The following is a 191,039-nucleotide window of genomic DNA, read 5'->3' as shown; positions in this document are numbered from 1 at the left end:
CGGATGAGCACAATAATAAGACTGTTAAGACACAGAAGGTAACGGTAGAGGATACAACGCCGCCAGAGCTGAAAGCGCCGGTAGACAAGGTGGTTGAAGCTACTGCAGCCGGAGGTACGCCTGTAGAGTTAGGTACACCAATATACAGCGACATATTTAAGGTAACTGTAAAGAATAATGCTCCAAAGGTATTCCAGATAGGGACAATCGAAGTAATCTGGACAGCAACGGATGAGCACAATAACCAGACAATCAGCAAACAGAAGGTTACAGTACAGGATACCACAAAGCCAAAGTTGACCGTGCCTGCTGACATTACTGTTCCAGCAACAGGAACGAGGACAAAGGTTTCAATTGGTATGGCAACCGCCACGGACATATTCAATGTAGCAATAACCAACGATGCTCCGGCAGATTTCCCACTGGGAACTACAATAGTAACCTGGAAAGTAACTGACGAAAATGGAAACTTTACAACAGGTACTCAAAAAATTACTGTTGTTCAGAAGCTCAAGGTTAAAGCATTCAATGCAACCAGAAATAATACAACAAATACAATTGATCCGAGGATCATGCTGGAGAATATCAGCAGTACGGATGTCAATCTGTCTGATATAAAGGTAAGATACTACTTTACTTCAGAAGGCGACTACACACAGATCTTTGCGTGTGATTACTCGCAGGTATCGGGTTCAAGCGGCCAACGGAACATTACATCTTATGTATCGGGCAAATTCAGTAAAGTCACTGGCAAAACCAATTGTGACTGTTATCTTGAAATAAGCTTTTCCAGCAATGCCGGCCGCCTCAAACCGGGGGAAAATGTCATAATTCAAAGCCGATTTGCAAAAATAAACTGGTCCAGCTATACGCAGAGCAATGATTATTCATTTAACCCAACAGCAGATGACTACACTGATACTTCAAAAATAACTGTATACTTATCCGGAAATCTAATTGGAGGCATTGAGCCTTAAAAGCATCTCACATCACAAGTTACAAGCTGCAATCCGTTTTCTGCGGATTGCAGTTCTTGTAATATGCCTAATTTAATATTCAGGAAAGGAAACCCAGCTCAAGGAACAGGCCAATGTAAAAGCCGGGGTGGAAGGCTATAGAAAACAGTGGAGAACCGAGGTAAACACTGCAACCTCCGAATATGAACAAAGAGGCAAGTGCCGAGTCTGATAAAAAGAAAAAAGAAGTAGGACAGATAAAAGAAGAAAAAGAGTGCGAAGTCAAAAAGTTATCAGGGGCGAAGACCAATGTGCAGAAATTGGAAAATGACTGGTCACATTCTGATTGTCTCATTTATTATTCAAGATAATGGAAATGGGGAAAATCTCTTTATTAAAATCTTTTTAAAAATATTTTCAAAATTAGCTGTTAAACACTTCCTGAGATTTACTTTTTAAGTAGAGTGAATTTATAGGAGTGAAATACAAAATGCAATTTACAAATAAAGTACAGCAGAGCAAAGAGCAGTCTTGGAGCAGTGGAAATAAAGGCTTGCAGAATAGGCCTGGTTCTCAAAAACCAGGCAACCCAAAGGTGTAAGAACAACGGATTTAAGAAGAATGGCGGAAATATTCCTTACTTATCCCGATACCGTAACACGGGAGGAATTCATGCTATTCCAAAAGGCTGTCGGCTACAGACAGGCCGTCAGTCTGCTTGCAGAAGGAAGAAGACGTAAAAATCAGGATAAGACTGAAAAAATAGATAAACAGGATAAAAAGCTATCAATAGAAGAAAAGTATGACAGGCACAATGCAGCAGAAAAACCGGCAAGCGAGGAACAGGGCAGAAAAGCTATCGAGACAATGGGGCAGGAGAGAAAAGCTGAAAAGCCTCAAAAAAAAGAAATAAAAGAAACTGCTAAAAAGTCAGAACAACAAATAACAACAGAGCTAAAGCCAAAGGACTTAAATAAGGCGGAAAATACTAAAGCAGAAAATAAGTCCTCAGCCGATAAGCAAAGCCAGCAGACCAAGGAATCAGTAAATGTTGCAAAAAGCCAAAAATCCAGCTCCATGCAGCATAAAGAAACTTCTGAGTTGGAGAAGGGAAATGAAAAGCAGAAGCAGGCTATAGCACAAAAGCAGGATAAGCCTGCCCAGGCAGCAAGCGGTAAAAAGCAGCAAAATCCTGCTTCTGGTGGAATTTCAAATGCAATCGCAGGATTGGGTGCGGGTAATAAGAATACTAAAAAAGCTCCAACTGTGAATATAGAAATGGGAGAGCCGGAGAACATACTCAAACAAATGGAAAATGTTCCGCCGACTCAGGTTTTACATGCATACTCTCAGGTTACAGATATTTCAAAGGCATCGCTTGAAAAACAAACACAGAAAACACAGGCTGCTTTGCCTAAAGTGCCTGCTCCTACCGGACTTGTACCTGTGAAAAAGGGCAGTATCCCGAAAAAGAAGGCAGCACAGATAAAGCATACAGAGCCGGCTAAATTCAAAGGTGTAAAAACAGGCGGCAAGGAAGAAACAATAGGCAATATAAAACTTGGTTCGGAAAATGAACCTGATCCTGAAGAAATAATGGCAGAGGCTAGAAAATACTCTGCAGATGCACCCGCAGTCAGCTTGGATGGTGAAGCTGATCCTTCCCAGACAGAAGCTTTCAACACAGAAGCCGTACATACCGTAGAAACTGCAAAACAGCAGGAGCTACAGCAATTGAACAATGAGTTTGGTGAGAATAGCATATTCCCTATAGAAGACAATTCTATACTCAAAGCTAAAAAAACCCTAAAAACAAAACAAAGCAAAATAAATAAAGTGAATAAAACTTTTGACATTTCAGCTGATATGGAAGCTCAAATGAATAAATCGCTAACACCTGAATTTAAAGCAAAAGTCGGTGAGCAGCAGAGTAAATACAGCACCGGAAAAGAGAAATTTGACACAGACGTAACTACAGCAAGAGCAGACTCAGACAAACAAATCACACAATTAAAAGAAGACTCAAAGAATAAGCAGTTGGAGCAGCAGGAAGGTGCCAAGTCGGAAGTAGAGCGTCTGAAGGGTCAGTGGAGAGAAGAAGTAGACCAGGCAGTATCCGAATATGACAAGCAGGCTGAATCCGAAACAAAATCAAAAACAAGTGAAATAAGCAAAGTAAAAGAGCAGAAGGACAAGGAAGTAAAGGAAAAGCTAAAACAAGCAGAAAAAGATGCAAATACCGAATACAAAAATGCAAAGAAAGATGCAGATGAAAAGAAAAAGGAAAAAGAAAAAGAGCACGAAAATAAGAAAAAGTCCTGGTGGGAAAAAGCCGCTGATTGGGTTGCAGAAAGAGCTAACCAATTTGTTGAAGGATTAAAAAAGTTAGTAAACTTCATATTCGAAGGACTTCGCAAGGCAGTCAAAGCCATATTTGAAGCTGCCAAAGCAGCAGTTGTCGGATTGATAGAGTTAGGTAGGAAACTGATAGTAAACATAATAAAAGGTCTTGGTGAAATACTAAAAGTTCTTGTAAAAGCAGTGTTTGCGAAATTCCCGGGAATAGCGAACAAAATATGCGGGTTTATAAATAAAGCAGTCAACAGAGCAGTACAGGTAGTAAATACAATAGCAGACGGACTAAAAAAGGGTGTCAGTGCAATAATTGATGCATTAGCCAGCACGGTCGATACACTGCTTGGAGCTATACAGTACCTTTATAATCAGGCCTTAAACGTAATAGGCATGATAGCGGGCAAATTAGCAGAAATAATGGCTGGAATCGCAAGATTAGGTGAAGCTGCCAAAGCATCGTTGCCTCACATAGAAGGAAAGCTATGGGAGCAGCTGATTGGAGTGGACATTACACAGCCAATGGGAAATGAAGTTTCAGAGCAAACACTTGAAGCAGAAACAACTAAAGACTCTGCAGACGAAAAGCTTACAGAAAATGATGTGGAAATTGAAAATGTGGAAACCGGAGAAATTGATTCGGAATTTATACAGGACATGAATCTTAAGGATGGCGAGACAAAGTATGTAGAAGGCAGCAAAAATCCGGAGACAGCTGAGAGTATTATGAATGATTTTGATACCGGTAAAGAGGTCGGCAAATCAGGCGACAGCTTTGCAGATGGTGTAAAAACGCGAGCTGAGAATGCAGCAACGCTACTTGACCAGATAAAAGCATTTGTAATAAAATGGTTAAAAGAGAACTGGTTGAAGCTATTACTTGGTGTAACCGGAGCTCTGGCCGGAGTCATAGTGCTTAACATACTTACAGGAGGTGCGATAACTGCCGCCCTGCCTATAATATTGGAAGTAATAGTCAACGTAATGAATGCGGCATCAATAGTAGAAGCTATAACAGGGGCAGCAAAAAACATAGCAACATATTTGTCACAGGGCTGGGTAGGAAACATCGGAGTTGCGGCTCCGGCACTTGCAACAGCATTGGCAATAGGGTTATTGGCACTTGCAGCAGTTGTAACCTCAAAGTTAAAAAAGCCATCACATCAGGCATAAAAAAGACTGCAAAATCAGCAGTTAAAGGTATAAAAAACCTTTTAAAATCCGGTAAAAAACTAATATCAAAATCCGGTAAATTCCTGATAGAAAAAGGTAAGCTGGTAATAAAGAGACTGGGTAATATATTCCCGAAGGGAATGAAGAAGCTCAATGATTTAACGAGTAAGATACTGTCTAAATTCAAGTTTAAAGGGTTGGAATTTAAACTTGAAGGTAAATACATACTTATTTATGGTATATTTAATCCAAAGAAACTTATTGCTAAGTTAAAGATAAAGGATACGGGAGCGAGAGAGGTCAGGGCTGGCAAAGGTTTAATAGGGAACAATTGGAAGTTTAACCCAAGTAAAGATGTAGACCTGCGCGGGTCTGGGAAAACTTACAGAGATGGACTTGATGAAGCATTCAATCGAACTGGTTTATCTAGAGATCAATTTGAGGTAACAAAATGGGGTAAAGATATAAATGGTAAAAGTGTGCCGGTAGAATGGGAAGGGCCTGGCGGCGCAGGCGTAAATATGGATATACCAGAATGGAATAATGTTAAAACTAATGGAACTTTAGGGGAAGGTCCACATCAACCTCACATTGGTTATCAAACACCTGGAAAAGGTGCTAATAGAATTAGGGGACATATCTTTACAGATGATGTTCCAGCGACAAGGAGATAATTATATGAACATCAAACCAAACACTAATGAATTAACTCAAACTAGTAACAATATAGGTATAGACGTAGTTATATTGGACGAGAATGATTCTAAACAATACATTAAAAAAGTAATTAATATATTTAAACCATTTAAAACTACTGGACACTTATCTATTGGTAATGAAACACTGTCTATTCCTTTGGAGGGAAATGAGTTTTCATACTCAAAACACTTAGAAAGTGAACCTGCTTATATTTTTTTTGATCAAGAAAGCAGAGATAGAAATTCAGTAGTGGTGATAAAGGATGTTAAATTAATTGGAAATTTAATGGAAAACTCATATGGTATGGAGTATTTTGTATCTAATAAAAAAGCGGATTTCTTAATTGCTGTAAATTGGTATGTAATAGAGGTTGCAGGTTCAGCAATCGAATCCCTAACAAAATTAAATAGCTAAAGATATACTAATAAAGGGTAGGTGTAACAGCCTGCCCTTTAATCTGCCTATCAGATAGACATAAAACAATAATAATGAACTTGCACCTTTTCAGAGTAAATCAACAAAAGTTCTGTATTTGAACATTTGATTAAAAACCACAGGTGTCGGTAATGACCACCATGTAACCCCTTGGTAAATGCGGGCATTCTCATAATCCGACCACCTGAAAGGTGATACTGCAAGGTAAGCATTGACGAAAGTGCTAACTGATTTAAAGGACCCATTGATAAAAAATCCTAAAATGCCTTACAAAGGAGGTCTATAGAATGAAATGGTTTCAACCTATAGAGTGTGATAAAACTGTAAAAAAGGCACTTGTTTGCGATGATAGTAATTTTGAAGAGTATGATTTTGAAGAATATGATTTTAAAACTGGCAAAGAAATTTTAAATTGGCCTAATGATGTCTTCTTCAAAGCAAGTCAAAAATATGATGGAATCCCAGACGATGCATTACAGAATGCATACATGATACCAGTGTATTCGAAAAAGCTAATGGATGAGTTAGCTAGTGCTGGAATTGAAGGTATACAATATTTGCCTGTTAAAGTTCTGAATTATAAAGATGAGGTACAAAACATATTTTGTGTTGCAAACCTCCTCAACTATGCAGAAGCATTTGACTTCAACAAATCAATTTATAATAGATTTAGTGAGGATTTTCCAAATCCAAATGTAAAAGGTGCAATTGCAGGAATCATGAAATTTGTGTTAATAAAAGAAAAACTCGAAGGGTTTGATGTAATTAGGTTAAAGGAGTACAACCAGAGATTTTTTGTATCAGAAAAATTTGTAGAAGTGTTTGAAAAGAATCATTTTACTGGATACTCTTTCAAAGAAGTAGAATTAATCTAACTAAAAATGTACTGCAATATTCTGCTTCCGCTGATTGCAAAACTAAAACAGAAACACACATAGAGCAAAACTTTTATTTGCAAAGAGTCTTAGCAGTTATGAATTTTAATTAAAAGCAAAAGGGCTTAAAAGACTTTCTTTTCAGCGTAAGCATGCGAATAAAGGTTGTCGGAAAGCCGTGTGTGGGAAATCCCCACGCCTGGTTCTGTGGGGGTCTGGGCTGCGAATTGCGCAGCCTTTCTACCTGGAGCGGGTGAGAAATATCACCCGTCTACTCTAGCTGCGCCAGAATCAATAGGGGAATTGAGAACAGAGCTGGGGCTAACAGTATACATAACAACCCATAATACTTTGGGCTGAGAAACTGAAAAAGCATGGAATGATCAAGGTTCTAACAGATAAAAAACATTTGTTAAGACCTTTTTTTATTTTCGGTTGTTAAATCCCATTTATAATTTCCATATTATGTGAGGAAGCACAAAAAGCCTCAACAAAATAAAGAGTAAAAAAGGAGAGCCCCGTATGGAACAGCTTAGAAGTGTTATCGAAATGCTGAAAAAAATCAATTCCAAAAACAGTTCAGTCCTGGACTCATGTAAGGAAGAAAAATTGCAGAAGGATATCGAATATGAGAATCTTTTTCAGTCCTACTGGTCGTCCAATCTTAGAGTCAGCAATGTTGTAGTGCTGTTGGAAGCTATTGAAAAAGAACTGTCGGCCATAAAATTATAAAAAAGTTAAAAAATTTTTAAAATCAGTTGTAAAGTGCTTTTTATTTTTACCATATATAGTGTAAGAGAAAAACCACAATATATTGATCAATATTTATATATTAATCAATATGTATTGTATTCCCTGAAAATCACACAGGTATGGCTAAAAAAATTAAAAGGGTAGGATCAAATGAATATTACAGAATACGACTTGAGCAAGACAACCGGGGAAGCTGTCATACCGTTTTATTCAAGCCTGGAGTATATAGAAGAAGAACTGAAGCGGCTGGACCTGAAACTCATATTATATATCCAGAGCTGTCTGGATGCCGGTACTATAAACTCCGATATGCCGGAATTCACATCCGAAGATGAAATATTTACTTTACTGGAGGGCTTCAGCACATTGGGCAGTGACAGGGAACAAATTGAAAACCAAATCAGTCTGCTGGACATACTGATTGCCGAAAGGTTGGAAGCCGGAAGGGAGCAGGGCAGACACATCTCTCTTCAATACCTTTCATGGATATACGGACTTGGAGCATTTGAGCAATTTTGCATAATTGCGTGCCTGGCGCCTGAAGTCGATCAAAAATACCAAAAGGTATACGGATTCCTGCAAAATGATATGACAGAAAAAAAGCCCACCATTGATATGCTGGTCCAAATATTCCAGCTTGAGGAACAGGAAAGAAATCTTATCCGGAGTGTATTTGATATTCAGGCGCCGCTTGCCGGATATCTTATGGAACTTCACAATGAGCTGTCGGACAGCTGGATACCCTTGATCACCAGGCATTTGAAACTGGATGACTGGGTTGTAAACTATCTGCTTGATATTAACATACCGGATGCCCAGCTTGTACAAGTGGCGGAATTTATTATGCCGGCCGGCAATTGGAAGTATGGCGCATCTCCTGCAGTAGAAAACAGTTTTCCGTCAGATCTGGGAAATAAAATAATCAGGTTTGTTGACTATTACCGGGACACAGGCAGAGAAGGACTCAATAAGGTTTTTTATTTCTATGGCCCCCAGGGGGTAGGGAAAACAGAACAGGTTATTGCAATCTGTGACCGACTGGGTCTGCCGCTCATCATGGTGGATGTGGAGAGAATGCTGCTGGCAGATGGCTTTGAGGAATTATTCAGGCGGCTGGAGCGTCAGGCGAGGGTGAGCAATGCAGCCATATGTCTGAAGAATGCCGATCTCCTGCTGAAAGAGGCAAATCATCAGAGCAAACAGAACAGACTCCTTCAAAGACTTCAAAGTCTTATACCTTTGACCTTCATTCTGGGACATGCTCCATGGAATCCGACAGATACAGGCAATACCGCTGCCTTTGTAGGAATCGAGTTTCCGTATCCCAACGGGACAGAAAGAAGGAACTGCTGGGAACAACAGAGCCGGGAATATAATTTGGATGATGATGTCGATCTGGATAAATTTTCGGAAAATTTCAGGTTCACTCAGGGTCAGATCAAAACGGCGCTCAGGCTCGGCGAAAGCAGCTCGGTATGGAACCTGGCCGAAAGTGGAAGGATTGGGAGAGAAGAACTGTACAATTCCTGTTATGCCCAATCCAATAAGAAACTTGGCACCCTGGCCACTAAAATAAAAGTGCTTTACACCATGGAAATGCTGGTACTGCCCGAGGAACAAATGGAACAGATGCAGGAGATATGCAACCAGGTGAAATACCGTTCGCTGGTATATGAAAAATGGGGGTTTGAGAAAAGATTATCTCTTGGAAAAGGTTTGAATATTCTGTTTTCCGGGCCTCCGGGCAGCGGCAAAACAATGGCGGCAGAAGTAATAGCAAATGAAATCGGGCTTGAAATCTACAAAATTGATGTATCACAGGTAGTCAGCAAATACATAGGTGAAACCGAAAAAAATCTGGAAGAGATATTTAAAGAAGCTGAAACTTCAAATGCCATACTGTTTTTTGATGAAGCCGACGCACTTTTTGGAAAACGTTCGGAGGTAAAGGATGCCCATGACAGATATGCAAATGTGGAGATCGGTTACCTGCTGCAGAGGATGGAAGAGTATGACGGAATTGTAATTCTGGCCACAAATTTGAATCAAAATATTGATGAAGCGTTCCTGAGGAGACTGCATTTCAATGTAAATTTTCCCTTCCCTGACAGGGAACAGAGGAAACTTATCTGGCAGGGCATATTTCCTGCAGCGGCTCCGGTAGACAGGGATCTGGACTATGACTTCCTGGCGGAAAAATTTGTACTGGCAGGGGGAAATATAAAAAATATTGCATTGAACGCTGCTTTTTATGCAGCCCATGCATCGGGCAGCATAGGCATAAAGGATATAATGCTGGCTGCCAAACGGGAATACAAAAAGCTGGGCAAGACATTTTTAATGTCGGATTACGCCCCATATTATCAACTGATTGAGGTGAAGAAATAATGCCTGTGGAATCACGCACAGTAATAAGAGATGTCAGTGCAAGCTTAAAAGCTTTGATCAAGGCAAACGTACCCGAACTGAATGATGACAGCTATATCAGCTTTGGCTCGCCAAGTGACATAGATTCATCAAATATCTGCCTCTCGATGTGTTTATATTATCTCACTGAAAGTCCAAGTATGAGAAACAGTGAAAAAGAATCTCTGGCAGACACAATTTTGTTTTATAATCCACCCGCGTATCTGGACCTTTTTTACTTAATGACACCTTATGCAAAAGACAGGGATACCGAACTTCTCATACTTGGAAAACTGTTTCAATTGTTTCACGAACATGCAGTACTAAGCGGAGACGACTTAAAAGGAAATCTGGCGGCTTGCGGAAACGAGAAAATAAGAATTTCCTACAATAATCTGTCATTACAGGATATTAAGCAGCTATGGGAGGTTTTTCCCGGAAAACCTGCAAAGCTCAGTTTGTCCTATTTGATTTCTCCGGTCAAACTGCCGTCCGAAAAGATAATTACAATACCAAGAGTTCTTGAAAAAGATCTCAATGTTCACAAAATTTAAGTTTTATAGGCCTTAATAAAAACGGGCCATAAAAATCAGTTATAACAAGGAGGACTTGAAATGCCAAATTATTTATCACCAGGGGTTTATGTAGAGGAAGTTTCCAGCGGAGTAAAACCGATAGCCGGTGTTGGAACAGCGGTAGGTGCTTTTATTGGACTTGCCGAGAGAGGCGTAATCGGCAAAGCAATACTTGTAACCAACTGGAGCCAGTATGTAAGTGAGTTTGGAGGCTTCATACCAAATGCTTACCTGGCATATGCAGTTTACAATTTCTTTGCTGAGGGAGGCACATCCTGCTACGTTGTAAGAGCAGCTTCATCCGATGTCAAAAATGCGGTTAAAGTAGTAACGGATACCGAAGGTGACAATCTTCTGGAAATCAGTGCACGTTCCGAAGGAGATTGGGGCAACAGACTTTCCTTCACCATCGAAGAACCGTCAAATGGACAGCCGGCAGGTTTCAAACTGACCATCAAGTATACCGAGCTCAGTTCATTTAACGATGAATATGTTGGTGAAGAGGTAGAGGGAGAGATAGTCGAGATCTTTGACAATCTGCTGATATTCAACTGCGAGGATAAGATCAATGATGTTTCGTCTTTTATAAAAATACGCCCGCTGGTTGACCTTACAATTCTGGAAAACCGTGATAAGAAACCGCAACTTACAACTGAGTTCGTGAATCTGGAAGAAGGAAAGAACGGAATATCCTCAGTTGAATACCTTGACCCAATAAATCAAAAAATTGGAATCCATGCTTTTGATATTATTGATGAAATCAATATTTTAGCTGCTCCTGATGTGGCAGACCTGGCCGGCAGCCGCAATATTATTCTGGAGATGCTGAACTATTGCAGATTGAGAAAGGATTGCTTCTTTGTTGCAGATGCTCCTCATGGGCTGACACCGCAAGAAGTCAAGAACTTCAAGGAAGGTGTGTCGGAAAGATTCGCCGGTAATGCTTTTAACAGCTCTTATGGCGCTTTGTATTATCCCTGGGTCTATATCAATGATCCGCTCACAGGGAAGAAAAAGCTTATTCCTCCATCGGGATCAATAGTGGGAACCTATGCATATGTTGACTCTTCAAGAGGTGTTCATAAGGCTCCGGCAGGAACAACCGACGGTTATCTTGACACTGTTGTAGGGGTGGAAAAAATTATAACAAAGGGAGAACAGGAACTTCTGAATCCTATAGGAATAAATGTTATCCGCTCCCTGCCAGAAGGTATCTGCATCTGGGGTGCAAGAACACTTTCTTCCGACTCGGAATGGAGATACATAAATATCAGACGTCTGATGATGTACATTGAGGAATCGGTAGACAAGGGAAGCCAGTGGGTAGTTTTCGAACCAAATGAACCATCTCTGTGGGGAAAAGTAAAGAGAAATCTTTCAGCCTTCCTGACCAGGGTATGGAGGGACGGCGCATTATATGGATCAACACCTGAAGAGGCATTCTTTGTGAAGGTAGACGAGGAAAACAACCCTCCTGCCGTAAGAGATGCAGGCCAGCTGGTAATTGAAGTGGGAGTGGCTCCTGTTAAACCGGCAGAATTCGTAATAATCAAAGTCAGCCAAAAGACGCTGGCCAAATAACAACCAGAGAGGAGATTAAACCATGGCTACAGGCAAGAGAATAGATCCATACAGGAATTTTAGATTCAGAGTCGTTATAGACGGTATTCAGGTAGCTGCATTTTCAGATGCCACAATACCGGACACATCGACAGAAGCTGTTGAATACAGGGAGGGGACAGATGCGCCTCACTCCAGAAAACTGTCCGGTCTCGCCAAATTCGGAAATGTAACTCTTAAAAGAGGACTTACCGATTCAATGGAGTTGTACAACTGGCGTAAAGCGGTTGTTCAAAAAGGTGCTCTCAACAACAGAAAGAGCTTATCTGTCATACTTGTAGATGAAGAAGGCAATGAAAAGGCACAGTGGGATGTCGTGGAGGCATGGCCCATCAAATATGATGTCAGTGCATTCAGTGCAAAGGGCAACGAAGTCAGTGTCGAATCAATTGAATTGGCTCATGAAGGAATTACCAGAGTCAAATAAAAGGAATTATTTCTAAGAAGCTATATGCAGTTTTGTGTTTATTGAAATGATAACATACTCGCAAAAGTTCATACAATGAGGTAGCAGGTCATATTCAATAACTATTTTATCAAGCTTCTTTTGCCCCTAAAATTGAAAGGCTTGGTTCAAATGTTTTGCAAGCCCTCCACATCAACCCTGGAGGGCAGGCAAAATACCTATAATTCTTATTAATAAAGTGAGGTTGCTCAAATGGATTTTTTACAGACCGAATTTAATTTTACCCTGCCCAAAGGATATGTGGATGAGACAGGTACGGTACATAAACAGGGAATTATGAGGCTTGCGACAGCAGCTGATGAGATCATGCCGCTGCGGGATGCCAGAGTGCAGCAAAATCCGGCATACTTGTCCATAATACTGCTCTCCAGAGTTGTGACAAGCCTGGGTTCGCTTAAGATGATAACACCAAGAGTAATTGAGGAATTATATACGTCGGATTTCTCCTATTTACAGGAGCTGTATAACAGAATCAACCAGAACGGTGCAAATGTTATAAAAACCCAATGTCCCAAATGCGATCACAGTTTTGAGATAGAGGCTGAGACGCTGGGGGAATAACCGGCTACCCTCTCGACCGCCTCTACGAGGAGGTAGCCTTTTTGTCCTATTACCTGCACTGGGATTACAAAACGGTAATGGGCCTGGAACACTTTGAGAGAGAACGTTGGTGCAGGGAAGTCAGTCAGATTAACAAGAAACTCAATGGAGATGAAAATGAAAAAGATTTCTTTGGAGTATAGGAATATCGAATTTTCTTGAGGTTTAGGAGGTTACCATGGAATATAAAATGGTTAACGTTGAGCAAAGAAGGAACTGGGTTCCTGGAATCAGGAAGGATCCTTACCTCGCCTTTAACTTTGTAGTTGAAATAGACGGGGTCACCGTCGGAGGTTTCACTGATGTTTCGGGTTTGAGCATCGAGACCCAGGTTGAACGGAAAACCTTCGGAGGCGAAAATCATAAGGAATATGCGTTTCTGACACAGACAAAATACAGTGACATAACTCTGAAGCATGGGGTAACAAGTGATGATTACCTGTGGAACTGGTACCAGCAGGTAATAAACGGTGTAATAACCAGAAGGAACGGTTCCATCTGCCTGCTTGATTATTCGGGCAATCCAAGCATATGGTGGGATTTCCTGGACGCATGCCCGATAAAGTGGGAGGGGCCTGCTTTCAGTGCAGGCAGCAGTACTGTCGCCGCTGAAAGTATTGTATTGACGCATAATGGAATTCAGATGCACAGATAAAAAAACATGTTATACGGCCTCCGTCAGGAAAAGTATGCTTGCATACACGGATTGTAAGGTTGCATACATGGATTGTAAGGGTTGGTAAACATGCTGAAAATAAAGAAATTAAAGCCGGCGGGAAGAATACCTGCATCATTAAACAAGCAAATTGATAAATATTTTGCACATAAAATATTTGAAAAATACGGGATCAACAGGTTCAGGAAGCAATTCGGCAGTTTGGTTTTCAAGATGGGTACAAGGGATTATGAAGAAACCAGTCCAATAAAAATGGAAAGTATATCCGGAGTGGTCAATAATCACAGTTGGTACTTAAATGAATATAAACCCATTATAAATATTCAAGTCGGGAGAGAGCCGGTTTATTTGAAAACAATTAAGGAAAAACCGGTACCCATTTATATATATTCGGAAAAGCTAATGAATAAGCCTGCTTTTCCGGGCGCGCAAACCGGAGGAGAAAGACTTCCGGACAGGAAAGTATATATTAAAAATACCGGTCGGGCTCAAAGTGTTAATACTTCAGAGCATACAAGGGAAGCTTCACATTACCGCACCGTAAATATTTACACTGGCCGGCCGGCAGCCGATGAGAATACCTTGGCGGATTACAAAATATTGCCGGGCAGCAGCATATTGCAATATAATACAACAACTCTGCAGAGAAATTCATACCTGCATACCGGAATAAGGAATTTTAACAGCGGCACAAAGGCATATTACACAAACATAACTGCTCCGCTCAAGCCTCTTCAAAATGAAAAAGCGGTACCATTTACACGTGGAGAACCGCCGGTGCAGAGCTACGGTACGGAAAACATCAAAGGTCCCCCGGATGCATATAAAAACACAGTTGAGCCTTTGCTGTTCAAACAATGGGAAATGCCGCGCAAAAATGTTGAACCTTATTATCAAAACCATCAAAATCAGCAAAACCATCAAATATTTAACTATACGAAGTTCAATAATATAACAGAGTTTTCAAACCATTACAGGATCAATAAAAACACACTGCTGCAAACTGAAGAGACGTACAGTAGAGTGATCCGGACCGGGTATGAGCGTCTGAGCCATACTGATATCCGGAAGGACACGGTTTTGAAAGAGTTATATTATAGCGCGGTGCCATTAACAAGGGTCTGGGGAAAGCAGGACCCGGAAGCGGCCCACAGGCAGGCTCATATGCCGACACAAAAAAATACGCCCGGGTTTTTACCCGAAAGTAAAAATTCCGGTTTGATACTATATAAACCCAAAATGGAAAAACCTGCTGCGGCAGAAAATCAGTTTGCCGGGGATATACTGCCGGGAAGGAATGAAGTATATACAAAGGCCCTGACCGCCTCTGCATACGGCAAAAGGACCAATATTGACAGTCCTGAGGAAATAAATCAGCTTGCCGAGAAAGTATACGGACTGATAGAGAAGAGGCTGGGAATTCAAAAAGATCGGAGGGGTATTAGATAATGGCACAAAAGGCACAAATAATTCCATTGGACTTGGCCGGTGCAGGTCCAATTACGGTAATGTTCAATCCAAATGAATACACTGTTTCCTTTGAAGGAAAGTATACCGGAGAGAATGACAAAAAGCAGTTCATACGTACAGAAACTCCGGAGTTTAAGGTCTCACTGTTTTACGATACCTATGAAAGGCGGAGGGATGTAAAGCTTGAGACCGCAAAGATCACCTCGCTGCTGGACCCCAAAGTACCCGGCAAAAGCACAAAAAAGCCGCCCGTATGCCTGTTTATATGGGGAAAGTTCACATACCGGGGTGTTCTCAGCAAAATTGATCAGAAGTTTACAATGTTTTTAGAAGACGGAACTCCTGTAAGATCACTGCTGGATGTCACATTCATATCGGATGAACCCGAAAAGAAGGTGGAGATAGCAGAAGGCCGGGAGGCCTGCAGAAAGCTGTGGATAGTCAAGAGTGGTGACAGGCTGGACCTGATTGCCAATGAAGCACTGAAAGATCCCATGAAATGGCGTATAATCGCCGAGGTCAACAAAATAATCAATCCGCTTGGTTTCCCAGATAAGAACGATTTCGGAAGGACTCTGGTTATACCGGATTAAGGTGATGGATTATGGGCAGTGTTGCAAATTATAAAATAAAGTTAAACGGTACTGATTTTCCAGGGGACCTGATGAATGCGGTAGAAGCGGTAACTGTAGAGGATGAGATAAACCTGCCTGCAATGTTTTCCATCAAGCTGAACATGGTAGACAGCAATAATGGAAAATGGCGCGGTATAGATCTGAAAACCTTCAAACCCGGAGATAAAATAGTCGTATCAATGGGCCTTGACAGGGTGGAAACCATGGTCAGCGGTGAAATCACATCACTGGAACTAAACCTGTGCAACCACTCGATTTTGGAAATAAGGGGTTATGATATGCTTCACAGGCTTAGAATGGGTACCAGAAACAAGGTTTTCACAAAGAAAAAAGACAGTGATATAGCAGGTGAGATAGCAAAGGAGCACGGATTATCCCCACAGGTGGACGATTCAAAAACTGTTTACCCATATGTTTTTCAAAACAATCTCAGCAATTATGAGTTCTTGTTGAAGAGAGCTGCATATCTGGATTATGAGTTATATGCCGACGATAAGAAAATGTATTTTGTAAAATCACGGGCGGCAAAGGCGCCTGAACTTCCGGACTTTACTTATAGGAAGGATTTTGAGGAATTAACACTGGAGCTGAAGACGTTGACACGCGGAAGCCAGGTGGTGGTCCGGGGCTGGGATATAAAAGAAAAGAAGGAAATGGAAGCAACGGCCAAAAAGGGCGATGAAACCACAAAAATGGACGGAAAGGAATCGGGCTTTGATGTTTCATCAAAAGCCATCGAAGAGTCGCCGGTAGCTGTCTGGGTTGAAAATCTCATTGATCTGAATGAGGCGCAGAGTGCTGCAAAAGCGGCTTATAACAGCCTCCTGAAAGAGTTTATATCGGGACATGGCAAGTGCTATGGCAATCCTCTGGTAAGAGCCGGAAAATCGGTTAAGATTTTGGGAATAGATGAGCGATTCAGCGGAAGCTATTATATCGTTTCAACTATTCATAACATAGATAAAACGGGGTATATGACTACATTCAAAGTAAAGAGGACTGGAATATGAGTGAGGGCATTAGTATTTCAAATTTTACTGATTATATAAAAAGTGAAGAGAAGATTTTTGGCGTGATGATCGGTGTCGTTGTTAAGAATGACTCGGCCAATGATTCCGACAAGCCCGGTCCCGGCCTTGTAAAGGTTAAGATACCTCTATTGGGCATGCAGGAATCAAACTGGGCAAGAATTGTTTCATTCATGGCCGGAAAAGAGAGAGGTGCTTTTTTCCTTCCGGAAGTAGAGGATGAAGTTCTGGTGGCATTCGAAAACGGAGATGTGAACCGGCCCTTCATAATAGGTGCCTTATGGAATGGAAAAGACGCTCCGCCCGATACCAACAGCGACGGAAAAAACAACACCAGAGTGATCAAATCACGGAACGGGCATATTTTGCAGTTTTCAGACAAGCAAAACGAGGAGAAGATAACGCTGAAATCCTGTAAGGGACATATCCTTGAACTGGATGACAAAAATGGTGAAGAGAATATAAAGGTTATTGACAAGTCAGGCAATAACAAAATAGTTATCAGCACAAAGGATAACAAAATAACCGTAAACTCTGACAAGGACATTGAGTTTTCGGCCAAGGGCAAATTCTCTGTAAGCGCAAAGGAAATTGAAATGAAATCTTCGGCTGCAACAAAGTTTGAAGCTTCTTCTTCAATGGACGTAAAAGCATCTGCAAATATGACCATCAAGGGAGCTACGGTAAATATCAATTAGCTCAAAAGGATAAATTTTAGTTACTGACAGACGAAAGGAGAGGTATTTATGGGACAACCGGCGGCAAAGCAGGGAGATCAGGTCACGGCAACAGACATACATATTGTGATGATACCGGTAGGTTCCGGTAAAGTACCGGTCCCTCTGCCACATCCATTTACGGGGATTATAGACGGAGCCCTGAGCAGCAATGTGAACATAATGGGGAAACCGGCTGCTACGGTGGACTCTACGGCAACCAATACACCGTCGCATGTCCCCAATGGCGACAGCTTTCAGAAGTCCCCCAGCAATAAGGGGACCATAAAAATGGGAAGCGCCACTGTAAAAATAAACGGGAAAATGGCGGCCAGAAACGGGGACACCGCCATGACCTGCAATGATCCCTCCGATCTGCCGGTAGGGAAGGTAATTGCGGCAGGAACTGTACTCATAGGAGGTTAACGTATGAAGCTTATTTTTCTTTATATCCTTTTACAGGTTAAGCGATAAATTAATAAATATGGGAGGTTATTATGGAGGTTATAGATTTTTTAGGGAAGGGCCTGAAATATCCCTTTTCCGTAAAGAAAGCCAAAATGCGTACTTCGGAAGGCGAAGAATCAATAAAAGAATCTATTATGCTCATACTGGGTACCGCCAGGGGAGAACGGGTAATGAGGCCGGATTTCGGGTGCAGGCTGAATGAGATGGTGTTTGCCTCCAACGATTTGAATACTGCAACATTGATTCAGACTTACGTGGATGAAGCACTCCTCAACTGGGAGCCCAGAATAGAAGTACAATCTGTAACGGCCACCATGAGCCGCCAGGAGCCGGTAATAGAAATCGATATTGAGTATATTATCAAATCCAGTAATAGCAAGGGAAATCTGGTATATCCATTTTATCTTGAAAGTGTGGGGAAATAATGACTACTATTTTACCGAAAATTGACCAACGCAGCCAGGAGGAACTGGCAAATGAAATAAGACGTCTGCTGCTGTATCATTGTCCGGAATTTGAAGATATAGAAGAAATCAAATCGGACAAGCAGGCAGATGCATTGATCAACATATTTGCAAATATGACGGGACATGTGATTGAAGCATTGAATAAAGCGCCTGAAAAGAATTTTACAGCCTTTCTCAATTTGATAGGAGTCAGCCCCATTTCTCCAAAGGTGGCTAAGGCGGCTCTGGTGTTCAAACTAAAGGAGGATTGGGAAAAAAACGGCTTTATTCCCGCAGGGACAAAGATTTCAGCTCAGCCGGAAAATCAGGAGGAAGTGGTTTTTGAAACTGAAGATGATCTGACAGTGATCCGTCCCGGTCTTGTGAAGGCAGCAGGCATAGATCCTTCAAAGGACAAATGGAGTGATTTGGATTTCCTGCTGTCGGCCGAAAATACCAGCGGTAAGGCAAAACTGTTCAGCGGAGAAACACCTGTCCTGCACCGTGTCTACATAGGACACAATAACCTTTTAAATTTAAAGGATGCGGTAATCAACCTGAAAATGAATATCAAGCAGAACGGAAGTGTAAATACTCCGGCAGATATTGACTGGTTTTATTTTAATGAAAATGGTGAAGCCGTCCCGTTAAAGGTAGAAACAGGCGTTCGGCAGTCGGCTTTTTCTGCCAGCGGGGATATATCTTTTTCAAAAGCCGAAGGAATTTCTCAAAAAACCATTTCAGGTTATGACAAAAGCAATGAAATGAAAGAATGGACATATTATTGGATATTTGCCGAATTGAAATCTCCTCTTCTGAATGCCGATTCCATTCCAGATATAGAGAGCTTCAAAATCAGTGCTGACATTCAGGTGACCGACTTAAGATCAAAGTCAGCTGTATTTAATTATGCTCCCATAGATCTGACCAAGGATTTTTATCCGTTTGGTGAACGGCCGTCATTCAATGATGCCTTTTATATATCCTGTAAAGATGCTTTTTCAAAAGAAAATGCCAGAATAACCGTCAATTTGAAACTGTCGGAAGGGGTGGCCTCTCCGCAGGCCTCGGGCATAATTATTGCATTGGAACACTGGAATGGGATTAAGTGGACCCAATTCGGAAAAATTGGCAATACAGGAGAAATGGGCAATGTTACCAGGGATGAAACCGAGGCATTCACCAAAAGTGGAAAGCTGGAATTCAAGTGCCCCAAGATAGACCTGTACAATTTGAACGGTGAGGAGGACTACTGGATACGCTTCAGAATAATAGCCGGAAATTATGGGACCGACAGCACAATAAATTATGACACCAGGCCGGTTACAATACAAAATGAAGAAGTAAATCTCTCTCAGGTGGTGTATACCCAGGCCAGTTTTCTTCCCCCTTCAATAAAGGAAATATTATTTGACTATATATATACATCCAGGTCAGAATGCCCTCAAGCTGTGATTACTGAAAACAATTTCCTGTTTGTTGACAGAACAAATGAGTGTTCGGCCGAGGGGAAAACCTTTAAACTGTTTTCAACCTGTACTGATACTGATCCGGCTTTATACCTGGGATTTGACAGGGATATAAGCAATTTGCCGCTGTCATTGTTTTTCCCGCTGACCGGTGATCAGGTAGGACATAATCCTGTGGTAGCCTGGGAGTACTGGAACGGCAGGAAATGGCTTACATTGAGTGTAAATGATGCTATCAGGGATTTTACAAGAAGAGAGATACAGCAATTGTTCATACCTGCCGACATAGAGAAGACTCCGCTTTTTGGAGCCCGGCAGTATTGGATACGTGCAAGGCTTGAAGAGGGTTATTTCGAATCATACCCTGAAATCAACACAATATATTCAAACGCCGTATGGGGAGCCAATGCAAGTACCCTTAAGGAACAGATAATCGGTTCAAGCAACGGTGAACCCGATCAGATTTTCCAGTTTGCCCGTATACCCGTTTTACCGGGACAGGTGATAAGAGTGCGTGAAACATTGGGACAAAGTGATCCGGTAATCTGGGAGGAAGTGCAGAGTTTTTCGCTTTCAGGACCGGACAGCAGGCATTATATGCTTGATTCCGGCAGCGGAACTCTTACTTTCGGAGATGGCAAAAGCGGTATGATACCGCCTGCGGGAAAGGAAAATATAATCTCTGACTACAGGTATGGCGGCGGGGCACGTGGAAACGTACAGGCAAATACCATTAAAAAGATGTGGGATAATTTTACAGGAATAGATTCATTAACAAATCCCCTGGCTGCCGACGGAGGCTTTGACCAGGAGGAAACCGGGGAATCAAGAATACGTGGACCCCACACTTTGAAAAGCTGGGACCGCGGGATAACCTGTGAAGATGTGGAATGGCTGGTGCGTGAAGCCGCCCCTCAGATTGCATTGGTCAAATGCTTTCCCACAATGGACCGGGAGCTGGATTTTACACCGGGTAAGGCAACGGTAATCGTGGTTCCGGAATATAACGATCCAAAACCCGTTCCAAGCCAGGAATTGCTTAATGAAATAGACAGATATCTTTCGGAAAGAATTGCAGCTGTTCTGAACACGGCCAATTACCCCCGCCTGGATGTAATAGGCCCGGATTATATACGTATAGGGGTTGAAGCAGCCGTAAAATACTTTAATTCCGAGTCGTCAAAAATGATAGAAGGACAGATTATCGACAATCTCAGAGAATTTTTAAATCCTCTGCGGGGCGGGCAGGAAAAAACAGGCTGGACCCTTGGAAAGAATTTGTACATATCCGAAGTTTGTTCGGTAATCAAGGATACACCCGGTGTTGACTACATTTCGGATATTACCGTCAAAGCCTCGGTCCAATGCTGCACGCTCAATCTGGAACAGCTTAAGGACGGACCGTATAAACCTGATATTCCATACCCCACATACAGCGCTGTTAAAAGTAAGGATAACAGGATAATATTTGCTCTCGCACAGAAGCTGGAACCGGGCAAGCCCGTGAAGACTCTCCTGGTTAAAGGGTTCAGGGAGGGACATAAAATAGAGCTGAAGTGCAGGAACTATCCCACTGAAAAGCTGGTTATAAAATCTGTTGACGGAGATATCCTTGAATGTATCACAGATGAGGGAGGTCCTTTAACATCCGACTACCCTGTAGGCAGTGATATTGAAGTAGCCGTAACACAGGATCTGACTATACGTTCATTTATATTAAACGAAATAAAGGCCGGTCAGGAAACCTTCTTTATCAAAATGGCTGTTCCGGAACCCCGCGATATTGTTTATTTAAGCCGTAATGATGAATATACAAATACAGTGCCTCTGAAGATTACCGAGGTGCTGTCGGGGGATGTTTTCCTGGAAGAGGATGAAATTGTTTTCAGCGGTGTTCATCTTATAAACAAAAAGCCCGACCTTCAGTTTCCCTATCTTTTAAACAGGGATACCGGAATAATTCATGATGTCAGCAATATAACCGACCAGTGCCACATAACGGAAATTCTTAAAGAGGACAGAAGGTACCTTGAAAAGGCAAGTGATGTGACAGGTGCGGAACCCTGCAGCTACTGCATGACTTCCAGGGATTGACAACCGGTAAATACATTTAATTACAATAAAAAATAATGTGAAAGGAGGTAGACAAATGTCGCTGCCATTACAAAACCTGGACGACATCACTTTTGAAGAACTGGTGAAGGAAGCGAAATCCCTGATCCCGGTATATACTTCCGAATGGACAAATCACAACCCCTCTGATCCCGGTATAACACTGGTTGAATTGTTTGCATGGTTATGTGAAATGATTATCTACCGTATCGATCAGATCCCGGAAAAAAACTATCTGCGCTTCCTCAATCTGCTTGGAATACAGCTTGCCGAAGGTGAGGAACTGGCCTCGGGAATCCGGCGCGGTGTACAGCAGCTTTCAGAATGCACCAGAGCGGTTACTGTTGAGGATTATGAAATGCTGGCATACAGGGCATTAATGGAGAAACCGGATATTAAGGAGAATTTTCCCGATATATCCGCAAGGACCATATGTCTTGCCAACAGGGATATGGAAAACAAAAAGTCCGAGGATACCGAACAATTCGGACATGTTTCGGTAATTCTCATCGTGTCTACTCAGAATCAGTCTGATTTGATGAAGGAGACATATAATATCAAGCAGTATGTAAAGCAGTACCTTTCGGAAAGAAAGGTTCTTACAAACCGTGTTCATGTGGTGGATCCCGATTATCAGGACATCAAAATAAACATGCTGGTAGCCGCCAGGGATAAAAAACTGGCCGATACCATCCGAAGTGTCATAGAAGAGCATATAGACCCCATACAGGGCGGTGAAGGAAAGAAAGGCTGGCCTCTTGGACGAAACCTCTATAAATCCGACTTATATTATCTTGTGGAGCGGATTCCGGGGATTGATCATGTGAAGCAGATAGAACTGGAGGCTCCGGCTCTCAAACCTCACCAGCTCATTAAATTAAAAGAATTAAATATCGAGGTGGAAGCATGAGTTATGAGGAGTACAGCAAATATACCCAATACCTTCCCAGAATATTTCAGAAGGGAAATACCCAGACCGATGACACTTATTTTCTTGGCCGGTTTTTAAAAGCTTTTGAACAAATTCTGGCTGGAGGAACAGAAAGACAGGAAACTTTTGGTATAGAGGAATTGGTGGACAGGTTCGACAAATATCTTGATCCGGCCCTGGCTCCTCCGCAGTTCCTGCAATGGCTTGCAGAATGGGTGGCTCTTGAGCTGGAGGATGCGGCGGAATTTTACGGGACAGAGGACAAGGAGCAGAAAGACTCCCTGCCCACCCAGCTTCTTCCTCTGGAACAGACACGTTCAACCATAAACAGGGATATGATAAGTGCCATTGTTCAGCTGTATAAGAAGCGCGGAACCTGCAATGGCCTGCTGGAATACCTCCAGCTATACGCAGGAGATGAAACCACCATATCAATTGATGAATTTCAGGAAACCTCCAGAATAGGGAACTCCAGAGAGATCGGGCGGAATACCATGGTTGGCAGTTCATCACCCTGCTTCTTTTCAGTGAATGCAATAATTCCGGCCCACAGCAGGAGTATGCTGAACAATAAGGTGGCTTTGATGCGCAGGGTCATAGAAAGTGAAAAACCTTTTTATGCAAATTACAAGCTTAATGTGGAAATACCTTCAATGAGAATAGGAATTTACTCAAAAGTCGGAAGAGATACTCTTGTTGGAGGTATGATAGAAGATTAGGCAATCGGTAGGTTAAATAATTATGAATATCCGGAGGAAGTGGCAATGGGTAAAGAATTAAAAAGAATGCGCTATTTTGACGGACTCCTGCTGGAAGCAGAAGACTACAAGCTTGATCAGGAATATCAGATGAGGCTTCAGCAGCTGCATAACCGGTATCTGCATACCTGGGGTATTGTAGCCGGTCTTGAGGTTGAACCGTCGGTGAAGTATTTACAAGTGACCGTCAAGGAAGGAATCGCCATAAATCAGACGGTGACGGCAAATGGTGAAAGTACCAGCCAGTATATTTATATAACGGACAATCACCCCGACAGGGCTATAGACTTATCAGATTATAGCTCGGGAGAAGATTTGTATATTTATGTAAGTTACGAAGAAGAGTATTTGGACAAGGATGATCTGGAAAAAGGCAAGGGTAAGGAAATACACATATCGGAACGGGGACGTATCAAGGTTGGTAAAGCCAAGCCAGATGATCAGATGGCAAATGTGATTCTGGCCAGAGTATGCATGCAATGGATTGACAATAAAAAATACCTGGGCAAGGACTGTATATTTGATTCGGAGTCAGACGGCACTCCGCTGAGAAGATACGCCGGTCCTGCCGGCAGTGTACTGGCTATAGAGAAAATAATATTCAAATTGAGTGAGGATATAGCCGGAATGCCATCTATTAAAGCCCTGGACAGGGGCAGCGCAGGCATAGGGCTTGAGGTTAACGCTCCAAAGGCAAATTTTACCGGTTCGGTCAATGTTATGGGTGATCTCATAGTCAACGGAAAGCTGCAAAATGATGATGCCAAGGAAAATGAACTTCTGGTTTCAAATTGCTTTGTCCAGGTTAACAGCAAACCCTCCGAGGGCGAATGGACAAGACAGGACGGCGGACTGGAGGTCTACAGAGGTGATTCCACCGATTACCCTGATGCAAGGCTGGTGTGGTCGGAATCCGAAAAACACTGGAAGATCGGGTATGGTGACAATATCTGGGATATAGCCTACGGACCCATATGGGAAAGGCTGATAAAAAATGATATGGCAGATGACCTCCACAGGCATTCGGTACTGAGCTATGAGGGAGGAAATGCGCTGGAATCGGACAATTCCGGGAACCTGTCAGTCAAAGGGAATCTCTGCCTTAACGATAAGAACATCTTGCTGAGAGCCTCTGATAACACGGCTCACGGCCTGGGCTGGTTCGGCAGCGACAAACTGTTTGCCGGGATAAATGTGGACGGCCCGGTTCTGTATGGTTTGAAGGGCGGAATACTGGGAACCTCTGATGGCGGGCAAAAGCCCGTAATATCCTGGAACAGTCAGGGAAACGTGGGCATAGACACTCAAAGTCCCACGGATGACAAACTTGAAGTCACCGGAAGTGTGCGGATATTGAGCCAGTCCAACCCTCTGAGGTTCACATCCATGTGGTCGGGGCTGCCTGACAATAATAAAAACTGTGCCGAGATAAGCAATGATACAAATTATCATAAGGCTTTGATAATAGCAGGAAACCAGTCGGCCGGACAGACCAGAAAAGTAGCCATATGGGACAGGCTGGATGTAAACGGCTTTTTATATGTGAACGGGAACATGCAGCTGTCACAGGTGCTGACTCCCAGTGCAGGAAACGGCAAAAACGGTATTATATTCCCAAGTGACCCCGGAGGAGGCTCGGGTGATACCGCATGGTTGAAATATTATGCCAGGAGCGGTGAAGCCTGCACTCTTGAAATAGGTATTTCCAATGATGCAAACGACAATATTGCTCTGATGCCATCGGGAAATGTGGGTATCGGCACCCTGAATCCGGGGGATAAATTGGATGTAAACGGTTGGATGAGGGTCCTGAGCGGGTCCAATCCGCTGCGTTTCACCTCTTCCTGGAGCGGATTTCCGGATCAGGCGGCAAATCAGGCAGAAATAAGCAATGATACCTCAAATTACAAATCTCTGATGATTGTGGGCAACAGATCAAGCGGAACCAGAAAGGTATCAATATGGGACAAATTGGACGTTAACGGCAATCTCCTGGTCAATGGCGATGTCCAGTCCATATGTGCAATCATCCCCAGTGTCGGAAAAGGGGATAATAACGGAATAACCTTCCCCAAGGACTATTACGGAGGCAACGGGGATGCGGCCTGGATCAAATATTATTCGGATACCAGCCGCGGCGGCGGAGAGAACATGACCCTTGAAATAGGAATTTCAAATGATCCCGGGACAGGCGGATACTATGGCGGAGGAGACCGTATAAGGCTCTATGCCAGCGGAGGAGTTTATGTGGATGGTTATTTCTATTACAGTTCCTCCCGCAATCTGAAGGAAAATATTTCAAACCTTCAAACAAAAAAAGCCAAGGAAATTCTTGAGGGAATGAATCCTGTGAGCTTCAATTTCAAGGGGGATCACGAAAAGACAACATTGGGCTTTATTGCTGAGGAAATGCCAAATGCAGTGGCTGCCAAAGATCAGAAGGCCATCAGCCCCATGGAAATCATCGCTGTTCTCACAAGTGTGGTAAAGGATCAAAGGAAGGCTATAACCAAACTGCAGCAGGATCTGGAACAGATAGCTGCCCAGAGAAACTAATAAAAAGGAGGACTTACGGATGAAAGAACAAATCGAGTTGAGAATCAATGAACTGAAAGCTGAGCTGGAGGCTGGACAAAAGGTGATGGAAGAATTGGAAAATCAACGTTCCAATATTACATACACACTGCTTCGTATAAACGGAGCAATACAGGTGCTTGAGGAGATGGTGCACAAAGAAGAGGCCTCTGCTTCCTGATAAATGGCTTTATGCAGAGTATTTTGCAGTATTATGAGTATCCGGAGGAAGAGGCAAATGGGAAAAGAATTAAAAAGAATGAACTACTTTGACGGACTCCTTTTAAAAGCAGAAGACTATGGCCAGGATAAAGATTATATACGAAGGCTTCAGGGATTCCATAACCGCTATCTTCACACCTGGGGAATAATATGCGGTCTTGAAGTCAGGCCGGTAATCGACAGCAGCATGGAGGTACTTGTTACAGAGGGAGCTGCACTGGATTTAGTTGATGAGAAAAGCGGGGCCGACGTCAAAGAGAGTACAAGCAGGCAAATACTGATATATGAGGGGCACCCGGACAATCCCCTTGATCTTTCCGAATATGATGCAGGTGACAATATATATATATCCGTCAGCTACTGCGAAACAGGAGCCGACAGGGATAATGAAAAAGGTCAGGGTGAGGAGATCCATATATGGGAACGGGGGCAGCTCAGTCATAGCAGCACAAAGCCGGCCGACATCAAAAAAAATGTCCTGCTGGCAAGGGTGGTACCCAAAATTGTACGGAAAGAAACTGAAAACAGTGATGGTTCAAGTATCGTATATGATGAAGTGATTATAGACAGTACATGTATTTTTGATACCGATACCGACGGCACGCCCCTGCGGGTGTATGCAGGACCCTATGCACGTGTGCTTGAACTTAAAAAGTTTATATTCAAATTTGGTGACAAGATAGACGGTGTGCCTTTTGTAAATGCAGCGGAACAGGTTACCTCAAGCGAAAAACAGCTGGATATGGTTTCAAAAATGGTAAATTTCAGCGGAGAAGTTGAAATAGACAAGGATTTATGGTTTCAGGGACAGCTGGTTTCCAAAAAGGACGGCAAACCCACACCGGAATTTGAAACAGAGGAAAACATCCTGCAGGTTAACAGTATAAACGTGGATAAACCTGAGTTATGGACTAAGAGAGACGGAGGTCTCGAGGTTTTCCGCGGGGGAAGCGCAGACGAGCCGGATGCCAGGATAGTATGGTCTGACGAGGAAGAGCGGTGGCTGGCCGGAACAGGTCTCGACCTGAGTCCTATAGCCCATGGAGCCGATTGGGATAAAATGATAAATAAATCCTTTGCCGATAAACACGGCCACAGCAGGCTGTTTTCATCAAAGGGAGCGGTTCTGGAGGTGGAAAGTTCGGGAGCCGTATCCAGCAAAGCCGGTTTATCAATTCCGCAAAAAATATTGATTTCTCCCGGTAATTCCATTGAGGCGCTGGCATGGTACGGCAAGGGAAGAACATATTCAGGCATGGAAGTTGAGGGACCTGCATTATCAGGCTTTAAGGGAGGTCTGCTGGGTACGGCGGAAAATGGGCAAAAGGCGGTCCTGTCATGGAATTCAAATAAAAACGTTGGCATAGGCACAGTCAATCCTGGTGCCGATATGCTGGACGTGGCAGGAAGCGTCAGACTGTTGAGTAAGTCAAACCCAGTAAGATTCACTTCAGAATGGACGGCTTTCCCTGATCTTACAACAAATCAGGCCGAAATATGCAACGATACCACATACCATAAGGCGCTGATGATAGTTGGCAATCAATCGGCCGGACAGGGCAGGAAGGTTGCCATATGGGACAGGCTGGATGTGGCAGGACTCCTTTATGTTAACGGAAGCATGCAGCTCTCACAGGCTCTGAATGTAACAGCAGGATCAGGAAGCAACAACGGTATTGTATTTCCGAATGACCCCGGAGGAGGTTCGGGAGATTCGGCCTGGATCAAGTATTATCCCAGATCGGGAGAAGCCTGCACCCTGGAAATCGGTGTTTCCAACGACGCAGATGATAATATTTCCATAATGTCGGCAGGCGGGACCGGAATAGGAACTACGGCGCCTAATGACAGCCTGGACTCATATGGTTATACACGCATAATGAGCAATTCCAATCCTCTGCGATTTACATCGGTCTGGAGCGGTTTCACGGAATTGTCTTCAAAAAATGCTGAAATATCCAATGATACCGGCACCTATAAAACTCTGATGATAGTGGGAAACAGGTCGGCCGGGCAGGAAAGAAAAGTATCGGTTTGGGACCGGCTGGACGTCAACGGCTCTCTTAAAGTTACAGGGAATCTTGTAGCGAAGGGTGCTATCATACCCGGGGTGGGAAACTGTGACGTCAAGGGTTTAATGTGGCCGAGAGACCCATACGGAGGCAGTGGAGATGCTGCCTGGATAAGGTATTATTCGGATGCGCTCCGTGGAGGCGGGCATAATATGACCCTTGAAATAGGCATAGCAAATGATTCCAATCTGCAGTCATATACATCAACTGAATTTGTGAGTACCTGTCCATACAGCTGGGTGAAAAATCCCTGCGGTTACTACAGGACTATCAGCTATACCTATTATGGAACGGGCGGAGACAGACTGCGTCTGTATGCAAGCGGAGGTACATATGTGGACGGCAATCTGTACTATACCTCCACAAAGGAATACAAGGAGAATATTAAGGAATTGTCAAAGAGCTCGGCACAGTCCGCACTTAATAGTCTTGAACCGGTTGAGTTTAACTTCAAGGGTGATTCCAGAAGAACCACCATGGGCTTCATTGCAGAAGAAGTACCTGAGGTGTTTGCGGCCAGTGATAAAAAAGCCGTAAGTCCTGTTGAAATCCTTGCTGTTTTGGTAAGTGAAGTCAAAGAGCAGGAGAAGATTCTGAACAAGTTAAAGAAAAAGGTTGCAGCCCTTAAGGCTCTTAAATGAACCTTGTAATTCCAATAAATTTAAAATCCCAAAGGAAAAATAAATTATTAAATCTATTACGAATTGGAGGAGTTGAAAATGAAAGAACAGCTTGAGGAACGTCTAAAGGAATTGAAAAACGAATTTGAAAACGGAAAAAAGGTTCTGGAGGAACTGGATGTGAAACGCACCAATCTGACACAGACACTTTTGAGAATAAGCGGAGCGATACAGGCTTTGGAGGACCTGATGCCTAAAGAGGAGGTAAGTAATTAGCTGAAACGCAAGGTGCGGGTTTCATAAATTTGAGAATTCGGAGGAACGAAAAATGTCAAACCAAATCAAGCGTATGAAGTATTTTAACGGTTTGTTGCTGAAAGAAGAGGACCTTGCTCTTGAGCAGGAATACCACATGAAACTTCAGCGTCTTCATAACAGATTTTTTCACGACTGGGGAGTTGTAGACGGACTGGCCGTCAACCCGGTGGGCGGCTACCCCAAGGTCACTGTATCACAGGGGCTTGCGCTCAATAGAATAGCAAAGGATGATACAAATGAGAAGTTCAGCCAGGAAATCTGGATTTGTGACGGCCATCCTGACAACCCTGTTGATTTATCGGAGTATGATGTAAATACAGATATATATATTACGGCAGTATATGAAGAGGCTGATGCCGACAAAGACAGTAAAAAGGGCGGAGACAAGGAAATACACATATGGGAGCGCGGCAGGATAAAACACAGCAGCAAGCCGCCTGTAGATCCCAGCAGGGAAATCGTTTTGGCCAGAGTAAGACTGATTCCTTCCAGTTCGGGCGGAAAGGTAATAGGCGAAGTGTCCGAAAAAGAATCCGACGGTATAACCCAGGCCCGTAAATATGCCGTTACTCAGGGTACGGCACAGGAATTTGCCAAAATATACATAGGTGAAAAGGACAAACTGAACCTGCCCAGCATAGGTGGATTAATTGATCGGACACTGGGGCAGAATGACGGCCTTGAAGTACGTTCACCCTATACCAAGTTTTCCGGAAAGGTTATCAGCGGTGAGTTGAAAACAAACGGTAATGCCAGCGTTAACGGCGTTTTGACGGTTAATGCAAACAACAGTGAAGTTTTTAAGGTTGATTCCAGTGGAGCGGTTAAAATTGCAAAAAATGCAGCCGTAACAGGAACCCTCTCAGCTGCCGGGGGTTTGAGTGTGAACGGAGAGAATACAACATTAAATACAACAAATGTTGTTATGACCGGAAATATGCTAACTGTTAACAAGTATACTCCCAACCAGGATGAAACTGAACCCAGGATGCAGAGCAGCGGGGTGGAGGTATTCAGGGGCGGGACCATACCAAATGCAAAGCTTTTGTGGGATGAGAACAAGGGGACCTGGAGAGCGGGGACAGATGCCGGCGGAAATGAAGCGGAAAGCGGAATATATGATCTGGCTTATGGCCCTGATTGGGATAAGATGCATGACGGCTCAAATGCCGACACCCTCCACAAACATGGTACCATCAGCGACCCGGATGATAATCCCGTCCTGACTGCAGACGACAGTGGAAATGTAAATATTAAGAATAAAGTTATAGTCAACGGAAGTGTGGTAGCAAAGAGCGGTATTGAAGTCCCCAGTGAGAAGGACAATGCCAGGCTGGTGTGGAATGAAACTGACAAGCACTGGCAGATAGGACTTGGAGCCGACATGTACAACATTCCCTACGGACAGTCCTGGCAGGACCTGACCACAGGAACAAATGCAGACATGCTTCACAATCACAGTGAATTTTATAACAGTGACAGAACACTGGTAATGGGTGCGACTCCCACAGGGGATGTGAAAGTCTATTCCGATCTCTCAGTGGCAAAGAATCTCATTGTAGAAGGAGACCTGATTGCTTTAAAGGGAAAGCAATACCAGGAGATTGAACAGATTGTAACAAAAAATGTCATACTGGTAAACAAGCCTGACGACAATCAGACACCTTTTTTTGAAGGCGGTTTGGAGGTATACCGCGGAGACGAATTGCCAAATGCAAGACTTATATGGGACGAAGGCAGCGACAGCTGGAAGATTGGTACAGGCAGCAGCATGACGGTCATACCCAGCGGCATTGAACTGGAATATCTGACGCACGGTCAAAATGCCGATCAGCTGCACAGGCACGGGAGCCTTGTAGACGAAGAGGATGCTGCGGTAGTTTACATAGGCAGTGACGGAAACACCAAAATAGGCAGTGATCTGACTGTAACCGGCGATATTTCCGTCGGGAGCAATGCTTCAATAAAGGGTGATGTCTCCCTTGAGGGTTCGATTGTAGTAAAAGGGGATCTTCAGGTTGACGGGACCAAGACCGTTAAGAACGTAAAAACAATTGAAGTTGATGACAATGTAATTGTAGTAAACAAATACACCGGAAGAAGTCAGCCCATAAGTAATGAGGGAGGACTGGAGGTATACCGGGGATCCGACCCCAATGCTAAATTTGTCTGGAATGAGGCAGAGAAAAAGTGGAAGATCGGCACCGGGGACAATATGAAGGATTTGCCATATGGGGATAAATGGGATACACTCACCAAAATGTCTTCAGCCGATACGCTCCATACCCACAGCGTAGTAAGTGACAAAAAAGGTACCCCTGTGATAAATGTAAATTCCAGCGGTGACATCAGTATAAACAAGAATACAAAAGTTACCGGAACACTGGCTGTCAGCGGTCCGATGACCATAGCAGGAGACCTTGAAGTATTGGGAAACCTGAGTTCGGTGGACAATATAATTAGAAAGATAGACAGTGAAGTTGACGGCAATACATTGATTCTGAACAAGTTTACCGGAGAAAATCCTCCGCTGAATGAGAGCGGCATAGAAATATTCCGCGGTGAAGCAAAGCCAAAAGCAAGGATGATCTGGGATGAAGCTGCGGAAATCTGGAAAATGGGCCTGGGAGAAGATTTGAGGGAAGTTCCCTCGGGAAAGGCATGGGAAAAGCTCACAGCAAAGAAGAATGCAGACTCCCTGCACAGCCACGGCCAGATCTATAATGAAAAAGGAGATATACTTGCCTTAAGTACACGGGTTTCCGGAAATATAGATGTTGCCCACGACCTCACAGTAGGTCAGGATCTGGCTGTACTTGGAAATCTGGAGGTTAAAGGCGGCCTGACCCGGATAAGCAGTTCAAACATAGAAATAATCGGCAATTCCCTTATTCTGAACAGGTTTGATACAGGGGAGCTGAAAAAGGTTGACAGTACCATTTCAGTTTACAGGGGGGTTACTGAAAACAGCGCCATACTGGCCTGGGATGAAACCAACGGCAACTGGAAGATCGGTATGGCCAACAGTCCGAAGCTCTTAAGGATAAGCCAGGATGGGAGTATACATTCCGCTTCGGCAATCATTGACGATGAGATAAATGCGGGAAGTGCATATATAAATGGCAGCCTTAGGGTTAAAGACGGTATACAGATCGACAGGGGAGAAGAACCCGACCCCGTTATCAAATGGATCACAGATACAAATCAATGGATTATAGGAGTCGGTCAGGAAGGTTTTATATGCGCCGACAGCACCGGTAAAGTCGGTATTGGAAACCAGGCGCCCAAAGAGAGACTTGATGTTTCAGGGAATGCAATTGTAAACGGTAATATGGAGGTTACAGGTGATTCCAACGTTACCGGGATTTTAACGGCCGGAAGTGCTGAAATTACCGGAAGTCTCCAGGTTATGGGCGATTTTTCCCTTAAAATGGACGATCTTTCCCCTAAAAAGGGGATAGAAGTAGACAGGAATACTGAGGTATTAAAGCGCGATCCGGCCAGAATTGTATGGGATGAGAATACACAGGGCTGGTATTACGGTGTGGGCAATGATCTGAAGGAGATATCATCCGGTGATTCCCGTACACAAAATAATCTTTATGCCAAGGACAATCAAACAGTTTCTGTCAAGTCGGACCAGTATGGGAATGTTTCCATAGGCACTCAGGATCCAAAGGCAAGATTGGATGTATCGGGGGATACAATCATTAATGGTAAAATAACCGTTAAAAATACTGTGGAAACATCCGGCAGCGCTGTATTCGGAGGAAAGGTCACGGCAAAGGAATGCTACGAAGTGTACAGAGCTCCGGGTGAAGAGATCGCAAAATTATACTGGAATGAAGACAGCGATACCTGGCAGGCAGGTTTGGAGAACAGTCTCAAGAACATATCACTGGCAGGACATACTCATAACAGCTTGTATTCGGGAAGTTCGGCTGCAGTGAGTGTTGATGGCAGCGGAAATGTTGCGATAGGAAAATCAGCGGCAGATGCAAAACTTGATGTCAACGGGAACATAAAGGCCGTAGGGATAGCAGCCTCGGGTTCAATAACCGCGGAGGCAACTTTAAAGGGTGCCAATGCCGATATCAGCGGTGTTATGAAGTCCGTTGACGGAATGATAACAAAAAATCTGACAGTCGGCGGAAATCTTACTGTAAACGGTGAGGTCGTTACAGTCAATGCCACCAATCTTGATGTGGAAGACAATATTATAACAATAAACAAATATGCTCCACAGGAAGATCCGGCAGATAAGGATGCCGGAATAGAAGCCTTCAGAGGCGGAACAGCACCCAGCGCACTGCTCATTTGGAATGAGAGGGATGATGTCTGGCAGGCCGGAACTGCAACTGATATGAAGACATTGGGCTTCAAGGACCATCAGCATGACGAGCTCACTGCCATAACGGAAGTTATGACTGTAAAGGACAGCAAGATCGGGATCGGTACGGCTTCTCCCTCTGAAAAGCTGGAGGTGGACGGAAATGCTAAAATCAGTGCGAAGGTAACGGCTGGAGAATTCTATACTACCGGCAAAATAACGTCAGGAGAATTTAATGCTAACGGTAAAACCTCAGCAGCAGAATTCTACACAACCGGTAAAATTTCCGGAGCCGAAGCGGCTATCTCGGGTATTCTCGGGGCAGCTACAGTGAATGCGGGAAATGTCAATGTCAGCGGAGCGCTCAATGTCAACAGCGGTATTGAATTGACCCGTGCAGGCAACGAAAAGAAAGCGCAGATCCTCTGGAGCGAAACAGATAAGAAATGGAGGGCCGGCATAGACGGGGACATGAACAGCATTTCCCTTGAAGGGCATACCCACCCTGAAATTACCAGCATTACCGGTGTTATGACAGTTAAGGGCGGAAATATGGGAATCGGCAACACCAACCCCCTTAAAAAGCTGGATGTGACCGGAGATGCAGGTATAAGCGGAAAAGTGACGGCAGCCAGCGCAGATATAAGCGGAGCTCTCTCGGCAGGAAGTCTTAGTACGGGAACTGCCACAGCAGCAACTATTACAGCGACAAGCCTGACTGCAACCAACCTGACGGTAAACAACGGCAAGCTGAAAGCCGCCGCAGCCGACATAACAGGTATTCTTACACTGAGCAGCGGAATTGAAACTGCTGATACCATAAAAGGTAAAATCAGCTGGGACAGCACCGGTAAGATATGGATGGCAGGGGAAGCCGGCGATATGAGGCCTGTGGAGTTTGTAGGACATAAACACCCGGTTCTCTATTCCGATAACGGGAGTGAAGCCATCAGGATAACTCCGACAGGAGATGTAGGTATCGGCAAGACCCCGGATGATGGAATAAAACTGGATATCGAAGGTGTTATACAGGCAAGTAATATCACAGCAGCAGGTGTTGCCCAGACTTCTTCGGCGGTTTACAAGGAGAATATCGAGGAGCTGCCTGTAAAAACAGCTCTGGAATTGCTGAAAAAGCTGAATCCGGTTACTTTCGACTACAAGAATAACTATCTGAAGAAACATAACATCGGGTTTATTGCCGAAGATGTGCCGGGAATATTTACAACTTCGGACTCCCAGGCTATTTCAATAATGGATATAGTAGCGGTGCTGACCTCGGTAGTTAAAAAACAGCAGACCGAAATGACCGCCGTGAAGAAACAACTGAATACGTTGCAAAAGCAGGTTGCCGAATTAACAGGTGCCTGATATATCACTTCATTGAATGGAAACAAAGAGGCCCGTGATTTTTATCACGGGCCTCCTTGTGAATTTAATAGGGGTAAAACCAACCACGATATGGGGTTTATACGAATTTTGGATAATTTCTTATTTGTCTTCACTGAAGGTTATACTCAAGGTAACTTCCTTACCGTCTCTTGAAACTACGGCACTCACAGTATCACCGGCTTTATGGTTTTTTTTGACGGCATCCAGGTCGGCCATGGATTCTATCTTTGAAACGTCAAGTTTTACAAGGACATCCCCTTTTTGTATACCGGCAGCTTCGGCAGCTCCTCCCTGTGTGACTTCGGAGATATAAACTCCGACGGGAAGATCATACATTCTGGAGATTTCGGCTGTGACCTCCTGGGCGGATATTCCGATCAATGGCTTTCCTTTTACATATCCATAGGTCTTTAACTGATCAACTATGGGTTTCGCAGTGTTCATAGGGATTGCAAAGCCCAGTCCTTCAATGCCTTCAACTGAAATTTTTGCTGAATTTATTCCGATTACCTGTCCTTTTTTATTTACAAGGGCACCACCGCTGTTGCCCGGATTTATAGCTGCATCAGTCTGAATAAGGGTCAAGCTGTTATCTCCTGTTTTCAGCTGCCTGTTCAGGGCACTTATTACTCCATAGGTGACTGAACCGGCAAATTCCATACCCAGCGGATTGCCTATGGCAACTGCCGGATCTCCAACTTCGACCTCTGACGAATCACCCAGCTCTGCGGCAGGAAGATTTGTCAGGTCAATTTTTATAACCGCAAGATCATTTTCACTGTCACCGCCGATAAATTTGGCCTTTGCTTCCCTTTTATCCGGCAGATAAACGGTCAGTGCGGTATTGGCAGCGCCGTTCTTGGGATCGGCGTATTGTACCACATGATAGTTTGTTATTATATAGCCGTCCTCTGTAAAAATAATTCCTGAACCTTCAGAGTCGGAGGTTGAGGACCTGCTGCTGTAGAAAGGTGATTGCCTGGTGTTTGGAACCGACATTTTAATCCCCACTATTGACGGTCCGACTTTTTTTGCTATCTGTGCTACGGTCAGTTCACCTGTGCCTGTGCTGAACAAATTTGTGGCCTTTACATTGTCAGTTGCTGTGGAGAGCTTTGTAGGCGATGAACCTCCATCACTCGAGGTTTGGGTGACAGCAGCCTGTTTTAGAGAGTTTACCTGGCTGTCCAGCTGCCGGGAGAAATTCGAATACATAACACCGCCCACTGCAAAGCTGGTTACCAGTGAGGTTACCAGAACCAGCGAAAGATAAGTAATAAATCTGCCGCCCCGTTTTTTTCTGGGCTGAACCACTATTTCCTTGTAATATCCCTGATTATCATAATTAAAGTTATATTGACTTTGGCTGTTCCAGTCATCATTGTTAAAATTATTATTCATAACCGACTCCCTTCCGCGTCTGTTGGACGCTTATAAGTATTTAATAATAAAGCATATGTTTTTTTGTGAATTACCTTATGCTTATATGATAGCTATTAATTATGTATATTTTACGAAGAATTAATTAATAATTTGTTATAAAATTTAGAACAAATTGTTAACGAATGGCAAAGGAAGCGAGCAATGGTATTTTTCCGGCAAAATAAATAGAGCAGGTAATGTATCACCTGCCCTCTGTATCTTTCTTCAATTCACCGGTTTCAGGACAATATTTCTCATTGACAAAAGTGAAATCACAAGGTATTTCTTCACTGAAAATTTCAAATAATGATTTACTGGCATTTGCATCAACATCAACAAGCACGTGCTCTTCAAGTACTGCGATAACCTTGCCGTAGCCGATAAACTTATCATCGCGGGTTATGGCTATCAGATCGTCCTGCAGAATAAATTCCTTCCTTTCACACTGAATTATCATAAATTCACCTGGCGATTAATATTAAACTCACTTTCTTATGGGAATAAACGTTTCAAATCGTGGAGAGAATTGCTGCGAAGTATGAAAGTGGCATTATTATTTATACCCTCCAAGGGGCATATTTATACCGGTTGAAGAGGTTAAATTCACTATAAAAACCAGTAAAAAAGCATGCAAAATTTCAAAACTACCTATCTAATATTCGTTTTCCAGATATATAATTAAATATTAGAAATGATTTTCATTTGTTCATTTTGCAACAGCAGCTTTTCCGGTTTGTATACACATATAATTGAAGATAACAATGATAAAAAAATAACGGAGGCATATATGGGATTTGTTGAATTTAAAAATGTGTTCAAGCGGTATAAAATGGGGCAGGTTACCATTAACGCCGCAAATGGAATAAACTTTGAGATAAACAGGGGAGAATTTGTAGTTATAGTCGGCCCGAGCGGTGCGGGAAAAACCACCGTACTCAATATTCTCGGAGGGATGGATACCTGTGATGAAGGTGAGATAATTGTTGACGGACAGAGGATAAATGAATATAAGCCCAGACAGCTCATAACCTACAGAAGGTACGAGATAGGTTTCGTATTCCAGTTTTACAACCTTATCCAGAACCTTACTGCAAAAGAAAATGTTGAACTGGCTTCGCAGATCTGCAAGGATCCCATGGATGCCGGGCAGATTCTGGTTGAAGTGGGCCTGAAAGACAGACTGGTCAATTTTCCTGCCCAGCTTTCAGGCGGCGAGCAGCAGCGCGTCGCCATAGCCAGGGCGCTTGCCAAGAAACCCAAGCTGCTCTTGTGCGATGAACCCACGGGAGCACTGGATTATACAACCGGAAAGAGTATTCTCAAGCTGCTGCAGGATACTTGCAGGCAGAATGGAATGACCGTTATAGTAATTACCCACAATCTTGCTATAGCACCTATGGCAGACAGGATAATAAAAATAAAAAACAGCAGGGTGGAGAGTATGGTTTTAAATGACAATCCTGTCAATGTTGAGGATATAGAATGGTAACAAGTATACAAAAGTATTCAGATGGAGTCCGGAGGCTGATGTCCACCTGAAATATGGAGGTTATATGAAAAACGCTCATTTAAAAGATACATTCAGAGAAATGTGGAGGACAAGAAGCAGGTTTATAGCCATATTTGCAATAATCGCACTGGGTACCGGTTTCTTTGCGGGAGTCAAGGTCACATGTCCCGACATGCAGCTGACGGCCGACAAGTATTTTGAAGAATACAAACTGATGGATCTCAGGCTGGTATCTACATATGGATTTAATAAAGAAGATGTTGAGGCGGTGAAAAACAGTCCTGCCGTCAGGGAAATGATGCCTGCTTACAGCATTGATGCAATAATAAAGGCCGGCAATGAGGACAAAGTTGCCAAACTGCATTCCATTCCCCTGGATAAGCTGAAGCAGGAAACCGGGGGATATCTTAACAGGTATAGGGTGATAGAGGGAAGACTGCCCGAAAGGCCGGGGGAATGTGCAGTTGAAAAAGGTAAAATCGGGGGCGTAAATATTGCTGTCGGAGAAGAAATCTCTTTGAATTCCGGCAGGGAGGACAGGGCAATAACGGATTACCTGAAGCAGTCAACTTATAAGGTTGTGGGGCATGTTGAAACGCCTTATTACCTGACTTTCGAAAAGGGGACCTCAAGTCTTGGAAACGGAACGGTGGCACTGTATGCCATCATTCCTGAAGAGGACTTTAATATGGAGGTTCACACAGATTTAAATATTACGCTGCAGAGTACAAAGGGGCTTTCAGCCTTCGGCGATGCATATAGGGAAGCGGTGAAATCAGACAGGGAAAAGTTTGAGGATATTGCCGAAGACCGTGAGGAACAGCGCTACAATGAAGTCTACAGTGAGGCGGTGCAAAAGCTTGAGGCTTCTAAAAAAGAACTGGCTGAAGGTGAAGAGGAACAGCAGGTAAAATTGGCCGGGGCCCTGGATGACCTTAAAAAAGGTGAGGCTGCTATAAAAAGCGGAAAGCTTGAGCTTGAAAGCCAGAGGAAAATATACAATCAGATGGTTACAGCTTCAGAAGCCGGGCTTGAACAGGCTGAAAACAGGCTCCAAAGCGGAGAGACAGGGTATTCTGAAAATTTTAAGCTCTTTGAACAAAACAGGGATGGAATGCCCGCATCTCAAGCAGCTGCAATTGAAGCAGGATTAAAAAATACCAGACTGGAACTCGATGCGGGAGCGAAGGAACTTGTTAAACAAAGAGCACTTTTTGAAAAACAAAAAAGAGAAGGTGGCGAAAAACTAAAAGAGTCGGCGCTGAAGCTGGAACAGTCGGAGAAAAAGCTGGAAGAGGGACGCGCCGAATACGAAAAACAAAAGAATGAATCGGATAAGAAGCTTGAGACTGCAAGAAAAGAAATCGTCCAGGCAGAGCAGAAGGTCAAGGATATAAAGAAACCCCAGTGGTATATAACGGACAGAAATAATAATCCCGGTTACACCTCCTATTCCGAGGATACAAAGAGAATAGATGCCATAGCAAAAATATTTCCTGTTTTCTTCTTTTTCGTTGCGGCCTTTGTATGCCTGACAACGATGACAAGGATGGTTGAAGAGCAGAGAATTCAGATTGGAACTCTTAAAGCCCTGGGCTACAGTAGTTTTGCCATAGCATCCAAGTACCTTGTTTATGCTGCCATTGCAAGCATGGCCGGAAGCATTGCAGGACTATCCATTGGTCTCAAGCTGTTTCCGTTTGTCATAACCAATGCTTACAGCATGCTTTACCGGCTGCCGCCCACCGTCATGCCCTTCAGAATTGATTACGCATTCTGGATAACCCTGGGAGCACTGGCCTGCACTTCACTGGCGGTATATTCGGCCTGTTACAGGGAGCTCACCGAACAGCCCTCCTCTTTAATGAGACCCAAAGCGCCCAAAATGGGAAAAAGAGTACTTCTGGAGAGAGTGCCCTTTATATGGAACAGGCTGAATTTTTTCAGTAAAGTGACCATCAGGAATCTATTCAGGTACAAAAAGAGACTGTTTATGACGCTGCTGGGGGTGGCAGGCTGTACTGCGCTGATGCTGGCAGGTTTCGGATTGAGGGACGCCATTTCCAGCATTGTTCCGAGGCAGTATGGTGAGGTTTTCAAATTCAATGCAATGATTATTATAGATGAAAATAGCAAAAGAACAGGATAAACTGGAGGTGGCCAACACTCTGCGGGCCAACAGCAATGTAGAGAAAATACTGAGTGTCCGCCTTAAAAATTTTGATGCGGGCTATCAGGAGGACTGGCAGAAAATCAATCTCATAATACCCGAGGATAATGAAAAATTGAGCCAGTTCATTTCGGTTCACAGCATGCAGGGGAAAGAACCTCTCAAGCTTACCGACGACGGTGCCGTAATAGGGGAAAAGCTTGCAAAGGTATTGAAGCTTAAGGTTGGAGACAGGATGACAATAAAGGACGGGGACTTTAAGAGTGTAGAGGTGAAGATTGCAGCTATCAATGAGAATTACACATTGCATTATGTATATATGACCAGGACTCTGTACCAAAAGGAATTTGGAGAAAAACCGGTATTTAACAGCATTCTGGTAAAGGAGAAAAACGTATCCCCGGAAGCGGATGATGAGATAAGCTCCCAGCTTGTCAGCAAGGCGACAGTGATTCAAATGAACTTCAACAGGACCAATGAACAGAATTTCAGCGATATGGTGGGGAATTTGAACAGCATAGTGCTTGTAATGATCATTTCTGCCGGAGCCCTTGCTTTTGTGGTGTTATACAATCTGACAAATATAAATATAACTGAAAGGGTCAGAGAAATAGCAAGTATCAAAGTATTGGGATTCTATGACCTGGAGGTGTCGGAATATGTGTTCCGGGAAAATATTATTCTGACACTTGTAAATATCAGCATAGGCCTCCTGGGAGGAATTGTCCTGAACAGATTTGTACTGGAAACCGCTGAAATTGATGTTGTAATGTTTGGACGGGAAATATACTGGTACAGTTACCTTATGGCAGCAGTGCTCACTGTTGTCTTTGCAGTTCTGGTCAATCTTGTAATGCACTATAAGCTGAAGAGGATCAGTATGATAGAATCCTTGAAATCGGTTGAATAAAGCGCCCATATGGACGCTTTATTCACACATTTACACATATATACTACAAGTGATGGCGCACTGTATAGCCCGATCAGGTTTAATCTATCGCAAGTATCTTATAAGTACCCGGGCGCAGGAACACCTTGAAATAGGTTACACCATTACCCGGAATTCTTTCGGCTTTTGCTCCCAGTTTGTGTCTGTTGGTGGAAATCTGGCGGAGCAGTGCATTTTCCCTGTGAACTGCGATAGTAACTTCTGTGTTTGTTTCTCTGAAGGATTCAATTATAAAGGTATTGTTGTCATATAAAAACAAGCCTATTTGAGAAGGTGCTTCAATATGAAGAGGCAGTTCCCTTGATGCCGTCTCCCTTATAACATTAAGTACTCCTGCCGGATAGCTGTAAATATCCCCCGGGTTATCAGGTATTGTCAGAACATGGAGCTTGCCTTTACTGTATTTGTTCTCAAGCAGAACAGGATGGTTATTAAAGTTGTCCACTCCTACTGCTCTTGGCCAGGTGTCATTGGTTTTGAAATCTATATGGGGGATTATAATTTCCCTGTCAGAATGATAATAGTCTTTAAAGGAGCAGGTCTCCGTTGTGGCGGCATAGGCTTTGATCAACGCCTTCCTGTCTGTGAAGTGAATTTCGGCTATGTCGGACAGCTGGCTGTTAAGTGCCCTCAAAAGACCTGACGTAATGATAACCTGTCCCCCGGCTGCCAGGCTGGACTTGATTTTGCCTACAATAGAGGGATCCTTTTTGGCACTTTCGGTGAGCAAAAGGAGTTTGCTGTCCGAGGGATATACGGGAGTGGGTTGTAAAGGCAGCCCCAGCATTCCCAGGTAGCCATGGATGAAATCTTCACCGCCGGATTTAAAAGGCTTGTAGCAGGGAATACCCACAGGTTCTCCCAACTCTCCGACAAACCTGTCCAGCTCACTGAAAACATGTCCCGCAACGGGAACGCATATGCGGTAGTCGGTTGCCAGAAGGCCGGCGCAGAAAAGGGTGATTTCCCTTGCCCTGGCAAAAACGGTCATATTCAGCTGCTCCATATACGCGTTCAGGGAACAGTCGAAGGTATCAAACCAGCCCCCGAGATTTTTTCCCGGATTGATGCTCTCGAAATATCTCATTATAAAATAGCCCAGATATCTTTGAAGGACCTGCTGCGTATACTGTGAATCCCTGGTTTCGGTTCCGGTATAAAAGGAGTCAAAAATATTGACCTGATCCCCGGGGGTATAACCTGTAAACTGGTGGTGATCATACCAGTTGGGATACTTTATGATCATATTTATAGAAGGATTTATTTGTTTTGCCGTACTCATGATTTCTTTGGATACTTCGGCCATCTGTGCCGTTCTGAAATCGGACCAGCTGCTGCTGCCCTTGGTTTCAATGCACAAATCACACTTGCAGTTGGTAAAATAAAAATCATCAAGAATGATCTCATCAAAAATACCTGCAGTGTAGGCCACTATATCGCATAATTGCTTTCTCTGCTGAGGGTCACTGTAGCAGAAGGAGCGGAAATCCCAGATGATATCGCATTTTTGGGTAGTGGTGATGGCGCCTGAAACTTTTACTCCCCTTTTGTTGAAAAAGTTCTTGCAGGCCAACATGTCCTCCTTTGACAGATATGTACTGCCGCGGTAGGTTTCCAGATAAACCTTGTCAACATCAATGTGCTTTGAAAAGAACTCATAGCACTCCTCCAGCAAATTATCCCTGTTGAGTATTTCCAGATCGTGAGCATTAAAGAAAATGGACACCGAAAAATTTTTGTAGGACATAAAACCCTCCTATAGGCCTTATACGGCAAAATATAAAATATTTACAGCTTTTCGAAAAAAGGTATTTTATGAGATTGATTTTAAATAATATTCAGACAAATTTCTCGCCAAAGTTTGCTGGTTACTACTCAATTATTGCTTTTTTGAAGTCGGAGGGTGAACAGCCTCTTACCTGTTTAAAGACACGGTTAAAAGTTTTAATGCTGTTAAAGCCCGAATCGAAGGCTATCTCAAGAATAGAGTCCGATGAATTTATTAACCGGTTGGCGGCTTTCGATACCTTATAATTGTTTAAATATTTCCAAAAGGTCATGCCGGTGGTATCCTTGAAGAATCTGGTGAAATGGTACTTGCTGAAATTAACATATTTCGCAGCCTCCGACAGGCTGATTTCCCTGTGCAGGTTCTTGTCGATATACTTTGTTACCTCTTCCAGCAGCTCCAGCTTTTTTATCTGCTTATTCTTATCGGCAGGACAGAGCTTTTCGTTTGGAATATATCTGATCATTCCCGCAGCCAGTTCACACAGCCTTGCAGCCACAAAAAATTCAAAGCCGGGCTCCTTGTTTTTGATTTCGTTATTAATATCCAAAATATTGCGTTCAAAATATTCATGAACCGGGGAGCCTGTACTTCCTCCGGAGGTATCACAGGTTATTAAGGGCTCTGTCAGCCTCCTGCCCGAGATACTGTGAGCGATTTCTTCAAACAGCGACAAATCAAAATGTATTATTATTCTGTCGCATTTTTGGGGCTGCTTCAGAAAATAGTGTATCTCACCCATGTTAATGATGAGGATATCCCTGTTGTGCAAGGTATAGACAGAATTGTTCAAACCAATATTAAGTTCCTCTCCCAGAACATAAACTATTTCAACTCTTTCATGCCAGTGAGGAGGAAAAACCTGTACGTCGGTATTAAAGACGTTGACAGGCAAGTGTCCGGTATACTTGTTTATGGTTGTTTGATGGCGGGCTTCCATAAAACCTCTCCTCCTAAAAATAACAGTCTATTTAAATATTATAAATGATTATGTATTGTATTTCCATTCACCAATGTAAAGGGTTTCCATATTATATACCAGCACTATTTTTATAACGGATTTTTTCAAATGCCAATATGTTTTGCAGCAAGGCGGAGTTGGTTTGAAAGATTTTGGAGGTCAATATGTATTATACCGAAAGATTTGATCAACTGGGTAATGACACTAATATAATTGCGGAAGTTTACGGGGATGTCAACGGGGATAACATAAGGGACTATGTTTATCTAACCGGTACCAGGACGCCTAACAGCGGCTATATTCAAAACATCACACTTGTAATACGGGACGGCAGAACCGGGATTAAGCAGAGAGCCAGATTGAAATCCGATTCGGGCTATTCTCCTACGGTTACCTTACAGGATTTCACCGGAGATAAAATAAAGGATATCATGATTGGTATAGCTTCCGGAGGAAGCGGAGGCATAATGTTTTACTATGTGTTTTCCGATGTAAACAACCAGCTTACCCAGCTTTTTGACTATGAGGAGTATAACCAGCGCTACAGCTATAAAGTTGAATTTGCAGATTACTATAAGGTAAATGTTACAAACGTGGAGAAGAATGTAGTATTTGTAATAGACATAACCTATAAAGGAAAGGAATATCTCGATGAGATATATACTCCGGAAGGCATTTTGAAACAGCCCATAGAAGGCTGGGTTGATCCGCTGGGCGGTCTGTATCCCATTGACTTTGACGGCAATGGAGTTTATGAATTACTTGGATATCAGAGTATAGCCGGCAGGTATCATGCGGATTCCCTGGGCTATGTGCAAAGTGTGCTGAAATGGAATGGCAGAAAGTTTTATCTAATGGAGCAGTATGTAGGCGTATTCGGGGGAAGCCCGGAATAGAGCGGATTTCATGCAGTTCAGCAGGTTTTGGGGGTGAAAATTATACAATAATATCTTTTTTGCGATATAAAATTTTTTATAATTTTCACATATACATATAAGCTGTATTCATATAAAATTTGTATTGTGAAAACAATCCATTCTAGCTGGTGGATTTAATCCGCCGGCTGGTCTTAAAATATATTCCTCCTGAAAATTGTAGGTCCTTGTGTTGATTATGACACGAGGATTTTTTGTTTTAATTTATTATTTATTTAACATTACCCGCGTTTGGGGTTATAATGGTTATTAAAGCCCGCCATATTTCCATAATTAAGAACATTTATTCGCCTTGTAGAGGATAAGGAGTGGAGAGAATTTCATTACAGTTTTGTGGCCGCTATGACGGCTCAAAGCCATAACATGGCCAATTAACCTCCTTTATTCGCCATATTGCGATAAAGGATAATTACTTGCATAACATTTTGTGGCCACGAATGTGGCTCATGGAGGTTAATATGTTTATTGATAAAAAAAGTCCTGTGCCTGCTTATTTTCAGCTGAAAAATATCATTCTTGATAAAATAAAATCCGGTGAATATCCTGCAGGCAGCCTGATACCTTCCGAGAGAGAACTTTCCGAGAGTCTTGGCATAAGCCGTATGACAGCCAGACAGGCAATAAATCAGCTGGCTGCTGAAAATTATCTCGTCCGTGAAAAGGGCAAGGGAACCTTTGTCAACAAGATCAAGTTTGAGCAGCGAAATATTATGAGTTTTTCGGAAACCGTAAAAAGGCTGGGAATGGTTCCTAAAACCCGTGTATTGGAATTTTCAGAGGAGAAAGAATATTATGATGTGAAACTTGCCCTTGATCTGAAGCCGGAACAAAAGCTATACCGGATCAAAAGATTAAGACTTGCTGATGATACTCCCATTGCAGTCGAAGAAGTGTTTATTCCCGAGGGGCTCTGTCCTGACATAAACAGGCTGGATCTCACCAAGTCACTTTATGACCAGCTTAAAAATATCTATTCTATTGAAATAAGTCATATAGATAATAATATTGAAGCCATAAAGGCAGACAGGGAGAACAGGAAGCTGCTGATGCTGGAGGCGGGTATACCTGTACTTAACATATCGGGAATAAGTTATACCAGAGAGGGCAGAAAGCTCTTCTTCGAAAGAGATGTTTACCGTGCGGACAAATACAAATACAGTGTGCGTATCTATATGAATCATGAATAGACTGAATCGGCAAACCAGTCTTGTTTTACATGCAAACGGAAGCCATAATAACACCGGGAAAAAGTTTTCAGCAAATGGTTATTTAGCATTGCAATTTATAAAAGGCTGATATACAATATAGGTATAGTGGTATATACAACTATACCTATAATAATTAAATGAGGTGTTAACATGACTAAAATGTGGGAAGAAATAATGGAACAGCCCTTGGTTCTGAAAAAAACAATCGAAACTAACAGCCGTGTTATTGATGAGCTGATACAAGAACTTAAAACAAGGGAAATTTCAACTGTAATAATAGCTGCAAGAGGGACCTCGGATCACGCTGCGGTATATGCCAAATACGCAATTGAAACTCTTGTGGGCATTCCGGTTTCATTGGCAGCACCTTCGGTTTTCACAATGTACAATAAACGCATCAATATGAAAAACTGCTTTGTAATAGGAATTTCACAGTCCGGAAAGGCAGCAGACGCAATTGAGGTTGTAAAGTCGGCAGCCGAACAGGGAGCGGTTACCATGAGTGTAACGAATTTCGTTGATTCACCGCTGGCTGAAGCATCAAAGTTTCATTTGTTCTGTGACACAGGGGTCGAGAAAAGCGTAGCGGCCACAAAGACATTTACCTCCACGGTTTACCTTTTAATCAACTTTATAGCAAAATGGGCACAGAATGCCGAACTGCTGGAAGAATTAAAAAGTGTTCCCGACATCATGAACCGGCTATTCCAAAAGACCGACTGTCTGGATGAAGTAGTGACCAGGTACAGATTTATGAAGGAATGTTTTGTGCTGGCAAGAGGGATCAACTATTCCATTGCTTTGGAGGCAGCCCTTAAAATACAGGAAACTACTTATATACGCGCTAAGGCCTTTGCTGTTTCGGACTTTCAACACGGCCCCTTTGCCATGCTGGAGAGGGATATGCCTGTGATAATTTATGCGCCGGAGGGACCTTCATTCAAGGATATTACAGAAATAGTCAAGAAGGTGAAGGACAGCGGAGCTGATATTCTGGTTATTTCAAATAATAGGGAATTAAGGGCTATGGGCGACAGCAGTATTGAAATTCCGGAGAATTTAAGTGATTACGTCTCGCCTCTTATAAATGTGGCAGTGGCGCAAATGTTCGCCGGCAAGCTTTCAGTGCTTAAGGGATTAAATCCTGACAGCCCGAGAGGTTTGAACAAAGTTACAATTACACGATAAATTCTGTTAAGCTTTGTTAGGAGGATGTATATGAAACTAAATAATAAAAATGCCGAATGGTTTATTCCGGACGGGGAAAATATTGAAACTGCACTTGCAAGAACCACTCATCTGGCTATCTCGGCACACCAGGATGACATTGAGATAATGGCCTATGACGGTATAGTCAAGTGCTTTGGAAAAGATAAAAAATGGTTTGGCGCAGTGGTGGTCACCAACGGTGCAGGCAGTGCCCGGAACGGCATTTATTCGGATTACACCGATGAACAGATGCAAAAGATCAGGAAGGTTGAGCAGAAAAAAGCTGCATATGTAGGTGAGTATTCTGCGCTGGCTCTTTTGGATTACACAAGCGCACAGGTGAAGTCGGCCGGTTCCAGAGAAGTCATTGAGGAGTTAAAAGCCATTATAGCACAGGCCGGAGCAGAGGTAATATATACACATAACCTGGCCGACAAACACGATACGCATCTGGGCGTCGTTACAAAAGTAATTCATGCAATCCGTGAATTGCCAAAGGAGCAGAGACCCAAAAAATTGTACGGCTGTGAAGTGTGGAGAAATCTTGACTGGGTATTGGATTCACAGAAGGTGGTATTTGACGTAGCACAGCATCCAAACCTGTCGGCCGCCCTGGTAGGTGTATTCGATTCACAGATTGCAGGGGGGAAACGGTATGATCTCGCCACTTCGGGAAGAAGGCTTGCCAATGCCACTTATGCGGAATCCCACAGTGTGGACCAGTCCGATGCCCTGAGCTATGCCATAGACCTGACTCCTCTCATAGAGGATGACAATATATCAATTGTAGAATTCATAACGAACTATATCAGAGGTTTTGAGGAAGATGTGGCAGCCAAGCTGAGAAAGGTGCTGCAGCCCTAAAAAACCGCTTAAATTAATGCGTTGTGCGAATTGGTTGATCAATTCCGCAAGTAAAATTGTTTCTGATGTACCGATACTTCCATACTAACTTCAAGCAATGATGGCACACAAAGCGCTCTCCATTGCTTGAAGTTGTACTTGTGTACCGGTTGATCCAATTAAATCTATCCTTAAAGCAAAATAGAATTCCAATCAGTACAAGGGCTTTTTATTACTTTGCATGCAACTTGCTGCTATTTGTTATACCCAAGCAATACATGGCACAAACCGGGTAATTACCTCCAATGTTTGCCTTTTGGACAGTCCAAAAAAAATATAAATTCCTATTGACATAAAGGACAGTTGTTATGTATAATGTAAAAGCACGTTAACGAACGGCAGACATAAATGGCGGCGTAGCTCAGTTGGCCAGAGCATCCGGTTCATACCCGGCAGGTCGTAGGTTCAAATCCCACCGCCGCTACCATCTAAAGCGATAGGTACTATCGCTTATTTTATGGCCCATTGGTCAAGTGGTTAAGACACCGCCCTTTCACGGCGATAACAGGGGTTCGAGTCCCCTATGGGTCACCAAACTAAACAGATTCCGTAGAATCATGAAAAGATGATACGGGACTCGAACCCGAGAGGGCGCGAACGCGGCAGAAATGACCTGAACGGTCATTTCGCAGTGAGCGTAGGAGCCCGGCACCGTAAGCACAGCGAACGGTGGGCGACGTCATTAGCATGCGAAGCAGGCGGCGAGTCCCCTATGGGTCACCAAACTGAACAGATTCCGTAGAATCATGAAAAGATGATACGGGGTCACCAAATTGGGAGCTTAGCTCAGCTGGGAGAGCATCTGCCTTACAAGCAGAGGGTCATAGGTTCGAGCCCTATAGTTCCCACCAAAATGAGAAAAACAGGACTTTCCGTCTATACCGGAAAGTCCTGTTTTTGTTTCCAGGTCCATGGAGTCTTTAACCGGGGGAAGCAGAATAATGGTTTCCTGACAGAAAAATGTAACCAACAGGATATCGGCGATAATATTCAGGATACTCAGGCTGGAAACAGACTTAGTACAATTATCATGACTCCCAACGAAGTAACATATGCCAGCAAAGGCTTCTTAAAATGAACGGTCCAGACGATGAACATCATAACGTTCCATATAAAGGAGTATGAAAGATTCCAGCCGTGTCTGTAAATGATCATATTGCTGAAGTAAAAAACAAGTTCAAAAATAAAATATACCAGGATATACTTAAGGATATGAAGGGCTTGTTTCCCCCGGCTGGATGGAAGGTTTGAGAGAAACATAAGGGCTGTTAGGGGAAAGACAATAAAGGAATAAAGCAATTCCGTGAGAATACCGTTCTGTAAAATTCCGGGCTGTATTTCCCATAAAGGTCCTTTACAGTAGATGAAATTGTACAGAAGATTGGCCAGGGCCACAAAAAGCATGGTCGGATGGTATTTCTGCCAATTTTTCCAGTCTCCCCATTTCCAGGTAGAAAAGATAATTATTATAATGACTGCAATATTCAAAACCGGTATTTCCTCCCTTGATGAAATCCCATGATGTCGTAAAATGATATTCGAAATTTATTTTACCCAGTTTCTCTAATATTAGCAGAAATTTAAATCAGCCGTCATGATGCCAGTGATGCCGGTTGATTTAATTGTCGTCGTCGATGCTTCTGAAGCCTTTTCCTATGGTTTCAGAGGTATTGCTGATGGTGATAAAGGCTGAAGAATCTATACTGCGTATGTAGGTACGGAGCTTTATGGCCTGCCTTCTGCTTACTATTGTAGAAATAACATTTTCCTGTTTGTGTGTAAAAGCACCCTCAGCCTTGTAAATGGTAGCTCCGCGGTGGAGCTCCTTTACAATGAATTCACGGATTTCAAGGTCTTTGGAGCTTATTATGACCATTTGCTTGCTGATATTCAGCCCCTCTATGACAAAGTCAATCATAAAAGCCTTCAAAATCAGACCCAAAGCCGAATACAAACCTATTTTTATGCCGAATACCGCCCCGGCTCCAATTGCAATCAGAAAGTCGGTCAGCATAAGTGTTTTTCCTATGTTCAACTTTGTGTATTTACTCAGGATTTTTGCGACGATGTCTGTTCCTCCGGTGGAAGCATTGCAGTTAAAAACTATTGCCGAACCTACAGCGGGGAATAAAATGGAATATATAAGTTCGAGAAGCATATCGTTAGTAAGGGGATGGCTTAAAGGTATTAATTTCTGAATGATCCAGACAAGCCCTGACAGAGCAAAGCTGGAATATACTGTTTTTGAACCAAAGTCGGAGCCAAGAAAAAAGTAACCTATTATAAGGAGGATAATATTAATTATCATCATCATGGGACCTACGTCGATTTTGGGGAAAAGGCTGCTGGCTATGATAGCCAATCCGCTGACACCGCCCGTAGCAAAATGATTGGGGATTTTAAAAAGACAAATACCAATACTTACAAGCAGCAGTCCGAAGTTAATCAGCATAAAGTCGGTAATACGTTTTTTCATGAGGTTGACTCCTTGAGATACATTTTATCTATATCTTATATCTTTCAATATATGATTTCCAGCTTTATAACCAATCGTTAATAAGGGTTCAAGTTTTATTGTTTCTCTGAATCATCCCCAGTATGAAAGCTGTGATAAACGACAGGAAAAACACCACACAGGCCGCTAATGTCAACACAATATAGGCGAGGTCCTCAAACCCGGTTGAAAAATATACTGATTTTATATAAAAACAAATACCTCCCAGGGCTGCAATAATGGACGGAATATATTTTACCAAGGTTTTATTTCTGAAAAACCTGGCCAGCAAAAATGTTATTAAGACAGCTGCAACACCTGCTATTGAAACAAAAGCATAAAATCTGTTCATCGTAATAATATCCTCTCTGTCCATTAAATATAAACATCAGCCAATCATAATAATATAATATCATAAAAGCCTAAAGATATTCAGAGATGGATACTGGTTATACCGGCACTATTTTACACTGGTGCTATTTTACACTGTTTTTGTACTCCATGGGAGTTTGTCCCGTATGTTTTTTAAATAATTTTGTGAAATAGGGCACGTCGGCATAGCCGACTTTTTCAGCGATTTCATATATTTTCAGCTGCGGAGACAACAGCAGCTTCTTGGATTCTTCTATTCTTATTTCATTGAGGATGTCAATGAAATTGCTGCCGGTTTCCTTTTTCAGGAGCTTGCTCAGATGCCAGGTACTGATATAGAGCTTGTCAGAAACAGACTTCAGATCCAGCTCCTTGTTATAATCCTGTTTCAATATCTCAATGGCCTTTGCCACAAGATACTTTGAGTTGGAGGCTGCTTCAGAAGAGTTAACAGGCTGGGAATCCTTTGTGGTCCCGGTTAAACCATACAGTTCCTTGAGCTTTGCCCTTAGATTGATCAGTTCATTCTGGCTGGTTACCTGCTTTTTCAGTTCGGCAACGGCATCATCGATTGCCTGCAGCAGTTCCTCTGTTTTAGTGGGCTTGAGTAAAAGCCTGAAAGCACCAAGACGCACTGCCTGCTGGGCATATTCGAATTCTCTGAAACCGGTCAGGATTATTACTATACATTGATAATTAATTTCTTTGATTTTAGCTACCATTTCAAGGCCATTCAAACCGGGCATCCGTACATCGGTAAAAATGATGTCCGGCTTCAGCTCGGTTATGAGCCCGACACCTTCATCCCCATCCTCGGCTTCACCGATAATGGAGCAATTATGTTCCTCCCAGTTAATAACAGAGCGTAAGCCTTCTCTTATGGTCTCTTCATCGTCGATTATCATTACCTTATACATACTTTCCTCCTTCTGCAAAGCATCACTCTTCAGCAGGGATTTTTATCAATATGGACGTGCCCTGCCTGAGCCGGCTATGGATTACCAGCCCGTACTCATCTCCGTATAACAGCTTTAAACGTCTGTGCACATTTATGACACCGATCTTTGAGCTGTCATATACATTGGCATCAATATTATTAAAAATGTCTTCCTGCATTTTTTCATTTAATGAGGTCAGAGTGCCGGGAGAAATACCCAGACCGTCATCACTGACATTTATATATAAAATGTTTTCAGATTTATATATGTTTAATTCAATAGTTCCGCCGCCTTTTTTCATTTCGAGCCCATGGTAGACGGAATTTTCTATCAAGGGCTGGATAATCAGCTTTGGGATCTTGCATTTAAGCGTATCATCGGCAACGTTGAGGACAAAGGCTATTTTGGTTCCAAACCGCTTGGATATGATCAGATTGTAATTTTTTATGTATTCAATCTCCTTTTTAAGCAAAATAGTATTTTCTCCGCTTCTGTTGAGATTGGCATCTATTATACAGGACAGAGCTCCCACCATTTCACTGATTTCCTCAACTCCGTTGATTTTGGCTTTCCAGTTGATGGTCTCCAGAGTATTGTATAAAAAGTGGGGATTTATCTGAGCCTGCAAAGCTTTTATTTCTGAGTCCTTTACAGCAAGCTGCACCTTCAGTACCTTGTTTATCAGGGTATATATCTGCTGTGACATATTGTTGAAGGACCTGATAACATAGCCTATTTCGTCGGTACGGTTTATATCTATTGTAACACCTATGGTGCCTTTTTCAATCATCAGCATCTTCTTGATAAGAAGATTCAAAGGACGTATCAGATCAATGTACAGGAAATTAATGAGCATCAGTATAATGGGTAAGCCGATAAGGCAAAGAATAATTACAATACTTGCCTCACTTTTGACATCCTTTAAAAGCTCATTTGAAGAAATCTTGATTACCAGCTTCCAGTTGGAGGGTTGCATGGTCTTGCATACATAATATATGGTGTCGTTTCCGATCCGCGTTTCGGAAATTTCCGGAATATCCCCGTCAAGCTGAAGTTTGGACAGTTCGATCCTCTGATTCCCTGTATTGAAGCTGTAGAGTTCAATATTGTTGGAACTGGTAACACTCAGGTCATGTTTGAGGGTGAACTCAAAGTTTTTAAAAGTTTTAAATAACTCGGACTGGTCTATTTTAAATACAATCAGTGCAATTTCACTGCCGCTTCCACTGGGAGACAGGACAAGTTTTGTAAGATATAAATCATTGATCCCATTGTCCTGCTGATCCACAACCCATACGGGAGAACCATTGCCTGCCCTGGCCTGCCGGTATAAATGGGCGCTGATAAAAGAGGCAGGGGTATTGCCCGTATTTGATTTGTTCACCTGATATAATTTTTCGGTGGAGGTAAAAAATACTGATAATTCGGTAAACTCATATTTGGAGTACAGGTTTGCCTTAAGATACTTTGTGAAGTTGACCTCCCAGGAGTAGTCAATTTTGCCTAATTCTATATCGCTGTTGGCTTCGTATATCGTATTGTCATACAGTATCTGGAAAGAGAAAGCCCTCAAGGTTTCCAGGCGTTCTGAAAATATGACCGAAAGCTCGTCTATGGTAGCTTTTGAATAATTAAAGGATTTTTCCTTAAGGGTTTCGGAAACATGCTGATAACCGAAGTAGCCTATTATGACAGTGGGGTAGCATAAAAAGATTATGCAAATGATAATCAGCTTTGCTTTTATAGTTAACCTGGAGGTCAATTTTTTGATCAACGTTTTTATCATGGTTCACCCTGTTTTAATTATTATGGCAATTGACTTTATTATAATATTGTAATTATTATACATATATATGGGAAAATCCTTTTTATAAAAATTACAATGCCAAAATTAAACAATTAATACCAAGATTATCTCATTCAAAAAGTATATGTAAAAAAATATAATACAGGTAAGATATCAGCAAGGCAGAAAATGACCTTGTACAAAGTGAACGATGATATCAACAATTTTAAAGGAGGATTTATTAATGAAGAGAAGTTTTAGAACTGTAGCTGCCATGGTGGCTGCATCAATGACAGTTTCACTGCTTGCCGCTTGCGGTGCTGCCCAGAAACCGGCTGCGACTTCGGAAGTATCGACAGCCCCATCAACAACAGCAGTTGCCAGTGAATCAACAAAACCTGCAGAGAAGGTTAAATTCAGAGCTTCATCATTCTTTACCGGCGGAGATACCTGGACGGCAGCCTGGCAGGAGGCCATAAAGGATTTCGTTGCGGCAAATCCCAATGTTGAAATCGTAGATGACTCTACTCCGGCTGCTTCAGATGCATTCAAAACCAAGATAAACACAGATTTTGCGTCAGGAAACGAACCTGCAGTTGCATATGCATTCACAGGTGAGATCGGAAAGCCTCTGGTAACTTCGGGCAAGCTTATAACCTGGGAGGACGAACTTTCCAAGGATACCGAGTGGAGCAAGAACTTTGGACAGGGTGCTCTCGACTACGTCAAGTTTGACGGCAAACAATACGCGCTTCCGTACATAGGATTCTGGGAAGGCATGTATTACAACAAGGATTTATTTGATGCAAATAACATAAAAGTTCCAACTAACTGGGATGAACTGCTTGCAGCAGTTGATGCGTTCAACAAGCTCAAGATCACACCAATCGCATGCTCCTTTGCAGAAGAACCGCACTATCTGATTGAAACCTTTATTCTCTCCATGGGTGGAAAAGATGGACATGACAAGCCCTTTGACGCTTCCTGGGCACCGGCTCTCGACAAAATCAAGGAATTATATGAAAAGAACGCCTTCTCAAAGGATGCTTTAACAATCAAGCAAACTGCATGCCAGCAGTTAATGAAGGATAAGAAGGCTGCCATGTTCATATCAGGTTCATGGTCGGCAGCAGCTCTCGAAGGAGATAATACCTCTGTTATGCCTGTAAATCTTCTCCCCGGCGGAAAAGCAGAGCCTTCCTCAACTATTTCCGGTTTCAGCACAGGCTGGTATGTTACCGACAAAGGCAATAAGGATTCAAATGGAGAAGCTGTTAAGTTTGTAAAGTGGGTCACTTCACCTGAAAGAGCCGGAAAATTCTTTAAGGTGGGCGGTGTTCCTGCTATCAATTGTCAGGTTGAAGGTGCGACTCCGTTGTTCAACGCAGGCATCCAGATGCTTAACAGTGCCAAAGTGGTTACAGGCCCTGTAGGTGATACCATGAACCAGCAGGCATTTACACACATTTGGAAGAACCTCCCGTATGTCATTACAGGCAAAAAGACTTCCCCGCAATTGCTTGAAGAAGCTCAGAAGCTTGTAAAATAAATAGTTACAACATAATTTATTATACGGAACATGGTGGGAAACCACCATGTTTCCTTATAATGGCCAATTCACATAAATGCACGGCAGAATCCATACAGCCAATTTCCCTACCGGGAAACCGGCAATATAGAATTTTATCGTGCGGGATTACAAGGGGGTAGACCACATGGTGCTAAAAAGTAAAAAATATATATTTATATTCCTTTTTCCGGCGATGCTGCTGATCACAATTTTTCTTTATTATCCGCTGGGTAAAACCGTTCAGTACAGTTTTACCGATTACTCTGAATGGTCGCCCGTATTTAATTATATCGGTTGGGAAAACTTTCACAGGCTCTTTACAGATTCCATAATAGGCAAGTCGCTGATAAACACATTGATCCTCCTTGTGGGCTGTGTTGTTGTGGAGGTAGGTGTTGCTTTAATCCTGGCAGTCCTGGTTGACTCCATCAAAAGGGGCTTCCGATTTTTCAGAATGGTATTTTTCTTTCCGGTTGTCATATCGGGCTCGGCAATAGGTCTTATGTTTTATCTTGCTTTTCAGTATGATTACGGGTTAATGAACAATATAATTGCCGTTTTCGGCATGGAAAAGATAAACTGGATAACTGAAAACAGTGCAATGTATCTGGTTTTGATACCGGTACTCTGGCAATATGTGGGTTTCTATTTCGTTATATTCCTCACAGCAATAGCAAATGTTCCCGCAGATATTTACGAGTCGGCAGAACTAGACGGTATCACAGGCTTTAAAAAGACAATATACATTACAATTCCAATGATCCAGGAAGTAATAGTTACATCTCTAGGACTGGTCATAGCAGGTTCACTGAAAGTATTTGACATAGTATTTGTCATGACCAACGGAGGTCCGCTGGATGCAAGCCAGTTATTAAGCACTTACCAGTATCAGCAGGCCTTTGTATATAATAACCAGGGCTACGGCAGTGCTATTTCGGTATTGATCATAACACTGGGTCTGATTATTTACATAGTTACAAATAAACTGGCACAACAAAAAGAAGGACTTTATTAGAGAGGCGGAGCGATTATGGAGAGTAAAAACAAATTGATACCTGTAAGAGGTATTTATAGAATCAAGGGCTCCAAATTGATTACTTATATAGTTTTATCTTTATGGGCCATAACCACCATAGCACCTCTGGTGTGGATATTTATAAACGCATTTAAAAATAACGATGAAATAATAGGCAGTGCCTTTTCACTGCCCAAAGCTTATTTGGACAGCGGAACCATTTTTCAGAATTTCGAAACCCTGAAAAGATTCTCGGAGAACAATATATTCAGAGGTTTCAAGAACAGCCTGATCATGTCGGGAAGTACCCTGCTTCTGATATTGATACTTGGAAGTATGGCTGCCTTTGTTCTGGCAAGATTCAAATTCCGCTTCACAAAGGCTGTTAAGGCGTATCTTGTGGCAAGTATGCTGATACCACAGTTCGCAGTTATAGTCCCGAACTTTGTTATTATGAAAAACATCGGCGATATATTTGAAGGTTTCCAGGGCTCTTATCTGACTGTTATTATTCCGCAGGTTGCAGGATTAATGAATTTTGCAATACTTATGCTTACCAGCTTTATGTCAGGGCTGCCCAAGGAACTGGAGGAAGCCGCATTAATAGATGGCTGCAGTATACCGGGCATATTCACCCGGATCACCATACCGCTTACAATACCTGCTCTTGTATCTGTTGGAATAATGGAGTTCCTATGGTCCTACAACGATTTGCTGACACCCCTGGTTTACCTCAGCAAGAGAAATATGCCGGTAACGGTTCTCATTTCACAGGTTCAGAGTTTGTACAGCACGGATTACGGAGCAATGATGGCGGCTATTTTCATTACCGTTCTGCCTGTTTTAATCCTTTATTTCATATCACAGGAATATGTAATAAAGGGGATGACAGCCGGAGCAGTCAAAGGATAGACCTGACTTTGGAGAAATGTAACAATATTTATGGGACATGGAGGTTTATAATGAAATACGGATATTTTGACAATGAAAATAGAGAATATGTAATTGAAAGGCCGGATGTTCCTGCGTCATGGACCAATTATCTCGGAGTGAAGGATATGTGTGCGGTTATTTCACATAATGCCGGCGGATATCTTTTTTATAAAAGTGCACAGCATCACAGGATAACGCGTTTCAGGCCAAACGGCGTCCCCCTTGACAGGCCCGGACATTACGTCTATCTGAGGGATGACGAAACCGGCGACTACTGGTCGGTATCCTGGCAGCCTGTTGCCAAAGACCTGAAATATTTTCAGTGCAGGCACGGATTGTCCTATTCAAAATTCAGCAGCACCTACGGCGGTATCGGCGCTGAACAGACCTTGTTCATACCGGTCGAGGACGATGTGGAGCTCTGGGATGTAAAAATAAAAAACAATTCGGACAGGAAAAGGAATTTAAGTATTTTTTCCTACTGCGAGTTTTCCTTCAATGAGATAGAGATTGACAATCAGAACCATCAGATGAGCCTCTATTGTGCCGGTTCCAACTACGGTGACGGAATAATCGAATATGATTTGTTCTACGTTCCGGGGGCCTACCATTATTTTGCTTCAAATTTTGAACCCGACAGTTTTGACTGCTTAAGGGATAAATTCATAGGAAATTACAGGACCGAAACCAACCCTGCGGCGGTTGAACTGGGACAGTGCGGAGGAAGCAGCGAACTGGGGGGGAATCACTGTGGTTCACTGCATAAACGGATTATTCTGGAACCCGGAGAGGAAACAAGAATTGTATATATGCTGGGTGAAGGAAACCGGGACTGCGGAAGGATAATAAAACAAAAATATTCCAATATTGAAAATGTGGATAAAGCCTTCACCGAGCTTAAAAAATATTGGGACAGAAAGCTGAAGATCCTGCAGGTACATACGCCCAATGAAGGCATGGATACAATGCTCAATACATGGAATCTTTATCAGGCCGAGACAAATGTGGTCTGGTCGAGATTCGCCTCCTTTATAGAGGTGGGAGGCAGAACCGGTCTGGGCTACAGGGACACTGCCCAGGATGTCATGTGTATTCCACATTCAAATCCTGCCAAGTGCCGTCAGAGAATCATCGAACTCTTAAGAGGGCAGGTGAATATGGGATATGGCCTGCACCTTTTCGATCCTGACTGGTTTGACCCAGAAAAGAAAAACAAGCCTAAAATCAAATCACCTACAATTGTTCCCGAGCCGGATCTTTCAAATATGATACACGGTCTGAAGGATACCTGCTCGGATGACGCCCTGTGGCTGGTTCCGGCTATATGTGAATATATCAAGGAGACCGGAGAGGCTGTACTTCTGGATGAAAGGGTAACCTTCGCAGACGGCGGAGAGGCCACGGTTTATGAGCATATGAAGCGCATTCTGGATTTCTCGGCCCAACAGGTCGGGGCCACCGGAATATGCAAGGGACTCAGGGCTGACTGGAATGACTGTCTGAACCTGGGCGGAGGTGAGAGCGCAATGGTATCCTTCCTGCACTATTGGGCCCTACAGGCCTTCCTGGAAGCAGCCCGCTTTGCGGGACGGCAGGAGGATGTGCAAAAATACGGCACAATGGCTGACAAGGTGAGGAATTCCTGTGAAAAGGAACTTTGGGACGGACAATGGTATATCCGGGGGATCACTGCCAAGGGTGACAAAATAGGCACTAAAGAGAGCCGGGAGGGCAAGGTGCATCTGGAATCCAACGCATGGGCTGTAGTTTCGGGTGTTGCCGGCAAAGAGCGGGCCCTGTCCTGTATGGATGCCGTTGATGAATATTTGTACTCCGACTTTGGCATTCATTTGAACAGTCCTTCCTTTACACAGCCCGATGACGATATTGGTTTTATAACCAGGGTTTACAGAGGAATAAAGGAAAATGGAGCCATATTCAGCCATCCCAACCCCTGGGCCTGGGTGGCAGAGTGCAAGCTGGGCAGGGGCGACAGGGCAATGAAATTTTATAACGCCCTGCTGCCGTATAATCAGAATGACATGATAGAGATCCGCGAGGCCGAGCCATATTCCTACTGCCAGTTCATAATGGGAAGGGATCACACGGCCCATGGAAGGGCCCGCCACCCGTGGCTGACAGGCAGTGCAGGCTGGGCATACTTTGCTGCTACCAGATACATGCTGGGCATAAGGCTGACTTTTGACGGCATGGTCATAGATCCCTGTATTCCTGAAAGCTGGGAAGGTTTCCAGGCCGACAGGAGCTGGAGAGGTGCCGAATATAGGATCAGTGTCAGAAATCCCGGACGTGTTCAGAAGGGAATCAAATATATCAAGCTGAACGGACGGCTGATAGAGGATGCTATTCCGCCACAGCCCGAAGGAACGGTAAATATGGTTGAGGTTATAATGGGGTAAAGGAGAAAGGTTGGATATATATGATTAAATTTGGTACAGGTGGTTGGAGAGCAATAATCGGGGAGGATTTCACAAAGCAGAATGTCAGGCTGCTGACACAGGCGGTTGCCCAGATGATGGCAGAGCAGCAGTGCACTGAAAACGGATTTGTCATCGGCTATGACAGGAGATTTCTCTCGGACAAGGCGGCGAAGTGGATGTCTGAAGTTCTGGCAGGAAATGGGATACAGGTGTATTTTATAGAAAAGGTGGCGCCCACACCTCTTGTAATGTTTACCGTGAACAGACGTGATACCTGCTATGGGGCCGCGGTAACTGCCAGCCATAATCCTGCCGACTACAACGGAATCAAGGTATTTACAAGGGGCGGGAGAGATGCCTCGCAGGAAGTAACGGCGAATATAGAGCATTATATAGATAAAATTGACGTCAGTACCATAAAGGATATTGATTTTTGTACCGGAATTGAAAATGGGAGCATCAAAGTGATAGACCCCTTTAATGAGTATATCGACACTATTATCAATATGATAGACATGGAGGCCATAAAGGGAAGAAACCTTAAGATACTGCTGGATCCAATGTTCGGAGTATCAAAGACCTCACTTCAGACAATACTGATAACCGCAAGGTGTGAAGTGGATATAATAAATGACAGGCATGATACACTGTTTGGAGGCAGACTGCCGTCTCCCAGCTCCCATACTCTGCAGCGCCTGAGAGAAATGGTGGTGGAAAAGGGCTACGACCTTGGCATAGGCACTGACGGTGACGCCGACAGGCTCGGGATAATTGACGAAAAAGGCAACTTTATCCATCCCAACAGTATTCTGGCGCTGCTGTACTATTACCTGCTTAAATACAAAAAGTGGACCGGTGGAGTTGTACGCAACGTTGCAACCACACACTTGCTGGACAGGATAGCAAAAGGGTTCGGGGAGACCTGTTATGAGGTTCCGGTGGGATTCAAGCATATCAGCTCCAACATGGAAAAGTACGACTGCCTCATAGGTGGAGAAAGCAGCGGGGGCTTGACCATAAGAGGACATATCAGCGGAAAGGATGGAATATTCGCTGCCAGCCTGCTCATTGAATTGCTGAGTGTGACAGGCAAGAGCCTGTCACAGCTGCTTGAGGAGATACATGGCAGCTTCGGCTGCTCCTATATGACCGAGAAGGATTTCAAGTTCAGCTATGCTGAGAAGGACCGTCTGATGAAGCTGCTTTTTGATCAGAAGAAGTTACCTGAGTTCAATTACGAGGTGGAAAGAGTCAGCTATATGGACGGCGTAAAGGTGTATTTTAAAAACGGCGGCTGGATCATAACCCGCTTTTCAGGCACAGAGCCCCTTCTCAGGATTTTCTGTGAAATGGAAAATGAGGAGATGGCTGTTGCAGTAAGCAATATTATGAAGGAGTTTTTGAATATTCTATGATTATTTGATTGGATGGAACGAGATAAACAAAAAATCCCTGGGGGACTATCCCAGGGATTTTTTTAACTGCTTAAACGGTGGTCATATTCAAACGGTAGTTAAGCACTGACGATGAATCAATTCCGTATACTTTGATGTAATATTTACCGGGAGACAGGGTCAGGGTGCATTCATCGGTAACACTGGAAATACTTTTTCCGTCGGCACTGCATATTTGAAACTTGTACGACAAGTCTGAGGATGGACTGTAAAGCTTTATTTTTTGGGTTGATGTCTGAGTAATACTGAATTTATACCAGTCTATATCTCCCAAGGGGCTAATTGTAGCTTCCAGGCTGCCGTAAAAATCAGAGGCAAGCTCAAGAGTATCGTTGTATTCGTATGCATCTCCCCCATGATAAGGAAGAACAGGGGTGGTTACTGAGCCCGTGGCTTTTACCGATAAGGTATAGTCGCTGCTGCTGGAATAGCCTGAGCTGTTTCTAACACATATATAATACTGCTCTTGTACCTCCATGGATTTTGTTATGCTCTCATCTGCATTGCCGGATGCCGTGGAGTAGCTTATCAGATTTCCTTTGGCATCATAAAGATATAAACCATAATCACAGCCGCTTGGAATATCGCTCAGAGTAATGACTCTGGTTCCGCTGTACATAATTGACATCCTGTAGAAGTCCACATCGGAAAAGGTGGAAATTTTGCCTTTAATAATACTGCCGGAAGATATTGTATTGGCATTGGCCATGGTATCATTGGGTTCGGTTTCATTTGATGCAGCAAATACTGTACTTGAGAAAGAGATGGATAACAAAAGCGCAAAACAAATTAATACTGGTATGATTTTTTTCATTAAGTGACCTCCTGAAAATTTTAAGTTTGATTGATGACTGTTGGAGCTGGGCTTTAAGTTGTAATTTGAAATAAGTTTTTCCTCCAATTATTAGTAGATTTTTTGGAAATGCATTCCCTGAATGACTGTTTTCTATTCGAATAGTGTACTTGAGCTCATGTATACATTATAATTCATTTACCCATTTTTTCCAAACCCCGTATAAGAGTGAACCTGTCCCAATAGTTAAATTTTCAAGCATTATGGGACTTTCATAATCGACGATATTTTAAGAAAACCAGAGCTAATTTCCCATAACCGGCTGTGGGAAAAGCCGATAAATGGATACTTTCAGAAACCTTCTCACAAAAACGGACAAAATTTCAGTCCGTTTTTGTGGTTTTTATTTTTTGTTTAGTGTAGTATACAAATAATTTTAGAGTATATATTATTCATCATTCAAAATTCTCATATTACTTCCAGACTCCTTGCGGCATTGATCAGGAAATCCTGAACATTTGTCACTATGCTGTTGACGCTGAGACTGCCTCTGTCATGAAGCTTTCCGACTGCAAACTCCGAAATATCTATAGTATAGAAGTAAACCGGGCGCAGCTTGCCTTCACATATCTGCCATGAGGGGGTCATATTGCCGGTGGCTATGGTGTGAAGCTGTGTAGCGAGTGCTATTACGGTTGTTGCCTTCATGATGTGCCGCCTCATGGCATCCTGGGCTTCGTAAACATTTCCGATCACTCCGGGCAGGGGACCGTCGTCACGGATGGAACCCGCCAGAACCAGCGGAACATTTTTCCTGACACAGGAGGCAACTATGCTGTCACTCAAATTGTTTTGGGTTACAAAAGTCTCTATGGAACCTGCACACCTTACCCTGTTGATTGTCTCAAGATGGTGGTAATGGCCGTTGTAGTACAGTTCCTTTGTGTATATATCCTGCCCGAGACCGGTATGGAACAGGCCGGCTTCAAGATCGTGGGTCGCCAATGCATTTCCTGCAAACAGCGCATCAACGTAACCATGTTCAATGAGACCGGACATGGATCTGCGGGCGTCAAAATCAAAGGCTACAGCCGGCCCAAGCACCCAGACTATGGAACCATGTTCACGGTCGTGCCTGAGAATATCATATAACTGATCATAATCTCTTGAGTAGGAGGATTCCCTCGACTTTCCCGTACGGAAAGCGAAGCTTTGCACTCTTCCGTTATTATTTTCCTTAAAAGCATCATAATGAATGAAGACTCCGTTTGAAAGATCTTCCTCTCTTCCAACTACAACAGCTTCATCCTTCCCAACCCTTCTTGCTTCAACGGCATAAGGCTTCCCATCCCTGACAACAACAGCACAGTCCATTCGGGGAGCATTTATAAGCTCCCAGCTGCTTCCTATTTTAAAGTATTCAGGGTAAATTGTTGTTGCATAGAAATTATCAGGCAAGAGTCCGTCGCCCGGTGCGGGTACCGTATTTACAACCGGGGCTGCTTCGAAGATCGCTTTACTGAAATCAGGTACTGTGTATTCTGGAAGTTTAAACAAATTGGTCATCCTCTCTGAATTTGATTATTTTATGTTAACTTGTTTTATTGATTTACTTTGCTGAATAATATAAACATTGTATCAAGTCAAGTAATGATTTTAAAGACTTTATTATTATTTGCAAAGACTTTAATTAATAAAAAAGTAATTTGACAGCCGGCGGAAAATGAAATGAAAAAATCCCCGGGAAGAGATCCCAGGGATTTTTAACTGCCTTAAACGGTAGTCATTTGCAAACGGTAGTTGAGCACTGACTCGGAGTTATAGCTGAAAACTTTGATATAGTAAGTACCGGGACTTAAAGTTACGGTGTAATCACCGATACCGCCGTCCGAGCAAACATAACCGCCGTTGGCATTGTATATTGCAAAGTGGTATGTCAGATCTGTAGAAGGATTATAAAGCCGAAAATGCTTGGCTGAGGTTTGAGTTACGCTGAATCTGTACCAGTCCACATCTCCCAAAGGATGAATATTGGCTTCCAGGCTGCCGTAAAAATCAGAGGCAAGCTCAAGAGTATCGTTGAATTCATATGCATCTCCGCCATGAACAGGAGGGGTAGTCGGTGGGTTGGTAGAACCTGAACTTTTCACTGACAATGTATAATCACTGCTTGCGGAATAACCGGAATAGCTCTTTACGCAGACATAATAAGTGCCGGCATTCAGGGTATTGGATATGTTTTCATCTGTATTGCTTCCGGCTGTTGATGACCTGATAAGACTTCCTCTATTATCATAAAGGTATAAATCATAATCACAGCCGCTTGGGATGGTGCCGAGCGAAATATTTATGTTTCCGCTTGCTGTTAGCTGCAGCATGTAGTAATCCAGATCGGAAGAGGTTGAAATTTTACCGTTGACAGTATCTCCGGGTCTGAGTGGACTAGCAGTGGTCATGGTATTATTGGGTTCGGTTTCATTGACTGCTGCAAACACGGTACATGAAAAAGAGATGGATAACAAAAGTGCAAAACAAATTATAAAAGGTAAGAATTTTTTCATTAATTGACCTCCGGTTTTTTTTGATTGATGCCTGTTGAGGCAAGGATTTGGATTGTAATTTAAAATAATATTTTTCCTCCATTTGATTGTAAAATTTCCAGAAATGCATTTCCTGATTGAGTTTCTTCAAATTTGAATTGTGAACTTGAGCTCTGTAATTATTATAATTCATTTGCCCCATTTTTCCAAATCCGGTATAGGGGTGAACCTGTCCCAAAACCTGATTTTTTGGGCTTTCAGGGGCCTAGATAATCCGCGATATTTTAAGAGACAGGGAGCTGCCTGGCCGTAAATGGCCCCGGGAAAAGCAATTATACCGGCTGTTTGCAGGTTCTCTAAAATAAAAAACTTTCGACAGCAGACAGCAAAAAACAATTAATCCTACTTTGCCCTTTTTATTAAAGCAAGGTTAAAAAAGTTAAATTGATGTTTAACCCATAAGGTTTTTTGCTGATATGTGTCTAAATTCTTTTGAAATTATCCCCAGAAAGTGACAAATAATTTCTGATTGCTGAATTATAATCATTCTGCATGCTAAACGACACTGCAGTTGTCACTTAAGATAAACACGGGGGGTCACATATGATGAAAACAGAATCGCTTCCATACAAAAATTTTGGAGGTCATGGATCGGCAACACATCAAAAGGGTAAAACCGGTAAGGCAGCAGCTATTCTGGAATATCTGAATAAAACCAATCTTATAATTATACCTGCGGCTTTTCTTCTGGGAAGGATATCACTGCTGGGAGGGTTGATGCCGTTTGGGATCGCTCTTTACGCAGCCACTCTGGGTCTCAATATAAACAGGATAATGATATCAATCGCAATATTTGCAGGAATGCTGACATCGGGGGCTACCGTTCAGCTGTATACCGCAGTTGTAGCCATGCTGCTGTTTAATGCCATTAACATTCCCTTTAAAAAGAGCGCAGGCTCGCATTTAAGGGTTGGAATAATTGCTTTTATCGGAGTTCTGATACCTGAAATGGTATTGACATATCTGCAGGGCTTCTTAATGTATGATGTTTTGAAATCCATCATAAACGGATTTATAATCTTTGCGCTGGTGTTTGTTTTTAAAAATGTATTGGAGGTCCTGGGGAACCCCTCCAGAAGATACTCCCTTACAAACGAGGAAATACTGAGCATTGCCATAGCCTGCGCGCTGGCGGTGGGAGGTCTGGGCGGATGGAATATTTTCGGAGTCAGTCTCAAAAATATTTTGTGTATCATAATAATCCTGGTTTTCAGCTTTAAAACAGGAGCGGGAAACGGAGCGGCCATAGGGGTGATTGTTGGGACCGTCATAAGTATTTCCTCCAATTCATCCCCAATTATCATAGCTTCTTATGCATTTTGTGGATTACTTGCAGGAATTTTAAAAAATATGGGGAAAATCGGCTCCTGTGTGGGGGTTTTAATGGGAAATGCGATCCTTACCTTTTATACCAACGGGTCTACCGAGGTTCTTGTATTTCTGTATGAAATAATTGTCTCAATCGTCATATTTATGCTCATACCTGAAAAAGCCATGGATGCGGTTGTAACAAAATTTGATAAAAGCCTGGTTGCAAGAGGGGACAAAAAAGGCTACAGCGCAAGAATCAAGGAGATAACAGTTGAGAAATTGAACAAGTTCTCCAGGGCATTTTCTGAAATGTCCAGGACCTTTGATGAAATTTCCGAGACAAAGGCAATAACTGAAAAACATGATATCACCGCCATATTCGACAGGGTGGCAGACAGGGTCTGCAAGGATTGCAGCCTGTGTGTCCATTGCTGGGAGCATAACTTCTGCAATACATATCAGGTCATGTTCAAAATAGTTGAAAAATTGGATGGAAAGGGTTGGATAGAGCAAAATGACATTCCTCAATATTTTCTTGAGAGATGTGAGAGGGTGGATGATTTTGTGCTGGCGGTGAATAATGTTTTTGAGCTTTTCAAGGTTGATATGGTATGGCGGAGCAAAATCGGTGAGAGCAGGGGGCTGGTATCCCAGCAGCTCAAAAGTATGTCTACAATAATTTCCAACCTGGCTAACGAATTAAATACCGATATCTGTTTTAAAGAAGATTTGGAAAATCAGATCGTACTGGAATTGACAAAGGCCGGAATAAAACATGCGGATGCCGTGGTATATGAAAACAAATTCGGCAAGTATGAAATGACCCTGACTTACAAAGGCTGCGGGGGAAAGAGAAGCTGCATAGGCTGTGTTGAAAAAACCGTTACAGAGGTTGTAGGGCGAAAAATGATCAAAGAGGGAAGTGATTGTGCTCTTAATCCTAAAACAAATACCTGTACCATTAAACTGGTGGAGGAAGAAACCTATAAAGTTATAACCGGTGTGGCGAGGGTGTCGAAGAATGAAAAATATGTTTCAGGGGATAATTACACTTTTTTAAATACAGGCGACGGCAAATACATAGCGGCGCTGAGTGACGGTATGGGAACAGGGCATAAGGCCTGTATGCAGAGCAAGGCCACTGTAAATCTCATAGAACAGTTTATGGAGTCTGGTTTTGACAAGGATACAACTGTTAAGCTGATTAATTCAATACTTGTTTTAAGAGCCACTGACGATTCCTTTGCAACAATAGATATATCTGTTGTAGACCTGTACGAAGGAGAGGTTGAATTCTGCAAGGTAGGTGCGGCTCCTACTTTCATAAAGAGGGAGGAATATGTTGAAACAGTGCGTGCTGCTTCTCTTCCGGCTGGTATTTTAAGTGAGGTTGAAGTGGAGATGATACATAAGAAAGTTGGCAACGGAGACTTTTTAATAATGTTATCCGACGGGATAATTGATTCCTTCAAAGACTGCCAGGACAGTGTAAAGGAGGTTCAAAATATTTTACAGGGCATGGATACCAGAAATCCGCAGAAAATGGCTGATGACCTGATGGATGAAGCCATAAGCCGCTGTCAGAATAATGAGCCTGCTGACGATATGCTGGTGCTGGTATCAAAAGTGTGGAAGTCCAAATAAATCTGATATTATTTTGCTGTTATATCGATGTCATGCATAAAAATGTTAAAATTCCACAAACTACCCATAATCAGAGTTCTTTGGAGGATGCTATGTTTTATGGAAGATCTAAGAAAGTAATAATTATCAAAGATATTCATTCAAATTTATTTGAGGAGGCTATTCTGGTGTTAAAAGAAGATAAGGAGCTGGAAAAAGCAGCGGGCAGCAAGTTGACCTCCGCCAAAAATCCTGATGTAAAAAACGATTTTATTCTGAAGGAGGCAGAGTTAATTATTAATAACTACATTAAGGATAACAAGGGTAAATTTAGTCCTCCAAAAAGGAAGGATCGGTTAAAATCCAAATCCAGGTTCATGAAAAACCTTTTAATTAATTCCGCTTTGTTCGGGAGTATAGCAGCAGTGATTTTTATTTTAATAAAGTTGTTTTTATAAGGTTTGCTCTATTGATTTTCCTTTACCAAATAAGATATATTATTATAAGTAAACTCATTTTGTGTTAAGGAGCAAATGATGAAATTTAAAACCTCTAAAATAATAGATTTTTTTCTGCTGCAAAAAGATTTTTATTCAAAATTGACTGATAAGAATATGTGGCTATACATAGGCATTGCTCTGGTAGGCATACGTGACGTGGGTCTGGGAGTACTTGGAGTTAACCTTGATACCTCTGATAAAGTCAGCGTTGTTTTCAATATCAGAACAGGTGCGCTTCTTTTTTTAGCCGCTTTGGTAATTGGACTTGTGGATGTAATTTGTTTTTCCTATCCGGTCTTCGATATTATAAAGCATTTCAAAAAGAGAAGCGACAGCAATTCGATGGCTATGGGAGTGTCTTACTCCAGCCTGCTGACAAAGGTTATGAAAGTATACATAGTCGTAAATATCATCGTCACTCCCATAAATCTGCTGGGGTATTACACTTTGCAAATGAGCAGTAGTTATAAGTCTTTGGCGCTGTTATATATCACCGCGGTATTGGATATTTTGGCATACTTCTGGTTTAACGGAGCCATTACGCGCGGTCTATGCGTATTATTCAAACTTCCGACAAGTGTAAGGAGCCTGGTGTTTATGCTGGTATTTCTGTGGAATGCGCTGCTGAGCGAGGCATTGGGGCTTTTATTCACACAGGTCATTACCAGGCTGTAATCAAGTCTGCCGGATACACAGCCCATACATAAGTGCAACCGCAGTTTAATAGTTTAATACCGCAGATATTTAGATACTTTGTGTTGTAATGTGCTTAAGAATAGTCTATAATATATCAGTAAATAAAAATGTCTCGGTAGTCTAATGGATAGGACGGTGGATTCCGGTTCCACTGATACGGGTTCGATTCCTGTCCGGGACGCCAAACGCCAGAATTTAAATAGTTCTGGCGTTTTTATTTAAAAATATTTAAAATGCAGGTTGAAAAATGAAATACAAAATGTTGTTTGTTGAGAGAGATAAATATTACTCCATTGGAATTTTTTGCTGTTTTGAATTAAACAGTGGGAAGGACAGATGACTCTCTATATCATTTATCCTTCCACTGTATCAAATCATCAATAAGTTTTAAAACTACTTTTTGGTCATCAACACTTCGACTGTTCAATTTACTTATAATACTGAAAAGTACCGAAGTATCACGATATTCGGAATCATTGCCAAGAACTCTGAATAGTTCCTCAAGTGTAGTACCTAATGCACTTGTAACCTTTTCCAGACTCTCAAGAGTTACGTTCTCTTCGCCTCTTTCCAGCCGCCCCATATGCGACGGATGTAAATTTGCTCTATGTGCCAATTCTTCCTGGCTCCATCCTTTTGAGGTTCTTAAATTTCTTATTCTGTCTCCAATTATTTTTACTGTATCTTTCATTGTCTCACCTCTAAAGACAAAATAACGGTTATTTTAACAAAACACAACGCCCTATGAAGTACACAAAACTTAAATATATACCGTATAAGTGCTGACGATTATACAATAATTTACTACACTTTAGGATAATGGTTATTAAAAGCTTAGCACAATTAATCAGTGAAAAGGAAAACACTATGCAGCAATGCTGCTATCCAGGATATTACTGCAGCTGCTTTATACCAGGTCTTCGGGCTGTTTGCCCGGCTCTATCAAAACCCTTGATCTGCGGGTTTGCTGCAGGGCACCGGTATGAAAAACAGGAAGTACAACATTGATATTATTAACAGGTATGAATATGGGAGTATTGCCCTCAGCATCTGATAATACGATTAGCCCGTATTCATTTTTATATATGGTTCCCGAAGCGGTGATGTTTGAACCCGCATATATTGTAACGTCGGTATCGGGCGGAAGATATTCGTAATATGAGGTTATCAGGTTTGTATCAAAGCCGGGCGTAAATTCCTCCGGTGGCGGAAGATAAGTTATCGAGGGATTATAAACCGTCCCGTCTCCGGTATAGACGGCAGTTATCGCATTAAGCGGGATTGCCTCCTGCTGTCCGGCATCCGTAAGGATAAATATTGCACCGTAAGTTCCGGCAGATGATTTATAAAGCTGATATGGTGTACCGGTTACCGAAGCTGCTACCAGACCTCTTGTGAAAACAGTCATAGTGTTGGCAGGATAATATATAATAAGCTGTTCAATAATATTGGCCAGCTGTGCATAGCTGAAGTTCAATCCTGTGGCTGTAAAGGGCGATTCTGTGTAGGTGATGGTCAATGTGGGGAAATAGGGCTCATACCCAATGTTGTTTGTGGCAAACTGAACTTCTGTAATGCCATCGGAATTTGCAAGTGCAATGCCAAAGTTCTGGGATCCGCCCAGCCACTCATTTACAATTCCTGTTATGTCAATGTGTATTGTAGTGTATAGATCAGCTGTACCGACATCGTACTGATACTGTGTGGGAGCAAAAGGCGGCTGGGTAGTATAGGTTACAGTATTTGTGTCATAGTCCGAGGTTACTCTGTTTACCACTATAGGGCTGGGGTTTGTGCCGGATTTGGTTATGACCGCCAGGTTGAGCCGGGCACTGTCCACTGTCAGTACCGATAGCTGTGGCAGGGGAATTTTCAGCAGTCCTGTACAGTTTTGAAAATTGGGGTCGGCACCGATATTCAAAAGAGGGTAAAATGAATAATTGGTGTTTGGCTCACCGGAAGCAACAAATGTTGTTTGGGGGATATTAACCGTTATTGTCGGCATATGTTGTACCTTCTTTCATAGTGGATTTATGTACTGTTATAAGGTCATTCTATACTATGACTATATTTACATAATATGTCTAAGATACTCCTATGTTGCAAAAACTAATTTTTGTGTCATTAATACAGGGTTCTACTGCGGAGTTCTTTACTTGTTTCCGAAAATTCTGTTACAATAGGAATGTTGATTTTGAAGGAGGATTTCTTTTGAGGATAGGAAATGTTGAATTGAAAAACAGAGTTTTTCTGGCACCTATGGCAGGGGTCACTGATATGCCCTTTAGAGTGCTCTGCAAGGAACAGGGCTGCGGCTTGGTCTATACCGAGATGGTCAGCGCAAAGGGTATGCATTACCTGGATGAAAAAAGTGCAAGGCTGACGCTGCTTGATGAGAAGGAGAAACCGGGAGCGGTTCAGATATTTGGTTCCGAGCCGGAAATAATGGCAGAAGTTACAGAAAAATTAAATGCTTCGGATGCAAGTATCATTGACATAAATATGGGCTGTCCGGCTCCTAAAATCACTAAAAACGGAGAGGGCAGTGCTTTGATGAAGAGGCCTGAACAGGTTGGGAAAATAGTCAGCGCTGTTGTAGGAGCGGCAAACAAACCAGTCACGGTTAAAATCCGAAAGGGCTGGGATGAATGCAGCGTAAATGCTGTTGAAATAGCAAGGATTGCAGAGGCCTGCGGAGCCAGCGCAGTCACGGTTCATGGCAGGACCCGCGAGCAATATTACAGCGGAAAGGCCGATTGGGATATTATAAGGCAGGTCAAGCGGGCCGTTTCCATACCTGTTATCGGGAATGGGGATGTTACCGGCCCTGCAGAGGCTAAACGGCTGCTGGAAGAAACAGGCTGTGATGCGATAATGGTGGGAAGAGGTGCACAGGGGAACCCGTGGATTTTCAAGCAGATAAACAGGTATCTGGAAGAGGGAGTTTTTACTGCTCAACCAACTGCCGGGGAAAAAATCGATACTATCATAAGGCATATGAATATGCTGATAGAACACAAGGGAGAAAGGACCGGAATTCTTGAAATGAGATCCCACATCGCCTGGTATATAAAAGGTATGAGAGATGCTTCGGTCACAAAACAAAAGATATTTAAGATGAACGACAAGGATGAAATAATCAGTCTGCTGCAGGACTTCCTTCTGCATCAGTAGCCTTTGAATCAAGGATATACTTGTCAAGTATATCTTCAATGCCTGAAACAACCTGCTTCGCGCATTTTTTTTGAAAATCGCCGGCAGTTAAAAGTTTCAGGTCTTTTTTATTTGACATGAAACCTATTTCAAGCAGCAGGGCCGGCATTTCGGTATGCCGTAAAACATACAGGTTGGGACGCGGCATAATGTCTCTGTTTTTCATGCCTAATTCCTTTATTTTAGACTGCATTATTTTGGCCATATCCTTTCCGTTCGGGGAGTAGGGATTGTACGCAGTCAGTATTCCGCTCTGGGCCGAATCGGTAAAAGAGTTGTTATGGATGCTTATAAACAGCCTGCCTTTCTTTTCATTGGCAATTTGGGCCCTGTCTTCAAGACTGACATAGATATCCTCTGTTCTTATCATGTAATAGTCAATGTTTTTTTCTATCAGCAATCTTTCAATTTCAATAGAAATGTCCAGAACTATGTCTTTTTCATTGATATCGCCTGCCATGGCCCCGGGATCCCAACCGCCGTGGCCGGGGTCTATAACTACCAGGGGAGGTTTTTCCTGAACTGTCTCCAGGGATGTTGACAATGAACCCGAGGGGTTCGGATTTTCTTTTTTTGCAAGGTAAGCGCCAATAATACCGATTATGGCCAGGGAAAGAAAAACAATTATAAATATAAGACTTCTTTGACTGAGCTTTCTACTTAATTTATCTATAATTTTGTTAACATCCATAAATTGGTGTTTACCCTCCGGAACAGATTAAGTTTTGAGTTATAAAATATTGGTATTAATGTATAATTATTTTATCACAATAATAATTAAAAAGGTTGCAGAACTGTAAATTCTGCAACCTTTTTATTATTTGCCGTTTTTTATTAAAATACTCTTCTTGCACCCACATATCGGTCTGAATAGTATGAACTGTTCAGACTGGATATGGTCACTCCTTTTGATGAGCTTGCGTGGATAAATTGTCCGCCTCCCATGTAAAAGCCCACATGTGACGGTCCTTGTTTATAAGTTGTAAAAAAGACCAGGTCTCCAACCCTTAAATTGCTCTTTGATACGCTCACACCTGCTCCGAACTGGTCTGCAGTAACCCTGGGTATACTGACACCGTTCTTTTTCAATACATACTGTGTAAAGCCTGAGCAGTCAAAGCCGCTGGGGGATTCGCCGCCCCAGACATAAGGCACGCCCATATAACTTTTCGCTGTGGCTATAACCGCACTTGCCTTTGAACTTGCAGCGGCAGTTCTGGTGGTTGTGCCCCTGGAAACCGTGGTTTTGGGTTTTGCTTTTGTTGTTTTTGCCGCTTTTGTTGTTGATTTCTTTACAGCGGCGCTTTTAACGGCAGTTGATTTTTTAGCAGCAGCAGTAGTTTTTTGTGGTGCTGCCGCAGGGACTGATTTTTTAACTTCAGCAGCTTGTTGGGTACCTGCTGTGGCAGCTGTGGCTTTCATAGCCGAAGCCGGGTTTGCTTCCATTGATTTTATAGCCAAATCTTCAGCTTTCATTGTTTCGGATTCTGATATTGTAAAATCCTGATTAGCCTGTGTTCCGACCTCCTGTATTTTGGCCGGATCGAGAATTTCCCTGTTATAGGTCAAACTCTTATAGACCGGGGCTATTGCCGTCAAGCACAGCACCAGAGCTATACCACTTGCTATTAATTTTTTATTCATATTGACCTCCCTAAAATGAAAGCCCCTGAAATGTACATTCATTTATACATCAAACAAAAATGTTTAGGGGTTATTTTTTTTAGCGCGTATTTTTCCAGCGCTTTTTACTTACCGGATATTTTTTTTGATAAACGGTTTATCGGCCGTCTGATAAGACCTTAATACCAAGGCCTGCTGACCTTGTACTAAATATTCAGTGTTTCAGCTGTAATACAAATGGTTTACATAAAACAGCCGATGGGCTTATTATAAGGGCCAGAATCGGGCCTATCAACCTGTAATTTATGGTAAACTGCTGGGAACCTAGAGTCATAAAAGCTTCACTTGGTCAATAAAATTAATCAAGGTACTATATTTTTGGAGGTGCTTATGACAAAAAAGACATTTATAACGGGTGCAATAATATTAATGGCTGCGGGTTTTGTAACGAGAATAATTGGGTTTATATATAGGATTTACCTGTCAAATTTAATCGGTGCCGAGGGAATAGGATTATATCAACTGATAGTACCTGTCTATTCTTTAATAATTCTTACACTTACATCAGGTGTGTCGATTGCAGTTTCAAAGATGATTGCCGAGCAGGCGGCACAGGGCAATTTCATCAATATAAAACGGATTTCGAAAGTCGGACTTGCGGGAGTGCTGGCCGGCAGCTCAATTTTATCCGTACTGCTCTACTTTAACATTGATTTTATAGTTAACTTTATATTAAAAGATGCCAGAACCTATACTTCTGTTCTTTTGATGATACCCTGCATACCGCTCATTGCGGCTGCGTCTGCATACAAGGGTTATTTCTACGGGATTCAGGAGGTCACACCTACAGCAATATCACAGATAGTTGAACAAGTGGTCAAGATAGCTATAATAATGGCACTTGCCGCCAGATTTCTTGAAGCGGGACTTGAATACGCATGTGCCCTGGCAACCGTGGGTATGGCTGTGGGAGAAATGTCGAATCTCTTTTTACTTGCGGTATATTACAGGTTTAAGAAGTACCCCCATATCACCCCGAAATCCAGACAGGGCATTATCCGGAAGAGGAAGCTGGTAGCTTCAATTTTAGCCTGTGCGGCTCCCATCTCCTTCAACAGGTTTATTATTTCAATGATGGCTGCCGCAGAAGTGATATTAATCCCCCAGAGATTACTGGCAGGTGGACTCAATCAGGTTCAGAGCATGGAGGCATACGGCAAGCTTACAGGCATGGCTTTGCCTCTCATAATGTTTCCCGCACTGGTAACAACTTCCCTTGCAACAACACTGGTACCTGCAATTTCCGAGGCCATATCGTTAAATAACTATGGCAGGGCCAATTACAGGATTTCAAAGTCCATACAGATAACCATGGTATTGGGCTTCGTTTTTATGGCCCTTTTTGCATGTTATCCGGACAAAATAGCCAACATGATCTATCCCGGACAGAATGTGGGATATACCCTATTTATGTTATCGTTTACCTGCATATTTATATACCTTTCACAGATACTTACCGGCATTATGAACGGACTTGGGAAACAGGGCCTTTATCTCATAAATTCAATAGTAGGCTCGGCAATAAGGATACTGTGTGTGTATTTTCTTATTCCGCAGCATGGCATACCGGCATACATACTGGGAGTGATAATCAGCGCCTTGATCGTATGCATACTCAATTTCATTACAATAATGAAGTGTACGGGAATGGCTCTTGATCTGAGGCACTGGGTGGTAAGGCCGGCTCTCGTCACAGTGCTCCTGTTCCTATTGAGCAATTACATATATAGTTTCTTCAACTTTCTTAAACTCCCGGTTATCTGGCAAACCCTTTTTGCAGTTGGCGCATATATTGTAATAGCACTTTTCCTTATGGCACTGGTGGGTGCTATAGATTGGAGAGAGCTGCTTCAACTGCTGGGGATAAGAAATAAAAAAGTAAGGAAATACAAGAAAATTTAAGATATATGAAGATAAAATTAAATAATTAAATAAATACTCAAAACAAAGGTCAAGGAAAGTCAAAATCAGTTTTGAAAAGTCAAAAAGAATGATTTAAAATATAGACACAAGGTCAAAGAAAGTCAAAATCAAAACAAAATTATAAAATATATTTATGGAGGTGTTTATATGTTTGGAATAGTTCCATTCAGAAACAACAAAATTCAGGAAAGGGGAAGTCTGTTCGACATAGACAGCATTTTCAACGACTTCTTCAATGATACTGCATTGGGATTTGCAGGTCATGCAATCAAGGCCGATGTAAAGGAAAATGAAAGGGAATACATTGTTGAGGCCGAAATTCCAGGTGTAAACAAGGAAGATATCAAACTGGATCTGAGGGATGACAGGCTTACAATTTCAGTGGAAAGGTCCGAGGAAAGCAAAGAGGAGAGAAATAATTATATCAGAAGGGAAAGAAGATATGGCTCCAGCAGCAGAAGCTTCTACGTAGAGAACGTAAAGCATGAGGCCGTATCCGCAAAATATGAAAACGGTATCCTCTCAATAGTCCTTCCAAAGGGCGAAGAGAAAAAGAAAAATAACAGAATTGAAATACAATAAAACAATCCCGGAAGAACTGTAACTGAGCTTAGTTGCGGTTCTTCCGGGTTTACATATCTTCAATAACAGAGGGTGCCTTTACCTGTTCTGTTCCATCCACCAATTTATGAGCTTCCTGGCAATGCTGGCATCGGACGGAAGCCCGGGGAGGTCATCCGCACTATACCACCCGGCATCGGTTATCTCAACACCGTCAACCTTTATATCCCCGCTGTCATACTCGGCGGTAAAACCCAGCATCATTGAATTTGGGAAGGGCCATGGCTGACTGCTCCAGTACCGGATATTTTTTACGCTGATACCAACTTCCTCATGGATTTCTCTCCGGACGGCCTCTTCCAGGGTTTCACCGGCTTCTACAAAACCTGCGATCAGGGAATACATGCCTTCCTTAAAGTGTCTGGCATGCGCCAGCAGCAATTGATCTCCCCTCCGAATAGCAGTTATCACAGCAGGACATATTCTGGGGTAGCTGATAAAGCCGCATTTGGGACAGATTTTAGCCCTTTCCCCTGAGAGGTCTTCGGTGGCCGAGCCGCATCTGCCGCAGAATTGATGGGTCTGATCCCAGGATACTATCTGATAGGCTTTACCTGCCAGTAAAAACAAGTCTTCAGTAATAAAATCATAAAGTGCCCGTAACTCCACAAACTCCATTCCCTCAGGGACCGGCTCCTCCGATGCAAGTTCTGCCGAATAACAGGGCTTCCCCTGCAGTAAACCCAGATACTGGGTCCTGACTGTCTGTGTGTTAAGCTGATATAAATCCCTGACATAAGGGATGGTATAACTTCCATCATCCTTTTTAACCAGCAATTTATTTGTGAAAAAAGCAAACCAGTGAGCTTCGGAATGGTTTATATCCGGAGCTGTCACAGCCGGCTCGTAATGTTTGTATATACTTTCTCTTTCCATAAAGTCTCCATTCTGCTGCCATGCAGCATTAAAGCAAGTAATAAAGCCTCTTGAATTCTTTATACATACAACAGCCATGCTGCGGTAAATATGTTTATAAAGCTTTCTTCCTACCCAAGAGACTCTTTTTAGGATAGCACAGATTGATTTCAAAATCAAAACCCTGTTCCGTTTACAGGAACAGGGTTTTGATGGGTAATTGATATTTATTTTTTACTTATTAGATATGTTTGTCAGTACATTGTTGGGACCTTTTTTCACATAGCCCAGGAATACACAAACCGCTACAATGGTCCAGAAATAGGTTGTAACTGACGGGGCATCAAAGTTGTTAAGAACAACATTGGTAACAAGAATTCCGACCATAGCGCCAAAGCCACTTTGTATCAGGCCCCTGGAGACCTTGTCCTCCACTTTGTAGGAGGCTCTTAGGGACCAGACAACTCCGTTGTAAAGGGCGACTAAAAATGTAACAAGTCCGAATATGCCCATTTCCACGGCTGCCTTTATATAATAGTTATCTACATAAAAGGCGCCCTTGACCTTGTTTATAGTGGCAACCGAACCGCCGAACTGGCCAAAGCCCACCCCAAAGAGCAGGTTGCTGTAGAACATTTCAAGTGCTTTGGGCCATCTGGCAAACCTTCCGCCAGTAAAACTGCTGATTATATAAGCCGGATCAAGCATATAATCAATTCTGGACCGTACCGATGATACCATGGTGTACGCAAGTATTGCCACAACAAATAAGCCGATAATGAGATAATATTTTCTGCTCAAAATGGAATAGATTATGAGAGCACAGCCCAGGGCGATCCAGGAGGAGCGGGAGCCTGTGAGCAATATGCATATACCCATTATTCCGCTGGCAGCAGTGTATAAAAACTTCTGTATCAAATCTTTCTCAGAGAATATCAGGGATATTGCAAGGGGTATCACCAGTGCCAACAGGCAGCCCAATACATTGGGGCTTCCTACGAAGGAAAAAACTCTGGGGCCGGAGGATACTTCCACCTTATCGGTCCAATAGGCCGGAGTTTCTACTTTTGCAATGTATTGGTATATACCGTGCAGTGACATAACCACACCTGTCAGAATCATCAGTTTTATAAGATTCTTGGCGCCGTCCTCTGACCTCAGCAGCTTGACTACAATGAAAAAGAAGAACATGTACTCAATAACTGCTCTGAGTCCGTCAAAGCCCAGACTGTCAAAGCCGAGCGTGTTAAGTGAGCCTATAGCAAATAATGCTATGCAGACTACAAAGAATATTATCAGTGAAAAGTCAACAGGCGTCCAGGCAAAATTGAAATCCTTCCGGTCGGCCACCCATCTGTAAAACCAGATGCCGACACAGAAAATAATCAGTAATTCATCCCAGAGTGAAACGAGAAAACTTATATTTGATACACCTGCCACAAAATATAATATGGGATAAATAGCTACAAGATAAGCTGCTCTTTCAAAATTTCTGAGAATGAATACCAGACCCAGGATACCAATAATACCGGCTACAACAAGCTTAGGCAGCACAAAGGCAGCGGCGCACAAAATCACTGCAAGGATAATAAAGCAGGCCAGGCCGCTCCATTTTCCGAAGATTTTTTTCCAGAACTGCAGCAGGCTCCGGCAGGCTTTGGTGAAGAGGCTGTTCTTGAAAGCTTTAGTATAAACATGATTTACATGTCCTGCAAACCTGTCCAGAATTTTTCCGAAAAAGGACAATATCCTGTATGTAACTGAAAAGGAATATTTCGGGGTTGAAGATATATAATTTTGTTTGGTTCTGTACAATAAACCGTGTTGATTCCAGGCTGCCACAGTTTCGACACATCTATTCAGAAAGCTGTTTCTGTAAGCATTGCCTATCACTTCATAAATAAATATGAGGAATCTGTAAATCAGGCTGTTTGAGACATATTTCCACACAATATGACCTCCTTAATTGAACTCAATAGCTTCTACAGTTCCCAGGGATTCAAAGGTACGGGTTTTCAAGGTAAAAGCCTTGCCCACTGAAATTTCCTGTGAATCAAGTCTGATTATTCCGTTGCCTCTGGCGGTTTTCATTGTAAACTTGGCAACCAGCTCTTTTCTTTTGGGATCAATCGAATATACTGCTTTTCCGTCGGCAGTATTTATGGGTACCTCAAGAGGCTTGAATTCTATTGATGTGATGTAGGCGTCCACCGGCTTAAGCAGGGAGATAAGCTGATCCTTTTCCTTTACGGCCTTCAGCTGCTCATCATTGCGGACTGCGGCCCTGAAAGTGACAGTTATGGTCTGCTGGCTTTCTTCACTTGTAATGGGTCCCACATCAGAGCCCATGGTCTTTAAAAGCACTACGGCACCGATCAGAAGAATCAAAACAATAACACTTAAATCAACAATGTTTATCAGTCCGAATAATTTTCCCTTTTCATTAACAATCTTCATTTTTACTACTCTCCTTAGTTTTATATTTTTTAGAATAACTAATATTTCAAAAGTTTAGTCATTCCTATTTAAAATTCTTCCGAATTCCTTCAAAAGAATATTAAACCTTATTTTTATAACGGTATTTATACAATATCAGCAGTTTCTTTACAAACAGCTTGAAGCCCGTGGTCGATAAGCTGGGTCTGTAATCACAGACCAGCCGGGGAGGGACCTTTGACAGAAAATCCTCATCGGGGGCTTCCCCCGAAATCAGCTTCTGATATGTACAGAAAATTGCTATCGAGGGTAATTTATATTTTTCTATAACTTTCAGGATCCTTTGCCTGTCATATTTATTTTGTATGGGCACCGAGCTTATCCAGTTGATAATGTCCTTCCACAGGCCGATTTCAGGTGCCCTGTCGGGTAAATAGGACAGGGAATTGGGTCTCTGCCTGTAGAGGGCAAGAGTTTCCCTGACACAGCAGAAACTGCTCAGGTACATGAGCTTGCAGAAGAACTCCATGTCTTCGCTCCAATTCAATCCGGGCCTGAATTCTATTTTATTATCTGTTACAACAGATTTTTTAATAACAACGGTGCTTGTCCAGACAGATACCTTTTCCTGGATCACCTCAGCCAATATGCTGCCTTCAAAATACCGCTCCGGGAAGGCTTTACCCATTTCATCGCCGCAGAACATCTGATAACCGCAGTAGCAGGCAGCCATACCTGTTGCTTTTATCCTGTTCATCTGCTTTTCCAGCTTGTCGGGCTTCCACAGATCGTCGCTGTCCAGAAAGGCCAGGTACTCACCGGAGGAATTTGCCACCGCATTATTTCTTGCGGCCGATACCCCCTGATTTTCCTGATAAATGTATTTGATCCTGGAGTCGTCACTTTGCAGGGCCTGTACAAGCTTTGCACCGTCATCCCTGCTGCCGTCGTCCACTATAATCACTTCAAGCCGGCTGTAAGTTTGCGTCAATACGCTTTTAACCGTCTGTTCAATAAAGTCCCTGGTATTATACATCGGTATAATAACCGAAATCAATGGTGAACTGTCCATTATACCTACTCCCGTATATTTTTATGGTTAGTTTAGCATCTCAATTTTGAGATGTCAATTTCAGGGCAGGTCTTAACAAAAAAATTAAGCTTTTTTTAAAACAATCCTTACAAGCTTTTTAGGAATGCGCAGACACTTATTCCATAAGAGTTGGGCCTGCGAAGGAGGTTTTAAAAACCTGTCCTGAAGAGCGGCAAAATCCAATGTATCCAATTGGCTGAAAAACTCAGCTCTAAGTTTGTTGGGGCCGGATGGTCCGGTAAGACTGGGGTTCTCCCCTATTGCTGCAGACAGGTCGGCCTCATGGATCATCAGCTCCTCCCGGCATGCTTCAAGCAGTTCGGCACCCCCGGGGGAGTTAGCCAGAACCAGGGAGGTTCCCCTGTCGTCATCCAGTTGGGGCTTGTATTTTTCAACACCCCAGAAGTCGGCCAGGGTAATGTCCGACTGTCTTTGGACCGAAGCATACTTACAGCCGTGGCAGGAAGGCCGAAGGTACATATTTGTTATAAAGCCCCTCATATAGGGGTCTGTTTTGAAATCGGCCAGCATATGCCTTCCGTTTTTAAAGAGAACACTTATATTATAATTCTTCCAGCCTTTGGATTTGTTACGGAAATTAAAATTTTCTATTTCAGCTTCATTAATTTTTTCCAGATGGGCTTTATAGCGCTCAAATACACCGGGAGAAGGGACTCCATGACAAACACAGTCGCAGGTGCAGAGCCCGGTATGGCTTTTGCCCAAAAATGAGTAAAGCCCGCTCACCTGGCAGGGAGTACCTGAAAACAGCACTTTTCTGCCGTCCTTCAATAAAGTCCTGACTTCCCTGTAGCAGTCTCCGATCAGGCTCTGGGTATACTTGGAGCCCTGCAGTTTCCAGATATGCTCCTGTGACTCCACACCGGTGTGAACTGCTTTGATACTTTCATCGAAGGCCGCTCCGAAAACTACTCCGCCCTGATTGAGTATTTGTTTGGACAGTGCAGGGAAAACTCCTCCCGAAGTACTTGAACTTCGGGCTTCCTCGTCTTTGTTCCAAACGGCATATATCTTTGGGTAGGATTGATCAGGCGCTTTAAGGTCCCTGTAAATGGGACAGGCCCTTCTGCACAGGCCGCAGTCGGTACATTTTGCCCCGTCTATCTCAGGGTATGAGAAACCCTCATTATCCTCCCGGAATGAGATGGCACCGGAAGGGCAGATCTGAACACAGGAGGAGCAGCCGTAGCAATTATTTTTATTATCAAATACCGAATCCATTAGAGCCTCCATTCCGGTTTTTAATTTTTTACCTTAACATGTTTAATTATTCCCATAACCGGACCGAGAAATAAACTTTTTTCGTATGGGTTCATACCTATCGTCCACACCGCAGCGCCGTAGACAAGAGTGAAAAGCACACCCTTCACCGCCAACCCCAGCCAGCCGCCAATGGGAATGTGTAAAACAGCAATACCGGCAATAACACTTAAGAGCATGGCAGGCAGAAGCCTGCTGAATACTTCCTTGAAAAATCTGGGTATGTTCAAACCCACTTTTCTTTTATAGTAAATATTAATAATGATTATATTACCTATTATAAGCGATATGGAGGTTCCGACCACAGCACCGATCATACCGATCTCTTTTGTGAGCAGTATGCTTATCCCAAGGTTCACAAGAGAAATTATCAGATACATGATTGATCTGAATGCGTGAAGATTCTTGGCCTGAAGGATAGATATACCCACATTTTGAATAAGCGGTATGGTGAGAGGGACCATGGCAATGAGTGCAATATAGTATACCTGAATGCAGTCTGCACCGGCCCAGAGTATCACAAAGGGCTTGCCCAGCAGTATGAAGCCTGACAGTATGAAGCCCATAACTATAAATTGAATCCGGCCGGTTTTTATGAAAAGGTTGTCCAGTTCCTCAGTGGGTGCATTGTCCACACACATTTGAGTGGCCCTTGGCAGGAATACTCCTGAAATTGCAGTGGAGAAATTCATATAATAGCCGGGGAACTGCATACCCAGGCCGAAAATGGCCACAGGCACCGCTCCGTAGAATATGCCCACCACAAGCTGCCCCAATCTCCAGTAGACCTGATCCACAATCATATTTATAAAGACAAATACCGAAAACATAAGGATTTCCTTGACAAAGGGCCAGTTGTGATGCTGGAAACTGACCTTTATTTTCATTTTGCCAAATACAAACCACATGTTGACCAGCAGCAGCAATACGTTTAATATGGTGTCCACCACAACGATTGCAAAGGCCTTGTAGCCCATGAGCAGCAGGATGATTATGGCAAGCGGCCGGGCGATGACCCTCACTATGGTGACAGTTCTTGGGAATACAAACTTTTCATAGCCTGACATTATGGCGGTAAAGGCGTTCAGAAACAATGTCAGTCCAATGTTGACAATCAGCACCTCAAACATTTTGCTGGCGGTATCCAGCTCGGCCGCGGTAAGTGATCTGCCGAAAACAGAGGGCAGTATGGGCAGCATTCCCAGGCCTATCCCCACTGCAACTACCGTTAAGACTGCGTAGATCAGGAAGGCCAGGGACAGAAAGCCCTGTTCGCCCTGCTTGTCGTTTTGTGCCCTGTACTTTGCAACATACCGGGTAATGGTATTCCCGAGACCGAAATCCAGAACAGCCATATAGCCTACGAAGGCCCCGATCAGGGTGTACAGGCCGTATTCGGATTTGCCCAGCGTAGTGAGCAGGAAGGGGGTGAAAACAAGATTTATTACGTTAGACAGCAGTATATTTGTATAAGACAGGGCGGCGCCCCACTTCAATTCATTTATCTTCATCAGTTTTACCTTTTGTTTTCCTGTTAATGTTTTTACAGATTCAAGAGTTTTCTTACCGGAGTCCCGGCGGAATACGCCCTTTCAATATATCCCGGCATGAATCCGGCCAGATGTTCCCGGATATGACCGGCATCCTCTTTCAGAGCCTCATAGGCCTTTATTAGCTGATCCTCCTGCTGGAGCTTCTGTACGGGAAGAATGTACTTTCCCTCACTTCCGAAAATATCCTTTGCAATTCCTCTGGCTTTGACGGAATACCCTATTACGAGAGTCGGAACACCTGTCGAATAGGCAGCTATGGTGGCGTGCGTACGGGCGCCTATGAACAGTTTGCAGCTGGAAATCAAAAATTTCAGTTCCATACAATTATAAGTGTCACCAACAAGGACTACCCTGCCGGTGTTCCTGAACATTTCATACAGCTTTGACAGGGGGAGCATATCGTTGTCATGCTCCCAGAGAACGTGAGGAATAAGGGCTATATGGCTGTCGGTGGTATCCAGAATGTGCTGTATAAGCTTTGTATAGCTTTTGAAAACAATCCCTCCGCTAGTTTCGCTTTTCATAATAAGGGGACTGACATTTATTCCGATGGTATTCCCCTCTGCAAAGCCTTCAGGCAGCTCCACCGGTTTTACATCCAGCGCAAAGGCGGGATCGGGCAGAAGGATGGTATTGGACAGGCCCTTATCAATAAATGCCTGATGAGTGATACTTTCTCTGGCAATAATAAGGCTGTACTTTTTGAGGTCGTCCAGCATCTCGGCATTGATGGCTTCAGGGTCGACGGAGCAGCCCCAAAAAACTGTCTTGCTGCCCTTCCCGGCAGCCATGGTATTGGTGTAATATATCCATCTTGGTATCCCATAGCAGTAATTGTCTCCTCCGATGGAAAGGCATAGTGTATCCCTGTCCAGATTTTCGGAGATATCCTTTTGGGAATGGGAGAAAAGAAAATCCCCTTTGAGTTTTAATTTTCTTAATCCTGCATCCACAAGCCTTATGGGGTGGATTCCCTCATAACGCTTATAGGTGATGAAATTCAGTTTGAAATCGGGAGAGAGGAAATCAATGTCTTCCTGCACTCTGAAGGTTGCCAGGGATACGTCTATATTATTCAGGTTCAATATTTTCAAAGTAGATCTCACTATGGCTTCACAGCCGTGATTCCTGCTGCCCGCATGGGCATAGAGCAATAATTTTTTCATAAACAACCTTTCTTTTGCAGCCAGCCTGTTCTTTTATACCTTTATACCTTGCCCAGACAGTAAAAGTCTGATAATTAATTATACCCTTGCGTATTCTGCTTTACAAGCCGCAGGCTGAAAAGAAAAATACCCGTTTCCAACATTATGATTATTTTTATTTCAAAAATTACCGATATAGAATTATAAAGACGAATTTTATTGAAGTGTTACGTGTACGAGTGGTCAGTACCGGCGGTCAAATTTCCCCGGATACGTTTTGGATGTTATAATAGGCCACCGGGATGTATTTTTTGCAATACTCGAATTATGGAGGACACATGTGGAAGTTATTTAACAGGAAAAAAAACGAACCCAGGCTGGATATAAAGGTCCTTATTAAAAATGACATATCTCTGCTGACTCTGGATGAGAGATGGAACGGTCTGTTTAAAAATATTGTAAAGACCGAGAAAATAACCGAATGCGAAGATAAGATCAAGGAACTGCTGAAGGAACAGTCAAGAGTCATAACCGAGTCCAAAGAGATAGCTGCTAAAAAGAAAGAGTACATGGACAAAATAATAAAGCTTACCACCGAAGTTTTTGAAAATAATAATCAGGATGCTCAGACTGAAATGCAGGAATCTGAAAAGCAGATCGTAGGCATAAATAACCGGCTGGCAGAGATTGAGGAAAGACTGTCCGGCATTCCCAGGGAACTCAGGCAGGCAAATCTGGAGCTGCTTGAGCAAACCGTCAAAATAGTATATTTTTCTATTAGGGAAAATCAGCAGAGGGTGGCCGAGCTTGACCGGGAAATAGCAGAAACAAAGGAAAAGCTTATTAAGCTGGTGGACGAAAGGGAATTAAGGGCTCAGGATGATACCGACACATATTCATATTTTCACGACCTGCTGGGGGGAGATCAGCTCCAAAAGCTGGACGAAGTATATTTCAGCAGCAAAGAGTAAGACTAAATTTGTCTCCTGACTACAAGACGCTGCTGATTATGAAAGGAGAGTTATTGTGAAAGCTGTTACAGGCGCCCAGATGGGCGAAATCGACAAATATTCCATTGAGAAGCTGGGTATACCCGGGATGGTTCTTATGGAAAATGCCGCATTACAGGTTGTCAAACATATAGAAGCCTATTTCGGGCAAAACTTCAATTTGCCCAAAGATGTCCTTCTGGTGGCAGGAAAGGGCAATAACGCCGGAGATGCGTTCGCGGTTGCCAGGCACCTGCTTGTCAAAGGCTATAATGCCAAAGTATACTGTTTGTTTGATAAAGCCTTTCTTATGGGGGATGCCAGGCTGAATTTTGATATTATTGAAAGGCTTGGTGCCCAAATAAGGCTTTTTGACGGAACCGGGGATATTGCCGGATTTATAGATGAAATACGCAGGTCCCAGGCTGTCATAGACGGAATATTCGGGACAGGGTTCAGAGGATGGGCCAAGGGCTACCTTGCCGACGTAATAAATGCCATTAATGAAAATTCAAAATATACCATTTCCATAGATATTGCTTCGGGCATAGAGTCAGTTGCGGGAAAGGTCTCGGGCAGCTGTATAAAAGCTGATGAAACCGTTACTTTTGAGCTGCCCAAGATTGGACAGCTGGTTTATCCGGGAGCTTCGTACACCGGAAAACTTGCCGTGGAAAGCATCGGCATGCCGGAGGAGGCAATTGCGAATATTGTTGTAAACACCCACCTGACCGACCTTCAAACCGTAAAGGATATAATTCCTGTGAGAAGTGCGGAATTCAACAAGGGAAGCTGCGGTAAGGTTGCAGTTGTCACAGGTTCACACGGCATGGCCGGTTCGGGTTGTCTTGCCTCCAGGGCCAGTCTGAGAACAGGCTCCGGCCTGGTATACATCGGAGCGCCCAAAAGCATGCTGCCTATATACCAGAGCGTTGTGCCCGAAGCGGTAGGAGTGGGTCTGACAGAATATAACGGGATACTAGGCCAGAAAAGTACCGAGGGCATACTGAACCTGATAAAAAAATGTGACGTTGCCGCCATCGGGCCGGGTCTTTCGGCAAATGAGAGCATATACCACATTATAGCAGCTGTGGCCGACAGCCTGGAGGTACCAGTGGTTCTGGATGCCGATGCCTTAAATGCCCTGTCACGGGATACAGGTATTTTGGCAAAGTTTAAAAAAGAGGTGGTCATTACTCCCCATCCTGGAGAGATGGCCAGGATGACAGGGCTTGATACGGACTATATACAGGAGAACAGGCTTGAAGTGGCCCGCAAATATTCCCAATTGTGGGGAATAACTATTGTTCTGAAGGGTGCAAAGACGCTGATAGCCGACAGCAAGGGAACGGTGTACATCAACCCCACAGGCAATGCCGGCATGGCCACGGCAGGCAGCGGAGACTCGCTTACCGGCATTATTGCATCACTGATAGGACAGGGGGCAGGAGCCTTTGAGGCCGCCGTGGCCGGAGTGTTCATCCATGGGCTGGCAGGAGATATAGCGGCCCGGCAAAAGGGACAGCACGGTATGACAGCTATGGACATAGTGGAATGTATCCCGGCAGCCATGAAAAAAATTATTTAAAAGCAAACAGCAAATTTCCGCAGATTATTCCCGTATAGTTGGAGCTAATGAGTGACATTAAATAAAAATGAACATATTATTATAGTATAGATGTTTGAACAGCTATAAATATAGTGATAATATTTTATTGTCATGATATGTTTTCAGTAAACAGAATTTGGTTATACTAGAAAAGGAAGTTATAAACAGAACAGCTTTAACTTTGAGCATACATAGAAAGCGATGGATATTACATTGATAAATTCCGTATCCGACTTTGATCCGGAAAGCTAATGTACACGGAGGATGAAAATGGAATATAAACTGAACAGGGCATGGGCCGAGATAAATCTTGACAACATTGCTCATAATATTCGTGAGATCAGAAAAATTACAAACAAAAATGCCGAGATCATGGGGGTGGTCAAGGCTGACGGATACGGACACGGAGTAATGGAGGTGGCAAGGACCCTCCTGGAGAACGGAGTGACAAGACTTGCGGTATCAATGCTGGATGAGGCCATCCAGCTGCGGAAGCAGGGAATAAACGTGCCCATACTTGTTCTGGGCTATACCGATCCCATCAGGGTAAATGAGATCATTGAAAATGATGTTACTCAATCGGTTTTCAGCCATGAATTGGCACAGGCACTTTCTGAAGAAGCGGTTAAGCAGGGACGCAAGGTGAAGATCCATATAAAAATTGATACGGGGATGACGAGGATCGGGTTTTTACCCGGATACAGTGCGGTCAAAAATGTTGTAGAGATCAGCCGTCTGCCAAACATAATAATTGAGGGATTATTTACTCACTTTGCAACAGCCGACGAAAAAAACAGAGAATTTACTTTAACACAGTTTGAACGTTTTATGAGTATATGCTATGAGCTTCAGAGAATCGGAATACATATCCCAGTCAAGCATTGCGCTAACAGCGCAGGAATTATTGAATATCCTGAAATGCATCTAGATATGGTTCGCCCGGGTATCATACAATATGGATTGTACCCGTCTGAAGAGGTAGACAGGGAAAAAATTCTCCTAAAGCCTGCAATGACTTTAAAAGCTAATGTAATTCTTGAGAAAGAGGTCGAAAAGGATACGTCCATAAGTTATGGAAGAATATTCACAACCGGCAGGACATCTCGTATTGCCACCATTCCCATTGGTTACGCCGACGGCTATATACGGTTGCTGAGCAACAAGGGCAAGGTGCTCATACACGGTCAATATGCCCCGGTTGTGGGCAGGATCTGCATGGACCAGTGCATGGTGGATGTGACGGATTTGACCCGAAAGGTCGAGGTGGGAGATGAGGTTGTACTTATCGGTGCCCAGGGAGACAATGTAATTACCGCAGAGGATGTGGCCAGCTCAATAGGTCTGATAAATTATGAACTTGTTTGTATTATCGGAAAGAGAATACCGAGGGCCTTCATCAAAGATGGAAAGATTTCGAAAATTCTGAATTACTTGATATGAGCGGGTTTTAAGAACATAGTAACATAAACTTAATTTGACCCGGTATTTGGTGGAGGGTTATAATATTCCTATACGTGTTCATGGTATTATTATATGGCTATGCTGATTTATTTGAATATTTGGAATATTATAAGATATAGAGAAAAGCTTATTAAGAAACGATGGATTTGTAAAAAGAAATTTCTGCCATTGTTTCTAAGGAGTGGGGGTAAATAAGTTGGCTCAATATAAAAAGATATTGATTAGCGTTCCGGACAACTTACTGGAAGAACTGGATATCATGGTTTCAAATGAGAAAACAAACAGAAGTATGATTGTCAGGGAAGCAATGAGTCTTTATATAAGAGAAAAACATAAGGTTGAATTGAGGGATAAAATGAAAAGGGGTTACGAAGAGATGGCAGAAATAAATCTGAGGCTTGCTGAGGGTTGCCTCGGAGCTGATAATGATCAGCAGAGCATATATGAGGAGAAGCTTGGGGAGATGGAGGAAACGTGGTAATAAAAAGAGGAGACATATATTATGCAGATCTGAGCCCGGTTATCGGCTCGGAACAGGGCGGTGTCAGACCTGTACTGATTGTTCAGAATGATATCGGTAATAAATATAGTCCAACTGTAATTGCAGCTGCAATTACTTCTCAGATAAATAAAGCAAAGCTGCCTACTCATATAGAAATAGGAGCTTTGGAATATGGTCTTGCAAAAGATTCTGTTATATTGCTTGAACAGATCAGAACCATTGATAAGAAACGCTTGAGAGAAAAGATCGGTCACCTTGACGAAGAACTTATGGATAAAGTAAACAATGCTCTGGAAGTCAGTTTCGGACTGTCGGAGCTATAATATAGATTACGGCAGTAAATACGAAAAACAGTATACGTTGTATTCAGGGTTTACTCCTCGGATATGAAAATACGTGCTTTGCACTCTGACGGAGGTTGGAATGAAAGAACTGAAGAGTTTGATAAAAAAGAGACACATTTTTATATTGGTTGCTTTTATATGCTGCTTTGCCCTGCTTCAGCTGGCACCGGCTGCCAGAGCCGAATCGGGAAGCGGACGGGTGATATACGACTCTACTTACATAGACAAATTGGAAGCCACCTTGAGGAGTTTGATTCAAAGTACCGGTGACGATTTGAAGAAGCAAATGTCGGCATCGGCTTCCAATACAAATCTGGAAAAGAAGCTCAGCGATACCGAAAAAGAACTAGCCGCACTGAAGGAGAGTATGGTATTCAAGATTGTAAAGCTTCCGGCAGGAAAAATAATGCTGGGAGACAGCAGCGCTGAAATTATTGTCAGAACTAAAGGCGGTGCTACCGCGTACATAGAAAAGACAGCATCCGGAGGGTTATCAAACCTTATTTCAGGCAAGGACCTGAAAAACGGGGAGGTTATTCCCGACAACCAGCTGTTGCTTGTTCCCAATGGTGACGGGAGAGGTATAAAAGCCTCAAAGGATTCATATGTTATGGTAAAGGGCATTTACACAATAAAATAAAATATTTCCATGCTTATGCAATTATTAATAAAAAGGAGCTTAATGTCGATACATTATTGAGCTCCTTTTTTAATGTTAAGAAAATTATAGTGTTAATAACCGTATTGATAAATGAATGGTAACAGGTGAAATAAAGTGAATAAAATTGCATTATTGAAATTACAAATAAATTTAAAAGGAAAATGTTCCTATGAATAAGCCGAATCAAGAGAAAACTGTACAACAAAAAAGAATAGATATTCTGATAAGGTTGAGTTTGATTTTAGTTATAGTGACCATCCTGTTCTTTTTCGTGGTTAAACCAATGCTGAAAAGGGACTATTATTTTGAGGTGGGTGAAAACTATACATTTGAAAATCTGGGCTCCCAAACCGGCAGGGACAGCTTTGATGTGGCCGTTGAAGGGGAAGGGATTGATGCGGTGGCAAGCGCTTTGGGATCGGCCGGAGTCGGTGCCAAGACTCTTCTGATCTATCCCTTGTCAGATCTGGGCCAGAGCATTAAGAACACACTTAATACAGACTGGTCCGAGGACTTTACACCCACGGGGAACAGCGTAAGTTCCGATTTCTTCAAGGGTCTGCGGTACAAGGCCGGAGAGGGCTCAAACCTGGACAATTACATAAGTGAAATAATCAAAATGACTTCCGAGCAAAAAAATCTTACCATATTATTTGATTCCAAAGTTGCCGGAGTTATGAAGCAAAATGGTAAGATTAGCGGGCTTACAGTAAAAACGCCTGGAGAGACCAGAAATATACAGGCTGAGAGATACATTGATGCAAGCGGATCGGGGGAGGTTCTGAAAGGGGCCAGCGTTGCTTTTACCAAGGGATACGGGGATATAGGAATTGAAGATTTATACCCACCTGTCAAACTTAATTTTACGGTTTCAGGTGTTGACAATACCCAAATACAAAAGCTGCTTAAAGAACAGGGCACCATGATCAATCTTCTCCTGAAGAGCTACAAAACAGGGGACAGGGATATTGGTATTTCAGGCCTGAGTGTTTCGGATCAGGGGAATGGCAGCGTAATAATCGAAGCAGTAACTGTCACCAATGTTGATCTGAACGACGAACAGGCAGTAAAGACCACATATGACAGGGCTAAAAAGGAATGTGAAAATTTTTACAGCTTTTTAAAGGTAAATCTTAAAGAGTTCAGCGAAGGAAATATTTCAGTGGCACCAGAATTTGTCATGTCAGCTCCGAATCATTTCAAGGGGCGGTATCATATGACCTTGAGTGATGTGCTCACTGGAAAAAGGTATACAGACAGGATCAGTACGGCTTCCAGGCCCGTAACCCTTGTAATGAAAGACGGAAACAGATATCTTCTATGCAATCCGAAGACATTCTATATTCCACTGGGTTCTCTCATACCCGAGGGCGTGGATAATGTATTGATGACAGGAGACAAGATTTCTGCTTCCCCGCTGGTACAGACGGCTATCAACTCAAATGCAAGCAAGGCGGGAACTGGTTATGCAGCCGGAATAATCGCCGCTTACAGTATTTCAAAGGACATGGATATACCAATGCTTATAGAGGACAGAAATCTCGACACACAGCAGGAGATTGAGAAGATACTGAGAAAATCCGGCATTTACATGTCCGATATAAAAGAAGATATAACCAGTATCACCGGAGACTGGAGCTATCCGTATGCCGAAAAGCTCATCAACCTTGGACTGTTAAGCGGAGGAGTCACCAATGACTTTAAATATGACAGGGAAGCCAAAAATAAGGATATGGCCTTTATATTGCTCAATGGTGTTCCAAGAGTCTCTGAGGAAGCATATAACTACAAATTTGATATCTCCGTCAGAAAGTACCTAAACGAGGAGCAGCTGACAAAGGACAGCTTTGGGGAAATAGTGCTGAGCATTTTTCATAAGGACGGAGTTAAAGGAAACTATTACACAGAAGCCTGCAAACTTGGGCTGATAGATGAAAATCTGCAAGGCAGGCTTAAAAATAAAAGTGTACTTAAACTTTCAGAGGTTTATTATGCTTCTGTAAAGCTTATGGAAAAACTCACCGGCCAGGCATTAAAATAATATTATTTAACATTTATCACTTAGATAATGTGAAATTAACATAATCTGTGTTGTACTATACCGTGAATAAAGATAGCATTTAATTAATGTCATAAGTAATTTCTCTTATAATTTTAATAATATGGGCTATTCACGGGAGGTATACATATGTTGAAGAATATGGGAATAGGCACCAGGCTGAGTCTGTATACGGCTGGTGTGTTTATTTTAGGTGTTGCAGCATTGATATCAATTGTTTTAAGTCAGGTATTGGTAAAAAGCAAGGGACAGGCAGAGGAAATTGCCGCATTGAATGCCGGCTTCTATGGTCAGCAGGTAGAAGCAAACTTCAACAGTATTGAGGTCATGGGACAAGGGCTGGCCAGTCAGCTTGAAGCAATGAATGCAGAAGGTAAGGTATCCAGAGAAATTATTATATCTGCTATGAAAAACACATTGAAAACAAACCCGAATGTTTTTGGGGTATGCATAGTATATGAACCGGGAGGTTTGGCCGACAATGACAGCGAGTATTCCGGAAAAGAAGGCCATTCACCGAACGGACAATTCATGCCTTATGTTACAAGAGACGGCGAAGGCTATAACGTTGACATAGGAATATATGACAACTATACAGATGAACAAATGAAGTGGTACAATGTCCCCAAAAAAAGCGGAAAGACATTTTTAACAGAACCAACCACATACCAGGTCCAGGGAAAAGACGTCACCATGGCATCGGTTGTTGTTCCTATTATGAGAGACGGCCGCTTTATGGGTGTTGTAAGTATAGATACAGAGTTGGATTACATACAGTCTGAAATTCAAAAAGTAAGACCCATGGGGGGAGCCACCCGGCTGATCTCGGCTGAGGGTGTATTTGTTGCCAGCGGGGAAGACCCCAAAAGTGCAGGCACAAATATTTCCGGTCTGAAAAATGGCAGTAATATTGCAGAGAGAATAGCAAGGGGAGAGAAATTCTCCGAAACAGGGACTTCCCGTATAAATGGCAATGAAGTTTTAGAAGTATTCAGTCCTATAAATTTAAGAGATTCTGAGCAGTATTGGTCTTATTCCTGTATAATACCAATGAGCAGTATATATGAACAGTACAATTCCCTATTTATGTTAATGATGATAATAGGTATCATACTTCTTATATTGATAATATCCGTGCAATTTTTTCTGATAAACTTATCTACAAGGCCAATCAAATTGATTTCAGGACTTTTGACCCAAATGGCAAATTCAGATTTTACAAAAGAAGTGCCGCAAAAATTTCTGCGGTCAAATGATGAAATCGGCAACCTGGCCAAAGCCATCAATAAAATGCAGATTTCGACCAGAGAGATTATTTATGGAGTAGTTGAAGAGTCCAGAAATGTAGAACTTTCAATAAAAAATGTTGAAGCCAATATAATCAGCCTTAATGCAGAAATTGAAGAGGTATCGGCTACGACAGAAGAACTTTCAGCCGGAATGGAACAGACGGCTGCTTCAACTCAGGAAATGACAGCTACTTCAATGGAAATAGACCATGCGGTCGAGTCTGTTGCCAGAAAGGCTCAGGAGGGTGCCGAAGCAGTACTGGAAATCAGCAGGCGTGCTGAAAAAATGAAGGAAAAAGCGGTTGAGTCTCAAAATGCTGCATATTCCATGCACTCTGAAGTTGAAAGGAATCTAAGAACTTCCATCGAACAGTCAAGGGCCATAGAACAGATTGGCGTGTTATCGGATTCCATCCTGGAGATAACCTCACAAACAAATCTTCTGGCACTGAATGCGGCAATAGAGGCAGCCAGGGCGGGAGAAGCAGGCAAGGGATTTGCGGTTGTAGCCGATGAAATTAGAAAGCTGGCAGAAAACTCTAAAAACACCGTCAATGAGATTCAAGACGTTGCCAGACAGGTAGTGTCATCAGTTGAAAACCTTGCGCAAAATTCAGTACAGACATTGGATTTTATACAGGAGCAGGTAATTGCTGATTATGGCTCCATGGTTGACACAGGAAATCAATATTACAGGGATGCCGAGTTTATAAATAATCTTGTGGACGATTTCAGTACAACAGCTGAAGAACTTGCAGCTTCAATTCAGAATATGCTGAAGGCCATAAATGAAATTGCTGCTGCAAATAACGAAGCTGCAGCGGGAACACAAAATATAGCTGAGAAAACCACCGCTGTTTCCGATAAGGCCGGAAAGATAGTCAAGCTTGCTTATTCAACCAAGGAAAGCTCTGAAAAGCTTATGAAGATAGTCGGAAAATTCAAGCTATAAAATTTAACCTTCGGCGATATGTGACTTTTAGGTGGTACAGATCACAAGTACAATATGCATAATATTGTACTAGGGTTTTATCAACCCAAGTCTTATTCCAAACACGTACATTATGAACTTCGGGAGCCTGAGCATTCTTTTAAAGCGCTTTGGCTCCTTGTATAATCTGTATAGCCACTCAAGTCCGTGGTTTCTGAAAAAGTCAGGTGCAAGCTTGACATTGCCGGCAAGGATATCCATTGTACCTCCGACTCCGATACATGCCTTAACCTTTAAACGGTCCTTGTTTTCGGTTATCCATTCTTCCTGTTTGGGTGCACCCAGACAGACCAGCAAAACCTCAGCACCGGAATTGTTTATATCATCTATTATTGAAGTCTCATCTTCTTTGGAGAAATAACCGTTCCGGGTACCGACAACTTCTGCGCCGGGATAGTCGCAGATAATATTTGCGTTGGCTTTTTCCGGTATTCCGGGCTTGCCGCCGAATAAATAAAACTTTATAGGTCTTTTTGAGGATGCCGTCAGAAGATTTTTAACAAGGTCAACACCTGAGACCTTTTCGGTGACTGCCTTGCCGATGATCTTTGAAGCCAGCACCACGCCTGCGCCGTCTGCAACAAGCATATCGGCTCCGTTCAGCATGGCTTTTATATCTTTATTTGTAATTCCATCCATCATGATCTCAGCATTGGGAGTGAAAATGGAATGATTTTGATCTGATCCAATAAACTCATATACCCTGTCAACAGCCTGTTCCATTGATATGTCGTCAATATTGATACCTGCAATCTGTACTATTTTTCTCATATGGCCTCCAAATATGGCATACGGGTCCAGCGGCAGTCCAAAATATCTAAGTTCCAATGGGAGCCTTGACCCAACTACCTCTACAGTTTAGAATATAAGGGTTTATTTGTCAACGATTGTTACCCGGCACCGGGAGGTCTATCCAGCAGTGATGTGACACTGGCAGTCAGGAGAACTAAAATGTTGTTGAGGAGAATTAATCCTGATATAATTATTATATAGTTAATTTATGGGAGGATTGCTTTTATGGGTATTGAGTATGTTAATGAATCAAATTTTATCGTCAGAAAATCCGGAAGGGAAAATAACAGCTATTACATTGACTATCTGGGTGTATACAAGATTGTAGACATCTCCAAACTGGTTCACCTGGAGGCTTCCATTATAAAGGAAAAATACCTGAAATATGATGCTGTATATTTTGATGAACTTGATGTATATTATTTCACTGATATTGAAAAGGCCAAGAGTGCAATTAACGATATACTCAAAAATTTGAAGGCCAGCCAAAAAGGCCGGATAATTCAGCTCACAGAGGCCGAAATAGAATATATAAGACAGGCTCTTATCAATGAGGGTGTAAACAACATAAGAGTGAGTTCAAAGGTGAAGGACAATATCTTCAAAAAGCTTAATTCCTAAAAAGAATAATTCAGTTTGAGTACAAATTATAAACGCAAAAACTATGATACTGTTGTGGAAAAATTTAATCTGCAAGTTTGGCGTGTAAATCCTGCAAAACTCCTTGTAAAATTACATGTTTTAATGTATTATTATTGCATATTGAATAAATATACATAATTGAAAAGGGGTGTAGGGATAAATGAACAAGATAAAGAGAGTTTTAATCTGTTTGTCGGCATTGCTTATCATTGCTTTGACCGTAACCGCGTGCGGATCATCTGCTTCAAAAAACGAAAATGTTTTAAAGGTTGGAATTGACGACACATATCCTCCTATGGAATATAAAGATGATTCCGGAGCAAATACAGGGTTTGATATTGAGGTCGCTCAGGCTTTAGGTGAAAAGCTGGGAATGAAGGTAGAGTTTGTTCCGACTGCATGGACGGCTATATTTTCAGCGTTAGAAGCTGAAAAGTATGATGTTATCATATCTTCCTTAAGTATAACCGAGGAAAGACAAAAAACACTGACTTATACAAGACCATATATTGCCAATAACCAGGTTATCATAGTTAAGAAAGACCTGGAGGGAATAAATTCAGAAAAAGACCTTAAAGATAAAATTGTATGTGTGCAAATGGGTACAACCTCGGATGAATCCTGTAAGGAGTTTAACAAAGTGACTCCATTCAAGGAATACAAGCAGTATGAGAAGATGACGGAAGCATTGAGTGAATTGAAAATTGGAAGAGTCGATGCTCTTGTTGCCGATCTTGTTGTAGCCAAGTACTTTGTCGCAAAGGACCCAGACAGTTACAAAATCGTAAACACAACTCTGCCAAATGAACCGATAGGTGCAGCTGTTAAAAAATCCAATACTGCCTTGGCTGAGAAGCTTGACAAAGCAATGGAAGAAATTATGAACGACGGTACTTTAAAGAAGATATCCGAAAAATGGTTTGGAGAAGATATGACTTCAAATATTGAGTAGTTTAAATAATAGTGTATATATGTAAAACAAACTATAGGGCTTTCCAGCCCTATAGATTTGTTATTTTAATAGGGAGCTGTGTATAATTATGTTAGAGGCTTTTCATTTTTTCCCAAGATTACTGCATGGTACATGGGTTACAATTCAACTTACCATAGTAGCTATAATTTTTGGTGTTATATTCGGACTAATCCTTGCATTAGGAAGATTATCAAAAAACCAGATACTCAATAAAATATCATGGCTGTATATTTGGTTTTTTAGAGGCACTCCTCTGCTGATGCAATTGTTTTTTATATATTATGCATTTCCGCTGTTTTTTAATCCGCCGCTTAGATATTCAGCCTGGGTTGCCTGTTACATTGCATTCAGCTTGAATTCGGCTGCGTACCTGGCTGAAATAATAAGAGCTGCTATCCAGTCAATTGACAAGGGACAGATGGAAGCCGCCAAAGCCCTTGGTATGAGTTATGGACAAGCTATGAGGAGAATTATCGTTCCCCAGTCCTATAGAAGATTAATTCCACCCGTTGGAAATGAATTTATAATGCTCATTAAGGACACTTCTCTTGTATCTATTGTTGCTATGCCGGATTTAATGAGAGTTACACATGAAATAGAAAGCACCAATGCAAGTGCAGCCATATATTTGCCATCAGCAATTATATATCTGGCCATAACTACTATTTGCACAATTGTATTTGAAAAGCTTGAAAAGAAATACTCAGTATATGAATAAGGGAGAGAGACGGCATGGGAAAAATGATAACGGTAGAAAATGTATTTAAGTCGTTTGGAACCCTGGAAGTGCTTAAAAACATAAATCTGGAGGTTCAGCAGGGAGAGGTCCTTTGTATAATAGGCCCCAGCGGATCAGGAAAAAGTACATTGCTCAGATGTTTGAACCATCTTGAAGTAATAACCAGCGGGAAGGTAATGATAGAAGATGAACTTCTGGCAGAAAAGATCGACGGCAAAAACCAGTTTAAAATCACACATAAAAAAATATCCGAGATATGTGCCGAATTAGGCATGGTTTTTCAGAGATTCAATCTGTTCCCCCATATGACCGTAATACAAAATATAATTGAAGCACCTGTTTCTGTAAAAAAAGTTCCCAGGGCGGAAGCTGTTGAATATGGAATGGAACTGCTGAAAATGGTTGGATTGGAAGACAAAAAGGACGAGTATCCTGCACGTCTGTCAGGCGGTCAGCAGCAAAGGGTTGCCATCGCCAGAGCATTGGCTATGAAGCCTAAAATAATGTTGTTTGATGAACCTACCTCAGCACTTGATCCCGAACTGGTGGGAGAAGTTCTTGAGGTTATGAAAAAACTTGCAAGAGACGGTATGACCATGATTGTTGTTACTCATGAGATGGGATTTGCCAGAGAAGTTGGTTCGAGAGTAATATTTATGGATAAAGGTGAAATCAGTGAAGAGGGCCTGCCCGAAGAGATATTCAGCAATCCGAAAAATGAAAGAACCAGGGCCTTTTTACAGAAAGTTTTATAATTGATTTGCAGGTTTGATAAAAATAACAGTATAATAATGTTTAGATGAGTAAAAAAAACATATATTAGATATATATGTTTTTTTGATTGTCAAATAATTATACCCGTATATCAGCAAGCCACTCCGTCGGTATACGGTAATTGCGGAGGATGAATGCAACTAAAAAAAGTAATAAATTTTTTAAAGGTTTATTTGTTGATCACTTTTGGAGCTGCAATAACTGCACTTGCCATAAATATATTTCTGGTTCCGTATAAAATTGCCCCCGGAGGACTCAGCGGTCTGGCCACAGTTATTTATTATCTGAGCGGCGGCAGGTTTCCGGTGGGAACTACAATGCTGGTTATAAACATTCCGCTGTTTATAATGGGGTATAAATTTATAGGAAAGCATTTCTTTGTAAGAACCCTGTATGGAACTATTATACTGTCGGTAATTATTGATTTGACTGAGACCTATATGGGTGATCTGGCAAAAAAATTATTGGTTGGTGAAACAGGCAGGGCATCAACCCCAGATATTTTACTGTACAGTATTATCGGAGGGTTCCTGAGCGGTATCGGACTGGGCATTGTCCTGAAAATGGAGGCTACAACCGGCGGAACCGAATTGGCGGCAAAGCTGCTGAAGAAACCCATAAAGAATCTAACTATAGGGCAGATACTGTTAACCATAGATGCATTGATTATCATCTTTGCCATTATTGCCTTCAATAGTGTGCTTATAGGTCTGTACTCTCTTGTAAGCTTATATATCACAACAAAGATCATAGATGCAATGGTTGAAGGTGTTGATTACGCCCGTGCTGTTTTAATCATTTCGGAGCAGCAGGAGGAGATTGCAAAAAGGATCATCAGTGAAATGGACAGGGGGGTAACCGAACTCAAGGGCAGAGGAGTATACTCGGGTAAGGACAAGAATGTCCTTCTTTGTGTTTTATCCAGAAATGAGATCCTGCCTTTAAAGGAAATAGTCCATGAGCTGGACTCCAATGCCTTTATGATTCTGGCGGACGTCAGAGAAGTGTTGGGGGAGGGCTTTAACGGTGTGCCAAAGAAGTGATGCCGGCAATACATTTGAAGGCTCCAATAGTTACATTTATAAGACTCGCTTATGCGGGTCTTTTTTGTATATATCTGCATTTAATTGTACACTCGGATTCTCTCGATGTTAAGTAAACAGGGAGCATTATGTCAGGTTTGTCCTGATCAAAAAGTGACGAGGGATATTTTGGCAAATAATATTAATTAAAATATTTGTTTTAACCAATTGAAAAGGTGGCATTTATAATATGACATGTCTGACTATATAGAGCGGAAAGCGTTATATCTGGTTATATATAGAAATATTCCTGCTATTTACATATTATAAAAATCGGAGGATAAACAATGAAACTAAGAATTGGTGTAAAAATTTTTATTAGTTTTTCTATAGTTACGGTATTAATAATTTTGGTAAGTGTCATTGGCTTTTCTGGAATGAATTCGCTGAACAGATCATACGAAGAAATAGTTAATGTTAATCTCCCAGTTGAGACCCTTGTGAAGGAAGTGAGATCCATTAACCTGGAACAGGTAGCCGCGGCAAGAGGGTATATCATATACAAGGATGAACAGTATCCTACACTTTTCAGAGCGCTGTCAAAACAGCTGGAGGATGTATTTAAGAAGATTGAGGCAGATGCAGAAACTCCGGAGTCCCGGGAATATCTCAAGTCGTTGAAAAAGGCCGACGAAGAGTACAGTAAAGGGGTAGAAGTCATATTTAATTATGTCAGGGAAGGAAAGATTGAGGAAGCCGTTGCATATGGAGATAATATAAGGGGACAGGTAAATGAAATCAAGGAAATAACAAGTGTCTGGAGTGCTTATGTTAATAAAATGGACGCAGAAATATTAAAGCAGACCGACAAGGATATGAAGTCAAGGATATTACTCCTTATTATCATGATTGCGGCTGCCATAGTCGGTGCAATAGTAATAGGCATCAATCTGACCCGGATAATAGCGAGACCTGTAAAGGGACTTACTGAAATAGCCGGTAAAATTTCGGAAGGGGACCTGACACAAACCATACCTGAAACCGGCTCCGGGGATGAAATCAGTGAATTGGGCAAAGCGTTTTCTCTGATGGTAGTCAACCTCAGAGGCCTGATTGTAAATGTCAATGATGCATCGCAGGAGCTGGTGGCTTCAAGCGAGGAACTTGCAGCCTCCTCCGAAGAGGTTTCCAAGGTGTCGGAACAAATAGCAACAGCAGTATCGGAACTTGCAACAGGTGCATCTGAACAGGCCATTTTATCTGAAAAGGGCAATGCCGAGATTCTTGAGACAGTTGAGGGATTATCCCGGATAGCTGAAGATATGGCAGAGTCCAATAAAATGATGGAGCACACTAAAACAGTTGTCAATAACGGTGAGGCTCTGGTGAAATACCAGGAAGAAAAAGTGCTTGAAAATAATCAAACATCAGCGGAAGTGTCTGAGGCCATAACAGAATTATCCGGCAAGTCTGCCGAAATAGGAAAGATATTGGGGGTTATTCGGGGAATTGCGGATCAAACAAATTTATTGGCATTAAATGCAGCCATAGAAGCTGCAAGAGCAGGAGAAGCGGGAAAGAGTTTTTCGGTGGTTGCCGATGAAATCCGCAAACTTGCCGAACAGTCAAGTTCTTCGGTTAAGCAGATCGATTCCATTATAAAACAGGTACAAGCGAGTGTGGGTACGGCTGTAGCCAAAATGGATAAATCCAAGGCTGCCGTTGAAGAACAGACAGCTGCTCTGGAAAACACAGTCTCGGCCTTTAATGACATAGCCAGAGAAGTGGATACTATCAGCGGTAAGATCCTGCTTGTGGCTGAGGCATCTGAGGCCTTGAGCAAAAAGGCGGTCCTGGCCGGTGATGACATGACGGGAATAGCCAGTGTTGCCCAGCAGACTGCTGCCAGTACCCAGGAGGTTGCAGCATCGGCGGAGGAACAGTCCTCCACCGTACATCAGATTACCGATGCGGCCGAGGGATTGTCACAGCTGGCTGTGCAGCTCCAGGAAAGCATAAGCAGGTTCCATGTTTAATTTATATTTGTAATATTCCAGGACTGCCAACAGACCCATATGGTTTGTTGGCAGTTTTTTCCTTTAATAAAACCAGGTTTGATTAACATGTCGAATTATGTTATTTTATATCATATAAGAATGAATGAAAAAAAGAATACAGGGGGCTTGTGTGTGAGGTCAAAACGTTTTTTCAGTTTGCAGTATAAGGTCTTACTTTTTTCTTGTGCCATAATAATAATACCTGTAATCGTTTTAGGAATAATTTCCTTTATAAAATCCTCTCAGATACTTCAGGAAAAGGTCGCTCTGTCCAATATGAATACTGTAAAACAGATCGGCAACAACATTGAATTCATAGTAAAAAACATTGGAGATACCTCTTTGTATCTCATACAGAATGAGGATGTCCGGGATTTTTTGAAATTGCGGGGGACCGAACCCAAAGAAATAATTTCAAAAAAGAAGATAAAAATTGAAACCGATATGATGCAGCTGATGGCTTCAAAAACCTTTGTGGATTCAATTTACATCAAAGGTTTTAACAGCTTTGAACTCAATACCACGGGAGTCAGAAACATAATAGATGACGAGACCATTGAGAAGGCAGCAGGGCTCAGAGGCGGGACAATGTGGTATTTGAACAAGGTAATCAACTATAATGACAAATCTACAAATGTTTTTTCCATGATAAGAATAGTAAACGATATATCAAATGTTTCAAATAAACTGGCCATATTAAAAATTGATATGCAGGAAAATGCTTTTTATAACATATATAAAGATAAAATAATCGGAAAAAATGATGATTTCTTTATCATCAACGAGGCCGGAATCATAGTTTCTGCAACAAATCCCGGCAAGATCGGCCAAAAATTCAATTATAAGGATTACGGGGGCAGATCCTTTGACGCTTCCGAAGGCTATTTTGAATACCTATCCACGGGAAAAGACTGCCTGGTAACTTACTACACCATTGACAGCCTTGGGTGGAAGGTATTGAATATAGTGCCCACAAAAGAACTTCTGAAGGAAAACATGGCCACCCAGGGTGCAATTCTTGCAGCCATGCTTATAAGTTTTTCCATATGCCTTGTTTTAGCCATATTATTTTCAAAAAAGATACTGCGAAGAATCAAATTGCTTAACAAAATGATGGTGAAACTTGAACACGAGGACTTTGAGGTTTTCATAGAGCCCAAAGGCAATGATGAGGTTACTCTGTTAAGCAGGAGTTTTAATAAGATGGCAGCCAAGCTGAAGGAACTGATCCAAAAGGTCTATTCCGTTCAATTAAAGCAGAGAGAGGCGGAATTGAGAGCTTTGCAGGCCCAGATAAATCCCCATTTTCTGTATAATACACTGGATAATATATACTGGATGGGAAGAATGGAAAAGGCCTTTGAAACCTGTACCCTGGTAGAAGCCCTTTCAAAGCTGTTCAGACTGAGCTTGAACAGCGGCAATGAAATAACCACCGTCAGAAGTGAAATTGAACATGTTAAGAACTACATTGTTATTCAACAGGCAAGATATAGAAACATGATTAATTTTACACTGGATATTGATCCGGAAGTCCTGGACTGTGTCACGTTAAAGCTTGTCCTGCAGCCACTTATAGAAAATTCAATTGTCCACGGGATTGAGCAAAAGGGAGAAACCGGGCAGATAGACATAGTTATCAAGCATGAATATGAAAATCTCATATTTATTGTGAGTGATAATGGTTACGGTGTTGACCTTGATGAAATCAGGAAGCTTTTGAATGAGAGTTCATCAAATAATAAAGGTCTAGCAATTAAGAATGTTAATGACAGGATCAAACTCTATTTCGGTGAGAATTACGGACTTGAATTCTTTAACCGCAAAAGCGGGACAACTGTTATTGTAATCCAACCTTTTAGCAGGGGGAGTGTCGATAATGATTAAAATTATGATAGTAGATGATGAATATGTGATCAGGCAGGGTATTATAACCTCCATTGACTGGGAAGCCCTGGGTATGACTGTCGTGGGAGAGGCTGCCAACGGCAGGGAGGCATATGAGAAGGCCCTGGACCTGAAGCCTGATATTATCGTCACGGATGTAAAGATGCCTATAATGGATGGCCTGGAGTTAATAAAGCTGCTCAGGGAAACCCTGCCAAAGGTAAGGGTGGTCATCATCAGCGGATACGACGAATTTCAATATGCCAGGGAGGCTCTGCGGCTGGGGGTGGGGGAATACCTGCTCAAGCCCATCGGTGCCGAAGAGCTGATAAAGATAATGATAAAGCAATGTGACGATATAATGAAAGAGTCCAGTGAAATGGACAGGGAAACCAAAATAAAAAATATCTTTACCGAGAACCTGTATTATATGCAGGAAAAATTCATAACCTCTGTTGTAAAGGGCGAATACGGAGACTGGGCGAATTTTTCCGACAAGTCAAGAGAATTGAACCTGGATATATCGGGGAGAGACTATCAGGCCGTCATAATGGAGATTGACGATTACCTTCTGATGACCGAAAGCATGTCCTCTGTTGAAAAAAAACAGATCAGAAACAATGTAAAAAGCATTGCTGACAGGATATTGGGTCCGTCAACAAACAGTTCGTTTTTTTTCGGAAACAATGATTATCTGTTTTCAGTTATAAATGTAAAGGATTCAAACAGATACGACCTGAATAATTTGTACAGGGAAATCCAGTATGTGATAAATAAGAATCACGGTATTACCGTTACACTGGGACTCAGCAATATTTACAAGAGTGTGTGCGATATCCCCAAAGCCTTTGAGGAAGCACTTGACACTATCGGAAACAAGGCATTTAAAGGAAAAAATAAAATAATCAGTGCAAATGACGTAGATAAGCCCGGAGGAACCTCTCCTGTAATTTACCCGTCTTCTCTGGAGAAGGAGATAATTGGATATATCAAGACTGTGGATTCCGAAAAGCTGGATATGTCCCTGGACAGAATGTATTCAATCCTGTCAGGTGCAAAAGCGGATTACAGGGATATAAAAAATATTTGCCTGCGGTTGATAACTGTTGCCGAAAGTCAGCTGGAGGAGCTTGGTGTCGAATACGGGAATAAAAGCAGCAAGAAGTTTGAATACTACATGGAAATAGAAAAATACGATACGCTTGAAGATATAAAGATCTGGAACAAAAGTATTTTTCAATCCTTTATTGAAGAAATCCAGAAGAATAAAAACGACAAATTCAAGGGTATTGTCAGGGTGGCAATGCAATACACCAATGAACATTATTATGAGGATATAGGAGTTGAGCATATTGCAGCCATCACTTACGTGACTCCCAACTATTTCAGCCGGATATTCAAGAAGGAGACCGGCAGGAGTTTTACCGAATGGCTGAACACCATGAGACTTGATAAGGCGAAAGTGCTTTTAAAGGATCCGAGGCTGAAAGTATATGAGGTGGCTGAGAAAGTTGGCTACAATGATTATAAGATTTTTACCCATAATTTTAAAAAATATGTGGGCTGCACTCCCAAGGAATACCGGGAAAATATACTGCAATCAGCCCAAAACCATATGAATATGCCGAAATGATAATATTTCGGCTATTTTTAAAAAATGAAAATTTGCTCGCTTTACAGAACTAAACACTAAAACAATTAAGCGCAGCAAATTTTCTTGTTTTGCGGTATAAAATTCAACACAACACAAATTACGATATTTGTATAGATATAACTACTATTATTTTTATGTGGGAGACCATATAATTCAAATATGATCCGGGGCCCCAAAGTTCACCAAACATCTGAATTTACTGTTTGCGTATTCAACCTTTTATCAAAAAAATTCTGGGAGGAATATTTATGAAAAAAGCTTTAAAATGTTTAAGTTTACTCATGGCAGCTCTGATGGTATTTTCACTGGCCGCATGCGGCGCTTCAGCCGGAGGGGAAACAAATTCGTCTGACTCGGCAGCTTCGGGAGCTCAGCAAAGTACGGCCTCATCTGCCGGAAGCCAGGCACCTGTGACCTTGACTTTCACACATATGTTCCCTGCGGGAGATACTGAAGGTAATGCCATAGCTTTCCGTAAGTCCCTGGATAAATTTAAAAGCGAAAACCCCAATATCACAATAAACGAAGAACCTCTGAGCCATGACAACTATGAGACCAAGGTCAGAACCCTGGCTGCCGGAAATGAACTGCCGGACATATTCATCGTCAAGGGGTCAATGACCAGCATGTTTATAGAAAATAAATTAATAAATCCGGTTGATGATGTCATCAACCGTGATCCTGAGTGGAAAGAAGCCTTCCTGCAAGGTGCATTCGATGACTTTGTGGTAGATGGCAAGAGCTATGGAATACCATTCCAGATGCTGAACACCCACTTGATATATTATAACAAGAAATTGTTCAGCGATGCAGGGATTACAGCCTTCCCCTCAAACTGGAGTGAATTCACGGATGCCATAAATAAACTCAAAGCAAAGGGAATTATACCGATTTCTTTGGGAAATAAGGGTAACTGGGTGGCGGAGTCCTGCATATTGAGCACACTTGGAGACCGGTATACAGGCACCGATTGGTTTAAGAGCATAAAGGAGAAAAAGGGAGCCAAGTTCACTGATCCCGAATTTATAAGTGCACTTAAAGCATTGCAGGATCTTGCGAAAATGGATGCCTTCAACACAGATTTAAACAGTATTGACAACATGCAGCAGAAAACTGCCTATTACAACGGCAAAGCCGCTATGTTCATGGAAGGAAACTGGGCTATAAGCAATGTCATAAATGACGCTCCGAAAGATATTCTGGACAATACGGAATTAGCCCTGCTTCCGGCAGTGGATGGAGGAAAAGGTGATGCCATGGCCAACTCGGCAGGTGCTGCCTGGGCTTATAATGTAAATTCCGAGCTCAAAGGCGATAAACTTGCCGCTGCCTATAAAATATTAAAAGCGGTTACCGATGCAGATTATGCTACTGTTTCAGTTGAATCAAATGCGTTCCCAGCGAGCAATCCCAAGAATATTGACAAGAGCAAGCTGGCACCGCTTTCAATCAAGTATCTGGATCTGGCAGCCAAAATCAAGCCGGTTCCCATATATGACGCACAGCTTTCGGCCGACCTTATACAGGTTATGAATACCGGTCTGCAGGAATTGCTTATAGACGGTATTTCACCTGAGGACCTTGCTAAAAAGATTCAGGCCGAATATGAGAAATAAATAATTCGTAAACACAGGCTCTATTTATACGGGAGATAACCTGTATCAGGTTACTCTCCCGGTATTCTATCACTATTTGTTTGCGTGGACCTATACATGAATTGCACGCAGATGGGAGATTAATATGACAAGTAGAACTCTCAGACCTAAAAATCGCGTTATTGCGGCTTATTTAGCTCCCGGTTTGTTGATATATTGTTTTATAGTAATAATTCCGTTGTTTATATCATTGATTTACAGCTTTTACAATTACAGCGGTGGTGCCAGTATGAAATTCATAGGATTGACCAACTACCGGCATTTGATTAAGGATATGGATTTCTGGGGTTCCTTTAAAAACAATCTGATCATTATATTACTGTCAATGGTGGGGCAAATTGGTATAGCGCTTGTAATAACAGTATTTATGATGTCTAAACTCTTAAAACTTAAAGCAATACACAGAAATATAATTTTCCTTCCCGTGGTGGTATCGGCAATTGTCGTAGGCTTTCTCTGGACAATAATATATAACAAGGATTTCGGTTTGCTCAATTTCCTGTTGAAGTCGCTGGGGCTGGAATCACTTATTATTCCCTGGCTTGACAATCCCAAATATGTGATCATATCGGTGAGTATGCCCATTATCTGGCAATATATAGGTTTTTATCTGGTAATATTTCTTGCGGCTATTCAGAGTATCCCCAATGAAATATATGAAAGTGCCGATCTTGACGGTGCCGTAGGAATAAAAAGATCCATGTATATTACCATCCCGCTGATGTCGGATACCTTGAAAGTTGCGGTTATGCTATGTATTGCCGGCAATATGAAAATTTTTGACCACATATATGTGATGACGGGCGGAGGCCCCGGAACAAGCTCTATGGTAATGGCACAATACGCATATATCAACTCCTTTATAATGTTCAAACTGGGCTATGGAAGTGCTATTTCGGTGGGTATACTGGTACTGAGCCTTTCACTTATTCTCCTGAGCAGAAAACTTTGGGGAGGGAAAAACAATGAAGCTTAAAATATTAAAGATCGCCTCACAGACATTTATTAACCTGTTTATGGTCATATTCTCCATAACATGCCTGTTTCCGCTGATATGGATGTTTTACTCTTCACTGAAAACTCAAAAGGAATTTAGTCTGGATATAATATCTTTGCCGGGTATTCTGCACTTTGATAATTATATTGAAGCAATAAAAGTAGGAAAAATGCATATGTTTTTCGGGAACAGCCTTTTCAACAGCGTATTTTCAGTTGTGCTTATCATTATAATAGGATTCGTTATTGCATATTTCCTGTCAAGGTATAACTTTAAAATGAGAAACCTCATATATGTACTGTTCCTGTTTGGAATGCTTGTACCGGTACACAGCCTGCTCATACCTTTATTTATTCAGTTTAAAGTCCTGTGGCTGCTGGACAAACGGTTTACTTTAATATTGCCGTATGTGGCATTCGGACTGCCCATGGCCATATTCCTGTTTGAAAGCTTCATTAAGTCGGTGCCGGTGGAAATTGAGGAAGCTGCCTACCTTGACGGCAGCAATACAAGTACCATTATTTTTAAAATAGTTTTACCGGTATGCAGACCCGTACTGTCAACAATACTTATTCTGTCCTTTTTGAATTCATGGAATGAGTTCCCCTTTGCTCTGATCCTGCTTAGAAAGCAGAGCCTCAAGACCATTCCCATCGGATTGTCAAATTTTAATGGAGCATATTCGGTAAATTATCCCCAATTGATGGCGGCAATGGTAATAGCGGTACTTCCGGTCATTATAATATATTTGTTGGCTTCAAAAAGAATAATTGAAGGTATGACCGCAGGTTCGGTAAAAGGGTAACGTCATGGTAGGCCGGTTATGTGATGACTTGGTAAATAATCTGAATTTATATACAAGATGATACAATGTTATGTTAATAAATAAAAAGGAAGGTGCTTGAAATGGAGAGAGGCATTTATTTTGACGGCTGGTACAAGGACAATCACTGCTATCATCCCAGTTTGCCACTGAGAAGCATGCAGATGATCGAAGATCTGGAGAGGTATAACGGCACATTGCTGGTATGGTCGGCGCTGGGCGGAGGAGTGATATCACTGCCCTATCTGGAACATGAAGCCTTCGGAGAGGTTGACCCCAGACTGCGTTTTTATGGATATATGAATGATTCCGAGTTTATAGCCGAATGCAACAAGCGCGGCATAAAGGTTTTTGGAATAGTTTTTGAGGTTCAGGGCTGGGAATTTCCTGCAATATACAGCGACGACAAGAAATCCTTTAAGGAGCTCAATGTAATAAAGGACAATAAAGACCACGACTGGTATGGTCTGCGTGAATTTACCAAAGACCGGAACTATGAAGTTTTCGGAAAGAAATTCTCCGACTATTTCCCTGATGGATTATATAACAGTGACGGCAAAGAGGTTACAAACATCTGGGAGGAATGCTGTGCCAGGGATTTCAACGGGGTGCCCTGCCATGCGGAATGGGTTGAAGTAAAGAATCATGAACATATAGCCTATTCCATGTGCAGGAATAATCCTGTTTGGAGAGAATACCTGAAACAGATAATGAAAATTCAGATAGACGCCGGTGTTGCAGGAATACAGCTGGATGAATGCGAGCTTCCCATGACTTCCGTAAGGTATGGGGGTTGTTTCTGTAAAGATTGCATGAAACAGTTCAATGCATATCTAAAGGAATTGGAGGCAAAAGGCCGGCTGCCCGGGGAACTAAAGGGTGTTGATCTGAATACCTTCAACTACGGTGAATACCTGAAAGCCAGGAAGGTTGTCTATCCGGGCAATATTGAAGAGCTGCCTCTTTTTAAATTCTACTGGGAATTCCAGCTTGGTGCAATAAAGAAATACTTTAAGGAACTGGCCGACTATGCAAAGGGATATGGCAGGCAGCAGGGAAGAGAGGTACTAGTTTCAGGTAATTTCTTTGATATAATGCCGTGCTATTACCCCATGGAACCCAGTGCCGACGTTATAATAACCGAAATGAAGCAGAGCATATTAAAACAGGCACACTGGTACAGGTACGTGGCCGGCTTTGCAGGGGACAAACCTGTAATTGTCGCAGAAAATCCCTACGGCAGTGCCGTATATGAACTGGTGGACCTGTTGAATGCCGGAAAGGGATATGATCTTTACAGACTCCTGCTCATAGAAGCTTCTGCATACGGGTGCAATATGTCGGTGCCGTACGGTGCCTGGATGGGAAATACCGTAAAGGATGCTTTTTGGCCTCCGCGCAATGTAACTGTGGAAGTACAGGATTTTCTGCTGAACAATGAAAGACTGTATTCAAAAAAATCCGGTGCAAATGTGCTGGTGTTGTACAGCTTCCCCAGCAATTACTGGAACGAAGCTATTGCAGGGTATTCAAGCAGCGTACTGGACGGTGAGGAGGAGGGAACTCTCTCCTACAGCGTAATAGATCCCGATGATCCCAACGGCGTGAGAATGCCGTTCTGGGAGGTGGTGAGACAATTATCTCAAAACCAGATTTCATATGATGTTAAGTTTATGGCCGACGGCGACTTGAGGGAGGACTCCTTTGGTATGGAGGACATCCGGAATTATGAGTTGGTAGTACTTCCTGCATGCAGCACTCTTACCGCAAATCAGGCCGAAACAATTGATAAATATGCTGCCGGCGGCGGAAAGGTATTGATTTTCGGAGCTGCCGCCGAAAATGTAGGCGGCTGGCTTGAGAAAATGAAAGAGTATAAAAATGTTGTATACTGCTTCAATGACAGCTATAAACCAAAAGCACTCAAGGAATTTAACAGAGCTTTTGAAGCAGTGTATGGGGATATCCGGAGAATCAGGACGGACAACACTTCGGTAGGATTGCAAACCCATGCGCTGGAAAACGGATTGGCTATACATCTTGTAAATTACGGCTACTCCAGGGAGCTGGATGCGGTAGAGCCGGTAGAGGAGCTCAATATAAAAGTATGCGTGAAGGAACAGGAATTTGGTGATATAATAGTCCATACACTACAAGGCCGGAAACTGAGATATGAAACCGGTATGGAGGGAGATGTCATGAACATCAAGATCCACCAGTTACCGCTTTATGCCGTTGTTGAACTGATTAATAAATAAACAGCGTTGATGGGAAAGGAGTGATATTCTTGATCAGCAAGCAGGAATATGACAGTGCAGTTAAAAGGGCTTTATCCTATTTTGAGGAAGCGTCCATAATTCTTACCGATGCAGAAAAGAATAAAATCGAAGTTGCCGATTTCGGACTGAATGATCTCAAACAAACAGGGCTTCAGCTTATAACCTATGTTAATACCGAAAGAGTATGTTCAAAAGAAATGGTGCTTTTCCCCAATCAGACCTGTCCTGAACACAGGCATCCTGACAGAAGCGGAGTTCCCGGGAAGGAAGAAACCTTCCGCTGCCGGTATGGCAAGGTATATTTATATGTGGAGGGTGAAAAAACAGGAACCCCGCATTGCAAACCTCCAAAGGGCAGTGAGGAATACTACACCGTATGGAAAGAGGTGGAGCTGAAGCCGGGAGAGCAATATACCCTGTATCCCAATACTCTCCATTGGTTCCAGGCCGGTGATGAGGGAGCGGTCATTTCTGAATTTTCTACAAATTCGGATGATTTTTCGGATATATTTACTGATGAAAGAATCAAGAGAATTCCTCAACTGGAACAGGGTTGACCGTCCTAGCCAGTTAATTTGAATAAGCGCATAAAAATGGGCCGGACACCGGCGGACATTCTTGAAATGTACCGCCGGTGTCCGGCCCATTTTGCAGATTATTACGGATTAATTCGATCAGTTCAAACCCAGCTCCCTGCGTTTCTTTTCAATATGGTCTACATATATCTGAATTGTTTTTTCTGCATCCAGTTCTACTACAACCTTTCCAAGTCCCAGTGTCTCTGTTGTCTCGGTAAGGGTTTTTACCACAACATCACTTCCCGTTATGGAAGGCACGGGTGCCACGTGGACCAGCCAGCCCAGTGCGACTGCCGTACAGGCGTCGGCAACGGCTTTTTGCTCAAGATATTCCGGTGCACCGATTACAAGAGGCAGCAGGTTTGTGTCAACATTAAGGGCATCAGCCAGTTCCTTGGCAGTATGGGTCATTTTGCCGATATCTACACAGGCGCCATAGGTGAGTACAGGCGGGATGCCCAGCTGTTTACAGACCGCTTTCAGGCCATCGCCGCATTCGTCTGCAGCGGAGGGATTGGTAAGGCCGGTATATTCCATGACGGAAGAGGTGCAGCCGCCTGAAAGCACAAGGATGTTATTTTCGATAAGTCCTTTTGTGATTCTGAAAATGTTGCTGCCCCCCTGTCCGTAACGTGCGGTGGTACATCCCACTATGGTGGCTATACCTCTGATGTTGCCGTTGGCTATCTGCTCTATAAGGGGGTCAAAGCTTCCGCCAAGGGCATTTCTGACCGACTCGGTGCTGAAACCCACCATACAGTCGGAGGTGTGGGGCGGAATATAAGTTTTACGGTTTTCGGACTTTCTTTGTTTAAAAGCATCTATGGCCATTTCAAGAGCTTTTTCGGCCTGCTCCTTCATCTTTTCAGGCACAAAATCAAGAGCTTCGGTGCCCTGGAGACGGATGACGGGATGTGTGCTGAGGAGCTTGGTTCCGAAACGCTTTGCGTACAGAGGCATGGTGGGGACGGTACAGTTGTAGTCAAACATGAACATGTCCACAACGCCTGTTGCAAGCAGGTATTCCTGCGAAAGCCATTCACCCTCCTGACCGCCGTAGCCCTTCTGGTTGTGGGTGCCGTCATAATTGATGAGCTGCTGACCTTCGCAAACATGCCCCAGAATCTGTATCCCGGCGGCTCCGGCGGCTTTGGCCTTCTGCTGCCATTCGTCGGTGGAGGCCAGATCAATGGCGACATGTGCCAGCAAAGGCATATGCCCGTTGGTAACCACATTGATCATTCCTTCCTTCAGCAGGCCCATATTCTGTTTTTTCACGGCAATTTCCTGAGTGCCCATCAGGATTTCCTGGATTATATCCAGGAGGAAGAGGCCCTGATATTCATTTGCAACTCCAAGTCTGACACTGTTGAGCAGGAATTCTACCGGATCGGAGGTGAAGTTGGTCATGCAGCGAGTCTGGGCATATGCCACTTCACTGTAGCCGCCGCCCGGGAAGAGGCCCAGCTGCTTCCACAGTTCCTTGCGTTTTGCGGGCGCGAAGGCTTCAACTGTTTTTGAAGGTATGTGGAAGGGTGAATGTATGTCGTCAATGACCCATTGGGCAAAATCTACTGCAAGCTTTTCCAGGGGTACATTTATGTTCAGGCCTGCCATGTCGGCATATTTTTTCAACTTTTCAGGATCTCTGAGTCTGAGTCCGCTCTCTGGGTGCTCACCGGCCGCCTTCAAGGTCCTGGCGGCCTGATGGCAGTGGAATATATTGGCGGAGGTTCCGATGGTGACATGACGGTATACAAAATTTCTTGAAACCATGGTGTGTGCGTCCACGCCGCAGGTTCCCCTCGGAACCTTGTCGTTTATGCGGCAGGGCCCGTTGGCACAAAGCTGGCAGGACAGGCCCTCAATACAGAATTTACACTGGATGGGCTGCTGCTGGCTGAACCTGTCGAAAACATTTGTCATTCCTGCATCGTGAACTACCTGATACATCTCTCTCATTGCAGGGTCGATTATAACATTCAGGGGATATCCTTCCTTTGACTGATCATTCTTTTGGATATGTTTTCTCTGCCAAGTGTGAACGTCCTCCATGGCCGGAGACTTTTGAATCTTGTCGTAATCCACCTGTATGCGCTTATGAATATGGGTGTGGGTATTGGGATCGTTTGAGTGCTCATCTGTAAGCTTTGTTCCGAAGGTGGTATTATCTCCGCGCATGGTACCTGCGCTGCGCTGATAGGATTTTTCTATATCTTTGTCGGACATAATGCATACTCCTCCTAAAATATTATTTATTCTATATTTTTACTCTTTTAGCCGATTATATTCTGCGACATTTATGAAGTCAGAGATACTAAAATCAATACTAATTTTTTACCCTATAAAAAATTAGTAAATTATGTTTATTACTGTTTTATTTTGTATATAAAAGGGAATAAAATAATTAATCAAAACCACTTGCATAAGTTCTTGTATTCTATATAATAATTAAATAAATCCAGCGGGAGGGAGTGCTATTTTCTTGGATGTAAAAAAGAGTTTTGGTATAGGGCTTAAACTTTTGATATTTACTTTTTTGACACTTTTTATTCTTCCCGGATTCAGTACATATGCAAATAATCTAAATAAAAAAAATATACTGATCATAAATTCATATTCGGAAGGCTTATCCTGGACCAAGAATGAGAGCGGCGGAATTTTGGACACACTTGAGGAAGCCGGCGAAATGTTTGATATATCCGTAGAATATATGGATTGGAAGACCTATCCCTCAGGGGAGAATCTGAAATATCTGCATAATTATATGAAGTATAAATATTATCAAAAGAAAATTGACGTGATTATTTCCACTGATGATGCCGCTCTTAAATTTGCACTGGATAACAGGGAGGAGCTGTTTGACAGTGCACCGGTTGTTTTCTGCGGTGTAAACCCCGAAGGAGTTAAAGCCCTGACTGCCGGAAAGGGAAACATAACGGGAGTGACAGAGAAAGTGGATGCCGAGGGTACGATCAAAGCGGCTCTGGGAATCAACCCTGAATTAAAGGAGATTTACGTGGTTTTCGATAATTCTGAAAGCGGTATTTCAACCTGGGAATTGATAAACAAAGCAGCCGCTGAAGTTTGTCCATATATAAGACTGGTGCCGTTAAACTCCGGGAATTACACGGCCATACTCAACAGGGCCGGAGATGCAGGCAAGGATGGAATAATACTTATGACCACCTATTACAGCGATACCGACGGCAATACCGTGGGCTTTGAAAAATTTACCGAAATGGTATGCCAGGTCAGTAAAGTTCCGGTATATCATCTCTATGAATTCGGACTGGGGCACGGTGTTGCGGGCGGAAGCATGCTCAGCGGACGGGTTCAGGGGGAGCTCGCCGGAAAGATGGCCTTGAGGGTGCTGAACGGGGAGAATATTTCTGATATTCCGGTGTATATGGGCAAAACAACTCATTTCATGTTTGATTATAAGGTGCTTGATTCGTTTAATATCAGAACAAGCCTTGTTCCGGGTGAAAGTATAATAATTAACAGCCCCTATTCGGTATTCCGTGAAAATAAAAATTTTTTTATATCAGCCTCAATAATAATAGTTTTGCTGAGCGGTTTTATTATAATCCTGCTGTTTTACCTCAGCAGGATCAATAAAATAAAGCGGGAGCTGGCTGACAGCAATTCGGAATTATCGCAGCTGTATGAGGAGTTGACAGCCTCTGACGAAGAACTCAGGATACAGTATGATGAACTGACTGAAATGCAGAAAAACCTGGTACAGAGTGAAACACGCTACAGGCAGTTATATGAAAAGATGCTCAATGGCTACGTTGTATTTGAGCCTGTTCTGGACCGGGAGAATAAAATTCAGGATATAAGATTCATTGAGTATAACCAGAGTTATTTGCTGCAAATGAAAACCAGTGTTTCTATTGGTTTGGGTCAGACCTGGACTGAGGTTTTCGGAACTGTAAACCGCAATCAGCCAATATACCTGAGAGTCTTGCTGACCGGGGAGACAGAACAGTTTGAGGCCCATGATGCAAAAAATAATCAATTCTTTCTTGTCAATGCTTTTAAATTGAACGAGAACCAGATAGGAGTGGTGTTTGAGAACATAACCAATTATAAATCGGCAATAAGGGAAATCCGCAAATTGAATGAGGAGTTGGAAGAGAGAGTCCAGGAGAGAACACAGGAGCTTCAGTCGGCTGTTTCACAGCTGGAGTCTTTTACCTATACCGTGTCCCATGACCTGAAGTCACCTCTGAGAGCTGTGGACAGCTACATCAGAATCATTATGGAGGATTACGGAAGGACGATAAACAGGGATGCAGCCGGAATGCTCACAAGTGTAAGGAATATATCAAAAGAAATGATGGAGATGATAAATAAATTACTCCTGTATACAATTGCCTCAAGATCGGAACTGAATTTCGAAGAGGTCAACTCGGAAGATTTATTCCTGGCCTGTTTTGATGAAATGAAAGCAGCATACCCCGACAGGGATATAGACCTGATCATTGAAACCGGACTTCCCAATGTAACGGCCGACAGAATCCTTTTGAAGCAGGTAATAAATAATATATTGTCAAATGCCTTCAAATTTACGAAAGGACGTGAAAAGGCACAAATCAGAATAGGCTCTGCGCTGACTGAGAAAGAGTATACATTTTATGCAAGGGATAATGGAATTGGTTTTGATATGAGTTATTCAGGCAAGCTCTATGGCATTTTTCAAAGACTTCACACCAGTGATGAATTTGAGGGCTCGGGGATCGGTCTGGTCACTATAAAGAAAATAATTGAAAAACATGGAGGAAGAACCTGGATAGAGGGAACACAGGGAGTTGGGGCAACAATTTATTTTACCATTCCTTATATTGAAAAAAATGCTTGAAAATATGGCGGCATACAATGTACTTGCCAAGGAGGTAGGATATTTGCTAAAGGTTATGCTTGTGGATGATATGGATGTGGTGAGGCTGGAATTAAAACGGATGCATGTTTGGGGTGAAAAATCAGGGTTTATTGTTGTTGATGAAGCAAAAAATGGTGAAGAGGCCCTTGAAAAGCTTCAAAGAAACAAAGCAGATCTGGTGATTACAGATATAAAAATGCCAAAAATAGACGGAATGGAATTGTTAAGTAAAATTGTTGCGCAAAATCTATGCCCCTGTGTTGTCCTGCTGAGCGATTTCAGTGAATTCAGCTATGCCAGACAGGGTTTGATCCTGGGGGCATTTGATTTTTTGGCAAAACCGGCCAATGCCGAAGAGCTGGAAAAATTACTTGAAAGAGCTCATGAACATATAGTCAGTAAGCAGCGTGAGACAGAGCGGGTTAAAAAACTTGAAGAGGTATTCAAAGAGAAAACCGAAGAATTTTTCCACGAGGCCGACATAGATGAAATCGCCGAACTGATTCAAAGCAGGGACAGCAAGGCGGCTGAAAAGATAAGACATATTATGGAAAGAATCGGGGCGGGTCTGGACTATGACACAATGAAGGTCGAGGGTGTGATGAAAAAAGGTGTTCCCCAGGTAATTGAAGCAATTCTCGATACGAATGGCTGGTTTGAAAAATATATTGACTTAGCAGAACTGGGCATTGTTAACATACACCGGTTTGATGATTTTGATGAAATACTGGATTTTATAATTAAGGATGTCGGCAGGATTATTGCTGTTTTTAACACTTTGCAATTGGGGTATCCGGAAAAGGGAATTGTCTGGGAAGTCTGCAACTATGTACTCCGGAATATTGACAATGGGCTTTCCCTGCAAACCGTCTCTGAAAATCTATACGTGAACAGAACCTATATAAGTGAGGTATTCAGGCAGAAGACAGGACTGTCCTTCATTGAATACCTCACCAGGGTTAAAATTGAAAGAGGAAAGCAGCTGATGGGCAAGGGGTTAAAGTCCTATGAGGCAGCCGAGACACTGGGTTTTAAAGATGCTGAGTATTTTGGAAAGTTATTTAAAAAGCATACCGGCAAATCTTTATCTGAATTTCGTCACAAAAAGTAAAAATTCTACAAAAACCGAAAAAATTCGGGGTAAATTCTAACATATTTCTGTTCTGGTTCAAAGGATAAACTTGTATTATTGGAATATAAATACAGGTTTATCCTTATTTGTTTTTCAAGGATAATAGTGGTTTGCAATATCTTAATTCATAAACTGCCGGCAGTTGAATTTTTTCACCGGACAATATGCGTTTTAGATGTGACGAACCGCTGGAGCAAGGGCTTCCATAGTAAGATCAGGATGGGGGGAGAAGGTTGTTTTCTGGCAAACCGGATAAAATTACATTAAAAATTACGGCTATTTATTTGTTGATAGGGGCTGCATGGATACTTTTATCTGATAAGGTACTGAACTTTCTGGTAAAAGATTTGGAATTGGTAACCGTTTTCAGTTTAATCAAGGGTTGTTTGTATGTTGTTATTTCAGGTTTACTGATATATTTTCTTATAAACAAATCCATTAATCAAATAAAGGAAACAGAGGCTGATTTAAAGCATAGCTGTAATGATTTCTCAGATGCCAATATAAAACTTGAAAAGGCGAACCGGCAGCTGGCAGAGTCACAAAAGGAGCTGGAAGAGCAGTACCAGCAAATACTAATTGATCAAAAGAAGATCCAGGAAAGTGAAGAACGGTACAGATTTATATCTGAAGCGACAAATGATGCCATCTGGCAGGAAGTGAACGGTGTAAGTACTTTTTCAGACAGATGGTATCAGATTACGGGTTACAGCAAATCTGACATTGAGGAGGCGGAGGGAGGCTGGGAGAGTTTTATTCATCCCGAAGACAGGGCCTTGTTCAGAGACCGGATGCTGATCCATAAGAGCTGTAAAACTCCTTATTTCAATTGTGAATACCGCTTCAGGAGGAAGGACGGAAAGTATATTTGGATTTATGCAAGGGGGAGAGCCTACTTTAATGCCAAAGGGGAGTTTTGCCACATGGCCGGCTCTTATACCGATATAACGGAGTTGAAGGAATATGAACACAGGCTGCACCACCAGGCATATCACGATCAGCTTACGGGCTTAAAAAACAGATTTGCACTGAATGAAAAATTGAATTCTCTTATTAACGAAAGCAGAGATAAAAAGTTTGCCTTGATTTATATAGATATAGACAATTTCAAGTATGTAAATGACACAATGGGGCATAGATTTGGAGATCTCCTGCTGATGCAGATAAGTGACAGACTTTTGGGAAACGAGATTTCAAATTCAACAGTATACAGGATCGGCGGAGATGAATTTTTAATCCTGGTTGAAAAATATTATAAAAAAGAAAATCTGGAAAGTATAGCCGTCAGCATTCTTAAGGCATTCAAGCCCTGCTTTGTGATCGGTGACTTAAATACTTATACCACCATCAGCATTGGCGTATCCACCTATCCCGAACACGGAAATGAAACCGATGAATTACTTAAGAGTGCGGATATTGCAGTATACAAAGCAAAGGAGGGGGGCAGAAACAGGATAGTTTTTTTTAATACTCCCATGAACGAAGAAATAACTGAAAGGATGACAATAGAGAAACATCTTAGAAATGCTCTGGACAATAATGAATTTGAATTACACTATCAACCGCAGCTGGATATAAAACGCAACGCGATTTCAGGCTTTGAGGCGCTGCTGCGCTGGAAAAACCCTGAACTGGGCTCTGTGCCTCCAATGAAGTTTATCGGTATTGCCGAGGCAACACATTTGATAATACCGATTGGAGAGTGGGTGCTCAGGGAAGCCTGCAGATTTCTGTGCAAGCTTGAGAAAGCGGGCTACAATGGCTTTAATATTGCGGTAAACATATCCATGCTCCAACTGCTGCAGGACGATTTTGCCCATATGGTCATGGATATCATAGACTCTTTTGGGTTGAATCCCAAACAGATCGAGCTTGAAATAACCGAGTCCATATTGATGGAATCATACGAGGTAATTGCAGGAAAGCTTAAATTGCTGCGTGCAAGGGGGATCAACATCGCGCTGGATGACTTCGGGAAGGGATACTCCTCCCTGAATTATCTGAAGAACCTGCCAATAACAACTTTAAAAGTGGACAAGTCCTTTATAGATACAATATCAAATACCGGCAATGATAAATCTCTTACAGACCTGATTGTAAAAATAGGGCGGTCCATGGACTTGTGCGTGGTGGCTGAAGGTGTCGAGACACAGGAGCAAATGGATTACCTTATCAAACATAAATGCCACAAAATACAGGGCTACCTCGTGGGCAAACCCATGCAGGAAGCAGATATCACGAAAAAGATCGAGGAACAGAATAAAATTGCTTTTCAGGAGGTTTCAAATCTATGAAATTAAGGGTTAAATTGTCTATTGCAATGATTACAATGATGCTGTTGACAATAGCGATTATGGGGACTATAGCTCTGTTAAAGTCCACGGGTACTATCAGTGATATTACACGGTCTTCCATGACAGAAATAAACCAGCAGGATGCAACCATCATCCGTTCAATGATTGATAAGGAAAAACGGAATATTCAGTTGGTGGCCGATCAGGAGGAAGTCAAAGAGATACTTGCAAAATCAAAAAATGGTGAAGTATTCACTGATATACAGGCGGATTTTGGTTTGAAACTTCAACAGATGGTTAAAGATGCAGGAAATATTGAACACATTTTTATTGTTAATACACGGGGGATTATTTGTGCCGACAGTGATTCAAAACTGCTTGGGACAGACATTAATGACAGAAATTACACAAAAAATGCATTGACTTCCGGTCAGCCTGTAATCAGTGAAAATCTTAAATCCAAGTCAACAGGTGCATATATAGTGGTTTTTGTTTATCCGGTAATGGTGGATGGGCAGATTGCAGGTTTTGCAGCAGCAGCTGTGAATACCGACAGCATGGTAAGGTATTTAACCGATACCCGTATACTTGATACTGATTCAAGCTATTCATATCTGGTGGATGAAATGGGAAATATGCTGTATCATCCCGACAAGGAAAAAATCGGCAAACCGGTTGAGAATGAACAGATAAATGCCGTTGTGCAAAGAATAAAGAAAGGAGAGACGGTAGAGCCGGATGTAGTTCAATACAATTATAAGGGAAAATTGAAACAGGCCGCCTACAGGGTGATAAGCGAGACCAAATGGACTGTCATTGTAACAGGTGATATTGGTGACATAATGGCACCTGTAAACAGCATGATATATTATATACTTGCCGCAGGCGGGATTTTGGTGTTATTGTCTCTGCTCTCAGGGTTTTTGATAGCCACCAGGATATCCAACCCAATCATAAAACTTACCCAGCTTATAAATAAAACCGCAGATCTGAATTTAAAATATGATGATAAATATGAATATCTTATCAAGAACAGGGATGAGACAGGAATTATCGCAAAGGCCACATTCACAACCCGCCAGGTGCTGAGGGAAATGGCCGGAAAGCTCCACGACGTATCACAGGTTGTAATGGAAAATGCCGAGAAGATGGAAAACCTGTCAAACAACATTCAGGAAAATGCCCATGACAATTCTGCAACAACGGAGCAATTGTCGGCAGGGATGGAGCAAACGGCAGCCTCCTCAGAAGAAATAACGGCTACAACCGGAGAAATTGATTCCAGTGTTGGTGCAATCGCTCAAAGGGTCAAAGACGGAGCGGAAAAATCCGGACACATAACAGAAAGAGCGAATACCCTGAGACTGGATGCAATGGAGTCTGCAAAAAATGCCAGGGAAATCTATGAAAATGTTAGGACCAAAATGGAAAATGCCATACAGGAATCAAACACAATTACCCAGATAAGTTTATTGGCCGAGACCATACTCTCAATTACGGCTCAGACAAATCTTCTGGCTTTGAATGCGGCAATTGAGGCTGCAAGGGCCGGAGAGGCAGGAAAGGGTTTTGCGGTTGTGGCCGATGAAATAAGAAAATTGGCCGAGGAATCCTCAAAAACAGCGGCCGGTATTCAGGGAATTGTAAAAAATGTATACTCTTCAGTAGGCCATATGAAGGAGAATTCAGAAGCCATACTCACCTTTGTTGATAAAAAGGTTCTGGCGGATTATGAAAAGCTGACAGAGGTAAGTGAGCAATACAACAGTGATGCGGAATATATCAATAACCTTATGTCGGAATTTGAACTTGCTGCAAATCAGCTTGACACTGCAGTTTCAAGCATATCGACGGCAATGAATGAAGTGGCCGCCACCATCAATGAAAGTGCCAAGGGCGTACAGGATATTGCTGAGAAAACAAACGACATAGTTGAAAAAACAATTCAGGAAACAAGGCTTGCAGATCAGAATTCACAGGGAGCCAGAGAGTTAATGTCTCTTGTTGAGCGGTTTAAGATATAGGAGTTGAATATATGATTACCGAGATAGAGAAGTTACGAAAAAAGCTTAATGATATGGTTGAAGTTTATGACTGTGACAGCAGCGAAGTATTGGAACTCAGCAGAGAGATGGATAATTTGATTCTGGACTATTATCTATTGAATGAGAAGCAGGGCACTCTGGAAACAAATAAATAACTGTGTATACACAATGCAATCGGGTTGTTAAATACTTGCCTGTCATACGTTGACATAAAATGTTAAAAATCATATAATTATGATGAAATTTGTAAGAAAATATTGTAATATTATAAGAAATCTGTAATCATATTAAGAGTATTTTGTTAACTTTTTATGAAAATATCCTTTCCTGTACAAAAGCAGTCCATGCAATGTACAGCCTGGGAGCGAGCGGTAATGCAGCATTCAAATGTAACTATAAAGGCATAAGGAGAGTGACAGATTTTGAAGAAAGTACTTATTGTAGACGATGCATCATTTATGAGACTATCATTAAAAACAATGCTGGAGAGCAATGGATTTGAAGTGGCAGGTGAAGCCGAAAACGGATATGAAGCCATAAAGCTTTATACCAAACTCAAACCCGATGTTGTTACAATGGATATTACCATGCCCGAGCTGGATGGAATACAGGCATTGAAATCTATTTTGGAACTGGATCAGAAGGCAAAAATAGTAATATTATCCGCCATGGGACAGGAGGCCAGGGTCAAAGAAGCCATTATCAGCGGTGCAAAGACCTTTATTGTAAAACCTTTCAAAGAAGAGCATTTAATACAGACATTAAATAAGATAGCTAATATGTAAAATTAGCCAGTACAATATTCTGCATATTGGGTGCATAATTTGGAGTGGATTTTTCGGAGGATGCGCCCTGAATATACGGAATATTGTACTGGCTTTAAAGGAGGCGGTCTCTTGGCAGGTCAGTTTTCCGGTGAACCCATGCTTGATATGTACATATTTGAAACGACTCAGAATATAGAACAGCTGGAAATGTGCATTCTCGATTCGGAGAAATCCAACTGTTATTCCCAGACATCAATAAATGAAATATTTAGAATCATGCATACAATCAAGGGCTCATCAGCAATGATGCTTTTTAATAATATATCGGTCCTTGCCCATTCAATTGAGGATCTTTTTTATTACCTGAGAGAGCAAAAGCCTGAAAATATTGATTATACGCTTCTTTCAGATCATATTTTATCAGGAGTTGACTTTATAAAGGTTGAACTTCAAAAAATTGTGGATGGAGAAAAGGCAGACGGCAACCCTTCTGAAATAATAGAAGCCATAAAAGCTTTTTTAAGTCAGATAAAACTCAAAAACCCTTATAACGGTTCAGAGGCAAAAGAGAAGCAGGAGTTGGCCGAACAGCCCCGGTACTATATTACCCCTAACAAAAGTGACATAAATATTAATACAAACGCGTTTAAAGCGGTTCTGTTCTTTGAAGCCGGCTGTGAGATGGAGAATATCAGAGCTTTTACTGTTATTCATAATATCAGGGAATTTTCAGACGAAGTCTATTTTTACCCCGAGGATATCATTGATAATGACGAGAGCGTAAATGTCATCAGGGAACAGGGCTTTAAGATCTACTTCAAAACCCAAAAAAATTATAAGGAATTGGATGCTTTCTTTAATCAGACGGTATTTCTTAGAGAATTGGAGCTTGTCCGGCTTGAAGATGATACTGAATTAAAGGGATTCCTAACAGCAAAAACAGTTAAGGCTGAAGCAAATCCTGTCGTGGTTCCCAGAGTAAATTCCGACAGTGCCGAAACTGCCGAAAAAGAAATGACCATAGGCGCCGGTCAGAGTATCATAAGTGTCAGTATTACAAAACTTGACAAGCTCATGGACCTTGTGGGAGAGATGGTGATTTCAGAGGCTATGGTCACACAAAACCCTGATTTGAAGGGGCTTCAGCTGGATAATTTCATGAAGGCGGCAGGCCAGTTGCACAAGGTTACCAGTGATATCCAGGATATGGTGATGTCCATAAGAATGGTTCCCCTGGCCATGACCTTCCAGAAGATGCACAGGGTCGTAAGGGACATGTGCAAAAAGCTTGATAAGGAAATAAGGCTTGAGCTCATAGGTGAAGAAACAGAAGTGGATAAAAATATAATTGAGCACATTTCCGATCCGTTGATGCATCTTGTCAGGAACTCAATCGACCACGGGATAGGGTCAGCAGCCGACAGGGAGGCAGCCGGCAAGCCGCCGGCCGGTAAGATCACCCTGGAAGCAAAGAATTCCGGCAGTGATGTTGTAATTCTCGTCAAGGACGACGGCAAGGGGCTCAATAAACAAAAAATCCTCGAAAAGGCCGCCCAAAACGGACTACTGTATAAGCCGGCAAATGAAATGTCTGACAGCGAAATATACAATCTTATATTTCTGCCTGGTTTTTCCACAAAGGAAAAGGTAACCGAGTTCAGCGGCAGAGGCGTTGGTATGGATGTTGTGGTAAGAAATATAGAATCGGTGGGAGGTTCTGTCTCTGTGGACAGTGAAGAAGGAAAGGGATCGGTAATAGCACTGAAAATTCCTCTGACCCTGGCCATTATTGACGGGATGAACATACAGGTGGGCGGCTCCCGTTATACCATACCCACAAAAGCTATAAAAGAGTCCTTCAGACCCAATGCAAATGATCTTATAAAAGACCCGGACGGAAACGAAATGATTATGGTGAGGGGTAGGTGCTATCCGATTTTACGGCTTCACCAGCTATATAAGGTCAAAACCGGAATTACCCGGTTTATTGATGGGATTTTGATAATGGCTGAGCATGAGAACAAAACCCTGTGCGTATTTGCCGATGAGCTTCTGGGGCAGCAGCAGGTGGTGGTAAAGTCACTTCCGAAATATATCAAGGCAAAAAGAAATGTAAAAGGACTTACCGGTTGCACCTTGCTGGGGGACGGCAGCATCAGCCTGATCCTGGATATCGGTGGACTTGTGAATATATAGTTTTGCCTAAATTAAGCAGAAAGGAGTTTATATATGTCAGAAAACCTGGACAGGGAATTAATGGGAAAGGAAACTGATGAAAGAGAGGAAGACACCCAGAAGGGAAGATTCCTCACATTTAATCTTGATAAAGAAGCCTATGGTATTGAAATAACCCATGTTACGGAGATAATCGGTATTCAGCCTGTAACACAGGTTCCTGAACTCCCGGATTATATCAAAGGAATCATTAATCTGCGGGGAAAAATCATTCCTGTAATGGATGTAAGACTCAGGTTTAAAAAGAATTTCAGGGAGTACAATGACAGGACCTGTGTTATTGTAATCGACATTGATGATCTATCAATAGGATTGATTGTTGACAGCGTTTCGGAGGTTATTGCCATCCCGGATACTGAAATCGTAGCGCCGCCTGAAGTGGGCAAGGGCGGAAACAAATACGTAAAAGGTATCGGTAAGGTTCACAGCGATGTGATACTCTTACTGGATTGCAACAGGCTTTTGAATGATGAAGACACCGAAAATCTACTAAACATATAAAGGGAGGAACTTTTTTATGAAATGGTTCGGAAATTTGAAAATAAGGGTAAAATTAATTGTCTGTTTCATTATACTGACCATATTTACAGGTGTCGTGGGATTGCTGGGCATAAATAATATGAATACCATAAACAAGCGGGGAGACGATATGTATTACAACAATTTTGTTCCCGCTACAAGTCTGGCAAAAATCCAGAGGTCAATGCTTATAATAAGATCCGATTACTTACTGATGGTATATGACAGGGATGCTTCAAAATTCCAGGAGAGATTTGATGAAATAAACAGTTACTCAAGTGATACCGACAGCATATTGACCGAATATGAAAAAACCATTGGAAACGATAAAACCAACAAAGACTTATTCGGTCAGCTCAAGTCCGATCTGGCAACATACAGGTCAATACGTTCTGAACACCTGGAGCTGGTAAAATCGGAAAAATATGATGAAGCCATAAGAAGAATGCCTGAGTTTACAAATGCCAGGGTGGAAGTTGAAAACACCATCAATAAACTTGTCGAATATAATTCTGAAAACGCTCTCAGCAAATCAAACCAAAACACCGCAGATTATCAGAGCCAGTCCATACTAATGATAGCAATTATTCTGGCCGGCATAGTACTGTCAATCGGACTTGGTCTGGCAATTGCAGGGATTATAAGCAAGCCTCTCAACAAGCTGGTTGTCTCTGCAAATCAGATAGCCGATGGAAATCTGGATGTAAGTATAGATGTAAATACCAATGACGAAGTGGGCATATTGGCAGCGGCATTTATAAAAATGACGGATAATCTGAATGATGTGATGTCAAATATCAACATTGCAGCAGAACAGGTTGCTTCGGGATCAAGACAGGTATCCGATTCCAGCATGGCCCTGTCACAGGGGGCCACCGAACAGGCAAGCTCGGTTGAAGAACTTACCGCATCCCTTGAGGAGATCGCATCGCAAACCAGGATGAATGCAGATAATGCAAATCAGGCAAATTCCCTGGCAATAACGGCAAAGGGCAATGCCGTCCAGGGAAATGACCAGATGAAAGAAATGCTCAATGCCATGGAGGAAATCAACGAGTCCTCCGGCAGCATATCCAAAATAATCAAGGTTATTGATGACATTGCCTTTCAAACCAATATACTCGCCCTTAATGCTGCAGTTGAAGCAGCAAGGGCAGGTCAGCACGGAATGGGTTTTGCCGTGGTGGCCGAAGAAGTGCGTAACCTTGCAGCCAGGTCGGCAAATGCTGCCAAGGAAACTACAGATATGATAGAAGGCTCCATCAAAAAGGTTGAAGGTGGTACAAAAATTGCAAATCAGACAGCAGAGGCTCTTAATAAAATCGTTGAAGATGTGACAAAGGTAGCCAATCTGGTCAGCAATATAGCTGTGGCATCAAACGAGCAGGCTTCTGGGATTGCCCAGGTCAACCAGGGTATTATGCAGGTTTCGGAGGTTGTCCAGACAAACTCGGCTACTTCTGAGGAAAGCGCCGCTGCCAGTGAAGAGCTTTCCAGCCAGGCTGAACTGCTGAAAGAACAGGTGTCGAGATTCAGGCTGAGGAGATCTCAGAATGCAGTCCATACCTATAAGGGCGGGGACGAAATAAACCCCGACATATTAAGGCTGCTGGATCAGATGAATACCGGCAGGAGTTTGGCAAATTTCAGTGAGGCACATAAAGAGAGCGCTCCCGCGGCTCCCAAAAAGATTGTTTTAAGTGACAGGGAGTTTGGTAAGTATTAATAGAGATATTTCAAGAGTTATGCAAGGCAAAAATTTCGGGAGTGGCAGAGTAAAAACCACTCCCGAAATTATAAAACAACAATGAATTGCGGGTGATAACGTGGTAGAAATAACTAAAAAGGAATTTCAACAGTTATCCGACTATATCAAGGAAAACTACGGGATAAGGCTTAAAGAAGAAAAGATGACGCTGGTATCTGGAAGACTTCATAATGTATTGCAACAGGCGGGGTTCTCAAGTTTTACCGAATATTACAGCCACCTTGTTTCGGACAGAACCGGAAATGCGGTAACTACGCTTGTAGACAGGATTACAACCAATCATACCTTTTTTATGAGAGAAGCCAGCCATTTTTACTATTTCAGGGACAAGGTACTGCCTTACCTGTCTGAAGCAGTTGGGAAAAAAGATCTCCGCATCTGGTGTGCGGCATGTTCCACAGGAGAAGAAGCCTATACCCTGGCCATGCTTATGGATGAGTTTTTTGGAAAGGTAAAAATGTGGTGGGACACAAAGATACTTGCCACAGATATATCGGAACAGGTTTTGGATACGGCCGTCAGGGGAATTTACAGCAATGAAAGAATTGAACCCCTGCCTGCCGGCTGGAAAAGGAATTATTTTAAAGCTTATGATAATGAAAATTCCATTCTGATAGATAAAATCAGAAATGAAGTAATATACAGAAAGTTAAATCTTATGGACAGCGTATTCCCTTTCAGAAAAAAGCTGCATACTATCTTCTGCCGCAATGTGATGATTTATTTTGACAATGAGACCAAGAACAGGCTTGTGGAAAAATTCTATGATTATCTGGAATATGGGGGATACCTGTTTATAGGGCATTCGGAATCCCTGAACAGGGAAACAACAAGATTCAAGTATGTATTGCCATCAATTTACAGGAAGGAATAATGAGGAGAGGTCATATGAACGGCAAAAGGATAAAAGTATTGGTGGTAGATGACAGTTTGCTTTTCAGAGAGGTAATAGCCAGGGGGATTGAAACCGATCCCTCCATTGAAGTGGTTGCCAGGGCCACCGATCCCTTCGATGCAAGAGACAAGATACTTCAGTTTGAACCCGATGTGATGACCTGCGATGTTGAAATGCCCAAAATGAACGGGATTGATTTCATACGAAGGCTGCTGCCCCAGCATCCGCTGCCGGTGATTGTAATCAGCACCGTAAGCGAAGCGGTATTTGACGCAATGAATGCAGGTGCTGTTGATTTTGTAACCAAACCGGAAGTTCAATCGTCCAAAAGCGTCGAAAAATTTTTGTTGGATATCATATCAAAAATAAAAATTGCCGCCAATGCAAAAATCAGCAGGAGCAATACAGCAGACACAGTTAATTCCCCGGCAGGCAAAATAAATACAAATAAAATAATAGCCATCGGTGCGTCAACAGGGGGAACCGAGGCAATATACAAGCTGTTAAAAGCATTGCCGGCCGAGATGCCGGGAATTCTCATAGTCCAGCACATTCCCCCCGTTTTTTCCAACATGTTTGCCCAGAGATTGAACAATCAAACCCTGTTGAATGTGAAGGAGGCCCGGACGGGTGACTGGCTGGAGCCGGGGAAAGTATTGATAGCTCCAGGTGACCGGCATATGAAAATTAAAAAAATTGGGGATAGGATAAGAATTGAAACATTTGAGGGGGAAAAAGTCAACGGGCATTGCCCCTCAGTGGATGTTCTGTTTGAATCTGTCGCCAGAGAGGCCGGAAGCTCCGCAATAGGGATCATGCTCACCGGAATGGGCTATGACGGAGCCCGGGGACTGCTTGCCATGAGGAGGAGGGGAGCCAGGACCATCGGTCAGGATGAACAGTCCTCCATAGTATATGGAATGCCCAAAGTTGCTTTCGATATTGGTGCTGTGGAGAAGCAGACCTCCCTGGATAATATACCGCAGGTTTTATTGGCAATGTTGAAGTAGGTGATAAAATGCAACTGGTAATAGGAATCGGGGAATATGCCGTATCGGACAGAGGGATTAATGCGTTAAAGACTTATGCCCTTGCGTCCTGTGTGGCGGTGACGGCATACAGCCCCATAAGAAGGGTGGGGGCTATGATCCATGTGGCGCTGCCGGAACCCACAACTTTTGAGGACGGCTTCTTCAGACCGGGATATTATGCAACAACGGGAATTCCGTTGATGATAGAAAAATTTTGTATGAGATACGGCTGTTTGAAAGGTGAACTGCAAATTCAGATTTTCGGAGGAGCGGATTCAATCAGTGATAAAGACATATTCCATATTGGAAGAAGGAATATCGAGGCTGTAATCGGAACTCTGGACAATTTAAATCTTAGAATACAAAATGCCCATATTGGCGGCAGGGTAAGCAGGACTGTCGAAATGGACCTTGGAACAGGAGAGGTCACCATTTCCACTCAGCCCATAGGAATATGAGGAGGTGAGGGAGCTGAAAAACAGGATGTCAGCGGTACTGGACAATATAGGTGATGGAGTGATCGCTACAAATAAACAGGGCAAAATAGATTATATAAACCACACAGCCGTCCTGCTTACCGGTTGGACAGAGAAGGAAGCCCTGGGAGCTGATTTCCGGGAGGTATTTTCATTAATAAATATCAAGAGCGGTAAATCCCTGGAAAGTCCCATCGATGAGGTCATGCGTTCCAATACCATTGCAGGATTGAAAAACAATTCCGCCGTCATATCCAAAAGCGGCGAGAGATTTATAGTATCGGCAAGCTGTTCTCCCATAAAGGACGGTAACAACAATATTGACGGGGTGGTGGTTGTTTTCCGCGACATCACCAGGATTAAAAAAATGGAGGAACAGCTGATCGAGGAGAGAAATAATCTCGAAATGACCTTTAACCATTCTCCTGTGGGAATGCTGATTATGGACAATAAAAGAGTAATCAAGCAGGTAAATAATGCTTTTCTGAAAATGCTTGGCCTGACCGACAGGGAAGTACTGGGACTGTGCTACGGTGACGGGATATGCTGTATAGGCAGCAGGGAAAACGGCTGCGGCAAAGGCCTGGATTGCGGCTTATGCGAGATAAGACAGCGGATAACAAAAGTTTTTGAAACCGGCATACCGAGCAAGGATCTGGTCAACAAGCAAACATTGATGATTGATGGTATACAGAAAAGCAGCTGGTACAGCTTTTTCTTTGTACCCGTACATATTTCGGGAGAGAGATATGTGCTGCTTGTATTAAACGATGTCACCGAGAGTAAGGAACGGGAGCAGCAGCTTATTCAGGCTAATAATTTCAGCTTGAAGATGATGGAGAATTTTCCCGCCATGATATGGAAGACCGACGAGAAGGGAAGAAATGTCTACGTAGGCCATACGTTGTCGGAGTTTTTGGGAAAGAGTGAACAGCAGATCATGGAGGAAGGATTGCTGGAATATGTCCACCCGGACGAGAGAGAAAGGCTGGCTGACAAGTTTAACAGGGAAATTGACAATCCCGGGCTGAATAACATTGAATTGAGGATAAAGCATGTAAACGGCCATTACAGATGGATAAATATTATCATAAAGCCTTTTTATGATATGAACGGCAACCGGGACGGCTATATAGGGATGGGGCTTGATGTAAATGACAAAAAAATCACCGAGACTCTGCTCCAGGAAAGTGAAGAGAGATACAGGTTTTTATTCATGAACCTGCACAGGGGGTTTGCCTATCACAGGGCCATTACCGATAAACAGGGCAATATAACAGATTTGGAATTTCTGATGGTAAATGAAGCCTATGAAAAGATGTTTGGGCTGGAAGCCGAAAAAATAGCCGGTAGACTCTATTCGGACATTTTTCCGGAGGGATTGGTAGATTTTGAAGAAGGGCTGTTTGATAAGGTCATTAACGAAGGAAAAAGCATTTATCTGAATGAAATATATTCCCATGTACTTGAAAAGTGGTATTCCATGGCGGTATACAGTCCCCAGAAAGAACATATTGCGGTGGTGGTAACCGATATAGATGAGGAGAAAAAGTCTGAAATTGAACTGAAAAGGGCAAAGGAGGAAGCGGAAAAGGCAAATAAGTCCAAAAGCGAATTCCTTGCCAATATGAGTCATGAAATACGGACTCCGCTGAATGGAGTCGTAGGAATGATTGATCTGACCCTGCTTACAGACCTGGACCCTGAACAGAGGGACAATCTGAGTACGGCAAAAAGTTGTGCCAATTCACTTTTGAAAATAATAAATGACATCCTGGATTTCTCCAAAATGGAAGCAGGAAAATTATTTATTGACAATGTCAATTTTGATATAAAGAAATTGATAGAGGAAATATTCAAATCCCAATCGCCCCTTGCCGATAAGAAGGGACTTGAATTCAATTATTCTTTCTACTCCGGAATCCCTCAGTTCCTTAAGGGCGATCCCAACAGGCTCAAACAAATACTGAACAATCTGATAGGAAATGCCATCAAGTTCACCGAACATGGAGAAGTTAATATAGTTGTAAGGAAAAGCCTGATAGAAAAGGACTTGGTTGAGTTGAAGTTTTCAGTTTCAGATACTGGAATAGGCATAGGCGATGAAGAGAAAGAAAAACTATTCAAAACCTTTAGCCAGGTTGATGGTTCTATCAGCAGAAAGTTTGGAGGAACCGGACTGGGACTTGCAATTTCCAGGCAGCTCGTAGAAATGCTGGGAGGCCGGATCTGGATTGAAAGTGAAAAAGGGAAGGGCAGCACTTTTCATTTTACCGTCAGATTCCTGAAAGGAAAGGAAGCTGCTGCCGCCCAGCCCAATGAAACTGTATCCGGCAGAGCCTTTGACAGTCTCAAAATACTGCTGGCTGAGGATGATAATGTAAATAAGACGGTCATTACGAGAATGCTCAGGGAGAGGGGCTGGAACGTAGATGTTGCACGCAACGGACTTGAGGCACTTGAATTCCATAAAAAGAAAAATTACGATTTGATACTTATGGATATCCACATGCCTGAAATAGATGGGGTTGAGGCTGTAAAGACAATAAGGGAGAGGGAAGGCGCCCGGAAGCATACTCCCGTAATAGCCCTCACGGCCCATGCGCTGCAGGGAGACCGGGAGAGGTTCCTGGGGCTGGGTATGGACGAATATATTCCCAAACCTTTTACAATGAAGGAACTATATCAGGTCATAGAGGCTGCTGTTGTCAATAAACAGGAGAAAACGGAGGTTAAGGGCATCCGGATAGACGAGGATGGAAATATAATACTGATAAGTGAAGAGAACACCGGTCTGAAGGAATTTGATGAGGAGATTTTTGCCGAAATAGAAAATGCCCTGTCCGGTCTGATAGTGTGTCTGGATGGAAAGGACCTGGAGCTGGTGGGGAAATTTGCTCATGATATAAAGAATCTCTGCAATAAAATGGGGGCGGAGGAATTGAAAAGCCTTGCATTTCAGATTGAGCTTGCAGTACGGCGCAACAGTATTAAAGATGTTCTTTATAGCTACGTTAACTTTCATAAGGAGCTTAAGACAATAAAAAAATATATATAAATCAGAAAAGGAGTGGGGATATGCGAATTTTAATTGTTGAGGATGATCTGGTCAGCAGAAGGTTTCTTCAAAAGTTTTTATCCCGTTTCGGTGAGTGTGATGTTGTGGTTGACGGCATGGAGGCACTGGATGCTTTTTTATATTCATTAAAGGAAAATGTCCCGTACAGTCTTATATGTCTGGATATTATGATGCCAAAGGTTGACGGTATCAAGGTTCTCAAAACCATCAGGGAACTGGAAACACAAAAGGGAATTCCCGCTCGGGACAGAACAAAGGTAATAATGACAACTGCCCTCAACGGTACCGAAATGGTGCAGAAGGCTTTTGAACTGGGGTGTGAGGGCTTTGCCTCAAAACCTCTTGATACTGAAAAACTTGTAGAAGTCATGGAAAAGCTGGGTCTTATTTAAGCAGTATCAGGAGGGTGATTTCAGAGCTCAGACCGGTTAACGGCACTTCGGCTTTAGAACTCTTTAACCAGAAGTGCCCGTATATATCCCCTGTCGGTTGAAGTGGAATCAATATAGAAGCCCCGGCCATAGTAGAACCGGATGAGATCACGGTATTTTGATGCGGTATGGAGGCTGACCTTCTTAATGTCCCTGGTTTTCAAAATCTTATCGGCCAGATTCATAAGAGATTTACCTATTCCTATGTTGTGGTAATCCAGCATGACGCCGAATCTGCTTATATAGGCGGTATTGTCGGGCAAAATCTTTATTCTGATGGTACCTACCGGATTACCGTCAATCAAAGCGATGTAAACCTCTTTTTCAAGAATGTCGGCTTCTATGTTTTCCAGGCTTTCGGTCAATGCATCCATAGTACCGGACAAGCCGGTATCAAGCATATATTTTTTAAAAGCCTCCTGCATAATGACAGCTATGGCTGGCGCATCCTCCAGAGTGGCTTTTCTTATTATAAATGAATAATTCATGTATTACCCCCTTTTCGGTGAGGCTATTTGCCCAACAGGGTTGCAAGAACTGCCTTTTGGGCGTGCAGCCTGTTCTCGGCTTCATCAAAAATTACAGACTGAGGTCCGTCGATGATTTCTTCCGTAACCTCATAACCTCTGTATGCCGGCAGGCAATGCAGGAAAATGGCATCCTCTTTTGCTTTGGAGAACAACCGGGAATTTATCTGGTAAGGCATGAATATTTTTAGTTTTTCCTCTTTTTGATCCTCCTGACCCATACTGATCCAGGTGTCTGCGTAAATTACATCGGCATTTGCAATAGCCTCAACGGGGTCCTGGGTCATCAGAATTTCAGAGCCGGTGGTTTTTGCAGCTGCTTTGGCTTCGTCCACATAGGTCTCGGTGCATTCATAGCCTTTTGGAGATGCAACAGCTATGTCCATACCTGTTTTTGCACAGCCGTGCAGAAGGGAGTGGGCTACGTTGTTACCGTCTCCGATGTAGGCAAGCTTCAGGCCTTCAAGCTTTCCCTTATGCTCATATACGGTTAACAGGTCGGCTAAAATCTGACAGGGATGCATCTCATCGGTCAGTCCGTTGATAACGGGAATGGTCCCGAATCTTGCAAGATCTTCCACATCACTCTGCTTAAAAGTTCTTATCATTATTCCGTCTATATATCTTGACAGTACATTGGCGGTATCGTATATGGTCTCACCCCTGCCAAGCTGTATGTCATTTGAACTCAGAAACAATGGATAACCGCCCAGCTGGTACATTCCAACCTCGAAGGAAACCCTGGTTCTTGTGGAGGACTTCGAAAAGATCATACCCAGGGTCCTGCCTTTCAGGAGATGATGCTGAACACCCTCCATGTTCTGTTTTTTTAGCTTTTCAGCCAGCTTTAGCAAATCCTGAATTTCTTCAGTGCTTAAATCGTTCAAACTCAATAAATGCTCCATAATTACCTCCGTAATATAAAAAAGTGTTCATTGTCTTCCGGTCACATCTAACCCCTGTAAACCGAATACTCGTCCAGAGAGTATACCTCGGCCTTATTGTCGGAGATCAGGCGTTCCAGAATGCTTAAAACGGCATTTGTCGTGTCCAGTGAAGTTATACATGGAATGTTGTATTCCATTGCTGTTCTTCTGAGAGTAAAGCCTTTTCTTTCAGGTATTTTGCCTCTGGTCGGAGTATTTATAACCAGGGTTATTTTATCTTCCTTGATGCTGTCCAGTACATATCCGTCCTCCAGCAGCTCTACCGGCAGAGCCGCAGAGCTCAGTATTTCGCAAGTGCCCGGTGTGGCAGACAGCCTGAAGCCCAATGTCAGAAGCTTGTTTGCAATAGCTATACTCTCTTCCTTATCCCTGTCTGCAACAGAAAGCAGTACATTTCCGCCCGAAGGAATTTTTATGCCGGAAGCAGCAATTGCCTTGTACAGGGCATTATAATAATCCCTGTCCACTCCCATGACTTCACCTGTGGACTTCATCTCAGGCCCAAGGAAAGTATCAACAGTGGTCAGTTTGGCAAAAGAAAAAACAGGTGCCTTTACGGCGTAGAACTCGGTTTCCTTTGCAAGACCGTTTTTGTAGCCCAGTTCCGATAGGGTTTTACCCATAATAAGCCGGGTTGCCACACTGACCATGAGTATTCCGGTGATTTTGCTCATTATGGGAACAGTTCTGCTGGCACGCGGATTTACTTCAATGACATAAACCTTTTCGCTGCTGTCCATGACAAACTGTATGTTAAACAGGCCTACCACCTTCAATGCCTTTGAAAGACGGATTGTATAGTCTTCAATAGTGGTTTTGGCCTTCCTGGAAAGATTTCTTGGAGGATATACCGCAATGCTGTCTCCGGAGTGAACGCCGGCCCGCTCGATATGCTCCATGATACCGGGTATCAGAACTTCATTTCCGTCGCATATTCCGTCAACTTCCATTTCCCTTCCGGTAATGTATTTGTCGATAAGTATGGGGTGGGCCGTTGAAATATCGGAAGCCATCTGTATATACTCCTGAAGAGTCTTATCGTCATACACGATTTCCATTGCACGTCCGCCGAGGACATAGGAAGGTCTTACAAGGACCGGATAGCCTATTTCATTGGCAATGTGCCTGGCCTGCTCGAAGGAAAAAGCTGTTTTTCCTTCGGGGATAGGTATATCCAGCTCCTCCAGCAGCTTGAGGAATTTATCCCTGTCTTCGGCGATATCTATGCTCTGGACTGAAGTGCCGAGTATTTTAACTCCTTCCGAATGGAGGGTTTCAGCAAGATTTATAGCTGTCTGGCCCCCAAACTGTACTATGACTCCCAGGGGCTTTTCCTTTTGAATGATGTCCAGGACACATTCCTTTGTAAGAGGCTCGAAATAGAGCTTATCCGAGGTATCAAAGTCGGTGCTTACCGTCTCGGGGTTATTATTTATAATAATGGATTCTATTCCAAGTTCTTTTAAGGTTTCCACAGAATGCACGCTGCAGTAGTCAAACTCAATACCCTGGCCGATCCTGATGGGGCCTGAGCCTATGACCAGAACCTTGTCTCCTTCGGTAACCTCAATATCGTCCTTTTCCTCGTAAGTGGAGTAATAATAAGGAGTAACGGCTTCAAACTCTCCGGCGCAGGTATCTACTATTTTGTAAACCGGATTGATAGGATACTTTTCTCTCAATTCCAGTATTTTTTCCAGAGGCTCGTTGGTAAGGTTTGCGATGTAGGAATCCCCGAAGCCTATTTTCTTTGCTCTTGAGTAAAGGTCATAATCCAGCCATGCAATTCCGGCATTGGTTATCTCCTCACCCAGCCTGACTATTTTTTTGAGCTTTCTGATAAAGAAGTCATCTATTTTGGTTATTCTGACTATTTCACCGGCTGAAACACCTTTTTGAAGAGCCTTGCAAATTGCAAATATACGCTGGTCGCTGGGGTGTTCCACGTACTCCAGCAGCTCTTCGCGGCTCTTGTTGTCAAACAGGCTCAGGCCCAGCTGATAATTGAATTTAATATCAAGTGAATCTATTGCCTTGAGCAGGGATTCCTCAAAGGTGCGTCCTATGGCCATGACTTCTCCGGTTGCCTTCATCTGGGTCCCAAGGCTCCTGTCGGCATTTGCAAACTTGTCGAAGGGCCAGCGGGGGACTTTGGTGACAACATAGTCCAATGACGGCTCGAAGCAGGCGCTTGTATTCTTTGTAACAGAGTTCTTTATCTCGTCAAGAGTCATTCCGATGGCAATCTTTGCGGTCACACGGGCAATGGGATAACCCGTTGCCTTTGATGCAAGGGCGCTTGACCGGCTGACTCTCGGATTTACTTCTATAACGACATATTCAAAGCTGTCAGGGTTCAATGCGAACTGTATGTTGCAGCCGCCCTTGATATCAAGAGCCCTGATTATTTTTATGGATGCGGTTCTGAGCATCTGGTACTCAATGTCGGAGAGGGTCTGGCTGGGGGCGACGACAATACTGTCCCCGGTATGAACTCCAACCGGATCAAAGTTTTCCATATTACATATGATTATGCAGTTGTCGTTGCTGTCACGCATAACCTCGTACTCAATTTCCTTCCAGCCCGCAACACTCTGCTCCAGAAGGACCTGGCTGATCATGCTGAGCTTGAGGCCTTTGCCGCATATATATCTGAATTCTTCCATATTGGTGGCAATACCGCCGCCTGAACCTCCAAGCGTATAGGCAGGTCTGATGATTATGGGAAAGCCTATTTCTTGGGCAAAGGCCACCGCGTCCTGCATATTGGTGACAATTTTACTGTGGGCGACCTTTTCGCCGATTTCCTGCATGGTCTCCTTGAAAAGTTCCCTGTCCTCGGCCTTTTTTATTGAGGAGAGGGAAGTGCCCAGAAGCTGTATGTTCATCTCGTACAGAATTCCGTCCTCCGCAAGCTGGACAGCCATGTTAAGACCTGTCTGGCCTCCAAGGGAGGCCAGTATTCCGTCGGGTTTTTCCTTATAGATAATTTTTTTTACAAATTCAAGGGTTATGGGTTCGATATAAACTTTGTCTGCCGATTGCGTATCGGTCATTATTGTAGCAGGATTACTGTTAATGAGGACAACCTCGATGCCTTCTTCTCTGAGAGACTTGCAGGCCTGTGTGCCCGAGTAGTCAAACTCTGCGGCCTGGCCTATGATAATGGGGCCTGAACCTATTACCAACACCTTTTTTATATCTGAATTTTTTGACATATTGACCTCCGTGAGCCGTGTTATGACTTTAAGCCGCAACAGCGGCCAAAAAAATATTGATAAAAATTTTCATATTAAATTATGCCATCATATTTACAAAGTCATCGAATATATAAGCTGAATCCTGAGGACCGGGCGCCGCTTCGGGATGGTACTGCACGCTGATAATGGGCAGCTGCTTATGTCTGAAACCCTCAATGGTATTATCGTTTACATTGATATGAGTGATAACGATATCATCATTGGAGCTGTTATCAATAGCATAGTTGTGGTTTTGTGACGTGATGTAGCATCTTCCTGTGATGTTGTCCTTGACAGGGTGGTTTCCGCCGTGATGTCCGAATTTCAGCTTTGTTACGCTGCAGTCCAGGGACAGTCCCAGCAGCTGGTGTCCGAGACATATTCCCAATATGGGCTTTACTCCCAGGAGTTTCTGAATGGTCTTTTTGGCGGATGTGAGCTCCCGTGGGTCCCCAGGGCCGTTTGATAGCAGTATTCCGTCCGGGCTGCAGGCCATTATTTCCTCATAGGAACTGAAGGCCGGAAGTATATGTATGTCACAGTTTCTTTTCTCAAGTGAACGTACGATATTGCTCTTTACTCCGAAATCCAGGAGAGCAACCCTTTTTCCCTTTCCGGGTATATGGAGTGGAGTTTTGGAGGTGACCTCCATAACAAGGTTTCTTGGTATTGCCTTGTAAGCCTGAAGATTTTTGCTCAGGATATCAAGATTTCCGCATTCGGTGGAGATTATTCCAAACATGCTGCCATGTTTTCTGATGTGCTGTGTCAATGCTCTGGTATCAATACTTTTTATACCGACGATATTATGCTTTGCAAAATATTGTTCGGGATCGATGGTATATCTCCAGTTGCTGGGCGTGGAACAGAGCTCCTTGACTATGAAGCCCTGTACATGCGGTTTGTAGGATTCATTATCCGACGTGTTGAAACCGTAGTTTCCTATCAGCGGGTAGGTCATGGTTACAATCTGTCCGTTATAGGAAGGATCCGTAGCAATTTCCTGGTATCCTGTCATACTTGTATTGAAAACTATTTCCCCGGCAGTTTCACCGCTTTTTCCAAAGCCTTCTCCCGAAAAATAAGTACCATCTTCCAACAACAAAACTGCTTTCATATATTTGCCTCCAAACTGGGTAAGATGTTCAAAATAGCGCTGTGTACTAAGCTACTTCCTTTATGGCCTCTTCCAGGACAGAAATAAAATTATCCGCATCCTGCTCGGTAATTATCAATGGCGGGAGTATTCTAAGTATTTTATCGCCTATGCTGGCTATAAGATATTTCTTCTCAAACATTTTATTTTTTACAGACGGAGCTACAGGCCGGTTTAATTCAATTGCTATCATTAAACCCGAGGCTCTGATTTCCGAAATGACCGGACAGGAGCCGGACGACAGAACCTGAAGCTTTTCTTTTATGTATTCCCCGAGCTTTTGTGCATTTTCGGGGAGCTTTTCTTCCTTCATTATTTTCATAACTGCAAGACCGGCAGTACATGCCAGTGGATTGCCTCCAAAGGTTGAGCCATGATCACCGGGCGCGAAGGCTTGTGCTACGTTTTCCTTTGCACAGACCGCCCCGATTGGAATACCTCCCCCGAGAGCTTTTGCCAATGTGAATATGTCGGGCTCAATATCATATTTTTGATATCCGAACAGTTTGCCCGTTCTTCCCATACCCGTCTGTACCTCGTCAAATATGAGCAGGAGGTTTTTTTCCCTGCAAAGCTCTTTCACCTTTGCAAGGTATTGGGCGTCGCAGGGATATACGCCGCTTTCACCCTGAACAGGCTCCAGCATGACTGCACATGTATTTTCATTTACAGCTGCCTTCAGAGCATTGAAATCATTCATGGGCACTTTCCTGAAACCCTGGGTAAGGGGTTCGAAGGGTTTTGCATATTTATCCTGTCCTGTAGCACTCAAAGTGGTTATTGTCCTGCCGTGAAAGGATTTCTCAAAAGTGATGATCTCATATTTTTCAGGCATCCCAAGTTTTTTAAAGTAGATCCTGGCCAGTTTGATTGCCCCTTCGTTGGCTTCAGCCCCGCTGTTTGCAAAGAATATCCTGTCTGCACAGGAATTTTCGCACAGCGACCTGGCCAGCATGGCCTGTGATTCTATGTAATAAAGGTTTGAGCAATGTATGAGCTTTGATAGTTGTTCCGATACCATTGCAACAAAAGTGGGGTGGGAATACCCGATGGAATTGACGGCTATTCCTGAGAAAAAATCCGTATATTTTTCACCGTCGGTGCTCCAGAGGCTTATACCCTGACCTCTTTCAAAAGCAACAGGAGTTCTTTTTCCAAATGTATTCATAAAATATTGACTATCGTATTCCTGTATATCCTTGACCAACATATTAACCTCCCTGAGCCGTAATAGCGGCCACAAAATAATAATAAAATTTGTTTACTCCTCCATCCGCTGTAAGGTGAATAAAGGAAATAAAAAACAATGTATAATTAATAATTATACATTGTTGTGCATAAAAATGCAATATTATAATAATATTTATTTTATTGTTTAAAGATACTTATTTCTCAGGCTGCTGTAGGAATCCTCAAGGGACAGCAGATAGGAATACAGGCGGTTGCTGTTTTCTTCCTCCATAAAATTGAACATCATGCTATATTTATACAGGGAATCCTCTCTGGACATTCTCAGAATTTCGCCTTTTGCATATACCGATGAACTATCCTCAAGCAGTATGTTTATTTCACAGCAGGTATTCACGGGAATTTCCCTGTCCATCAGAAATGCCACTCCTCCGAGAGAGAGATTTGATGTGCTGCAGTAATAACTCTCATTGCCGTTGGTAAGTGTAGCGGGCAGACAGACATCCAGGCGGGGAAATACACGGTGGTTCAGGTTTGCGGCGACATGATCGATTTTGACATTTATGTAGGGAGAAGCAGACAGCTCTATTTTGGAAATTACACCTTTTATATTATATTCGAAGTATTCATTCTTATATTTTATTTCTACATTTGTATTGGTAAAAAGGCAGGCTTTCATCAAGTCGTTTGTAAGAGGTATGTTTAATGTATCTCCGCTGCATTGGGATACAATATTCAGAGACCAGACTGTCTGATTGAATATTCGAAAACTGATCAAGGCTCCGGGAATAATTAATTTTGAAATACATGCACTGTTCAAAGATTTTTGCCTCCTAGAACTATATAGCCATATTTTTCCATATTTGCTACAATAAAAACGATATAACATTTCTTAGTACATTATATATTAAGAAATGCCATATCACAACAACATAGCCAAAAATGGTACATTCTTCCCAGAGTTATACAGGACGGTGTTTTTATTTATCCCAGATGCTAATATTTCCCCAATATCAGCTGACTAATACAGGGCCTCATTTTCATGATACAGCTTTTTATCCTTCATGATCATGGTACCGATGCCCTTGTATGTGAAAATTTCAAGCAATATGCAGTGGGGGATTCTTCCGTCAATAATGTGGGTTCTTCCCACGCCTTTCTCCAGGGCGTCGACACAGCCAAGAACCTTTGGGATCATACCGCCGGCAATGATTTTTTTATCTATGAGGTCATGTACTTCGTCAATTGTAAGGGCCGGAATAATGTTTTCGCTGTCCCTGGAAGGTTTTACACCCTCAACATCTGTCAAAAGCATGAGTTTCTCGGCTTTCAGGGCTGCGGCTATTTCACCTGCAACGGTATCGGCATTTATATTGTAGCTTTCTCCGTTAGGTCCCACGCCGATTGGTGCAACGACAGGTATGTATTCATCTTTTGATATGAGCTCCAGAACCTTAGAGTTAATCTTTGTTATGGAACCGACAAAACCGATATCCTTTAATTCACCGTCAATTTCGGTTTTGTACTGCTCGCATTCAATGAGCTTGCCGTCGATGCCGCAGAGGCCTATGGCTTTGGCACCTTTACTATTGAGCAGTGAGACTATTTCCTTATTGGTTTTGCCCACAAGTACCATCTGTGCAACCTCGATGGTTTGGGAGTCCGTGACTCTGAGACCATTGACGAATTCACTTTTGACATCAAACTTCTGAAGGGCTTTATTGATATCCGGACCGCCGCCGTGAACCAATACGGGATTCATGCCTATGTATTTCAAAAGTGTGATATCTTCTATTACGGAGTTTTTTAATTCTTCGTTGATCATGGCGTTGCCGCCGTATTTTATTACTACGGTTTTCCCGTATAACTTCTGTATGTAAGGTAATGCTTCAATGAGTATTTCAGCCTTTTTTATAAGATTATCATAATTCATAAGAAAACCCCCTGATAAATTGAAATTATAAACAGAGACTTGCCTGCATATTTATATAAGCCCGGTATCTTCTCTTAAACCCAGCATAATGTTCATATTTTGAATTGCCGCTCCCGAGGAACCTTTTCCCAGGTTATCCAATACCGATACCAGCATGATTTGATCGGTATTGCCCGTAACGTATATCTCAATGTAATTTGTATTGTTGACCCTCGTTGCCCCGATGAAGTTGTTGATGTATTCCTTTTCAGTTCCTAAAGGCATCACTTTTATAAACTTCTCCCGGCTGTAGTAGTCTGTCAGAAATCCGTGGATATCTTCTTTGGACAATGGCTTCTGAAGTAATCTGGGGTAAACAGGTACGCAAACCGACATACCTTTATAGTAGGGACAAACTATGGGAGAAAACAAAGGAGCGTATTTAAGACCGCTGATAACAGTCATTTCAGGTATATGCTTGTGAGTCAGGTCAAGTGCATATAGCTGCGGACTTTCAAAAGGATTTCCGTCAGGTGCTTCAAATTGGGCAATTAGTTTTTTTCCGCCGCCGCTGTAGCCTGAAATTGCATGTGCAGTCACAGGATAGTCTTTTTGCACCAATCCTTCCGAAACCAGCGGATATATGAGGCTGATAAAGCCGGTGGCATAGCAGCCGGGTACCGATACTCTTGCCGAACTCTCGATTTTGGAACGGTGGTGCCTGCTCAGTTCAGGAAGTCCGTACGCCCAATCGCTGTTTGTTCTGTGGGCGGTGCTGGCGTCGATTACCCTGGTCGCGGGATTGTCAATCAGTGATACTGCTTCGGCTGCAGCCGCATCCGGCAGACAGAGAAAAACTACATCAGCCTGGTTAAGGCATTTTTTTCTTTCATTAATATCTTTTCTTTTTTCAGCATCTATTTTTAGTATGTAAAGATCATTTCTTGCAGCCAATCTTTCGTTGATCTGAAGTCCGGTCGTACCTTCGCTTCCGTCTACAAAAACTTTAAATTTCATAGTCATCCTCCAATCCACACAGAGATCTCACTGCTGTGATTTTATAACTGCGATTTTATAATTATACAACGTAATGCATAAAAATTCAATAATTTATAGTTTAATCACACTTAATGAGTACAATATCATAATATTGGTAATTAATAGTCTTAAAAAATTATGAAATGTGCATAAATATATGTTAAAATGCATAATAAATGCCGCATGTACACATAAAAAACGGCATTATACAAAAGTACTAAAAGCAAAAATTTAATTTTGTTAAAAAGCAATATGGTTTGTACCAGGCTTGCAGTGTATCATATTAGTATAGAAGTAATAAATACAAATTTGCGTGAAAACAAATAGCGAGTTTTGGGGAGGTAATAAAAATGGCTAGCTTAAAGCTAAAGAATATTTACAAGAGATATGCAGGTGGGGTAACTGCAGTTAATGATTTTAACCTTGATATCGAACACAATGAATTCCTCGTTCTGGTTGGACCTTCAGGTTGTGGTAAAACCACTACACTCAGGATGATCGCCGGTTTGGAAGAAATTTCAGAAGGTGAATTGTACATTGGAGATAAATTGGTTAATGATGTTGCTCCTAAGGATAGAGATATAGCAATGGTTTTCCAGAACTACGCATTGTATCCTCATATGACAGTTTTCGATAATATGGCTTTTGGTTTGAAACTCAGAAAAACTCCAAAGGATGAAATCAAAAAACGTGTTAATGAAGCAGCAAAAATACTTGATATAGAGCATTTGCTTGATAGAAAGCCAAAGGCTTTGTCAGGTGGTCAGAGACAGAGAGTTGCATTGGGCCGTGCTATAGTACGTGAACCTAAAGTATTCTTAATGGACGAACCTCTTTCAAACCTGGATGCAAAGCTCAGAGTACAGATGAGAACTGAGATAGGAAGACTTCACAACAGACTTAACACAACATTTATATATGTAACACATGACCAGACAGAAGCTATGACAATGGGTACAAGAATTGTTGTTATGAAAGACGGTTACATCCAGCAGGTTGATTCACCGACTTCACTTTACGACAGACCTTGCAACCAGTTTGTTGCTACATTTATCGGCAGCCCGCAAATGAACCTTGTAAATGCTGTTCTTACACAACGCGGCAATGATTTGCACCTCGTATTCGGTAAGAGCGACATTAAAATTCCAGAAGGAAAAGCCAAGAAACTTGAAGGAACTGATTACATCGGCAAGGAAGTTATCCTTGGTATCAGACCTGAAAATATACATGACGAAGCCATGTATCTGGAATCAATGTCAGACAGTATTGTTGAAGCCCATGTTGACCTGGTTGAAATGCTTGGTGCTGAAACCTTCCTTTACATGATAATTGAAGGAGCTACAGCAACTACCACGGCAAGAGTTAACGCCAGATCAAAGACCAAGACCGGTGATGTTATCAAGGTTGCATTTGATGCAAACAAGATTCACCTGTTTGACAAGGAAACCGAGCGCACAATTATTAACTGATAATAATAAAGCAAAAAAGGAAAGCTTAGGCTTTCCTTTTTTTATATTCTGAATTAGAATGATAAATAGCAGGTTTACAAAAGATAATCATTAAAGGAGTTTGAAATGAAGCTTGCATACAAAAGTACTCTTCATGCCTGCTATTTGGGTTATATTACACAGGCTATCGTTAATAATCTGGCTCCGCTGCTTTTTATAATATTTCAGAACAGCTTCCAAATTTCCTTCGAAATGATAGGAAGATTGATATTGCTGAATTTTGGAACACAGCTGGTTGTGGATGCCCTGGCTGTCAAATATGTGGACAGGATCGGTTACAGGATTTCAATCGTTTCAGCACATGCATTCAGCGCAGCCGGACTTATAGCATTGGGCATACTGCCCCGCTTATTTCCGTCAGCGTACGCAGGGCTGATGGTTTCAGTTGTTATATATGCCATTGGGGGAGGTCTTATTGAGGTACTGGTGAGCCCCATTGTGGATTCTTTGCCCGGAGATGCCAAAGCCTCTGCCATGAGCCTGCTGCACTCCTTCTATTCCTGGGGGCAGGTCGGGGTTGTGGCGGTAACCACTCTGCTGCTGAGAAGCATGGGTGATGGTTCCTGGTATATGCTTCCTGTTGCCTGGGCAATTATACCATTATATAATATGATAAGATTTATAAAAGTTCCTCTGGTGGAAGCAATGCCCGAACATGAAAAAATACCTGTGAGAAAACTTCTCAATTCACGTTTGTTTATTACAGCAATGCTGCTCATGCTGTGTGCCGGAGCTTCCGAGCAGGCAATGTCCCAATGGGCATCGCTCTTTGCCGAAAAAGGCCTTCAGGTTCCAAAGGTGATGGGGGATTTGCTGGGCCCCTGTCTGTTTGCAGTACTGATGGGAACAGGCAGGACCATATATGGAATATGGGGACACAGGATTCACCTGGAGAGGTCGCTTGCAGCCAGTGCCGCACTTTGTGTAGCCTGCTATCTTATTACGGCGTTTGTGCAGGTGCCTGTAATATCACTTTTGAGCTGTGCGGCATGCGGTTTTGCTGTCAGCCTGATGTGGCCCGGTGTTTTCAGCCTGACGGCCGGACGCTATCCAAAGGGCGGAACGGCTATGTTTGGAATACTTGCAATATTTGGTGATTTGGGATGTGCATTCGGACCGTGGCTTGCCGGATGGATATCGGATTTTTCACAAAAATCCGAAAAACTCCTCAGGCTGGCAGCGGAATACAGCCTGCAGCCCGAACAGCTGGGCTTGAAATCAGGCCTGCTGGCTGCTGCCGTTTTCCCGGTTATAATGCTATTGGGACTGGCAGTATTTAGGACAAAGGACTATTCAAAATAAATTTACAATATGCATTGTAGTAAAAAAAAGTGTTATAGTGTATAATTTTAATATATTGTGAACTGATTGGAAGAAAATTCACATATTTCGAAAGCAGGAGGTAAGTATGTCTGTTAAACTATTTCAGACGCTATCGGACAAATATAGCGAAATTATAAATAAAGAAGTCGGGGTAACTGACGATAGTGGTATTATAATATCACATTCCAATTTTCAGATGATTGGACAGCAGGATCCCAATGCAGCAGCCTTTCTACAGGAAAAGAACCTTCAGCAGACTATTAACGGCCGGATTTACAACAAGGTTGTCGTTAAAAACAAGGTTGAGTTCATAACCTTTATTCAGTCCAGTGAGCCCCAGGATATCAAATACCTTGAGTTATTCACTTTAAATATCCTTAATTTAAAAAGTTATTATGATGAAAAATATGATAAAAATACATTTATTAAGAATATTATAGTAGAAAATATTTTACCGGGTGATATTCTGGTAAGATCCAAGGAGCTTCACATCGATTACAATGCCATGAGAGTGGTTTTCCTGGTAAATGCCACAAGTGAGCGTGATATACATGTTCATGAAGTTATTGAAAGTTTGTTCCCAAACAAGAGCAAGGATTTTGTCGTTGTAATAGACAATGACAATGTTGTCCTTGTAAAAGAAGTCAAGAGCAAGGATGATTATAAGGAAGTATTCAAAATAGCAAGGATAATCATTGATACCCTGAATGCCGAGCTGATGGTAAAGGCATCTGTCGGAATCGGTACTATTATTGCCAATTTAAAGGATATTACCAAGTCGTACAAGGAAGCTCAGATGTCCATGATTATCGGTCATATTTTCAGTGAGGAAAATAATATTTATGACTATAACAATCTTGGAATAGGACGTCTGGTGTATCATATTCCTACATCCTTATGCCAGTTGTTTTTAGATGAAGTGTTCAAGGATAATTCTGCCGATTCATTGGATAATGAAACCATGCTGACAATACAGAAGTTCTTTGAAAACAATCTGAATGTTAGCGAAACCGCAAGGCAGCTCTATATCCACAGAAATACTCTTGTTTACAGACTGGAAAAAATCAAGAGGCTGACCGGGCTGGAGCTGACCAGCTTTGATGATGCTGTTATCTTCAAACTGGCTATATTGGTCAAAAAATACCTGGCCAATATAAATGACTAAAAGATAAGGGGTAATCCAATTGGTTGAGTTTATAGATGTAATGAAAAGATATCCCAATGGAACAGTTGCTCTAAAAGGAATAAATCTCAAAATAAATAAGGGTGACTTTGCTTTTATTGTCGGGACAAGCGGGTCAGGCAAATCGACACTGCTAAAGCTTTTAATGAAAGAGGAAACTGTAACGGAGGGCGAAGTAATAGTTAACGGGTATCAACTTTCGACTTTAGTACCCAAACAAATTCCATATTTACGCCGCGGCATGGGAATGGTGTTTCAGGACTTCAGGCTGCTTCCAAACAAAACTGTATATGAAAATGTTGCTTTTGCCATGGAAATAACCGAATGCCTCCCAAGAGAAATCCGCAGGCAGGTGCCGATGTCTCTGGCATTGGTTGGTCTGAGCCGTAAAGCCAACGCATATCCTCACCAGCTGTCCGGTGGTGAGCAGCAGCGTGTTGCCATTGCCAGATCTCTGGTTAATAATCCGGCTTTACTGATTGCTGATGAACCGACAGGAAATCTTGATCCCGAAAACTCCTGGGAAATAGTTAAACTTCTTTCTGAGGTAAATCAGAGAGGTACTACAGTAATAGTTGCTACACATGAAAAAAGTATTGTTGATGCAATGAAAAAGAGGGTTATTGCCATCGACAAGGGTAAAATTATCAGAGATCAGCAGAAAGGGCTTTACGGGGATGAAGATACGGAGTTTAAGATATATTCTGAAGGAAAGTTTTAAAAACGCGTACAGAAACCGATTAATGTCTTTGGCATCAATAAGTATTATCAGCGCAGCACTTATTTTGTTCGGAGTTTTTTACCTGATATTGATTAATTTGAATCATAATCTGGATTTGTTGTATAAGACTCCTCAAATGCAGGTAAACTGCCTGCCGGAACTGACAGATGAGCAGGTGGAGGCTGTTAAAACCGAAATTGCCAATAACCAATACATAGAGAGCTACGAAGAGGTTTCAAAAAAAGAAGCCTTTGAAAAATTAAAACAATACCTTGACACTGAAAAAAAGGATTTGGGCGGTTCGGACATTTTGGAAGGCTACGATGAGAGCATGATGTTCGTATCATTTACAGTAAAGGTAAAAGATCCCCAGAACAGCGCCAGTGTGGCAAAAGAGCTGGAGTCACTGGCCGGTGTTGACAATGTCAGGTATTCTCAGAAAACCATAGATTTTATTTTGCAGGTGTCAAACTGGGTCAAAATTGTCAGCTTTGTGCTGATTGGGCTATTGCTGATTATATCGTTATTTATTATTTCCAATACTATCAAGCTGACGGTTTTTGCAAGGCGCAAGGAAATAAATATTATGAAATACATAGGTGCGACCGACTGGTTTATCCGCTGGCCCTTTGTTTTCGAAGGAGTATTGATGGGGTTTCTGGGGGCCGTTATTGCATTTGTTCTGGTAGCTTATATATACGGATTTGCACAGCCCAGGCTGTCCGAACAGTTCAGCGGGGGATTTGAAATGGTTCAGTTTGGCGGCGTATGGAGTACTCTGATTCTGATATATGTGGGAATCAGTGCTTTGATAGGTGCCTCGGGAAGTGTAATGTCAATCAGGAAGCATTTGCATGTTTAGTAATTATCTTTAAATAAATAAATTTTTGTTGTATAATGGGATTTGTGGGTTTATTATTTTATTAAAAAAAACATAGGATAAATATGGGGGGATAAGATGAAGAGATTGTCAACGGTAGCGTTGGTTGTTATTTACATATTTTCATGTGTCATTATACCTGCCAGCGCAGCATCCACTATTGATAAAACAAAACAGCAGCAGCAGAGTGTAAGCAGTGAAATCAAGAAGGTGGCCGGAGAGAAAAAGGCGGCTTCCCAGCAAATAAAGGAAAGTACCCAGGAAAAAGAATATTATGAGGCCCAGACACAAAAGGTCGAAAAAAGCTTAAACGATAAATCCCAGGAAGTTTCAAATGTCCAGTCGGACATTGAGAAAATCAGCCAGGAGATAGATGACATTCAGGCTAACTATGAAAAGAAGACCGAGTTATTCAAAACAAGAATGCGGGTAATGTATCAGAATATGAACCAATCGACCCTGGAGCTGTATGTTGAATCAAAAAACCTGAGCGAATTCTTCTCCAGAATGGACCTGATGTCAATTGTCAAGAAAAATGATGAAAAGCTTATTCAGGACATAGCCCTCAGCAAGGAAAACACCGAGCTTCAGAAACAGACAAAATACCAGGAGCTTGAAAACAAGGAAGCAGAGCTGAAAAAACTGAGCACCAAGGCTTCGGACTATAAGATCTCAAGGGCCAAGGCTGAATCGGAAATTGAAGAGTCCAAAAACAGACTGAAGCAGGCTGAGAAAAAAGAAGATGAATTAATTGAATTGTCCAAAAAGCTGGAAAAGCAGCTGGCTCAATTAATGGATAAAAACACCAAATATGCCGGCGGTATTATGAAATGGCCTACTCCGGGGTATACAAGGGTGTCTTCGCCATATGGCATGAGAATACATCCTATATATAAAGTTAAGAAAATGCACACAGGTATTGATATAGATGCTCCGTCAGGTGCCAAGATAATAGCGGCCAATTCGGGAAAAGTAATAATGGCCGGCTGGAACGGCGGTTACGGCAATTGTGTTATAATTGACCATGGTGGTGGATTAGCCACACTGTACGCCCATCAAAGTAAAATCCTCGTAAAAGTAGGAGACAGGGTTGAACGGGGTGACACCATAGGCAAAGTGGGCAGTACAGGCCTGTCAACGGGTCCTCACCTGCATTTTGAGGTTCGTAAGGATGGATCTACCGTTAATCCTCAGGGTTATGTTTAACAGGTGAACCATTGAACAAGAATATTTATAGCTATTTTAAAAACCCGCATATAAAAATGCGGGTTTAATATTATGTTTTTAAGCATATCAATATATATGACAATCTATGCTGGTTTTATAAATACTACATTATAGTTTGAAATCATGTTGATAAATTATAAGGATTAGGGGTGTATCATATTGAATATCTACAAAAAAGATAACAGACAAATGGCCGGAGTAATAGCAATGACAGCAATCATATGTTTTACGGTATCGGCGCTGCTGTTTGTGGGATTTACCTATATTAACGGAAGGTATTCATTGTCGTTTGAGAAAAGTAATGTTACCAGATCTTCTGTACAAAAATTCAATGAAGTGAGAAGCATTTTGCAGAAATCCTTCTATGAAGAAATAGATACAAATAAACTGCTGGAAGGTGCAATCTCAGGAATGGCGGATTCGCTTAAGGACCCCTATACAGTATATTATAACAAAGACCAGATGAAAGCATTTACCGATATGCAGAGACATACCGAAGATGAATATGTAGGTGTGGGTCTGCCAATAATGCTTGATAAAAACGGGATAATAACTGTCCTGGAGCCCTTTGATGACTCACCTGCAAAAGCTGCCGGCATCAGACAGGGCGACAAGATACTTAAAATTGACGGAAAGGACATTACCGGGCTCAGGGATGAAGCACTGGTTGCCAGTATGATCAAGGGGCAGGAGAATACCGAAACGGTGCTGACCATACTCAGACAATCCGAAAACAGTACTTTTGATGTACGGGTTGTAAGAAAGAAGATCAAGGCCATACGCAATATCAGGAGTGAAATGCTGGAAAATAATATTGCCTACATCAAGTTGAAAATGTTTGATGAAAATATCAGTGAGAACTTCATCAGCCAGCTTAACAAGCTTGTTGAGCAGGGGGCCAAATCTGTAATAATTGATGTACGGGATAATCCCGGAGGCCTTTATAATGAAGTTGTTTCCATGGCCGACAGAATTCTGCCGAAAGGGACGATAGTTTATACCGAAGACAGACAGGGCAAGAAAAACTTCCAAAAATCCGATGCAACCGAGCTGAACCTGCCCATTGCCGTATTGACCAACGGGAATAGTGCAAGTGCCTCGGAAATACTGGCCGGAGCCATCAAGGACTTTAAAAAGGGTACGCTCATTGGTACAAAAACCTTCGGTAAGGGCCTGGTTCAGACCACATACAGCTTCGACGACGGAACCGGTTTAAAGGTGACTATTGCGAGATATTTTACCCCTTCCGGTGTTTGTATTCACGGAGAAGGTATCAAGCCGGATATTGAAATAAAACTCCCGGATAAGTATAAAGACACACCTGTGTCTGCAATACCCAGAGAGGATGATCTTCAGCTTCAGAAAGCCATACAGGTCCTGCAGGACAGATAATGGATAATATATTTAAACGGGAAGCCGGATTGTTTAATGAAAATTTTTTGTATAAGGCAATTTCAGGTATAAAATCATGAAAATATCCACATAATACCATTAGGAGGTGTTGACAGGTGGATGAAAATGAGAAGTTAAAATATGAAATTGCACAGGAATTGGGTTTAATTGAAAAAGTAAAGAAATATGGCTGGAAAAGTTTAAGTCCGAAGGAAACCGGAAGGATAGGTGGTCTGGTCACAAAAAGAAAAAAGACTCAATTGCAGGAAAGTCAGCAGATATAATTTGCTGGCTTTCTTGAATATATGGTAAAATACATACTGAAAAATACAATAAAAACTAAGGATGTGTTTGTTATTTATAACAGTTTTGCCTATGTATATGATAATTTGACCCTTGACATAGACTATCCCGGGTGGGCGGATTTCATTGAAAAGATAATACATAAAAATAAAAAAGAAGCGTCCATGGTATTGGAATTGGGCTGCGGGACAGGCAGTTTCGGAATTGAAATGTCAAAAAGAGGCTATGAGATGATCTGCCTGGATTTATCCAGTGATATGCTGGACCGTGCAGCTGAAAAAGCGGCGGAGGAGGGTGCCGACATACTTTTTTTAAACCAGGATATGAGCAGTTTTGAACTGTATGGAACGGTTGATGTTATCGTATGCCTGCTTGACAGTTTTAATTACCTTATAAAGCCGGCTCAGGTTCAAAGGATGTTCAGGCTGGTACATAATTACCTTAATCCGGGCGGTTTGTTTATATTTGACGTCAATACACCCTATAAGTTTGAAAATATATTATCAAACAATATTTTTTACGAAGTTGATGATGACATCGCCTACATTTGGGAAAACGAATACAATCCCAAAACCAGAAAAGCAAGATTTGATTTAACTTTTTTCGTAAGGAACGGACAGTTATACAGAAGATTTGATGAAACCCATTTTGAAAGAGCATATGATGAAGGGGAAATAATGCAGTTTATAAATCAATCAGGTTTAAAATTTATTTCTGTATATGACCATTTGACACTTAGAAAACCATCCTTAAAGAGTGAACGGAATTTTTACGTTTGCAGAAAAGACTAATATTTGGTTTGGTTTTATGGAATAAATGTATATCAATGTGGTAAAATAATTTTATACTAACAACATTTAATAACTTGGTTATCTAAATTCATACATGAAATATGATTTGACAGGTTAGACTATATATGTTAAACTTCTATATGTTGTTACAAATCAGCGACTTATGTCGCAGAACAGTTTAGTTATATTTCAGGAGGAATTAATCAATGGAAAAGGGAAGAGTTAAATGGTTTAATGCCGAAAAAGGATTTGGATTTATCGAAAGGGATGGCGGAAATGACGTATTTGTTCATTTTTCAGCAATCACTATGGATGGATACAAAACACTTGAGGAAGGCTCAGAAGTAGTTTTTGAAGTTGTTGAAGGAGCTAAGGGTCCTCAGGCTGCAAACGTTCAGAGAGCATAATAATTGCTTTAACTATATACTGAAGTAGCCATTATACCCCGATATATTCGATATATCGGGGTTTTCAATATTTTTAGAAAAGTATAAATTGAGAAATTGGAGAAATTTATGAAGGATTACATTATACGTGCGACAGCAGCAGAAGGAACAGTGAGGGCATTTGCAGCTGTAACCACAGAGCTTGTCAACAAGGCCTCGGTAATACATGGCCTGTCACCCATAGCCACGGCTGCACTGGGCAGGACTCTGACAGCGGCCGGAATGATGTCCAAAATGCTGAAGGGTGAGAAGGACAAACTTACCATCCAGATAAAAGGGGATGGGCCGCTTGGAGGCATTGTAGTGGCTGCAGATTCAATGGCAAATGTAAGAGGGTATGTTCATAATCCCGATGTGGATTTGCCTTTGAATGAGCGTGGAAAGCTCGATATAAGGACAGCGGTGGGTTACGGGTATATAAATGTCATAAAGGATATGGGACTTAGAGAGCCGTATATAGGGTTTGCAGATCTGGTTTCAGGCGAAATAGCCGATGATCTCACCTATTATTTTGCCACCTCAGAGCAGGTTCCATCCACCGTTGCACTGGGTGTCCTGGTGGACAAGGACGGAGTTACAAGTGCAGGAGGCTTTATAATACAGCTGATGCCGGGGGCGGAAGAGGAGACGGTGGAAAAGCTTGAAAAAAGACTTATCGGCTTCCCGTCCATTTCAAAGCTGCTTGCTGACGGAGCAACGCCTGAGCAGATTCTTGACATGCTCCTTGAGGATATGAATCCCAGAGTGATTGAAAAGATCCCCACAAGCTTTACCTGCAACTGCTCTCGTGACAGGATGGAAAGAAATCTTATAAGCATAGGCAGGAACGATTTGCTGGAAATTCTTGAGGATGGAAAAGGGGCCGAGCTCCAGTGTCATTTTTGCAACAAAATGTATAATTTTAGCCATGAAGACATTGAAAAGCTTATAAAAGAAAACACCTGAACAGCAGCAAGAAGTTGATAATACGTTGATTTTGAAAGATTTTCAGAGTATATTAACGTCTGCGGATAATAATTCTAAAAAAAAAGAAAAAAAGTTATTGACTTTATACAGCAACTTGTATATACTATCAATTGTCGCTCACGGAAATAACCTTGGGAGCTTAGCTCAGCTGGGAGAGCATCTGCCTTACAAGCAGAGGGTCATAGGTTCGAGCCCTATAGTTCCCACCATTTCCGTGAAGACACAAATTGGCCCGGTAGTTCAGTTGGTTAGAATGCCAGCCTGTCACGCTGGAGGTCGACGGTTCGAGCCCGTTCCGGGTCGCCAATTTGCCCAGATAGCTCAGTCGGTAGAGCAGGGGACTGAAAATCCCCGTGTCGCTGGTTCGATTCCGGCTCTGGGCACCATTAGATTTTTAAAATCTATGGAAGTAATCCGATGACTTTATGAGTATTAAATTGGAAAAAGCAAGGAGTATGAGGAAGACGAGTGCCGAGCACCGGAGCTTATGTGATAAGTGAGGAGCGCAGGACAGGAAGTCTGACGAAGTAATCCGACGGTTTTTACAATTTAGGATAGAGTGCGGGTTTAACTCAGTGGTAGAGTGTCACCTTGCCAAGGTGAAAGTCGAGAGTTCGAATCTCTTAACCCGCTCCAAAAAAATGAGACAGATTGCTGATGTAGTCTGTCTCAATATTGACGGCGCCATAGCCAAGTGGTAAGGCAGAGGTCTGCAAAACCTCTATTCCCCAGTTCAAATCTGGGTGGCGCCTCCAGATTAAAACCCTAGTCGTAAGATTGGGGTTTTTTGCATGTAAATATATTCAGACTTGAACTTGGTCAAGTCGGGGTGGCGCCTTGGCTGAGTTGAGAAGTCGTCCACCACAAAATCTACCAAATGACAAAATAGCATATAAATCTGACAAAAAGCCGTATTTTATTTAAAGACCATCAACTTTATAATCTATTTATAAACCTGCGGGAACTGTCAATTGCTTTAACAAAGTAATGACTAAATAGAATATACAGTTGGAGGGATTTTATATGTCAGATCGGATATATGAAAAATTCGAACCTTTAAAAAATGCGAAACTTGTTTTAGGGTATCTTACATCGATGGTGGATGCGAAATATGACAACCTGCCCTATTGGCTGGTTTTACCTCATAAAAAACCTGCTGAAGCAGCACATTGCCGGGTGGACGATGCAGAGCTGGTTGGTTCCTGGTATGAAGCTATAGATGCGGTCAGGAAAATGCTTAAGACGGAAGAAGGAGCGGTGGTCCAGCAGTCATTTTACAGGCATGTATTAAAGTCCTGGGGAGAGCATGGACTGCGCTTTCATGAACAATATCCATGGACACATACAAATCACAGTTCCTTTCATGAAATGGGATATATACTCCCGGCACTGAACAGGATGCTGGAGAATAATCCCGAGGATAAGGAAGCGGAAAAGAGGGCGTCTGATCTTATAAGAGGCATGAGGAACCTGGTCATTGAAAGAAAGGTCAGAACCTTCTGGTCGGGTGATTATGAAGAAAAAGAACCTATATACCAATTTCCCAACGATGTATATCTAAAGGATGGAGGCTTTGACCTGACGAGACATACCGGGCGGGGCGAACAGGCAATCAGGAATGCAGTCATGCTGCATGCTCTGGTACGCAGGTATGAAATAGCAAATGACGAAATTGCAATTGATCTGGCCGGCGGTATTGCAAACTATCTCCTGGGTCCTTCACATTACTTTAATTATAAGATGGAATTTTTCGGTCATGTTCATTCAGCAGGCTGGGTTGCATCCGGACTTGCAAGGCTTGGCCGGGTAACCCGTAATGAACGCTATATAAAGGCAGGTAAAGGCATATATGATTATATCCGTTCCATATCATCTTCCTTCGGCTGGGTTCCCGAATATGCGCAATGGCATCCGTTGAATGAAGAACACTGTGAAACCTGTTGTATAAAAGATATGATTGAGTGTGCAAACGAGTTGATACTTGCGGGATATGAGGAATACTGGAATGATATGACCCTGTTTGCCCGGAACCAGCTGGTGGAAAATCAGGTAAAGGTTTCATCCTATGTTGTTACAGACAATACACTGCCTGACAGTAATGGAATAACCTACAGAGATATGGACAAGAGAATGCTCGGAGGTTTTACCGGTGGCTCATTGGTAAACTCCATATCGTTGTCAAAATTCCGTTCCATAGCAGGCTGCTGTGTAGGGATGGCTCCTGTAGCCCTGGAGATTGTATGGAACAGATCTGTAGAATACAATAATGGAATGGTAATTGTAAATATGCCCATTGACAGGGAGACAGAACAAGCCGCGGTGACAATGGACTATCCGGATAGGGGCTATATTTCCGTCACTCCGGCACAGGAGTGTGATGTGGCAATAAGGGTTTATAAATGGATGGGTAAGGATATCCGGGGAAAAATCAATGGAATGGATTATACTCCCGTAATTGAAGGTAACCTTGCAGTCTTCAGGAATGTAGCGGCAGGCAGAAAAGTAGAGCTGGAACATTCTATAGAGACAGCAGTAGTAAAAGAAACGGTACGCGGTGAGGAATACTCGGTTTGGTGGAGGGGCTGCGATGTCATAGATATATTCCCTCGCGGAGAGCACTTACGGCTTTACCAGAGGGAGTTGAACAAGCCTGAATACCACCCGTCAGCTGAGGATGTTCAATATACCGGTGCCGCTAACTATGGTCCGACCCAGCAGGCACAAAATAAAAAGTAAAAGTTACATTTGCTGTGCTATAATATTAATAAAGTTTATCGGCGGACTACTGGAAAATTCAGGAGAATACTATGGTTCCAAGTCATATCAGCGAAGAAATTGTATATGATAATCCTCTGCAGCCTGTTCGGGTCTTGCACGAATTCAGGAATGAAAAGGTTACGGGCAAGTGGCATTATCATAATGAACTGGAGCTCATAGCAGTGGTCAGAGGAGAATTCAGTATTTACACCAAAGACAAAATATTCAGACTGACTGCCGGGGATGTGGCTATTATCGGTTCCTTTGAACCTCATCATTCCTTTAAGGATGAGGGCATTATGGAATATATTGTTCTGCAGTTCGATATTTTCAAGTATATAGGACAGAATCTCATCTCTTATATGAAATATTTTACTGAAGCCGGCCGTTTGTATAGCAAGCTCAACTACATATTCACCGAGAGCCCCGAGGTCAAGCGGCGGATATTCGACCATATAAATGAAATCTCAAGGGAGTATGCCCGAAGAGAAAAGGGTTATGAAATTGCCATGTACAGTCTTATTTACAAAATCATACTTGAACTTGTACGCAGTGACAGGAGTTCCCTGCTGGATTTAAAAAACGATTCCGGGATTATAAAACTGTTGCCGGTACTGGACTATATTGAAAAAAATATAAGTAGCAGGGTTGATATGCAGGAAGCGGCAAAATTAATGAATCTGGATTATTTTTATTTTGGAAAGTATTTTAAGAAGTATACAGGAAAAACATTTTTAGAATATGTAAATTATAAGAAAATTGTAAATGCAGAACTGATTTTACTGACAAGGGATGTTTCGGTACTGGAAACGGCCTCTCTAATTGGAATGCCCAACATGGCAAATTTTTATAAATTTTTTTATAAATATAACAAATGTTCTCCTAAGGAATTTAGAAGAAAATTATTACTTTAGCACAATGAATAATGTATAACCCGCAAGCGGTTTTTCTAAATGAGTGTTGTATAGTGAAAGTAATTTCATTATGTGACACTTCTTTTTTTAATAAAATTAGTTCTGATAGATGAGTGATATAAAAATTTACAGGCAATAAAAAAATAGCCTTGACTATTGATGAACCAAATGCTAAATTTAAATTAATTGAATAGTATATAGTGTTATAAACACTTCAGGGATAGGTGAAATTCCTTACCGGCGGTAGGCATGAAAATGCGAGCCCGCGAGCGAAAGCAGATCCGGTCAGATTCCGGAGCCGACAGTACAGTCTGGATGGAAGATAGTGTATTTTATTTTGGTATTTTTTGCGTCCCTGGGGTAGTTTTACTCCGGGGACTTTGTGTTTTTATAAGATGGATGAGGGAGTTTGTATTATGAAAATTGATGAAAATTATATGAGAAGAGCTCTGGAACTTGCCAAAGGGGGATGGGGAAGAACCAATCCCAATCCTCTTGTGGGTGCGGTAATTGTCCGGGACGGAGAAATCATTGCCGAGGGCTGCCATGAGAAATTGGGCGGTGCTCATGCGGAGGTGGCAGCCTTCCGGAATGCAAAGGGAGAGGTCGGGGGAGGGACGCTCTACGTCAACCTCGAGCCCTGCTCCCATTACGGAAGGACACCGCCCTGTGCCGAGGCAATTATTAAAGCCGGTATCAGAAAAGTGGTGATTGCAATGGAAGACCCCAACCCAAAGGTTTGCGGCAGGGGAATCAGTAGGCTGAGGAATGCCGGAATTGAAACTGTTGTGGGGGTGCTTGAAAAAGAGGCTAGAAGGCTTAATGAGATATTTATCAAATATGTCACTGAAAAGAAGCCCTTTGTCATCATGAAAACCGCAATGACACTGGATGGAAAAATCGCCTCGTTTGCTGGAGACTCCAGATGGATTTCGGGAGAGAGTTCGAGAGAACAGGTGCATATTATACGGGACAGAGTTTCTGCCATCATGGTGGGAATAAATACGGTCCTGACCGACAACCCGTCACTTACCACAAGACTGGGTTACAAAAGCGGCAATGACCCTGTCAGAATCATTGTTGACAGCAAGGGAAAAATACCTGTGGACAGCCGGGTTATCAACAGCGGATCGGCAGCCGGCGTTATACTTGCAACAACATCGGCAATCGGGGGTGAAAAGGAGAAAATACTCACAGACAGGGGTGTACGCATTTTCAAGCTGGATGGGGCCCAGGGACATGTTGACCTGTCCCGGCTGATGGAGGAGCTGCACAGGGAGGAAATGGACAGTGTGCTGTTGGAGGGCGGCGGCGGCCTGAATGCCGCTGCATTGAACTCAGAGATAGTGGATAAGGTAATGGTGTTTATAGCACCCAAAATTATTGGAGGAAGGGATGCAAAAACACCGGTTGAAGGGGAAGGAATACAATTTATGAAAGATGCACTTGAATTGAGGGATATCAGTATAAGCAGGTTTGATGAGGATATCCTGATAGAAGGGTATGTGAAAGGAGTCTCATGTTTACAGGGATCATAGAGGAAGTGGGTGAAATCAGGGGAATTGTACATGGAAGTCTGTCCATCCGGCTTTCGATACACTGTCCAAACATAATGAAGGATGTAAAGACAGGGGACAGTATTGCAGTGAACGGTATATGCCTTACGGTGACCGAACGGGGAGAGCAGGGGTTCTCGGCTGATGTCATGCCTGAAACCATGAGAAGGACCGGCCTTAACAAATTAAAGTTATCGTACAGGGTAAATCTCGAAAGAGCTCTGAGGATAACAGACAGGCTGGGAGGGCATATTGTAACCGGACACATTGACGGTACGGGAATTGTGACAGGAAGAACGGAAGAGGATAACGCCATCTGGCTTACGCTTGAAGCCCCCGATGCCATCATGAACTACATTGTCATGAAAGGTTCGGTTGCACTGGATGGCACAAGTCTGACAGTTGCCCATGCGGATGAAAAGAGTTTTAGAGTGTCACTTATACCGCTGACTGCCGGAGTAACCACCCTTGGCTCCAGGAAAGCCGGGGACGTGATCAATATTGAATGTGATGTGATAGGCAAGTATGTGGAAAAGCTTTTAAACAAAAAGTATAAACCGGAACCCGGCAGGGATATATCTCTGGATTTTCTCCGGGAAAACGGTTTTGCCTGATAAACTTTAATGAAAAGGAGGAGAAGAAATGAAATTTAATACTATTGAAGAGGCCATAGAAGATATAAGGCAGGGAAGGATGATCATAGTCGTGGATGATGAGGACCGTGAAAATGAAGGGGACCTCCTGATGGCTGCTGAAAAGGTAACTCCCGGGAGCATTAACTTTATGGCCTCATATGGAAGAGGAATGATATGTGCCCCAGTGACCGAAGCACGTGCAGTAGAGTTGGGGCTTGGCCTGATGGTGGAGAGGAATACCGAAAGTATGAAAACCGCATTTACCGTCACTGTGGATCACAAAAGCTCCACAACGGGCATATCGGCCCATGAAAGGGCAAACACCGTAAAGAAGCTGGTGGACCCCGGTTCGGGCAGCAATGACTTTTTGAGACCGGGGCACATATTTCCGCTGATTGCCAGGGATGGCGGTGTGTTGAAGCGTTCGGGGCATACCGAGGCGGCAGTGGATCTTGCGAGAATGGCAGGTTTGTATCCTGCCGGAGTGATATGTGAGATCATGAATGATGATGGAACCATGGCAAGAGTACCCCAGTTGATGGAATTTTCAAAAAAGCATGCTCTTAAAGTAATAACTGTAGCCGAATTGATCAGATATAGAAGAAACAACGAAAAACTGGTAAAGGCTGCCGCCTTTGCCGAACTTCCCACCGAATACGGGAATTTTACCATTGCGGCCTATGAAAATGTTGTGAACGGCGAGCACCATGTTGCCCTGGTCAAAGGGGACATAGGCAGTTCAGATGAACCTGTGCTGGTAAGGGTGCATTCAGAGTGCCTGACGGGAGATGCCTTCCACTCAAAGAGATGTGACTGCGGAGAACAGCTGGATGCCGCAATGAGACAGATTGGCAGCGAGGGAAGGGGCATTCTGCTGTATATGCGTCAGGAGGGGCGCGGGATAGGTCTGGTAAATAAAATACGTGCCTATGAACTGCAGGATAAGGGTAAGGATACCGTAGAGGCCAATGAACTGCTGGGTTTTGCTCCGGATTTGCGGGAATACGGCATTGGCGCTCAGATACTTTATGATCTGGGTGTGAGAAAAATAAGGCTTTTGACCAATAATCCCAAAAAAGTGGTCGGATTGGAGGGATACGGACTTGAGGTGGTTGAAAGAGTGCCTATCACGGTTCAAACCAATGAGTCAAATGAATTTTACATGAGGACGAAAAAGGAAAAGATGGGACATATACTCGGTGATGTCAATATTGACACAAATACACTAAAACATCAGGAGGGCGGTAAAGCATGACAATAAAAACACATGAAGGAAATTTGATTGCAGAGGGTTTAAAGTTGGGCATTATTACAGGCAGGTTCAACGAATTTATCAGCAGCAGGCTGCTGAGCGGCGCAATAGATGCCATTTCAAGACACGGCGGAAAAGAAGAGGACATCGAAGCAGCCTGGGTACCGGGTGCTTTTGAGATACCCCTTGCGGCACAAAAAATGGCGGCTTCTCAAAAATTTGATGCGGTCATCTGCCTTGGAGCCGTCATAAGGGGTTCTACACCGCATTTCGACTATGTTGCCGGTGAAGTGGCAAAGGGCATTGCAAAGGTTTCATTGGATACCGGGATCCCTGTGATATTTGGAGTTCTGACAACAGATACCATAGAGCAGGCTGTCGAAAGAGCGGGAACAAAAGCTGGAAACAAGGGATATGATGCCGCTGTGACCGCAATCGAAATGGCAAATCTGCTTAAACAGTTAAAATAATGCCAAATATGCCTTTCAAATACATTTTATTTAAAAATAATGCATGTATAAGCTAAATTTAACACCTATAAAAATTTGATTTATAAATAAAAATAAATATATAAAAAAAATCATTTGCTACCTTGAAACCTTTAAATTGTTAGAGTAGGATAATCTATATAAGAGCCGACAAAAGGACAGGCGCAATGGAGTATTAAACAGGCTCTTGTATGGTTTTGGGAAGTGAAAATGTAAGCGTACACGTAATTGGTTAATGTAATCACTGTTAAAAAATCGAGGATTGGACACCGGTTTATTTAATCAAATTATAGGGAGGTTTTATTATGAAAGGCTGGAATCCGTTTGGAAAGGTAGACATGGAAATTGGCAGTTTTTTAAAAGCATCGCCGTTCAATAAGGAATATAAATGGGGGAAGGCAGAATCCGGTAATTCTGAAAAAGATGATAAAAAAGGTAAATAAAAACGGTAAATAGATAAACCTGGCAAGTATTTTTGCCGGGTTTTTTTGAACAAAGTTTACAGAATCCTGGAAAATTAAGCTTTGTAACGGATTTTTAACATACCCTGACTCTACAATATGGTAAAATTAATAAATATAAACCAGTGGCTGCCGGACCGTATACGTTTCAGATGTTACAGACCACTGGAAGCTATTTGAAAATTTTGCTAGAAAATAATTGAAAGACAGAGGTTAAAGGGTTAAAATGAAAAATTTAAAATCAGCAATACGTATAATTCTGATTCTTGCAATGCTGGTCAGTTTTGTACCCAATCTGACTTTGTCAGCACAGGCCGAACCGGAACAGAAGCTGGAACTGCACGCTTTCTATCCTGCTCAGGTGACATTTTCCGAAAGTATGAAAAAATACATAGATGAACTTGATTCGGTAAGTTTTGCATGGGGCAGAATGTACGCTGATCTGGACCAGGGAGTGGTTACCGAGCTGGGTATAAATGGGAATACAATGTTTTATTATCCTGCGGATTATACTGATGTATTGAAATATGCCAAAAGCAAAAATAAATCCATCCAGCTGAATATTTTTTCCGACAGTGTCAATGCAATAGCAATATTGCCCTATGAGGAACAGCGGAATAAGGCGGTAAAAGCAATAGTAGAATTGCTGAAGAACGAAGCGGGCAATGGCAGCGGCATCTATTTCGACGGTGTGGTAATTGACTTTGAAGGGCTTCAGGATAAGGATATAAGCGGCAAAAACATGATTATTGGCGGAAAGTCTGTCAGCGACTGGTATATTCAATTCCTTAAGGAGCTGAAAGCCCAGCTGAATGGCATTAACAAAAAATTGTATGTTGCCGTTAATCCTCTATTGAATTATTCAGGCTACAATTACGGGGAAATAGCGGCTACAGCCGACAAAATGATTGTAATGGCCCATGACTACGAGCCGGTAACCGTTCTGGACAAAGGACAGGTAATGCAGTATGCCGGATACAATAGCCTGAGTCCTATTGACGGTCTGGCACCTATCAAGAAAATAAAACTTGCGATGGAAGATATAAAAAAGAATGTGGATAAGGCAAATCTGTCCAGAGTGATGCTTCAAATCAATTTTGATGCGGCACAGTGGCGGTTTGAAGCTGCATCAGCCGATGCATGGAATAAGATCCCAGGATCGGTTATAAGCATGGAAACCCGTAATACACCTACATATCAGATGCTCTATAACCGCATTCAGAATACCGACGGCAAGGCGGTAAAAATGGTTTACGGTTACAATAACGAGCTTCAGGGTCCTGTGCTCCAGTTTTATAATGCAGTAGACCACACATATAATGTTGCTTTGTATGAGAACAGCAAAAGCATAAAGGCAAAAATAGATATGGTAAAGGAATACGGCCTTGGCGGTATTTCCCTGTGGAGCCTGGCAAATGTGCCCGACTATACCGACAAGACCTCAAAAGCATATGGCCTTGATGTATGGGACAGCATATTAAGTGCTCTGCCTGTGATGACCCCGGCAGCACCCGGTGCAAAGGTGACCTTTAATGACGGGGTGGTTGAAGCAGCAGTGAGGAAGCAGCTGATGAAGCCCGCTGGAACCATATACAGCAGCGAATTGTCCAAAGTGTACAGACTTGCCGTACCGTCGGGGGTAAAAACACTTTCCGACCTGAAAAAACTTACCAACCTGGAGTATCTGGATATAAGCAATGCCCAGATAACGGATATAACCAGTTTGAGCTATTTGAAAAATCTCAGGGTGTTATACCTCCAGAGGAATAACATATCCGATATTTCGCCGCTTAAGGCGCTTACCGGGCTCGAGGTGCTGTCCCTGAACGGAAACAGGATTTCAAGCATAAGTTCATTATCGGCATTAACATCGCTGACGGAATTATATATCAGGGACAATATAATAACGGATTATTCACCATTGGTTAATTTAAAGAAGTTGAATATTTTGTACTTAAAAGGCAATACCTCGGTAAATTATGCAAAGCTTGACAGTATAAAAGCAGGATTGGTTGAGAAGGATTTTTAGCAATAGGATTACTATATCTGTTTACCATAAAAATTTTTTAAAACAATGTACCTAATGGGTTGTGTATGCTATAATTCGTTATATATCAATTTTTGCTGGGAATAAGCTGCTTGTTTGGTGAAATACTTTCATAGAGTATTGTATAATAACATTAAATGAGTCATTGTGCATTTCCCGCTTATACCGCCTGCGAGTAAGGCGGAACGGAGGGTTACATGAAGAAATATTTTACCGGCGCCTGGGCGGTTTTTAAGAACTACTTATTTGCAATGATTTTCTTTTATATATTTTTTATAGGCTTTTATTCCAAGGCCAGCCTTTTTTCCATTGCAATTTTTATTGTAATGATTTTCCTGATATATTCCGAACTGCACCACCTGACCGGAGTTGACAAAAGACGGTATGGCAGTGTAAAGCTGACCGACAGTATCATATATGCCTTGATTGCAATAGCTCCCATGGTACTGCTGCAAATAATCATTTCATTCCTCAGCTTTGAGTCACCGATTATTAATTTTGATGTCTTAAAGCTGAACCTGATAAAAGGGCTGGCGGCTCCCATGCTGTTTATTGCAAAGCTGGGCGGATACCGGGTATCCGGATATATAGCAGCCTGGGCCACAATTGTTGTAATGTCCTTTTTGGGATATTTCGCAGGTTACAAGGCTTTTGACCTGAATGCGTTTATAAGACGGCTTTTTGGCCTTCAACCCAAGAAGCGGCCTACGACTAATAAAAAGAGAAGGTTCTGGTAAAAATGACAAAGAACACTATAGTGGCTGAAAGTTATAATCTTGCTGTTGATGCCGGTTTTAGCAGCTATCTTGAAGAACATGCTACCAGTGAGAATTGTGAAATAAAAGTAGACGAAGAAAAGCTGGTAGCTGAAATAGAGTTTGAATGGTTGAATTCAAAGCTTCCAGAACTTGATATGCAAACTCCCATGGAGTATATAAATTCCATTTCTTCTCTGGAGGAACTTACAGAATTATTTATAGATATCTCATCTGTTTCAGATGTGGGTGTGCCCGATATTCTTATGGCCAGACTGGAAGAATACGGAGAAGAGGCGGCTGATAAATTATTCGGCTTTGTAAAGGCCTGGCTGGAAAACAAGGAGCCCAAAAAAGTTTTAGCCGTATCGCAGTCGGTATATGCCATCGGATGTTTCAGATACCCTGAATATAAGAAAAAACTGATTGAGCTGCTGCTGGAGTGCTTTAGAGATGACTTGATTTCCGAAGCCGTATGTGCGGCTTTAGTGGAATATGATGTGGAGGTTCTGGAGGATTTGATAAAGACCTTCCATGCAACAGAGCAGCCTGAGATACAGGAACATTTATTGGCCTGTGTTGCTGAGATATCCAGGGACAATCAGTCCGATGAGATTTTTAATTTTCTTAAGCACGCTTTCAGAGTGGTTTCAAATCTGAAACTTGCCGTGGAGGTGCTTGGGGATTATGGTGACGGAAGGGCTATCCCGCTGTTAAGAGGATATATTCTAAAAAATATAAAAGAAATGGACAGGTCGACCTTCAACCATGTGCGTGCTGTAATTAAGAAATTGGGCGGAGAAATAGACGATCTGGTATACACCAGTCAAAGCTGAAAATTATTATAATGAACCCGATAAAAAGGACATATCCGGATGATGGATATGTCCTTTTTAAAATGACGCGTTGTGTCAATTAATTTAGATTTTGTTTTACCTGTGTAATTTTTTTATTAGCTGGTACTTTCGCACTAACTTCATAAAATGAGGATGCCCACAAAACAATTACGCAAATTGTATCGCCTCATTTAAAGCAGTTTTGCCGTCGCTCAAACTCGACATCCTGTCTCGATTTGAAGCTCAAAGCAGCGTCCCTGCTGCTTTGCCGGCAAAACCGCTTTACCTTCGTCGACAATTTATCGTAATTGTTTTTAACCGTGCATCCTATTTTATGAAGTTGTCCTCTCGTACCAGTTGGTTTTAATTAGCTTAACAGGTTAACTTAACGTGTTGTGTTAGTTTAAAAGAACAGGTACTTTTCGTTAATAAGTAGCTGCTGCCTCACCGGGAACAGCTTTAAAGAACCGTGCTTCAAAAGTGCGCGAGAATGTATCCATCAATGAGAAGCCTGATTAGAAGAGCTTGCTTGAAATTTGTAGGCTTATTCAAGTACATCGTGCCGGGAAATTGACAGGAGGTCAATTTGAGCAGCACGCGAGACCCGGATGGTCGAGTCGCTGCGACGGCAAAGAGGTGCTTGAGTAAGCCATACTATTTCAGGCAAGAGCTTCGGAGGCGATCCATTGATGGATAGCGGTCGGGAGCGCTATTGATTGTACAGACATGTGTTAAAGCTGTTTCAAATGGTCTTTACAACTGGATTTTAACCAGGAAAGTACCCGGGTAAGCGTATTAAATTAACCGGCACAACGCGTTAATTTAATTATAAATCTTTTTTTATGCATATCGGAGATAGTTGTGAATATCCATAATAATAAGCATACTCTTACAGACAAAGTTCATAAACAAAAGTTCATAAACAATTTTTTGCCGCTATTGTGGCTCATGGAGGTAATATGATAGTAGTAATCAGTAAAAAGAATATATTGTTCGTTTGCCTGCTGCTTTTATTCTCATTGACAGTTTTCAGCATTGGCTTTGCGGTCGACTATTCAAAGCCGGTGACTGGAGATAAGCAGACAGACAATCAAGCTGCAGGTGAGCAGGCACCCGCGGAACCGGCACCTGCTCCAAGGACCGTAATACTTGATGCCGGCCACGGCGGGGAAGATCCCGGGGCGGTGAGCGATTACAGCGGTTTGAGAGAAAAGGACATAAATTTAAATATTGCAATGCTTATAAAAAATCTGCTTGAAAAGGATGGCTACAGGGTTATTCTGACAAGAGAAACCGACCGGCTGGTTTACAGTGACGAAGCAAAAACCATATTGCAAAAAAGGAAAGAGGACTTGACAAGAAGGAAAAAAATAATGGATGAGTCAGGAGCCGATATAGTTTTAAGCATACACCTGAATAAGTTCCCGCAGACGAAATATCATGGGGCTCAGACCTTCTTCCCTCCAAATTCACCTGACAGTCAGAAACTTGCAAATGAAATACAGAACTCCATAAGGCTGAATGCCGATAATGCCAATGACAGAGCAGCGCTTGTGAAAAAAGACCAGATAATGATATTAAAGAATCTGAAAACACCCACTGTAGTTGTGGAGTGCGGTTTCCTCTCCAATTCGGATGAAGAGAAGCTGCTGGGTAATGAGGAATATCAGAACAAACTGTCAGCAGCAATAAAGGCTGGGGTGGATAATTACTATAAAGCCAGGGACAAAGCCCCGGAAAAAGGGAAATAATAATTGACCGGTTTATTAATCAGGGTTCTGCCGTAGAGACAGCTCCCTGATTTTTTTGTTGATTCTATATAGGGCTAACTGTAAAGCAAAACAAAATTTCAATTAGCACAACAGATTAAATTACTGAAATTACTAACCGTATAAATAAAAAACGGGTAGCAGTATAAGCCCGAAGTTTGCTATAATAAACTTGAAATTTGTCAGGCGTCGGAAAAATCATTCCGGTGAGTGTGCCTAAAACTTAAAATACTACTTATGGAGAAATAACAGTGATAGCACTTAACTGCAATAATATAGGATTTTCTTACGGAACGGATACAATTATAAAAAATATCTCATTCAGCCTTCAGGAAAATGATAAAGCGGGTCTTGTGGGGGTGAATGGTGCGGGTAAATCAACCCTGTTTAAAATAATTACAGGGGAACTGCACCAGGAGGAAGGGGATCTATTCATTTCAAAGGACCTGGTATTGGGATACCTCAGGCAAAATGCCGCTCTTAACACCGAAAACACGCTTTGGGAAGAGCTTCTGGAAGTTTTTGACCGGCTTGTTTCCATGGAGGGAACTATAAAGAAAATTGAAAAGGAAATAAGCATAACCACCGACCAGGATAAGCTGGACTCGCTTATGAAGGAATACGGCAAACTTACCGAAAGGTTTGCCTATCTTGGAGGCTTTGAATATAACAGCCGGATCAGAGGGGTCTTAAGAGGGCTTGGATTTTTGGACAGCGAATTTGACAGCAAGGTCAATATACTGAGCGGGGGGCAGAAAACAAGACTGGCTTTAGCCAAGGTTCTGCTGGAGGAACCGGATATCCTCCTGCTGGACGAGCCCACCAACCATCTGGATATAGCGGCTGTGGAATGGCTGGAGGACTATCTTAAAAGCTATAAAAAGTGCCTGCTTATAATATCCCATGACAGATATTTCCTTGACTCGGTCACTAATAGGACTATTGAAATCGAGAATAAGACCAGTACCTTCTACAACACCAATTATTCCGGTTATGTAAAGCAGAAGGCGATCAACCGCGAGATACAGGAAAAGCACTATCTGCTGCAGCAGAAGGAAATTGCCCGGCAGGAGGCAATTATCGAACAGCAGAGGAGATTTAACCGGGAAAAGAATATAATTGCGGCAGAAAGCAGACTGAAGGCGCTGGACAGGATGGTCAGACTGGACAAGCCCCAGGAAGCCCCGGATAAAGTGAGAATGAAGTTCAATCAGGCCATGACCAGCGGAAATGATGTTCTGGAGCTTGATTCTGTATCAAAGGCCTACGGGAATAAAAAGCTGTTTGATAATATAAGCTTTAAGATAAGAAAGGCCGAAAGAGTCTTTTTACTGGGACCCAACGGCTGCGGTAAATCCACTCTGCTGAAGATCCTGGCCGGGAGGCTTGCCGCCTCCTCCGGAAAGTTCAATTTTGGAGCTAAAGTCGACCTGGGTTACTATGATCAGGAAATGGAAGATTTGAATGAGGATAATACCGTGCTTGATGAAGTCTGGAGTGTGAATCAGAAGCTCATCCAGACTGAGGTCAGAAGCGCCCTTGCAGCCTTTTTATTCTCGGGTGAAGATGTATTCAAAAAGATATCTGTTCTAAGCGGAGGAGAGAAGAGCAGGGTATCCATGCTAAAGCTGATATTCTCGGAAGCTAATTTTATCATTCTGGACGAGCCCACAAACCACCTTGACATAAACTCCAGAGAAATACTTGAGGCAGCTTTGGCTGACTATGAAGGAACAATGCTCATAGTTTCCCACGACAGATACTTTATTGACAAACTGGCCACGAGGATAATTGACATCGGAGTAAAGCCGCCGGTGGATTGTATCGGAAACTATACCTATTTTGCTTCCCACTACAAAAAGAATATCTCCGTGCAAAACGCTGCAAGTGAAGCAAACCCCATATCGGAAGCAAAACAGAGCCGCATTGCCACAAAAGAGGAGCGCAGCAGGATCAGAAAACTTGAAAAGCAGCTTGCAGATACCGAGAAGGAAATAGCAAGCGTCGAGAGACGCCTGGGTGATATAGATAACGAGATGGTGGAAGCTGCCACCGATCATATGAAGCTGATAGAGCTGAGCGAAGAAAAGAACTCAAAAGAGCGGAGTCTGGAAGAATTATATGCCGTTTGGGCCGAGGTGACCGAGCAGCTTGAAAACCAGCAGGGCGGGTAAGCTTTTATTTATAAAACAGTTGTAGTATAAAAAAAGCTGTTTCAGACAGAAACCTTGAGTTTCTGTTTGAAACAGCTTTTGATTGCCATGAAATTATCGTTGCTGGATATTTTAATTTGTTTTGTAAGCGTTAGCTTTTTAGGATATCAATTCTATCGCCAGGCGGGAATTCTCCTCGGCCTTGACTACAAGAGCCCCCACTGATTTTTCCAATTCCAGCTTTACGGCATCGCTGTTCAAAAGCAGCTGATCAATCTTGTTCCTGAGAACGGTATAGGAAAGCTCTTTTACATGTCCCACCGAAGGCTGGTCGATATATTCAAGGAAGCCTTCAACCTTTGGCTGATAGCTGATACCTATCAGGGGAACATTCATATATGCCGCAAAAATCAAAGCGTGGAGGCGCATGCCTATCATAATGCTCAATTTTCTGACAATCCCGAAGGTTTCGGAAACAGAATGATTATTGGAAATAACATAGCCCCTGGTTTTCATTTTTGAGATAATATTCTGTATGGTCACTATATCCGCATAGTATTGCATAGGTATAAAAACAGGTATGAGGTTGTATTTGTTGTAGACGTAATCAGCTGCTTCGGCAATGATCTGTTCATATTTGGCATGCTGCTGTTTGTCACAGCCCGGGCATTTTCTCACTGAAAAACCGGCATAACTGGCATTCAAGGGTATTCCCTCATTGATGAAAATGTCGTCGGTGTTTATGGTATTGTCCACATGCACAGCCAGAGCAGCATCAGCCGTAAGTATAACTTTCGGTTTGGTAATGCCCATTTTTTTCAGTTCATCAAATGAGATTTTTTCTCTAACGGTTATTACGTCGGCCTTGTCTAAAATTTTTCTGGAATATTCGGTATTTCTGTTCTTATTGATAGGGCCTATTCCATTGGCGTAAAACATGACCTTGAGTCCCAGCTTTTTGGCAAGCCAGGCAATTCCCAGATAAAACAGTATGGAACGGGAACTTGTGCTGTCCTGTATTATATTTCCGCCGCCGTAAATAAACAATTTGGCTCTTTTCATTGCCGAATAAACCGCAAACAGATTTTTTCTGTTAATTGTATTGACGTTATAATTAATTGAAGTTTCAATAGGCCTCTTTGACATGACCAGAATAGATATATCGGGCTTTTGACGCCTCAGATTGTCAATTATGGATCTGAGCATGGCATCATCACCTATGTTGCTGAAACCATAATAGCCTGAAATAATCACATCATACTTTTTAGCACCGGCTGATTTACTTTTGATCGATTTTTTATTTGAAATATCCTTGAGTATGGCTTCATAAATATTCATCTGAGTCTTACTCATGGCATCCAGGGAGAAAAGCCGGTTTGCCTTTTCATACAGGTTTTTGCCGAAGGTCTCACGTTTTGATCTGTCGGAGGCCAGGTCCAGAATTTGAGCCGCAAGGGTTGAGAAATCCTTTGGCTCGAAAAGGTAACCGTTTGCCGCAGATTCGATAAGATCGGGAATTCCGCCCACCCGGCTGCAAATGGTGGCTTTGGAATAACGGGCGCCCTCCAGCAGATAGTATGGGAAGCCTTCACTTATGGAAGTCATGGTATTAATGTCTAAAACACTTATGAGCTCGTAGGGATTATTGAGCCAGCCAAGAAAAAATACATTCCGTTCAAGGCCGAGCTCTGCCGAGCGGGCTTTTAATTCCTTTTCCTGCTCACCCTCGCCGCCTATGAGAAATTTTACTTTGGGATTCTGCTTTACAACATATCTGGCCGCATCCAACAGTGTACCGATATCTTTGACTGGGTCAAGCCTCGCTGCCGTACCTATAAGTATATCGTCAGCCCCCAGCGGAATCCCGTATTTTTCAGAAAACTCGTCTCTGGACAAAACTGCCGACGGCCTGCCCATATCCATTCCGTTAAGTATGGTGAATATCCTGTCATTGCTGAAACCTCTTTCAACAAGCATTTTTCTGAAGGCACTTGTAACTACTATGTAGTAGTTGAGTTTTCTGAGGACACGGGAATTGATCAAACCAATTGTCAGCCTTTTGAACATGCTGTGCAAATAATCGAGTTTGTAATCACTGTGAATAGTAGTAACGACAGGGATATTGCAGGCTTTTTTTATAACATAGGCAAAGATATTTCCCTTTGAACCGTGAGAATGAATTATATCGAATTGGTTGTCTTTTACCAGCTTTATGGCTTTTTTTATATCAGAATAAATATTTAAAGATTTGATAACTTCAACTTTAATCCCAATTGCACGGGCTTCATCTGCAAAGGCCCCAGGTCTGAGACTGAGCAGGGTTACGTCGATATTGGAAGCAAGTTCCTTAACAAGGTTCAGGACATGTACCTTTGCTCCTCCAACATCTCCGCCGCCGATAATGTGCAAAACTTTCATTTTAATCCTCCATGTTCCTTTTTTTCTTATGTATGCTACATGACTATTTTATCACGCATTTACAATTTTGACACTAATCAATTTAAATTGGAATTTTACTGGTTAATCTGTTGTCACTAAAAACAAGCTATGATATATTTATGATATATTATAGACAACATACTTTGTATCATATGTTAATTTTTAACAAATAATGTATATTGGAATATTGACAATAAAATAACAATGGTGATATAATACCAACACAAATAGAATAATGAGGTGAAATTCCAATGGCTTCAAAGAAAATTTCTATGGCTGTAATAAAAAGGCTTCCAAGATATCATAGATATCTGAATTATTTGTTAGAGCTTGGAATAAAGAGAGTATCCTCAAAGGAACTGAGTACTCGGATGGGAATTACTGCTTCTCAAATAAGGCAGGACTTGAATTGTTTCGGAGGTTTTGGACAGCAGGGTTACGGATACAATGTTGAGTCCCTATATACCGAGATCGGAAATATTTTAGGAATAAACAAGACGTTTAATTGTATTATCGTCGGTGCGGGAAACATGGGGCAAGCTCTGGCTAATTACGGCAACTTCGAAAAAAGAGGCTTTAAGATTATCGGAGTATTCGATGTCAGCCCGGATATTATAGGCAGGAAGATAAAGGATTTGGAAGTCAGAAGCCTCAATGAGATCGATGACTTTGTCGTACTTAACAAAGTTGATATTGCTATGCTCTGCGTTCCATACAGGGAAACTGCGGCACTTGCAGACAGGATAGCCAAACTGGGTGTAAGGGGTCTGTGGAATTTTTCTCCCATGGATTTGAAAATTCCTTATGACGTCATAGTAGAAAATGTACACTTAAGTGACAGTCTTATGGTCTTAGGGTATAAGCTGAATGACAGATTTCCAAGAGAATAAGCCATTATAAAAGCCGGCATGCTACATTGCCGGCTTTTGAATTTTACTGCTTGATTTAGTTTTATACAGATAAGCCTGCAATGCAGCGTACTAATCTTGCCGGAACACCCTGTAAGAGTTTCCGGATAATATATCGTATGCTCTGTCGGTGTTGAGCTGATCCGATAGTGTTATCCTCAGACAGCCCTGCTCAAATTCTCTGCTGTTGGACACATTGATATTCTTGATATTGATACCGTTGACACCCAAAAGTGTGGCAATACTCCCTATGATGCCGGGCTCATCCCTGACGTCCACCAGAAGTTCATAGCTGGGGGGAAGGAGGCCTGTAGCCCTTGTTGAGAAACTGTCACGGAAGATCTTGGCTTCCTCAAAAAAGCGGTAAATCCCTTTATTATCAGCTGACCGTATTTGTTCTATAAAATTTTCAATAATATAAGTATAATCCTTCAGCAAATCAATTACGGTTTCACTGTTGCTCAGAACAATATTTTCCCACATGCCGGGGTTGGAGGAGGCAATTCTTGTGATATCCTTAAAGCCTCCGGCTGCCAGCAGCTTTACCAGACCCTCGCTGTTTTCCTTATCTCTTGCAAGATTTACAAGTGCCGAGGCAATGACATGGGGTACATGGCTTATACAGCCTGTTACCAGGTCGTGCTGGTGGGGTGTGACTACTATAGGTATGGCCCCGATATCCTTTAAAACTGCTTCCAGGGTTAAAATTGTATCCTGTTCGGTGGTCTTTGTGGGAGTCAGCACATAATAGGCATTTTCAAACAGGTGGGCAAAGGAGTTGTGATAGCCTGACTTTTCCGTCCCGGCCATGGGATGTCCTCCTACGAAAACCGGAGGACGGTTCAGGCTTTCAACAAAGCTGCATATCTCCGCCTTTGTACTGGCTGCATCTGTTATTATGCAATTTTCCCTCACCTTGTCCGAGAGTCCGGCAAGGTATTCCATGGCTTTTCTCACCGGCGTACAGATAAATATGATGTCTGAATTATAAATATCAGGGCAGACGTCACTGTATCCCAGGTCTATAATCTCTTCCTGCTCCGCAAGCCTGAGGGAAGGAATACAGCTGTCCACTGCATAAATTTTCAGTGCTGGCCGCTTAAGTCGCAGGGCCCTGGCCAGAGAACCTCCGATAAGGCCAAGGCCGATTATTGATATGCTGTTAATGTTAACCATAGTAGTTGAATTCTCTTTCCAGTATTGGAGCAAGTTTGCCTATATCGCTGCACAAGTTGTTGAAATCAGCTGGATTCAGCTGCTGCGCCGCATCTGACATTGCTATCATGGGATTGGGATGTACCTCTACTATCAATCCGTCTGCTCCCGCAGCTATGGCCGCCCTGGCCAGCGGAATGACAAATTTGGCCTTGCCTGCGGCATGGCTCGGGTCAACGATAACCGGAAGGTGGCTCATATTCTTAACAACAGGTACAGCACTTATGTCCAGTGTATTTCTCGTTGCAGTTTCAAAAGTTCTGATGCCTCTTTCGCACAGAACCACATCGTAATTTCCTTCACTCATTATATATTCAGCGGCATTGAGCCATTCATCGATAGTGGTTGCAGAACCTCTCTTCAAAAGCACAGGCTTCATGGATCTGCCCACTTCTTTCAGAAGCTGAAAATTCTGTACGTTTCTTGCGCCTATTTGAAACATATCCACATAGGGCATGGACAGTTCGACGGCCTTTTCACCGGTTACCTCGGTTATGATCTGGAGGCCGGTCTCATCCTTTGCCGCCTTTAAAAGTTTTAAACCTTCTTCTTCAAGCCCCTGGAATGCATAGGGAGAGGTTCTGGGTTTAAAGGCACCGCCTCTCAAAAACTGGGCGCCGGACTTTTTAACAGCGCGGGCGGCTTCCATTATCTGCTCGTAATTTTCAACTGCGCAGGGCCCGGCCATTATAGCCAGCTCCTTGCCTCCGATTTTGACCCCGTTTACGTTGACAACACTTGGCTCGGGTCTGAAGGTCTTACCTGCAAGCTTAAAGGACTCCACAATAGGGACCAGTTTCTCCACACCCGGCATCAGCTCAAGAGGTATATCTCTTAAAACACTTTTGTCACCGATGATGCCGATTATGGTGCGTTCGGTTCCCTGGGAGATGTGAACTCCCAATCCGGAGTTCTTTAACACATTGATTACATCGTCGATCTGCATTTGATTCGACTTGGGGTTCATTACAATAATCATAAATTCTACTTCCTTTCTACCATTTTACATTGAGTAAGATTTAAAAAACTTCTACCATAATACTTTAACCGCTCCTCAACTATTGATATAAAGCCGGACCGGTTGCTACAATAAATATTATATAGTAATTGTGAAATTTAATAAACCTCTAAAGTATGATGCTATCCTTTGTAAAATGTAAAGCGGTGGATTTACAGTAAAAAAGAGAAATATATTTTACAATTAATGGATAAAATGTATTCGGGGGATTTTCAAATGTGCTTTAAATAAAAATTTTTTCATATAAAAAAAGGAGAATGGCATAAAAAATCGAATAGATAATACATTGATTTTGTTAAATCTGCTGAAAATTATATAATGACATATAAAGATTTGGATATTTAAATATTGTATAAAGTTTGTTGTTAGGTTGTTTTGAAACATGTTCCTAATCTACTCTATTTTTTCTTTTACACCTGCCTCCTTAAAGCAAGCGGGGGCTGGCGAGGCCGGGCCGCAAACCTGCGGTCCTCAAGTGAACTGCTATTCTTAAATGGGCTCTGATCCCGGAGGGGAATTATTCGCTTGATGAATTAGCTTTGCTGAGATGCGGTTTTTAGGAAGACTTAAAAATAATTTTAAGGAATCCTCATATAACAGTGTGAACGATTAAAATTAATAAGGGGGAATGATTATGAAGGACTATGCCGTACAAAAACTACGGAATATTTGCCTCTTGGCTCACGGTAATGGAGGTAAAACCACCCTGGCGGAGGCTATGCTGTTTAATACGGGTGTATTGGACAGATTTGGCAAAGTGGCTGACGGTACAACCACAACAGACTACGACCCTGAGGAGGTCAAACGAAAGATATCCATTAGTACCGCAATGGCTCCATGTGAATGGATGGACCACAAGATTAATGTGATAGACACTCCCGGTTATTTTGATTTTGTCGGTGAAGTTATGCAGGGTATCCGTGTTGCAGAAGGCGCGGTTATCATAGTTTCTGCAAAAAGTGGTGTTTCGGTAGGTACGGAAAAGTCATGGGCATATGCTAAAGAGCACAATGCTGCAAGAATATTCTTCATAAACAAAATGGATGAAGAAAATGCCAATTTCAATGCCGCATTGGAAAAGATGACAGGTACCTTCGGCAACGGAGTTATTCCTTTCCAGCTTCCAATCTATGAAGCTGACAAATATGTTGGTTATGTGGATATAATCAATATGACTGCGAAAAAGTTCCAGAAGGATAAAGTCGTAGATACTGATATTCCTTCCGATTTAACTGATAAAGTTACAAAATTAAAAGATTCATTAAATGAACTCATCGCCGAAACTGATGAGGCCCTTATGGAGAAATACTTCGGAGGCGAGGAGTACACCGGGGAAGAAATCCGGAAAGGTATTAAGGCCGGAATTTATGACGGCTCAATAGCGCCGGTATTCTGCGGTTCCGCACTTCAAAATATGGGTGTGCAGGAATTGATGAATGCAATTGTCCAGTATATGCCTTCTCCGGAAAGTGTCAGTACCAAAGCTGTAAAGGCAGGAACTGATGAGAAGGTTGAGATAAAGGCAGATCCTGCCGGCCCCTTGACTGCACTTGTATTTAAGACTATTGCCGACCCCTTTGTAGGGAAGATTTCAATGTTCAGGGTTTATTCGGGAACCTTGAAAGCCGACTCGGCAGTATACAATACTACAACGGAAAAGGTTGAAAAAATCGGACAGATATTTGTAATGCGGGGTAAAAAACAGATTCCCACCGACAGGCTTATTGCCGGAGATATTGGAGGAATTGCCAAACTGGCGTCTACAAATACCAATGACACGCTTTGTGACCAGTCCAACAAGGTTATGCTGGATAAGATAGTATTCCCCGAGCCTGCACTCTCACTGGCTGTTGAGCCAAAAGCAAAAGGCGATGAGGAAAAAATCAGCTCGGGATTGCACAAGCTGCAGGATGAGGACCCCACCTTCAAGGTATCTATCAACGTTGAAACACATCAGACGCTCATATCAGGTGTCGGCGAACAGCACCTGGATGTCATAGTCAGCAAATTGAAGGCAAAATTCGGAGTTGCGGTCAATCTGGTTGATCCCAAGGTGCCCTACAGGGAAACCATAAAGAAGAAGGTAAAAGTCGAAGGCAAGCACAAGAAGCAATCCGGCGGGCACGGACAGTACGGCCATGTCTGGGTTGAATTTGAGCATGGAGATAAGGAAGACCTGGTATTCGAGGAAAAGATATTCGGAGGTTCGGTCCCAAAATCCTATCATCCGGCTGTTGAAAAAGGCCTGAGGGAAGCCATCGTAAAAGGTGTCCTGGCTGGATATCCGGTGGTCAACTTGAAAGCAACCCTTGTAGATGGCTCCTACCATGATGTCGACTCCTCGGAAATGGCCTTTAAAATTGCAGCAAGGCTTGCATACAAAAAAGGCCTGCCTATGGCCGGACCTGCGCTTCTGGAACCTATTGCCCATGTTGAAGTATACGTACCCGATAACTACATGGGAGACATAATCGGTGACCTGAACAAGAGGCGCGGCCGCATACTGGGAATGAATCCTCAGGACAACGGAATACAGCAGGTTGAAGCTGAGGTGCCTCAATCCGAAATGTTCAAGTATGCCACCGACCTGAGATCAATGACCCAGGGCCGCGGATATTTCAAGCTCTGGTTTGAAAGGTACGAGGAAGCTCCTGCCATAGTTGCCGGCAAGATAATTGAAGAGGCCAAGAAGAATATGGTGGAAGAGGAAGAAGAATAATAAGACAATAGAAATAATAAAGCAGTAGAAATAATAAAAAAATAGAATAATAATTGAGCTGACAGGCTGCTGTACATGAATAAATTAATTAATGTGCAGCAGCTTTTTATTGTCCGGGAAAGTATAAATTTCGAAAATTAATTTTTTAAATGTTGACTTCTGGTATGAAAGGATATAGAATTTATTTATAAATGTTAGCGCTAACATACAATATAATTTGTGCAAGTTATACAAAATATATAAATTTTTAATTCTAATAAAAAGGAAAATGATCAATGGCAACTATGAAGGATGTGGCCCAGCTGGCCGGAGTATCCCTTATCACCGTCTCAAGAGTCATCAATTCTCCTGACATAGTGTCGGAGGCTACAAGGCTCAAGGTAGAACAGGCTATGGAAGCACTGGATTTTATGCCGAATTTTGCTGCAAAAGCATTGGCACAGAACAATACACGGACCATATATCTCTACATACCCGGGAATATAGGAATTTCAGACCCTTTTAACATGCATCTCATTGCGGGTGTGGCAGAGGAATTGAGTAATGCAAATTACCTGTTTCTGGTCAAGCGCGATCTGGAATTCAACCATAGATGTGATGGTGCAATTGTAATGGGACTGGATTTAAGTGAGGAAAATGCTTTTACCGCAAAAATAAAGGTACCTTTTGTTCTTTTTGGAAAGAATGATCTGGATATTGACTGTGTGGACGTAGATAATGAGCTGGGTGCCGTAATGATGGCAGATAAGATAATAGCCAATGGACACAAAAAAATTGGTTTTATTATGAGGGATACAAGCCAGCGGTATGCACATGAACGTCTGGAAGGCTATAAAAAGGCATTGGAGAAGAATAACATCCCCTTCGATGAGAAGCTGGTGAGATATGCTGAGAACTCCGAACAGGAGGGATATACCAATGCCTACGACCTTATGACCAGGGAAAAACCCACAGCTATTTTTTGCTGCGTCGACCTTTTGGCCATCGGTGCTTTCAGAGCGGCTGAAAAGCTGAAGCTTAAGATACCGCGGGATATATCTATTGCAGGTTTTGACGGGCTTATTTTCGATCTGATCCCAAAAGTGCCGCTTACTACCGTAAGGCAGCCTGTTTATGAGACGGGCAGGGCGCTTGCGGCCAGACTTTTGGAAAGGCTGAAAAATCCTGAGCTGCCTTATGAAAAGAAATATCTTGAACCCGAAATGAAATGGAGAGAATCTGTGGGACCCAACAGGCATCAAACCGGTTAATGTTAATTTACGTATTGTGCTGATTGGTTGATCTATATTTCCGGTAATAATTGTGCTGATTGTATCGGTACTTCCGTACTAACTTCAAGCAATGGATACACACAAAGTGCTTACTTGAAATAGTACGGTTCACAACAAGTATTTTCTTGCCGTCGCAGCGACTCGACCGTCCGGGTCTCGCGTGCTGCTCAAAGTGACCTCCTGTCACTTTGCCGGCTAAAATACTTGTTGTTTACCTACAAATTTCAGCAAGCACTTTTACCGTGTCAACCATTACTTAAAGTTGTACTCGCGTACCGGTATAATCGGGAAACGGATTTAACTGTAATATTGATAGTTAAATTAACCGGCACATCGAGTTAATTTAATCGCTCTATCCGCGGGCACTGACCGGATAAAGCCTGTAAAGACAGCACTTATCCGAATTAATTTTTTTATCGAAATGTTAGCGCTAACATCGGACGGTGTTAGATACTAAGACAGTTGATAGCAGTTTAAATAGGCCGGCAAGGCTATACCGGCTGAACTGTCCGAATGTCCGGATAGAAGCGTATAAAAAAGAGCAGTAATAACAAATTTAAATATCTATAAATTATGATTGGAGAGGCTACCATGAACACTGTAAAAATCATTCAAACAGCTAGAAACACTGACGACAGATTAACTGAAAAAGGAGTATACAACCTTGAAAAAAACAAGTCAGCAGGTGTTGTGCTTTCAATTGATCCACATAAAAGCTATCAAAAAATAGTGGGTTTTGGAGGCGCATTCACCGAAGCTGCCGCATACACCTTCTATAAAATGAATCCTGCAAAAAGAGACGAAATTATAATGAAATACTTTGATCCGCAGGCCGGCATCGGCTATTCCATGGGCAGGGTCCACATACACAGCTGTGATTTTGCTCTGGAGAATTATACATATGTTGAGGAAAATGACAGGGAACTGAAAACCTTTGACATCTCCCGCGAGGATAAATGGACAATACCCATGATAAAGGAGGCGGCAAAAGCCAGAAAGGCTGACATTACCCTGCTTGCGTCCCCATGGAGTCCTCCGGCCTGGATGAAGACCAATAGGGATATGAACCATGGGGGACAGCTGCTTCCCGAATACAGGGAAGTCTGGGCCAATTATTATGTAAAATACATTAAGGCGGCCAGGGCGAAAGGCCTTAATATCTGTGCAGTTACGGTGCAAAATGAACCGGCTGCAGTTCAGACCTGGGATTCCTGTATTTACTCGGCTGAAGAGGAAGGCGCTTTTGTAAGGGATTATCTGGGACCAATTCTTGAAAAGGAAGGGCTTGGGGATATAAAGCTGTACATTTGGGACCACAACAGGGATATTATGGTTGAGAGAGCAGCGGGTACCCTGTCCGATCCTGAAACTGCAAAGTATGTATACGGTGTGGCAAATCACTGGTATGTGTCCGAGGCTTTTGAAAATTTATCAAAGGTGCATGAATTATATCCCGACAAGCATATCCTGTTCACAGAGGGCTGCCAGGAAGGCGGAGTTCACCTTGGCTCATGGCTGACAGGTGAAAGATACGGCAGAAACATGATAGGTGACTTTAACAACTGGCAGGAGGGCTGGTTGGACTGGAACCTGATCCTTGATGAAAATGGCGGACCAAATCACGTGGGGAACTTCTGTGATGCTCCAATAATAGCCGATACTACTACCCAGGAGATACATTACAACAGCTCTTATTACTATATCGGACAGTTCAGCAAATTTGTCAGGCCGGGTGCCTTGAGGATAGACGTTTCAACCGAAGGAGAGTCATCTGTTCAGCATGTAGCGTTCAGAAATGAAGACGGCTCGGTTGTACTTATTGTCATGAATGAATCGGATAATGTGCAGAATCTCAATGCAAAGCTTGGAGATGAATACGTGTGGCATGCACTGCCCGCACATTCAATAGCAACACTGGTATTTAATAAATAAGCTGTCAGCTCCAATCCGCTGAACAGGTCCTCCCCAGACATACAAAGCGGATTGGAGGTTGATGCATATATGGAGGTTTACCTATGGAACATGGCGGCAATGGGGCTATTGATCTGAATAACGGCAGACTTTCAGTCCGGGTTTCATATCCGGGAGAGGTGTACAGGGGCTCCCGGTTTGATTGGAACGGTTTTATCACACAGGTCACACTTGATGACAGGTATACTTTCTGTGTTCCGGAGGCCCTGGTTCCTGGTGTGGGCTCAGGTGGACAGGGTTTCTGCGGAGAGTTCGGGAATGAGGAAGCCATAGGGTATGAGGAGACTTACGTTGACAATTATTTTATAAAAATCGGCGTGGGAAACTTAAAAAAAATTGATAACAAACCATATGATTTTTTCAGGAACTACCCTGTTGTTCCCCTTGCCGGCAGTGTGACTTCAAGCGCCGGCCGGGTATGCTTTAAAGTGGAATCCGGCAATAACGACGGATATTCCTATACATACAATAAGGACATAAAAATCGATAAAAATTTTCTGACCATTTCTTATATTCTGAAAAATACCGGCTCGAAAAAATTTGAAACTACCGAGTACTGTCATAATTTTGTGGGAATAAACAATGAATTTGTGTCGGACAGCTATGAATTAAAAATTCCCGGATGCATAATCCCTGAAAATATTGTTGGGGAGATAGTCCTGGGGGAGAGTGCCATAACCTGGCCGGAAAACGGAGTGGAGCAGGAATTCTATTGTGTTCTCAAAGACTATGAAAACACTCCGGAATATTCCTGGGAACTGTTTAATCACAAAACCGGTGCCGGTATTCGTGAGGCAGTTGATTTCGAGGTTGCAAAATTTGCATTGTGGGGCAGCAGGCATGTAATAAGCCCTGAAACCTTCATAAGGCTGGAACTTGCCCCGGGGCAGACAGCAACGTGGACACGGAGATATGAATTCTTTTATTAAAAATTTAAACAGGATGGTATAAATAATGTCTAAAGGCTGGAAATTTATTGACAATAAGGGGACCTTTGAGCTGGAAGCTCCCCAGAGAAGCAGTTTCCTTTACTTTCCTCTTGCCAATGAAGCGGGAATGATGTCATCTGTTACGCCAACTTTAAATGGTGATATAAAAACCGGGCAAAACACTTTTTTCAATCTTCCCGTATCTTCAGAGGATTTGCATAACATAAAATCAAACCGGAATTTCTGGATATATATTGAAGGCAGCGGTGCCTGGTCTGCCGTGGGGGCATCTTCAATACAAAATGCCCGGTTGTTTGACAAGGAAACAGAGGAGAAAGTTACGCTCCAGGCAGGCTTTCTGTGGCACAAGGTGACACGTGAAAACGGCAGGTTGGGCGTCAGAGCCGAAATAACCAGTTTTGTCCCTGCCAATCAACATAAGATTGAATTAATGCGGGTCACAATTACCAATATTGGCGGCGGCACTTTAAAATTCACACCCACCGCGGCCGTCCCGGTATACGGACGTTCCGCCGAAAGTGTAAGGGACCACCGCAATGTAACCAGCCTTCTTCACAGGGTATATGTGGTCAGGGAGGGAATAGAGGTTCAGCCTGCCATGACTTTTGATGAGAGGGGACATAAATTAAATAAGATATCCTACAACGTATATGGAATAGATGAGGGCCGAAATTTTCCGCTGGGTGCATTTCCCCTTGAGGAGGAGTATATAGGAGAAGGCGGATGCCTTGAATGGCCCGAAACGGTGGTTTCAAACAAGAGGAATTGCCGTATGGAAGGCCAAACCATTGACGGATATGAGACGGTTGGCGCCTTAAGATTCAGGGACTGTGAACTTGCACCCGGAGACAGCAAAACATATATAATTGCCATGTCTGTAACTGGGGACAGAACTTCTGAGAAGGCAGACATCCTGGAACATTTTAATGCCGAGGGGTTTGAAAAACTCCTTAAAGATACCGGAGAGTTTTGGGAGGAAATGCTGGGAAAAATCAGCTTTAAGAGTAGGGATGAGCAGTTTGTTGCCTGGATGAAATGGGTGTCACTCCAGCCTATACTGCGAAGAATCTACGGCTGTTCCTTCATGCCCCATCACGATTACGGAAAGGGCGGACGGGGCTGGAGGGATCTGTGGCAGGATTGCCTGGCTTTACTGCTGATGGAAACAGAGACCGTGAGAAACCAGCTTCTCAACAATTTTGGAGGAGTGCGCCTTGACGGAACAAATGCCACTATTATCGGCAAAGGCCCCGGTGAGTTTGTTGCCGACAGGAATAATATCAGCAGGGTTTGGTCGGATCACGGAGTATGGCCTTTCTTTACAACCCTTCTTTACCTGAACCAGAGCGGAGATTTTGATTTCCTCTTTGAAGAGCAGACATATTTTAAAGACAGGCTTGTTATGAGATCTTCAAATATCGATAAGGAATGGACTCCCTGGTATGGCAGCAAGCAGAAGTGTGAAAATGGAAATATCTATACCGGCACCATCCTTGAACATATTTTGATACAGAACCTGGCCGCCTTCTTCAACTCAGGGGAACACAACAATATACGCATTGAAAATGCCGACTGGAACGACGCCTTCGACATGGCGGCCCAAAAAGGTGAAACCGTTGCATTTACGGCTTTTTATGCCGGCAATCTGACAGAGTTGAGCATATTGCTGATCAGGATAAAGGAGATACGGGGAATCGGCCAGCTGGAAGTTGCAGCCGAAATGGCGGTGCTTTTTGATACCTTGAGCGGCGGTATAGACTATGACGATCCAAAAGCTAAAAACAAACTGCTGAAGCAATATTATGAAACATGTGTCCACAATATCAGTGGTAAAAAAATCTCCCTGGATATACAGAAGGTTTCAGAGGACCTGAAAATAAAGGGGCAATGGCTTTCAAAGCACATTTCGGAGAATGAACAGGTCAGGTCGGAGGAAGGATACCAATGGTTTAACGGCTATTATGACAATGCAGGCCTGCAGGTTGAGGGACAGAAGGCGTCAGGAGTGAGAATGACTCTTACCGGACAGGTTTTCCCCATAATGATGGGGGTTGCCTCAACAGAACAGGTAAACAATGCCGTAAAAGCTGTCAACCGCTATTTGTACGACAGCGTCCTTGGCAGTTACAGGCTGAACAATAATTTTAACGAGCTTAAACTTGATCTTGGAAGGTGCTTTGGCTTTGCATTCGGCCACAAGGAAAACGGGGCGGTTTTCAGCCATATGACCGTTATGTACTCCTTTGCACTGTACAGACAGGGCTTTGTTTCAGAAGGATATGAGGTGCTGAAGTCACTTTACGATATAAGCACCAATTTTGACAGGGCCAGGGTATATCCGGGGATTCCCGAGTATATCAACGAGAGGGGAAGGGGAATGTATCATTACCTCACCGGCTCGGCAAGCTGGCTTATGCTCCTGCTGCTCACCGAAGTGTACGGTGTCCGCGGTGCTTCGGGAAATCTTCTGATCCAGCCCAAGCTGAAAAAGGAGCAGTTCGATAAAAGGGGAACTGCCGAAGCGAGAACTGTTTTTGCAGGCCGGGCCATTAAGCTTGTGTACAATAACAGCCGGCAGCTGGATTTTGGACAGTACAAAATCACAAATATCACCGCCGGCGGCAAAAAAATCAGCTGCCACATGACTGACGGGGCTGCAATAATCGGCAGGACAGACATTTTGGAATTTGACCCGCATGTTGAAAGTACCATTGAAGTTGAGCTTGCATAAAATTTGTTTAATTGGATGCACCGGACAGTATATGTTTCAGAGGTTACAGTCTGCTGTCCGGTGCATGCGGGTGGGGGATAAGCATGAAACCTGAATATTTATTTAATGATAAGAATGAATTTATTATAGAAAATTATGATAAGGCAAAGACCTTTGCCAGTTTTTTGCCCGGTATTGCCGGGATTGAAGGAATCCCCATGTGGGCGTTTTATGTCAACAGGGGACAGGTGCTGGGGAGTTTTGGAGTCAGGGACAGAGACGGTACAATAATGGAGTTCTTTCCTGCACATACCATGTATCAAAACGTTGAAAGAAAAGGCTTTCGCACTTTTATAAAACTGGACGGTGATATTCATGAAATCTTTTCATCAATATCCCGGGACCAATATAACCGGAAACTGGTTATTGAAAAAAATTCTGTTAGGATTGTGGAAGAAAACCTGACACTTGGCCTGAGGATTGCCGTGACTTATTTCACCATGCCGGGAGAGAGCTATGCGGCTATAGTGAGAAAGGTATGTATGGAAAGCCTTGACGGGACCGACAGGGAGATTGAGGTGCTGGACGGCATGCCGCAGCTTTTGCCCGTGGGAGCCACAAATGCCGGTTACCAGGAAATGGCAAACCTGATGAAATCCTGGTATGAGGTCTATAATACCGAAAACAGGATAGCCTACTACAAGGTCAGGGCTTCAACGGCCGACACCGTAGAGGTAAGTGAGTATGAAGAAGGGAACTTCTATCTTTCCTTCTCTTCGGAAAGCCATGGGCTTCTGCCGCCGGTTTATGATATGGATATAATTTTCGGATATAACAATGCCTTGTCGAAGCCCGACGGGTGGGACTGTTCCATTGAGGAGCTGTTGAGCCGGAAGCAGATAGCACAAAACAAAGTATCGGGCGGCTTTACCGGAGTTAAGGCAACTGTTAACAAGGTGTTTACTCTATATACTGTAATAGGGCATGTATCAGGTATGGCCATGATCAACGCAAGGAAAAATGATTTCAGCCTTGAGTTTATAGAGCGCAAGGAGAGACAGGCCGCCCAATTGGTGGAAAACCTGGTGGGGGATACATATACAAAAACTGCAGTCAGCCTTTTTGATAAGTACATTGACCAGTGCTATCTTGACAATCTGCTGAGAGGGGGGTATCCTCTGGTATTTAAGGCAGGCAGCAGGAATCATGTGTATCACGTTTTTTCCAGAAAACACGGAGATCTGGAACGTGAGTACAATTTCTTCTCCCTTGAACCGGCTTTATATTCCCAGGGCAACGGAAATTTCAGGGATGTGAGCCAGAACAGAAGGAATGATGTGCTTGTAAAACCCGAGGTAAGGGATTTCAATGTAAGGCATTTTATGAACCTGATACAGGCCGACGGCTACAATCCCCTGTCTGTAAAGGGGTGCACCTTCACCCTGAATGAGGGTGACTGGAGCGGGATTGAGGAACTGATCGGCACTCACAGGTCCGAAATAAAAAAACTGGTGACGGGAAAATATACTCCAGGAAAGCTGATAACTTTTATTATTGAACACAATACACAGCTTGCAGTATCAAAAGAAGAACTGCTGGAAAAAGTGCTCGAGAAATCCTGCCAGAATTTAGAGGCTGAATTCGGAGAGGGCTATTGGAGTGACCATTGGACTTACAATATGGATTTGGTTGAAACCTTTCTGACGGTTTATCCCGATATGAAGGAAAGCTTTTTATTTGATGAAAAGGCGTACTGTTTTTACAAAAGTCCTGTATTTGTACTGCCAAGGTCGGACAAATACGTGCTGGCCAACGGCAGGGTACGGCAGTACGGGGCTCTTCTGGAGGAAAAGGAAAACCCGCATGAGGGAGCTGAGGGCTGCTGGCTGAGAACAGGGCAAGGTGCAGGAGAGGTCTATTATACAAGCTTATATGTAAAGCTCCTGGCGTTGGCACTGATAAAGTTTGTAAGCCTGGACCCCGAGGGAATGGGCGTTGAGATCGAAGCCGGAAAACCCGGCTGGAATGATGCATTAAACGGCTTATCAGGATTGTTTGGCTCAAGTATGTGTGAAACAGCTGAATTGCTGAGAATAGTGGATTTCATTATTGCCTGCAGTAAGGAATACCATAAAAAGATCAGCCTGCCGGAAGAAATCAATACCTTGATGAATGCTGCCGACAGCCTTTTGGCAGCCGGGCTGAATGAATTTGAGTACTGGGATCAAACAGCGGCTGCAAAAGAAAGGTACAGAAGTCAGATTCGCAGGGGAATAGCCGGAAAAGAGGTTGAGGCAGACACCGGGGACCTGCTGAAAATATTCAGCAGGTTCAGAGCCAAACTTCAGAGGGGTATGGATAAGTCATTGACTTTTGGAGACGGGGTCTATCCGACTTACTTTACATATAAGGCTGTAAAATATGAGATGGCCGAAGGCAAAAAGAGTCCTGTCAACGGACAGCCAAATGTTACCGTATCTGAGTTTGAGTGCTGTCCCCTTCCTCTGTTTCTGGAGGGGCCTGCACGGATTTTAAGGACCGTCGGGGATGAGGAAAAGGCTCTTGAATTATATAATACAATACGGTCCAGCGACATTTTTGATACAAAACTTGAGATGTATAAAACCTCGGTATCCCTGGAGGAAAGCAGTACGGAAATCGGACGGCTGAGGGCGTTTACTCCGGGATGGCTGGAGAGGGAGGCCGTATTCCTGCATATGGAATACAAGTATCTGTATGCCATGCTGCAGGCCGGCCTGTACCGGCAGTTCTTCGAGGATATCCGCACCATGCTGGTTCCGTTTATGAAGCCTGAGGTATATGGCAGAAGTACACTGGAGAATTCCTCTTTTATAGCCAGCTCTGCAAATCCTGATGAAAGTGTCCACGGAAGGGGATTTGTTGCCAGAATGAGCGGGTCCACGGCTGAGATGCTGAGTATGTGGTTCCTGATGATGGCAGGCAGGGAGGTATTCACCTATAAGAACGGGGAATTAAGACTGGCATTGAGGCCTGTTCTGCCGGGCTGGATGTTTGATGCGGTTGGAAGGGTCAGCTTCAAGTTCCTGGGCAGTGTTATGGTCAACTATATTAATCCCGGAAGGAAAAATACTTATGGAGAAGACTCTGTAAAGCCTGAAAAATATATATTGACCTATATGGACAAAACTGAGAGGGAAATAGAGGGAGAAATAATTGGAGGCCGGGAGGCACTGGATATACGCAATAAAAAGGTGGATAGCATTGATGTCCACCTGAAGTAATCAAATGGTTTTACGGCTTGGAACTGTATTATAAGGGTTATGTCAACGCTTGAATCGGTGACATTTTCTAGATATAATGGAAGTGAAATGCTGCTGATCAGAACTAATAATCTGTTATCCTGGAGGGAATTGCATTGGCTAAAGCATTATTGGTTGATGACGAAAAGTATATCAGAAATGGAATAAGGGCTATAATATCCAGAGCCGGTTCCATATTCACCGAAATTGACGAATGCGTCAATGGTATCGAGGCTTTGAACAGGTTATCGGAAAATAGATACGATCTTGTTATCACCGACCTGATAATGCCTCAGATTGATGGGATAGAGCTTGTTTCAAGGATTGATGGCATGGAATACAAGCCGTATACAGTAGTATTAAGCGGATATGATGATTTTAAATATGCGCAGAAGGCCATTAAATATGGCGTTAAGGCATATCTCCTTAAGCCGGTGGACAGAAATGAACTTTTAAATATTGTAAAAAAAGCCGAAGAAGAATATATAAAGAGACAAAACACTGATGTCAAAACGAATACAGGCGATAGAGAGGAATTTTTTTCAAACCAGTTCAAGCTTATGCTGTTAAGTGACAATACCACCAGGGAAGAAGAGGAAAAACTTTTGAAAACCTGCGGTATGGATTTTGAGAATGAGGCTTACTGGGTAGTAACGGTAAATTCCTGCGAGGTCTACGAGGCCGAGGATAAACTTGAAAGCAACTTGTCCCTGGTGGCAAAGCTTAGGAACTGTTTGAATGAAACCGGCACCTTTGGATTTTATTTTCTGGATAACAGGGATAATGCGGTCCTGATACTAAACGCTGGAACCGATGTAAGGAGTTTGCTTGAAGCAGTTGACAGAATGTTCGGCACCAGATGTACGGCCGGAATAGGAGGCACTTTTACAGATGTTTCTGAAATGCGCCGGTCCTACAACCAGTCGGATTATGCTTTGAAATACAAACTCCTGGTACCTGACAGTTCGGTAATATATTACAGCGGCATAGCTGAACCCGACAGCAATTTTGTACTGCCTGTCAGACTGGTAAAAAATCTTACCGGCATGCTGGACACCGAACGCAAGGATGAGCTGTGCAAAGTAATCAATCAGATTTTTGACGAAAAGGCCGTAAGGAAATATCATCTGGAATATCTGGAAAAGCTTTCGGCCTGTTTGAAACTGGAGATAATAGAATATCTCTCGGAGCATGTACCTCATAAAATAGAGTTTATCAAAGAACAGGAAGACAGCTTTAAAAGCATATTTGAATTTCATAATATCAATGATTTTACAAGATACATAAAGAAATTTGTATTGAGTATCAATGAAGTGTTATTGCAGTTCAAGAGTATATGCAGCACTGACAAAACCATTGAAATGGCTGTCAAATATGTACAGGACAATTACCGGAATGATCTGACCATGGCAGAGGTGGCCAATCATATCAGCCTCAATTACTCCTATTTTTCCATACTTTTTAAGGAAAAGACAGGCATGAATTTTGTGGATTATCTGAGGATGGTCAGAATTGAAAAGGCAAAAGATCTGCTGCAGAATTCCATATATAAAATATATGAAGTATCAGAGATGGTGGGATACAATAATACCAAACATTTTACCACCACCTTTCGCGCACTCACAGGAATATCTCCAAAGGAATATAGAGAAAAGCTGTATATTAACTAACTGCCGTTGCCGGGGGTAGCCATGAGAGCCAAAAAGCTGTTTATTTCAATAATTACGTTCTTCAGCGGGTTGAAACTTGCCCACAAGCTCATGATAATTTATTCGATGGTTATCGGCATAACTATAATTGTCTTTGCCGGCCAGCTTATAAATGAAACCAACAAATCCACAGAACTGGATCTCATAAGAGATTCCAGAGATCTGCTGAAAGAGACCAAATATAGTATTGAAAGGGAAGTTGACACCTGTTACAGGACCATCAATGCAATATCAGGGGATTACGATACCATGTCCTATATAAAAGGCTGGGACAGGGAGGATCAGACCGAAGTTGTGGATTTTAGCATGGAGCTGACAAAAAGGATATTGCTCATAAGAAACCTTAGTCCTGATATATATCAAATAAGAATCTATGTCAGCAATCCTGAATTTCCTGAAATAGGTTCAATCATTTACAGTGATTCACGTCTTAAAAATAAAAAAACAATAGTGACCGAAACAATGAAATATTCGCACGGATACTGGCAGTTTGACCATCCCGAGGTAAACTTCAATCCCGGTACCCTTGAAAGAAAAAACGTAGTGTCGCTTTTTGTTCCGTTAAGATACTCCAATTACAAGCAATTGGGGTTTATTGAGACCTCAATGTATACCGATACTTTTTTCAGGCATATGTTCTCACAGTCGGAAAATCAGAATTTGATAGCGTTTATCATAGATTACAGAGGCAAGGTTATTTATGACAGTAAAAGTGCTTTTGCCAAAAAGTACAACCTGGACGGCAACGGTCTGACGGAACTGTACAAAGGTTATGATCTGAAAGGTCAGAGCACGGAAATACATATTAAAAAGGGCAGAGTGCCCATGACACTGATATCCGATTATATAGAAACCCTCGATGCCACAATATGCTATGTGGTAACAAATGATACCATCAGAAAAAATTTAAATGACGCCAGAACCCTTATTATTGCGGAAAGTATTCTGGCAATGATTTTGATGAGCGTTATAATCTATATCCTGACAAACCTTCTGCTTGTGAAAATAAAGCAGATAATCGCTTCAATGCGCAAAGTCGAGGACGGAAAGCTCGATGCCCGTGTAAATGTCTCCGGTCAGGATGAAATGAGTGAACTGGCTTTTCATTTCAACAGAATGATTTCCAAAATAGGAGATTTGATATCCGAGGTGGTAAAGAAGCAGGAGGCTAAGAAAAATGCAGAAATACATGCCCTGTTCACCCAGATCAATTCACATTTTATAATCAATACCCTGCAGAATATCAGTATGATGGCTGAGATAGACAGCAAATATGAACTGGCGGATGCCATAAACTCCCTCGGAAAGCTTCTGCGTTACAGCATGAAATGGACAAAGGAATACGTAAGGCTTAAAGAAGAAATAGAATATATCGGAAATTATATTCTTCTGATGAACATAAGGTATGACTATGAGATAAGGCTGAACATTCAAATCCCACCGGAACTTATGGAATATGAAGTGCTGAAGATGATGCTTCAGCCGGCAGTTGAAAATGCAATATATTATGGTATCGAACCACTTGGACAAAATGGTGAAATAACCATACGGGGATACTCCGATGAAGAAAATATTTCAATAGAAATAATAGACAATGGCATGGGTATGG

149 protein-coding genes, 9 tRNA genes and 1 riboswitch are annotated in these 191,039 nt (G+C 42.5%); of the genes, 122 read left to right on the top strand and 36 right to left on the bottom strand.

Features of this window, described 5'->3' with window-relative positions:
• From CTER_RS17715 to CTER_RS17600, 28 genes are all read left to right on the top strand, one after another.
• Nucleotides 1-977 (top strand): cellulose binding domain-containing protein (locus CTER_RS17715; RefSeq protein ID WP_004627702.1); only part of this gene is annotated, 977 nt, incomplete at its 5' end.
• Nucleotides 978-1,159: 182 nt separating this feature from the next.
• A complete protein-coding gene (locus tag CTER_RS28375) occupies nucleotides 1,160-1,327 on the top strand; it encodes a hypothetical protein (protein WP_165585971.1) in 168 nt (55 codons plus the stop codon).
• Nucleotides 1,328-1,577: 250 nt separating this feature from the next.
• Nucleotides 1,578-4,481, top strand: a complete 2,904-nt coding sequence (locus CTER_RS17710; RefSeq protein WP_131469451.1) for a hypothetical protein — start codon at nucleotides 1,578-1,580, stop codon at nucleotides 4,479-4,481.
• A gap of 140 nt (nucleotides 4,482-4,621) precedes the next feature.
• Nucleotides 4,622-5,155, top strand: a complete 534-nt coding sequence (locus tag CTER_RS27100) for a polymorphic toxin type 47 domain-containing protein (RefSeq protein ID WP_004627786.1) — start codon at nucleotides 4,622-4,624, stop codon at nucleotides 5,153-5,155.
• Between the two features lie 4 nt (nucleotides 5,156-5,159).
• A complete protein-coding gene (locus CTER_RS17705; protein ID WP_004627567.1) occupies nucleotides 5,160-5,594 on the top strand; it encodes a hypothetical protein in 435 nt (144 codons plus the stop codon).
• 308 nt (nucleotides 5,595-5,902) lie between these two features.
• Nucleotides 5,903-6,490: an imm11 family protein gene (locus CTER_RS17700; protein ID WP_004627774.1), complete on the top strand. Its 588-nt coding sequence runs from the start codon at nucleotides 5,903-5,905 to the stop codon at nucleotides 6,488-6,490.
• Between the two features lie 522 nt (nucleotides 6,491-7,012).
• Nucleotides 7,013-7,222 carry a hypothetical protein gene (locus CTER_RS17695; RefSeq protein WP_004627619.1) on the top strand — a complete coding sequence of 70 codons (210 nt, stop codon included), beginning with the start codon at nucleotides 7,013-7,015 and terminating at the stop codon, nucleotides 7,220-7,222.
• A gap of 171 nt (nucleotides 7,223-7,393) precedes the next feature.
• A complete protein-coding gene (locus CTER_RS17690) occupies nucleotides 7,394-9,631 on the top strand; it encodes an AAA family ATPase (protein WP_004627559.1) in 2,238 nt (745 codons plus the stop codon).
• Nucleotides 9,631-10,203, top strand: coding sequence for a Pvc16 family protein (locus CTER_RS17685; RefSeq protein WP_004627530.1), 573 nt, complete (start codon nucleotides 9,631-9,633; stop codon nucleotides 10,201-10,203). The genes CTER_RS17690 and CTER_RS17685 overlap by 1 nt, the downstream gene beginning before the upstream one ends.
• Nucleotides 10,204-10,263: 60 nt before the next feature.
• Nucleotides 10,264-11,805 carry a phage tail sheath family protein gene (locus CTER_RS17680; protein WP_004627609.1) on the top strand — a complete coding sequence of 514 codons (1,542 nt, stop codon included), beginning with the start codon at nucleotides 10,264-10,266 and terminating at the stop codon, nucleotides 11,803-11,805.
• Nucleotides 11,806-11,827: 22 nt separating this feature from the next.
• Entirely contained in the window at nucleotides 11,828-12,271 is a 444-nt protein-coding gene (locus CTER_RS17675; RefSeq protein WP_004627763.1) for a phage tail protein, read from the top strand.
• 231 nt (nucleotides 12,272-12,502) lie between these two features.
• The gene (locus tag CTER_RS17670; protein ID WP_004627776.1) at nucleotides 12,503-12,871 is read left to right on the top strand and encodes a hypothetical protein; all 369 of its coding nucleotides are present in this window, start codon (nucleotides 12,503-12,505) and stop codon (nucleotides 12,869-12,871) included.
• Entirely contained in the window at nucleotides 12,868-13,053 is a 186-nt protein-coding gene (locus tag CTER_RS28370; RefSeq protein WP_004627588.1) for a DUF6760 family protein, read from the top strand. Before CTER_RS17670 ends, CTER_RS28370 begins: the two co-directional genes overlap by 4 nt.
• A 35-nt stretch (nucleotides 13,054-13,088) precedes the next feature.
• Nucleotides 13,089-13,565 (top strand): phage tail protein, encoded by a 477-nt coding sequence (locus tag CTER_RS17665; RefSeq protein WP_004627788.1) that lies wholly within the window; start codon nucleotides 13,089-13,091, stop codon nucleotides 13,563-13,565.
• Nucleotides 13,566-13,655: 90 nt separating this feature from the next.
• Nucleotides 13,656-15,035, top strand: a complete 1,380-nt coding sequence (locus tag CTER_RS17660; protein WP_004627534.1) for a ubiquitin family protein — start codon at nucleotides 13,656-13,658, stop codon at nucleotides 15,033-15,035.
• Nucleotides 15,035-15,649, top strand: a complete 615-nt coding sequence (locus tag CTER_RS17655) for a CIS tube protein (RefSeq protein ID WP_004627734.1) — start codon at nucleotides 15,035-15,037, stop codon at nucleotides 15,647-15,649. Before CTER_RS17660 ends, CTER_RS17655 begins: the two co-directional genes overlap by 1 nt.
• A gap of 11 nt (nucleotides 15,650-15,660) precedes the next feature.
• Nucleotides 15,661-16,701 carry a phage late control D family protein gene (locus tag CTER_RS17650; RefSeq protein ID WP_004627712.1) on the top strand — a complete coding sequence of 347 codons (1,041 nt, stop codon included), beginning with the start codon at nucleotides 15,661-15,663 and terminating at the stop codon, nucleotides 16,699-16,701.
• Complete coding sequence (locus tag CTER_RS17645) at nucleotides 16,698-17,417, top strand: phage baseplate assembly protein V (protein WP_004627705.1); 720 nt, start codon at nucleotides 16,698-16,700, stop codon at nucleotides 17,415-17,417. Before CTER_RS17650 ends, CTER_RS17645 begins: the two co-directional genes overlap by 4 nt.
• A gap of 48 nt (nucleotides 17,418-17,465) precedes the next feature.
• Complete coding sequence (locus CTER_RS17640; RefSeq protein ID WP_004627543.1) at nucleotides 17,466-17,861, top strand: PAAR domain-containing protein; 396 nt, start codon at nucleotides 17,466-17,468, stop codon at nucleotides 17,859-17,861.
• 71 nt (nucleotides 17,862-17,932) lie between these two features.
• On the top strand, nucleotides 17,933-18,328 hold the full coding sequence (locus CTER_RS17635; RefSeq protein WP_004627632.1) for a GPW/gp25 family protein: 396 nt from the start codon (nucleotides 17,933-17,935) through the stop codon (nucleotides 18,326-18,328).
• Nucleotides 18,328-21,912, top strand: a complete 3,585-nt coding sequence (locus CTER_RS17630; protein ID WP_004627765.1) for a putative baseplate assembly protein — start codon at nucleotides 18,328-18,330, stop codon at nucleotides 21,910-21,912. Before CTER_RS17635 ends, CTER_RS17630 begins: the two co-directional genes overlap by 1 nt.
• Nucleotides 21,913-21,967: 55 nt before the next feature.
• Nucleotides 21,968-22,840: a baseplate J/gp47 family protein gene (locus CTER_RS17625; RefSeq protein WP_004627573.1), complete on the top strand. Its 873-nt coding sequence runs from the start codon at nucleotides 21,968-21,970 to the stop codon at nucleotides 22,838-22,840.
• Nucleotides 22,837-23,580 carry a phage tail protein gene (locus CTER_RS17620; protein WP_004627551.1) on the top strand — a complete coding sequence of 248 codons (744 nt, stop codon included), beginning with the start codon at nucleotides 22,837-22,839 and terminating at the stop codon, nucleotides 23,578-23,580. The genes CTER_RS17625 and CTER_RS17620 overlap by 4 nt, the downstream gene beginning before the upstream one ends.
• Nucleotides 23,581-23,625: 45 nt before the next feature.
• Nucleotides 23,626-26,175, top strand: coding sequence for a tail fiber domain-containing protein (locus CTER_RS17615; RefSeq protein WP_004627685.1), 2,550 nt, complete (start codon nucleotides 23,626-23,628; stop codon nucleotides 26,173-26,175).
• A gap of 19 nt (nucleotides 26,176-26,194) precedes the next feature.
• Complete coding sequence (locus CTER_RS17610) at nucleotides 26,195-26,374, top strand: hypothetical protein (protein ID WP_004627542.1); 180 nt, start codon at nucleotides 26,195-26,197, stop codon at nucleotides 26,372-26,374.
• Between the two features lie 57 nt (nucleotides 26,375-26,431).
• Nucleotides 26,432-29,128, top strand: a complete 2,697-nt coding sequence (locus CTER_RS17605) for a tail fiber domain-containing protein (RefSeq protein ID WP_004627667.1) — start codon at nucleotides 26,432-26,434, stop codon at nucleotides 29,126-29,128.
• Between the two features lie 78 nt (nucleotides 29,129-29,206).
• Nucleotides 29,207-29,383 carry a hypothetical protein gene (locus CTER_RS28365; protein ID WP_004627643.1) on the top strand — a complete coding sequence of 59 codons (177 nt, stop codon included), beginning with the start codon at nucleotides 29,207-29,209 and terminating at the stop codon, nucleotides 29,381-29,383.
• Nucleotides 29,384-29,435: 52 nt separating this feature from the next.
• Entirely contained in the window at nucleotides 29,436-35,126 is a 5,691-nt protein-coding gene (locus tag CTER_RS17600; RefSeq protein WP_004627674.1) for a tail fiber domain-containing protein, read from the top strand.
• 120 nt (nucleotides 35,127-35,246) lie between these two features.
• Here CTER_RS17600 and CTER_RS17595 read toward each other — a convergent pair whose 3' ends face one another.
• Both CTER_RS17595 and CTER_RS17590 read right to left on the bottom strand, forming a co-directional pair.
• A complete protein-coding gene (locus tag CTER_RS17595; protein ID WP_004627519.1) occupies nucleotides 35,247-36,548 on the bottom strand; it encodes a S1C family serine protease in 1,302 nt (433 codons plus the stop codon).
• A gap of 223 nt (nucleotides 36,549-36,771) precedes the next feature.
• On the bottom strand, nucleotides 36,772-37,026 hold the full coding sequence (locus CTER_RS17590; RefSeq protein WP_004627684.1) for a hypothetical protein: 255 nt from the start codon (nucleotides 37,024-37,026) through the stop codon (nucleotides 36,772-36,774).
• A 330-nt stretch (nucleotides 37,027-37,356) separates the two neighbouring features.
• Between CTER_RS17590 and CTER_RS17585 the strand changes: the two genes are divergently transcribed.
• The 3 genes from CTER_RS17585 (at nucleotide 37,357) to CTER_RS27095 (ending at nucleotide 41,159) form a co-directional block, all read left to right on the top strand.
• A complete protein-coding gene (locus CTER_RS17585) occupies nucleotides 37,357-38,058 on the top strand; it encodes an ABC transporter ATP-binding protein (RefSeq protein WP_004627721.1) in 702 nt (233 codons plus the stop codon).
• Between the two features lie 64 nt (nucleotides 38,059-38,122).
• Entirely contained in the window at nucleotides 38,123-40,228 is a 2,106-nt protein-coding gene (locus CTER_RS17580) for an ABC transporter permease (protein ID WP_004627778.1), read from the top strand.
• Nucleotides 40,203-41,159 (top strand): ABC transporter permease, encoded by a 957-nt coding sequence (locus CTER_RS27095; protein WP_004627637.1) that lies wholly within the window; start codon nucleotides 40,203-40,205, stop codon nucleotides 41,157-41,159. The genes CTER_RS17580 and CTER_RS27095 overlap by 26 nt, the downstream gene beginning before the upstream one ends.
• Before the next feature lie 79 nt (nucleotides 41,160-41,238).
• Here CTER_RS27095 and CTER_RS17575 read toward each other — a convergent pair whose 3' ends face one another.
• Nucleotides 41,239-42,945 (bottom strand): hypothetical protein, encoded by a 1,707-nt coding sequence (locus CTER_RS17575; RefSeq protein ID WP_004627679.1) that lies wholly within the window; start codon nucleotides 42,943-42,945, stop codon nucleotides 41,239-41,241.
• Nucleotides 42,946-43,069: 124 nt separating this feature from the next.
• Nucleotides 43,070-43,927, bottom strand: a complete 858-nt coding sequence (locus CTER_RS17570) for a helix-turn-helix domain-containing protein (protein WP_004627648.1) — start codon at nucleotides 43,925-43,927, stop codon at nucleotides 43,070-43,072.
• 185 nt (nucleotides 43,928-44,112) lie between these two features.
• Here CTER_RS17570 and CTER_RS17565 point away from each other — a divergent pair, with 185 nt between their 5' ends.
• The 7 genes from CTER_RS17565 (at nucleotide 44,113) to CTER_RS17535 (ending at nucleotide 49,054) form a co-directional block, all read left to right on the top strand.
• Nucleotides 44,113-44,844, top strand: a complete 732-nt coding sequence (locus CTER_RS17565) for a hypothetical protein (protein WP_004627669.1) — start codon at nucleotides 44,113-44,115, stop codon at nucleotides 44,842-44,844.
• A 497-nt stretch (nucleotides 44,845-45,341) separates the two neighbouring features.
• Nucleotides 45,342-46,070 (top strand): GntR family transcriptional regulator, encoded by a 729-nt coding sequence (locus tag CTER_RS17560; RefSeq protein WP_004627526.1) that lies wholly within the window; start codon nucleotides 45,342-45,344, stop codon nucleotides 46,068-46,070.
• A gap of 171 nt (nucleotides 46,071-46,241) precedes the next feature.
• Entirely contained in the window at nucleotides 46,242-47,279 is a 1,038-nt protein-coding gene (locus CTER_RS17555) for an SIS domain-containing protein (protein ID WP_004627717.1), read from the top strand.
• A 30-nt stretch (nucleotides 47,280-47,309) separates the two neighbouring features.
• Nucleotides 47,310-48,164, top strand: a complete 855-nt coding sequence (locus CTER_RS17550) for a PIG-L deacetylase family protein (RefSeq protein ID WP_004627571.1) — start codon at nucleotides 47,310-47,312, stop codon at nucleotides 48,162-48,164.
• Nucleotides 48,165-48,553: 389 nt separating this feature from the next.
• A tRNA-Met gene (locus CTER_RS17545) sits at nucleotides 48,554-48,630 on the top strand.
• 32 nt (nucleotides 48,631-48,662) lie between these two features.
• A tRNA-Glu gene (locus tag CTER_RS17540) sits at nucleotides 48,663-48,737 on the top strand.
• 241 nt (nucleotides 48,738-48,978) lie between these two features.
• Nucleotides 48,979-49,054: transfer RNA gene (locus tag CTER_RS17535), tRNA-Val, on the top strand.
• A gap of 148 nt (nucleotides 49,055-49,202) precedes the next feature.
• On the opposite strand, the gene CTER_RS17530 is transcribed toward CTER_RS17535, so the two are convergent.
• The 5 genes from CTER_RS17530 to CTER_RS17510 all read right to left on the bottom strand — a co-directional run bounded on the left by CTER_RS17530 (nucleotide 49,203) and on the right by CTER_RS17510 (nucleotide 53,793).
• Nucleotides 49,203-49,691: a CBO0543 family protein gene (locus tag CTER_RS17530; RefSeq protein WP_004627769.1), complete on the bottom strand. Its 489-nt coding sequence runs from the start codon at nucleotides 49,689-49,691 to the stop codon at nucleotides 49,203-49,205.
• Nucleotides 49,692-49,821: 130 nt separating this feature from the next.
• Nucleotides 49,822-50,679: a YitT family protein gene (locus CTER_RS17525; RefSeq protein WP_004627554.1), complete on the bottom strand. Its 858-nt coding sequence runs from the start codon at nucleotides 50,677-50,679 to the stop codon at nucleotides 49,822-49,824.
• An 88-nt stretch (nucleotides 50,680-50,767) separates the two neighbouring features.
• Entirely contained in the window at nucleotides 50,768-51,049 is a 282-nt protein-coding gene (locus CTER_RS17520) for a hypothetical protein (RefSeq protein WP_004627591.1), read from the bottom strand.
• 124 nt (nucleotides 51,050-51,173) lie between these two features.
• Nucleotides 51,174-51,986, bottom strand: a complete 813-nt coding sequence (locus CTER_RS17515) for a response regulator transcription factor (RefSeq protein ID WP_004627707.1) — start codon at nucleotides 51,984-51,986, stop codon at nucleotides 51,174-51,176.
• 22 nt (nucleotides 51,987-52,008) lie between these two features.
• The gene (locus CTER_RS17510; RefSeq protein ID WP_004627582.1) at nucleotides 52,009-53,793 is read right to left on the bottom strand and encodes a sensor histidine kinase; all 1,785 of its coding nucleotides are present in this window, start codon (nucleotides 53,791-53,793) and stop codon (nucleotides 52,009-52,011) included.
• A 244-nt stretch (nucleotides 53,794-54,037) separates the two neighbouring features.
• On the opposite strand from CTER_RS17510, the gene CTER_RS17505 reads away from it, so the two are divergent.
• The 5 genes from CTER_RS17505 (at nucleotide 54,038) to CTER_RS17485 (ending at nucleotide 61,167) form a co-directional block, all read left to right on the top strand.
• Nucleotides 54,038-55,342 carry an ABC transporter substrate-binding protein gene (locus CTER_RS17505; RefSeq protein WP_004627682.1) on the top strand — a complete coding sequence of 435 codons (1,305 nt, stop codon included), beginning with the start codon at nucleotides 54,038-54,040 and terminating at the stop codon, nucleotides 55,340-55,342.
• A gap of 166 nt (nucleotides 55,343-55,508) precedes the next feature.
• Nucleotides 55,509-56,378, top strand: a complete 870-nt coding sequence (locus CTER_RS17500; protein ID WP_004627725.1) for a carbohydrate ABC transporter permease — start codon at nucleotides 55,509-55,511, stop codon at nucleotides 56,376-56,378.
• A gap of 15 nt (nucleotides 56,379-56,393) precedes the next feature.
• Nucleotides 56,394-57,290: a carbohydrate ABC transporter permease gene (locus tag CTER_RS17495; protein ID WP_004627661.1), complete on the top strand. Its 897-nt coding sequence runs from the start codon at nucleotides 56,394-56,396 to the stop codon at nucleotides 57,288-57,290.
• A 50-nt stretch (nucleotides 57,291-57,340) separates the two neighbouring features.
• Entirely contained in the window at nucleotides 57,341-59,731 is a 2,391-nt protein-coding gene (locus CTER_RS17490; protein WP_004627748.1) for a glycoside hydrolase family 94 protein, read from the top strand.
• Between the two features lie 20 nt (nucleotides 59,732-59,751).
• Nucleotides 59,752-61,167, top strand: coding sequence for a phosphoglucomutase/phosphomannomutase family protein (locus CTER_RS17485; RefSeq protein ID WP_004627758.1), 1,416 nt, complete (start codon nucleotides 59,752-59,754; stop codon nucleotides 61,165-61,167).
• Nucleotides 61,168-61,237: 70 nt separating this feature from the next.
• Here the strand turns inward: CTER_RS17485 and CTER_RS17480 are convergent, their stop codons facing one another.
• The 3 genes from CTER_RS17480 to CTER_RS17470 form a co-directional block, all read right to left on the bottom strand.
• Nucleotides 61,238-62,020: a hypothetical protein gene (locus CTER_RS17480; RefSeq protein WP_004627596.1), complete on the bottom strand. Its 783-nt coding sequence runs from the start codon at nucleotides 62,018-62,020 to the stop codon at nucleotides 61,238-61,240.
• A gap of 447 nt (nucleotides 62,021-62,467) precedes the next feature.
• Complete coding sequence (locus tag CTER_RS17475) at nucleotides 62,468-63,565, bottom strand: putative NPN-dependent ornithine cyclodeaminase (RefSeq protein WP_040761490.1); 1,098 nt, start codon at nucleotides 63,563-63,565, stop codon at nucleotides 62,468-62,470.
• Between the two features lie 206 nt (nucleotides 63,566-63,771).
• A complete protein-coding gene (locus tag CTER_RS17470; RefSeq protein ID WP_004627670.1) occupies nucleotides 63,772-64,560 on the bottom strand; it encodes a PPC domain-containing protein in 789 nt (262 codons plus the stop codon).
• Nucleotides 64,561-65,142: 582 nt separating this feature from the next.
• Here CTER_RS17470 and spoIIE point away from each other — a divergent pair.
• From spoIIE to CTER_RS17445, 4 genes are all read left to right on the top strand, one after another.
• The gene (spoIIE, locus tag CTER_RS17460; RefSeq protein ID WP_004627593.1) at nucleotides 65,143-67,554 is read left to right on the top strand and encodes a stage II sporulation protein E; all 2,412 of its coding nucleotides are present in this window, start codon (nucleotides 65,143-65,145) and stop codon (nucleotides 67,552-67,554) included.
• 92 nt (nucleotides 67,555-67,646) lie between these two features.
• Nucleotides 67,647-67,991: a hypothetical protein gene (locus CTER_RS17455; protein ID WP_004627594.1), complete on the top strand. Its 345-nt coding sequence runs from the start codon at nucleotides 67,647-67,649 to the stop codon at nucleotides 67,989-67,991.
• 78 nt (nucleotides 67,992-68,069) lie between these two features.
• On the top strand, nucleotides 68,070-68,708 hold the full coding sequence (locus CTER_RS17450; RefSeq protein WP_004627511.1) for a hypothetical protein: 639 nt from the start codon (nucleotides 68,070-68,072) through the stop codon (nucleotides 68,706-68,708).
• Nucleotides 68,709-68,838: 130 nt separating this feature from the next.
• A tRNA-Arg gene (locus tag CTER_RS17445) sits at nucleotides 68,839-68,913 on the top strand.
• 165 nt (nucleotides 68,914-69,078) lie between these two features.
• On the opposite strand, the gene CTER_RS17440 is transcribed toward CTER_RS17445, so the two are convergent.
• Both CTER_RS17440 and CTER_RS17435 read right to left on the bottom strand, forming a co-directional pair.
• Nucleotides 69,079-69,420: a helix-turn-helix domain-containing protein gene (locus CTER_RS17440; RefSeq protein ID WP_004627753.1), complete on the bottom strand. Its 342-nt coding sequence runs from the start codon at nucleotides 69,418-69,420 to the stop codon at nucleotides 69,079-69,081.
• A 216-nt stretch (nucleotides 69,421-69,636) separates the two neighbouring features.
• A complete protein-coding gene (locus CTER_RS17435) occupies nucleotides 69,637-70,734 on the bottom strand; it encodes a DNRLRE domain-containing protein (RefSeq protein ID WP_004627656.1) in 1,098 nt (365 codons plus the stop codon).
• Nucleotides 70,735-70,940: 206 nt separating this feature from the next.
• On the opposite strand from CTER_RS17435, the gene dusB reads away from it, so the two are divergent.
• On the top strand, nucleotides 70,941-71,903 hold the full coding sequence (gene dusB / locus CTER_RS17430; protein WP_004627535.1) for a tRNA dihydrouridine synthase DusB: 963 nt from the start codon (nucleotides 70,941-70,943) through the stop codon (nucleotides 71,901-71,903).
• Here dusB and CTER_RS17425 read toward each other — a convergent pair.
• Both CTER_RS17425 and CTER_RS17420 read right to left on the bottom strand, forming a co-directional pair.
• Nucleotides 71,869-72,633 carry an N-acetylmuramoyl-L-alanine amidase family protein gene (locus CTER_RS17425; RefSeq protein ID WP_004627720.1) on the bottom strand — a complete coding sequence of 255 codons (765 nt, stop codon included), beginning with the start codon at nucleotides 72,631-72,633 and terminating at the stop codon, nucleotides 71,869-71,871. The genes dusB and CTER_RS17425 overlap by 35 nt on opposite strands.
• Nucleotides 72,634-72,776: 143 nt before the next feature.
• Nucleotides 72,777-73,586: a C40 family peptidase gene (locus CTER_RS17420; protein ID WP_004627583.1), complete on the bottom strand. Its 810-nt coding sequence runs from the start codon at nucleotides 73,584-73,586 to the stop codon at nucleotides 72,777-72,779.
• Nucleotides 73,587-73,955: 369 nt separating this feature from the next.
• On the opposite strand from CTER_RS17420, the gene spoVB reads away from it, so the two are divergent.
• Nucleotides 73,956-75,527, top strand: coding sequence for a stage V sporulation protein B (gene spoVB / locus CTER_RS17415; RefSeq protein ID WP_004627782.1), 1,572 nt, complete (start codon nucleotides 73,956-73,958; stop codon nucleotides 75,525-75,527).
• Between the two features lie 168 nt (nucleotides 75,528-75,695).
• Nucleotides 75,696-76,130 carry an Hsp20/alpha crystallin family protein gene (locus CTER_RS17410; protein ID WP_004627742.1) on the top strand — a complete coding sequence of 145 codons (435 nt, stop codon included), beginning with the start codon at nucleotides 75,696-75,698 and terminating at the stop codon, nucleotides 76,128-76,130.
• Nucleotides 76,131-76,208: 78 nt separating this feature from the next.
• Here the strand turns inward: CTER_RS17410 and nudC are convergent, their stop codons facing one another.
• From nudC to CTER_RS17375, 7 genes are all read right to left on the bottom strand, one after another.
• Complete coding sequence (gene nudC / locus CTER_RS17405) at nucleotides 76,209-77,045, bottom strand: NAD(+) diphosphatase (protein WP_004627509.1); 837 nt, start codon at nucleotides 77,043-77,045, stop codon at nucleotides 76,209-76,211.
• A gap of 213 nt (nucleotides 77,046-77,258) precedes the next feature.
• Nucleotides 77,259-78,974, bottom strand: a complete 1,716-nt coding sequence (locus tag CTER_RS17400; RefSeq protein WP_004627692.1) for an O-antigen ligase family protein — start codon at nucleotides 78,972-78,974, stop codon at nucleotides 77,259-77,261.
• Between the two features lie 12 nt (nucleotides 78,975-78,986).
• Nucleotides 78,987-79,481, bottom strand: coding sequence for a DUF4330 domain-containing protein (locus CTER_RS17395; protein WP_004627516.1), 495 nt, complete (start codon nucleotides 79,479-79,481; stop codon nucleotides 78,987-78,989).
• 100 nt (nucleotides 79,482-79,581) lie between these two features.
• Nucleotides 79,582-80,532, bottom strand: coding sequence for a glycosyltransferase family 2 protein (locus tag CTER_RS17390; protein ID WP_004627651.1), 951 nt, complete (start codon nucleotides 80,530-80,532; stop codon nucleotides 79,582-79,584).
• 84 nt (nucleotides 80,533-80,616) lie between these two features.
• Nucleotides 80,617-81,795, bottom strand: a complete 1,179-nt coding sequence (locus CTER_RS17385; RefSeq protein WP_004627566.1) for a Coenzyme F420 hydrogenase/dehydrogenase, beta subunit C-terminal domain — start codon at nucleotides 81,793-81,795, stop codon at nucleotides 80,617-80,619.
• Nucleotides 81,796-81,815: 20 nt separating this feature from the next.
• Nucleotides 81,816-83,345: a lipopolysaccharide biosynthesis protein gene (locus CTER_RS17380; protein WP_004627514.1), complete on the bottom strand. Its 1,530-nt coding sequence runs from the start codon at nucleotides 83,343-83,345 to the stop codon at nucleotides 81,816-81,818.
• Between the two features lie 32 nt (nucleotides 83,346-83,377).
• Nucleotides 83,378-84,553 (bottom strand): polysaccharide pyruvyl transferase family protein, encoded by a 1,176-nt coding sequence (locus tag CTER_RS17375; protein WP_004627672.1) that lies wholly within the window; start codon nucleotides 84,551-84,553, stop codon nucleotides 83,378-83,380.
• A gap of 317 nt (nucleotides 84,554-84,870) precedes the next feature.
• Here CTER_RS17375 and CTER_RS17370 point away from each other — a divergent pair, with 317 nt between their 5' ends.
• The 8 genes from CTER_RS17370 to CTER_RS27090 all read left to right on the top strand — a co-directional run bounded on the left by CTER_RS17370 (nucleotide 84,871) and on the right by CTER_RS27090 (nucleotide 94,398).
• The gene (locus CTER_RS17370) at nucleotides 84,871-85,503 is read left to right on the top strand and encodes a coiled-coil domain-containing protein (RefSeq protein ID WP_004627597.1); all 633 of its coding nucleotides are present in this window, start codon (nucleotides 84,871-84,873) and stop codon (nucleotides 85,501-85,503) included.
• Between the two features lie 55 nt (nucleotides 85,504-85,558).
• Nucleotides 85,559-87,109: a bifunctional ADP-dependent NAD(P)H-hydrate dehydratase/NAD(P)H-hydrate epimerase gene (locus CTER_RS17365; RefSeq protein WP_004627723.1), complete on the top strand. Its 1,551-nt coding sequence runs from the start codon at nucleotides 85,559-85,561 to the stop codon at nucleotides 87,107-87,109.
• 291 nt (nucleotides 87,110-87,400) lie between these two features.
• A complete protein-coding gene (alr, locus tag CTER_RS17360) occupies nucleotides 87,401-88,570 on the top strand; it encodes an alanine racemase (RefSeq protein ID WP_004627780.1) in 1,170 nt (389 codons plus the stop codon).
• Between the two features lie 217 nt (nucleotides 88,571-88,787).
• A complete protein-coding gene (locus CTER_RS17355; protein ID WP_004627658.1) occupies nucleotides 88,788-89,072 on the top strand; it encodes a CopG family ribbon-helix-helix protein in 285 nt (94 codons plus the stop codon).
• Complete coding sequence (locus CTER_RS17350) at nucleotides 89,066-89,416, top strand: type II toxin-antitoxin system PemK/MazF family toxin (RefSeq protein WP_004627529.1); 351 nt, start codon at nucleotides 89,066-89,068, stop codon at nucleotides 89,414-89,416. The genes CTER_RS17355 and CTER_RS17350 overlap by 7 nt, the downstream gene beginning before the upstream one ends.
• 100 nt (nucleotides 89,417-89,516) lie before the next feature.
• Nucleotides 89,517-90,077, top strand: a complete 561-nt coding sequence (locus CTER_RS17345) for a hypothetical protein (protein WP_004627665.1) — start codon at nucleotides 89,517-89,519, stop codon at nucleotides 90,075-90,077.
• Between the two features lie 190 nt (nucleotides 90,078-90,267).
• A complete protein-coding gene (locus CTER_RS17340) occupies nucleotides 90,268-92,139 on the top strand; it encodes an FAD-dependent oxidoreductase (RefSeq protein WP_004627640.1) in 1,872 nt (623 codons plus the stop codon).
• Nucleotides 92,140-92,286: 147 nt separating this feature from the next.
• A complete protein-coding gene (locus CTER_RS27090; RefSeq protein WP_004627677.1) occupies nucleotides 92,287-94,398 on the top strand; it encodes a methyl-accepting chemotaxis protein in 2,112 nt (703 codons plus the stop codon).
• Nucleotides 94,399-94,467: 69 nt separating this feature from the next.
• On the opposite strand, the gene CTER_RS17330 is transcribed toward CTER_RS27090, so the two are convergent.
• Nucleotides 94,468-95,208: a WecB/TagA/CpsF family glycosyltransferase gene (locus tag CTER_RS17330; protein WP_004627569.1), complete on the bottom strand. Its 741-nt coding sequence runs from the start codon at nucleotides 95,206-95,208 to the stop codon at nucleotides 94,468-94,470.
• Nucleotides 95,209-95,454: 246 nt separating this feature from the next.
• On the opposite strand from CTER_RS17330, the gene CTER_RS17325 reads away from it, so the two are divergent.
• The 13 genes from CTER_RS17325 to CTER_RS17265 all read left to right on the top strand — a co-directional run bounded on the left by CTER_RS17325 (nucleotide 95,455) and on the right by CTER_RS17265 (nucleotide 111,288).
• On the top strand, nucleotides 95,455-95,850 hold the full coding sequence (locus CTER_RS17325) for a hypothetical protein (RefSeq protein WP_004627611.1): 396 nt from the start codon (nucleotides 95,455-95,457) through the stop codon (nucleotides 95,848-95,850).
• Between the two features lie 181 nt (nucleotides 95,851-96,031).
• A complete protein-coding gene (locus CTER_RS17320) occupies nucleotides 96,032-96,823 on the top strand; it encodes a substrate-binding periplasmic protein (protein WP_004627550.1) in 792 nt (263 codons plus the stop codon).
• Nucleotides 96,824-96,911: 88 nt separating this feature from the next.
• Nucleotides 96,912-97,562 carry an amino acid ABC transporter permease gene (locus CTER_RS17315; RefSeq protein ID WP_004627563.1) on the top strand — a complete coding sequence of 217 codons (651 nt, stop codon included), beginning with the start codon at nucleotides 96,912-96,914 and terminating at the stop codon, nucleotides 97,560-97,562.
• A 14-nt stretch (nucleotides 97,563-97,576) separates the two neighbouring features.
• Nucleotides 97,577-98,338, top strand: a complete 762-nt coding sequence (ehuA, locus tag CTER_RS17310) for an ectoine/hydroxyectoine ABC transporter ATP-binding protein EhuA (RefSeq protein ID WP_004627624.1) — start codon at nucleotides 97,577-97,579, stop codon at nucleotides 98,336-98,338.
• A gap of 153 nt (nucleotides 98,339-98,491) precedes the next feature.
• Nucleotides 98,492-99,400, top strand: coding sequence for a YitT family protein (locus tag CTER_RS17305; RefSeq protein ID WP_004627562.1), 909 nt, complete (start codon nucleotides 98,492-98,494; stop codon nucleotides 99,398-99,400).
• A gap of 326 nt (nucleotides 99,401-99,726) precedes the next feature.
• On the top strand, nucleotides 99,727-101,415 hold the full coding sequence (locus tag CTER_RS17300; protein ID WP_004627633.1) for a methyl-accepting chemotaxis protein: 1,689 nt from the start codon (nucleotides 99,727-99,729) through the stop codon (nucleotides 101,413-101,415).
• 153 nt (nucleotides 101,416-101,568) lie between these two features.
• A complete protein-coding gene (locus CTER_RS17295; protein ID WP_117387248.1) occupies nucleotides 101,569-103,323 on the top strand; it encodes a sensor histidine kinase in 1,755 nt (584 codons plus the stop codon).
• Nucleotides 103,316-104,956 carry a response regulator gene (locus CTER_RS17290; protein WP_004627608.1) on the top strand — a complete coding sequence of 547 codons (1,641 nt, stop codon included), beginning with the start codon at nucleotides 103,316-103,318 and terminating at the stop codon, nucleotides 104,954-104,956. Before CTER_RS17295 ends, CTER_RS17290 begins: the two co-directional genes overlap by 8 nt.
• 269 nt (nucleotides 104,957-105,225) lie before the next feature.
• Entirely contained in the window at nucleotides 105,226-106,593 is a 1,368-nt protein-coding gene (locus CTER_RS17285; protein WP_004627680.1) for an extracellular solute-binding protein, read from the top strand.
• A gap of 124 nt (nucleotides 106,594-106,717) precedes the next feature.
• Nucleotides 106,718-107,608, top strand: coding sequence for a carbohydrate ABC transporter permease (locus CTER_RS17280; protein ID WP_004627727.1), 891 nt, complete (start codon nucleotides 106,718-106,720; stop codon nucleotides 107,606-107,608).
• Nucleotides 107,598-108,434 (top strand): carbohydrate ABC transporter permease, encoded by an 837-nt coding sequence (locus CTER_RS17275; RefSeq protein ID WP_004627652.1) that lies wholly within the window; start codon nucleotides 107,598-107,600, stop codon nucleotides 108,432-108,434. Before CTER_RS17280 ends, CTER_RS17275 begins: the two co-directional genes overlap by 11 nt.
• A 101-nt stretch (nucleotides 108,435-108,535) precedes the next feature.
• Nucleotides 108,536-110,710 carry a type 1 glutamine amidotransferase family protein gene (locus tag CTER_RS17270; RefSeq protein WP_004627578.1) on the top strand — a complete coding sequence of 725 codons (2,175 nt, stop codon included), beginning with the start codon at nucleotides 108,536-108,538 and terminating at the stop codon, nucleotides 110,708-110,710.
• Nucleotides 110,711-110,739: 29 nt separating this feature from the next.
• Complete coding sequence (locus CTER_RS17265) at nucleotides 110,740-111,288, top strand: D-lyxose/D-mannose family sugar isomerase (protein ID WP_004627695.1); 549 nt, start codon at nucleotides 110,740-110,742, stop codon at nucleotides 111,286-111,288.
• A 117-nt stretch (nucleotides 111,289-111,405) separates the two neighbouring features.
• On the opposite strand, the gene cooS is transcribed toward CTER_RS17265, so the two are convergent.
• Complete coding sequence (cooS, locus tag CTER_RS17260) at nucleotides 111,406-113,538, bottom strand: anaerobic carbon-monoxide dehydrogenase catalytic subunit (RefSeq protein WP_004627750.1); 2,133 nt, start codon at nucleotides 113,536-113,538, stop codon at nucleotides 111,406-111,408.
• Nucleotides 113,539-113,794: 256 nt separating this feature from the next.
• On the opposite strand from cooS, the gene CTER_RS27085 reads away from it, so the two are divergent.
• From CTER_RS27085 to CTER_RS17190, 14 genes are all read left to right on the top strand, one after another.
• Nucleotides 113,795-116,176: an ABC transporter substrate binding protein gene (locus CTER_RS27085; protein WP_004627547.1), complete on the top strand. Its 2,382-nt coding sequence runs from the start codon at nucleotides 113,795-113,797 to the stop codon at nucleotides 116,174-116,176.
• A 43-nt stretch (nucleotides 116,177-116,219) separates the two neighbouring features.
• Nucleotides 116,220-117,308 (top strand): response regulator transcription factor, encoded by a 1,089-nt coding sequence (locus CTER_RS17245; protein ID WP_004627522.1) that lies wholly within the window; start codon nucleotides 116,220-116,222, stop codon nucleotides 117,306-117,308.
• 254 nt (nucleotides 117,309-117,562) lie between these two features.
• Entirely contained in the window at nucleotides 117,563-119,623 is a 2,061-nt protein-coding gene (locus CTER_RS27080; RefSeq protein WP_004627628.1) for a putative bifunctional diguanylate cyclase/phosphodiesterase, read from the top strand.
• Nucleotides 119,620-121,647 carry a methyl-accepting chemotaxis protein gene (locus CTER_RS17235; protein WP_004627790.1) on the top strand — a complete coding sequence of 676 codons (2,028 nt, stop codon included), beginning with the start codon at nucleotides 119,620-119,622 and terminating at the stop codon, nucleotides 121,645-121,647. Before CTER_RS27080 ends, CTER_RS17235 begins: the two co-directional genes overlap by 4 nt.
• Nucleotides 121,648-121,658: 11 nt before the next feature.
• Nucleotides 121,659-121,823, top strand: a complete 165-nt coding sequence (locus CTER_RS27735) for an aspartyl-phosphate phosphatase Spo0E family protein (protein WP_004627606.1) — start codon at nucleotides 121,659-121,661, stop codon at nucleotides 121,821-121,823.
• Nucleotides 121,824-122,090: 267 nt separating this feature from the next.
• Nucleotides 122,091-122,453, top strand: coding sequence for a response regulator (locus tag CTER_RS17230; protein ID WP_004627532.1), 363 nt, complete (start codon nucleotides 122,091-122,093; stop codon nucleotides 122,451-122,453).
• A gap of 111 nt (nucleotides 122,454-122,564) precedes the next feature.
• Nucleotides 122,565-124,631: a chemotaxis protein CheA gene (locus CTER_RS17225; protein WP_004627664.1), complete on the top strand. Its 2,067-nt coding sequence runs from the start codon at nucleotides 122,565-122,567 to the stop codon at nucleotides 124,629-124,631.
• Between the two features lie 33 nt (nucleotides 124,632-124,664).
• Entirely contained in the window at nucleotides 124,665-125,171 is a 507-nt protein-coding gene (locus CTER_RS17220; protein ID WP_004627575.1) for a chemotaxis protein CheW, read from the top strand.
• Between the two features lie 16 nt (nucleotides 125,172-125,187).
• Nucleotides 125,188-126,915, top strand: coding sequence for a methyl-accepting chemotaxis protein (locus tag CTER_RS17215; protein ID WP_004627785.1), 1,728 nt, complete (start codon nucleotides 125,188-125,190; stop codon nucleotides 126,913-126,915).
• A gap of 100 nt (nucleotides 126,916-127,015) precedes the next feature.
• Entirely contained in the window at nucleotides 127,016-127,831 is an 816-nt protein-coding gene (locus tag CTER_RS17210) for a CheR family methyltransferase (RefSeq protein WP_004627625.1), read from the top strand.
• 14 nt (nucleotides 127,832-127,845) lie between these two features.
• A complete protein-coding gene (locus CTER_RS17205; protein WP_004627747.1) occupies nucleotides 127,846-128,862 on the top strand; it encodes a protein-glutamate methylesterase/protein-glutamine glutaminase in 1,017 nt (338 codons plus the stop codon).
• Nucleotides 128,863-128,870: 8 nt separating this feature from the next.
• Nucleotides 128,871-129,341, top strand: a complete 471-nt coding sequence (locus CTER_RS17200; protein ID WP_004627700.1) for a chemotaxis protein CheD — start codon at nucleotides 128,871-128,873, stop codon at nucleotides 129,339-129,341.
• A gap of 25 nt (nucleotides 129,342-129,366) precedes the next feature.
• Nucleotides 129,367-132,417: a PAS domain-containing hybrid sensor histidine kinase/response regulator gene (locus CTER_RS27075; protein ID WP_004627636.1), complete on the top strand. Its 3,051-nt coding sequence runs from the start codon at nucleotides 129,367-129,369 to the stop codon at nucleotides 132,415-132,417.
• Between the two features lie 20 nt (nucleotides 132,418-132,437).
• Nucleotides 132,438-132,830, top strand: a complete 393-nt coding sequence (locus CTER_RS17190; protein WP_004627520.1) for a response regulator — start codon at nucleotides 132,438-132,440, stop codon at nucleotides 132,828-132,830.
• A 53-nt stretch (nucleotides 132,831-132,883) separates the two neighbouring features.
• On the opposite strand, the gene CTER_RS17185 is transcribed toward CTER_RS17190, so the two are convergent.
• The 8 genes from CTER_RS17185 to argC form a co-directional block, all read right to left on the bottom strand.
• The gene (locus tag CTER_RS17185) at nucleotides 132,884-133,357 is read right to left on the bottom strand and encodes a GNAT family N-acetyltransferase (RefSeq protein ID WP_004627713.1); all 474 of its coding nucleotides are present in this window, start codon (nucleotides 133,355-133,357) and stop codon (nucleotides 132,884-132,886) included.
• Nucleotides 133,358-133,380: 23 nt separating this feature from the next.
• Nucleotides 133,381-134,301: an ornithine carbamoyltransferase gene (gene argF, locus CTER_RS17180; protein ID WP_004627745.1), complete on the bottom strand. Its 921-nt coding sequence runs from the start codon at nucleotides 134,299-134,301 to the stop codon at nucleotides 133,381-133,383.
• A gap of 47 nt (nucleotides 134,302-134,348) precedes the next feature.
• The gene (gene carB / locus CTER_RS17175; RefSeq protein ID WP_004627585.1) at nucleotides 134,349-137,561 is read right to left on the bottom strand and encodes a carbamoyl-phosphate synthase (glutamine-hydrolyzing) large subunit; all 3,213 of its coding nucleotides are present in this window, start codon (nucleotides 137,559-137,561) and stop codon (nucleotides 134,349-134,351) included.
• Between the two features lie 79 nt (nucleotides 137,562-137,640).
• Entirely contained in the window at nucleotides 137,641-138,699 is a 1,059-nt protein-coding gene (gene carA, locus CTER_RS17170; protein WP_004627740.1) for a glutamine-hydrolyzing carbamoyl-phosphate synthase small subunit, read from the bottom strand.
• Between the two features lie 46 nt (nucleotides 138,700-138,745).
• A complete protein-coding gene (locus CTER_RS17165; RefSeq protein ID WP_004627599.1) occupies nucleotides 138,746-139,948 on the bottom strand; it encodes an aspartate aminotransferase family protein in 1,203 nt (400 codons plus the stop codon).
• A gap of 165 nt (nucleotides 139,949-140,113) precedes the next feature.
• Nucleotides 140,114-140,746 (bottom strand): PilZ domain-containing protein, encoded by a 633-nt coding sequence (locus tag CTER_RS17160; protein ID WP_004627729.1) that lies wholly within the window; start codon nucleotides 140,744-140,746, stop codon nucleotides 140,114-140,116.
• Between the two features lie 201 nt (nucleotides 140,747-140,947).
• Entirely contained in the window at nucleotides 140,948-141,859 is a 912-nt protein-coding gene (gene argB / locus CTER_RS17155; protein ID WP_004627602.1) for an acetylglutamate kinase, read from the bottom strand.
• 51 nt (nucleotides 141,860-141,910) lie between these two features.
• Nucleotides 141,911-142,855, bottom strand: a complete 945-nt coding sequence (argC, locus tag CTER_RS17150; RefSeq protein ID WP_004627718.1) for an N-acetyl-gamma-glutamyl-phosphate reductase — start codon at nucleotides 142,853-142,855, stop codon at nucleotides 141,911-141,913.
• Between the two features lie 371 nt (nucleotides 142,856-143,226).
• Between argC and CTER_RS17145 the strand changes: the two genes are divergently transcribed.
• From CTER_RS17145 to abc-f, 28 genes are all read left to right on the top strand, one after another.
• Nucleotides 143,227-144,345 (top strand): ABC transporter ATP-binding protein, encoded by a 1,119-nt coding sequence (locus CTER_RS17145; protein WP_004627580.1) that lies wholly within the window; start codon nucleotides 143,227-143,229, stop codon nucleotides 144,343-144,345.
• A 105-nt stretch (nucleotides 144,346-144,450) separates the two neighbouring features.
• Nucleotides 144,451-145,686, top strand: coding sequence for an MFS transporter (locus CTER_RS17140; protein WP_004627676.1), 1,236 nt, complete (start codon nucleotides 144,451-144,453; stop codon nucleotides 145,684-145,686).
• A 106-nt stretch (nucleotides 145,687-145,792) separates the two neighbouring features.
• Nucleotides 145,793-146,872 (top strand): PucR family transcriptional regulator, encoded by a 1,080-nt coding sequence (locus CTER_RS17135; RefSeq protein ID WP_004627629.1) that lies wholly within the window; start codon nucleotides 145,793-145,795, stop codon nucleotides 146,870-146,872.
• Between the two features lie 19 nt (nucleotides 146,873-146,891).
• Nucleotides 146,892-147,611, top strand: a complete 720-nt coding sequence (gene ftsE / locus CTER_RS17130) for a cell division ATP-binding protein FtsE (RefSeq protein ID WP_004627539.1) — start codon at nucleotides 146,892-146,894, stop codon at nucleotides 147,609-147,611.
• The gene (gene ftsX, locus CTER_RS17125; RefSeq protein WP_004627696.1) at nucleotides 147,568-148,473 is read left to right on the top strand and encodes a permease-like cell division protein FtsX; all 906 of its coding nucleotides are present in this window, start codon (nucleotides 147,568-147,570) and stop codon (nucleotides 148,471-148,473) included. Before ftsE ends, ftsX begins: the two co-directional genes overlap by 44 nt.
• Nucleotides 148,474-148,569: 96 nt before the next feature.
• Nucleotides 148,570-149,697, top strand: coding sequence for a murein hydrolase activator EnvC family protein (locus tag CTER_RS17120; protein WP_004627517.1), 1,128 nt, complete (start codon nucleotides 148,570-148,572; stop codon nucleotides 149,695-149,697).
• A gap of 180 nt (nucleotides 149,698-149,877) precedes the next feature.
• A complete protein-coding gene (locus CTER_RS17115) occupies nucleotides 149,878-151,110 on the top strand; it encodes a S41 family peptidase (RefSeq protein ID WP_242835002.1) in 1,233 nt (410 codons plus the stop codon).
• A gap of 116 nt (nucleotides 151,111-151,226) precedes the next feature.
• Nucleotides 151,227-151,394: an alpha/beta-type small acid-soluble spore protein gene (locus CTER_RS17110; RefSeq protein ID WP_004627662.1), complete on the top strand. Its 168-nt coding sequence runs from the start codon at nucleotides 151,227-151,229 to the stop codon at nucleotides 151,392-151,394.
• Nucleotides 151,395-151,415: 21 nt separating this feature from the next.
• A complete protein-coding gene (locus CTER_RS17105) occupies nucleotides 151,416-152,204 on the top strand; it encodes a class I SAM-dependent DNA methyltransferase (RefSeq protein WP_004627767.1) in 789 nt (262 codons plus the stop codon).
• 206 nt (nucleotides 152,205-152,410) lie between these two features.
• Complete coding sequence (locus CTER_RS17100; RefSeq protein WP_004627690.1) at nucleotides 152,411-152,611, top strand: cold-shock protein; 201 nt, start codon at nucleotides 152,411-152,413, stop codon at nucleotides 152,609-152,611.
• A gap of 108 nt (nucleotides 152,612-152,719) precedes the next feature.
• Nucleotides 152,720-153,595 (top strand): Hsp33 family molecular chaperone HslO, encoded by an 876-nt coding sequence (hslO, locus tag CTER_RS17095; RefSeq protein WP_004627772.1) that lies wholly within the window; start codon nucleotides 152,720-152,722, stop codon nucleotides 153,593-153,595.
• A gap of 154 nt (nucleotides 153,596-153,749) precedes the next feature.
• Nucleotides 153,750-153,825, top strand: a tRNA-Val gene (locus CTER_RS17090).
• A 20-nt stretch (nucleotides 153,826-153,845) separates the two neighbouring features.
• Nucleotides 153,846-153,922: transfer RNA gene (locus CTER_RS17085), tRNA-Asp, on the top strand.
• A 4-nt stretch (nucleotides 153,923-153,926) separates the two neighbouring features.
• Nucleotides 153,927-154,002 (top strand) — tRNA-Phe (locus tag CTER_RS17080).
• A gap of 175 nt (nucleotides 154,003-154,177) precedes the next feature.
• Nucleotides 154,178-154,252, top strand: a tRNA-Gly gene (locus tag CTER_RS17075).
• A 44-nt stretch (nucleotides 154,253-154,296) separates the two neighbouring features.
• Nucleotides 154,297-154,371: transfer RNA gene (locus CTER_RS17070), tRNA-Cys, on the top strand.
• A 268-nt stretch (nucleotides 154,372-154,639) separates the two neighbouring features.
• Entirely contained in the window at nucleotides 154,640-156,352 is a 1,713-nt protein-coding gene (locus CTER_RS17065; protein ID WP_004627731.1) for a glycoside hydrolase family protein, read from the top strand.
• Between the two features lie 71 nt (nucleotides 156,353-156,423).
• Entirely contained in the window at nucleotides 156,424-157,287 is an 864-nt protein-coding gene (locus CTER_RS17060; RefSeq protein ID WP_004627545.1) for a helix-turn-helix domain-containing protein, read from the top strand.
• 207 nt (nucleotides 157,288-157,494) lie between these two features.
• Nucleotides 157,495-157,618, top strand: a riboswitch (FMN riboswitch).
• Nucleotides 157,619-157,703: 85 nt separating this feature from the next.
• Nucleotides 157,704-158,825 (top strand): bifunctional diaminohydroxyphosphoribosylaminopyrimidine deaminase/5-amino-6-(5-phosphoribosylamino)uracil reductase RibD, encoded by a 1,122-nt coding sequence (gene ribD / locus CTER_RS17055; protein WP_004627614.1) that lies wholly within the window; start codon nucleotides 157,704-157,706, stop codon nucleotides 158,823-158,825.
• Complete coding sequence (locus CTER_RS17050) at nucleotides 158,807-159,457, top strand: riboflavin synthase (protein ID WP_004627557.1); 651 nt, start codon at nucleotides 158,807-158,809, stop codon at nucleotides 159,455-159,457. Before ribD ends, CTER_RS17050 begins: the two co-directional genes overlap by 19 nt.
• Nucleotides 159,458-159,485: 28 nt before the next feature.
• Nucleotides 159,486-160,733: a bifunctional 3,4-dihydroxy-2-butanone-4-phosphate synthase/GTP cyclohydrolase II gene (locus CTER_RS17045; protein WP_004627710.1), complete on the top strand. Its 1,248-nt coding sequence runs from the start codon at nucleotides 159,486-159,488 to the stop codon at nucleotides 160,731-160,733.
• A complete protein-coding gene (ribH, locus tag CTER_RS17040) occupies nucleotides 160,730-161,200 on the top strand; it encodes a 6,7-dimethyl-8-ribityllumazine synthase (protein WP_004627618.1) in 471 nt (156 codons plus the stop codon). The genes CTER_RS17045 and ribH overlap by 4 nt, the downstream gene beginning before the upstream one ends.
• A gap of 323 nt (nucleotides 161,201-161,523) precedes the next feature.
• Nucleotides 161,524-161,661 (top strand): hypothetical protein, encoded by a 138-nt coding sequence (locus CTER_RS28360; RefSeq protein ID WP_004627755.1) that lies wholly within the window; start codon nucleotides 161,524-161,526, stop codon nucleotides 161,659-161,661.
• Nucleotides 161,662-161,905: 244 nt separating this feature from the next.
• A complete protein-coding gene (locus CTER_RS17035; protein WP_004627621.1) occupies nucleotides 161,906-163,708 on the top strand; it encodes a leucine-rich repeat domain-containing protein in 1,803 nt (600 codons plus the stop codon).
• A gap of 215 nt (nucleotides 163,709-163,923) precedes the next feature.
• Nucleotides 163,924-164,463, top strand: a complete 540-nt coding sequence (locus CTER_RS17030; RefSeq protein ID WP_004627746.1) for a hypothetical protein — start codon at nucleotides 163,924-163,926, stop codon at nucleotides 164,461-164,463.
• A 2-nt stretch (nucleotides 164,464-164,465) separates the two neighbouring features.
• Nucleotides 164,466-165,317 (top strand): hypothetical protein, encoded by an 852-nt coding sequence (locus tag CTER_RS17025; protein WP_004627641.1) that lies wholly within the window; start codon nucleotides 164,466-164,468, stop codon nucleotides 165,315-165,317.
• A gap of 959 nt (nucleotides 165,318-166,276) precedes the next feature.
• A complete protein-coding gene (locus CTER_RS17020; protein ID WP_004627771.1) occupies nucleotides 166,277-167,068 on the top strand; it encodes an N-acetylmuramoyl-L-alanine amidase in 792 nt (263 codons plus the stop codon).
• A 269-nt stretch (nucleotides 167,069-167,337) separates the two neighbouring features.
• Nucleotides 167,338-169,260: a ribosomal protection-like ABC-F family protein gene (gene abc-f / locus CTER_RS17015; RefSeq protein WP_004627537.1), complete on the top strand. Its 1,923-nt coding sequence runs from the start codon at nucleotides 167,338-167,340 to the stop codon at nucleotides 169,258-169,260.
• 138 nt (nucleotides 169,261-169,398) lie between these two features.
• Here abc-f and csaB read toward each other — a convergent pair whose 3' ends face one another.
• Nucleotides 169,399-171,657 carry a polysaccharide pyruvyl transferase CsaB gene (csaB, locus tag CTER_RS17010; protein WP_004627687.1) on the bottom strand — a complete coding sequence of 753 codons (2,259 nt, stop codon included), beginning with the start codon at nucleotides 171,655-171,657 and terminating at the stop codon, nucleotides 169,399-169,401.
• A gap of 272 nt (nucleotides 171,658-171,929) precedes the next feature.
• Between csaB and CTER_RS17005 the strand changes: the two genes are divergently transcribed.
• Entirely contained in the window at nucleotides 171,930-172,568 is a 639-nt protein-coding gene (locus CTER_RS17005; protein WP_004627560.1) for a redox-sensing transcriptional repressor Rex, read from the top strand.
• 90 nt (nucleotides 172,569-172,658) lie between these two features.
• Here CTER_RS17005 and CTER_RS17000 read toward each other — a convergent pair whose 3' ends face one another.
• Together CTER_RS17000 and aroF are read right to left on the bottom strand one after the other, a co-directional pair.
• Complete coding sequence (locus tag CTER_RS17000) at nucleotides 172,659-173,762, bottom strand: prephenate dehydrogenase (RefSeq protein WP_004627715.1); 1,104 nt, start codon at nucleotides 173,760-173,762, stop codon at nucleotides 172,659-172,661.
• A complete protein-coding gene (gene aroF / locus CTER_RS16995) occupies nucleotides 173,755-174,780 on the bottom strand; it encodes a 3-deoxy-7-phosphoheptulonate synthase (protein WP_004627590.1) in 1,026 nt (341 codons plus the stop codon). Before aroF ends, CTER_RS17000 begins: the two co-directional genes overlap by 8 nt.
• Before the next feature lie 673 nt (nucleotides 174,781-175,453).
• Between aroF and fusA the strand changes: the two genes are divergently transcribed.
• From fusA to CTER_RS16955, 8 genes are all read left to right on the top strand, one after another.
• Nucleotides 175,454-177,538: an elongation factor G gene (fusA, locus tag CTER_RS16990; RefSeq protein ID WP_004627738.1), complete on the top strand. Its 2,085-nt coding sequence runs from the start codon at nucleotides 175,454-175,456 to the stop codon at nucleotides 177,536-177,538.
• A gap of 275 nt (nucleotides 177,539-177,813) precedes the next feature.
• Nucleotides 177,814-178,788: a LacI family DNA-binding transcriptional regulator gene (locus CTER_RS16985; RefSeq protein WP_004627655.1), complete on the top strand. Its 975-nt coding sequence runs from the start codon at nucleotides 177,814-177,816 to the stop codon at nucleotides 178,786-178,788.
• Between the two features lie 612 nt (nucleotides 178,789-179,400).
• Nucleotides 179,401-180,741, top strand: coding sequence for a glycoside hydrolase family 30 protein (locus CTER_RS16980; protein ID WP_004627793.1), 1,341 nt, complete (start codon nucleotides 179,401-179,403; stop codon nucleotides 180,739-180,741).
• 83 nt (nucleotides 180,742-180,824) lie between these two features.
• Nucleotides 180,825-181,709 carry a hypothetical protein gene (locus tag CTER_RS16975; protein WP_004627605.1) on the top strand — a complete coding sequence of 295 codons (885 nt, stop codon included), beginning with the start codon at nucleotides 180,825-180,827 and terminating at the stop codon, nucleotides 181,707-181,709.
• A gap of 25 nt (nucleotides 181,710-181,734) precedes the next feature.
• The gene (locus tag CTER_RS16970) at nucleotides 181,735-184,461 is read left to right on the top strand and encodes a GH36-type glycosyl hydrolase domain-containing protein (protein ID WP_004627760.1); all 2,727 of its coding nucleotides are present in this window, start codon (nucleotides 181,735-181,737) and stop codon (nucleotides 184,459-184,461) included.
• An 83-nt stretch (nucleotides 184,462-184,544) separates the two neighbouring features.
• Nucleotides 184,545-187,703: a hypothetical protein gene (locus tag CTER_RS16965; protein ID WP_004627615.1), complete on the top strand. Its 3,159-nt coding sequence runs from the start codon at nucleotides 184,545-184,547 to the stop codon at nucleotides 187,701-187,703.
• A 134-nt stretch (nucleotides 187,704-187,837) separates the two neighbouring features.
• Nucleotides 187,838-189,391, top strand: a complete 1,554-nt coding sequence (locus CTER_RS16960; protein WP_004627736.1) for a response regulator — start codon at nucleotides 187,838-187,840, stop codon at nucleotides 189,389-189,391.
• 21 nt (nucleotides 189,392-189,412) lie between these two features.
• On the top strand, nucleotides 189,413-191,039 hold a 1,627-nt coding region (locus CTER_RS16955), incomplete at its 3' end, for a sensor histidine kinase (protein WP_004627645.1).

It is taken from the genome of Ruminiclostridium cellobioparum subsp. termitidis CT1112 (genome assembly GCF_000350485.1).
In the GTDB taxonomy this organism is placed as follows: domain Bacteria; phylum Bacillota; class Clostridia; order Acetivibrionales; family DSM-1351; genus Ruminiclostridium; species Ruminiclostridium termitidis.
The sequence above is the reverse complement of the archived record's forward strand: the minus strand, read 5'-3'. Positions and strand labels throughout refer to the sequence as shown.

What these genes read in the sequence shown, in the direction of transcription:
- CTER_RS28375 (WP_165585971.1), top strand. Translation starts at nt 1,160, where the DNA reads ATGAACAAAGAGGCAAGTGCCGAGTCTGATAAAAAGAAAAAAGAAGTA.
- CTER_RS17710 (WP_131469451.1), top strand. Translation starts at nt 1,578, where the DNA reads ATGGCGGAAATATTCCTTACTTATCCCGATACCGTAACACGGGAGGAA.
- CTER_RS27100 (WP_004627786.1), top strand. Translation starts at nt 4,622, where the DNA reads ATGAAGAAGCTCAATGATTTAACGAGTAAGATACTGTCTAAATTCAAG.
- CTER_RS17705 (WP_004627567.1), top strand. Translation starts at nt 5,160, where the DNA reads ATGAACATCAAACCAAACACTAATGAATTAACTCAAACTAGTAACAAT.
- CTER_RS17700 (WP_004627774.1), top strand. Translation starts at nt 5,903, where the DNA reads ATGAAATGGTTTCAACCTATAGAGTGTGATAAAACTGTAAAAAAGGCA.
- CTER_RS17695 (WP_004627619.1), top strand. Translation starts at nt 7,013, where the DNA reads ATGGAACAGCTTAGAAGTGTTATCGAAATGCTGAAAAAAATCAATTCC.
- CTER_RS17690 (WP_004627559.1), top strand. Translation starts at nt 7,394, where the DNA reads ATGAATATTACAGAATACGACTTGAGCAAGACAACCGGGGAAGCTGTC.
- CTER_RS17685 (WP_004627530.1), top strand. Translation starts at nt 9,631, where the DNA reads ATGCCTGTGGAATCACGCACAGTAATAAGAGATGTCAGTGCAAGCTTA.
- CTER_RS17680 (WP_004627609.1), top strand. Translation starts at nt 10,264, where the DNA reads ATGCCAAATTATTTATCACCAGGGGTTTATGTAGAGGAAGTTTCCAGC.
- CTER_RS17675 (WP_004627763.1), top strand. Translation starts at nt 11,828, where the DNA reads ATGGCTACAGGCAAGAGAATAGATCCATACAGGAATTTTAGATTCAGA.
- CTER_RS17670 (WP_004627776.1), top strand. Translation starts at nt 12,503, where the DNA reads ATGGATTTTTTACAGACCGAATTTAATTTTACCCTGCCCAAAGGATAT.
- CTER_RS17665 (WP_004627788.1), top strand. Translation starts at nt 13,089, where the DNA reads ATGGAATATAAAATGGTTAACGTTGAGCAAAGAAGGAACTGGGTTCCT.
- CTER_RS17660 (WP_004627534.1), top strand. Translation starts at nt 13,656, where the DNA reads ATGCTGAAAATAAAGAAATTAAAGCCGGCGGGAAGAATACCTGCATCA.
- CTER_RS17655 (WP_004627734.1), top strand. Translation starts at nt 15,035, where the DNA reads ATGGCACAAAAGGCACAAATAATTCCATTGGACTTGGCCGGTGCAGGT.
- CTER_RS17650 (WP_004627712.1), top strand. Translation starts at nt 15,661, where the DNA reads ATGGGCAGTGTTGCAAATTATAAAATAAAGTTAAACGGTACTGATTTT.
- CTER_RS17645 (WP_004627705.1), top strand. Translation starts at nt 16,698, where the DNA reads ATGAGTGAGGGCATTAGTATTTCAAATTTTACTGATTATATAAAAAGT.
- CTER_RS17640 (WP_004627543.1), top strand. Translation starts at nt 17,466, where the DNA reads ATGGGACAACCGGCGGCAAAGCAGGGAGATCAGGTCACGGCAACAGAC.
- CTER_RS17635 (WP_004627632.1), top strand. Translation starts at nt 17,933, where the DNA reads ATGGAGGTTATAGATTTTTTAGGGAAGGGCCTGAAATATCCCTTTTCC.
- CTER_RS17630 (WP_004627765.1), top strand. Translation starts at nt 18,328, where the DNA reads ATGACTACTATTTTACCGAAAATTGACCAACGCAGCCAGGAGGAACTG.
- CTER_RS17625 (WP_004627573.1), top strand. Translation starts at nt 21,968, where the DNA reads ATGTCGCTGCCATTACAAAACCTGGACGACATCACTTTTGAAGAACTG.
- CTER_RS17620 (WP_004627551.1), top strand. Translation starts at nt 22,837, where the DNA reads ATGAGTTATGAGGAGTACAGCAAATATACCCAATACCTTCCCAGAATA.
- CTER_RS17615 (WP_004627685.1), top strand. Translation starts at nt 23,626, where the DNA reads ATGGGTAAAGAATTAAAAAGAATGCGCTATTTTGACGGACTCCTGCTG.
- CTER_RS17610 (WP_004627542.1), top strand. Translation starts at nt 26,195, where the DNA reads ATGAAAGAACAAATCGAGTTGAGAATCAATGAACTGAAAGCTGAGCTG.
- CTER_RS17605 (WP_004627667.1), top strand. Translation starts at nt 26,432, where the DNA reads ATGGGAAAAGAATTAAAAAGAATGAACTACTTTGACGGACTCCTTTTA.
- CTER_RS28365 (WP_004627643.1), top strand. Translation starts at nt 29,207, where the DNA reads ATGAAAGAACAGCTTGAGGAACGTCTAAAGGAATTGAAAAACGAATTT.
- CTER_RS17600 (WP_004627674.1), top strand. Translation starts at nt 29,436, where the DNA reads ATGTCAAACCAAATCAAGCGTATGAAGTATTTTAACGGTTTGTTGCTG.
- CTER_RS17595 (WP_004627519.1), bottom strand. Translation starts at nt 36,548, where the DNA reads ATGAATAATAATTTTAACAATGATGACTGGAACAGCCAAAGTCAATAT.
- CTER_RS17590 (WP_004627684.1), bottom strand. Translation starts at nt 37,026, where the DNA reads ATGATAATTCAGTGTGAAAGGAAGGAATTTATTCTGCAGGACGATCTG.
- CTER_RS17585 (WP_004627721.1), top strand. Translation starts at nt 37,357, where the DNA reads ATGGGATTTGTTGAATTTAAAAATGTGTTCAAGCGGTATAAAATGGGG.
- CTER_RS17580 (WP_004627778.1), top strand. Translation starts at nt 38,123, where the DNA reads ATGAAAAACGCTCATTTAAAAGATACATTCAGAGAAATGTGGAGGACA.
- CTER_RS27095 (WP_004627637.1), top strand. Translation starts at nt 40,203, where the DNA reads ATGAAAATAGCAAAAGAACAGGATAAACTGGAGGTGGCCAACACTCTG.
- CTER_RS17575 (WP_004627679.1), bottom strand. Translation starts at nt 42,945, where the DNA reads ATGTCCTACAAAAATTTTTCGGTGTCCATTTTCTTTAATGCTCACGAT.
- CTER_RS17570 (WP_004627648.1), bottom strand. Translation starts at nt 43,927, where the DNA reads ATGGAAGCCCGCCATCAAACAACCATAAACAAGTATACCGGACACTTG.
- CTER_RS17565 (WP_004627669.1), top strand. Translation starts at nt 44,113, where the DNA reads ATGTATTATACCGAAAGATTTGATCAACTGGGTAATGACACTAATATA.
- CTER_RS17560 (WP_004627526.1), top strand. Translation starts at nt 45,342, where the DNA reads ATGTTTATTGATAAAAAAAGTCCTGTGCCTGCTTATTTTCAGCTGAAA.
- CTER_RS17555 (WP_004627717.1), top strand. Translation starts at nt 46,242, where the DNA reads ATGACTAAAATGTGGGAAGAAATAATGGAACAGCCCTTGGTTCTGAAA.
- CTER_RS17550 (WP_004627571.1), top strand. Translation starts at nt 47,310, where the DNA reads ATGAAACTAAATAATAAAAATGCCGAATGGTTTATTCCGGACGGGGAA.
- CTER_RS17525 (WP_004627554.1), bottom strand. Translation starts at nt 50,679, where the DNA reads ATGAAAAAACGTATTACCGACTTTATGCTGATTAACTTCGGACTGCTG.
- CTER_RS17520 (WP_004627591.1), bottom strand. Translation starts at nt 51,049, where the DNA reads ATGAACAGATTTTATGCTTTTGTTTCAATAGCAGGTGTTGCAGCTGTC.
- CTER_RS17515 (WP_004627707.1), bottom strand. Translation starts at nt 51,986, where the DNA reads ATGTATAAGGTAATGATAATCGACGATGAAGAGACCATAAGAGAAGGC.
- CTER_RS17510 (WP_004627582.1), bottom strand. Translation starts at nt 53,793, where the DNA reads ATGATAAAAACGTTGATCAAAAAATTGACCTCCAGGTTAACTATAAAA.
- CTER_RS17505 (WP_004627682.1), top strand. Translation starts at nt 54,038, where the DNA reads ATGAAGAGAAGTTTTAGAACTGTAGCTGCCATGGTGGCTGCATCAATG.
- CTER_RS17500 (WP_004627725.1), top strand. Translation starts at nt 55,509, where the DNA reads ATGGTGCTAAAAAGTAAAAAATATATATTTATATTCCTTTTTCCGGCG.
- CTER_RS17495 (WP_004627661.1), top strand. Translation starts at nt 56,394, where the DNA reads ATGGAGAGTAAAAACAAATTGATACCTGTAAGAGGTATTTATAGAATC.
- CTER_RS17490 (WP_004627748.1), top strand. Translation starts at nt 57,341, where the DNA reads ATGAAATACGGATATTTTGACAATGAAAATAGAGAATATGTAATTGAA.
- CTER_RS17485 (WP_004627758.1), top strand. Translation starts at nt 59,752, where the DNA reads ATGATTAAATTTGGTACAGGTGGTTGGAGAGCAATAATCGGGGAGGAT.
- CTER_RS17480 (WP_004627596.1), bottom strand. Translation starts at nt 62,020, where the DNA reads ATGAAAAAAATCATACCAGTATTAATTTGTTTTGCGCTTTTGTTATCC.
- CTER_RS17475 (WP_040761490.1), bottom strand. Translation starts at nt 63,565, where the DNA reads ATGACCAATTTGTTTAAACTTCCAGAATACACAGTACCTGATTTCAGT.
- CTER_RS17470 (WP_004627670.1), bottom strand. Translation starts at nt 64,560, where the DNA reads ATGAAAAAATTCTTACCTTTTATAATTTGTTTTGCACTTTTGTTATCC.
- spoIIE (WP_004627593.1), top strand. Translation starts at nt 65,143, where the DNA reads ATGATGAAAACAGAATCGCTTCCATACAAAAATTTTGGAGGTCATGGA.
- CTER_RS17455 (WP_004627594.1), top strand. Translation starts at nt 67,647, where the DNA reads ATGTTTTATGGAAGATCTAAGAAAGTAATAATTATCAAAGATATTCAT.
- CTER_RS17450 (WP_004627511.1), top strand. Translation starts at nt 68,070, where the DNA reads ATGAAATTTAAAACCTCTAAAATAATAGATTTTTTTCTGCTGCAAAAA.
- CTER_RS17440 (WP_004627753.1), bottom strand. Translation starts at nt 69,420, where the DNA reads ATGAAAGATACAGTAAAAATAATTGGAGACAGAATAAGAAATTTAAGA.
- CTER_RS17435 (WP_004627656.1), bottom strand. Translation starts at nt 70,734, where the DNA reads ATGCCGACAATAACGGTTAATATCCCCCAAACAACATTTGTTGCTTCC.
- CTER_RS17425 (WP_004627720.1), bottom strand. Translation starts at nt 72,633, where the DNA reads ATGGATGTTAACAAAATTATAGATAAATTAAGTAGAAAGCTCAGTCAA.
- CTER_RS17420 (WP_004627583.1), bottom strand. Translation starts at nt 73,586, where the DNA reads ATGAATAAAAAATTAATAGCAAGTGGTATAGCTCTGGTGCTGTGCTTG.
- spoVB (WP_004627782.1), top strand. Translation starts at nt 73,956, where the DNA reads ATGACAAAAAAGACATTTATAACGGGTGCAATAATATTAATGGCTGCG.
- CTER_RS17410 (WP_004627742.1), top strand. Translation starts at nt 75,696, where the DNA reads ATGTTTGGAATAGTTCCATTCAGAAACAACAAAATTCAGGAAAGGGGA.
- nudC (WP_004627509.1), bottom strand. Translation starts at nt 77,045, where the DNA reads ATGGAAAGAGAAAGTATATACAAACATTACGAGCCGGCTGTGACAGCT.
- CTER_RS17395 (WP_004627516.1), bottom strand. Translation starts at nt 79,481, where the DNA reads ATGAAGATTGTTAATGAAAAGGGAAAATTATTCGGACTGATAAACATT.
- CTER_RS17390 (WP_004627651.1), bottom strand. Translation starts at nt 80,532, where the DNA reads ATGGACAGTTCACCATTGATTTCGGTTATTATACCGATGTATAATACC.
- CTER_RS17385 (WP_004627566.1), bottom strand. Translation starts at nt 81,795, where the DNA reads ATGGATTCGGTATTTGATAATAAAAATAATTGCTACGGCTGCTCCTCC.
- CTER_RS17380 (WP_004627514.1), bottom strand. Translation starts at nt 83,345, where the DNA reads ATGAAGATAAATGAATTGAAGTGGGGCGCCGCCCTGTCTTATACAAAT.
- CTER_RS17375 (WP_004627672.1), bottom strand. Translation starts at nt 84,553, where the DNA reads ATGAAAAAATTATTGCTCTATGCCCATGCGGGCAGCAGGAATCACGGC.
- CTER_RS17370 (WP_004627597.1), top strand. Translation starts at nt 84,871, where the DNA reads ATGTGGAAGTTATTTAACAGGAAAAAAAACGAACCCAGGCTGGATATA.
- alr (WP_004627780.1), top strand. Translation starts at nt 87,401, where the DNA reads ATGGAATATAAACTGAACAGGGCATGGGCCGAGATAAATCTTGACAAC.
- CTER_RS17345 (WP_004627665.1), top strand. Translation starts at nt 89,517, where the DNA reads ATGAAAGAACTGAAGAGTTTGATAAAAAAGAGACACATTTTTATATTG.
- CTER_RS17340 (WP_004627640.1), top strand. Translation starts at nt 90,268, where the DNA reads ATGAATAAGCCGAATCAAGAGAAAACTGTACAACAAAAAAGAATAGAT.
- CTER_RS27090 (WP_004627677.1), top strand. Translation starts at nt 92,287, where the DNA reads ATGTTGAAGAATATGGGAATAGGCACCAGGCTGAGTCTGTATACGGCT.
- CTER_RS17330 (WP_004627569.1), bottom strand. Translation starts at nt 95,208, where the DNA reads ATGAGAAAAATAGTACAGATTGCAGGTATCAATATTGACGACATATCA.
- CTER_RS17325 (WP_004627611.1), top strand. Translation starts at nt 95,455, where the DNA reads ATGGGTATTGAGTATGTTAATGAATCAAATTTTATCGTCAGAAAATCC.
- CTER_RS17320 (WP_004627550.1), top strand. Translation starts at nt 96,032, where the DNA reads ATGAACAAGATAAAGAGAGTTTTAATCTGTTTGTCGGCATTGCTTATC.
- CTER_RS17315 (WP_004627563.1), top strand. Translation starts at nt 96,912, where the DNA reads ATGTTAGAGGCTTTTCATTTTTTCCCAAGATTACTGCATGGTACATGG.
- ehuA (WP_004627624.1), top strand. Translation starts at nt 97,577, where the DNA reads ATGGGAAAAATGATAACGGTAGAAAATGTATTTAAGTCGTTTGGAACC.
- CTER_RS17305 (WP_004627562.1), top strand. Translation starts at nt 98,492, where the DNA reads ATGCAACTAAAAAAAGTAATAAATTTTTTAAAGGTTTATTTGTTGATC.
- CTER_RS17300 (WP_004627633.1), top strand. Translation starts at nt 99,727, where the DNA reads ATGAAACTAAGAATTGGTGTAAAAATTTTTATTAGTTTTTCTATAGTT.
- CTER_RS17290 (WP_004627608.1), top strand. Translation starts at nt 103,316, where the DNA reads ATGATTAAAATTATGATAGTAGATGATGAATATGTGATCAGGCAGGGT.
- CTER_RS17285 (WP_004627680.1), top strand. Translation starts at nt 105,226, where the DNA reads ATGAAAAAAGCTTTAAAATGTTTAAGTTTACTCATGGCAGCTCTGATG.
- CTER_RS17280 (WP_004627727.1), top strand. Translation starts at nt 106,718, where the DNA reads ATGACAAGTAGAACTCTCAGACCTAAAAATCGCGTTATTGCGGCTTAT.
- CTER_RS17275 (WP_004627652.1), top strand. Translation starts at nt 107,598, where the DNA reads ATGAAGCTTAAAATATTAAAGATCGCCTCACAGACATTTATTAACCTG.
- CTER_RS17270 (WP_004627578.1), top strand. Translation starts at nt 108,536, where the DNA reads ATGGAGAGAGGCATTTATTTTGACGGCTGGTACAAGGACAATCACTGC.
- cooS (WP_004627750.1), bottom strand. Translation starts at nt 113,538, where the DNA reads ATGTCCGACAAAGATATAGAAAAATCCTATCAGCGCAGCGCAGGTACC.
- CTER_RS17235 (WP_004627790.1), top strand. Translation starts at nt 119,620, where the DNA reads ATGAAATTAAGGGTTAAATTGTCTATTGCAATGATTACAATGATGCTG.
- CTER_RS27735 (WP_004627606.1), top strand. Translation starts at nt 121,659, where the DNA reads ATGATTACCGAGATAGAGAAGTTACGAAAAAAGCTTAATGATATGGTT.
- CTER_RS17220 (WP_004627575.1), top strand. Translation starts at nt 124,665, where the DNA reads ATGTCAGAAAACCTGGACAGGGAATTAATGGGAAAGGAAACTGATGAA.
- CTER_RS17215 (WP_004627785.1), top strand. Translation starts at nt 125,188, where the DNA reads ATGAAATGGTTCGGAAATTTGAAAATAAGGGTAAAATTAATTGTCTGT.
- CTER_RS17205 (WP_004627747.1), top strand. Translation starts at nt 127,846, where the DNA reads ATGAACGGCAAAAGGATAAAAGTATTGGTGGTAGATGACAGTTTGCTT.
- CTER_RS17200 (WP_004627700.1), top strand. Translation starts at nt 128,871, where the DNA reads ATGCAACTGGTAATAGGAATCGGGGAATATGCCGTATCGGACAGAGGG.
- CTER_RS27075 (WP_004627636.1), top strand. Translation starts at nt 129,367, where the DNA reads ATGTCAGCGGTACTGGACAATATAGGTGATGGAGTGATCGCTACAAAT.
- CTER_RS17190 (WP_004627520.1), top strand. Translation starts at nt 132,438, where the DNA reads ATGCGAATTTTAATTGTTGAGGATGATCTGGTCAGCAGAAGGTTTCTT.
- CTER_RS17185 (WP_004627713.1), bottom strand. Translation starts at nt 133,357, where the DNA reads ATGAATTATTCATTTATAATAAGAAAAGCCACTCTGGAGGATGCGCCA.
- argF (WP_004627745.1), bottom strand. Translation starts at nt 134,301, where the DNA reads ATGGAGCATTTATTGAGTTTGAACGATTTAAGCACTGAAGAAATTCAG.
- carB (WP_004627585.1), bottom strand. Translation starts at nt 137,561, where the DNA reads ATGTCAAAAAATTCAGATATAAAAAAGGTGTTGGTAATAGGTTCAGGC.
- carA (WP_004627740.1), bottom strand. Translation starts at nt 138,699, where the DNA reads ATGAAAGCAGTTTTGTTGTTGGAAGATGGTACTTATTTTTCGGGAGAA.
- CTER_RS17165 (WP_004627599.1), bottom strand. Translation starts at nt 139,948, where the DNA reads ATGTTGGTCAAGGATATACAGGAATACGATAGTCAATATTTTATGAAT.
- argB (WP_004627602.1), bottom strand. Translation starts at nt 141,859, where the DNA reads ATGAATTATGATAATCTTATAAAAAAGGCTGAAATACTCATTGAAGCA.
- argC (WP_004627718.1), bottom strand. Translation starts at nt 142,855, where the DNA reads ATGAAATTTAAAGTTTTTGTAGACGGAAGCGAAGGTACGACCGGACTT.
- CTER_RS17145 (WP_004627580.1), top strand. Translation starts at nt 143,227, where the DNA reads ATGGCTAGCTTAAAGCTAAAGAATATTTACAAGAGATATGCAGGTGGG.
- CTER_RS17140 (WP_004627676.1), top strand. Translation starts at nt 144,451, where the DNA reads ATGAAGCTTGCATACAAAAGTACTCTTCATGCCTGCTATTTGGGTTAT.
- CTER_RS17135 (WP_004627629.1), top strand. Translation starts at nt 145,793, where the DNA reads ATGTCTGTTAAACTATTTCAGACGCTATCGGACAAATATAGCGAAATT.
- ftsX (WP_004627696.1), top strand. Translation starts at nt 147,568, where the DNA reads ATGAAGATACGGAGTTTAAGATATATTCTGAAGGAAAGTTTTAAAAAC.
- CTER_RS17120 (WP_004627517.1), top strand. Translation starts at nt 148,570, where the DNA reads ATGAAGAGATTGTCAACGGTAGCGTTGGTTGTTATTTACATATTTTCA.
- CTER_RS17105 (WP_004627767.1), top strand. Translation starts at nt 151,416, where the DNA reads ATGGTAAAATACATACTGAAAAATACAATAAAAACTAAGGATGTGTTT.
- CTER_RS17100 (WP_004627690.1), top strand. Translation starts at nt 152,411, where the DNA reads ATGGAAAAGGGAAGAGTTAAATGGTTTAATGCCGAAAAAGGATTTGGA.
- hslO (WP_004627772.1), top strand. Translation starts at nt 152,720, where the DNA reads ATGAAGGATTACATTATACGTGCGACAGCAGCAGAAGGAACAGTGAGG.
- CTER_RS17065 (WP_004627731.1), top strand. Translation starts at nt 154,640, where the DNA reads ATGTCAGATCGGATATATGAAAAATTCGAACCTTTAAAAAATGCGAAA.
- CTER_RS17060 (WP_004627545.1), top strand. Translation starts at nt 156,424, where the DNA reads ATGGTTCCAAGTCATATCAGCGAAGAAATTGTATATGATAATCCTCTG.
- ribD (WP_004627614.1), top strand. Translation starts at nt 157,704, where the DNA reads ATGAAAATTGATGAAAATTATATGAGAAGAGCTCTGGAACTTGCCAAA.
- CTER_RS17050 (WP_004627557.1), top strand. Translation starts at nt 158,807, where the DNA reads ATGTTTACAGGGATCATAGAGGAAGTGGGTGAAATCAGGGGAATTGTA.
- CTER_RS17045 (WP_004627710.1), top strand. Translation starts at nt 159,486, where the DNA reads ATGAAATTTAATACTATTGAAGAGGCCATAGAAGATATAAGGCAGGGA.
- ribH (WP_004627618.1), top strand. Translation starts at nt 160,730, where the DNA reads ATGACAATAAAAACACATGAAGGAAATTTGATTGCAGAGGGTTTAAAG.
- CTER_RS28360 (WP_004627755.1), top strand. Translation starts at nt 161,524, where the DNA reads ATGAAAGGCTGGAATCCGTTTGGAAAGGTAGACATGGAAATTGGCAGT.
- CTER_RS17035 (WP_004627621.1), top strand. Translation starts at nt 161,906, where the DNA reads ATGAAAAATTTAAAATCAGCAATACGTATAATTCTGATTCTTGCAATG.
- CTER_RS17030 (WP_004627746.1), top strand. Translation starts at nt 163,924, where the DNA reads ATGAAGAAATATTTTACCGGCGCCTGGGCGGTTTTTAAGAACTACTTA.
- CTER_RS17025 (WP_004627641.1), top strand. Translation starts at nt 164,466, where the DNA reads ATGACAAAGAACACTATAGTGGCTGAAAGTTATAATCTTGCTGTTGAT.
- CTER_RS17020 (WP_004627771.1), top strand. Translation starts at nt 166,277, where the DNA reads ATGATAGTAGTAATCAGTAAAAAGAATATATTGTTCGTTTGCCTGCTG.
- csaB (WP_004627687.1), bottom strand. Translation starts at nt 171,657, where the DNA reads ATGAAAGTTTTGCACATTATCGGCGGCGGAGATGTTGGAGGAGCAAAG.
- CTER_RS17005 (WP_004627560.1), top strand. Translation starts at nt 171,930, where the DNA reads ATGGCTTCAAAGAAAATTTCTATGGCTGTAATAAAAAGGCTTCCAAGA.
- CTER_RS17000 (WP_004627715.1), bottom strand. Translation starts at nt 173,762, where the DNA reads ATGGTTAACATTAACAGCATATCAATAATCGGCCTTGGCCTTATCGGA.
- aroF (WP_004627590.1), bottom strand. Translation starts at nt 174,780, where the DNA reads ATGATTATTGTAATGAACCCCAAGTCGAATCAAATGCAGATCGACGAT.
- fusA (WP_004627738.1), top strand. Translation starts at nt 175,454, where the DNA reads ATGAAGGACTATGCCGTACAAAAACTACGGAATATTTGCCTCTTGGCT.
- CTER_RS16985 (WP_004627655.1), top strand. Translation starts at nt 177,814, where the DNA reads ATGGCAACTATGAAGGATGTGGCCCAGCTGGCCGGAGTATCCCTTATC.
- CTER_RS16980 (WP_004627793.1), top strand. Translation starts at nt 179,401, where the DNA reads ATGAACACTGTAAAAATCATTCAAACAGCTAGAAACACTGACGACAGA.
- CTER_RS16975 (WP_004627605.1), top strand. Translation starts at nt 180,825, where the DNA reads ATGGAACATGGCGGCAATGGGGCTATTGATCTGAATAACGGCAGACTT.
- CTER_RS16970 (WP_004627760.1), top strand. Translation starts at nt 181,735, where the DNA reads ATGTCTAAAGGCTGGAAATTTATTGACAATAAGGGGACCTTTGAGCTG.
- CTER_RS16965 (WP_004627615.1), top strand. Translation starts at nt 184,545, where the DNA reads ATGAAACCTGAATATTTATTTAATGATAAGAATGAATTTATTATAGAA.